The sequence below is a fragment of the Anabaena sp. UHCC 0399 genome (genome assembly GCF_034931465.1).
GTDB classification, from domain to species: Bacteria; Cyanobacteriota; Cyanobacteriia; order Cyanobacteriales; family Nostocaceae; genus Trichormus; species Trichormus minutissimus.
The window spans coordinates 57969-225970 of the sequence record NZ_JAYGGZ010000002.1 but is presented as its reverse complement, the minus strand read 5'-3'; the positions used below and the strand labels follow the sequence as shown (position 1 = coordinate 225970).

138 protein-coding genes, 3 tRNA genes and 1 pseudogene are annotated in these 168002 nt (G+C 41.1%); 64 read left to right on the top strand and 78 right to left on the bottom strand.

Going from position 1 to position 168002, the window contains the following annotated elements; all coding sequences use genetic code 11:
* Positions 1 to 932: 932 nt before the first annotated feature.
* From VB693_RS01920 to VB693_RS01910, 3 genes are all read right to left on the bottom strand, one after another.
* A complete protein-coding gene (locus VB693_RS01920) occupies positions 933 to 1268 on the bottom strand; it encodes a tRNA-binding protein (RefSeq protein WP_323264823.1) in 336 nt (111 codons plus the stop codon).
* A 6-nt stretch (positions 1269 to 1274) separates the two neighbouring features.
* Positions 1275 to 2069: a twin-arginine translocase subunit TatC gene (gene tatC / locus VB693_RS01915; RefSeq protein WP_323264818.1), complete on the bottom strand. Its 795-nt coding sequence runs from the start codon at positions 2067 to 2069 to the stop codon at positions 1275 to 1277.
* Between the two features lie 157 nt (positions 2070 to 2226).
* Positions 2227 to 2805, bottom strand: coding sequence for a J domain-containing protein (locus VB693_RS01910; protein WP_323264817.1), 579 nt, complete (start codon positions 2803 to 2805; stop codon positions 2227 to 2229).
* 26 nt (positions 2806 to 2831) lie between these two features.
* Here VB693_RS01910 and VB693_RS01905 point away from each other — a divergent pair, with 26 nt between their 5' ends.
* From VB693_RS01905 to VB693_RS01895, 3 genes are all read left to right on the top strand, one after another.
* Complete coding sequence (locus VB693_RS01905) at positions 2832 to 3929, top strand: tocopherol cyclase family protein (protein WP_323264816.1); 1098 nt, start codon at positions 2832 to 2834, stop codon at positions 3927 to 3929.
* A 33-nt stretch (positions 3930 to 3962) separates the two neighbouring features.
* Positions 3963 to 4036 (top strand) — tRNA-Arg (locus tag VB693_RS01900).
* A 196-nt stretch (positions 4037 to 4232) separates the two neighbouring features.
* Positions 4233 to 4805, top strand: coding sequence for a YdcF family protein (locus VB693_RS01895; protein ID WP_190696971.1), 573 nt, complete (start codon positions 4233 to 4235; stop codon positions 4803 to 4805).
* A gap of 130 nt (positions 4806 to 4935) precedes the next feature.
* Here VB693_RS01895 and VB693_RS01890 read toward each other — a convergent pair whose 3' ends face one another.
* The 7 genes from VB693_RS01890 to VB693_RS01860 form a co-directional block, all read right to left on the bottom strand.
* On the bottom strand, positions 4936 to 5229 hold the full coding sequence (locus VB693_RS01890) for a DUF2288 domain-containing protein (RefSeq protein ID WP_190696968.1): 294 nt from the start codon (positions 5227 to 5229) through the stop codon (positions 4936 to 4938).
* A gap of 77 nt (positions 5230 to 5306) precedes the next feature.
* Positions 5307 to 6344 (bottom strand): AI-2E family transporter, encoded by a 1038-nt coding sequence (locus VB693_RS01885; protein ID WP_323264815.1) that lies wholly within the window; start codon positions 6342 to 6344, stop codon positions 5307 to 5309.
* Positions 6345 to 6444: 100 nt separating this feature from the next.
* Positions 6445 to 7083, bottom strand: coding sequence for a lysophospholipid acyltransferase family protein (locus tag VB693_RS01880; protein ID WP_323264814.1), 639 nt, complete (start codon positions 7081 to 7083; stop codon positions 6445 to 6447).
* A gap of 135 nt (positions 7084 to 7218) precedes the next feature.
* The gene (gene fabD / locus VB693_RS01875) at positions 7219 to 8100 is read right to left on the bottom strand and encodes an ACP S-malonyltransferase (RefSeq protein WP_190696960.1); all 882 of its coding nucleotides are present in this window, start codon (positions 8098 to 8100) and stop codon (positions 7219 to 7221) included.
* Between the two features lie 232 nt (positions 8101 to 8332).
* Positions 8333 to 9325, bottom strand: coding sequence for a beta-ketoacyl-ACP synthase 3 (locus tag VB693_RS01870; RefSeq protein WP_323264813.1), 993 nt, complete (start codon positions 9323 to 9325; stop codon positions 8333 to 8335).
* A gap of 117 nt (positions 9326 to 9442) precedes the next feature.
* On the bottom strand, positions 9443 to 10468 hold the full coding sequence (gene plsX / locus VB693_RS01865; protein WP_323264812.1) for a phosphate acyltransferase PlsX: 1026 nt from the start codon (positions 10466 to 10468) through the stop codon (positions 9443 to 9445).
* A 225-nt stretch (positions 10469 to 10693) separates the two neighbouring features.
* Positions 10694 to 12169, bottom strand: coding sequence for a leucyl aminopeptidase (locus VB693_RS01860; protein WP_323264811.1), 1476 nt, complete (start codon positions 12167 to 12169; stop codon positions 10694 to 10696).
* 182 nt (positions 12170 to 12351) lie between these two features.
* Between VB693_RS01860 and VB693_RS01855 the strand changes: the two genes are divergently transcribed.
* The gene (locus VB693_RS01855) at positions 12352 to 13008 is read left to right on the top strand and encodes a Uma2 family endonuclease (protein ID WP_323264810.1); all 657 of its coding nucleotides are present in this window, start codon (positions 12352 to 12354) and stop codon (positions 13006 to 13008) included.
* Here VB693_RS01855 and VB693_RS01850 read toward each other — a convergent pair whose 3' ends face one another.
* The 4 genes from VB693_RS01850 to VB693_RS01835 all read right to left on the bottom strand — a co-directional run bounded on the left by VB693_RS01850 (position 13009) and on the right by VB693_RS01835 (position 16939).
* Positions 13009 to 14133, bottom strand: a complete 1125-nt coding sequence (locus tag VB693_RS01850) for a hypothetical protein (RefSeq protein ID WP_323264809.1) — start codon at positions 14131 to 14133, stop codon at positions 13009 to 13011.
* Positions 14134 to 14389: 256 nt separating this feature from the next.
* Entirely contained in the window at positions 14390 to 14554 is a 165-nt protein-coding gene (locus tag VB693_RS01845; protein WP_323264808.1) for a hypothetical protein, read from the bottom strand.
* Between the two features lie 267 nt (positions 14555 to 14821).
* Positions 14822 to 15679 carry an alpha/beta hydrolase gene (locus tag VB693_RS01840; protein ID WP_323264807.1) on the bottom strand — a complete coding sequence of 286 codons (858 nt, stop codon included), beginning with the start codon at positions 15677 to 15679 and terminating at the stop codon, positions 14822 to 14824.
* A 534-nt stretch (positions 15680 to 16213) separates the two neighbouring features.
* Positions 16214 to 16939 (bottom strand): 1-acyl-sn-glycerol-3-phosphate acyltransferase, encoded by a 726-nt coding sequence (locus VB693_RS01835; RefSeq protein ID WP_323264806.1) that lies wholly within the window; start codon positions 16937 to 16939, stop codon positions 16214 to 16216.
* 376 nt (positions 16940 to 17315) lie between these two features.
* On the opposite strand from VB693_RS01835, the gene metG reads away from it, so the two are divergent.
* The 3 genes from metG (at position 17316) to lptC (ending at position 20923) form a co-directional block, all read left to right on the top strand.
* On the top strand, positions 17316 to 18902 hold the full coding sequence (metG, locus tag VB693_RS01830) for a methionine--tRNA ligase (protein WP_323264805.1): 1587 nt from the start codon (positions 17316 to 17318) through the stop codon (positions 18900 to 18902).
* A 171-nt stretch (positions 18903 to 19073) separates the two neighbouring features.
* Positions 19074 to 19697, top strand: coding sequence for an NYN domain-containing protein (locus tag VB693_RS01825; protein WP_190696935.1), 624 nt, complete (start codon positions 19074 to 19076; stop codon positions 19695 to 19697).
* Complete coding sequence (lptC, locus tag VB693_RS01820; protein WP_416233363.1) at positions 19697 to 20923, top strand: LPS export ABC transporter periplasmic protein LptC; 1227 nt, start codon at positions 19697 to 19699, stop codon at positions 20921 to 20923. The genes VB693_RS01825 and lptC overlap by 1 nt, the downstream gene beginning before the upstream one ends.
* A gap of 50 nt (positions 20924 to 20973) precedes the next feature.
* Here lptC and VB693_RS01815 read toward each other — a convergent pair whose 3' ends face one another.
* The 4 genes and pseudogenes from VB693_RS01815 to VB693_RS01800 form a co-directional block, all read right to left on the bottom strand.
* On the bottom strand, positions 20974 to 22293 hold the full coding sequence (locus tag VB693_RS01815) for a D-alanyl-D-alanine carboxypeptidase (protein WP_323264803.1): 1320 nt from the start codon (positions 22291 to 22293) through the stop codon (positions 20974 to 20976).
* A gap of 330 nt (positions 22294 to 22623) precedes the next feature.
* Positions 22624 to 23694 carry an LOG family protein gene (locus tag VB693_RS01810; RefSeq protein ID WP_323264802.1) on the bottom strand — a complete coding sequence of 357 codons (1071 nt, stop codon included), beginning with the start codon at positions 23692 to 23694 and terminating at the stop codon, positions 22624 to 22626.
* Positions 23695 to 24040: 346 nt separating this feature from the next.
* Positions 24041 to 24388, bottom strand: a pseudogene (trxA, locus tag VB693_RS01805) (thioredoxin); the annotation flags it as partial.
* Between the two features lie 473 nt (positions 24389 to 24861).
* Positions 24862 to 26025 (bottom strand): GuaB3 family IMP dehydrogenase-related protein, encoded by a 1164-nt coding sequence (locus VB693_RS01800; RefSeq protein ID WP_323264801.1) that lies wholly within the window; start codon positions 26023 to 26025, stop codon positions 24862 to 24864.
* 301 nt (positions 26026 to 26326) lie between these two features.
* On the opposite strand from VB693_RS01800, the gene VB693_RS01795 reads away from it, so the two are divergent.
* From VB693_RS01795 to VB693_RS01780, 4 genes are all read left to right on the top strand, one after another.
* Positions 26327 to 28768 (top strand): endonuclease MutS2, encoded by a 2442-nt coding sequence (locus tag VB693_RS01795; protein ID WP_323264822.1) that lies wholly within the window; start codon positions 26327 to 26329, stop codon positions 28766 to 28768.
* 655 nt (positions 28769 to 29423) lie between these two features.
* Positions 29424 to 30029: a DUF3038 domain-containing protein gene (locus VB693_RS01790; RefSeq protein WP_190696905.1), complete on the top strand. Its 606-nt coding sequence runs from the start codon at positions 29424 to 29426 to the stop codon at positions 30027 to 30029.
* A 21-nt stretch (positions 30030 to 30050) separates the two neighbouring features.
* Positions 30051 to 31649, top strand: coding sequence for a DUF4335 domain-containing protein (locus tag VB693_RS01785; RefSeq protein ID WP_323264800.1), 1599 nt, complete (start codon positions 30051 to 30053; stop codon positions 31647 to 31649).
* A 273-nt stretch (positions 31650 to 31922) separates the two neighbouring features.
* Entirely contained in the window at positions 31923 to 32207 is a 285-nt protein-coding gene (locus VB693_RS01780) for a YiaA/YiaB family inner membrane protein (RefSeq protein WP_323264799.1), read from the top strand.
* A gap of 63 nt (positions 32208 to 32270) precedes the next feature.
* Here VB693_RS01780 and VB693_RS01775 read toward each other — a convergent pair whose 3' ends face one another.
* The 6 genes from VB693_RS01775 to VB693_RS01750 form a co-directional block, all read right to left on the bottom strand.
* Positions 32271 to 32732, bottom strand: a complete 462-nt coding sequence (locus VB693_RS01775; RefSeq protein ID WP_323264798.1) for a ferredoxin — start codon at positions 32730 to 32732, stop codon at positions 32271 to 32273.
* On the bottom strand, positions 32732 to 33118 hold the full coding sequence (locus VB693_RS01770; protein WP_190696893.1) for a DUF1257 domain-containing protein: 387 nt from the start codon (positions 33116 to 33118) through the stop codon (positions 32732 to 32734). Before VB693_RS01770 ends, VB693_RS01775 begins: the two co-directional genes overlap by 1 nt.
* Before the next feature lie 39 nt (positions 33119 to 33157).
* Positions 33158 to 33367, bottom strand: coding sequence for a DUF2997 domain-containing protein (locus VB693_RS01765; protein WP_323264797.1), 210 nt, complete (start codon positions 33365 to 33367; stop codon positions 33158 to 33160).
* A gap of 1186 nt (positions 33368 to 34553) precedes the next feature.
* Entirely contained in the window at positions 34554 to 35381 is an 828-nt protein-coding gene (locus VB693_RS01760) for a metallophosphoesterase (protein ID WP_323264796.1), read from the bottom strand.
* Positions 35382 to 35542: 161 nt separating this feature from the next.
* Entirely contained in the window at positions 35543 to 36373 is an 831-nt protein-coding gene (locus VB693_RS01755) for a metallophosphoesterase (RefSeq protein ID WP_323264795.1), read from the bottom strand.
* A 107-nt stretch (positions 36374 to 36480) separates the two neighbouring features.
* The gene (locus VB693_RS01750; protein WP_323264794.1) at positions 36481 to 37323 is read right to left on the bottom strand and encodes an alpha/beta hydrolase; all 843 of its coding nucleotides are present in this window, start codon (positions 37321 to 37323) and stop codon (positions 36481 to 36483) included.
* A gap of 93 nt (positions 37324 to 37416) precedes the next feature.
* Between VB693_RS01750 and VB693_RS01745 the strand changes: the two genes are divergently transcribed.
* Entirely contained in the window at positions 37417 to 38358 is a 942-nt protein-coding gene (locus tag VB693_RS01745) for a 1-acyl-sn-glycerol-3-phosphate acyltransferase (RefSeq protein WP_323264793.1), read from the top strand.
* A 35-nt stretch (positions 38359 to 38393) separates the two neighbouring features.
* Here the strand turns inward: VB693_RS01745 and VB693_RS01740 are convergent, their stop codons facing one another.
* Complete coding sequence (locus VB693_RS01740; protein ID WP_190696876.1) at positions 38394 to 38687, bottom strand: hypothetical protein; 294 nt, start codon at positions 38685 to 38687, stop codon at positions 38394 to 38396.
* A gap of 164 nt (positions 38688 to 38851) precedes the next feature.
* Entirely contained in the window at positions 38852 to 40402 is a 1551-nt protein-coding gene (locus tag VB693_RS01735; protein ID WP_323264792.1) for a hypothetical protein, read from the bottom strand.
* A 172-nt stretch (positions 40403 to 40574) separates the two neighbouring features.
* On the opposite strand from VB693_RS01735, the gene VB693_RS01730 reads away from it, so the two are divergent.
* Positions 40575 to 43673 carry an alpha-mannosidase gene (locus VB693_RS01730; protein WP_323264791.1) on the top strand — a complete coding sequence of 1033 codons (3099 nt, stop codon included), beginning with the start codon at positions 40575 to 40577 and terminating at the stop codon, positions 43671 to 43673.
* Positions 43674 to 43799: 126 nt separating this feature from the next.
* On the opposite strand, the gene psbN is transcribed toward VB693_RS01730, so the two are convergent.
* Positions 43800 to 43931 carry a photosystem II reaction center protein PsbN gene (psbN, locus tag VB693_RS01725; protein ID WP_237988924.1) on the bottom strand — a complete coding sequence of 44 codons (132 nt, stop codon included), beginning with the start codon at positions 43929 to 43931 and terminating at the stop codon, positions 43800 to 43802.
* A gap of 96 nt (positions 43932 to 44027) precedes the next feature.
* Here psbN and psbH point away from each other — a divergent pair, with 96 nt between their 5' ends.
* The 3 genes from psbH (at position 44028) to pth (ending at position 45573) form a co-directional block, all read left to right on the top strand.
* Complete coding sequence (gene psbH, locus VB693_RS01720; RefSeq protein ID WP_190696864.1) at positions 44028 to 44216, top strand: photosystem II reaction center phosphoprotein PsbH; 189 nt, start codon at positions 44028 to 44030, stop codon at positions 44214 to 44216.
* Positions 44217 to 44625: 409 nt separating this feature from the next.
* The gene (locus VB693_RS01715) at positions 44626 to 44898 is read left to right on the top strand and encodes a TatA/E family twin arginine-targeting protein translocase (RefSeq protein ID WP_323264790.1); all 273 of its coding nucleotides are present in this window, start codon (positions 44626 to 44628) and stop codon (positions 44896 to 44898) included.
* A gap of 33 nt (positions 44899 to 44931) precedes the next feature.
* Positions 44932 to 45573: an aminoacyl-tRNA hydrolase gene (pth, locus tag VB693_RS01710; protein ID WP_323264789.1), complete on the top strand. Its 642-nt coding sequence runs from the start codon at positions 44932 to 44934 to the stop codon at positions 45571 to 45573.
* 242 nt (positions 45574 to 45815) lie between these two features.
* On the opposite strand, the gene rpsU is transcribed toward pth, so the two are convergent.
* Positions 45816 to 45995, bottom strand: a complete 180-nt coding sequence (rpsU, locus tag VB693_RS01705) for a 30S ribosomal protein S21 (protein ID WP_323264788.1) — start codon at positions 45993 to 45995, stop codon at positions 45816 to 45818.
* 328 nt (positions 45996 to 46323) lie between these two features.
* Between rpsU and VB693_RS01700 the strand changes: the two genes are divergently transcribed.
* Positions 46324 to 49218: an NACHT domain-containing protein gene (locus VB693_RS01700; protein WP_323264787.1), complete on the top strand. Its 2895-nt coding sequence runs from the start codon at positions 46324 to 46326 to the stop codon at positions 49216 to 49218.
* Positions 49219 to 49360: 142 nt separating this feature from the next.
* The gene (locus tag VB693_RS01695) at positions 49361 to 49579 is read left to right on the top strand and encodes a FitA-like ribbon-helix-helix domain-containing protein (protein WP_323264786.1); all 219 of its coding nucleotides are present in this window, start codon (positions 49361 to 49363) and stop codon (positions 49577 to 49579) included.
* A 48-nt stretch (positions 49580 to 49627) separates the two neighbouring features.
* On the opposite strand, the gene VB693_RS01690 is transcribed toward VB693_RS01695, so the two are convergent.
* The 10 genes from VB693_RS01690 to VB693_RS01645 form a co-directional block, all read right to left on the bottom strand.
* Positions 49628 to 49795: a hypothetical protein gene (locus VB693_RS01690; protein WP_323264785.1), complete on the bottom strand. Its 168-nt coding sequence runs from the start codon at positions 49793 to 49795 to the stop codon at positions 49628 to 49630.
* A 188-nt stretch (positions 49796 to 49983) separates the two neighbouring features.
* Positions 49984 to 50325, bottom strand: a complete 342-nt coding sequence (locus VB693_RS01685) for a LiaF transmembrane domain-containing protein (protein WP_323264784.1) — start codon at positions 50323 to 50325, stop codon at positions 49984 to 49986.
* A 110-nt stretch (positions 50326 to 50435) separates the two neighbouring features.
* Entirely contained in the window at positions 50436 to 52058 is a 1623-nt protein-coding gene (locus VB693_RS01680; RefSeq protein ID WP_323264783.1) for a mucoidy inhibitor MuiA family protein, read from the bottom strand.
* A 142-nt stretch (positions 52059 to 52200) separates the two neighbouring features.
* The gene (locus VB693_RS01675; RefSeq protein ID WP_323264782.1) at positions 52201 to 53130 is read right to left on the bottom strand and encodes a LysR family transcriptional regulator; all 930 of its coding nucleotides are present in this window, start codon (positions 53128 to 53130) and stop codon (positions 52201 to 52203) included.
* A 289-nt stretch (positions 53131 to 53419) separates the two neighbouring features.
* A complete protein-coding gene (locus VB693_RS01670; protein ID WP_323264781.1) occupies positions 53420 to 54208 on the bottom strand; it encodes a carbon dioxide-concentrating mechanism protein CcmK in 789 nt (262 codons plus the stop codon).
* Between the two features lie 32 nt (positions 54209 to 54240).
* On the bottom strand, positions 54241 to 54996 hold the full coding sequence (locus VB693_RS01665; RefSeq protein ID WP_323264780.1) for a transferase: 756 nt from the start codon (positions 54994 to 54996) through the stop codon (positions 54241 to 54243).
* Positions 54997 to 55248: 252 nt separating this feature from the next.
* Positions 55249 to 56907, bottom strand: a complete 1659-nt coding sequence (locus VB693_RS01660) for a ribulose bisphosphate carboxylase small subunit (protein WP_323264779.1) — start codon at positions 56905 to 56907, stop codon at positions 55249 to 55251.
* 88 nt (positions 56908 to 56995) lie between these two features.
* The gene (locus VB693_RS01655) at positions 56996 to 57298 is read right to left on the bottom strand and encodes a EutN/CcmL family microcompartment protein (protein ID WP_190696825.1); all 303 of its coding nucleotides are present in this window, start codon (positions 57296 to 57298) and stop codon (positions 56996 to 56998) included.
* 6 nt (positions 57299 to 57304) lie between these two features.
* Complete coding sequence (locus VB693_RS01650) at positions 57305 to 57649, bottom strand: carbon dioxide-concentrating mechanism protein CcmK (RefSeq protein WP_039748664.1); 345 nt, start codon at positions 57647 to 57649, stop codon at positions 57305 to 57307.
* A gap of 90 nt (positions 57650 to 57739) precedes the next feature.
* Entirely contained in the window at positions 57740 to 58048 is a 309-nt protein-coding gene (locus VB693_RS01645; RefSeq protein ID WP_010995042.1) for a carbon dioxide-concentrating mechanism protein CcmK, read from the bottom strand.
* Positions 58049 to 58718: 670 nt separating this feature from the next.
* Between VB693_RS01645 and VB693_RS01640 the strand changes: the two genes are divergently transcribed.
* From VB693_RS01640 to VB693_RS01630, 3 genes are all read left to right on the top strand, one after another.
* Positions 58719 to 60575: an NAD(P)H-quinone oxidoreductase subunit F gene (locus VB693_RS01640; RefSeq protein ID WP_323264778.1), complete on the top strand. Its 1857-nt coding sequence runs from the start codon at positions 58719 to 58721 to the stop codon at positions 60573 to 60575.
* Between the two features lie 116 nt (positions 60576 to 60691).
* Positions 60692 to 62194: an NADH-quinone oxidoreductase subunit M gene (locus VB693_RS01635; RefSeq protein WP_323264777.1), complete on the top strand. Its 1503-nt coding sequence runs from the start codon at positions 60692 to 60694 to the stop codon at positions 62192 to 62194.
* A 113-nt stretch (positions 62195 to 62307) separates the two neighbouring features.
* Entirely contained in the window at positions 62308 to 63438 is a 1131-nt protein-coding gene (locus tag VB693_RS01630) for a CO2 hydration protein (protein ID WP_323264776.1), read from the top strand.
* Positions 63439 to 63697: 259 nt separating this feature from the next.
* On the opposite strand, the gene VB693_RS01625 is transcribed toward VB693_RS01630, so the two are convergent.
* The 5 genes from VB693_RS01625 to trpS all read right to left on the bottom strand — a co-directional run bounded on the left by VB693_RS01625 (position 63698) and on the right by trpS (position 69246).
* Entirely contained in the window at positions 63698 to 64666 is a 969-nt protein-coding gene (locus VB693_RS01625; protein WP_323264775.1) for a hypothetical protein, read from the bottom strand.
* Positions 64667 to 64669: 3 nt separating this feature from the next.
* Entirely contained in the window at positions 64670 to 65797 is a 1128-nt protein-coding gene (locus VB693_RS01620) for an AAA family ATPase (protein ID WP_323264774.1), read from the bottom strand.
* A complete protein-coding gene (locus VB693_RS01615) occupies positions 65794 to 66921 on the bottom strand; it encodes a DUF262 domain-containing protein (RefSeq protein ID WP_323264773.1) in 1128 nt (375 codons plus the stop codon). The genes VB693_RS01620 and VB693_RS01615 overlap by 4 nt, the downstream gene beginning before the upstream one ends.
* 169 nt (positions 66922 to 67090) lie before the next feature.
* The gene (locus VB693_RS01610; protein ID WP_323264772.1) at positions 67091 to 68026 is read right to left on the bottom strand and encodes a methylenetetrahydrofolate reductase; all 936 of its coding nucleotides are present in this window, start codon (positions 68024 to 68026) and stop codon (positions 67091 to 67093) included.
* A gap of 212 nt (positions 68027 to 68238) precedes the next feature.
* On the bottom strand, positions 68239 to 69246 hold the full coding sequence (gene trpS, locus VB693_RS01605; protein WP_323264771.1) for a tryptophan--tRNA ligase: 1008 nt from the start codon (positions 69244 to 69246) through the stop codon (positions 68239 to 68241).
* Between the two features lie 407 nt (positions 69247 to 69653).
* Between trpS and pip the strand changes: the two genes are divergently transcribed.
* The 3 genes from pip to VB693_RS01590 all read left to right on the top strand — a co-directional run bounded on the left by pip (position 69654) and on the right by VB693_RS01590 (position 72525).
* Positions 69654 to 70592, top strand: coding sequence for a prolyl aminopeptidase (gene pip, locus VB693_RS01600; RefSeq protein WP_323264770.1), 939 nt, complete (start codon positions 69654 to 69656; stop codon positions 70590 to 70592).
* A 284-nt stretch (positions 70593 to 70876) separates the two neighbouring features.
* Positions 70877 to 71473: a PEP-CTERM sorting domain-containing protein gene (locus VB693_RS01595; protein ID WP_323264769.1), complete on the top strand. Its 597-nt coding sequence runs from the start codon at positions 70877 to 70879 to the stop codon at positions 71471 to 71473.
* Between the two features lie 311 nt (positions 71474 to 71784).
* Positions 71785 to 72525: a DUF429 domain-containing protein gene (locus tag VB693_RS01590; protein ID WP_323264768.1), complete on the top strand. Its 741-nt coding sequence runs from the start codon at positions 71785 to 71787 to the stop codon at positions 72523 to 72525.
* Between the two features lie 159 nt (positions 72526 to 72684).
* On the opposite strand, the gene glgP is transcribed toward VB693_RS01590, so the two are convergent.
* Together glgP and VB693_RS01580 are read right to left on the bottom strand one after the other, a co-directional pair.
* Positions 72685 to 75249 carry an alpha-glucan family phosphorylase gene (gene glgP / locus VB693_RS01585; RefSeq protein ID WP_323264767.1) on the bottom strand — a complete coding sequence of 855 codons (2565 nt, stop codon included), beginning with the start codon at positions 75247 to 75249 and terminating at the stop codon, positions 72685 to 72687.
* Positions 75250 to 75657: 408 nt separating this feature from the next.
* On the bottom strand, positions 75658 to 75843 hold the full coding sequence (locus VB693_RS01580) for a hypothetical protein (RefSeq protein WP_323264766.1): 186 nt from the start codon (positions 75841 to 75843) through the stop codon (positions 75658 to 75660).
* A 430-nt stretch (positions 75844 to 76273) separates the two neighbouring features.
* Between VB693_RS01580 and VB693_RS01575 the strand changes: the two genes are divergently transcribed.
* The 4 genes from VB693_RS01575 to VB693_RS01560 all read left to right on the top strand — a co-directional run bounded on the left by VB693_RS01575 (position 76274) and on the right by VB693_RS01560 (position 81005).
* Positions 76274 to 76402, top strand: a complete 129-nt coding sequence (locus tag VB693_RS01575) for a hypothetical protein (protein WP_323264765.1) — start codon at positions 76274 to 76276, stop codon at positions 76400 to 76402.
* 603 nt (positions 76403 to 77005) lie between these two features.
* A complete protein-coding gene (locus VB693_RS01570) occupies positions 77006 to 77701 on the top strand; it encodes an acyltransferase (protein ID WP_323264764.1) in 696 nt (231 codons plus the stop codon).
* 267 nt (positions 77702 to 77968) lie between these two features.
* Positions 77969 to 78085, top strand: a complete 117-nt coding sequence (locus tag VB693_RS01565) for a photosystem II reaction center protein I (RefSeq protein WP_190696783.1) — start codon at positions 77969 to 77971, stop codon at positions 78083 to 78085.
* A 202-nt stretch (positions 78086 to 78287) separates the two neighbouring features.
* Entirely contained in the window at positions 78288 to 81005 is a 2718-nt protein-coding gene (locus VB693_RS01560) for a DUF3769 domain-containing protein (protein ID WP_323264763.1), read from the top strand.
* A 56-nt stretch (positions 81006 to 81061) separates the two neighbouring features.
* Here VB693_RS01560 and VB693_RS01555 read toward each other — a convergent pair whose 3' ends face one another.
* The 3 genes from VB693_RS01555 to VB693_RS01545 all read right to left on the bottom strand — a co-directional run bounded on the left by VB693_RS01555 (position 81062) and on the right by VB693_RS01545 (position 86848).
* Positions 81062 to 82567, bottom strand: coding sequence for an ATP-binding protein (locus VB693_RS01555; RefSeq protein ID WP_323264762.1), 1506 nt, complete (start codon positions 82565 to 82567; stop codon positions 81062 to 81064).
* A gap of 42 nt (positions 82568 to 82609) precedes the next feature.
* Entirely contained in the window at positions 82610 to 85057 is a 2448-nt protein-coding gene (locus VB693_RS01550) for a GAF domain-containing protein (protein ID WP_323264761.1), read from the bottom strand.
* 258 nt (positions 85058 to 85315) lie between these two features.
* Positions 85316 to 86848 (bottom strand): SagB/ThcOx family dehydrogenase, encoded by a 1533-nt coding sequence (locus VB693_RS01545; RefSeq protein WP_323264760.1) that lies wholly within the window; start codon positions 86846 to 86848, stop codon positions 85316 to 85318.
* Positions 86849 to 87312: 464 nt separating this feature from the next.
* Between VB693_RS01545 and VB693_RS01540 the strand changes: the two genes are divergently transcribed.
* Positions 87313 to 87492, top strand: coding sequence for a chlorophyll a/b-binding protein (locus tag VB693_RS01540; RefSeq protein ID WP_015139003.1), 180 nt, complete (start codon positions 87313 to 87315; stop codon positions 87490 to 87492).
* Between the two features lie 270 nt (positions 87493 to 87762).
* Here the strand turns inward: VB693_RS01540 and rpoD are convergent, their stop codons facing one another.
* Entirely contained in the window at positions 87763 to 88941 is a 1179-nt protein-coding gene (gene rpoD / locus VB693_RS01535) for an RNA polymerase sigma factor RpoD (RefSeq protein WP_190696769.1), read from the bottom strand.
* A 1450-nt stretch (positions 88942 to 90391) separates the two neighbouring features.
* On the opposite strand from rpoD, the gene VB693_RS01530 reads away from it, so the two are divergent.
* The gene (locus tag VB693_RS01530) at positions 90392 to 90544 is read left to right on the top strand and encodes a hypothetical protein (RefSeq protein ID WP_323264759.1); all 153 of its coding nucleotides are present in this window, start codon (positions 90392 to 90394) and stop codon (positions 90542 to 90544) included.
* Positions 90545 to 90558: 14 nt separating this feature from the next.
* Here the strand turns inward: VB693_RS01530 and gyrB are convergent, their stop codons facing one another.
* Entirely contained in the window at positions 90559 to 92496 is a 1938-nt protein-coding gene (gene gyrB, locus VB693_RS01525) for a DNA topoisomerase (ATP-hydrolyzing) subunit B (RefSeq protein WP_323264758.1), read from the bottom strand.
* 334 nt (positions 92497 to 92830) lie between these two features.
* On the opposite strand from gyrB, the gene miaA reads away from it, so the two are divergent.
* A complete protein-coding gene (gene miaA / locus VB693_RS01520) occupies positions 92831 to 93730 on the top strand; it encodes a tRNA (adenosine(37)-N6)-dimethylallyltransferase MiaA (RefSeq protein ID WP_323264757.1) in 900 nt (299 codons plus the stop codon).
* Positions 93731 to 93763: 33 nt separating this feature from the next.
* Here miaA and VB693_RS01515 read toward each other — a convergent pair whose 3' ends face one another.
* Positions 93764 to 94471, bottom strand: a complete 708-nt coding sequence (locus tag VB693_RS01515) for a Uma2 family endonuclease (protein ID WP_323264756.1) — start codon at positions 94469 to 94471, stop codon at positions 93764 to 93766.
* Positions 94472 to 94604: 133 nt separating this feature from the next.
* On the opposite strand from VB693_RS01515, the gene VB693_RS01510 reads away from it, so the two are divergent.
* From VB693_RS01510 to VB693_RS01475, 8 genes are all read left to right on the top strand, one after another.
* Entirely contained in the window at positions 94605 to 95942 is a 1338-nt protein-coding gene (locus VB693_RS01510) for a WG repeat-containing protein (protein ID WP_323264755.1), read from the top strand.
* A 36-nt stretch (positions 95943 to 95978) separates the two neighbouring features.
* Positions 95979 to 96416 carry a WG repeat-containing protein gene (locus VB693_RS01505; protein ID WP_323264754.1) on the top strand — a complete coding sequence of 146 codons (438 nt, stop codon included), beginning with the start codon at positions 95979 to 95981 and terminating at the stop codon, positions 96414 to 96416.
* 144 nt (positions 96417 to 96560) lie between these two features.
* On the top strand, positions 96561 to 98033 hold the full coding sequence (gene glcD / locus VB693_RS01500; RefSeq protein ID WP_323264753.1) for a glycolate oxidase subunit GlcD: 1473 nt from the start codon (positions 96561 to 96563) through the stop codon (positions 98031 to 98033).
* 249 nt (positions 98034 to 98282) lie between these two features.
* On the top strand, positions 98283 to 99524 hold the full coding sequence (locus tag VB693_RS01495; protein ID WP_323264752.1) for a glycoside hydrolase family 10 protein: 1242 nt from the start codon (positions 98283 to 98285) through the stop codon (positions 99522 to 99524).
* Between the two features lie 97 nt (positions 99525 to 99621).
* Positions 99622 to 100194, top strand: a complete 573-nt coding sequence (locus VB693_RS01490; RefSeq protein WP_323264751.1) for a hypothetical protein — start codon at positions 99622 to 99624, stop codon at positions 100192 to 100194.
* A gap of 356 nt (positions 100195 to 100550) precedes the next feature.
* Positions 100551 to 102812: a GAF domain-containing protein gene (locus tag VB693_RS01485; protein ID WP_323264750.1), complete on the top strand. Its 2262-nt coding sequence runs from the start codon at positions 100551 to 100553 to the stop codon at positions 102810 to 102812.
* Positions 102813 to 102873: 61 nt separating this feature from the next.
* Positions 102874 to 102945: transfer RNA gene (locus tag VB693_RS01480), tRNA-Lys, on the top strand.
* 109 nt (positions 102946 to 103054) lie between these two features.
* A tRNA-Met gene (locus VB693_RS01475) sits at positions 103055 to 103128 on the top strand.
* A 162-nt stretch (positions 103129 to 103290) separates the two neighbouring features.
* Here the strand turns inward: VB693_RS01475 and VB693_RS01470 are convergent.
* Both VB693_RS01470 and VB693_RS01465 read right to left on the bottom strand, forming a co-directional pair.
* The gene (locus tag VB693_RS01470; protein WP_323264749.1) at positions 103291 to 104103 is read right to left on the bottom strand and encodes a MerR family transcriptional regulator; all 813 of its coding nucleotides are present in this window, start codon (positions 104101 to 104103) and stop codon (positions 103291 to 103293) included.
* Positions 104104 to 104222: 119 nt separating this feature from the next.
* Positions 104223 to 106301 carry an amylo-alpha-1,6-glucosidase gene (locus VB693_RS01465; protein WP_323264748.1) on the bottom strand — a complete coding sequence of 693 codons (2079 nt, stop codon included), beginning with the start codon at positions 106299 to 106301 and terminating at the stop codon, positions 104223 to 104225.
* A 140-nt stretch (positions 106302 to 106441) separates the two neighbouring features.
* On the opposite strand from VB693_RS01465, the gene VB693_RS01460 reads away from it, so the two are divergent.
* From VB693_RS01460 to VB693_RS01420, 9 genes are all read left to right on the top strand, one after another.
* Positions 106442 to 107053, top strand: a complete 612-nt coding sequence (locus VB693_RS01460; protein WP_190696741.1) for a peroxiredoxin — start codon at positions 106442 to 106444, stop codon at positions 107051 to 107053.
* A 332-nt stretch (positions 107054 to 107385) separates the two neighbouring features.
* A complete protein-coding gene (locus VB693_RS01455; RefSeq protein WP_323264747.1) occupies positions 107386 to 108261 on the top strand; it encodes a DUF4037 domain-containing protein in 876 nt (291 codons plus the stop codon).
* The gene (locus VB693_RS01450) at positions 108254 to 108436 is read left to right on the top strand and encodes a hypothetical protein (protein ID WP_323264746.1); all 183 of its coding nucleotides are present in this window, start codon (positions 108254 to 108256) and stop codon (positions 108434 to 108436) included. The genes VB693_RS01455 and VB693_RS01450 overlap by 8 nt, the downstream gene beginning before the upstream one ends.
* A 60-nt stretch (positions 108437 to 108496) precedes the next feature.
* Positions 108497 to 108739 carry a DUF433 domain-containing protein gene (locus VB693_RS01445; RefSeq protein ID WP_323264745.1) on the top strand — a complete coding sequence of 81 codons (243 nt, stop codon included), beginning with the start codon at positions 108497 to 108499 and terminating at the stop codon, positions 108737 to 108739.
* The gene (locus tag VB693_RS01440; protein WP_190696731.1) at positions 108723 to 109055 is read left to right on the top strand and encodes a DUF5615 family PIN-like protein; all 333 of its coding nucleotides are present in this window, start codon (positions 108723 to 108725) and stop codon (positions 109053 to 109055) included. The genes VB693_RS01445 and VB693_RS01440 overlap by 17 nt, the downstream gene beginning before the upstream one ends.
* A 175-nt stretch (positions 109056 to 109230) precedes the next feature.
* Positions 109231 to 109782: a peroxiredoxin family protein gene (locus VB693_RS01435; RefSeq protein ID WP_190696727.1), complete on the top strand. Its 552-nt coding sequence runs from the start codon at positions 109231 to 109233 to the stop codon at positions 109780 to 109782.
* Between the two features lie 411 nt (positions 109783 to 110193).
* Entirely contained in the window at positions 110194 to 112086 is a 1893-nt protein-coding gene (locus VB693_RS01430; protein WP_323264744.1) for a lipoxygenase family protein, read from the top strand.
* Between the two features lie 83 nt (positions 112087 to 112169).
* Positions 112170 to 113519, top strand: a complete 1350-nt coding sequence (locus VB693_RS01425) for a cytochrome P450 (protein ID WP_323264743.1) — start codon at positions 112170 to 112172, stop codon at positions 113517 to 113519.
* Between the two features lie 106 nt (positions 113520 to 113625).
* Complete coding sequence (locus VB693_RS01420; RefSeq protein WP_323264742.1) at positions 113626 to 114177, top strand: hypothetical protein; 552 nt, start codon at positions 113626 to 113628, stop codon at positions 114175 to 114177.
* A gap of 8 nt (positions 114178 to 114185) precedes the next feature.
* On the opposite strand, the gene VB693_RS01415 is transcribed toward VB693_RS01420, so the two are convergent.
* The 7 genes from VB693_RS01415 to purC all read right to left on the bottom strand — a co-directional run bounded on the left by VB693_RS01415 (position 114186) and on the right by purC (position 123166).
* Positions 114186 to 115496, bottom strand: a complete 1311-nt coding sequence (locus tag VB693_RS01415) for a DNA cytosine methyltransferase (protein ID WP_323264741.1) — start codon at positions 115494 to 115496, stop codon at positions 114186 to 114188.
* Positions 115497 to 115832: 336 nt separating this feature from the next.
* Positions 115833 to 116996, bottom strand: a complete 1164-nt coding sequence (gene lpxB / locus VB693_RS01410; protein WP_323264740.1) for a lipid-A-disaccharide synthase — start codon at positions 116994 to 116996, stop codon at positions 115833 to 115835.
* A gap of 86 nt (positions 116997 to 117082) precedes the next feature.
* Entirely contained in the window at positions 117083 to 117901 is an 819-nt protein-coding gene (lpxA, locus tag VB693_RS01405; RefSeq protein ID WP_190697480.1) for an acyl-ACP--UDP-N-acetylglucosamine O-acyltransferase, read from the bottom strand.
* 237 nt (positions 117902 to 118138) lie between these two features.
* Positions 118139 to 118633, bottom strand: coding sequence for a 3-hydroxyacyl-ACP dehydratase FabZ (gene fabZ, locus VB693_RS01400; RefSeq protein WP_323264739.1), 495 nt, complete (start codon positions 118631 to 118633; stop codon positions 118139 to 118141).
* Between the two features lie 53 nt (positions 118634 to 118686).
* Positions 118687 to 119541 carry a UDP-3-O-acyl-N-acetylglucosamine deacetylase gene (gene lpxC, locus VB693_RS01395; protein WP_323264738.1) on the bottom strand — a complete coding sequence of 285 codons (855 nt, stop codon included), beginning with the start codon at positions 119539 to 119541 and terminating at the stop codon, positions 118687 to 118689.
* Between the two features lie 199 nt (positions 119542 to 119740).
* A complete protein-coding gene (locus tag VB693_RS01390; protein ID WP_323264737.1) occupies positions 119741 to 122254 on the bottom strand; it encodes a BamA/TamA family outer membrane protein in 2514 nt (837 codons plus the stop codon).
* 174 nt (positions 122255 to 122428) lie between these two features.
* Positions 122429 to 123166, bottom strand: a complete 738-nt coding sequence (purC, locus tag VB693_RS01385) for a phosphoribosylaminoimidazolesuccinocarboxamide synthase (RefSeq protein WP_323264736.1) — start codon at positions 123164 to 123166, stop codon at positions 122429 to 122431.
* Between the two features lie 682 nt (positions 123167 to 123848).
* Between purC and VB693_RS01380 the strand changes: the two genes are divergently transcribed.
* A complete protein-coding gene (locus VB693_RS01380; RefSeq protein WP_323264735.1) occupies positions 123849 to 124124 on the top strand; it encodes a hypothetical protein in 276 nt (91 codons plus the stop codon).
* A gap of 215 nt (positions 124125 to 124339) precedes the next feature.
* Here the strand turns inward: VB693_RS01380 and VB693_RS01375 are convergent, their stop codons facing one another.
* From VB693_RS01375 to VB693_RS01360, 4 genes are all read right to left on the bottom strand, one after another.
* Complete coding sequence (locus VB693_RS01375) at positions 124340 to 126916, bottom strand: GAF domain-containing protein (protein ID WP_323264734.1); 2577 nt, start codon at positions 126914 to 126916, stop codon at positions 124340 to 124342.
* Positions 126917 to 127134: 218 nt separating this feature from the next.
* On the bottom strand, positions 127135 to 128292 hold the full coding sequence (locus VB693_RS01370) for a glycosyltransferase family 1 protein (protein WP_323264733.1): 1158 nt from the start codon (positions 128290 to 128292) through the stop codon (positions 127135 to 127137).
* Positions 128293 to 128421: 129 nt separating this feature from the next.
* On the bottom strand, positions 128422 to 129576 hold the full coding sequence (locus VB693_RS01365; RefSeq protein ID WP_190697477.1) for an NAD-dependent epimerase/dehydratase family protein: 1155 nt from the start codon (positions 129574 to 129576) through the stop codon (positions 128422 to 128424).
* 267 nt (positions 129577 to 129843) lie between these two features.
* Positions 129844 to 130419, bottom strand: coding sequence for a hypothetical protein (locus VB693_RS01360; protein ID WP_323264732.1), 576 nt, complete (start codon positions 130417 to 130419; stop codon positions 129844 to 129846).
* Positions 130420 to 130612: 193 nt separating this feature from the next.
* Here VB693_RS01360 and VB693_RS01355 point away from each other — a divergent pair, with 193 nt between their 5' ends.
* The 4 genes from VB693_RS01355 to VB693_RS01340 all read left to right on the top strand — a co-directional run bounded on the left by VB693_RS01355 (position 130613) and on the right by VB693_RS01340 (position 135434).
* A complete protein-coding gene (locus VB693_RS01355; protein ID WP_190696689.1) occupies positions 130613 to 130960 on the top strand; it encodes a hypothetical protein in 348 nt (115 codons plus the stop codon).
* 90 nt (positions 130961 to 131050) lie between these two features.
* Positions 131051 to 132562, top strand: a complete 1512-nt coding sequence (locus VB693_RS01350; protein ID WP_190696686.1) for an AAA family ATPase — start codon at positions 131051 to 131053, stop codon at positions 132560 to 132562.
* Positions 132563 to 132702: 140 nt separating this feature from the next.
* Positions 132703 to 133053, top strand: coding sequence for a DUF1257 domain-containing protein (locus VB693_RS01345; protein ID WP_190696683.1), 351 nt, complete (start codon positions 132703 to 132705; stop codon positions 133051 to 133053).
* Positions 133054 to 133277: 224 nt separating this feature from the next.
* Entirely contained in the window at positions 133278 to 135434 is a 2157-nt protein-coding gene (locus VB693_RS01340) for a DNA methyltransferase (protein WP_323264821.1), read from the top strand.
* A gap of 51 nt (positions 135435 to 135485) precedes the next feature.
* On the opposite strand, the gene VB693_RS01335 is transcribed toward VB693_RS01340, so the two are convergent.
* Both VB693_RS01335 and VB693_RS01330 read right to left on the bottom strand, forming a co-directional pair.
* Positions 135486 to 136091 (bottom strand): Uma2 family endonuclease, encoded by a 606-nt coding sequence (locus VB693_RS01335; RefSeq protein WP_323264731.1) that lies wholly within the window; start codon positions 136089 to 136091, stop codon positions 135486 to 135488.
* A gap of 38 nt (positions 136092 to 136129) precedes the next feature.
* On the bottom strand, positions 136130 to 138010 hold the full coding sequence (locus VB693_RS01330; RefSeq protein WP_323264730.1) for an ABC transporter ATP-binding protein: 1881 nt from the start codon (positions 138008 to 138010) through the stop codon (positions 136130 to 136132).
* 40 nt (positions 138011 to 138050) lie between these two features.
* On the opposite strand from VB693_RS01330, the gene VB693_RS01325 reads away from it, so the two are divergent.
* A complete protein-coding gene (locus VB693_RS01325) occupies positions 138051 to 138602 on the top strand; it encodes a GNAT family N-acetyltransferase (protein WP_323264729.1) in 552 nt (183 codons plus the stop codon).
* Positions 138603 to 138834: 232 nt separating this feature from the next.
* On the opposite strand, the gene VB693_RS01320 is transcribed toward VB693_RS01325, so the two are convergent.
* The 4 genes from VB693_RS01320 to hisG form a co-directional block, all read right to left on the bottom strand.
* On the bottom strand, positions 138835 to 141135 hold the full coding sequence (locus VB693_RS01320; protein WP_323264728.1) for a response regulator: 2301 nt from the start codon (positions 141133 to 141135) through the stop codon (positions 138835 to 138837).
* Positions 141136 to 141140: 5 nt separating this feature from the next.
* Entirely contained in the window at positions 141141 to 141569 is a 429-nt protein-coding gene (locus VB693_RS01315) for a response regulator (protein WP_323264727.1), read from the bottom strand.
* 14 nt (positions 141570 to 141583) lie between these two features.
* Positions 141584 to 144220, bottom strand: coding sequence for a GAF domain-containing protein (locus tag VB693_RS01310; RefSeq protein WP_323264726.1), 2637 nt, complete (start codon positions 144218 to 144220; stop codon positions 141584 to 141586).
* Between the two features lie 482 nt (positions 144221 to 144702).
* Positions 144703 to 145347 (bottom strand): ATP phosphoribosyltransferase, encoded by a 645-nt coding sequence (hisG, locus tag VB693_RS01305; protein WP_323264725.1) that lies wholly within the window; start codon positions 145345 to 145347, stop codon positions 144703 to 144705.
* Positions 145348 to 145447: 100 nt separating this feature from the next.
* Between hisG and rppA the strand changes: the two genes are divergently transcribed.
* The 3 genes from rppA (at position 145448) to VB693_RS01290 (ending at position 147154) form a co-directional block, all read left to right on the top strand.
* Positions 145448 to 146140: a two-component system response regulator RppA gene (gene rppA / locus VB693_RS01300; protein WP_190710231.1), complete on the top strand. Its 693-nt coding sequence runs from the start codon at positions 145448 to 145450 to the stop codon at positions 146138 to 146140.
* 21 nt (positions 146141 to 146161) lie between these two features.
* The gene (locus tag VB693_RS01295; protein ID WP_323264724.1) at positions 146162 to 146590 is read left to right on the top strand and encodes a hypothetical protein; all 429 of its coding nucleotides are present in this window, start codon (positions 146162 to 146164) and stop codon (positions 146588 to 146590) included.
* Positions 146591 to 146734: 144 nt separating this feature from the next.
* On the top strand, positions 146735 to 147154 hold the full coding sequence (locus VB693_RS01290; RefSeq protein ID WP_323264723.1) for a fasciclin domain-containing protein: 420 nt from the start codon (positions 146735 to 146737) through the stop codon (positions 147152 to 147154).
* A gap of 89 nt (positions 147155 to 147243) precedes the next feature.
* Here VB693_RS01290 and VB693_RS01285 read toward each other — a convergent pair whose 3' ends face one another.
* Positions 147244 to 148701, bottom strand: a complete 1458-nt coding sequence (locus VB693_RS01285; protein WP_323264722.1) for a glycoside hydrolase family 13 protein — start codon at positions 148699 to 148701, stop codon at positions 147244 to 147246.
* A 249-nt stretch (positions 148702 to 148950) separates the two neighbouring features.
* Between VB693_RS01285 and VB693_RS01280 the strand changes: the two genes are divergently transcribed.
* The 5 genes from VB693_RS01280 to VB693_RS01260 all read left to right on the top strand — a co-directional run bounded on the left by VB693_RS01280 (position 148951) and on the right by VB693_RS01260 (position 154353).
* A complete protein-coding gene (locus tag VB693_RS01280) occupies positions 148951 to 150678 on the top strand; it encodes a S8 family serine peptidase (RefSeq protein ID WP_323264721.1) in 1728 nt (575 codons plus the stop codon).
* 83 nt (positions 150679 to 150761) lie between these two features.
* A complete protein-coding gene (locus tag VB693_RS01275; protein WP_323264720.1) occupies positions 150762 to 151040 on the top strand; it encodes a hypothetical protein in 279 nt (92 codons plus the stop codon).
* A gap of 174 nt (positions 151041 to 151214) precedes the next feature.
* A complete protein-coding gene (locus VB693_RS01270) occupies positions 151215 to 152504 on the top strand; it encodes a glucose-1-phosphate adenylyltransferase (RefSeq protein ID WP_323264719.1) in 1290 nt (429 codons plus the stop codon).
* A 77-nt stretch (positions 152505 to 152581) separates the two neighbouring features.
* Complete coding sequence (locus VB693_RS01265) at positions 152582 to 153142, top strand: AAA family ATPase (protein ID WP_323264718.1); 561 nt, start codon at positions 152582 to 152584, stop codon at positions 153140 to 153142.
* Between the two features lie 209 nt (positions 153143 to 153351).
* Positions 153352 to 154353 (top strand): J domain-containing protein, encoded by a 1002-nt coding sequence (locus VB693_RS01260; protein WP_323264717.1) that lies wholly within the window; start codon positions 153352 to 153354, stop codon positions 154351 to 154353.
* Positions 154354 to 154503: 150 nt separating this feature from the next.
* Here VB693_RS01260 and VB693_RS01255 read toward each other — a convergent pair whose 3' ends face one another.
* From VB693_RS01255 to VB693_RS01245, 3 genes are all read right to left on the bottom strand, one after another.
* The gene (locus VB693_RS01255) at positions 154504 to 154941 is read right to left on the bottom strand and encodes a BON domain-containing protein (protein WP_323264716.1); all 438 of its coding nucleotides are present in this window, start codon (positions 154939 to 154941) and stop codon (positions 154504 to 154506) included.
* Positions 154942 to 155569: 628 nt separating this feature from the next.
* Positions 155570 to 158806 (bottom strand): efflux RND transporter permease subunit, encoded by a 3237-nt coding sequence (locus tag VB693_RS01250; protein ID WP_323264715.1) that lies wholly within the window; start codon positions 158804 to 158806, stop codon positions 155570 to 155572.
* Between the two features lie 164 nt (positions 158807 to 158970).
* On the bottom strand, positions 158971 to 160350 hold the full coding sequence (locus VB693_RS01245; protein WP_323264714.1) for an efflux RND transporter periplasmic adaptor subunit: 1380 nt from the start codon (positions 160348 to 160350) through the stop codon (positions 158971 to 158973).
* A gap of 549 nt (positions 160351 to 160899) precedes the next feature.
* On the opposite strand from VB693_RS01245, the gene VB693_RS01240 reads away from it, so the two are divergent.
* Positions 160900 to 161439, top strand: a complete 540-nt coding sequence (locus VB693_RS01240; RefSeq protein ID WP_323264713.1) for a phycobiliprotein lyase — start codon at positions 160900 to 160902, stop codon at positions 161437 to 161439.
* A 305-nt stretch (positions 161440 to 161744) separates the two neighbouring features.
* On the opposite strand, the gene VB693_RS01235 is transcribed toward VB693_RS01240, so the two are convergent.
* The 4 genes from VB693_RS01235 to VB693_RS01220 all read right to left on the bottom strand — a co-directional run bounded on the left by VB693_RS01235 (position 161745) and on the right by VB693_RS01220 (position 166722).
* A complete protein-coding gene (locus VB693_RS01235) occupies positions 161745 to 163421 on the bottom strand; it encodes a choice-of-anchor I family protein (RefSeq protein ID WP_323264712.1) in 1677 nt (558 codons plus the stop codon).
* 413 nt (positions 163422 to 163834) lie between these two features.
* The gene (locus tag VB693_RS01230) at positions 163835 to 164398 is read right to left on the bottom strand and encodes a Uma2 family endonuclease (protein WP_323264711.1); all 564 of its coding nucleotides are present in this window, start codon (positions 164396 to 164398) and stop codon (positions 163835 to 163837) included.
* Positions 164399 to 164561: 163 nt separating this feature from the next.
* On the bottom strand, positions 164562 to 164993 hold the full coding sequence (locus VB693_RS01225) for a GNAT family N-acetyltransferase (RefSeq protein ID WP_323264710.1): 432 nt from the start codon (positions 164991 to 164993) through the stop codon (positions 164562 to 164564).
* 16 nt (positions 164994 to 165009) lie between these two features.
* Positions 165010 to 166722, bottom strand: coding sequence for a diflavin flavoprotein (locus VB693_RS01220; RefSeq protein ID WP_323264709.1), 1713 nt, complete (start codon positions 166720 to 166722; stop codon positions 165010 to 165012).
* 345 nt (positions 166723 to 167067) lie between these two features.
* On the opposite strand from VB693_RS01220, the gene VB693_RS01215 reads away from it, so the two are divergent.
* The gene (locus VB693_RS01215) at positions 167068 to 167736 is read left to right on the top strand and encodes a Uma2 family endonuclease (protein WP_323264708.1); all 669 of its coding nucleotides are present in this window, start codon (positions 167068 to 167070) and stop codon (positions 167734 to 167736) included.
* Positions 167737 to 168002: the final 266 nt, after the last annotated feature.

The following is a 168002-nucleotide window of genomic DNA, read 5'->3' as shown; positions in this document are numbered from 1 at the left end:
AATATTATTTAGGGATTTAGCGATCGCCTAATATATACACTTCTAGGGAAACACGAGCAAGGTTGTTATACACGAAACTTGAAACAACAAATAGACAGCCTAATCTAAAGCAGGCTTGTTGCATTTTCTGCATCAGTACCGCTATATGGGCATCTGCGAAACTAGAAATCTCAATATAGATATACTAGACAGTCCATTTTAGCTACAAATTTATGTATGAACTACTACACATAGCAATTATACAGTTATTTGATCAAAGCGAGGATATAAAAATTTCAACTTTTACGTGTTTAAATCATGAGAAACACTAAGAACTATTAAGCAAGATTAAACAATATAATATTTGAAGAGCATAAGAGGATGTTTGAAAAGTTGCTAGAAGTATAAAAATGTCATTCTGGAGAATATATACTGAGATGTTTCTCTACGTTTCCTTCTCTTTAGAAACGCTACCGCAAACGGAACGCTCCGAGCAGCTTGCTTCTCTAAGAGAGGCTGCGCCCTAAGCGTAGCTATGCCGCAGGCTTTACGGAACACTGTGTGAACGCGTAGCGTATCCGTAGGATTCACCCCGAAGGGGTATGCAGAGCGTGTCTTAGTATGCCAAGATTCCAGTTCCGTCGCTTTGCTCAGAACTGCATTCAACATGACATATAGGAGTTCTATTTGATTTCTGAACGAGTTTTTAGATATAGCAGTTCTCGCTGTGAGGTACAAGAAACCCAACCCCCTCTTCCGAAGTTCTGTTCGGCGGAAACTGCCGCTCAGACTTCTCTCCGCCACAAGAAGGGGACTATGATATACCTCATGTGATAGGAAACGCTATAAAAGCCTTGTTGGATATAGATTGAAGTCTCAGTATATTTTCAAAATTTAAACCGGAATTCTATAGAACAAACCTTTTCAAACAACCTTTAATATTGCTATATGATTTATAAAATTCTTTTACCCAAAGGTACATCTCTATCTGGTTGAATTAAAGCAACTTCCCCGTCATCCAGAACTATACCCAAAACCAAAACTTCAGACATGAAATCAGCTATTTGACGAGGTGGAAAGTTTGTCACAGCTAAGATGAATTGGTTGATAATATCCTCTGGCTGATATAGTTTGGTGATTTGTGCGCTAGATTTTTTTATACCCAAATCACCAAAGTCTATCCACAGTTTATAAGCTGGTTTTCGGGCTTTAGTAAATGGCTCTACTTGAACAACTTTACCAACACGAATTTCGACTTTCGCAAAGTCTTCATAGCTGATTTGCATGATTAATCGCTATTTGCCAGAGAGTTTGACTAAACCAATACCACCAAAGTAAAGACCTAAAACAGCACCAGCCAAAAGACTTTGGGTGAGAGGGTCTGTAGAAGGGGTAAGAACAGCACCTAAAATTACTCCCCCCAGAATCACCGATCGCCAACCAGCTAGCATGGTTGCAGAAGAAACAATTCCCAGATTAGCCAGTAACAGTTGGATGATCGGCACTTGGAAGGCTAACCCGGTACTGAACATTAATAACAGTACAAATTCAAAATACTTGTCAATTGACCAAATTTGTTCGACTACATCCGCACCGTAGCTGATAAAGAAATTTAAAGCGGCGGGAATGAGCAGTGAATAAGCAAAAACTAAACCAGCACCAAATAACACACTCGACCCTAAAACTATCGGCCCCAGTAATCGACGTTCACGGCGAGTTAGTCCTGGCAGCACAAACTGGATAACTTGATAAAGTATGAAGGGACTAGAGATGACTATGCCACTGTAGGCTGCAACTTTTATAGAGACAAAGAAATATTCTCCCGGTGCAAGTTGCAGAAATTTAACTCCCTTGGCTGGGACTTCTAGCAGCTGGACAATTGGTTTCACAGCTAGAAAACAACCGACAACTCCCACAGCTACAGCAATCAGGGCATAAAAAATCCGTTGTCGTAATTCTTCTAAGTGGTCGAAAAGAGACATTTCGACCTCATCAGGTAACTCATTTATGGGATGAGGTTCTGAGTTGCCATATCCCTCAGTATCGATGTCAGGAGTGTTTACGGTTTCTAGTTCTTGTGAAGGTGTCATGAGTCAGGTGGTAGGCAACATTTGCTAACTATTCTATCTGGCGAAGCCAATAATTAGAAAGCAGGAGAGCAGAAGAACAGGGTAGCAGGGAGCAGGGAGTAGGGAGCAGGGGAGACAAGGGGAATTTACTCATTACTCATTACTCATTACTCATTACTCAACGCCATTTGAGTAAATTTTTGAGTTTTTGACACCATTTAGCTACCAAAGATGGACGCTGAGTTTTATACTTGACCTGTGAAAAAGAAGTGGCTGTGGGGATTTTACCTTCTAGCTGTGCGGCTTTATTCAAATCTGATGCGGCTCTGTATTCATAGCCTAATTGAGAGCAAACGAATCCACGATATTTATAAGCTTCAATATAGCGGGGGTTGAGGCGAATTGCTTGGGTAAAGTAGGCGATCGCTTCTTGATATTCTCCTTGTCCTACGCTCTCCACACCATAGTTATAGAAAGTTTCCCCATCAAAGCGATTGACTGATACGTTTGGCGCATTTTTGGGTGCAGTTGCAGCAGGCGGTGTCACAGTGGGACTTTCTGACTTGAGCAGATTGTAAGCAGCGTTGATTTGTTTAATTTTGGCCTCTGCTTGCTGTTTTTGCTGTGGATGAATAAAGCGATCGGGATGCCAAATTTTCACTATTTGACGATAAGCTCGTTTTATCTCTACCTGCGATACACCAGGTTTTAACCCTAGAATTTCATAAGCATGATTAATATCAAGACAATCGCGCATACAGAGAAATAGAAGTAGATAAATCTATGTTAACTATTCCAGTCAATCCTCTTCAATCTACTCAAACACCTCACAGTGGATACCATTGGGACGGGAGTGGTCGCCGTTTTTTTGAAGGCTGGTATTACCGCGTCACTTTGCCAGATTGTGGTCAGACTTTTGCTTTTATGTATTCCATTGAAGACCCCATTGGCGGTCAACCCTACAGTGGCGGTGCGGCGCAAGTCCTGGGTGTGAATGATGAATATCTCTGTCGGATTTTTCCTGATGTGACTAAATTTTGGGCTAGTCGAGATGCTTTGGCTTTGGGTCATTGGGGTAAAACTAACCTCAATAGCCAACCCCTCTACCTGTTACCATCAGAGTTTGCACAATATGTCCAAGAAGGTTATCAAGCTACTGCAAATTTGAATCAGGGATTTATGCAAGATCCTGCTACTGGTTTTTATTGCCGTTGGGAGTATGAAATTCAGCCTGTATATGGCTGGGGTAATCAAAATAGTATTCAGCAATCTACTGCTGGCTGGCTGTCGTTTTTACAGATTTTTGAACCAGGATGGCAGATTTTAATGGCTCATGGCTTGGCTAGTGGTTGGATTGATTGGAATGGCAAAATTTATCAATTTCAGAATGCGCCAGCCTATGGGGAAAAAAATTGGGGTGGTGCTTTTCCCCAGAAATGGTTTTGGTTGAATTGTAATAGCTTTGATGGCGAACCTGATTTGGCGTTAACGGCTGGCGGTGGTAGACGGGGTGTGTTGTGGTGGATGGAGTCTGTAGCAATGATTGGGTTGCATTATCAAGGCCAGTTTTATGAATTCGTCCCCTGGAATGCCAAAGTAGAGTGGGATATTCAACCCTGGGGTAGATGGCAAATGAAAGCAAAAAACCTAGATTATGAGATTGAATTAACCGGAACTACTCATCTACCCGGTACACCCCTGCGTGCGCCGACAGCAAAAGGTTTACAATTTTGTTGTCAGGACACTATGCAAGGAAAGCTGACTTTAGAGTTACGACAAATAAGGGGTATATCCCCTCTAGTCATTCTCAAAGCAGATAGCTATCTTTGTGGGTTAGAAATTGGCGGCGGTTCTTGGAACAATTTTTGGCAGTCCACCTAAAACTACTGCTATCATTGTATATGCTCCGTAGTTGGGGCTGTAGCTCAGTTGGATAGAGCGAGCGCCTCCTAAGCGCTAGGTCGCCGGTTCGAGCCTGGCCAGTCCCGTCATCAACAACTTATTGCATCAAGCTAGCGATCGCAATTCCTATCTCTGGGATGATAGCTGAGTTTTGCATATCTATAGCTGATATGTGCTTAACTGCATATTAGCGTAGATCGCAAAGGGATGTTTGGGTGAGTTTGCCAATATTCTTATTTTTCTGATCTCATAGACACAATCATCAGACGAAGTTTTAGAGCCTTGAAGAATAATCTATTGTTTAGAGGTAAGTCATTTCAATTTGCAGTGGTTGTTCTACCACTACTAATCTGGTTGGGATATCAGGAAGTACAAAACAATATTGAAAAACCCGAAGCAGTTATCGTTTTAGGTGGCTCAACCAAGAACCTAGAAAGAGAAAAATTTACTGCCAAATTTGCCAGTCAGTATCCAAATTTACCAATACTGATTTCTGGCGGTAGTCCACCTGTCTTTACCAAACGGGTGTTTAATAAGGCTGGTATTAATCCTCAACGTTTACATTTAGACTATGAGGCAGTAGATACTGTTACAAATTTTACTACATTAGTAGACGACTTACAAGCACGCAAGATTAAGAATGTTTATTTAATCACCTCAGATTTTCATATGCGCCGCGCCTGCGTAATTGCTGAGATAATTTTGGGTAGTAGGGGAATTAAATTTAAAGCGATACCAGTACCGTCCCAAATACCACCTGAACCTATTGAAAAATCTATTCGTGATGGAGTTAGATCGTTAGTTTGGGTAGCTACTGGTTACACAGGTGCGGAAGAAGTTAAACATCGGCGGTGAGAAATGCGGTATGAAAATGTTTCTAGGGACTAAGTTTAGAATTATCCGAACTCATAACTCAGCACTCATAACTCAGCACCGGCTAAACGCCGCGCTACCGCTAACAGCACTCATTACTCCTAAATTGGTATCAGGCTGCTATTTCTTGCACCAGAACATAGGGCTGGATGATCAGGGTTTTAAATCGCTTTTCGCGATCGCAATTCCATTCTCCCACTTGAGTGACTGAAGGCTTAGTAATTAATTGACGCTCAATCCATTGTTCGACAGATGAGGTATTATCAGTTGCGATCGCTTCGCCTACATTGAGCAAATCTAAGTCTAGCGACACCAAAATGACCGCTTCTCTTTGGACATGGGGAATCAGCCATTCCCACTCGGCTTCGTCTAATATTTCTGATAATTCCTTTCTTACATCTGACATGATTTGCTGTTTTTCGCGTGTATATGTTGATTTTACAGTAATTGGGAATTGGCAAGGCCACGGAAAATGAATAATGGCTAAACTTCTGACTTCATCGCATTAATTTCAAACAAAGATACAATTATTCCAGTAATTGGGATTGATAGAAAAATTCCCAATAATCCTGCAACTCTTGCACCTACTAACAGAGCGAAAAATACTACTACTGGATTAAGATTCAATGCTCCTTGCATGACGCGAGGGGCAATTAGATTATCTTGTATTTGTTGAAGAACTATACAAGCTATGAAGACTTTTAATGCCAGCCAAACATCTTGAGACAACACAATTAAAGTAATTACACTAACTCCTAAAGTTGCTCCTATCCCTGGAATAATGTCCAGTATGCCTACTATCAAAGACAGAATTAAAGCAAAAGGTACATTAAATAATATAAAAACAATAAAACTTGCAGTGCTTAGAAATAAAGTTAATAGTAACTGTCCTCGAAAAAACCCTAAAAAACTCCGGCGAAGAATATTTGTAAATCTTCCACGATGCTGATTAGGTAAAAATCTGAGAATGAATTTCCACAGTTTTTCACCATCTAGCAACATAAAGAAAGCTACAACAGCAATTATGATAAAAGTGACAAAATTAGACAGCAATTGTTGTAATATAGTTAGGCTTGTGACTAAAGTTGATATTGCTTGATTTCGTAATTGCTCTTGAATTATACTTAAGTCTATTTGCAAATTACGATTACGCAGAGTTTCTTCAATTCTTTCTAAGAAAGGTAATAAAGAAGTTAAAAAATTAGAGATACTGTCTATTAATTGTTGCCCCTGAGATACAACTGCCACACCAATAGTAATTAATAGTCCACTCAGAAATATAATGCTGATTAAAAAAACTATAACAACTGCTATACCGTGTGGCAAAAAATGCTGCAACCACTTGACAGGATAGCTGAGTAAAAAAGCCAAAATAGTGGCAAACGTAAAAATCACAATTACTGTTTGAAAGTATGCTAAAAGCTGGACTAAAGCCCAACCAGCAGCGACTAATAGTAAAAAGCGTACTATTAAGGAATTATTCAGACGATGCCAAAAAGTTTTGGCTTCAAATCCACGCATAATAGTTAGTCATGCCTAATTTTTGAATATTGAGTTTTAATCTACAAAAGTTAAAGCAGCGATCGCTACTTTCTGAGAGCATATGTTCTAAATATTTTACTCAACGCCCTAAATCGTGCATTTGGTTAATGACGGCGGCACATTTTTGTGTTACACGTTCCAATTCTTCTTTATTGGTAGAACTGGGGGTATCAATTAAATTACCAATTCTTACCGTGAGGGGAACTGCACGCGGTAAGGATGAGCCTGGTTGTAAAATTTTCTCCGAACCCCACAAACATACAGGTAATATAGGGGCCTGTGCCTTAGCAGCTAACAGTGCTGCACCGCGTTTTGGGTCACTAATACGGCCATCGGGGGTACGCGTTCCTTCTAAGAATACGCCAACAGCCCAGCCATTATTAAGATACTCTAGAGCTGCGCGGATAGCATTGCGATCGGCACTTCCCCGACTTACTGGGTAAGCACCATACAATTTAATAGCTTGTGCCAGAACTGGGACATCAAATAATTCTTCTTTAGCCATGTATGCTACTGGACGCGCAACACAATTCGAGACAATCGGCGGGTCAAAGTAACTGGCATGATTACTGACAACTAGCACAGGGCCTGATTGAGGAACATTTTCCACACCATAAATCCGTCCCCGAAAGTAAGCATGAAGCATCGGACTGACTACCGACCACTTGAAAGCATGGTAAAGAGCTAGACTAATAAACGGTTCGCGAGTTCGAGACATAGGGGATTGGGGATTGGGGATGATTGGGGATGATTGGGGATGATTATGAGGGAAAACGGTAAAGGTAAAGGTGCAAAGGGATTAGATTAATTATTTTCCCCTTTGCTCTTTTCCCCAGTCACCAGTCCCCATTCCCTAATTTGGTAATTCAGCAGCGTTACGGACGTTTTCTAAGATTAAATCAGTTGTGCTGCGTTTAATCAAACCAGTTAGCACATTACCAGGGCCGATTTCTACTACTTTTTCAATACTATTAGCTGGTAGTTGTAAAGCAATTTCTCGCCAGCGAACTGAACCTGTCATTTGTTGGCTGAGGCGTTGCTTTAAAATTTCAGCATCAACGGCGGGTTCTGGCTGGACGTTCGATGATACTGGTACTTTAGCTGATTGAAATTCTACAGTATCGAGAATTTTTTGAAAATCATCTGCCACATTTGCCATCAGATGCGAGTGGAACGCTCCCGAAACTTTCAGAGGAATGGCACGTTTAGCTTTAACTTGAGACATGACTGTTTGTACTGCCTCTGGAGTGCCGGAGATGACTACCTGTGCTGGACTGTTATCATTTGCTAAAACTACATCAGGATTTTCAGCCAGGACTTTTTCTAGTTTTTCACGGTCAAAGTTCATCAAAGCCGCCATCATTCCGCCTGCGGCACTATCCATGAGTTCGGCGCGTCGCTTGACTAACTCTAATCCTGCTGACCACTCAAACACACCCGCAACGTAAAGGGCAATGTATTCTCCCAAACTGTGACCAGCAACTAAATCTGGCTGGTGTCCTTTTTCCCGGATGAGGTCAGCTAGGATACTTTCTACTACATAAAGACAGGGCTGAGTGTAGAGTGTCTTTGATAACTTTTCTTCTTCGTTTTGGCAGATTTCTGTTACAGACCAGCCTAAGATGGCCTCAGCTTGGTCAAACTTGGCTTTGGCCTCTGGTATATCTAATAAGTCTGTTCCCATTCCCAGTGTTTGAGAACCTTGTCCGGGAAACACCCATGCAGTTTTAGTCATTGATCAATCGCTTCACTCAAATTCAAAATTCGTCTTGAAAATTTGAGCCACTGCGTTGGCCGGGTTTCCCGGCTTGTAGCAAGTGGCGTTCCTAGATTGGGAAACCCGCCTACAGAACTTTTGTCTGCGACACGCTACGCGTAGCGTATCCGTAGGATTCACTCTGGAGGGGTACGCAAATTAAAAATAAAGAATTCAATTTTTAAATTTTTAATTTCTAATTTTTAATTGTTTATCTTCCCCATTGAAAAATCGCTGCACCCCAGGTTAAACCTGCTCCAAAGCCGGATGCAGCTATGATGTCATTGGTTTTTATTTTGCCTTCCCGCACTGCTTCATCTAAAGCTATGGGAATGGAGGCGGCGGAGGTATTACCGTAATTAGCCAAATTGCTGATTACTTTGTGGTCAGGAATATTGAGGCGTTGGGCAACGGTATCAAGGATACGTTGATTGGCTTGATGCAGTAACAACCAGTCTATTTGGTCAACAGTGAGATTAGCTGCAAATAATGCCTTATCAATGATTTCCGGCACTTTTTGGGCGGCGAAGCGGTAAACTTCTTTGCCGTTCATTGTGATGGGTTGATAAGTGCCTTGAGTAACATTTACGCCGGGAATGATTTCTTGGGGAGTACCTTGATAAGCTAAGTTGAGGTAGTGGTTTTGAGTACCATCACTTTTGAGGGCAAATCCTAATAAGCGATCGCTATCATTGGCTTGCAATACAACTGCACCAGCCCCATCACCAAACAATACGCAAGTGCGCCTGTCTTGCCAATCTACCCAACGAGAGAGGACATCTGCCCCAATTAAAAGTACATTTCGATATGCGCCTGTTCTAATGTATTGGGCGGCTGTAACTAGCCCGAATACAAAGCCAGAGCAAGCTGCTGTGAGGTCAAAAGCTACTGCTTGGGTTGCACCTAACTCAGCTTGAACTTTACACGCGCTACCAAATAAGTCATCTGGGGTGGAAGTTGCCAGCAAGATTAAATCTAAATCGCCTGGTGTAATTCCGGCTGAGGCGATCGCTTGAATGCTTGCAGCAGTGGCCAGACTACTTAAGGAATCTGTGGAATTTGCTAACCGTCGCTGCCGAATTCCTGTTCTGGTAGTAATCCACTCATCTGATGTTTCCACCAGTTGGGTGAGTTCTTGATTGTGAAGGGAAGTTGCTGGTACTGCCGAACCACTTCCTATTATTGCTATACCTAAGTTTTGCACTCCTATTCTCCCAAGCTATCAGCTTTTAGTCATCAGTCATCAGTCATTAGTCATTAGTCTGATGCTGCTAACCAATGACTTCTTGCTAGCTGTAATTGCTAGTCTTGTGGCTGATTGCTAACTACTCTCACTCTGTAGCATCTCATATTGGGATTGCAGTTGTTGCATTACTTTATTGTCTACAGCTTCTTTAGCCATGCGAATAGCATTAAATACTGAAGGGGCTTGAGAACTACCATGACCGATTAAACAAACTCCTGATACCCCTAACAGCAAAGCACCACCATGTTCGGCGTGATCCATACGCTGCTTAATGCGCTTGAGGTTGGGTCTTAAAATAGCTGTCCCAATTTGACCGTGTAATCCTTGGGGTAATTCTTCCCGTAAGATTTGCAAAATTACCCCACCGATCGCTTCAGCAAATTTGAGTAAGATATTGCCGACAAAGCCATCACAGACAATCACATCAAATTCGCCAGAAAGTACATCTCGTCCTTCAGCATTACCAATAAAGCTAATGTAAGGATTTTCCCGCAACAGTTCATGAGTCCGTAGGGCTAATTCATTGCCTTTAGTCTCTTCTTCGCCAATATTCAACAAACCTACTTTGGGTTCATCCGTACCTAGAACATACTGGCTATAAATCGAACCGATGACGGCAAACTGTTCTAAAAACTTGGGACGGCAATCTACGTTTGCACCGACATCAAGTATTAAGACTGGTTTACCTGCTTTGATTGTAGGAAACACTGTACCAATTGCTGGACGGTCAACCCCTGGCAATCTTCCCAGACGGAGTAAGGCTGAGGCCATAGCTGCCCCAGAGTGACCAGCAGAGAATACCGCGTCTGCCTTTTGCTGCTTTACCAAATCCATCGCCACATTAATAGAAGCCTTGCGTTTGCGTCTGACCGCATTTAAAGGCTCTTCATCCATTGCGATCGCATCCTCAGCCGGAATGATTTCCACTCCTTCCAAATTGGTTTTTGGAGGCAAGGCAGCTTTAATTTTTTGGGGATCACCCACTAATAAAACTTTCACGCCTAATTCTTCACTGGCTCGCACCGCGCCAGTAACGATTTCACCGGGAGCATGATCCCCTCCCATTGCATCAATTGCTATCCGCACGCCAGTCGATCCCATTGCTCAGAGCTTCTAGAAACCTTACAAATTTTACCAGATGGCTTTGCTGAAAAAACTTAACTTTCTCGCTGCCGAATTACTGCTGTAATTTTTGCAACAGCTTATCACAGTAAGCCCACGATAGCATGAATTATTGGGGAATGGGGCATGGGGAATGGGGCAGAAAAAATTCAAAAGATGATTTCTTATCTCCCCTGCTTCCCCTGCTTCCCTACTCCCTACTCCCTAGTTCTCCAGTACCCAATTAACCAGCATTCTTACACCGAAACCAGTTGCACCAGTGTTGTTATAGCCATTATCTTTATCTGCCCACACTGGCCCGGCAATATCTAGATGCGCCCAGGCGGTATCTTTGACAAATTGTTTGAGGAACAAGGACGCGGTGATTGAACCACCAGGACGAGGCCCGGTGTTTTTCATATCCGCAATACCAGATTTAAGCCCGTCAAAATATTTTTCTTCCATTGGCATCCGCCAAATTTTTTCGCCTGAGCTTTCCGAAGCTTGCTCTAGCTGTTTAGCTAAACCATTATCTGGAGTGTATAGCCCGGCGATATCGTCACCTAAGGCAATGACACAAGCCCCTGTGAGGGTAGCTAAATCTACGATCGCATCTAATCCTAATTTGTCGGTAAAAACTAAAGCATCTGCCAGGGTTAAACGTCCTTCAGCGTCAGTGTTATTCACTTCGATTGTTTTGCCGTTAGATGCTGTAAGGATGTCTCCTGGGTGCATGGCGTGACCGCTAATCATGTTTTCAGTCACAGCCGAGATAAAGTGAACTTCTGCGTCTGGTTTGAGTTGAGCGATCGCTTTGGCTGCGCCTAAAGTAGCTGCTGCACCACCCATATCGATTTTCATGGTTTCGATCCCGCTACCAGCACCTTTAATGTTGAGTCCGCCGGAATCGAAGGTTAAGCCTTTACCCACAATTCCTAGTTTGCGCTTGGGCGTACCTTCTGGTTTGTAGGTGAGGTGAATAAATTTTGGCGGTAAATCAGAAGCTTGCGCCACTCCCAAAAAAGCACCCATGCCTAGTTTTTCACAGTCTGCTTGTTCCAAAATTTCGATTTGTAACCCGTGTTCTTGGGCAATTTGTTGGGCAATTTCTGCCATCGTAATGGGTGTAACTGTGTTGGCTGGGGCGGCTACTAATTCCCTTGCCAAGATGACCCCGGAAACGATTTGGTTGGCTTTGGTAATTGCGGCTTCTTGTCCAGCAAATCCTAGAAATTCGATGGTTTCGACTCGTGAACCTTTATCTTCTGGATCTGATTTAAAGCGATTATCTTGGTAAAGTCCTAGTTGCACACCTTCGGCTAGTGCTTGTAAGGAGGCGGCTGGATCATTATTCCACAAGGGGAAACTAAAGCCCAAAACTTTGCTTTTCTGTTTTTTGGCAACTTTTCCTACCACCGCAGCCGCACGTCTGAGAGTTTCTAGTTTGAGGTTATCGGCTTTGCCTAAACCCACTAAAATAATTTTTTTAACTGGGCTAGCACCACTAACACGGCTAAAAATGGTGCTGTTGGCTTTGCCTGTAAATTCTTCTTCGGCAATTATTTCTTTTAAAATGCCGGACAACTTCTCATCTAATGTTGCCAGTTCCCCGGTTAACTCTACTGCTTCTTCAAATAATGCGATCGCGAGGGTATCTCCTGCCCACTCTAGCAAGGGCTTGTCAGTTAGTTGAATGGCCATTTTTGAATTTTACGTAAACTTACTTCTTGTATAAGTATTGCTCAAAAATTTTCGAGTGAGGGCTTGGAGATTGGTGAAGGAAAAGGAACTGATGACTGTGGGGCATATAATTGAGAATATACTCAGACCTTCTGCAAATTTTGAATTTTGAATTTTGAATTTTGAATTCGGAGCAAAGCGACGTGACTCAAGCTCTATCCCCTAAACAAAGGGCAGAAGTGTTCTATCCCAGTGCTGACGGTGAACCTGTGGCAGAAAGTTATGCCCACCTGTGCGTTTTGCTGGCAACTCTAGAAGTTTTGCGCCAGTATTTACAAGGACAACAAGCAACAGTCCTGGCTAATCAGTTTCTCTACTATGCTCAGGGTTTTCCTAAGTTGCAAGTTGCACCGGATGTGATGGTGATTTTTAATGTCGCGCCTGGTGGTCGAGATAATTACAAAGTCTGGGAAGAAGGGGAAGTTCCATCTGTCATTTTTGAGATGACTTCAGCCGGGACGAAAAATCAGGATCTGGAATTTAAGAAGACTTTGTACGAGCAACTGGGAGTCAAGGAATACTGGCTATTTGACCCCAAAGGTGAATGGGTGAGGGGACAGTTACAAGGCTATCGGTTACGGCAAGATATATATGAATTGATTACAGACAATCGCAGTGAACCTTTGGGGTTGCGGTTGCAAGTGGAAGGAGAATTGATCGGTTTTTATCGGGAAGATACGGGAGAAAAACTGCTGAATCCGACAGAACAGGCGCAAGCACTACGAGAAGCACAGCAGCAGGTAGAGCAGTTAAAACAGCGTTTACTATCGCTCGGTGTTGATCCTGAGCAAATCGAATAACTAATCAATATCAAATTTTTTAGCGATCGCAGTCATAATTTCTTGCTCTACTGGTGTAGTCTGATTGTCTAGTTGGGCAATTCTTTGGCACTGCACTAGTAAGGGTATGGCAAAATCCCGATCTAGTTGGTTGAGTAGCTGATCTAAGGGTTGGGGTGATTTGATGTTTTTCTCAATGGCCGATATGGAAGTCTGACTGAGGTTAGCGGCTTGTAGTTGGGGTAAGATTTCTTGCCAAGTTTTTTCGGGGTGACTGGCTAAAATCATGCGGACTAATATTTTATCCATGACTGCTTGTTGAGCGATCGCAGTTTCTAGGTATTTTTCGCTTTCTGCTTTTAAGTTTGCCAGTGTTTGCGGCGATTCTAATGACACTGATTCATCTAGTTTGGCTTCGTAAAAACGACAAGCGGCATATCCTAAAGAATAACTCATGGTGGCATTGGCACTAGCTGCGATCGCTGCTCCAGCAAAAGGGACGTTTCGCAATAAAACTAGTCCGGCTGCTTTCAGGAGGCGATTTCCACCTAAACCTAAACCAAAAATTGTTAACAGTTCACCTTTGCGGCTAGAGTCTTTTAAATCTAAGCCATAGGCAGCAGCAATTTGATATAACATTTCTGTCTGCAACTTCATTGTCGCTGCCAAGTCAACTGCTAACAGCGCGGTGGCGACTCCTGGCAAAATACTACTTGCTAAACCAATTCCCCCGGCTTTCGTGGCTTTTTCCATCATGATGCGGTGGGCTATTTGCCTGGGGGATTCTTTGGGGTTTCTCTGCTGGATTTTTTTGACCGCAGTTGCTGCTTTCTCTAAATCAACACTGTCACTAGCACCAATCAGCCAATTGAGATTTAAAAAGCCTGATATTCTTCTAATCAGCCAATTTTGCTCAATATGATTGATGACTTTGCCTGTGATTTGAGTTGCTTGTGCAAATAAATTATGGGTGTTTTTTGCGGTTGCTGTTCCTACTCCAACTGCTTTATTTAGAAATATTTTGCCTGTGCTGCCAAAATTCTCTATCAGGGATGTTTGATTTTTATCTGTTGCTGATTTTGGATTTGTGGGTGAATCAACTGTTTGATTGATATTGTTTTTTCTAGATTGAATCTCGTCTGACATTGTTAAGTATTAGCCTGATTACAACTTCTCTTTTTCGGTTGTAATTAACTATTACCTTGTTTGACATCTTCCAATCAGCATAAAGTTTTTAAGATGCAAATATAACCCCACAGGGCGTAAGAAAGGTATTTTATCCTTTTCTACGTCCCGGGGTTAAGTAGTTGTTCGAGCAAAAAATCTTGATATAAGACTTTATTGCTCGTGTGTTAGAGTTTCACTTACCGTTGACCAAACAAAAGATGATTGGTAAAACTATTTAGACTGCGCGAGTACCCTGTTTTTCACTTTCTGGTCTGTTAGGATCTGGATTAGTATATCCAAAACCACCAGTAACTTCTTGAAGGCTGCTGTCATCGATTTTATTTAACAGCATAGATGCTTGCTCTAGTTTGCTTGTTGTTGTGGTTTTTTGTAGTTTCATATTAGTTCCTTAATCTTTACGGAAGGAATACATCTGATTCCCCTATGTATCTTCCTCTTTGAATATGCTGTTTTCGGAAAATCTGAAAATTTTATCTAAATGTTATATTCAGTTTCCAGCCCGATGTGAATTGGAAACCCTTGTTATCCTATAAGGTTTTCTAGATTTGCCTAACATGATTTTTTTGGCAGTACCCAGAAAAATATAAGGTTTTTAAGACTTAATTCGTAATTTTTTAAACGGCAGAAAATTTTTAAAGTGAGTTTGCTAATTGGTTGGATGATAAATTTTGTACGCCTTTGCTATTTCCATAGGAAATTGTGTATTATCGGACAGGTTTTTGATCTCTAAAAAGTTATGAGACTGAAGAATTTCATAGAGATTTACACCTTCTTCTAATAAGCAGGCGTGTCCACTTTCCGGTAGGACTAAAGTTCTGCTATCAGGAATGATGTTGGCTAGGCGTTGGATTTCGCTAACAGAAGGTAAAAGGCGATCGCTAGCACCGGCAATTAATAAAACGGCTTGTTGAAGAGAACGCAACTTATTTTCATCAATACTAAATTCTCTCAACATGGATACTCGCCAATTCACTGTCTCTGGTGGTACAGAACGCATGGTTTTTAGCAGTTCATGTCTGACATTTCGCGAGATTCGGGGTAAAGATGCTAAAAATGGTAACAAACCCAGTGCGCCGATATCGTAAAAGCATCCTGGGACTAAGTGCATTAGTTGAGATGACCAATCTAACCACGGCCTCAGTCCAAAGGCGGATGCTGGGTTAATTAAAATTATGCGTTTAAATAATTGTGGGGCTTGGATGGCTACTTTCATCGCCAAGCAACCGCCAAAGGACTCACCACATAAATAAACTGACCTCTGAGAACTTTTCTCTAATTCCGCATGGATTAAGTCTAATACGTTACTGGTGAGTGCTTCCCAGGTCGTCAAGTCTTGACGGGGTATTGCCAAACACCGGACATCAAAGCCCACTTCTAATCCTGCCGTTTGCGATCGCAATAGTTGACCAGTTCCATCCATTCCCGGCAAATACACAAATAGCGGGTATTCTGGCTTAACTTGTCTAGGTGTGAGAAAACACGGCTTTAGTTCAACTTCTGGCATTGTGGCAAAATTTTAGTCACGTGATCGTTTTTATTCAGCTTTACCCCAGAAAAATCCAAAATTCTACATAACTAGGACAATAAAAGGGTTGAAGCGCAGTCGTCAAAGTTAAATTTATCCTCAGATCATAGCTTCAAATGTAACAAATACTTTAAATTTATTTAAATACGTTAATAATTACTTAACCTAAATTTAAAAATACATGAATCTGCTGGTTAATAGTAGTTTAAATCAATAATATAAATTATCAATAAAGCAGTCGTGTGCTTTTACGGATCTAGCAATGTAATACCAAAATGCTTTGAATTAGTATAAATATAAGAACAGTTAAATGTATGTTATGCAACTTTTGTCAGAATTACTGATGATTACTATAAGAACTTTATATAGCAATCCTCTTCCATCTATGATGAACACCAGATTTTAGACTCCAGACTCCTGGCATTCATCAGGGTTTTCATATCTCAGCAATGATGTTTAATTTATATATACTGCTTAATGAGAGCCATCATTTAGTAAAAAACATTTACAATTTTAATAGCAACCTTGCATAAGTAAGTGAGCAATTTCACGGTGACAGTACGTGGTTAGTTCAGCTACGACATTTTTTGCCTGTTTGCCGTGATATTGCTGTTGATGTTGAGATGTAATCCAATAGGGACGACCAATTAACACAGCCACGCGACGATAAATTACCAGAGGATGCCAACCAGACTGATTAAATAAAGGTTCGGAAGGGTCAAATAAACTTAACAACCGCAAGGGAAAAGCGGCTGTATTCACCTCTTCTAAAGAGGCGATCGCCACTGGTAACACACCTAAATCTGACACATCAGAACGTAACGCCAGATGAGCAAACCCACGACGAAATTCACCCACTTGATTTGGTTCGGTGTATTTCACCATGGGATTAGCACCTTCAGGAAACACTCCCACCATCTGTTTTCTTCGTAATAACTGCTGGGACTGCACAAAAAAGCTTTGCTGACGCTGCTGGTTTTCTTCTAGAGGAAAACAACCTAATTGTCCTGTGACAATCTCTCGCAAAATCGGTACTTGTCCCATGTAGTGATGGCAAGCAAAGCGAATCGGATTTTCTAAAGCTGCCATTAATATCAGGGCATCCATAAAACTGCGATGATTGCTCACTACTAACAAACTAGCATCTTGGGGAATGCGATCCTCGTAATAACGAAACATATTTGTTGAGAGTGTAGCTAAGAATGATTGAGAAATGTCTAGAGGTCTATTGAGACTCATAGCTAATCTATATACTTTGCGAAAAATATCGCAGTTTATCTTGACTTAATTTTTACATTTCTTTACTAATCCCATGACTGTCTTAAGGTAGAAATGTTTTATGAGCAGAAGCTAGCAAATATCAATTATTTGGGGGTTTACATTACCTATAACTATAGATGTGATAAAGAACATTTAACTGAATTTTTAATAGTTAATTTCCGTCTTTTTTATGAAAATTAGCGAGATTTATATAAATAACAAAATCATGCTTAATGTCGTAAATTTGCTAATATAAAGTTATTGTTGAAAAAAAGAACAAGAATGTTATATAATTGCTTGGTTTTGCTCTGAAAATTAAAAAATAAACGTTTTAATAATTTGATTTTTATTTTGCATGAATATAGTGGATAAAACAGAAAAGACATTTGCACTAACAACCCCGTTATATTATGTAAACGATGTACCACACCTAGGTAGTGCTTATACAACAATGGCGGCAGATACACTGGCGCGGTTTTATAGGTTGCGAGGAAAGCAAGTATTATTAATTACAGGTACAGATGAACACGGACAAAAAATTCAGCGATCGGCAGAGAGTTTAGGCAAAGCACCACAAGAGTTTTGCGATCAAATATCGGCTAGTTTTGCGTCCTTGTGGGAGTTGCTCAACATTAAGTGCGATCGCTTTATTCGCACTACCTCACCGCGCCACGAAGCCATTGTTAAAGAATTCTTCCAACGAGTCTGGGAAGGTGGGGACATTTACCAAGGTCAACAAAAAGGCTGGTATTGCGTATCCTGTGAAGAGTTTAAAGAAGAGAGGGACTTATTAGAAGGCAATTTCTGCCCTATTCATACCAACAAAGAAGTTGAGTGGCGAGACGAACAGAATTATTTCTTCCGTTTATCTAAGTATCAAACTCAATTAGAGGAATTTTACCAGTCTCACCCAGACTTTATTCAACCACAAAGTCGTCGCAATGAAGTTTTAAACTTTGTCAGCCAAGGGTTACAAGACTTTTCCATTTCACGGGTAAATGTAGATTGGGGTTTCCCTGTACCGGCTGATCCCAACCATACCTTATATGTGTGGTTTGATGCCCTGCTGGGTTATGTCACAGCCTTGTTAGATGCTGATACCACCCCCACCTTAGAAAACGCCCTAGCCAAATGGTGGCCAATTAACCTGCACTTGATTGGTAAAGATATCCTGCGCTTCCATGCTGTTTATTGGCCGGCGATGTTGATGTCAGCCAATTTACCTCTACCAGAAAAGGTATTTGGGCATGGGTTTTTAACCAAAGATGGACAAAAAATGGGTAAAAGTCTGGGTAATACCCTTGATCCTATAGCACTAGTTCAACGCTATGGTAGTGATGCCGTTCGTTATTACTTCCTTAAGGAAATCGAATTTGGCAAAGATGGCGACTTTAATGAAATTAGATTCATTAATGTTTTGAATGCAGATTTGGCAAATGATTTAGGTAATTTGCTCAATCGCACCCTAAACATGGTGAAGAAATACTGTCCTGAAAATGCACTGTCAGTTAACAATGAAGCTGTTCCTGCGGAAAATCCTTTGAAAGCCATCGGTTTACATTTAGGGGAAAAAGTTAAACAAGCCTACGAATCACTAGCGTTCAACCAAGCTTGCGAAAATGTGCTTTCACTGGTGCAAGCCAGCAACAAGTATATCGATGATCAAGCACCTTGGACACTATATAAACAAGGGCAACAACAGGAAGTAGAGACTGTACTTTACACAGTTTTAGAATCTGTTAGACTAGCAGCTTATCTGCTTTCCCCAGTGATTCCGAATATCAGTAGCGATATCTATCAGCAGCTGGGCTTTGGAATTGATTTTAATGAGCAAACAGCAAGTTTTGATACCCATTCAAAATGGGGATTACTATCTAATCAACAAAACTTGGGGAAACCCCAACCCATTTTTAAACGCATAGAACTACCAAAAAACGATTAGTCCTTTTACTCTTTGATTAATCCTGTTCTAGTTCCATTTTTTATTTTTTTCAGAAAAAATAACGGGGCGAAACTTAATTATTAGCCCCGGAACGTTATCATAAGCCGATAGTATTCTCAACTTGAAAAATTCTATCAAAAATATCAAAAATAAAAATGAGGTATGACAATAATGTTGAATAACTTGGAAAATGACTCGATATTTACGCCTGAGCAGGTTTTAGAAAATCGAGGACGTGTTGCTATATTTATTGACGGCTCAAACCTATTTTACGCAGCTTTGCAATTAGGCATTGAAATTGATTACACGAAACTACTGTGTCGCTTAACAGGTGGTTCTCGGTTGTTACGCGCTTTTTTCTACACTGGTGTAGATCGCACCAATGAGAAACAACAGGGGTTTTTGTTGTGGATGCGGCGGAATGGTTATCGAGTCATTGCTAAAGATTTAGTACAGCTACCAGATGGTTCTAAAAAAGCTAACCTAGACGTAGAAATCGCTGTAGATATGATGGCTTTAGTGGATTCTTATGACACCGCAGTGTTAGTTAGTGGTGATGGGGATCTAGCTTATGCAGTCAATTCCGTCAGCTATCGTGGTGTCCGGGTAGAGGTGGTAAGTTTGCGTTCTATGACTAGTGATAGCTTAATTAATGTTAGCGATCGCTATATTGACTTAGAGGCTATCAAAGAAGACATTCAAAAAACCCCACGCCAAAGCTATCCCTATCGACCTTTATCTGGCATGGGATTTTTAGATGATACCAGCGATGGACACCTAGAAATTCAGGATTAATGCAGTATAAACAAGATAATTTGGAAATAAGCACAAATTTAAATCAGGAGGGGGGAAGAAAAACAACTTTTTCCCCATTTTCTTTACTTAAAAGTAATTGGTATTATCTACCTTTAACTATTTGCCTAATGCTTGGTTTAGTAGCTTGTGGGTTTAAATCCCCCATAAACAACCAAGCAAATAATTCTGATTCATCTAGACAAGATAGCAATTTGACTTTCTTTGATGTCACCCTCGAACAAGCAGATGAAGTAGGAAGACCAGTCTGGAGAGTCAAAGCAAAACAAGCAGAATACACCAAAGAAAAACAAATTGGTGAAGCTCAAAGCCCTTATGGGGAACTTTATCAAGATGGCAAAGTAGTTTACCAAGTTAAAGCCGAAAAAGCAGATATTGAACAGGATGGTAAACAACTATTTCTTAAAGGAAAAATAGTAGCTACAGACCCGGCAAATGGGATTATTTTGCGAGGAAATGAATTGGAATGGCGACCTCAAGAAGATTTATTAATTGTCCGTAACCAAATTAATGGTAGTCATAAACAACTCCAGGCTGTAGCGCAGGAAGCAAGAGTAAAAACCCGTGAACAACGCATGGAATTTTCGGGTGGTGTAGTAGCAACTTCTGCCGACCCCCAGATAAAAATGCGAACCGAGCATTTAATTTGGCAGATTAAAGCAGAAACATTAGTCAGCGATCGCCTGATTCAGATTGACCGTTACAAAAATAATCAAATTAGCGATCGCGGTAAGGGTAATTCGGCCGAAGTCAACTTGAAAACTAAGATTGCTACACTAGCAAACAATGCTCAAGTAGAGTCATTAAATCCCCTAGTTCAAATCACTAGTAAGTCATTGACTTGGAACATGAACGGGGAAACCGTCACCACAAATTCACCTGTACGTGTGTTTCATAAAGCAGAAAACGTAACTGTAACTGCTAACCAAGGTGAAATGAAAATCGCCCAAAAAATAGTTTATTTAATAGGTAAAGTCAACGCTATTGGGCAGCGTCGTCAGACTCTCAATGCTCAAAAAATGACTTGGTATCTAGACAAAAAATTACTAGAAGCCCAAGGAAATGTAGCTTATCAACAAGTTGATCCCCCCGTAAATTTCAAGGGTGAAACTGCTGTCGGTAATCTGCAAACCGAAAATATTGTAGTTAAAGGGGGCGGTTCTGGGAATAGAGTTGTGACAGAGATTATTCCCAATGTGAGGGATTAAGAACTGGGTAAACTCTACCTTGCCTCCCTTATCTCCCCCGCCCCTTCTTCCTAGCTTTTAAAGACAATCTCATTCCGGTTAGTATTACCCAGTTCTGGTAAAGATTTAGCAGTATGAGGCGTGAGGGCATTAGGAACGTGAGGAGGGATTTGTAACTGCTGTACTAGACTTTGCAAAAGTTTGTCTTGTTGTTGGCGGAAAGCTGTGATTTGTGGGCCACGGTTAATGATGGCAAACCAAACTAAACCGCGATCGCGTGTTGGTACAACCCCAGCTAAAGCACTGACATCTCGCAAAGTCCCAGTTTTCATCACAGTTGCAGCCGGTAAATGCCGATGCTGCATCGTACCTCTGTGGTCAAATCCAGAAGTGGGAAACAAATCAGCCAAATTGAGTTGATCAGCAGCAGCTTCCTGTTGAATTGCCATCAACATTGCACAAGCAGCCCTAGGAGAAATGCGATTTTCTTGCCCCAGTCCTGAACCATTAATTAACTGAATTTCTGCCTCTGGTACATTAGCCATTTTTGCAGCTTTTACCTGCACTACTTGATGACCGCCTACTGAGTCTGCCAGCATATGAGCCATTTCGTTGTTGCTGTAAACGTTCATCTCCTTGATTAATTGCTTCAGAGGTAGAGAACGGTGACGCACTAGTAAAGTCTGTTGGGGGTTGGACTGTGGTGTAAATTTGACTTGACCTGCAATCACAAGCTGGGGTTTGGGTGTACCCTTGGGCATGATGGAGTGGATATAAATTGCCGGACGAGTCCAAGTTTTGGAATTGAGAGATTGCTTGAGCATTTGTCCAGCTAACAGGGGATGTCGTTGAAAATTCATGGCGAAATTGCCAGTAATCACTAAATTTCCCTTGACTTGCTTGATCCCCATTTTGTTGAGAGTATTACCCAAAGCGATCGCTTCCTCCCAAACAAACATCGGGTCGCCACCACCAGTAATGACTAAATCTCCTTGTAAAACACCTTTTACTACTGGCCCTGTAGCACTGATCATGGTATCGAATTGGTGGTTAGAACCCAAAGTTTTCAAAGCCACTAACGAAGTCGCAATCTTGGTGAGAGAAGCCGCAGGTAAAGGTGTTGTACCTTGATGATCAGCCATCAGCACAGGCCCCGACTGCATCCAAATTCCCTGACTTTGAGTGAGATCCTGCGCAATTAACTTAGATGTTAATAGCCCTTGGAGATATTGTTTAACGGTATTAGCCCCTGCTGGATTGGGATCGGGTGCAATCACTAAGCCAGGACTACTTTGCCAAGTTAGTGCATCTAAGGCATCTGACGGCTTGATTTGAACTCCAGCCATTTCCAGCCAGAGGGATACCAAACCTGAACCCAACAATTCCAGCATGATTTAATCCTCTTAGGATGTAACAGAACACAACAATTTGATTTACTGTGCTACTATACGAGATTTTTGGTGTAAATCAGTATTAAGCCGTAATAATTGGTGTTTTTTCCCTCTCTGGGTAGATTAAATTACATGGTTTTTGTATCTATTTTGACAATTTCTCAAAGTTGAGCATTTATTAAGAGCGATCGCAGATATATTCACTAAGTTATCTACATTTACCAAATTCTTCAATATCAATAAATTGGTGAGTGAGAGCCAAGAACCCCAGTTTCTTTAAAAAACCGGGGTTCTGAAGTACAGCAATAATCAAAAATCAATACCAAATCTCTATTTTTTTTCTGGATGTAATTGCTCTTTTACAGAAGACATTCCCATCTGGTTGATTGCCGCAATCATTTGATATAAGCGTCCTAAATCTCGTTGATTAAAGTATAAAACTATCCGTGGTAGGTCAAAAGTTTCGTCCTGGTTTTCTTGTGGTAACGTCGGACTTTTTTCAATTCGCCCTTTGACAATAATGTCGCTAAATTGATCATTGAGATATTCCACTTCTGCATCTGATAATTCTTGCATTAAGCGAATTACCAACTGATCACCTACATAGCGACTAGAGTGATAAACCTGGTAAAAACGGGTAATAGCATCACAAGCTACTTCCAAGTTATCGGTGACAGTGTAAAGATTGGGATCTTCAGGACTGACCAGACCTTCTTTTACCAAATGCTCATTAATGTATTGACTCCAAGATTGCCAATAATCACCGCCGGGGTGGTCGATTAAAACCACGGGTACAGGGCCAAATTTACCTGTCTGGCTCAACGTCATACACTCAAAAGCTTCATCTTGAGTACCAAAGCCACCAGGGAATAAGGCGACAGCATCACTTTCTTTGAGAAGAAATAATTTGCGGGTAAAGAAATATTTAAAATGAATCAGTTTAGGATCGCCCTCAATAATTGGGTTAGCTTCCTGTTCAAAAGGTAACTGAATATTTAAGCCAAAAGAATTTTCTCGTCCCGCACCTTCATGACCAGCCTCCATAATTCCACCGCCGCCACCAGTCATGACCATAAAGCCCAATTTGGTGACAGCACGCCCAAATTGTAAAGCCATTTGGTATTCTGGGGTTGCTGAAGAGAGACGAGCCGACCCAAAAATAGTCACTTTGCGGACGTGTCGATAATCATAAAATAGCTCAAAGCCTCGCTCCATATCTGCTAGAGAAGCAGATAGTATCTTCCAATCGAGGCGATCAATATCACTATCAGCTAGGCGAATGATGGTAGCTAAAGCCTGCTGAATGAGTTGCTGATGCTTTAAAGTCGGTAAGCGATCAATTAATCCAGCGATATCCGCTTGGAGAGACTCGAATGTGTCAAACGACGCAGATGAAGTCATGAGAACTGCCAACACAATGGCATTACATTTTACCTAATTTTGGTGTGTAATATATCAATCTTTAATTTTTGCCTTGCTGCAAGCCATTAGGAATTGGGAATTGGGAATTGGGCATTGGAAATTGGGCATTGGGTTTTTTCTTCCCTATCTTCCCCTACTTCCCCTGCTTTCTTGTCACCAGTCCCCAGTTTCTATTCCCCACAATTTGTTAGTGGGATTTTGACTGCTGTATCAATAAAATGTTTGTGAGGCGCGAAATTGATCACCTCACAAACTTACTGACAAATATTGACTCAAATTTAATCACTAATCGACTACTCAACAGACATTGATTACTGATTGAGTTTCAAAGATACTTTTCCAAAGTGTTAGCTAATGTAGTTTTGGGTACTGCACCAACTACCATGTCAACCTTTTGCCCATCTTTAAAGATCATCAGGGTGGGGATGCTGCGGATACCGTACTGACTGGCAACTTGGGGATTTTCATCCGTGTTGACTTTCACGACTTTTAGTTGACCTTCGTACTGAGATGCAATTTCCTCAACGACAGGTGCTACCATTCTGCAAGGCCCACACCAAGGGGCCCAAAAATCAACTAAAACAGGTACATCGCTGTCGAGTACCTCTTGCTTAAAAGTAGAATCTGTAACTTGTGCGGCTGCTGACATGCCTAAAAACCTTTGCCAATTATATTTCTGACTTTCGTGAAAATTCTACCATAGCAAAAACATCGGACAGAAATAGAAGGATGTATATTTGCAAAGAACTCCAGAATTTATTCACAAACGTAAAGACAAAAGGAACCGCCCGAACAGTAGTCCGGGCGGAGTGTGGTGTGAGGAGTGAACGGAAACATGCGTCTCCGCTATCTCTATTGTAGGCGACAGATGTGATTTTTCCAGTGAATGTTTAAAACTCTGGAAAAAATTTCTTGAGGATTCAAAGTATTTATCTATTAAGGATTAGGTATTTATTAGGTATTGGGAATGAGAAGATATTTTTCTATTCCCTATTCTCTAGTTCAATGGTTGAGGGTGTAGGTGTGTAGGGGTATAGGAGTATAGGAGTTTAAGAAATAATGATTTTTTCTGTGATTTTATAACTGTCACTCATTACTCTATTAAAAACTTAGCCTTTTCAAGCTATTCTCTATCCCCTATGCACTTTATTTACCCATACCTAACTGTTGAGCTTTTTGGTAAACCTTACCTTCAGTTAACAAAGAAGGAGCAATAACGACTTCAACTTGCTGCATTTCTTTGAGATTTTTTGCTCCTAAAGTCCCCATGCTAGTTTTTAAAGCACCCAAAAGGTTATGAGTGCCATCATCTAATCCTGCGGGGCCGATGAGAATTTGCTCTAAAGAGCCAGTCGTACCAACGCGAATTCGCGTCCCACGGGGCAATATTGGGCTTGGAGTCGCCATACCCCAGTGATAGCCCCTTCCTGGGGCTTCTGCGGCTCTTGCAAAGGGAGAACCGATCATCACACCATCTGCACCACAGGCAATACATTTACAAATGTCGCCACCGGTGATTAAACCACCATCAGCAATGATGGGGATATAATTACCAGTTTCTTGGAAGTATTCATCACGGGCGGCGGCGCAATCAGCGATCGCAGTAGCTTGGGGTACACCCACACCCAATACACCACGAGAGGTACAAGCTGCACCAGGGCCAATCCCTACTAATACGGCAGCAGCCCCAGCTTTTAATAAGTTCAAAGTGACTTCATAAGTCACGCAGTTGCCCAAAATCACGGGGATGGGCATAGAACGACAAAATTCTGCTAAATCAAGGGGTGTAATGGTGTCTGGGGATAGGTGGGCAGTAGAAACCACTGTAGCTTGGATAAAAAATAAATCTGCTCCAGCTTTTGCTACCACTTCACCATATTTGCTAGCACCTACTGGAGTAGCACTAACGGCGGCGATACCACCTTGTTGTTTAATTTCCTGAATACGTTTTTCAATTAATTCTGGTTTAATTGGTTCGGCATAAAGTTCCTGCATCAAAGAGACAAATTCATCTTTCCCTACCGATGCAATCCGATCCAAAATTGGATTCGGGTCAAGATAGCGAGTTTGGATACCCTCTAGGTTGAGAACACCCAACGCGCCTAGTTGTGACAACTTTACAGCCATCCCCACATCGACAACACCATCCATTGCACTGGCAATGATGGGGATTTCTCGCTCAATATTACCGATTTTCCAGCGAGTATCGGCTAAACTCGGATCGAGTGTTCTGTTACCGGGGGCTAGAGCAATTTCATCAATGCCATAGGCTCTGCGAGCTGTCTTTCCCCGCCCAAGTTGAATTTCCACGCTGTTAACTTTTCTTAATTCTGTTCTAGCTAGGGTATCAAATTGTGAGCTAAATTGCAGCGTTTTTTTGACTGGGGATTGGGGACTAATCAAGTCAAAAATCAAAAGTCAAGAGTCAAAATTAAATAACTAGAGGCTGGGAATTGGAAATTGGGGTTGAAAAAGAGTCTAAAGGAAATATATTTTTGTTTAAGTCCCCCAGGCTCAATGGGTAATCCAAATCAGTGTATGAAGGATGTCACGGTTAAGCCTTCTGGGAGCTAGAATTGATACGATACTTGTCAGATTTGATATTGCAGCCTTGATCCAATCTGAAACCTTAGAATTACTAGAATGGCATCGCTTATGCCAGCACCTTTCCACGTTTGCCGCCACTAAATTAGGGGCGATCGCATCCCTGCGTCTGCAAATTCCTACATCTCAAGCAGGAAGTGAGCAGTTGTTAGCACAAACCAAAGAAGTCTATCAACTGGAAACTCGCCTGACTGCTGGATTATCTTTTGACGGAGTGCAAGATATTGGAGACTCCCTAGAACGGGCAGAACTCCAAGGAATTTTGGCAGGGGATGAATTATTGGCGATCGCTACTACTTTAGCAGGGGCGAGAAATTTACGGCGTATTATTGATAACCAGGAAGATTTACTGATACTAAATGAATTGGTTGCTGATTTAAGGACTTATCCCGAATTAGAGCAAGAGATTCACCGATGTATTGATGAACGGGGACAAGTAACTGACCGCGCTAGCCAAAAACTAGGAGAAATTCGCATCGAACTGCGAAAATTACGCAGTCAAATTACCCAAAAACTGCACAATATCTTACAGGCGAAATCAGGTGCAGTCCAAGAACAAATTATTACTCAACGAGGCGATCGCTTTGTCATTCCGGTAAAAGCACCGCAAAAGGATGCTATTCCCGGTATTGTCCATGACACCTCAACTAGTGGCGCAACCCTTTATATAGAGCCGAATTCGATCGTGCCAATAGGCAACCAATTGCGGCAGACAATTAGAAGAGAGCAAGTAGAGGAAGAAGCAGTTCGCCGCGCTTTAACGGAGCAAGTAGCAGCCGTTAAGCCTGATTTAGAAAGGTTATTGGCAATTGTCACAACATTGGATTTGGCAACTGCTAGAGCCAGATATAGTTTATGGCTGCAAGCTAATCCTCCTAGATTTATAGACCGCGCAGAACAGGAAATCATCACATTACGGCAGCTACGCCATCCCTTATTGGTATGGCAACAGCAACACGAACAAGGTCATGCTGTGATTCCTGTTGATTTGTTAATCAGCCCAAATATTAAAGTAGTGACAATTACTGGGCCTAACACTGGCGGTAAAACTGTCACGCTAAAGACCCTAGGATTGGCAGCATTGATGGCCAAAGTGGGTTTATTTGTGCCAGCCCGTGAACCAGTAGAAATGCCCTGGTTTGACCAAGTATTGGCTGATATTGGTGATGAACAATCCCTACAGCAAAGTTTATCTACTTTCTCTGGTCACATTCGTCGCATTAGTAGAATTTTGAATGCGTTAGGGACAGGTGACAGGGGACAGGTGACAGGTGACAGGGAAGAAGAAGGAGAAGGAGAAGAAGCAATAGACTATGCTCAATCCCTGGTATTACTTGATGAAGTTGGCGCGGGTACAGATCCAGTGGAAGGGAGTGCTTTAGCGATCGCCCTTTTACAATATTTGGCTGATCATTCCCAGCTAACGATCGCCACAACTCACTTTGGGGAATTAAAAGCCCTTAAATATGAAGATGCGCGATTTGAAAACGCTTCGGTAGAGTTTGATGAGGCGACCTTATCGCCCACCTACCGTCTACTTTGGGGGATTCCTGGGCGTTCTAATGCTTTAGCGATCGCCCTACGTTTGGGGTTGAAACCGGAAGTTGTAGAACAGGCAAAAACCCAAGTGGGAGAGGCTACAGACGAGGTAAATCAGGTAATTGCTGGTTTAGAAGCCCAACGCCGTAGCCAGGAAACCAAAGCGGCAGAAGCACAAAAATTATTACAACAAGCGGAACGTTTATATAAAGAGGTCTCAGCCAAAGCCTCGGCGTTAGAGGAAAGGGAACAGTCTTTAAAGGCTTCTCAGGAAATGGCAGTCCAGCAAGCAATTACTCAAGCTAAAGGCGAAATTGCTAAAGTAATTCGCCGCTTGCAACAGGGTACACCCACAGCCCAAGATGCCCAACAAGCAACCAATACTTTAAATCAAATTACCCAAAAATATCAGCCAGCACCACCGCCTAAACAAAAAATTGGCTTCATGCCCAAAGTAGGTGATCGCATTCGGCTGTCCCAGTTTGGACAAACAGCAGAAGTTTTAACCGCCCCCGATGAAGATGGCGAGTTCAGCGTCCGCTTTGGGATTATGAAGATGAGTGTCAAGCTAGAAGATATCGAATCTCTTGACGGTCAAAAACCCGAACCAGTCACTAAACCAAAACCTAGCCCAGCCACAGTCACACCACCACCCCCAACAGCCCCAGTCATTCGGACTTCCCAAAATACCGTCGATTTACGCGGTAAACGGGTAGCTGATGCCGAATACATTCTAGATAAAGCCATTTCTGAAGCTCATGGTCAAATCTGGATTATTCACGGTTACGGCACTGGCAAATTGCGTCAAGGTGTTCAAGCCTTTTTACAACATCATTCCAGAGTCAGCCGCTTTGAAACAGCAGAACAAGCTGATGGTGGGAGTGGGGTGACTATTGCCTATATTTCTTGAGATTGGAGAGAAGAAAGCAGGGGAAGCAGGGGAGGGCAAGGGGAGAAAAGTAATTCTCAATACAATACCCAGTAACAAATTAGGAAATTTTTTTTCTGCAATAAATATAACTGGTGTCAGTTATTGATTATTCATCTCTGGTGATTGATTACCTGATGATGCTGGCAATTAATAATTAAAAATTAAATTATCCAGATATATTTATTTATACTTTGGTACGGAAATAACAGCTAAAACTGGTAAATATTACCAGCAAAATACACCTTATACACTGTTGAAAATAAAAATTCATCTTGTAGAGTAAGACAGTGACAATTGCTGTTTACCAAAAGTAAGAAAAGCAAGTGGAGTCAGAAAAAAATGTGCATTTAGTCACAAAGCAAAGGCTAATGTCTTTTAGTTCTTTTTCTTCCTGCTTTGTAAGTAGGGAATAGGGAATAGGGAGTAGAGAGTGGAGACACATAAATGCAAATAAATCTAGGGAATCTTGCCACATCAAAAAAATTAAAGAACTTCTGCCTTCTATCTGCTCTTCTGTCTTTTGACTGTTGACTTCTTTCTGCCTCCTGCCTTCTTTACAGGAAACCAACTTTAATCATTAATAGTCTCGTTTCAAAATGGGTAACAGCAACAGCCCCTACCAGCCTGATCACCTATGCTAAAAGTTATGCACTCGGCCACTGACTCAGCCACTCCCAATTCTCAGTGGGAGGACTTAACTAAACTTCCCAATCCAAATGTTATCCAATGGGAAAACATCAAAACCCAGTTAGACTTGGTGCTGTTGGCACTAGAAACCTTAACCGGTATTGGTTCTGAGGCAATGCTCTCAGCCGCAATTGATCTGAATTTGGAGTCGAGAGTGCCAGATCGCGTAGCTTTATGGCGACTGCGACAGTCAAATCCCATACGCAAAGGTCAAGGAGGGCGAAAAAAACTAGATGTGGAAGAAGCGCGATCGCTAGTTCTGATTATCTGCTACCTCACAAAACAGCACCAGGAATTAATTCGCCGTGCTGTGGGGCTACTAGAACAAATGGCGGCAAAAAATCGAGAACCTCATCAGGTTGCTTTACTGGGAGATTATATTGATGCTTTCTGCAATACTTACCAAGAGCGCATGGAAGAGGATGAGCAAATCTCAACGGATCTACTTACCCACCTGGCACTAAAACTGCTGATAGATTTACTGTTTTACAGCGCACCTGGTGGACACCGCCGTCTCTGGTTAGCACTAATAGACCGTTCCGCAAAAATTTGAAAACATCTCCTTTGTTCTGCCATGCCTCTATCAAATTCTGTCATTCGTCGCTACACACCTCCTACTTGTACACTAGAAGTATTAGCGCAAAGTTCTCCTTTATCTCGTTGGATGGGGAAACCTGTACTGAAGCAGTTAACCTTTGAGTTACACTTTGATGATCCAACTTTGCCAGAAGAACGCCGAGTGCCAATTCGAGGCGATCGCGATCAACTGGAAGCTTTATCTGATGCCGTCACTACTTACGTACAAGAACTTTTGCAACAGTCACCGGAAAGCTTTGGGTTCAGTTTCTCTGGTCTCCAGGATTCAACCAAGGTATCTGATGACACAGAATTAACAGATTTCCAACAAGCTCCTTTATTAGCTAAAACATCAAATTCTTTTACATCCCCATTTCTAGGGTCAAAAATCTACTTAGAATCAAACAGTTATTTAACTCACAATTTATATCTTGGTTCTTTAGCTAATCAAACTTCTGGTACTGTTATCCAACTTAGTCTCTTGCAACTATTTGATTTGGCAACTGCTTTAGATGAATATGCAGCAGATGTCTTAGCTTTACCAATGCTAAATCAGAGTAGTTCAGTTGTGCGTTTTCCTACCTGGGTTTCTGTGGCGGCAATGTTCGTCATAGCGGTAGGTTTAACGCCTTTGACTTGGCAATATGCTAGCAATATGCGGCAAAAACAACCACAAACAGCTAAAATCGCAGATTCTTCAGAGTCACAAGTTGCCTTACAAGACCCAACATCGCCTAATTTTCCTGTACCTCAAGCTGAACTTTCACCTTCTAATAGTTTGTCATCTCTGCCTCTAACGTCTACTCCTCCATTACCTCCAACTTCCAATTTACCCACGACAACCCTACCATCTCCTAATTCTGATTTCTCTACAACAAATTCTAATTCTGCTTTAGCACCGGATTCTCTTACCTCAACACAGACATCAAATTTACCCCAAACACAAATTCCATCAGTTTCTAGCAATTCGTCTAACATACCAAATCAGCAAATTGCAATTCAGCCTAATTCTTCAGGTTCAAGCAACCCGGCTGAACTAGGGCTTCCTATCAAGCGGGATTTACCACCAAGACCATCTTCTATTCCCGCACCACTCCCGCCGCCATTGGCTACTCTACCGAGTGCTAATAGTAACAACACTATTCCTCAACCTTATTCATCAGTAACTTCGCAACAGTCCTCAGCTAGAATTAATTCTCCTGCAACTACTTCCTCCGAAGCGGCTAATACTAGTTCATTAGTAGGCAGATTGAGGAGTGAATCGAAAAATCCCACACCCACGGAAGTTTCTGTTAACAGCAGTAGTTCACTGTTTGACACCCCTCAAGTAGCAGAAGCCAGGGAATTTTTGAAAAGACGCTGGCAACCACCTACAGGATTTACACAAACTTTAGAATATAGTCTGATGGTGGGTGTGGATGGCTCAGTTGAGCGTATTGACCCATTAGGTAAGGCAGCTAGAGAGAACTTTGAGATGGTGGGGATGCCTGCGATTGGTGAACCGTTTGTTTCTGCCAATCGCTACGGACGAAATACACGCATTCGAGTGCTTCTCAGTCCTGATGGCAAGGTACAGACTTTTCCTGAGTCTGAATGATATTCACGATATTCATAAAGCGTTGGGCATTGGGCATGGAGTAAGTTTTTCCCCTGTCCTTTGTCTCTCTACTCCCCACGTCCTATTCCCTATACCTTGAGGGTTTGATGACACTTCTTAAACTGGTGTAATTCTGCACCAGTTTAACTGTAATTTTCGTGCTGATAAAATAACTTTTTGAGTCCAGTTATAAAAGTGGTTATAAGAATAATACCAGTGAATCTACCAATCACTACAATCACAATTAAATAACTTTAATTAGAGGTAGATAATATGCAAAATGTTGGAACTCAAAAAGATAGTGCAGCTTGGATTCTTCAAACATGGGCTGCTTTTATATTTGCCGTTTCTATGACCACTTTTGGTATTGTTAATTTACCTGTGGATAACTGGGTAAAAGGTTTTATGGGTATGGGGTTAGCCTTCTCTGTTGGTTCAACTTTTACCCTAGCTAAAACTACTAGAGATTTACACGAAGGAAAAAAATTAACTTCCCGTATTGATGAAGCGAAAGTAGAAAAACTGCTGTCACAGCATGATTCTTTAACTTTGAAATAAAGGTATCAAAACAAAAGGACTAGTAAAACTAGTCCTTTTGTGATGTGAATTGAAATTTTTATTTTAATGAGTGGATTTTTTGGACTTTAGCTTTTGCTTTTTACGCCGTTTTTCAGACGTAGCAACTGCATGATCTACCGGATAGCCAACAGTGGGAATAACCTGATATTTGCGATCGTCTTCTAGATTTCTCAGTTCGGTGTAATCAACCCAATGAATACAATCAACGGGACAAGTGTCAATTGCTTCTTGAATAACATATTCCGCGTCCCCATCTTGACGAATTGCGCGCGATCGCCCACAGTCTGGTTCAATGTAAAAGGTATTCCGCGCCACATGAGCGCAGTGCTTACAACCAATACAGGTGATTTCGTCAACGTAAACACCCTTTTGGCGTACCATCCCCCCCAATTCCGGCTCTAAACCAGAACGTTCCGGCGCATCTCGCAAAAAACCGCCTAGTTCTGGCTCGAAACCGGAACGATTTTCTTGTTGTTCTTCCGGTGACGGCAGAAAGTCAGCCATTACGCACTCCAGCGTTGTACAACTAAGCGAATCGAACCATCTTCATTTTTTTGCTGTTCAGCTACCTGAAAACCAACACGAGCGGTTTCTTGTACCACTGTTTGGTAAGCATAACGCTGGGTGACTTGGCGTAAGAAACCATCTACAGATAGATTTTGCTGCCAATATTGCAAGTCAGCAACTAGTTCATATTCTTTGCCATTCCATCTAAAGCCGATATCATAGCCATTTTCCTGCTCAATGGTAATTTCGGCAGGATGGGTTTGACCACGATATCCACGTACTTCTCTTGGGCCAGGTTTCCAGTCAATGCCCAAATTGGTGAGAGCATCTTTTAAGGATTCTAGGTTACGGATTTGAGTTTTAATTTGGCTAAAGTGTGACATGGTTGTTGTAAATCAATGACACTAAACTATGTTGAAAACTTACCAATCGCTGTAAGTGGTGTGCGTATTCGCCACACTAGATTTCTGCACATTAGCAGCGAAATATTCTGAGGTTGGCTCTTGAGTAATTACTAGCCCTAGCTGTGCTTCTATTGCGGCTGTAACTTCAGCACAAGAAGCTCCAACAATGCCAGTGGCTTTTTCCTGTACCCGACCGTCTGGATAAATTATGAACTCTAATGTCTCCATGCTCTTAGCCAACCACAATAATACGCTTGGATTTTACTGCCATAGCAGCAGGCTATGTGTATAGCCGTAGGAACATTGTTACTTAAGGACAAAGTTGCCATTTTTTAACCAATGTTCCATCTTTCTCAATAAATATCTCAGAAAGTTTACAAAAATTCTTAATCTTATAAGTCTACACACCTATCACTAGTTAGTTTCTCTTAACCTAATTAATTAGTCAAGGTGAAAATTTAGTTTGTAGTATTAAGTTGCAATAACTCTCAAAACTGTCACTAGCGGTAGTATAGCGAGCTAGATGAGTCACAAATCTATTAAAATTATCGAAAAACTTTATCATTACCATTGGGGTTGACATATTTTCAGGGGACAGGGGATCGGTGATAGAGGACAAAAAAGCAGGGGAAGCAGGGGGATAAAAATACAATCCCCAATGCCTAATTCCCAATTCCCAAGTTACAAAGTTTAAGAAAAATTTCTGAATTGTTACGACAAGTTAGTGATGTTTAAGGTTGGTAAATAAGCCTATCAGATTTAAAAAAAGGTGCTACATTAAGACCAAGGTACAAAAAGGTTAAAAGTTAATTAAACGCAAACCTTTATTAGAGCCTGTACCTCCTGCTCTAAGACTCCATCTCTTCACAATCTTAAACTTTTTGGTTGCATCCTTTATTAAGTGTTTTCACCTTGAGTTTATTGATTTATTAGTGGAGGTTTTGAACTTAAAGCCAGAAATGCCTGCCTATTGGAATCAAGGATGCAGGTTTCTGAAGTGGAAGTGATGGTTGCGAAATTTGTCCACCTTATTTGAGTTATTTTAGTTCTGTTTTTTCTAACAATTGCACATTTACTAAGCCGCCTAAGCTAATGATATTTTCCTTCTTAGCTTTAGGCGGTTATTGTCATGAGGGATTGGGAAAAAAAAGTTCAAAATTCAAAATACTCCTACGGAGTTCGCGGTAGCGTTGCGTAGCAAAGCAAGCTACAAAATTCAAAATTAAATACTGGGGAGAATGATTATTACTTATTGTCTTCTCACTCACAATTCAGCATCGGCTAAACGCCCCGCTACCGCTAACAGCACTCACAACTCAGCACTCAGCACTTAGCACGGGCTAAACGCCCCGCTACCGCTAACAGCACTCACAACTCATCACTCACAACTCAGCACTCATCACTCATCACTAACTTAAGCTAATGTAATTACAGTAACTTCGGGTGGACAAAATAAACGTCCTGGTCGATAAGTTCCTAAACCGCGATTGACATATAATTGGTTTGTGGAAACTTGGTGATATCCTTGCGCCCATTCCCAATATCGAACTACTTTTGAACAATCTCCTAATAGAAATGGAATCCAACGCCGCAGTTTTTTAGGAATTTGTTTGATGAACTTTTTATAGTGATAAACGACAGGCCCTATACCTGGTATAACAATATGTCCGCCGTGGGTATGGCCGGATAATTGTAAATCTACTCGCCATTGTTCCAGTATTTTGGCGGTATCTGGGTTATGAGATAAAACAATCCGGGGTGTAGATGGGTTGAGTTGTTCCATTATCGGTGCAGGATTGAACTCTTTTGACCAATAATCAGCCAATCCTACTATTGGTAAACCTTGTCCTAGAGGATAAGCAATTTCATTCCACAGAACATTGACCCCAATACTAGTTAATGCTGTGGTAACTTCTGCTTGGGAGTGACTGTAGTGAATATCATGATTGCCAAGTACAGCATAAATTCCATAGCGACTTTGTAGATATTTAAGTCTTAATGCCAGTTGGTTAATTGGTGTAGGATCATCAGTTACATAATCACCGGTTAATACTATTAAATCTGGTTCAGCTTCGTTAGTAACTGCGATCGCTTCTTCTAGCAATTCTTCTGATAATCGCAAACCATCGTAATGAAAATCCGACAACTGCACTAACTTTAAGCCTTGCAAACTGGGTGGAAGTTCTGCAATCTTAACCGTCAGTTTATCTACACTTAAACGTCCTGTAAACAACCAGTGCATATATGCTAGGGACTCCTCATACCAGCGTCTACAGCTTATCAAAAAACCAAATAAATCTTGAGAAAATATTAAAAATTAATAACTTAGCCTATATGAAAAAAGTGAGTGGAGAAGGGGCAGAAGGGAGGAAATTACAAGGATTAATGACTCATGTCTAATGGCTATTCTTTTTCTAATGTAATTACTGTTACTTCTGGTGGGCAAAATATACGTCCTGGGAAATAAGTTCCTAAACCGCGATTTACGTATAATTGATTGTTGCCGATGCGGTGTAAACCCTGTGACCATTCCCAATGATCTACTATAAAAAACTCTTTGCGTAGACAGGGGAAAAGCTGCCGCAATCCCATCGGAATTTTGCGGATGATTTTTTTGTGATATGGCAACACAGCCCCAATGCCAGGAATAATTATTTGTCCTCCATGAGTATGACCAGATAACTGCAAATCTACTCGCCACTCTTGTAAATACTCGGCGGTGTCTGGATTATGAGTTAAAACAAGGCGTGGTGTAGAAGGATTTAACTGGTTAAAAATAGTTGCTGGTTTGAATTCACGGGAGTAATAATCTACTAGTCCTACTATTGGTAATTCTGTTCCCAAGGGATAGGCAATTTCATTCCAAAGGACACGAATACCGATATTCGTCATCGCCTCAGTGATTTCTGCTTTGGAGTGTTTGTAATACAAATCGTGATTACCGAGGATGGCATAAATACCATGATTACTTTGCAGCTTTTTGAGTTGTAGTGCGAGTTCGTGAATTGGTTTAGGGCTAGTGGTGACGTAATCACCAGTTAATAATATTAAATCTGGTTGTGCTTGATTACTCAGAGCGATCGCTTCTGCTAACATCGCATCTGATAGCCGCAAACCATCGTAGTGAAAATCTGATAGATGCACCAACTTCTTACCCTGTAGCGACGCAGATAAGCCTGCAATCTTCACCGTCAATTGCTCTACACTCAACGGACTAGATAAAAACCAGTGCATAATTTACTTCATACATCTCAATAATAGAGCCTATAGCCTAACTTAAAAATTGGGAGTAGAGGAGATTTTAGCCCAATGCCCAATGCCCAATCTTAATTACGAACTAATTACAAATGTTTCTCTAACCAAGTTTCTAAATCAGTTAATACTTCTTGGTAGTTGAGGTCATCTTGTAATTCGTGATATGCACCTGGGTATTCAATTCGCAGTTTATCTGGAGAATTTACAAGCTGGTAAAAAATTTCACCACCTTCAGGTAAAGCTACTCTATCTGCCCCTCCGTGGAGAATGAGTAGTGGAACTTGCCACTCTGGAGCATGGTCATAAATCCAGGCGACTGTGGCAAAATATTCTGTGGCTAGACGCGCACTAGCGCGAGTATGGCGTAGGGAATCTTGCGTGTAGGCGACTAAGACTTTCTCGTCTCGTGAAGCAGCAGCTAAGTCAAGTCCTGTATTTAAGGTGAAACTTGGCCAAACTTTTGACATTAATCTCCCTACAAGTAAGCGGAATTTGGACACACCAACTTTACCAATGGCAGGTGCTAAAGCAATTACGCCTTGTAATGTAGACCCTTCTTGGGGATAGCGTAAAACGTAGTCTAAGACAATGACTGCACCGAGACTATGACCTAATAGAAAAACTGGAACTTGTGGCTGTTGGGTGGGAATTAACTGGAGAAAAGCCCTTAAATCTTCCCGGAAGTCAGCCCAAGCATTGATATGACCTCGACGACCAGGCGATCGCCCATGACCACGCAGGTCTAAACTGTAGATAGCATAATGTTTAGGGACGAGATGCTCGACTATATGACTGTATTTGTCGCTGTGTCCTCCGAGGCCATGCACAATGACTAATACAGCTTTGACTTTCCCCTCTGGAAACCAGCTTTGATAATAAAGTTTCAGACCCCCGACACCTGAAAAGACGCTTTGATTGTGATAAATCATCGGGTTAAGTTTTTCTATGTGTTGTCAACAAGCTACTAGCGTATCAAGGTATATTGTAGGGAATCCCTTATAAATTGCTAAGACCTAGCTAACGTGTCATCTAGTGAGCAGGAAAGTAGCACCCCATCAGAAATATCCTCTCCTGTAACTGCTGCAACTATCAAGCGGGTAAAGGAAGGGGTTGCAGCCGCAAGCGATCGCGCTATTCGCCAGATAATTGCAGATACTCTATCTCAGCTAGAATCTATTCATGAGCAGGATTCTCCAGCTAGAATCAATTCTGGGATACGGCGGTTTGTATTGCGATCGCTCATTCGTTGTATTTTTCAGGTAAAAGTTGAAAACCTCGAAAAAATCCCAGAAATACCAGCCATCCTAGCTGTCAATCATCTCCACCATATTGATCCCCTACTACTATTAGCAGAACTTCCCACCCAACCTTATTACTACATTCTGGGTGATGCCCGCACCTTATATAACAAATGGTGGAAACGTCTGATTTTGAGGATTGCAGGCGGTGTGATTCCCCTAGCTAGGATATGGAAAGAAGAACTCGCTGTCATCCAAGCAGCGAAAGCTGGTAGGGAAGACTTAATTAACTTAGCTCAAGTTATTGAACAAACTGTACCGACTGGTGGAGATATACACACACTACGCCAAATAGACCGCATTGTTTTAGGAATTTTAGCTCAGGGGGATAGCTTGATTCTCTTTCCTGAAGGACGACTGGGAAACACTGAGGGTAAGTTACATCTACCTTTGAAGCGAGGAACTGTAATTTACGCTTTACGCGCTGGTGTACCAATATTACCAGTAGCCTTAATTGGTACTCAAGATTTGTATTGGAGAAAAGAATTAATAGTGCGTTTTGGTGAACCACTAAACTTTACCCCAACATCTAGACCAAAACGAGAGGATGTAGAAGCGGCTTTAGAAACTTTGCAAAATACTATGCTGTCTCTTTTACCCACTGATTATCAAGAACCAACTGGGTCAAAGCCATTGCGCCATTTTCTTAATCATATGTTGTGGTGAAGTAGAGACGTTACAATGCAACGTCTCTACAGGCATTATTTTTCTAAAAAGTTTGTCACCTTAAAATTTGATGTTCCTTCCCAGCAATGATTTAAACAAGCATTTATTTGAGCATCAGCAGTATCATCAGAGTTAGAGGCGTTTAACTGCACTGCGGTGACAGTATACTCAAAGATAATGACAAACTGTTTCTGAGTTGAAATTCTCTCAACTACAATGGTTTCACCAATTCTGGGAATCTGTGGTAAATTCACCACAAATGTTTCAATTTTTGGTTTATCGAGGGGATTTTTAAAATTGAAGTATTTACAATAAACAATAATTTTCACGCAAATAAACACCAAAGAGAGTCAGAATTAAATATTTGTACTGTTCGCTATGCGAACAACATAGGACTAAAGTCCTTACTACAAACAATTAAATATTTATACATTATTTAATATAGTTCAATTTATAATTTTGCAGTTTTCCTCTTTCTTTCTCCTGGTTGCTATTATTTACCACGCCATAGACTTTGCAACTTCTGAAAAATCTTGACTATTGTTTCTTCTAGCCATACCATACCACGATCAAGCCATTCTAAGACTTGCTCTAGCAGGTGCTTTTCGTAGCTTACTGAAGTAGCTTTGGTTTCTATCCAGTCTGGTTGGGCTTCTTCGTGGTCAAATTGCTGTGGGGAAATTTCGGCTTTTTCCGTGTTACTTCTTAATGGAGAGATAGAAGTTTCAGTTTGTTGTACAGTGGTGATTTTTCCCGATGTTTTGTGAATGCGAGTGAGGTTGCGGGATTGTTTTCTGCGTGGTACTAAACTAGAGTCGGCTTTTGATGGTGGGATAGACATTCTTTTCTCCCAAGATAACCTTGCCGATGGATTAGGCACAATAGTGGGATTGAGTTTTAAGGATGCTTGAGTTGTTTCTTCCGCAAACTTTGCAGTATCACCATACAAATCACGCCAATTTAGCCACGGTTCTTGATTGCTGTTAGATAAAGCTTTGTCATTAGCACCCCGCGCATTCAAGTTTTTACTTTTACCGATCCCAAAAAAGTAATTTATTGCTGATTCAATTAAGGCTGAGATACTGAATGTTTGGGTTGACAAATCATCAGCAGTAATCGATATATCTCCTCTAGCAGCTAGTTGTTCTTTACCATAAACAAAAATATTGATTTGAGTCTGGGTGACTCGCATAATTTCTTGGCTAGGAACAATAGTTTTGTCCTCTAACTGAGCAAATGCTGTGTCTAGAGCGGTAATAATTTTATTAGTATTAAGTAAATTTTTAGGTATACCCTGAGTTATTAAGTGAATTTTAATTATATTATTACCTTTTGCCTGGGACAATATGCTCTCAAATTCTCCTGATATTTCTGCTTTTTGCTGATTTTCAGGTGATTGCCAATCATCGAAATAATTAGCAAGTTCATTAATAATTATATTGGATAATTTTGCTTGTTGCTGTGGTGTCAAAATATCCAATATTTCATTTTCGATACTAACAAGTACCAACTGGCGATTAAGCAAATCTGTGGCTATTCCGCTCACTAGTGAAAGGTGAAGGTTGAGGACATCATTTTGCCTGGTTGATGTGATACTCGGTAGCGTTTTGTTTGGAATAGTTAAGGATGGTGAAAGAGGGGATTTATTTGTGGGATGATCAAAAAATTTCGCCAAAAACAACTGCAAAGGTTTCAATAATTTGGATATATTTCCACGATTAACTGTTGTTTCTTCGCTGGACAGATTCTGCACAGCCTCTAGTATGTGCTGAATGGGTGTATCAGCAGAGGGAGGAGTTAGGGGTGAAAAATCGGTATGATTTGGCGATAACTTTGGCTGAGGAGGTGGTGCTTTGGAGTACAGTGTTTTTACAGATGAATCAGCCGATTGCAAAAATAAATACACAGGATACAGTATTAATTCCACACCCCACTTAGTCGCAACTTGCAAATGTCGGAAGGTGCTTTCCCAATGTGTTGTCAACCGCCGAGATTGCTGGTGGACAAGGTTAAATAGTCTACTTTGATAACGACCAGAAGACATGGTAGTACATTAATGAATTTGAGCCTGATTGGTTTGTGAGACTCCCAGAATAAAACAAAGGTGAACATAGAGAATGCTGATTTTGTCAGCTTTTCTTGATCTCAGATGATGGCTTATATTTACGCCACACTGTACTAATAATTATCGTAATTGCTTTAATCTTAACGAAAATATGACTACTCCCCTATCTCATCCCCATAAAAAATTAATCTCAGATGCGATCGCACTATTGCGCGGATACTGCCAAGTTAATTCCCAGTCTACTTGGTTATACCAAGAATCTGATAGAGATATTACTAATTTTTTCCCATCTAATTTGTCTGATTGGCAACCTGTCGAGTTAAACGCCAAAGGTAACATTACTTGGACAGGAGGACAAAAAGTGCTATGGCTAGCCCAAAAATTCCTAGTTCCCCAGAATTTACACGGGTATCCTCTAGGGGGTTTAGCATTGCGGTTGTCGTTGCTGTGGTGGGCAGACTCAGCCAAGATTTATGTCAATGGGGAATTAGTATTAGAAGGGGATTTATTTGATTGTGCGCCTAGAATACTGCTGAGTCCAGAGGTGACACCAGGGGAAGAATTTACTGTGGCTTTGCGGCTAGTCAGTCCGGGACATTGTGACGGTGCGTTGGTGCGATCGCTACTTGTATACGAATCTACAGATTATAATCATCCTGACCCCGGTTTGATCGCCGATGAGTTGGCAATATTGCAGCTATATCTAGAACAATCCGCCCCAGAAAAACTAGATACTTTAGCATCCATCATCAATCAATTCTCCACCCATACACCAGAAACCCTCATCACCCTCCGTCAACACCTCATCAAGCACCTGCATACATCTGCATCCGATTTTAAAATCTACTTACTAGGACACGCCCATCTAGATTTAGCATGGCTATGGCCTGTGAGTGAAACCTGGAATGCAACCCAAAACACCTTTGAGTCAGTCCTCAAGCTACAGCAAGATTTCCCCGAATTAATTTTCTGTCATTCCACCCCGTCCCTTTACGCTTGGGTAGAAGCACATCGCCCAGATTTATTTAAAACCATTCAACAAAAAGTAGCTGATGGAGTGTGGGAAGTTGTCGGCGGTTTTTGGGTAGAACCAGACTTAAACTTGATTGCTGGGGAATCTATAGTTCGTCAACTATTGTATGGTCAACGCTACGCCCAAGAAAAATTCGGCAAGTTGATGACTGTGGTTTGGCTTCCCGATACCTTTGGGTTTTGTGCAACTTTACCGCAGTTTTTGGCTAACGCTGGGATTGAATATTTTGTTACTCAGAAACTGCGCTGGAATGATACTAATAAATTTGATTATGGGGCTTTTTGGTGGCGATCGCCTGACGGTAGCCAAATATTTAGTTATATGTCTGCACCCATCGGCGAAGGTATTGACCCCATAAAAATGGCAGCCTACTCTTTAGAATGGCAAGCCCAAACTAATTTAACCACATCCCTTTGGCTTCCTGGTGTCGGCGACCACGGCGGCGGCCCTACCCGTGATATGTTAGAAATCGCCCAACGCTGGCAAAATTCACCATTTTTCCCAGATTTAGAATTTATAACATCTGAAAAATATCTCTGGGAAATTGAGGCAGGGGGCAGGGGGGCAGGGGGAGAATTCCCCATTTGGGATGACGAACTATATTTAGAATTCCATCGCGGTTGCTACACCACCCACGCTGACCAAAAACTTTGGAATAGGAGTAGTGAAAATTTACTGTATCAAGCTGAACTGTTTGCTACTTTCGCTAAACTTATTTGCGATGTGGAATATCCCCAAGCTGAAATCGAAGCCGCTTGGAAGCTAGTATTATTTAACCAATTTCACGATATTTTACCGGGTTCTTCTATTACCCAAGTTTATACAGATGCGTTACCCGAATGGGAACACGTCCAACAAACAGGGACGAAGATATTAAAAGAATCATTAGAAGCGATCGCATCTCACTTTACCCCATCAGAGCCACCAAATCCCGACAGTTTGCCAATTTTCGTTTTCAATTCTCTCAACTGGCAACGCTCTGAGGTAGTATCTGTCACCTTACCTACAACCAATCAACAATGGCAAGTTTACGACACTACAGGAAACTTACTCACCTCCCAATTATCTGAAACCTCAAGCCTACTGTTCCTCGCCACCGAAATTCCCCCAGTCGGCTATCGCTTATTTTGGCTGTCCCCCACATCTTCGACATCTCCCACATTTCCAACACCACCCGAATTTATTCTCGAAAATGAATATCTGCGGGTTTTAATAGACCCCGACACCGGAGATTTATCAAGTGTCTTTGACAAAACCAACCAACGGGAAATCTTAAACGGTGCAGGTAATCAATTACAAGGCTTTAAAGACAGTGGTCAATATTGGGACGCTTGGAACATTGACCCCAATTACACCCAGCATCCATTACCAGCCACTCACCTCAAATCTATAGAATGGCTAGAACAAGGACTAGTGAAAACTCGCCTGCGTGTAGTGCGTCAGTTGGGAGACTCAGAATTTTGCCAAGACTACATTTTGCAAGCTGGTTCACCACTCTTAAAAATTGCCTCTAGAGTCAATTGGCAAGAAAATCAGGTGTTAGTGAAAGCAGCTTTTCCTCTCAATGTGACAACCGACTTTGCTACCTACGAAATTCCCTGTGGTGTAATTCGTCGTCCTACTAAACCAGAAACTCCACAGGAAAAAGCTAAATGGGAAGTTCCTGCTTTACGTTGGGCTGATTTGACTGAAACAACTAATGAGGGTATTTACGGAGTTAGCTTACTCAATGATTGTAAATATGGTTACGATGTCCAACCCCAACAACTACGTCTCACCCTCCTACGCAGTCCCAATTGGCCTGACTCACAAGCAGACCGAGGCTTACACGAATTTACGTATGCTTTGTATCCTCACGCAGGTAGCTGGGAATCATCCCAGACGGTCAGACGGGGTTACGAATTAAACATTCCCTTGCAAGTAATCCTAAATCCCATTCCCCACTCTTCAGCCACGAATCAAGACAAGCTAAGTTTCTTAAATTTATCAGCCGAAAATTTAGTCTTAATGGCTGTAAAACCAGCAGAAGACGAACCAGATAAAATAATTATCCGATGTTACGAGTCACAAGGGGCAACAGCAGAGTTATCTTTACAGAGTGATTTAGGCTTAACTCTAGGTGAACAAGTAGATTTATTAGAACGTCCTACTCAAAAATTATCATTAGTCACACCTTGGAAAATAGCTAGCTTTAGAGTCATACCCCCAAGTAAGTAGAGGGATAAACTGCTTACACTCTTGTCTACTTAGAAATTTGGTGATTCAGACGCGATGAATCGCGTCTCTACATAAGGGCTTTCAGGCTTATCTAAACCTATTTCCTGTTTTTAGCCCTTAATTTGTTTAATCTTCGTGATCATCATAAGGGTCTGCCAATTCCCTGCTAGGAGGGCCGAAAGAAGTGTAAACTCCATACCCAGTAATCCCAACGATGACCACAGCCACAGAAATGATAAGAACTATTGCGGGTTCCATAAGTGATTTATAGATTATGAGTGCTATTCTTATAGAATATTACAGAAGATTAAAAAAAGCTTTGGCAACTAATCTTAGGTGAATCTTAGGTGAACTATGGCACAACGGACTAGGTTGGGAGATATCCTGAGACCTTTAAATTCTGAGTATGGTAAAGTAGCTCCTGGCTGGGGAACAACCCCAGTAATGGCTATTTTTATGGGTCTATTTTTCGTGTTCTTGCTAATTATCCTGCAACTTTACAATAAGTCGATCCTGATTCAGGATGTCAGAGTAGGTTGGTAGATAACTAATACACAGCAACTAAGCTGACATAGTTAGTTAGCAGACCTCTACCCGGCTTGTCCGGGTTTTTTTGTGTCTTTGCTTCTGAAAAAGTTAGGCTTAATATGTGAGGGAATGGGAAGTTGGGGGAGTAGGGGGAGAACATCTAAATCCCCAGTACCCAGTACCAAGTCTGGCTTTTCACGTTATATGGAAAAGCTAACGCGAAACCTAACCCCCTAACCCCCTTCCCTAGTAGGGAAGGGGGAAAAGTTAAACCCTCTAACGCCACTTGCTACAACGCAGGAAACCCGCGCAACGCAGTGGCTGCTCCTTGTAGGGTTTTCCAGATACCGTAAAAAGTGAGAGTATCAAATCCCCACTCAACCACTAGCAACTGCATACACGTTAAAAAAAGAGGAGAAACCGCGTGAATATTTTTGGTATCGGTTTACCGGAAATGGCTGTAATTATGACTGTCGCACTGTTAATTTTTGGCCCCAAAAAGTTGCCAGAAATTGGACGGAGTTTGGGTAAAGCAATTCGCGGTTTTCAAGAAGCCTCTAATGAGTTCCAGAGTGAGTTTAAGCGGGAAGCTGAACAACTGGAAGAGGCTGTTAAAACTACTGCGGAAATTGAACCCAAAAAAATCGAAGCAGTTAAATCAGAGCAGGAGAGTGCTGGTTCTTCCCCAGTAACTTAAGTAACTGCTGCGAATCGATTGACTAGAAAGAAGATGACAGAAACTGTTACGCCATCGGCTTTGGTAATTCCTCAACTCATTGTCGGGTTGGGGAATCCAGAGCCTAAATATGACCAAACTCGCCATAATATCGGCTTTGCGGCTATTGAAGCTCTAGCTCGTTCCTGGCACATTTCCTTGGCGGAAAATCGCAAGTTCCAAGGAGAATACGGTGAAGGAACTGCACCAGGAGGGGTCAAAATCCGCTTACTCAAGCCTTTAACTTATATGAATCGCTCAGGACAGTCTATACAAGCGGTGACAAGTTGGTATAAGTTACCACCGGAATCTGTGCTGGTGATTTATGATGATCTAGATTTACCGTTGGGAAAAACGCGCCTGCGCTTATCTGGTTCGGCTGGGGGGCATAATGGTATGAAGAGTGCGATCGCTCATCTTAACACACAGAATTTCCCCCGCTTACGTATCGGTATTGGTAAACCCAAAGATGCAGCCAATAACGACAATTCAGATACTGTTTCCTATGTGTTGGGAAAATTTACCTCAGCCGAAAATCAGCTGATGTCTCTTGTACTCCAGTTCGTGGGTGAATGTGTAGAACTGAGCCTTAAACAAGGAGTAGAAAAGGCTATGAACCGTTGTAATAGTCGTACTATTGAGGTTTCTAAATCTTAATTTTTTGTTCAGGACTTACGCAACAATAACTTATTTTCGTCATTGAGTTCTGTCACCTGTCACTTGTCACCTGTCACCTATTTCATATGTGCAGATGTATCTTAACTAACAGCGATATACTCACACCCCATCTGGGGTGCGGTACATACTGCTTGATTCTTCTCAAAAATAATTAGTGGTAAGTCAATGTCGCTTTTCTAGGTGATTTTCCTCAAGCAACACACATACCAAACCGAATTGGCTTATTGAAAACGTTTTTTACGTCTAGCTGACACTGCTTTCCGTTTGCGTTTTTCTAACGGTGTTTCAAAGTGCCGATGATACTTTACATCAGCTAATATACCAGCCTTAGATACTTGACGCTTGAACCGACGTAAAGCTGAATCGATTCCTTCGTTCTCTCCTAGAAGTACCTGAGTCATTCGTTTGCCTCGTTTTCCTCATTGATCAATAGTGTCCATTGTAATAGTAGCCTCAAACTTAGCCAAACTTCTGGAGCTTGTAAGTAAGAACAATGGCAATTTTTTCTCTGATGATTCTGCCTCTGTAATCCTTGAGATGAGAAGAGGATTATCAACTTTTTCTGACAAACAATGATCTGATACTTAAGCATTTTTACTTAGTGAAACGCCTAATTGCGTAGATGCGATTGGTGTTGAAGTAGAAGCTTGATAAAACTCCCATACGTATTTTTTCGCAAGCTGCGATCGCTTATACTCCTAAGAGCAGGTTTCACTCCACAAGCGATCGATGGCAGAAGATCCAAAAGACCAAAACATATCCATAACGCCGGAAAGTGTTAAGCAACTCGTTAAGTCCAAACTGATTAATTTCGGCATTTCTGGGGCTTTGTTATGGCTTGCATTTCATTTCGCCCGCAACTCGGAATGGAAAAAAGCGGGGTTGTGTGCAGTAGCGGCTGTTGCTGTCTGGTTTGCTAAAAAACTCATTCCACGTATCGATCAACGCATAGATAAACTACTAGACTGGATATTCAGTAATTTCGATAGGATAGCTTTGGTTGTTTGGGTAAAGTTTGTCGATTTATGGGAAAAGCGAACCTCGCCTTTTAAATACAAATATTATGAGCAATTAAAGGATGACTGCACCGAGTATGAAAACAGGGGCATAAATAAGGGAGGATTCCTGTTAGAAAATGTCTTTGTTCCACTCAAAATGGAGCGCAAAGCTCTTGAGAAGATGTCTCAGGACATATTACTAAGTGAGAAAGAAGAAGAACAAACTTCTCAAAATCTATTTAACCCATTAGAACAGCAGAGAATTGGTGATTTGTTATTTAAAATGGCAAGTCCTAAATCATGTAAACGACTTGCTGTTTTAGGTGCGCCTGGCTCTGGAAAATCAACTCTTCTCAGATACATTACTTTGATATATGCTACTCGCAGACAAAGTAAGTTACATAGTAAAGCTCCTAAGCTAATTCCAGTTTTACTCATACTGCGGGAAGTCTATTCACATATTATTCAAACACCAGAGCCAACATTAACAGAGGTAATTGAAAAAACAGTCGAAAAGCTCTCACCCATCAAAGGTTGGTTTGCTGAACAACTCCAGCAAAACAAGTGTTTGATTATGCTGGATGGACTAGATGAAATATCTGATGATAGCGAACGACAGAAAGTCAGCCAATGGGTTGATAGCCAAATTAAGCAATACCGTAATACTTTATTTATTCTCACTTCACGCCCAGAAGGTTATAGAAAAGCACAACTGCAAGAGAATATCTTAGAGTTGGAAGTCCAGCCATTTAACCGAGAGGAACGCAACGAGTTTATTAAAAAATGGTATGAAAATCTCATACAAGACAATGTTAGCAAGGTTAACTCAAAAGTTAAGCAAAGAATAACCGAATCAGCAAAGAGGTTGATAGAACAAATTGATACATCGCCATCATTGAGATTAATGGCGAAAAATCCTCTACTGCTAAATATGATTGCTATTAGCTATCAAGAACACGGTATTTTATCTACAAGTAAAGTAGATTTATACGAAGAGATATTTAAAGTATTATTAGAGAAACGTCAGCAAGCTAAACAAATACCCATAATTTTCTTTGCTAAAGATAAACTGATAGTTTTACGTTCTTTGGCACTGAAATTAATGCAAGAAAATACTCAAGGATTTACATTAGACACATCTTTAGATGATGACAAAACATTTAAAGCTGAATCACTTATTCAAGAAAAGTTAGCTACATTGACGCGGACAGCACAAACATTTTCTCCAGAAGAATTCATTACTAAGGATAATTTGGGTGTGCGAGAGATATTAATTCAGAGGCAACAAGAGGGAATTTATGAATTTGCTCACAAAACTTTTCAAGAATATTTAGCGGCTTTGGAAATCAAAGAAACTAGACAAGAAAATATATTGTCACAAGCATTATCTGATGAAACAAAGCTGGGTTCGTGGCGAGAAACAATTCGTTTTTATGTTGCTCAGACAAATGCAACTAATTTAATTCAATATGCCCTAAATCATACAACATTAGCAGTGCTTACACTTGTGTATCAATGCTGGAGAGAGGAAAGACCACAAATAGATCCAATTGTACAAAAACAACTAAAAGAAAGGTTTGAACAGGGGCTAGAATCTGATAACTTAGACGAGTTTACTATAGCAGCAGAGGTAAAGCTTGCCGACCATCTGAGTCGGTTAAATTATGATTTGCTGATAGATGAAAGTCATTGTAGTAATACTGAAAAAGAAGATACTAGCTATGTAAATTGGGCAGAATATCAACTATTTTTAAATGAAACAAGTTCTCCAAGTACCTTGGCTAATAGAAAACAAGCACAACAGGATGTAACTAACATTAGCTTTTGGGATGCCAATCGTTTTTGTGCTTGGTTGAGTTTAAGAAGTCGCCAAGAATTAGCTGAACCGGGAATCTGCTACAGACAAGCATTAAAACCAGAACAAAATGCTGATGGTAAAATAAAACTGCTGCGGTTTCAAGTCCCTACTCGCTATGCACAACTTGCTTACTACCTAGCAGCAGGTATGTGGAAAGAAGCGGATGAGGAAACATTAAAGGTGATGTTGGAAGTCGCGGGACGGGAACAACAAAGCTATCTAGAAATAGAAGACATTCGCCAATTCCCCTGTGAAGATTTGAGAATTATTGATCAATTATGGGTCAATTACAGCAATAGACACTTTGGTTTTAGTGTTCAAAAAGAAATTTATCTCAGTGTGGGCGGAATTTTAGAAGGAAGTCGAACAAGTTCACCTTTCAAGAAGGTTCTTGTTCCCTTCAAATCGATATATACCCGTTTTGGTGGTAGAGTGAGAGACGAAGATGACGAAATATACGAAGCTTATTGTCGCTTTGGCGATCGCGTGGGGTGGAGAGTGAAACAAAGATGGATAAACTCCGTACATAACGCAAAAGATAATACAGATGCCCCCAAGGGACACTTACCCGTACTCATACTTACTCGCACCTTGTTGTGGGATATTTCTGCCATAGACGATAGGGAAGGGATTGTTTTTTTACTCGACGAGAGGCGTTCGATGAAGCGTCATAGGGAAGGAGAGGGACACAGGGGCAGCGAAGAGAGAGGTACGGCGACTAGGTGCGGGAAGCACGCCAAATCTCTTTTCTCGCGTCGAGACTTGTAAAATGTAACATAATAAAGCTTTCAGACGTTTGTAAATATTTATAAGAGCCACCTTGCCTACGTAATCATCAACATTTTATAAATCCGATACCTAGCAACCCCGTTGGGAAAGTCAAAAGTCAAAAGTCAAAAGTTTATTTGGTATGGCTCAAATTTTAGTTGAAAATATAGATCCAGTCATTCTAGAAAAGCTAGCAACTCTTGCCAAACAGCACGGTAGGTCTTTGCAAGAGGAATTAAAACACATTCTCGAACAAGCCGCAGAAACAACGACAAATTACTACACTGGCGGCAATATGGAACAAGCCAGAGAAGCAGTAGCACGCGCTCAAGTTAAGATATGCAGGAAAATTTTTCAGTGACAGTGCTGAACTCATCCGCGAGGACAGAGAACGGTGAGTCGGTATGTTTTAGATGCAAGTATTGCTATCAGCTAAAGGTGTTTGTGGAATATATTCTGTATTGATTGATGTTGCTTCAGATTCAGATTTTAGCGATTCAACAAACTCCAAAACTTTTTGCTGTTTTTCGGGTGTGAGTTCTCGCCAGTGTTCTAGCAATTGTTTTTCTTTCGCCATGATCTACCTCACCATAGAGTGATAGTTTTGTTATTAATTTTCACACAAGCAAGGCTTAATAAGCTGGGTTAGCTTTGAGCAGAAGAGTAGTTTCTAAACTGGAAAATCGTGGCGAATTTAGGTGGGAAATTTAAACGCAGAGGGTGATAGAGGTAAGCGCAGAGGTACGCGGAGAGTTTGCTACTAAATTAAAAGTCGATTCTGCCTCTAGTCAATAATTTGAATCCTACGGCTAAAGCGGCGAACGCCAGAAACAAATTCCACAAGCTAATGGATTTAAAAAATATACCACCACTCAAAAACACTAGTAAGAAGCCAATACCTAACAAAACCCAGCCGAAATTACCAGTTTCTCGCCGAAAAAATATCAAAGATAATGCACCCGCCATGATGGCTAAAACTGAAGCGGTTGCGGGTAATCTCTGGGAAAATGAATAGTAACCGCTAACGAATATGACGTTTTGAGCGAGGAAGTAGATACCTGTAAATAGTAAAATTAAACCTATAGCTTTAATTAACAGCCTACTCATAATTTACCTGCATCTTTTTTGATTGCAGTGTTTATTGTTACCAAAATTATACTTTAGCTTGGCAATAATGCTGGGGTATATTAAGTAAATTTTCTTTAATTACTCAGAGTTTAGATATCTAACCCTGTGACTGTTAGCTCTGGTGGATGCTCAACAGTGAACTGGTAATGTAATTCTTGCTTCTCTTGGGGTGGAATCGTTAACCGCCATTCCAGAATCCCCATATCGCTGAGGGGTATTTGGGGGTTGCTGCGGTTGAGGCGGACTTTGATTTGCTCGTTGCGACTAATTGGTAGTTGTTCCGTTAACTTTAAAAGGGTTTCTTGATTGAGTAAGTTAGTAACTACTAAACGATAAGCGTAAGTTATGCGGCGTTGGTTGCCAATCAATTTTTTATCTACTTGACGCTCAACTAAATCACGCTCAATTTTTAAACCTTCGTCAATTCCTAAGTTAAGTTCAAATTCTTGTCCTGGGGCAATATTTTCTAATTCAGTTGTGCCAACAAATAGATCATCACGGAAAATATTAGCTGTACCTGCTAATAAAGTTGCACCATTAGGACTATTTTTTACATTCGCTTCTAGATAAGCAAAGCTAACTAGACGTGGCATAGCGACATACTGAAAATCGCAGGGGTAGTCGTCGTTAAAAATTGTGGTTTTATGAGGTGTGCCATCACTAGGGATGTTACCACCGCCATTGAGTTTAAAGGTGACAATACTACCCTGTTTAACTACCTCCACCACCATATTTTGTGCTGATAAAAAATTCTCCTCGTCCTCTGCTTCTGGTAGCATTTCTTCCGGAGATGAAGCAGACATAGCTGTGATCGCGGGTAGGGATGGACTAGCTAGTTTGCGTAGCGATCGCGCGGCTGGAGGTGTTACGGTGTCTATATACCAAGGATTTAATTTCGGTGGAAGTGTGCCTAATCCTGGTTTGGCAGTGGATAAGGTAAGGTTCACATCCTGCCAATCTTCGCCAGTGTTTTGGGTGACTTCTGCTAGATAACTTAAGTTTAATGTCTTGCTAGTAGTATTTAACCGCAGGTCATATAGAGGCTTCCAACTGGCACGATTCACCACGTAGGATAGCTCTAACTCAAATTCCCCTGCATCTGTAACTTCTATGCCCACAACCAAGGTAAAACTTTCTTTAGCGTGGGGTGTTTGAACGCTGTGTAATGAGTGACGTAGGGCTTGAATTTGTTTGTCTAATTCTTTTTGTTGGCTGTTACACTCAGCAGATGCGATCGCATATTCGCTGTACTGACTGCCTAAAAAATTCAAAAAATCTAAGGTTTCACTCAGACTAAGATTTTTCCGCGATAGGCTTTGGGCAAAGGGTTCTTCTGTTTTTTCCCGTAAGCCTGCAATAAATTGAGATTGTAAGGTTAAAGCATCTACCTGGGCTTGGAGATGACGTTTTTCGGTTTCTAATTGCTGAATTTGTCTAGTTAACTGGGCAGCTCGTTCGGCTACTGGTTCGGTAGTGTAAATGCGATCGCAACTCACTGCTAACAAACGCACTTCAACCGTACCTTTACCACTAACTCGGACAGATTCAGGTTCTAGAGTCACTGGCAGTAAAGGGATGACTAATTCCCGTTCCGAACCTGTGAGGGACACATTACCCTGTCTTGTAACCAGGGCTTTGTCACTGTACACCGTCACAGATACAATCTGACTTTGTATTGTTTTGCGCCAAGATGGTATTTCCGGGTTAACCACTGCCAGTTTTTTCCTGTGTTAAATGACTCTCCTGGTTAATTATTAAGGCTTAAAGGTCTACCTCGTCAAGCGGCTTAAGTAATGAGTAATGAGTGCTGAGTAATGAGTAATGAGTAAATTTCCCCTTGTCTCCCCTGCGCCCCTACTCCCCTGCAATAGCATCAGGGGCAACAGTCTGTTCTACAAATTGCTTCGCTGCATCCAGCAAATACTCATAGTAAGTCCGCGCGACGATAGATAGCTGTTTACCAGCCGGGTAAACCATGTACCAATTCCGCTTAATCGGGAAATGTTGCACATCCAAAATGCTAAACTCAGCTGCATCTGACAATAAAGTATGCCGAGATAAAGCAGAAATTCCTAAGCCTCCAGCGATCGCTTGTTTGATCGCTTCATTACTGCCTAATTCCAGCTTAACTTTTACTTTTATGTTGTGTTCGTCTAGGAGACTCTGCACAGCACGGCGCGTTCCTGAACCTGGTTCACGCATAATGAAAGGTTGATTAGATAAACGTTCTATGGGTATGTTTTTTTCTTTAGCTAATGGATGATTTAAGGGTGCAAATACAACCAAAGGATTATCTAAAAATGGCTCACAATTTACATCTAAATTTTCTGGAACTTGACTCATAATGTATAAGTCGTCCATATTACTCATCATCCGTTCTATGATGCCTTCGTGATTTGTGACTTGTAGCGAAATTTCAATTCCTGGATAAAGTTCACAAAACGGCCCCAATAAACGGGGGATAAAGTATTTTGCTGTTGTGATTACTGCTAAACGTAACTGACCTTGTTTTAGCCCTTTTAAGTTGGCAACTTTCATTTCAAACTGGACTATTGTCTCGAATATTTGCCGACAAGTTGCAAATAATTCTCGCCCTGCTTCTGTCAAATAGAGGCGTTTTCCTACTTGCTCAAATAGTGGTAAACCTACCGATTTTGTCAGCTGCTTAATCTGCATCGAAACAGTCGGTTGGGTTAGAAATAATTCCTCGGCCGCACGGGTAAAACTACCATGTCGTGCAGCTGCCTCGAACACTTTTAACTGGTGTAGGGTCGCCTGATTCAAGAGTGATTCTCCTCTAATAGCGATTTATCAATATAAAACTAGTATCACTAAATACTCGCCAATGATAGAAATTTACTCATATCAAAGCTATGAGTTTAGTATAGATAAAACTCTATTCTCGCTATTAAAAAAAATAGTTTTACTTATGGTATTGAGAAGTTATCATCAATAAAACAAGCAAAGCGTAAGATGCCTTCCATCTGCAAGATGAATGCTGAATACTGAGCGCATAAATTTTAAATGGCAATTTCCCTAATTGCTCATTTTTTAATTAGTAGTTCATCATTCATCATTCATCATTCCATACTTCTTCTGTAATTTTCACAGGAAGGTTGACTAAATCTGGCAACATTAACACTTCTCTTTCAGCAACTTGTTCTTTAATATTTACTGGCAAATTTAATGGTTGGCGTTGTTCAATCCAGCAACTTGCTATAGGCAAAGTTTGTTCCAATTCATCTAGGGGTCGGGGGATAACCATCACGGCGTTCAGCTCCCCAATGCGTTCTGCCTCAAACATTCCCGCTTCTACCGCTACGGCGACGTTAGCTACAGAACCACGGATAATGGCTGTACACAAACCCGCACCAATTTTTTCATAGGATGCTAGCTGCACATCAGCCGATTTAAGCATGGCATCACACGCACCTACCATTGCTGGAAAGCCTCGTGTTTCTACTAAACCAATTGCTTGGTTACTTAATCGACTATACTGACCTTCTTCCATGAATTGGCTAAGACGGTTAGTAATGGGTAGCACTACGTCGAGATTGGGAAAAGGTCGGGGAATTACCAAGCTAGAAACCAATTGACCGAACTGTTCGGCAGTCTGTACACCAGCTTCTACAGCCAGACGGACATCAGCAATGCCACCACGGACGATCGCCGTACAGTGACCACTACCAATTTTTTCGTAGCCAACTAGGTGAACCCCAGCTGATTTCAGCATCATGTCCGCAGTTCCCACGATCGCGGGAAAACTGAGGGTAGATACCAAGCCTAAAGCAGTATCATTGAAGCTGTCTTGACGACGGTTTGTCTGGTTCGTGCTAATAGACTTTTGATTATATGTCTCCATGTGAATCCTCCAGGATACTCACAAACTAACACTTACTCAGAGCTATCGTCAGAAACGGGGGTGTTTAAAAATTGCCTATGGGGAAATAATGTCACTAAAAGTCTTTGGATACTCCCTTGCCCATAAATTTGAGTACCGAAGGTATTAGAGGATTCAGTGGCAGTTTCAGTTTGACCAGATTCTAAATCTTCTGGGCTTAGTTCTGTCTGGGTAGAGTCAGTCTCATGATGATCTTCTTCTACGGCGGCAGGTTGATTTTCTGGTGCTGTAGAGGATTCTGGTACAGATATAGACTGGTGCGTTACTTCTACAAAAGCTGCGGCTGAGATGGTAGTTGAGGTAATCACTTTGCTCTCATTTTCTTGGGGCTTTTGGGTACTTGTAGCAGCAGCGTTATTGGTGGATGTCTCCGCCTGCGGTTCTATGATACTAATCGGACGACTAATATCGCCCACAACTGAACCGGGTGTAACTACTAGTCCTGGAGCAACAGAAGAGTTAAATACTGTTGTTGCTGCACCAATACAAGCATTCGTGCCGATTTTGCCTTGACCAACCATCAAAAAACCTGCTCCCAAGTTGACACCGGGTTCTATTTCTATTGTTCCTTCATTAACTTGGAGAATTGACCCCATACCAATACAAACTCCTGCCCCGATGATAATCTTGCTGTTTGTAGCCGCTTGGAGTATCACCCCTGGTGCAACTACTGCACTTGGATGAATTGTCACCTCACCACTAATGTAGGCATCAAAGTTATTGTGGAGGCGCAGTGGCGGCACAGACATGGAAATTTTAACCTCGGAAGCCGAATATCAAGGGAGTGCTAATACCAATGCGCAATTCGTAATTAAGAAACATCTGGGTTTCAAACTTTGCATTTGTTGCTTAATTTTGATTAATTGGTATAAGTCCTGAGTAATGAGTAATGAGTAATGAGTAATGAGTAATGAGTCAGGTGATTATTGCTTGTCATCAACAAAGACCTGAGTGGCAACTGCACTGACTACTCACAACTCAGCACTTTTAACTCAGCACTACTATGGACGCTGAATAATGGTTTCCAACACTCGCCGCTTGGCTTTGGGGTCAATACCAATCAAGCGCACGTATTCGCCTGCATATTCAGCTAAGGTGGATTCTACAGCCGCGATCGCTTCTCTTTCTGAGTTAGCTGAAATGAGGCCGGTACTATTCCAAGAACCTGTGCGGAATCTTCTTTGATCTACGTGTTCGATACTAATCTTATAGCCACCAGCCAAGACTTGCCGGACTTGATCGACTACCTCAGAACTCAACCGAGTGCTAGTAGCTGTTGCTGTCCCTGTTGACGATGATGATGCACTCACCACCGATCTCTGGCTACCAGATGGTGCTACTTGACCATTGGGGCGTTGGATAATGGTTTCTAATACGCGCCGTTTAGCTTTGGGGTCAATGCCAATCAGACGCACATACTCACCTTGATGGTTGTCTATACACTCTTCTAAAGCAGAGACGACTTCATTGGCTGAAGTGGCTTCAATTGGCTTACAACTATTCCAAGAGCCTGTACGGAAGCGTCGCTCATCTACGTGTTCTGTGCCAATTTTGTAACCACCTGCTAGGAGTTGGCTAATTTGCTGTACAGTTTCCGCCGGTAGTCTACCACTACCAGATCCGTTACTGTAGCTACTGCCGTTACCGTTGTAGCTACCGTTTTTCTGACTTGCAGGTGCTTTAAAGCTAGTCGAAGCTTGAACTGCACCATCAGGACGTTGAATGATGGTTTCTAATACCCGCCGTCTACCTGCATCAATCCCAAACAGACGCACATACTCGCCACTGTGGTCGGCTAGACAGACTTCTAATGCTGCTACTGCTTCACCTAATGTTCTGGCTTCAATGGGTTTGCAGCTAGTCCACGAACCTGTACGGAATCTTCTTTGGTCTACGTGTTCTGAGCCAATTTTATAACCTTGCTCTAATAAATAGCGTAATTGGTCTATGGTTTCTGCACCCAGGCTATTGCTTGCCACTTCACTACTCCTTCCTATTTCTATGACATTAAGTTTATTACTTGTATAAGATTTAGCGTTCTTATCACGAATGGGTGCAATACACTTGTTATCCGCAGCACAAAGATAACCAGCTCGCAAGGCTTGGTTAATCCCAATCACATGATGGGCAAATTCCTGATCTTGATCTTGCACGTCTGACAAGCGATCAGCCTGCTGTTGGGTGGTGATAATCGCGCCTGAAGGCACATATTTACCAGGGGGAATTTCTACGTCTTGAATCAAGGCGTGCATCATGATAATACAGCCTGCTCCTACCCTGGAATTAAATACCGTAGAGCGAAAACCAATAAATGAATTTTCCCCAACATAAGCAGGGCCGTGAATCAGGGCCATGTGGGTGATAGAAGCATTTTTGCCAACCCAAACCGAGTATTCATTGCTATCATCGCCTATGACTCGGCCTTGCTCCAAACCGTGAATGACGACACCATCTTGAATATTAGTATTTTCACCAATATAAAAAGGTGTACCCTCATCGGCTCTAATTGAAGTTCCTGGAGCAACGATTACATTTGCACCTATGTGGACATCCCCAATAATGTTGGAAAAAGAGTGTACAAATGCGGTTTCATGGATTTCTGCTTCCGCTAAACTCCTTGACCACGGGGTTGGGGGAGCCGCCGTGCTGCGGACTGCCATTGCGAGATTCCTCCTAAATTAAGTGTCAATAGTCTATATTTCATAGTCCATAGTCTGAGTGTGTTGACTATTGACTATTGACTGTTGACTACCTGTATTGGTCTTTTTTGCTATAAATGAGACGATCTTCTACGTAAATAGTATCAATTATCGCCACTACTGCTGCATCCAAAGGACGCTGCTCACTTCCAGGTACTTGACGCGCCGCACTACCACGACTGATCAATACCCACTCATCCACCCCTGCACCTACGTTATCTGCTGCTACTTCGTAATTTTGCAGGAGGTTTCCTTCTTCATCTACTAATTGCAACAACAGTAGCTTCACACCTCTGAGACTAGGTTCTTTTTGTGTGCTAACTACTGTGCCACGAACTTTGGCAATTTGCATTACTCACTATGGTCTTCTGCCGAAGGGACGAATGGCGTTCACATTTTCCCGGAATTGCTCTACATCTTCGGTATAACGAATTGGAAGAACGTACTCTAAGTTCTCATGAGGACGAGCAATGATGTGTGTAGACAACACTTGTCCACCGTTGACGCGCTTCACTGATTCAACCCCTGCGCCTACAGAAGCTTGTACTTCCGATACATCGCCTCTCACAATTACGGTAACTCGACCACTACCAATTTTTTCGTAGCCTACCAAGGTGACACGAGCAGCTTTTACCATCGCATCTGCTGCTTCTACCACTGCGGGAAAGCCTAGCGTTTCTACCATTCCTACTGCAATTGACATTCTTTTTGATTCCTGAATAAACTTTCTAGCTTTGAATTTCCATTGACGCTCAAGAAGGCAACCCCGTTAATGAGTTTTTCTACTCAGCTTTTAGGTACGGAACTGTTCCACAGCTTCCGTATAACGAATCGGTAAGACGTATTCTAGGTTCTCATGGGGGCGGGCAATGATGTGTGTAGATACAACTTCACCACCATTGACTCTTCTGGCTGCTTCAATTCCAGCTGCTACTGAGGCTTGTACCTCAGATACATCTCCCCGCACAATTACAGTAACTCTAGCACTACCGATTTTTTCATATCCTACCAAAGTTACGCGTGCAGCTTTCACCATCGCGTCAGCTGCTTCTACTACTGCGGGAAATCCCTTGGTCTCAATCATTCCAACTGCAATTGGCATCCCATATCTCCTAAAAAATTAATCCAATCAGTACTGCGGTTTGAAAATTTTGCCGGGGAAGCTCATCTTGAGCTACAAAAACACTTCCAAACTAAGCATAGAAAAGGTTGGCATCTATGGCAATATAAATTAGTATAATAGTTTATAATAAAAAAGTTTTAAAAAACTTAACAAAAATTTGTACCTGTGATCTGTTCAATCAAAGTTTACGGATTACTATAGCAACCACTTGTGCTTTATAATTTTTTTATTACATTTACAAAAAGATATCCATAGTCGAGGCTAGTCCCCTCTGGTAAAGGAAGATCAGAGTCTGTAAGCTTTGCTGTCTCTGGTTTCTCTACAGTTTGTAGTAAGTATCAAGGCTAAATGAAAAATATATAAGAATATATAAGTTTTTTAAATAAGCTCTATAAAATTATGTTTTTAAGGTAGAAACCAAGAGTTTAAATCACAGAAAATATGCAGAATACAAATGTTTTAACACAAATAAGCTTGACTTTAATGGCAGTTTTTGTAGGGGAAATTTAAGTAAAATATACTCATCTAAGAGTTTAATAAAAAAATTAAAAAAAGCATAGTTTTTGAGAAAAATTAATTTGTTTTAGTAAATGATGGTTTTAAGGGTTTTAAGAAAATTTAAGGCTGAGTCTTCAAGGGAAATCAATAAATGAATCAGTTTCTATTTGCAACAAGTTGGTGTATGCCTTTTTATAGTTTGTTAGGCGCACTCATAACCTTGCCGTGGAGTATAGGTATCATCCGACGAACAGGGCCAAGACCTGCGGCGTATTTCAACTTGTTGACTACCCTTTTAGCTTTTGCTCATAGCCTCTTAGTATTTAAGGATATTTGGAATAGGGAACAAGAAAACTGGGTCATTACTTGGTTTCAAGCGGCGGATTTAAATTTATCCTTTGCTTTGGAAATTTCACCGGTTAGCATTGGGGCAACAGTTTTAATCACAGGGTTGAGTCTACTAGCGCAAATCTATGCTCTAGGTTACATGGAAAAGGACTGGGCTTTAGCAAGATTTTTTGGACTAGTCGGATTTTTTGAAGCTGCACTGAGTGGTTTGGCTTTTAGTGACTCTTTATTCCTCAGCTACGCACTATTGGAAGTTTTGACACTTTCTACCTACTTGCTAGTGGGATTTTGGTACGCACAACCCCTAGTAGTAACAGCAGCAAGAGATGCGTTTTGGACAAAACGAGTGGGAGATTTATTACTACTAATGGCAGTAGTGACACTTTCCACCTTAGCGGGTAGTTTGAATTTTTCTGACTTATATGAGTGGGCGCAAACAGCGAGTTTAGACCCAGTAACCTCAGCATTGTTAGGTTTGGCTTTGATTGCTGGCCCAGCAGGTAAATGCGCTCAGTTCCCCTTGCATATGTGGTTAGATGAAGCAATGGAAGGCCCTAACCCGGCTTCAGTCATGCGGAACTCTTTGGTGGTAGCGGGTGGTGCTTATATATTGTATAAACTACAACCGATTCTGGCTCTCTCACCTGTCGCATTGAATGCTTTACTGATTATAGGTAGCGTGACAGCAGTGGGAGCTAGTTTAGTTGCTCTAGCTCAAACGGATATAAAACGTGCTTTGTCCCATTCTACTAGTGCTTATATGGGATTGGTATTTTTAGCAGTGGGACTAGAGCAGGGGGGTGTAGCCCTGATGTTGTTATTAACCCATGCGATCGCAAAAGCATTATTATTTATGAGTTCTGGCTCAGTCATTTTTACTACCCACAGCCAAGACTTGACAGAAATGGGTGGTTTATGGTCTAAAATGCCGGCAACTACTACAGCCTTTATAGTTGGTTCAGCCGGGATGGTGACAATATTACCACTGGGTAGCTTTTGGGCAATGCTAGCCTGGGCTGATGGCTTAGTGAGAGTTTCCCCCTGGGTGATTGCAATTTTAATCTTAGTCAACGGGTTAACCGCCTTAAACTTGACACGGGTATTTAGATTAGTGTTTTGGGGTCAACCGCAACAAAAAACCCGTCGCGCTCCGGAAGTCGGCTGGACGATGGCTTTCCCAATGGTATCACTGACAATTCTGACGTTAATATTACCTCTGATGCTACAGCAATGGTACTTACTCCCAGCTTGGGAAAGTATTGATTGGTATGTGGTTTTAGTATTGGTTTCTTCTACGGTAGCTGGGGTAGTCATCGGGTCAACCATTTATCTGCACAAAGCTTGGTCTAGGTCAAGAATTATGGCTTGGCGAATGATGCAAGACTTATTGGGTTATGACTTTTACATTGACCGCATTTATCGCCTCACCATAGTGAGTACAGTATCCATACTATCGAAAATTTCCGCGTGGAGCGATCGCTATTTAGTTGATGGCTTGGTAAACTTAGTCGGTTTTGCCACGATTTTCAGTGGACAAGGCTTGAAGTACAGCATTTCGGGTCAATCCCAAGGATATATGTTGACCATCCTAGCGGTAGTCAGCGTCCTGGGCTTTTTCATTAGCTGGTCATTAGGCTTATTAGATAAGTTGCCTTTTTGAGTGCTGAGTATTGAGTATTGGGTGGAAAAACTGGAAGAGAGGAAAGTTAAAAGTATTTATTTATCTCTTGTCACCTGTCACCTGTCCCCTGTCCCCTGTCCCCTGTCACCTTCCTTATGCTAAGTGTATTAATTTTTGCGCCATTGTTGGGTGCGCTGTTAGTTGGTTTATTACCTGCTGGCGTGAATGGGAAAATTTCCCGGAGTATCGGGTTGATTGTTGCAGGATTAATTTTCTTGTGGACTGTCATATTGGCTAGCCAGTTCAATCCAGGGGAAGTTAACCAACAGTTTAGTGAGTTTTTACCCTGGATAGATGCGTTGGGATTAAATTATAATCTAGGAGTAGATGGGCTATCCTTGCCTTTGCTGTTGTTGAATGGATTATTGACTGGTATAGCTATCTACAGCACCGATGAATCTCTACAACGTCCTCGGTTTTATTACTCTTTGATTTTGGTGTTGAGTGCTGGAGTAGCCGGAGCATTTATTGCCCAAGATTTACTGCTATTTTTCTTGTTTTACGAGTTGGAATTGATTCCCCTGTATCTGCTAATTGCTATTTGGGGTGGTGCGAAAAGAGGTTACGCTGCTACAAAATTTCTGATCTATACTGCGGTTTCGGGAATCTTGATTTTAGCTAGTTTCCTGGGTATGGTGTGGCTGAGTGGTGCTGACAGCTTTTCCTTAACAGCATTAGATGCTAAATCTCTACCGTTAGCTACCCAGTTGCTACTCCTAGGGGGAATTTTAATTGGTTTTGGCATCAAAATGCCCCTAGTTCCCTTTCACACTTGGCTACCAGATGCTCACGTTGAAGCTTCTACGCCGATATCTGTGCTGTTGGCTGGTGTATTGTTGAAACTGGGGACTTATGGCTTGTTGCGTTTTGGGATGGACTTGTTACCAGAAGCCTGGGCATATTTAGCCCCTTGGTTGGCAGTTTGGGCAGTGGTGAGTGTGTTGTATGGCTCATCCTGTGCGATCGCTCAAACTGATATGAAAAAAATGGTAGCCTATAGTTCTATTGGTCACATGGGCTATATCTTACTAGCAGCCGCATCTGCCACACCATTAAGCACCTTGGGTGCTGTGATGCAGATGATTAGCCACGGTTTAATTTCTGCCATGCTGTTTTTACTGGTGGGAGTTGTGTATAAAAAAGCTGGTAGCCGTGATTTAAATGAGATTCGTGGACTGCTGAATCCAGAACGGGGTATGCCTTTAATTGGTAGCTTGATGATTATAGGCGTGATGGCTAGTGCTGGTACTCCGGGAATGGTAGGATTTATCTCAGAATTTATTGTGTTTCGGGGCTCTTTTGCTGTATTTCCGGTACAAACGCTGGTATCAATGCTGGGTACAGGTTTAACGGCGGTTTACTTTTTAATTCTGGTCAACCGTGCCTTTTTTGGACGGTTGTCTGAGCAAGTGATCAACCTACCTAGAGTTTACTGGAGCGATCGCATTCCTGCCTTTATCTTAGCTGCCCTGATTGTCATTTTTGGTATCCAACCAGCTTGGTTAGTACGTTGGTCTGAACCAACAATCACCGCTATGGTAAACGTAGAACATACAGTTGCCACTGTCTCCTTAGAGTCAACAAAAAGCCAAAACTAAATATCCAGTGTTTAATAATTGGTAATGAGTAATAGGAAAATAATTACCCATTACCAAATAGCCATTAATTAAGAAAAATAATTAAAAAAAATTTTATTTTTTGGAGAATTACAATGGTAGCTATTAAAAAGAAGCAGAATCATAATCCTTTAGCTGAGTATATTCAACGCCTCCAAACAGGACAAGCTTTACTGGCAGACAGTCCACAAAATGTCTTAGAAGTTGTAGGTATCCTCAAAAGCTATGGGGTAATTATAGATGCTTATTCAAAGAACTTGATTTATATTTCTGAAAATCAATTTTTAGTATTTTTCCCATTTTTTAAATATTTTAATGGTGAAATTAATTTCCAAAAATTACTTCGTCATTGGTGGCACGACAGAATCAATTTTGAGTATGCAGAATATTGCATGAAAGCCATGATGTGGCATGGTGGCGGCGGTTTAGATGCTTATTTAGATACTAAAGAATTTCAAGAAAGAGCAGAAGCAGTTATCAAAGCAAAATTTGGCATCAATCCCTTGATCATGGGTTTGAATCAACTGTTTCCCGACTTTTTAACTGAACAGTTACGGATGTCTGCTTACTACAGTGGGTTGGGGCAATTTTGGCGGGTCATGGCTGATATGTTTCTAGACTTATCAGACCGCTATGACCGAGGTGAAATTAAAACTATTCCCGACGTTGTAGAACATATTAAAGCAGGGTTAGTAGCGGATGCTTTAAAGCCAATTACCTACGCTGTGAAAATTAATAAAAAAGTCTATGAAATTATTCCTCAAAGTTTGGGGTTGACTTTTTTAGCAGATACCGCAATACCTTATGTAGAAGCAGTATTCTTTAGAGGTACGCCATTTTTGGGAACAGTTTCATACAACGCCCAAGGTTATCAAGTTCCACCCGATCAATCTCGATTCCAATATGGGGCATTATACGCTGATCCGTTGCCTATTGGTGGTGCAGGTATTCCGCCTACATTGTTAATGCAGGATATGCGTCATTATCTACCAGAGTATCTGCACGAAGTTTATCGGCGAGGTTTACGGGGTGAGGATGATTTGCGTGTGCAGATTTGTATGACTTTCCAAAAATCTATGTTTTGTGTGACTACAGCCGCGATTTTGGGATTGATGCCTTATCCTGCGGATAGTGAAGAAGCATCTGAGCAAGAGGCTAATCGAGTTTATTTAGAAAAATGGATGGATAGGTTACAAAATTCACAGTTGCTGAATGTGAATAAGTAAGGTTGCGGGGGGAGTTTAAACGCAGAGGAGGAAGGAGGTAGGCGCAGAGTTTCGCGGAGAATTAAGCTTCTGGTTCAACGCCGAGCGATGGCGTAACCGCCCAGCGTAGCTGATCGCAATTGAGCAATCAGGCGATCGTTCCTTTGACGTTCTTGTTCTGCTCTTTCCTCACCAGTCATAAGACTACCTTTGCAGGAGTAAGGGTTGTTTTTTAGTTTAGCAGTGGAAAATAAGAGGAGCGATCGCAGTGCTTTTTTTGCTAAGTTTTATATTTCACAGTAGGAAGATGACGACCAATATAACCAATGATGACTTTTCCTGGTTCTTTTGGAAAGAAGTGAATTCGCCAGTTACAAAACTTCAATTTAACGTGTCGTTCAAATAGGCGTTCTTTACGATCAGGACAATAGAAAGTTCTTTCTTTGGAATATTTATCCAGGGTTGGTTTACTTTCCCCCGATTCCTCGATAGGATATCCATCAAGATTGAAATAGCCACTATTCCAGTTTTTACAGCCTTTCTGAAGCTCAAATAATATGTTCACAACAGGCTGTAATTCCACCTGCCTAATACGAATATCTTCCAACTGTTTTTTAACAACTTCACAGAATTCTAAATTAGGAAACAATTCTTCTCTACGATTCCAAAGTTGCACCCCATCTCTAACTTCCTGATAAATACGCTCTTGAATTTTTTCAATCAGAACTGCGTGTTCTCTTATATGACTGCTACGACTAGCATGAATAATATCTACGAGTTCATCTATCATCTCCTGATCTTGATCAAGCCATCTAAATTCTAATTCTATGTAGCTACTATCCCAACATTCCTCAGAAAGTAAGCTAATTGCTATTGTATTAATTACATAAGCAATACCCAGTCCAATAGCCACTTCTCCTTGATAACGAAATTCAGATAAACTGGTATTATTTTCAATATCTTGGATATACAAATTTGGAATATCGGTTGAGAAAGGTGCTTTAGTTGCAAGAGTTTTGATAAAAACTCTCTCAACTTGATCTGCGTCATTTAGCCAGGAACGAAGAGGATAGTTAGGTGCAAGTATCGTTGTATGGAAATTTTCTTTCGTGCGAAGGCTTACCTTTACCCCTTGAGCTTTAACTGCTTTTATAGTCTTAATTAGCTCAGACATTCTTTGCTGTGCTATTTGCTTATTGGGAGCCGGATTTCGCAGAGACAATTCATTTAATATCAGGTCAAAATCCACCTGTCACTCCCCCGCAGGCTCCAGTAAAATATCTAAGCTTTTTTCCCATTCATCAAAGAAACCATCAGGCCATTTGTCAATTCTTCCGTTTCTATCAATATGTGGTGATACTACGTGTGTAAAAGCGCGTCTTCTGTCCTCTTGTCGCTGAAAATAATGTAATTGAACATCATTAGGCTTTATTTGTCCTGCATGAACAGCAAGACGAATACCATTTAAAATATGATCACTATGAGTTTCTAATACTACTTGAATCCCACAACTAGCTGCAAGAGATAATAATTCACCCATTCTGACTTGTCCTTTAGGATGTAAATGCGCTTCTGGATTCTCAATCAGAATTATTGTACCCGGAGAAGATGCTAAAATTGCTACAATAATCGGTAATGTATAACTAATTCCAAATCCGACGTTCGTAGTACGATACGGATTACTATCCCCATAAAAATATTGCAAACTCATCAAACCTATGTCTGAATTTGAGTTGATTTTAATTCTTGTGCCAGGACTAACTTCTCTCATCCATCCTTCAACCTGGCTACTAAGAGTGTTAGATTTTGCCATTGGATGTCTTAATTTACTCAGAAGAACATCTTTATCTTGATTGATTGCTAAAAAATGTGCCGTATATTCGCCTCTAGAACCTAGCTGTCCTAGCCGTCGTGCTTGATAATCTGACATATCGTAAGATGTTCGTGGGCCGAGTCGTTCTGCCTGTAAGTAATGAAATCTCTTATTAAAAAGACTTTTTGATTTATAAACACCCGCATCAATCAAAGATTGTGAATCCAAATTGTTTAAAATATCTGCTTCTGTTTTAATTTGGTCATAGATAAAATACCAAATACCTTTTTTTTCATCGTTCCAAATAATCTCAAAACCAAGATAATCCTCTTTAGCTCTTTCACAAAAGGCATCTTTGGCAGTACCAATACGTACTAATTCGCCATTCAAGGCTAAACCAATATTTGGCAACAATTCTTGTTGATAAGATTGACGCAGCAACAATAACGATTGCAGTACGGAAGATTTTCCTGTGCTATTTAGACCAGAAAGTAAGGTTAGTGGTTTAAATGCAAGTATCTGGCTTTCAAAAGCTTTATAATTGCTCAATTTCAGAGAAGTAATCATGATAATACCTTTTTAATAATTTTCTCAACTGTTTCAAACCTATGCTCAATTTTATTTTTCACTTGCGATATCGATGATAGAAATTCTGCATCGTTATCAACATAATTAACAAAAGTATTCATGAGTTCTTGTCTTTTATATTTTAATATTTCAATATCTTCTATACTTAGAATGCTAAGATTTACAGACCAAACCTCAAATAAAGATTTATTGAGGGGGAATTTCCTTTTATTTTTATGAGAAATCTTACGAAAAGAATTATTATTGAAAATTTCAAATGCTGCAACCATCGCTTTCTTAAAGTCTTTTTCTATCCTGACGATCTCTTCATTAGTAAGATGATTTATTCTTGATAAAGCTTTACTGAAGAATGACTCTCTAGTTTCATCTTGATATTCTTTATAAGAAATTAGATAAAAAGCAAGAAATCCTAATACGAACTCCCTATCATCCATCCTCTTCCTCTTTGATTCACTGAGATCAACAACACGTTTAAACTCTGAGAAAGAAGATAATTTTGCCACCAGTTTTATAGCTTGTCCAGGATTTAAAGCATGTCGTAATTCTTGATTGGAAAGAGGTACACCTCCAGTATTAATTCGTTTAAAAATATTATATTTTACTTCTAAAGGTGTACCCTTTTCAATTAAATATACTGTAACTTGAGTTTCTAAAATACGACGTTGATATCTCCGTTCTAATTCATCATATGTTTTATCTTTAAGCTCTTTTAAGTATTCTAACCCAACTAATTTAAGTCTTTTATCACTTTTATCAATCACAAATTGTTTGAGTGCAGACAATCTTTGTAATCCATCTACAACTACCCATTCATCTTCATTAGTAGCATCAATATAAAAAGCAGGCAATGGAATTCTAATTAAAATAGATTCAATCAATTTACTTTTTGCCTCTAGAGTCCATATATTAGCTTGTCTTTGGAAGTCAGGTGCTAAATCAAGTGCAGATTCGTCAATTCTTCTCAATAATTGCTCAATAGTTGGCTCTCTAGTAACAATGTTAATTTTCTCAGGATCATACTGAAAGGTAAATTTTTCCTCTTGTTCTTCATAATTATTTTCTTCATCTGCTAATTCTGATTTGTAGTTATTCAAATCTGTCACAGCGATTACTCCTTGGTATTAACATACATTTGTTCACTCAGTTTGGTAATGCTTGGTGCTATTACATCAATGAAAAAAGATTATTGACTGAACTATTTTAATCCTACTGTTTCTTCAAATGATAGAGACGCAAAATTTTACGCCTCTATCTAGCTAGCCTGTTACTGGCTTACTTCACTACCACCTGATTAACTGATTCTACTCCCGCCAAATCTAAAATCTTCGGAATCAAATCTTCCCGTTTGACTGCCATCATGTGGACACCATGACACAATTGCTGCGCTATCTGCACTTGTTCGGCAGCAATTTTTACGCCTTCCTCTAGTGGGTCTTTGGCTTTTGCTAACCTATCAATAATGTGTTCAGGTATATTTACACCTGGAACGCACTTATTAATAAATTGAGCATTTTTTGCTGATTTCAATAGAAAAATTCCCGCCAAAATTGGTTTGTTATGGGTTGAAGCTATCTTATCCATGAACTTTTCTAGTTTTTCAAAATCAGTAATTAATTGACTTTGAAAAAATTGCGCCCCTGCTTCAATTTTACGTTCAAAGCGACTTTGCAAACCTGACCAACTGGCACACTGCGGGTCTACGGCTGCACCTGCAAATAAATCTGTTGCACCATCAGTCAAGGATTTATCGTTGCAATCGACACCTTGATTCATTTTCCGAATTAGTTGCAATAGTCGCACTGCTTCTAAATCAAAGACAGCTTTCGCTTCGGGATGATCGCCTGCTTTTACTGGGTCGCCGGTCAAAGCTAAAATATTACGAATACCAAGGGCGTGTGCGCCCATGAGGTCGGCTTGTAAACCAATACGGTTGCGATCGCGGCAAGCCATCTGACAAATTGGTTCAATCCCATTTTGTAACAAAATCACTGAAGCTACCAACGAAGACATCCGCAACACTGCACGGCTACCATCGGTAATATTGACAGCATGAACCCTCCCCTTAAGGGTCGCCGCCATTTCAATCATGTGGGTGGGATTTCCCCCTTTTGGTGGTGCTACCTCGGCGGTAACTAAAAATTCTCCCGCTTGCGCGGCTTTACGGAAGTTATTCAATGTACTATAGCTAGGGCTATGGTTATGTTCCATAACGTTGATAAGTGGTTTCTCTTCAAGGGTATTATGAATCACACCTCAAAGAGAAATTGTTAGGGACTGGGAACTGGGGACTGGGGACTGGGGACTGGGGACTGGGGACTGGGAAGAAGTAGGTGAGAAAAACTCTCTACTCAGCACTCAGCACGGGCTAACGCCCCGCTACCGCTAACAGCACTCAGCACTCTCTACTCAGAACTCAGCACTCACAAAGGCATTGAATAGCCTAATGCAGCTTTTACATCTCTTAGGGTTTGGTTGGCGATGGCTTCGGCTTTTTCTCTACCATCACGTAACACAGACTCTAGATAACCTTTGTCATCCATGATTTGCTGATATTTTTCTTGGATGGGTTTTAAAGCATTAATTGCTGTTTCAGTGAACAATGGCTTAAATTGTCCCCAGCCCATATCTTGACACTCAGTCGCTACTTCTTCCTTGGTCTTGCTAGAGAGTAGCATATACAACGTTAGCAAGTTGTTGCACTCTGGGCGTTCTGGGTCGTCAAAGGTTAAACCGCGTATTGGATCGGTTTTACAACGTTTAATTTTATTCGCAATTTGATCTGGTGGGTCTAAAAGATTAATCCGGCTTAACTCTGAAGGATCGGATTTAGACATTTTACGCGTCCCATCCGTGAGACTCATTACTCTTGCGCCTTCCTTACGGATTAAAGGATCTGGCAATTTCAGCACAGGCTGATCCTTGGCGAATTGGTGATTAAATCTGTTGACAATATCCCGTGTCAGTTCTAAGTGTTGTTTTTGGTCTTCACCCACTGGCACTTTATCAGCTTGATACAACAAAATATCAGCCGCCATCAGCACTGGATACATTAACAAACCTGCACCAACATTTTCCCCTTGCTTAAGGGCTTTTTCTTTAAACTGAATCATGTCTTGCAGCCAATTCAGGGGTGTGATGCAGTTGAGCAACCAAGCCAGTTCACTATGGGCTGAGACGTGGGATTGAATAAAGATGTTGGAGTGATTTAAGTCAATACCACAGGCTAAATAAAGCGCAGCAATTGTATAACTATCTGCTGCTAAGGTCGCTGGATTATGCGGTACAGTAATCGCGTGTAAATCTACGACACAAAAGAAATTATCATACTGGTCTTGGATTTCTACCCAGTTACGAATTGCGCCTAAGTAGTTACCCAAGTGCAAATTACCCGTTGGTTGAACTCCAGAAAGAACACGCTGCTTACCCATAAATTATAAGTTTATTGATCTCAAATACCCACCGTGGAAAGTGGCGATGGCAAAACACCTTTCATTTTGACATTTTCCAGGGTAACTGGGGATTATATCTGGGTCACATCTGGGTCAAACATCAGATTTTCTGTTTATTTTAACCAGTAAGTTTTAATAAAAATCACAAAATTAGCCTTAATTAGGATTAACAATATTACTATATGCGCTTTAATGTTGCTTGGTGGCGCGATGGACTACGCCCCACCCCAGCGCATACTTATACACCATTGTTTTTGCAGATATCACGCAAGAAGTAGGAAGTATTTGATTTGTTCTGCTGCAAAAATTATATTCTTAAGTTAAATACATCATCCCTTAGATACGGTGTCGGCTTCCTAAACCATCAAAAATAATTACATATAAAAATGCGTGAACTTTATCCACTCATAGAACCTTATAAAGAAGGAAAGTTACAGGTTTCCGAATTACATACTATTCATTTTGAAGAATCAGGTAATCCCCAAGGTAAACCAATCGTTTTACTGCATGGAGGCCCTGGTGGTGGGTGTCCGCCATTTTATCGCCAATATTTTCATCTTGAAAAGTGGCGTTTAATTATGTTTGATCAGCGTGGGTGCGGTAAAAGTCAACCCCATGCTGAGTTACGAGAAAATACCACTTGGGATTTAGTTAATGATATTGAAAAACTGCGATCGCATTTAGGCATAGAAAAGTGGGTGGTTTTTGGTGGTAGTTGGGGTAGCACTTTATCATTAGCCTATAGCCAAACCCATCCAGAGCGTTGTTTAGGGCTAATTTTACGCGGTATATTCTTGCTCAGACAAAAAGAGTTACGTTGGTTTTATCAAGAAGGTACTAGTTATCTTTTTCCTGATGCTTGGGAGGAATATCTCAAGCCAATTTCTGTAGATGAACGGGATGATTTGCTCACAGCTTATTATAAACGGTTGACTAGCCCAGATTTACAAGTTAGGCAAGCAGCAGCGCGGGCGTGGTCAATTTGGGAAGCTAGCACTAGTAAATTATTTACAGATACCCAGCTAATCCATAATTTTGGTGAGGATGAATTTGCTGATGCCTTTGCTCGCATTGAGTGTCATTATTTTATTAATAAAGGCTTTTTGGAAACCGATGATCAATTATTATTAAATGTTGGACGGATTCGACATATTCCTGCTGTGATTGTGCAAGGACGTTATGATGTAGTTTGCCCAATGATATCAGCTTGGGAATTACATCGTGCTTGGCCAGAAGCAGAATTTATTGTTGTTCCTGATGCTGGACATTCGATGAGTGAAGTGGGGATTCGTAGTGCTTTGATTGCGGCTACGGATGAATTTTGATGTATTTTATACTTGATGGCAAAAAGAAAATTGTCTTCTCAAAAGAGACGCACTCAAATCAAGTAGGCTTTTCACATCAGAATAAGTGTCTAAAAACACATTGTAAATTTACGGTTAAGCAATTAAGCTGTTATATGAAGGTTGTTTGAGTTTTTACTTAAAAAACTTAAATTTCCTTGTGTTTTTTTGAGAATTTTGAAAGAGTAAAGGTGATCAATCTTACGAATAAGGTTGTTCTCTAGATTCAGATATTGACTGGGTTTATCAACTTTGGAGTCATAACCATGAAAAATATTTTCACCAAAATTGTGGCGATCGCCGCAACCAGTGCAGCTACTGTTACACTTGCTGCTGGTGTAAACAATCCGGCTCAAGCGGTTGATTTCAACTTTAACTGGCAAGGTAATGCTGGCTATTCTGCAATAGGTTCATTCAGTTATGATGAGACTACAGCACCAACAATTATTTCTGAAAGTGGTGCTGGCCCGACTAATTTTTTACAATCGCTGAATGTCTCTTTCTTCGATCCATCTAATAATATTTTGGGAACTTATAACACGGTTAGTGCTGGAGTATCAGAATCTAATTTCTTTACTTTCAACTTTGATACTTCTACTCAGTCATTGTTTGGCCCCTTTGACATAGGCGGTGGAACTGGTGTAATTGGAGAATATTTCTTTTCGGGAACGGTTGGTGATTCTTTAAGATTGCGTATGGATGTTGATCAAATAGCAACCTCAATATTAATAGATGAAAATTCTGGTTCAATTCAAGTATCCTCAGTTTCAGTTCCTGAACCTACTGCTATTTTGGGTTTACTAGCACTTAGTGTGTTAGGTATAGGTTCAAATTTAAAGAAAAAAAATCAACTATCTTGTTAGAAGTTGCTGTTGTTTAATTAAATTTTGTGATTCTTTTGAAAGAGAATACATCATTTATTGAAAGTGTGTTACTGCTAAGATTATAAGCAAACATCTTCCAGGTATTAGCTTAGTTTAATAATATTATGATAGCTACACCTTGAAGAAGTTTGCTAGACAAAATTTCAGCAACACACTTTTTTTTGTCAGCTATATCATAAAATCAATCTTATTATCAACTATTGTGAAATTCCCGGTTTTATTGGACGGGTCATGGCTAACGATTTCCCATTCTTCAGTTACGGTTGCATCAGTTCTGTTATGTGCAGTTTATGAAATTTATTGGGATTGATTTTGGTTGGAAGTCTCAACCGAGTGGTTTATGTTGTCTGCAATTAATTGAGGGCAAATTAGAGATAGTTGACTTAGAACGGAAAGATGCGATCGCAGATATCCTAACTTGGATAGATACCTGGGTAGAACCAAATCAACCAGCACTCATCGCCGTAGATGCGCCTACCCTCATTCCTAACCCTACAGGTAGTCGTCTTCCTGATAAACTAACTCACAAATATTTCGGTAAATATCACGCCGGCTGTTACCCTGCCAACCAAAATCTTCCCTTTGCCGATCGCACGATTAATTTTGGCTTAGAATTAGAATCCCGTGGCTTTGCCCATGCACCCGAAATTACACCACAAATACCGGGTAGATATCAGATAGAAGTATTTCCCCATCCCGCCATAGTCAATTTATTCGGCTTAGAACGCATTCTTAAATACAAAAAAGGACGCATCAGTGAGCGTCGCTTAGAATTAATTAAACTTTATCAATATATTGTCGAGATTCTGCCCAAGTTTGAACCATTTTTGTGTCTGGGTAATTTGCTGACTGATGAAATTCCCTATACAGGAGCAGAACTCAAAGCCACAGAAGATAAACTAGATAGCCTGATTTGTGCTTATATGGCTGCTTACTGGTGGTATTGGGGTGAACAACGTAACTTGGTGTTAGGCGATCGCACTACAGGTTACATTGTCATCCCTAAATCAGTGCTGAGTGCTGAGTTATGAGTTATGAGTTATGAGTTATGAGTTGTAATTCAATACTCAAAACTACCCACAAAAGAGTAGAACTCAAACCCACGAAGATGAACTAGATAGCCACTCACTACTCACTACTCAGCACTCAGCACTCAGCACTCAGCACTCACCACTCAGCACTCACTACTCTTACTCAGCCCAAGCAATCAAGCGAGGTTCATAAGCACTAGACAAATGTGGGTGTTTTGGCAATACCCGCAAGGACAAGCCTTGTAAACCAGAGGTGGTATAAATGATATCAGCAGTGTAAACACTTAATCCTTGCGTATCCTGTCCCTGGTAATCCATGACGACAGGTGTAGCGTTGACAATATCGCCGTTGGCATCAATTGAACCTTGATATAGTTCTACTTGCAGATCGTCATTTGTTAAAGTTGCCAAATCAACCTTAGCTTTTACACCAACGGTTTGATTAACTTCAATGTCTGCGGCGACAGATACGTCAATATCTTTGATTCTGATATTAAACCAATGTTCGCCGAGTTTAGCCTTCCAATCTGCTAGTTCTTTAGCTGGAACATAGTTGTCAGAGGTTAAGGTATGGTAGCGATCGCTAGCTGGGAAATAAGACCTTTGTGCATATTCTCCCACCATCCGCGCTGTATTGAAGAAAGGACAATTCAACTGAATTGCGTCTTTCATTTTGGCAACCCAAGGACGGGGTAAGCCATCAACATCGCGGTGGTCATAGAATAGCGGGACTACCTCTTTTTCCAATAAATCATAGAGAGCGTTGGCTTCTACTTCATCTTGGTAGTTGGGATCTTCGTAGTTTTCGCCGTGGCCAATTGCCCAACCTGTGCGGACGTAATCGGCTTCATCCCACCAACCATCTAGCACACTGAGATTAGGCAATCCATTCATGGCTGCTTTCATCCCACTAGTACCAGAGGCTTCGCGGGGACGACGGGGTGTATTTAACCAGATATCGCAACCAGCTACCATCAACCGGGCAATGTGAATATCATAGTTGGGAACAAAAACTATGTGTTTTTCTAGGTGTTGTTCAGTGATGAAGTGATTGATTTCGCGGATAAGTTCTTTACCGGGAATGTCTTTTGGGTGTGCCTTCCCAGCAATCACGAATTGCACTTTCCGCTCTTTATTGCCTAATAAGATCCGTTTAATACGTTCAATGTCCCGCATCCACAGAGTAGCACGTTTGTAGGTGGCAAACCGCCGAGCAAAACCAATGGTTAAAACATTGGGATCAAGGACTTCTTGGGCTTGGGCAATTTCTGAGGAGGACGCACCACGATCAAGTAAATGCTTGACTAAATGATCCCGCACATACAGAATCATATCCAAACGGCAACGCTCGTGATTGCGCCACAACTCTTCATCAGGAATGGCATTCATGCGTTCCCATAGCGGGCTATCGGGTGCGGCTGATGACCAATTTGGGCCTAAATAGCGATCGTATAACTCCTGAGTGGGTTTGGCGACACAACTACGGGCATGGACACCATTGGTAATGGCTGTAATTGGTACTTCTTCTACGGGGACTTTTTTCCACAACCCTTGGAACATTTGGCGCGACACTACACCATGCAGTTGGGCAACACCATTAGAACAGGTTGCCATCTTCAAGGCTAGCACTGCCATACTAAAGGGCGCGGACAAGTCACCTGTATTCTCGCGTCCCAGTCCTAAAAATTGCTCTTTGGGTAAGTCAAAAATATCTGCGTAGTAACCCAGGTAGTGAATAATTTTGTCGGGGGGGAACAAGTCAATCCCCGCCGGGACAGGTGTATGGGTAGTAAAGATATTGCTGGACATCACCACTTGTTTAGCTTGCGCGTAGCTTAATCCCTGCTCTTGAATCAAGATGCGGATGCGCTCTAGGGCTGAGAAGGCGGCGTGACCTTCATTCATGTGGTAGGCGGTCACGTCATAACCCAAAGCTTTTAATAGCTGTACACCGCCGATACCCAGCATGATTTCCTGGTGGATACGCATATCGATGTCGCCACCATAGAGCTGATCTGTGATGTCGTGGTCGTAGGGGTTGTTTGGTTCAATGTTGGTATCCATCATATACAAGGGTACTGTTCCCACCTGTACCCGCCAAACCCTAGCGTATACCTTGCGCCCTGGATAATCTACGGCAATCCGCAGTTCAGAACCGTCGGCATTGCGTTCTAGGTGCAAGGGCATATTGTAGAAATCGTTAATGAGATAACGTTCCTGCTGCCAGCCGTCGACATTGAGATACTGAGCAAAGTAGCCTTGCTGGTAGAGTAAACCCACTCCCACCAGAGGTAAACCCAAGTCACTGGCAGATTTGAGGTGATCTCCTGCCAGTACACCCAAGCCTCCAGAGTAGATAGGTAGACAATCTACCAGTCCAAATTCAGCCGAAAAATAGGCGTAGCATTCCTTTGGTTTCTGACTGCGCTGTTTCTGATACCAAGTGCGCTCTTGCAAATAGTCTTCTAATTGACGAGCGGCACGATCCATCTGCGCCAGGAAGCCTTCATCTTCCACTACTTCCACAAGCCGTGCTTGGCTGATCGTACCCAGCATCAATACTGGGTTGTGATGGCTAGATTCCCACAGATCGGGGTCTAAACGACGAAATAAATCTTTAGTCTCAACATTCCAATCCCAGTGTAAGTTGTATGCCAACTTCCGCATTGGTTCGAGTCGTGACGGTAGTGAAGGAGAAACGTTGAATGTGCGAATCGGCTGCATAGGTTAGCAAAGTTCCTAGTTTTAGCTATGGCTATTGTTGACTGTCTTTACCCACTGTTGCCAATTCTTTATACTATGTTTGTAAAAATGTCATGACTTTGTTAAGCATTGAAATTTACACGCATCTATTGGCTATTAGTTCATACTAATAGTATTTTGCTATATGCTCACACTGAAAATTTATACTTAATTTTATTAAAATTTAATTATTTTCTGAAGATATTCGCAATTATGCAGCGATTTCGCTAAGAATACTTAATTTTCTTTGATATGGTTGCGAAGTTATCTTTTTGCTCATGATCCCAAAATAATAATTATATTTATTGAAGAATCTAGATCAAATCTGTTATTGAGGCGATCGCCTCACTCGGTGTTATTAAATTTCATGTACTCAGAGATGCTGGATCTTCAGTATTTTTTGACATAGGTAAAAGCAACGACGGTAGAAAAAGCAATTTCTGCTACGGCTTGATCCGCTAGTTTGATGCTAGATTGATTTTCTTGAGTCAGGGAAAGTAAGTTTTTTGACGACGTGACTATCGCTGTACTTTGTCCTGATGCTATCGCTCGTTGCAGAATAATCAAAGCATCCACATCTGCTGAATCATATTGCTTTGCCGGAGCGTGTTAATTTCATGTTTGAGTATTTAGTATATTTTCGTGATTCTTCGTTCTCAACCTACACCCCAACAGATGAGTTATCTACAACAAAGGCGTAAACATCATATTTTCGCCATTATTGAGAATAAAGACATATTGTAAGTTAGCAATTCACTCTTTATTAATCATAGAAAATGTATTTTTATTTACAGACAGAAAAAGACAAATATTGAATACTATGTCATTAATAATATTCTCAATTCTCCAATTTATTCTATGTCACCAATATTAAATAAAATTCTTTTATTGGGGTTGCTTCACATAAAATAAAGTGTGTTATGCTGGGAAGCAATTATTGTCAAAATCGATCCATCTAATTAAAAGTGTCATTTCGTCGTTAATTTATAAATCATCTGTGTGCAACATGATTAGAGCAGACTACTCTAGAAATTCGTTGCAAGAAAGTCGTCATAGCGATCGGGGAAAAGCTTACTTGTTTGCACCGATGGTAAATTTTAATGTGATGGCTGAAGTTGGAGATACTCCACCCTAACTTGTTTGTGTTTTAAATAAAAAAAATAACCAAAATACAACACAAATATAATTTGTGCGTGTAGGTAAAACTTTTTGTGCAATTCATACAACCTGTATAAAATTAGTGGTGTTGACTCAATCTTGTTAAATTGGGCTAGAAAATGACTGGATTTACAATTAATTGTCACTAAATTTTCGCCTGTTTATACAAGGATTACTTGTCTAGCAAAGCCAATTTTATAACCGAGTAGGCTGAAAAAAGCTCTGTAAATACCTCAGTTTTGATTTGTGAATCAGTGCAATTATGTTGTTGGTACTGATAGATCAAGACTGTCACAAATTATTGTGTTTTCAGATATACCAAGCACAATTTACTCAATTGATGTGTAGATTTTCCATATATCAATTAGGGCGTAATCTTAATAACTACCCAGGTCTTAAATTAAGTAAATTAGTTTACCCAGTAAGGAAGAATTTACTGGAAATAATGGGTATTTAATAAATTGCTCTCCTAATGATGTATCACTTCAGAAATCTAGACATAAATGTCACTACTGCAACAAAGAAGACATCTTCAATACAGCTTCCGCATTCTTAACACCATTCATCTGATAATTAGGTCATGAATAATCAGCAATACAAATTAAAATGGCAGCGTTTTCAAGAACTTTTTGTAACCACTGCTTTAGGAAATATTCCCAGATTAACCCTTGGGACAAAATTAAGAAATATCGTTTATAGACAGATTTTTGATCAGATGGGTAGTTCAGTCTATATCCAAAATGGAGTCGAATTTATCAGCACTTCCTGTATTGAAATTGGTAGTGGAGCATACATACTTAAAGGTGTGCGGATTGATGCTAAAGGACACCCTAACAACCGAATTCGGCTAGGAGAGGGAGTATGGATTGAGCGCAATGTTGATATAGGGTGTTTGAAAGATACTTGTATTGATATTGATATCGAGACTTTCATTGGCCCTAGTGTCTGTATTGTTGGGCCAGGAGACATCAAAATTGGTAAGCGTTGTCTGATCGCAGCGCATTCAGGAATATATGCTAACAATCACAAGTTTGCAGACCTGACACTGCCAATTAAATACCAAGATGTGACGCGCAAAGGAATTGTTATTGAGGATGACTGTTGGCTAGGACATGGAGTTACGGTTTTAGATGGTGTCACTATCGGTAAAGGTAGTGTCATTGGCGCAGGAGCAGTAGTTAATAAAGATATTCCTCCATTTTCTGTAGCTGTAGGTGTACCTGCACGCGTCATCAAAAGCCGATTAGCAAAAGTGACAGAACTGGCTATTCAATAGTCATTCGGTATGGGGCAATGGTTGTAGGAAATATAATCTACCGGGAAACCTTAGCCGTTAGCCCACGTCTTAATCTCAAATAGAAACAGCGATCGCCATCAAGGACATCTACCTTTTAAATTGTCGGCTAGAGACGACTAGTTACTTAAGTATCACCGTAGTTCTCTCCAAAAGGAACGAGTTGTGGGTAATATAAAAGAGCTATCTTTTCTGCATGGCAGATACTGAGAAAGAGCTTCTTTATCATAAATTTTGGAGAGATCACCGATGGTAAGTTTAAAAATCGCTGTTTATATTGTGGTAGCTTTCTTCGTGGGTATTTTTGTATTCGGATTTTTGTCGAATGACCCAGCTCGTAACCCCGGCCGTCGGGATGCAGAGTAGGAACTAGATAAAGTATCTGTGACTGCCGGAAGCTAGAAAACACCAGACGTTACAGACACTTGCTGAGAGGTTTTTCCTTACAGTTTGGTGTCTTTTTCCGGAAAGCCTGCTGTATATAAGCAGAAAGCAAAAGCCGGGAGAGACAAGGTAAATTCGTCCTTCCGGCTATTAATTGGCTATTTGTTAGGTTGATTGTGTTCCTATGCTTCACCCAGTTCTACCCCCTACACCTCCTCCTCTTGTTGAACCCATACAACCAGCAAATTCCACTTTATCTGCGGGTAATAAGCAGTTTTCTGCCGTTGGCAATGTTGATAGCAGTAGCCCAAATCACCAGGAAATTTCCCCAGCACAACCGGAAACGCCACCTCAAAAACTCCCCATCCAAAATCTTGCTCCTGAAAAAAGTGAAGGGTCAAAACTTAAAATTGTTAATGCAGCGTCACCGAATGAATATGAGCAACCAATTGTAGAGGTTAGGGAAGATGCTGCACCCAATCATGAAAAAGCAGGGGAGCAGGGGGAAAAATCACCCACATTCGCGCAGCGTCCCGCAGGGAGGGGCGTTAGCGGACGGTTTGTACCTTTAGTTCCCCCTGCCTCCCTCCCCCTGCCCCCTACCTCTTATCAACCAGATAATCTTCTATCAGCCGCTAAAAAATCGGCAGTATTTATCAGTCCACCGGAAGCTTTTGCGCCAGAATTTTCCCCTCTCACTACTCATAGTGCGACCAATTTGGGGCAGCCTTTGGTAATTGGTTATCCCATTCAGAAAAAAACAGACTCTCTCACCCAGGTTTTCCCCAGTTCCAGAAATTATGAAAAACCTGTTGTCACCGAGAACTTAATTAAGCAAGAACAGAAAGAAAATATTACCGTACAACAGTCTGGGGATAGCATTAATCTCTCCGTATCTGCCACTGATAGCGCACCTACGAACCAAGCAATTGAAAATGTCATTGAGTTTAAATCCCGCAACGCTACAACCCCACCTTCAGTTCCATCATCTATAAAAGTTTCCCCAAGTAACCCACAAGCTCAAACCGCACCAAATACCCCACCAGTCCGAACCAGAATTGTAGAAATTACATCAGATCGCCAAGAATACGATGAGCAAAGGCGAATTGTCACGGCTGAAGGTAACGTGGTGGTGCGATTTGATGGTGCAGTCGTAGATGCCGATCGCGTGCAAGTTAATTTAGATAATTTAATTGCCGTTGGGCAAGGTAATGTGGCACTCACAAGGGGCGACCAAGTATTACGGGGACAACGTTTTAGCTATAATTTTTTGCAAGACAGTGGCGATATAGAAAACGGTAGTGGTGAGATTAACGTCCCTTCAGCATCAGAAGATTTTGCTTTCTTACCCACGGATATCACAGGCGGAGGAGTTCCCACAGACCCGCCGAGCGATCGCATCCGTGCTAATCAACCCACTACAGGCATTAGCAGTCCCGGTGGTCTTGAATTTACTCTCGGCGGTACAGCAGACGCGAGTAATGTCCCCCCACCAAAATCAGGGGGTGAGGTGAAGCGACTGCGGTTTGAAGCTAGACAAATTGAGTTTTATCCCCGTGGTTGGCAAGCTAGAAATGTCCGCATTACTAATGACCCCTTTTCACCCCCAGAACTAGAGTTACGGGCTGATAAGGTGACAGTGACCAGGGAAGCTCCCCTAATTGACCGGATTACTACTGAGCGACAACGCCTAGTATTTGACCAAAACTTTGTCTTACCCCTTCCCATTAATCAGCAGACAATCGACCGCCGAGAGCGAGAGACAACCCCGTTAATTGTCTCCCCTGGCTACGATGGTACTAGGCGGGGAGGGTTGTTTGTAGAGCGGGGTTTTACGGTAATTAACACAGACAAAGCACGCTTGCAGATTACACCCCAATTTTTTGTGCAGAAAGCAATACAAGGTAATGCTGATCCGGCCTCATTGTTTGGAGTGAAAGGTAGGTTAAATGCGATTTTGAGTCCCAAAGCTATCCTTCAGGGTTCTGGAGAGCTAACTAGTTTTGACTTAGACGAGGTAGACGAGAATTTAAAGGCCAGTTTGCGGTTGCGCCAAACATTGGGTGATGTGAACCCCCACATTGTCAATTGGGAATATAGCTACCGCGATCGCCTTTATAACGGTACACTGGGTTTTCAAACTGTCCAAAGTAGTTTGGGGGGTGTAATTACTTCGCCAGTAATTGCCCTAGGAAAAAGTGGGATTAACCTCAGCTATCAAGCAGGCGCACAGTATATTAACGCCAATACAGACCGCCAAGACTTATTAGAGCCAAACCGCGAGAACGATCGCATCTCCCTAGGACGCTTCCAAACTAGTGCGGCTCTCAGTAGAGGATTTTTACTGTGGCAAGGAAAACCACTAGTACCCACCGCTACTGAGGGATTAAAATATACACCCAGGCCTGTAGTCCCTTACTTGCAAGCGATCGCTGGTGTCACTGGGACTACTAGTTATTATACCAATGGCGATAATCAAAACACCCTCATTGGCACAGTTGCCTTAGTCGGGCAAATAGGACACTTTTCTCGCCCATTTTTAGACTACACAGCTTTTAATGTGACTTACTCCCAAGGTTTAAACAGTGGTCTATCACCCTTTTTATTCGACCGCTCTGTTGATAATAAAGTTTTGGGTGTTGGGATCTCACAACAAATATATGGCCCTTTCCGCTTGGGCTTTCAAACATCAGTTAACTTAGATACAGGTAGAGAAAGCAGCACTGACTATATCTTAGAGTATAGCCGCCGCACCTACGGCATCACCCTACGCTACAATCCCGTATTGGAATTAGGTGGATTTAGCATCCGTATTAGTGACTTCAACTGGACTGGTGGAACAGATCCATTTTCTGATGGTGGAGTTAGATCCGTAGTAGGTGGTGTACGGCAAGAAAATTAAATATTGAGAATTGGGCATTGGAAATATAATCTACCTTGTCTACCCCTCCCTGCCTATCACCTGTCCCCTACCACCTCTAAAGGCAAAGTGATTGTAAATGTAGTGCCGTTACCTTCTGCACTGTTGAGAATAATAGTTCCTTGGTGGGCTTCAACACATCTTTTAACTATGACTAAACCTAGTCCAGTACCCTGGATTGATTGAGCATTGGAGGCTCGATAAAATGATTCAAACAGGCGTGCTTGATCCGGATCAGGAATACCAATTCCTTCGTCTTGAATTTTAAAGGTTGCTAAATTAGTGTGTTGGTCACAAATTAAATCAAATCTAATAGTTTTACGATGAAGAGAATACTTAACAGCATTAGAAAGAAGATTTACCAACATATAGTTTAAGAGTCGTTCATCCATGAAAGCATCCGTTGCTTCACTAGAGCAGTTAAAAAGAATTTCATGTCCACTAGTTGTTAAAGATGTAAATTCTTCTATTAGTTCTTGACAGAATTCTTTCAAATTTAAAGGTGCAGGTTTACACTCTAGCTTGTCAGCTTCTGCTTTTCCCATAAATAATACATCTTCCATCAAATTCTTCATGGATTCAACTGCAATCTTAATTCTTCTTAAATAAGTATTTTTCTTGACTTCTGTTAAATTTTCTCCTTGCAATTCTATCAATTCAACTGCGGTTTGGATCACACTTAAAGGATTGCGAAATTCATGGGAAACAGTAGATATAAAAAGCGATTTTAGATTGTTTAGTTCTTGTTCTTTATGTAAGGCTTGTTCTAGTAATTCTGTTTTACGCCGTTCACTGAGATCCCAAAAAACAATAACGACACCATTTATTTGATTAGGTAATCCCATAATAGGGGAAGCACTATCACCAATAGGTACTCGTTTGCCATCTTTAGTTATTAAAGATGTGAACTCTTTTAAATAAACTACTTGTTGCTCTCTTAAAACTTTGGTGACTGGATTTTCTAATTTAGTCTCTGTAACTTCATCCACAAGATGAAAAATTTTAGATACATCTGTACTTAAAGCATCTTTCTGCTGCCAACCAGTCAAAGCTTCGGCTGCGGGATTCATAAATGTTACAAGTCCCTGATCATCAGTGGCAATCACCGCATCACTAATCGAATTTAACAAAGTTGCTAATTTATCATGATTTTCTCTAATATCTCGTTCTAATCGATGTTTTAAAAGACCAATTTCAATGGCTATGCGTAAGTCTTTAGATGTGAATGGTTTAATAATATATCCAAAAGGTTGGGTAATTTTTGCTCGCTCTAAAGTATTATCATCACCATAGGCGGTTAAAAATATAACGGGAATATCTAAGTGTTCCCTAATGTAACTAGCGGTATCAATCCCATCCATTTCACCTTTGAGGATGACATCCATTAGAACTAACTCTGGTTTAGCTTCTAATGCTTTAGCGATCGCTACTTTTCCCGAAGAAGCTGTACCTATCACTGTGTAGCCTAGTTGAGTAAGTTGACTGGCAATAGTTCTAGCTACAATGACTTCATCTTCAACTACTAAAATTTTTGCTGTTTCCATTGCTCTTTTTTAAATTTATTAAATTAATTAATCAATAATAATTTATTGTGGAAAGCTTATTTTAAATAATGTGCCATTAAGAGATTCTACAGTCACATCTCCTTCTAATTGTTCTGTTGCCAAATCATACACTAACGAAAGACCCAGAGAAACTGGATTCTGCCAATCTAAATCATTCGGTAAACCAACACCATTATCTTGAATAATCATTTCAATATTGTTATTTATAGGACGTAACCTAATGATAATCATGCCTTTTTCTTGATCAAGAAAAGCATATTTAAGAGAATTAGACATTAGTTCGTTGATGATTAAGCCACAGGTGATCGCTTGGTCAATATTCAAATGAATGGGATGAATATCCGTTCTTACAATTATTTTTCCTGGTACTATATGATATGAGGTGATAATACTAGTTACTAAATTATCAATATATTCAGTAATATTAATTTGACCAATATCAGGAGAAGTATATAAATTTTTGTGAACCATAGATATTGATTCAACACGATTTTGACTATCTCTTAATGTTTTAATTAGTTCAGGGTCTTTGAGGGTTTGAGCCTGCAACTGTAATAATCCAGAAACTATCTGCAAGTTATTTTTAACCCGATGATGAACTTCTTTTAATAAAATTTCTTTTTCAGCTAAGGCATTTCTTAATTTAATTTCTGCCTTTTGTCGTTCAGCCAATTCATTATGGGCTTGCTGAAATATGTAAGATTGTTGAATAGCGATCGCAATTGGTACAGAAAGTTGATCAAGTAAATCTAGTTCATGTTCTTTCCATATCCTGGTGCTAGAACATTGGTGTGCTATCAAAAGACCCCAAAGGTGAGGATTGATATCCCCTTCCCCCATTTCTAGTAAAATTGGTACGACTAGGTTGGCTTTGACTTGAAATTGTTCTAATAATTTAATATGACAATTGGTCAGTCCAGCTTCATAAATATTAGCGATCGCTCGTTTTCTTCTCTGGTAATACTCTGCTCCTGCCCCTGTCTGAAAACAAGTATCCTCAATGTCTGTACTCAAAGAAATTGTCCATCCTGGTTGTACTGATTCGGCAACAATTTTACCAATCATATTTAGATCAAACTGATAAACTACAACGCGATCAACTTCTAGTAAATCTCTCACTTCTTGAACTGTGGCATTGAGAATATCTTGAAGATTTAAAGATTGATGTATTCTTTGAGCAATAGTTCGCATTAGTTGCTCTCTTTCAGCTTGAGCTTTGAGTGTGCGTTCAGTTTGTTTACGTGCTGTAATATCCTGTCCAATCCCAATGATTTGACCATTAGGAAGTAGGATATTTGCCCAAGATGTATCTATTAACCGACCATTGGGTAACAAAGTTTTCCAATCATTCCAAGAGCTGTCTGCGGATTGAATACAATTAATCACAGACTGATAATATTCAGGATCAGGGTACAACTCTGCTAAAACATCACGAGTTTGAAAATCTTCTAAATCCAAACCTAAAATACGTTCTAACTCTTGGTTTACCCATTGAACTTTACCATCGGTATTAACAATCGCAATCATTAAAGGAATAAGTGCAAAAATATTTTGCAAGAAGGAATTTTGCTCTTGGAGTTTTACCTCGGCATTTTTCCGTTCAGTGATATCATAAAGAATAGTTAAAATAGCATATTCGTTGTTAAAATTTAAATATTGTAGTGATGCAATAGCCCAAAATAATGTACCATCAGTCCGCTTAAATTGGATATCGTAATTTACTAAAGAACCATTTTGAGCTAATGCTGCTAAAGTTTTTTGTTTGTCATTCGAGTTTTGGTATAGCTCTGAAATATGCCGATTTACTAAATCATCATTAGTTAATTGGAATTTTTGAATAAATTCTGAGTTGCTATATAAAATTAAACCATCTGCTACCCGTGAAATAATTAATGGGACAGGAATAGCCTCGATAATACCTCTGAGTCTAGCCTCACTTGTCTGTAGTGCGTGTTCAATTATTTCCCGTTCTTCGACATGAATTCTTTTCTCTTGGTGTAACTCAATTTGGCTGATTACTTGACTTGCCAATCTATATAATAAAGCCTGTACCTTATGGTTTAAGTACCGTGGTACAAAATCCATAACAGCCAAACTACCTATTGCAAAGCCATTGGCAGTAATTAAAGGAATACCCGCATAAAAACGCGCATGACAGTTTGATAATACTGGAGAATTTTCAGCAAACCTATCATCTTGCAAAATATCTGGAATAACTAATATTTCTCTTTGCAAAATAGTATAATTACCCAAACAAATGCTCCGTGGTATTTCTGATTCAGTTATTCCCACTTTAGACTTAAACCATTCCCGATCAGTATCTATGAAACTAATAAAAGCTATTGGTGTTTCACAAATATCAGCAGCCAACTGCACCAGATTATCGAAAGCTTCTTCCGGTGGTGTATCTAAAATCTGACATTTTTGTAAAAATTCGAGGCGTTGGCTTTCATCGTCAGGTAATAACATTATTGATTGATTACTTATTTTTTCAAAAAGTTGTGATTTGCTTTATTAGTAAAAATATTAAAATAACTTGAGGAGAAGGGAAATAAAACAAATTATCCCAAATTGGCAGTTACTTATTAGGGAGTGTCAATACAAATAAATAATTTGTTGGTATTTCCAGGTTTTATCTCACTAATGAGCCGTACATAAAGACAAATAAAATAGTTACACTAGAGAGCTAGTTATAATCTAAAATTCTTTGAAACCTTGTGATTTATTTCATCGCGGACGACCTAAAGTAGTGATGTAAATCACAGCTTCATCAGCAGGAATTCCTAAAACTTCATTTACTTGGTCATCGAAAAAGCCACCGATACCACTGACACCTAAATTGAGATGAGTGGCAGCTAAATTTAGACGTTGCCCTAAATGACCAGCATCCATGTGTAAGTAACGATAAACGCGATCGCCATATTGAGCAATAGCTGATTTCAGGTCGGCTGTATGAAAAAGCACGACCGCAGCATCTCGACCTAGTTCCTGACCCAAACAAAGGAAGTGTAATTCTCGCCGGAAATTCTTAAACCTGATTTGTCGTAATTCTTGGGCTTTGGGTGCGTAATAGTAACAACCAGTTTCTAGTCCTTTAACACCGCAAACAGCAATAAATGTTTGGATTAAATTCAAATCAAAGTAATCAGGTGCAGGATCTAAATTTTGGTCTAGATAATTTTGGGATTGATAGGTGAAATCGAGTAAAGCTTTAAGTTCATCTAGAATTAACTCATCACCATTGTAAGCACGGGTAGAACGCCGCTTGTGGATGGTAAGTTCTAAATCTGAGAGATGGTTTCCCCAATCAATGGGTGTGGTGGTAGTGGGAACTTTAAGACAGAAAGGAAAATTATATTTATCTTCTAAGGATTTTGGTTGTTTGACTGTAGGTAAATTCAGGTTGCCCGTAATACCAGTATTAATTTGGGTGTAGCAATGAAAATATGACAGAAGTTCACCATCCGGTATGTGGGGATAGTTAGTTTCTGTAGCTGAGGGGAGGGCAGTACATCCTGATGGTAAATTTTGTCTGATATCTAATAAGTCTGCTAGAGGTAAAACAGCGATCGCTCCTTCCTGTAATGGATCTATATAAAGTAAATTATTAACTGCTTCATCAATAAAACCACCAATCAAATGCGGGCGATAATCAGTAATTGCCCCTGCTAATTCTATATTGCCCAATAAATGTCCTGTATCCAAACAAATCCGCCGATAAGCACGGTCTTCATACCGCCAAGCAGAACGATAGAAAACTGCCGTTACAATGATTGCTAATTGGGTATTTTCTAAAGCCGGATGCCAAAAACAAGCTTCTTGTAATGCTTGCCACGTGTCATTTTCCCAATAGTGGGTCAGTGAATGAGTCCGACATTGGTAGTTATACAGCCCTGGCGGTAATAGGGGTGTACCACGAGACACTACATACACTTCCGCAGGATATAATCCCCCGGCACTGGGGGCAGAACGTAAATATACCGTATTCCCCAAAGAAGGCATTCTAGCTGTCAATCCGTAACTGCGAAACAAAAACCGCGAAAGTCTTTGCCACCATTGGGCATTAGGGTCATTGACAAACGCCTCTGGAGTTTCTTGAATATAAGGTTTGAGGTCAATATCAGAACCAATTCTATACTCCTTAAAAGGTACTGGCTGTTTAGCCCAATCTAAACTCTGACTTTTAGCAGCAAGGGTATCAGGGTCATATTTAGTCCGTTCATGATAGTGTTGGGCAATTGATTGGTGTAGTTCTGGCATAGTGCTGGTGATACCGTTATGACATCCTTATGTTGATCTTGGCATTCATCAGTCTCATTATTTCGTTTTAATTAATACAATTGCAGGAATTACATCTGAGTATTTTATCATTCCCTTGAAGTTGAGAAGTCAGAGGGATTGATAGACAAGAGATTGACAGTCCAATTTTTGCAAATTATCTACGACAGAAAAACTATTAGCTTTTGAAAATATTCCATAAAAGTTGCTAAATTCTGCCAATAATCAGGATTATTAATATTGCCATATGTAGGTAGTTACCTGTTCTGATCTGAAATATTTATATCAAAAGATAGATGTATCAAGCTATTTGTTTGATGTATGCGAAAATCGCCGTCAATTTATCGCCAGAAAAGTATAAAGAAATGTTGCATTTCTAAAAAATATTGTTATATTAGTTTACATAAGGCAACAATCCTTAGCAAATTCAGTTTGGAGTGCCAATCATGACAGACACAACAAAAATCACAGCTCCTGTAATCGAAGATCGCAACGCTTGGCGTTGGGGCTTTACTCCCCAAGCCGAAATTTGGAACGGTCGCTTGGCAATGATTGGTTTTTTAGCGGCTGTATTAATTGAATTGTTCTCTGGTCAAGGCTTTTTACATTTCTGGGGCATTCTGTAATACTAGTTTAAAAAGATGCGACAAATAGACACGTAGGTGCGTAATCCACTGCGCTATTACCTAGGTAAATGTGTTGCTTCTATCTTTTGAGTTGGTATAAGTTTTAAGATGTCAGGTTGCCTCGTAATAATAAAGAGATAAACAAAAAACCTGGGAGTTAAATTATCTCCCAGGTTTTTTATTATTTTTAATCAATAGTCGCAAGTCCACAGTCAAGTTCAAGATTGAAAAAGCTTGATTATTTATTGATAATTGACTATTGATTTAGGACTACCGGATATATTCCTTAAGTACGCTATTGCGATTGGGATGGCGTAACTTACGGAGTGCTTTGGCTTCTATTTGACGAATCCGTTCACGGGTAACGTTGAAAATCTGACCAATTTCCTCTAAGGTCTTCATCCGACCATCATCTAAACCGTAGCGCAGTCTGAGAACATCACGTTCACGAGGGCTGAGGCTATCGAGGACTTTTTCGAGGTCTTCACGGAGAAGATTTTTAGAAACTTGATCTTCTGGGGTTTCACCGTCGGATTCAATAAAATCACCTAAGCGGGAATCTTCTTCTTTACCAATGGGTGTTTCTAGTGAAATTGGTAATTGAGCAGATTTAGCAATGAACCGTAGTTTCTCGATGGTCATTTCCATGCGAGTCGCGATTTCTTCTTCTGTTGGTTTACGTCCCATTTCTTGAGACAACAACTTGGTAGTTTTCTTAATGCGCGAAATGGTTTCGTAGAGGTGAACAGGTAGACGAATTGTACGGGATTGGTCTGCTATTGCTCTGGTGATGGCTTGGCGAATCCACCATGTAGCGTAGGTGGAGAATTTATAACCTTTCTCATGGTCAAACTTCTCCGCAGCCCGAATCAAGCCAAGACTACCTTCTTGAATTAAATCTTGGAATGATAAACCGCGATTCATGTACTTCTTAGCAATTGAAACTACAAGACGTAGGTTCGATTGCACCATTTTATCTTTCGCTCTGCGACCAATGTGCAGACGATAACGAAATGCTGGTAATGGTAGTTGTACGGCTTCTGCCCATTCTTTATATTCGGGTTCGCGTTCTAATTGGTCTTGCAACCTATCTCGAACCCGTTCTAATTCCAATAAATCAGCAATTTTCCGCGCCAATTCGATTTCTTCATCAGCACGCAACAGCCGAATTCGACCGATTTCTTGCAAGTAAAGACGAATCGAATCTTCAGTGTAGTGCTTCTTCTTGCTTTGTGTCCGACGACGCGATTTAGCGGCTTTTCCAGACTTTGCGTCGTCCTCATCAGACTGAGGCTCTAAAAAATCATCAATTTCGCCTTCATCGGTAAGCAGCAAGTCCTCTTCTTCTTCTTCAATTAAGAGGTCTTCTAACTCGATTTCTTCAGGCTGATTCATTATTTCTAGGTCAGGCTGATAAATGCTATCGAGTACGTTGTTAGCCTGGTTCATGCCGCGTTCCTCATGCTCCTTGCAGAATCAATTACTCAAGACTTGGTTACTGCTCTTTTTAAATTGAGCTAGTTAATAAACAATAGGGTTTTAGATTGATTACCCTGGTGTTTTTAGGAAGTTTTGCTCTTCCTTAACGAATGGGAAAAGCCGCAGTGGATGCTGACTTACTCACCTATCAATGCCAGCCAAAATTGTTGCTTTCGCATACAACTTTTAACTGGCTTCTCTAAAAAAACTTGTCTTGATCAAAAAATTTATCCCTCGGTATAAATGAATTATGGCTGTGGGCATATTTTCCTATAAAGACTGTTTCGATTGTAGCCTGTTTCACAAAAATTGCACTTTTTTTGTGTGTTAATCATGAAGTCATTAAGCAAGGTAAAGCCACTAATATCAAAAAGACATTAAACATGGTAGTGATGCACTTAAATTTTCTCTAAAGTTTTTTTGAATTGCAGTGGCATTATCTTTATATTCTTAGGAATTTAAAGCTGTCTTTACATAATTTTATGTATTATGTAAAACACAAATTACCTAGAATATAGTGTATTTCATGTTAACTTATTCCAGAAGCATTGAGTCACCCATTTTTACAATTCCTTCATAAAACAGTCAGTCCGGAGAATTGGGTAAGACTTCCAATTAAATCAAGATACCAATGGAGTTAGTTCTTGTCTTTAAAGACGGAACTTTTTACGTGTCAACCGCCTTTACTAGCTAGTAAAGGTTTTGGACACTACCCCAATGGCAGTTGGTTGAGATTTCAGAAATTCAGCCTTATTCACACATTAGCGCAATGCTGAGATTTCACACCTCTGAATCTTGACAAACTTTGATTATTGTATCCAACGATATTTTAATCAATTAAAAAGGGATTTGACAGTTGGGATTACAGATATTTGCTGACTTAAAGCAAAACTTTATCTAATACAGATGAAATTATAGCTCTCAAAAAGTTAAAGAGAGAACATATTAGCTAGCTAGTATCAGACTATTGTCTACTTTAGGCATCTGTATAAGGGGATGCTTAATTTTGGTCTTCATCTTCAGGTTTAACCTATTTCCAATCTGGTAGGTTGTCAAAAAATTGCAATAAATTCGGCTTATGTCCTGGAAAATATTGTGATTTCGTCATCTTTGATGCTGAAGAAACTCGGATAGTTATACTAGTCTGATTAATACAGAGCTTTGCTATCCCAGCTTAACAAATGCTGTTTCCGATGGTGGCATTAATGAGCTTGGTAACTAAAAATTAATATTTTTTTGAATTATTCAAGCAATAACAAACAATATTCAATCAATTTGGAAAAGTTACTTGACATGAAAACAGTTTTGTGCATTTTGATATCAATAAAAATTGATGATGTAGTTAATGATTCCTTAATGTATATTATCAAACAATTTTCCTTAACTAAAAAAACAAAACAAATTTCCCGGACTGACTTCCTTGGTAGATATCCTGCACGCTGAAGATTTTTTCTTTGTGAAGTTACTGTATTATTGGTGGCGTTGGCGTGGTGAGGCGATGAGGGTAGAGGTGAGCATTGACAATAAATGGGTAATTGATGTTTACCAATTACCCATGCAGAAGTTTATTTGAGGCTAGTCAGCTGATTAGATATCGAGATCGTGGAGGTTTAGTTTAGAACCATAGGTTTCGATAAATTCACGTCTAGGTGCAACGCGATCGCCCATTAAAATTGTAAAGATGCGATCTGCTTCAGCTGCATCTTCAATTTCTACGCGTTTGAGAGTGCGGCTTTGGGGATTCATAGTGGTATCCCAAAGTTGTGCAGGCATCATTTCACCCAAACCTTTAAAGCGTTGGATGGTATAGTTGGCATTAGCTGGGAATTTGGCGATTATTGCTTGCAGTTCGCGATCGCTATAACAATAATCATGATTACGTCCCCGTTCTATTTTATATAATGGGGGACAAGCGATATAGATAAAGCCTTGTTCGATGAGCGCTCGCTGGTATCGATAGAAGAATGTCAGTAAGAGTGTGCGGATGTGCGCCCCATCTACGTCCGCGTCTGTCATAATAACGATGCGGTGATAACGTAGTTGGGTGGAATCGAATTCGTCACCTTTGACTCCCAAACCCAAGGCTGTGATTAAAGCCTGGACTTCATTATTCTTATAGATTTTGGAGTCGTCAGTTTTCTCGATATTGAGAATTTTACCCCGTAGAGGCAAGATTGCTTGAGTACGGCGATCTCGTCCTTGTTTAGCACTACCACCCGCAGAATCCCCTTCCACTATAAATATTTCCGATTCACTAGGATCACGGGAACTGCAATCTGCTAATTTACCAGGTAATGGAGAAGATTCTAATACTGATTTGCGTCGTACTAACTCCCGCGCGTGGCGTGCAGCTTCTGCGGCTTTGAAAGCTTGAATAGCTTTATCTAATATAGAGTCTGCTATACCGGGACGAAATTCTAGATACTCTGTGAGAACCTCACCTACTAAAGAATCGACAATACCCCGAACTTCAGTGTTACCGAGTTTAGTTTTGGTTTGTCCTTCAAATTCTGGGTCTGGTACTTTTACAGAAATAACCGCCGTTAAACCTTCCCGGACGTGTTCACCACTGAGGTTAGGTTCGTTCTCTTTAATTTTATTACGCTTGCGAGCGATCGCATTTAACGTTCTGGTTAAAACAGCTTTTAAACCTTCTAAGTGTGTACCACCATCAACAGTACGAATATTGTTGGCAAAACCTAGGACATTGTCTGTGTAAGCATCTGTACACCACTGCAAAGAGACTTCTATTTGTACGTTATTGCGTTCTCCCTGCACATAAATAATTTCTTCATGCAGTGGCTGCTTTTCGCGGTTCATGTAAGCGATATATTCCCGAATCCCACCCTTATACTCGTAGCTTTCTACCTTGGGTGTATCGCTTTTAATAACGTCTAAACGGTGATCGGTAAAGGTAATTTTCACCCCTGCATTCAAATACGCTAATTCGCGTAATCGAGATGATAGGGTAATGTAATCAAACTCAGTATTAGTGGTAAAGATTTGCGGATCTGGCTTAAAGCTGACAGATGTACCTGTTCTTGCTTCCTTATAAGGCTTGGCTATGAGTTCCGTGACAGGAACACCCCGTTCATATCGCTGAGTGTGAACCTTGCTATCTCGCCAAACGGTTACTTCTACAACTTCCGATAAGGCATTAACGACAGAAATCCCAACCCCGTGCAATCCCCCAGAAACTTTATAACCACCGCCGCCAAACTTACCCCCAGCGTGCAGTACGGTTAACACAGTTTCTAAGGCCGATCTCCCCGTGCGTGAGTGAGTATCAATTGGAATACCGCGGCCATCATCTGTCACCGTCACTGATCCATCAGCATTGAGGTCAACTTCTATATGAGTACAGTGACCTGCTAATGCTTCATCAATAGAGTTATCGACCACCTCATAAACTAAATGGTGGAGTCCTCGCGGGCCGGTAGAACCGATGTACATCCCCGGTCGTTTGCGGACGGCTTCCAGACCTTCCAGAACTTGAATCTGATCGGCACTGTAACTGCTCGTCATGAAAATTCTCCTGATGCGTGGGGTTGAAATCGCCCAAAGGCTGTAAAGTCAAAACACCCCAAAATTTTAACACAAAAGCCTTGATGGCGACTGTAGGGCATTTTTATGAGAAGTTTATATAGGGGATGTATCCCCATAAGTTTTTTGAATTAATTCCCTGAATATTTCAAATTTTACAGATTCATGACATAGGCTATGGGTTTTTGAGCATGAGAGATGAAGACTTTGTAGTGTCGAGTGTAAAAAGAGCAAAAGGCTTCAGAATTTTAGCACAGAGGGGACTGGAGACTGGGAACTAGTGAAACAAGGTAGAAAAACTTATGACTGTTGACTAATGACTAAATTAATCGTAATTTGTGGTGCTACGGCGACGGGTAAGTCTGGTTTGGCTTTGAATTTGGCTATGCGGCTGGGTTCTGTAATTCTGAGTGCTGATTCCCGTCAGGTTTACCGTGAGTTTAATATTGGTACGGCGAAGCCAACATTCAGGGAACAACAACTAGTCCCACATTATTTAGTAGATATCTGCGCTCCCCAAGAGATAATGACGGTAGCAGACTATCAAGAACAAGCACAAAACTTAATTAATTCTCTTGATGTGTCTCCACTATTATTGGTGGGAGGTACTGGTTTATATATTCGCTCTATTGTGCATGGGATGAAGATTCCTAGAGTTGCACCAAATTATGAATTGCGATCGCAACTCGAATCTCTCGGACAAACTACACTCTACGGTATATTGCAGCAAGTGGATCTGACTGCTGCACAAAAAATTCATCCGAATGATCCTGTGCGAACTTTACGAGCTTTAGAAGTATTTTATGTGACAGGAATTCCAATTTCTGAGCAGCAAGGGGAAAATCCCCCAGATTATCCGATTTTGCAGATTGGGTTAGATTGTGATGTAGAGAAATTAGCACAGCGTATTTACAAGCGTACTGAGCAAATGGTACAAGATGGTTTAGTTGCCGAGGTAGAATATCTTTGTCAAAAATATGGTGCTGATTTACCTTTATTAAATACTTTAGGATATCAAGAAATCAAGCAATATTTACGGGGTGAAATTTCCTTAGATGCAGCCAAAGAATTAACAGTTTTGCATACAAGACAATTTGCCAAACGCCAACGCACTTGGTTTAGAGCCTATCCCAAAATTGAATGGTTTGATGCTAATGATCCTGATTTATTAGAGAGTGTTTGGCAGCGTGTACAAGAATTTATCAACAATGTGTAGAGACATTTTATTCAACGTCTCTACGTATGCTTTTTACAGCGTATCAGGATCAATTCCCATTGCTCGCAGCCTTTCTGCTAGTAATTGAGCGCGTTCTTCTGCTTGTTCAGCACGTTGTCGTTGCTGTTGAGCGAGTTCATCACCAGTCAGTAAAACACTACCATCTTGATAGCACCAACGTAACCAAGTATCATGTCTACCTTCAAATTCGCCTTCCCAGAGAGTCACACCTAAACCCACTTGTTCTAGCCAAGTTTCGGAGGTTTCAAAATAGCGTCTTCCCCTCAATTCATAAACCCGCAGTATTTTTTCTCCTAATTGCTGAGTTGAATCATACACAATATAATAACTTACCCGCATTTGTTCATAAATTTGCAGCTTTTTACTAAGTTCGTCACCTTCTTGATTAGAAACAATTTCAATCACGACTTCTGGAGGTTTACCAAACCGCCAAACCATATAACAACGATTTTGCTTCTCCCACCAATTTGCAGGAGTCTGGACATCCAAGCTGAGGAAAATATCGGGTACAATTGAAGGCTGTTTGTCTGCGTGATAAATACCAACGTTAGCTTCAGCTAAAAAAGTCTGATTTTGTAATGAACTGTAAAGAGAGCCGACTAATAAGCGTTGTTGTTTGGCAGATGCAAAATTGTCCACAGGTGTATCATCTTCAGTAATTAACTGGTTGGCATCTGGTACATAGAAATCATCATTATTTATGAGAAGTTGCTCAACCATGATTTTATCCATTGATTTAAGAGCGTTATTTCTAGATTAATTGATGGGAAGTGAGATGGTATTTAATAATTTACCTACAATAACTGAGTAGGCTGTGTCAAAATCTACAAATGTAGGTCTGTAGAGCAGCATAATGATTGGATACATACTGCGGCGACGTTATAAAATTATCGAAAAATTAGGATCAGGTGGATTCGGAGAAACCTATTTGGCTGAATACCCAGAGGATCTACCCGTCAGCCCAAAGTATAAATGTGTTATCAAGCGGCTTACTAGACCTCAAACTCCAGATTTAGATACAGAAGAAAGATTTAAAAAGGAAGCAGCCATACTATTTAAATTGGGTAAGGAACATTCCCAAATCCCTGAACTGTATGACTTCTTTGAAGAGAATAAAGAACTGTATCTTGTCCAAGAACGTATTGAAGGGCATGATCTGAGTTACGAAATAGAACAGGGAAAACCTTGGAGTGAAGCTGATGTAATTCAACTTCTACAAGATATTCTAGAAGTGCTAACCTTTGTTCATCAAAATAATGTAATTCATCGAGATATCAAACCATTGAACTTGATGCGGCGGTATTCCGATAATAAACTTGTCCTTATTGATTTTGGCATCATAAAAGAAATTAGCACTTTAGGGGTTAATGCTCAGGGAAAAATCAGTAGTACAGTACCAATTGGTACTCGTGGTTATATGCCAAGTGAGCAGTTTCATGGTCATCCCAGATTATGTAGTGATGTATATGCACTGGGAATGACTGCGATTCAAGTTTTAACTGGAGTATTACCACAAGAACTAAGAATAGATCCTGATACATTAGAAGTTGTCTGGCGAGAAAAAGCTCAAGTGAGTGACTGGCTAGCAGAAATTTTAACCAAAATGGTGCGGTACAATTTCAGCCAGCGATACGCAGATGCAGGTGAGGCACTGGAAGCGTTAAATCAAGCTATTGTACTTTCGGTCTCTCCAACTGTTTCCCGAAGACTAGGATTGATAATAATTGGTAAAAAGTTTGGTTATTGTGATAGAAAATCCAAACAAATAGTTATCAAACCCCAGTTTGATTTCGCCCGTTCCTTTGACGAGGATCTGGCATCGGTCACAATTAGTAATAAGTGGGGATATATCAATAAGAGTGGGCATTTAGTAATTAAACCTTATTTTGATTTTGGACAGCAATTTTCAGAAGGGTTAGCAGCAGTTAAGATTAGTGAAAAGTGGGGTTATATCGACAATAATGGACAACTAATCATACCAACAAAGTTTGATTCAGCTTCAAAATTTTCAGAAGGATTAGCATCAGTCAAATTTGCTAACAAGTGGGGCTATATCAACAAGAATGGGCATATGAGAATCTTGCCTCAGTTTGATTCAGCTTCTAACTTTTCAGAAGGACTAGCATCAGTTAAACTTGCTAACAAGTGGGGCTATATTAACAAAAATGCACAGATGATAATCCTGCCTTAGTTTGATGATGCTTCTAACTTTTCCGAAAGTTTAGCAGTGGTTAATCATGGTGGTAAACAGGGTGTTTTAGGTGTAATAGGAGGTAAATATGGATATATTGATCAAAAGGGACAAATAGTCATATCACTTCAATTCGATTCGGCTAATAACTTTTTTGAAGGTCTAGCTTTAGTCAATATTGGTGGTCAGCGTAAACAGTTAATGTTGGGTACAGGTACTATAGGCGGCAACTATGGCTACATTGATTACAGGGGACAGCTAGTTATAAAGACTCAGTTTGATGATGCTTCTAATTTTTCCGAAGGATTAGCGAAAATTAAGATCGGCAAAAAGTGGGGCTATATTGATAAGAATGGACTGTTAAAAATTCCGCTTCAGTTTGATAATGCTCGCGACTTCTCCTATGGGGTGGCATTGGTCACAATTGATGAACAAGAACGCTACATAGATCAAGAAGGAAACTTCATATATTAATTTATCCAGGCTAAATAATAGCCTCTCCTCAACTCATTAAACTCAATACTAAATATGAGAGCGATCGCCTCTTCATCCCTCGAAACTGTTATTCTGGCAACAATAGTAATTAAACTAACCCACCCAGCATTTAAATAAAAATCTATGCTTACCCAAGATAAACAACAACGTAACTGGAAACCCATCATCAAAGCATTCGAGGCTGTGCTTGGTACGAATGGCGTAGTGCAACGCCGTGAAGAACTCATCACCTATGAATGCGATGGTTTAACTAGCTATCGCCAACGTCCACCCGTGGCGGTGTTACCACGAACTACAGAACAAGTAGCTGCGATAGTGAAGATATGCAACCAGTATGCAGTCCCCTTCATCGCACGAGGTTCTGGTACTGGTTTATCTGGCGGCGCGTTACCCTCAGAAGACTCAGTTTTAATTGTCACTTCTTTAATGCGGCAAATCCTGAATGTAGATTTAGACAATCAGCGCATTATCGTACAACCAGGGGTAATTAACAGTTGGGTGACACAGACTGTCAGTGGTGCTGGATTTTACTATGCTCCCGACCCTTCAAGCCAAATTATCTGTTCAATTGGCGGAAATGTAGCAGAAAATTCTGGCGGGGTGCACTGCTTAAAGTATGGTGTCACCACTAACCATGTTTTGGGGTTGAAAATTGTTACACCTGAAGGGGATATAGTCGATTTAGGCGGACAAATTGCCGAAACTCCTGGTTATGATTTAACTGGTATCTTTGTTGGTTCAGAAGGTACTTTGGGTATCGCTACAGAAATTACTCTCAGAATTCTCAAGAGTGCAGAATCAATTTGTGTGCTATTAGCAGATTTTACTAGTGTAGAAGCTGCTGCCGAAACTGTGTCGGATATTATCAGCGCAGGGATAATTCCTGGCGGGATGGAAATGATGGATAATATTAGCATTAATGCTGTGGAAGATGTAGTAGCTACGAATTGTTATCCTCGTGATGCTACAGCCATTTTGTTAGTTGAAATTGATGGTTTAGAAATAGAAGTTGCAGAAAATAAGAAGCGTGTTGCTGAAATTTGTAAGAAGAACGGGGCGCGGAATATTACTTCTGCTAGTGACCTAGAAACTAGGTTAAAGCTGTGGAAGGGACGTAAAGCTGCGTTTGCGGCGGCTGGTCATTTAAGTCCAGATTATTATGTGCAAGATGGGGTGATTCCTCGGACGCAGTTACCCTATGTATTACAAGAAATTGAGGCATTAAGCCAAAAATTCGGTTATCAAATTGCAAATGTTTTTCATGCTGGTGATGGAAATTTGCATCCATTGATTCTTTTTGATAATTCTGTACATGGTGCATTAGAAAAAGTTGAAGAATTAGGCGGGGAAATTCTCAAACTTTGTGTCAAAGTTGGCGGTAGTATTTCTGGAGAACATGGTATAGGTGCTGATAAAAAGTGCTATATGCCAGATATGTTTAGCACTACTGATTTAGAGACTATGCAGTGGGTACGGCAAGTATTTAATCCTCAAGGTTTAGCAAATCCTGGCAAGATATTTCCTACACCGCGCACTTGTGGAGAGGCTGCAAATCAAAGTAATAATCAGCAATTTGTAGGCGTAGAGAGGTTTTAAAATAGTTTGTAGTAAGGACTAAAGTCCTTTCTTATTTCAAGACAAAGGACTAAAGTCCTTACTACGAACAAACTAAGTGTTCACTGTTAACTACTCAATAAATAAATTCAAGCCAAAATATAAAGTGACAAGTTTTTATTTGGCACTTTTTGTTTTGGCAGATTATTATGATATTCCTACATTATCTAAATAAATAATGATTTATTCTGTATTGATAAATGTCCTTACACAACAAAGTCAAAATTATACATGAATCGGTTGGCTAAACTTTGTTTGTTTTATGTGATGTGTGTGCAACTCATATTGTGCTTAACAATATTTTCTGACCCTTCACTTTCAGATTATCAACAAAAAAATAGCCTACCAACTACAACAGAAATTCGTGGAGTTTGGCTAACTAATGTTGCTAGTGGTGTACTATTTGTACCTTGGGGCATTGAACGCGCTGTTAATCAATTATCAGCACTCAATTTCAATACGATTTATCCTGTAGTTTGGAATCGGGGATATACCTTTTACAAAAGTAATGCAGCTAAATTATTTACAGGTAGTGATGTTCAGCCTTTACTGAATATTGCACATAGCGGTCAAGATTTTTTGACAAAGTTATTGAAACTTGCCAAACCTAAAGGTTTAACTGTCATTCCCTGGTTTGAATATGGTTTTATGTCCCCACCTGATTCAGAATTAGTGAGGCGTTATCCAGATTGGTTAACAATGGGAAGAAAAGGGGCGAAAACTCTTAGTGAGATTTTGCCAAAAAAACTGGATAATCAGCCTACCAATAAATTAGTTTGGCTGAATCCCTTGCATCCAGAAGTACAAGAATTTATCTTGTCGTTAGTTGTAGAAGTAGTTGGCAATTATGATGTAGATGGTATTCAATTTGATGATCATTTTGGAATGCCGGTGCAGTTTGGCTATGACCTATTTACTATTGAGCTTTATCAAAAAGAACATCAAGGTAAAAGCCCTCCTATTGACCACTTTAACCCAGAATGGATGAGTTGGCGTGCTAATAAAATTACTGGCTTTATGGCAGAAATATATCAAGTTGTGAAAGAGATAAAACCTAATGTCAAAATATCTCTGTCTCCTAATTCACAGGTTTTTGCTTATAAAAATTACTTGCAAGATTGGGAAAATTGGGTAAAAAAAGGATTTGTAGATGAGTTGATTTTACAGGTTTATCGCAGTGACAAACGCAGTTTTATTACAGAAATAGAAGCACCATCAGTAAAATTTGCTCGGACTAAAATACCTGTAGCTATTGGTATTTCTACAGGTACTTTACGTACTCCAGTGAAAATTGCACAGGTTCAAGAACAGATTGAAGCAGTGCGCGATCGCCAATTTTTTGGTATATCTTTTTTTTACTGGGAAAGTTTGTGGGGTTACATCGCACCAGAATCACCCCAACAACGACGCAAGGTTTTTGGTGAGTTGTTTGCAGCTAAGGCAAAAAGACCGTTGACGATAGGGAGGAAGTAGGGGAGAGGTGACAGGTGACAGGTGACAGGTGACAGGGATATGATTGCTCAACACTTTCAATTAATCTATTTTTTATCCAAAATATCAATAAAATTTGATGCCAATCATCTCTGCCAAAACCCCGTTAAAATTTATGCTGCTGTGGATTTTAGCTAATTTTGGCGGTTTTTTGGGAAGCTTGTTCTGGATTGAAATTGGCGAACGGGCAGAGATTGGCGTAGTACAAGCAGCAATTGGAGGATTAGCGATCGCATTACCTCAAAGTCTTATCCTCAAAGAAACTATCTTCACTATCAAGTGGATTATATTAACTTTAGCAGCCTGGGTATTACTCACAGCTATAGGCATGGGTGCAGTCGGTTGGAGTGTACCGGCTTCAGAAATTCTGCCTTTGAGATGCTACTTTGGGGCAATTTATGGAGCATTTGGCGGCTTTGCTATTGGACTAGCGCAATGGTTAGCAATCCGTCCGTCAGTATCTTGGGCTTGGCAGTGGATTATAGTTAGCTCTCTTAGCTGGGCTGTAGCTTTACCTATTGGTTATGCTGTGGGGATGATATTACACCGACTAACTCGCTTATTTTTAGGTGAAGTGGTAGGGTTAGCTATTACTTGGCTAGTGGTTGCTATCCTCACCGGTATGACTGCTTATAAACTCGTGAACGAGTGAGTGCAGAAGGTAGCTAGCACTTAAATAAATAGGTGTTTCATTAAGAAACGTAACATTAATTAATTTTATGCTTCTATAAAGTTTAAGTATATGTAACAATATTAATTAAATCTTCATAAAAGAAAATCAATAAAATTACCCTAGCTGACAAATGCGTTTTAACCTTCACAAAGTTGGATTTGTTAAGCTCATTGCTATTAAATTGCCTAGATTTCTGATAAGAATTAAAGAAAGGCTCATATATCATCAGTAAATAACCACAATAACTCGCTTTAGGTGCTAAAAACATTTTATATCAACGAAATTATGAAATAAAGCACCTCAAAGAGTCATTAAATATCAGACAGGACTCTCGCATGAATATCAATTCAGTAGAATCTGCCGTCGAGTTGAAAGAAGAATCTTATATTCATCTGATTTTTGGCACAGCAGTAGATGAAGAAAGTAGTAGTGAACAGCTGCTATTAAGTTTGTATGACTCTGTGCAGACATCTATCTTTGTGGTGGATGTCCTAGAGAATGGAGATTTTTCGTATGTAGCACTTAATCCTACCCATGAGCGATGGATAGGTATACGTTCCCAAGATTTGCGGGGTAAAAAACCAGAGGATATTCTCAACTCTGTAGATGCTGCTAAGGTGCGTCAGCGTTATGCTAATTGCGTGCGCTTGGGCAAAACTATTTCCTATGAACAATGTTTACAATTTCAGGGAGTACCGACTTGGTGGAGTACAACGCTTACACCATTACGGGATGCTAACTCTAGAATTTATCGCATCATTGGCACTAGTAGTAATATCACTCCTGCAAAACAGGTAGCCCAAGCCAGGGGAATCCATGCAGAAAGAGAACAAGTATTAGCAGCAATTCTCCAAAGAATTCACGAGTCTTTAGATTTAGATGTAATTCTCCATCAAACTGCTCAGGATGTGCGAGAGTGTTTGAATTGCGATCGCATTCTCATTTATCAGATGCAAACTGGCAGAAATGGCGTGGTAATTGCCGAAGCTACAGTAAACCCTGATATTTCTTTATTGGGTAAACACTTCCAAGATCCTTGTTTAAGTAGCAAGCAGAAAGAACATCACGGGCGATGTTGCACTGAAATCATTGAAGATATTTATGCAACTGGTATTAATACTTGTCAAAAAGACTTTTTAGAATCGTTGCAAGTGAGAGCGCATCTAGTCGTCCCAATTTTATCACGACAAAATTTGTGGGGGTTATTAATTGCTCAATATTGCCATGAACCCCACCAATGGCAACAAATAGAAATTGATTTACTCCAACAGCTAGCAACCCAACTAGGAATTGCTACCCAGCAGGGAGAACTACAACAGCAAATCAAACATCTCAAAAACGAACTAGCATTACAAAAGCAGGCACATCAAAATCAGTTCCAGCAGACAAAAAGCTTTCAAGCCTTAGTTTTAAGCATCACGGCACAAATCCGAGATCATCAAGACGAAACTCAAGTTTTTGCTCATCTTACTCAAGAGTTAGCCAAGTTACTACAACTAGAGTCTTGCTATATCGAACTTTACAACTCTGATTGCTCTGTCGCCAGTGTTGTGTGTGAATATACACCTACCCAGCCTACATACCAGGGAATCAGCAGAAAGCCTGAAGATTTGAGCGAAATTTATCAGCCACTATTGCAAAAACAACATTTCCACTCTGTAGAAATAGTACCTGGATGGCATCCCAAGTTACTGGTGATTACCCAGCTAGCTTGTCCTATTTTCGATCAGCAAGGAACTCTGGGTAATCTTTGGCTAATCAAACCTACACAACAGATGTTTAGTGAGCTAGAAATTGGCTTAGTACAAACTTTAGCTCATGAATGTGCGATCGCTATCCGGCAAACACGTCTCAATACAAGCAAACAAGCAAGAATCCACAAACTAGAAAACAAAGAACGCCTCACTCAAGAATTTCTCAAAAACCTCTCCCATGAACTGCAAACACCCATAACGAATATTAGTCTAGCCGCTCAAACCCTGGAAAGTATTCTCTTACCCAACGGTACATTAGATATTGAAATCGTACCTCAACTCTTACAGATTTTACATAACGAGTGTAGTAGAGAAAGCAGACTAATCAACGATTTACTCACACTCATCCATCTAGAAACAAAACCTGAACCCCCAACATTAATCACCATTGATTTACAAACCTGGCTTCCCCCCATCGTCGAATCTTTTCTAGACCTCACCAGCTGTCAGGGACAGCAATTAAAGCTAGATATTGCCACTGTCATCCCACCCTTAGAAACCGATATTACAGAACTAGAGCGAATTATCACTGAACTCCTCAGCTATGTGTGCAAATATACGCCACCGGGAGAATCAATTGCAGTGTCTGCTCAGACAACGCCAGCAGAACTGAAACTTAGTATCAGCAATTCTGGGTTAGAAATTCCTATCCATGATCAAGTTCGTATATTCGAGCCGTTCTACCATCTATGCAAAAATGACCCTTGGAAATATAGTGGTACAGGCTTAGAAATGGCTTTAGTTAAAAAAATGGTCAGACATTTGGGTGGCTCGATTTTTGTAGAAAGTGCTGCAAGTCAAACTACATTCATGATCAAATTCCCCAAATCGGCTAAATCATAAATCATCAGTTGACTTAATATTGACGAATTAACTATAATATTGCTATTATGATTGTTTGCGTGGGTGACTAGCTCAACGGTAGAGCAGTAGACTCTTAATCTATTGGTTGCGGGTTCAAATCCCTCGTCACCCACTTATTGTTTTCAGGCTGCTAATTCTTCTTCAGGGTTGCAAAACTAATTGCAAATCAGACTAGTCAAAAAAAGATTTGTCTGCTAAACTAAAAAATGTGTGAAAAACATGGCTCAGTAGCTCAGTTGGTTAGAGCACGGGACTCATAAGCCTGGGGTCGTTGGTTCAACTCCGACCTGAGCCATTTTATAAGTAATGAGTGCTGAGGAAGGCACTGGAATTTTATACTTGCCAAAAAAGAAAGCGGGTTTTCCATATTAACGTTGCTTTCATCTAAAATTACAATTTAGTTATTGACAGAAAACCCATACCAGATAAAAAATCTTCACTGCCAGTTTTTGGGATGTCAAGCTGGAATCACTGGAAACTGTACTTCTGTTACATAAGATTCATTAGTCTGCTCGTTACCACCAATGATATATACTTCACGGTTTGCCCCAGTAATCTTATAGCCATTAGCTTCAATCCACGATACTAAAGTTGCATAAGCTTGGCTAATAGTTTCATAACTACCATGATGAATTAAACAGGCGATCGCTTCTAATCCCGGTAGCTCATAAACTTTGATTCTTTCATTGCCTTTAACTAATCCTGCAATGGAAATAACAGCCTCCCCATTGACATCAGCATCTTTATAACCTGGATCATGCCAAATCCCAGCATAATAATCACCAACTTGGACTTGCTGTTGTTTCAGATATTCGTGCAATTCATCATAAAGACTGCCTATACTGGCATAATCTGGTAGAATTTCGCGTATAGATACAACTTGCATCGGTTCAGCTTTTTTAATCACAACTTCATAGTTGGGCATACTATTCTCCTGTTCAATTTGCTTGATTCTTGCTTCTACTCGTGTGAGCCTTGCTTGTTCTGCTTCTACTAACTGCTGAATTTCCGCTTCTTTGAGTCGCAGCATTCCGCGAATTTGGGCTGGTGGTAAATTCTCATCCAGTAGCTTGGCAATTTGCTCTAAAGAAAAACCCAAATCTTTGAAAGCTAAAATGCGATTCAGTCGCGGTAGTTGTTCAGCCGAGTAGTAGCGATAGCCTGTAAAGTTGTCTACGTGTAGTGGTTGAAGTAATCCCATTTGGTCATAGAGACGTAGTGCTTTTACGCTCACCTGGCTCAGTTTGGAAAAATCACCTATTTTTAACATCTTGGTATTTGCGTCATCTCTGAGACTCTTTACAGTACACACCCTGCCTTAAGGGTAGAGTCAAGAGAAAATATCACTCACAAGTCACAACTCAGCACCGGCTAAACGCCCCGCTACCGCTAACAGCACTCATCTATGTGGCGAATAACTTCAGCAATAGACCAAGCTTGTGCTACCGCGCCTCTGGGTTGATGAGGTGGATCGCCATCGAAAATTTCAGAAATTGAACCAATACAAGCATCATTAAACAAGTGATCTAACAAAGGTTGCCAACTAAAAGGTAATGGTTGTTCTGATAGAAAACGCTGCCAAGCACGGATAAAGGGGCCAATTAACCAAGTCCAAACAGTACCTTGATGGTAAGCGCGATCGCGTGTTTCGCTATTACCTACACATTTACCAATATATTGTCTATCAGCTGGATCAAGAGAGCGAAGACCATAGGGAGTGAGCAAGCGATAAGTAGCTAAATCTAATACCTGACGACCTTGGGATTCAGAAAAGCCGCAATGATGTAAGGAAATTGCTAAAACTGCATTGGGGCGAACTTGAGCATTGCGGCGATCGTCAAAATCAATAGTGTCGTATAAATAGCCCAACTGGGGATTCCAGAATTTTTGTAGAGAAGCCTTAACCTGTTGTGCCTGTTGACCATAACGCTTTCCTTGATTGGCTAAACGTACAGAATTACCAATGTCTAGCTGACTTAAACATTCTGCCCATTGACTCATCCAACACAAAGCAGAATACCAGAGAGCATTAATTTCTACAGGTTTACCGGGACGAGGCGTGACAGGTTGTCCCTCAACTAAAGCATCCATCCAAGTCAGAGCAACACTAGGCGCATCCCAACCCAGTAGTCCATCAGTCGCATCTACCTGGATGTTGTAGCGTGTTCCACCGATAAATGCTTTATGGATTTGCTGTACCACTGGGAACTGTTCAGCTAAAAATTCCCAATCTTGAGTCGCTTCTAAATAAAGTCCTAAAGTTTCAATCCACCACAAAGCAGCATCAATGCTGTTGTAGAACGGCTCACTGTCCATATCTGGGAAGGCATTAGGGATAAGACCATGACGACAGTAACGCCCAAAAGTTTGTAGGAGACCTTTAGCTAAATCAAACCGTCCAGGTACTAAAGTCAACCCAGGTAAAGCAATTAAGGTATCTCTTCCCCAATCATTAAACCAGTGATAACCAGCAATCACTGTAGGGCCAGCAATAGAAGCTCGATAAACAATAAATTGATCGCTAGCTTTTAATAATTGTCGCCAGATTGGGGATTGGGCATTATTAATATTGCCAGTCCCTAGATCATCAGTCCCCAGTCTCCAGTCCCCAGTCCCTAGTTCCCGTTCCCAACCAAAAATCTGAGACAGTCGCTCTTGTTCTGCTGCGACAGCTTCTGTAAATGTATCGGAGGTTAAAAGATTCGGTGATTGTTCAGGAAAACCCATCTGGGCTTCTAAAGTTACGGCATCTCCTGGCTTGAGAGTGACTGATAAATAACCGGGACTGAAAAGGTCTTCGCGATCGCCTAATCCGCGTTGTGTCTCCTCTGGAAATTCGTAATTCCAGTACCATAAAGGATCGGCTCGATATTCTCCTTGTGTCCAACGTAATTGCCAAGGTGTACCAAAGCGTCCAGAGATAATTGCTTGCAAACAGACTTGTTGATGACTAAGCAATTGGGAAAACTGTAAGTCTGAACTACCAGTTTGTTGACCATGAAAATCGCGATCGCCTACTAGTAATCGCAGCCGTAAAATAGCAGTTTCTCTACCTTCGTAACGATATTGAATTAAAAGGCGATGACTCATTGGCGAGTGGGAAGTCTGATTTTCTTCCCCATTCCCTAACAAACTATGAGGCATCACCAATTGCCTGCTTAGTTGCCAGTCATCCTTACCCCAAATCCATTTAGGAACTGGGTTAATATCGAAAGAGTGCAGCAGTTTGTAGCCAGTCGGCTCAATGTTACCTGTACCCCAGATATTTGTCCCCAGTGCAACAACGTTTCTTGCTACTTCTAAGCTAGCTTCTAGGTGCGAAAACAATAGGGTACGCCCAGCCGGTGGATTTGTGGCGGCAAATAGCCAACCGTGATAAGTCCGCGTGCGGACATCAGCAACAGTCCCACTAGCAAAACTGCCCAAGCCATTAGTCAATAACCATTCTCTTGTATCTAAATCAACCATTTGCTACTCAGAATCGTTATGACTATGATATAGTCGTAACAGATCGTAATCAAACTGTGAGACAGCGTGGAGAGGTAAGATTTACCTGACCCCAACTCCAACGCTAGTAAACGGATATAAGTTGAAGGAGATAATAATAAATGTCCATCACTTACGGAACAGAAGGAAGCCTCCGCGTTGGTCAACAAGCTCCCGATTTTGCAGCAACAGCTGTGGTGGATCAGGAATTTAAGACAATCAAACTTTCCGACTATCGTGGTAAGTACGTTGTCCTGTTCTTCTACCCCCTAGACTTTACCTTTGTTTGCCCCACTGAGATCACAGCATTTAGCGATCGCTACGAAGAATTTAATAAACTTAACACTGAAATTCTCGGTGTTTCTGTTGATAGTGAATTCTCTCACCTAGCTTGGATTCAAACAGATCGCAAATCTGGTGGTGTTGGCGACCTCAACTATCCTTTAGTTTCCGACATCAAAAAAGAAGTTAGTTCCGCTTATAACGTTCTAGACCCAGCTGCGGGTATTGCTTTGCGTGGTTTGTTCATCATCGATAAAGATGGTGTCATCCAGCACGCTACCATTAACAACCTAGCATTTGGTCGCAGCGTGGAGGAAACTCTACGGACATTACAAGCGATTCAGTATGTTCAATCTCACCCAGATGAAGTTTGCCCTGCTGGTTGGCAACCTGGGGACAAAACAATGAATCCTGACCCAGTGAAGTCTAAAGTTTACTTCTCTGCTGTCTAGGAAGGTAGGAGGCAGAAAGGAAGAAAGTTTAGAAAAAACTTTGTTCCTTTTTTGTAATTAGTACTGATGTCTATAGCGGTTATCGCTTTAGTGAGGTACAAGAACCCCACCCCAATCCCCTAAGAGCAAGCAAGGCTACTGTGTACACACATCTTTGTGCTGGGTGCAAAATGTGGTTTGCTCCTTTGAGCAGTAGCCTTTTTGTAAATCTTGATTGATGGAAAATTTTGACACTTTGTAAATAAATTTTTAATTGTTCAGCGATACTTTTAGGTAATATAGTCACCCGACTTTCATTTCCCTGTTGCGGTAGAAGGACTATAATCCTCACCATGAATGAACACAGCGTATGGCGAATTTCCTTGGCTCACAAAATCGCTCCTGCTTTCACTGCTAACCCCAAAATGGAAGCGTGTTTTGTGTTTGGTTCGGCAGCATTAGGGATTTCAGACCAGTATTCTGACCTTGAATTGGCGTTTATCTGGTTACAACTGCCGTCTACGGAAGAATTACAAGCCACAGCCCAAAGGGTTGGTGTCAAAGGGTGGGAAATTGAGCCGTATGGGGAAGCGAAACAGGCGTGGTTGGAGCAGTTCTATCTATACGGTATGAAAGTCGAAGCGGGTCATTGGGCGCGAGATACAATGGAAAGCATCGTGACTGATGTTGTTGAGCATTACGATGTGTCGCAAAACGGGCTTTTGTTTGAGAAGCAAGCATCAGCATCTAATCTTCAACACGCGATTCTTCTTTACGGCGAAAATATTATCAAAAATTGGCAAAATAGGCTTTCTCATTATCCAGAAGAACTTGCTGTTGCGATGGTTCAGAAACATTTGAAATTTCGCCCGTTTGATGGTCAACAGATCCTGACTGAACGCCTTGAGATTCCGATGCTGTACGAAAACAACTGTGCCATTGTGCGATGGCTTCTCAACATACTGTTCGGGCTAAATCGCATTTATCATCCTGGCTTCAAGTGGACACGCTACTGGGTTGAAGAAATGAGCATTAAACCGTCTAGTTTTTTCAATCGGGTAGAGCATATTTTTCAATCTGATGCCATAAGCGGAACTCATGAGCTACGCCAACTTGTTGAGGAAGTTCTCGATTTGGTGGAAAGGACATTACCAAAAGTTGATCTCAAGCGGCAGCGCGAGATATTTGATCGGACTTACCCAAGGTGGAAGTTACCCGTCGATGACTGAACTTCAAGCTCTCAATAAACAGGCTAACAATCCCAATGCACCGGAACAAAGTCAAGCTATCTTGGTTTTGGACTTGCTGACTGATCCGAAGTTATACTTTGAGGTTTTGGACGCGCCCGCAGAGGTTCAAACTTATACACAGTGGGTAGAGTGGAAACTAAATCATCTAAAGTGAAGGGTGAATTAGTCGCCAGTGCAAAGCTACAATTTGATTAACATTCAGATACTTTTAACCATGAACTACCGAAATCACATCACGATCGAACCTAATAAACGTGGTGGTAAGCCTTGTGTTCGTGGACTGCGGATTACGGTTTATGAAGTGCTTGAGTACCTAGCTTCCGAGATGACCGAAGCAGAAATTCTCGACGATTTTCCTGATCTAACGCGAGAAGATTTAAAAGCCTGTATTGCTTACGCTGCCGACCGTGAGCGTCGGTTTATGACCGCTCCGTATCCGCATGAAATTACTCTTTGACGAAAACTTGTCACCCAAGTTGCCAAACCGTTTGAGTGACCTATTCCCAAATTCGCTTCACGTTCGAGATGTGGGTATGAAGGCGACGATTGACCCAATCGTTTGGGATTATGCAAAGGACAATAATTTGATGATTGTCTCGAAAGATGCAGATATGCACGACCTAAGCTTAGTATTTGGAAAGCCACCGAAAGTTATTTGGCTTCGCCTTGGAAACTGTTCGACATCACAGGTTGAGAATTTGCTGCGTCAGAATTTCGACGCGATCAAATTATTTTATGAAGATGAGAACTTATCGCTGCTTGCTTTATCATAATGCGCTAAAAACGATGTGGAGTAAGGTTATTAGACTTGTGTGTACACCGTAGCGCAAGCAAGGAGGGGGCTATTATATACCTCATGTGATTAGGAAACCCTATACCTTGCTGTTTGTATAAGTTTCAGGAATAAAATCATCCATACCACAGATGAACACTGCAATTTGAATTTATATGTTAACTTCAACAAATTTTAGCGGCTTGTTTAATGAACGGTTCTTCCGTAATTTTCTACCGATTCCAGCTAGCAATGAACTAAGGTTAGAGATAGGAACACCAGATTTTCAATTGCCAGATATTACCAACGGAACTTTAGTTAAATTATCCGATTACCGCAGTAAACAACCAGTTTTGCTTGCCTTTACGCGAATTTTTACAGAAAAGCAATATTGCCCATTTTGCTTTCCTCATATTAAAGCCTTAAATGAAAACTATGAAGAATTTAAACAGCGCAATATAGAAATTTTATTAATTACTAGTACCGACGAAAAACAAAGTCAAATAGTTGTTAGAGATTTAGGTTTAAAAATGCCATTATTGAGCGACCCTAGTTGTAGAGTATTTCGTACCTATCGAGTAGGACAAGCCCTTGGTGCGCCTTTACCTGCCCAATTTGTATTAGATAAAGACGGCAAACTTCGCTACAAACATTTATTTTCCTTCTTAGATCACAATGCTAGTATCGAAAAAATTATAGAAAAATTTAATTATTTCTCAGCGACCTGATTTGAGAACTAAAACCAGGCGTTTGTCAAAGCGTTCAGAGCGCGGTAATGGTGAGCCAATCCGTGATTTTTGATGCGGGCAAGAAAAGTAAAAAGAAGCAGGGGAGCAAGGGCGATATTTAAAATCGTTCAAAAGCCTTGCTTGTAAGCTTTTTGATTTTTGATTTTTGACTTCCGCCGTGCTGTACTAGTCTCTTCGTTACACCCAATATATAAAATTTCTTAAAAAACACTGCAACCGAAAGTCTCGTTGCGATAATACCTGTATATCACTGAAATTCTTCAAAAATTTACCTGATTTTAAGTCATAAAACTTTGCAAATCACCTGATTGATTACATAGGTGAATTAAAAAGGTTATTTGCAATTAACTTTTAAGACTCTTTGGAAATCATTTGCTGTGCGGAGTTTTTATGACTACTTCATTACCTAATAATTCGAGCAGTGCTTCAAGCAACCCCAGTCTAGAAATAGCTAGACAGCGATATACATATAACTACAGCTATATTCCACCTATGGCGATGGTGGATCAGCTACCTGATGGGGAAGGATTCCCAACTAGATGGTTTTTGTTGTTAGTTAAAGAATTAAAGATTATTTTTGTGAATACGTTGATTACCAACCGAGGTAATCGCGGTTCAGAATCGGTTCGTGATGATGTCAAAATATTTATCCTGGAAGCTGTACTGAAAGGGGCAATACCAGCCAACATCAGCGTCATTGCTAGACTGCTGCAAATTATCCCGCAAATGCTGATTCGGGGATTCTCGACTGATTTTCGAGAACTCGATGATTTGTTGTTTTCGCTGGTTAAGGAAAGTGGAGTCTTAATTTTGGGGGATTCCCTGAGTCGAATTAGGAAACTGCTCGATCAAGGAAAACCCACAGGTCACGTTAAAAGTCTTGAAGATTATCAGAAATTATTCCCGGTGATTCCAGTACCAGCGATCGCAGATTCTTTCCAAGAAGATGAAGTGTTTGCTTATATGCGGGTAGCTGGCTACAATCCCGTGATGATTCAGCGAGTCACCAGTCTAGGGGACAAATTCCCTGTCACCGATGCACACTATCAAGGCGTGATGGGAAGTGACGATTCCCTCGCAGTTGCAGGAGAGGAAGGCCGACTATACCTGCTAGACTATGCCATTTTTAAAGGTGCTATCAATGGTACATTTCCCACCGCGCAAAAATATCTCTATGCACCTTTAGCACTTTTTGCCGTACCCAAAGGTTCAGACCCCAACCGTCTATTAAGACCAGTAGCCATTCAATGCGGTCAAACCCCTGGGGAAGATTACCCGATCATTACCCCTAAATCTGGTAAATATGCTTGGCTAATTGCCAAAACCATTGTTGAGATTGCCGATAGCAACTTTCACGAACCAGTCACCCACCTAGCTAGAACACATCTATTAGCTGGGAGTTTTGCGATCGCCACCCATCGTCAATTACCCAGTAGCCACCCCCTTAACTTGCTGCTACGTCCCCATTTTGAGGGGACTTTAGCCATTAACGATGCTGCTCAACGCGCTCTGATTGCTCCTTTTGGTGGGGTTGATACTTTACTCTCATCAACAATTGATAACTCACGTGTGTTAACAGTGCTGGGCTTACAAAGCTTCGACTTCAACAGAGCCATGTTACCCAAACAACTCCAGCAGCGTGGCGTGGACGATCATAACCTCTTACCTGTTTATCCTTACCGAGATGATGCCTTATTGACTTGGGATGCTATTCGTCAATGGGTTTCAGATTACCTGAAGCTTTATTACACAACAGACCAAGATGTTCAAAATGACACATATATTCAGGCTTGGGCGGCGGAAGTACAAGCTGATGATGGCGGTCGTATAGCTGATTTTGGTCAAGACGGTGGGATCAAAACACAGGAATATTTAGTTGATGCTGTTACGTTAATTATTTTTACCGCTAGTGTGCAACACGCTGCTGTCAACTTTCCCCAAAAAGATTTGATGGCTTACATCCCAGGCTTTCCACTAGCCGGTTATTTACCAGCTTCAATTCTCAAAAGAGAAGTAACTGAGCAAGACTACCTCAATTTATTGCCACCACTAGAGCAGGCGCAACAGCAGTATAATCTGTTGGCTTTGTTAGGTTCTGTATATTACAACAAATTGGGTCAATATCCGCAAAAACACTTTCCAGATCCCAAAGTCGAACCCTTATTGCGATCGCTCCAAAGCCATCTCGAACAGATTGAAATCACCATCAAAAAGCGCAACTTAATTCGCCCACCGTATGAATATCTGCTTCCTTCTAAAATTCCTCAGAGCATTAACATTTAGTTAGGGAATTGGTCATTAGTCTTTGATGATTCTCCCTTGTCTTCCCCTGTCACCTGTCACCTCTCCCCTGTCCCCCAATCAACATGGAACTCAAAGAAAAAGTTTTGACAGCCCACAATCGCCAAATCTGGCTTTCATCTATTCTTGCCAAAGTCGGTAATACTAGCCCCATTGGTAAGCTGCTGCTTTTGATTTTCTATTATCTGGAAGCTGTCATCATATTCAAAGACTGGCGGGACTTTCTCTATATCCGCAAGGATAATATCGGCAACAAGTTTTTTGCCTTAGACCAAGCTATTATCCATTCTACTCACGCTGAAGTTAAACGGCTGATGCAGACTGAGCCTCAAATTAGAAGTAATTATTTAGGCATCATTAAAATGCGAGCCTCTAGCTATCTCCTCAACAATCCCCTCAGTTTGGGAACGAATGGTCAAGAACATAGTGGAGTACGTGCCGTAATATTACAAGCCTTACCAGACCCTTTAGAAACGGCAGAAACATTAGGAAAACTAGTTAATCAAAACCTAGCAGATGCTGCCAAACAGGGTCAATTACATATTGGCAACGATTTACCAGCGATGATCTTGCGGATTCTGCACCAACTTGTGTTTGAGATGTCATTCTCTGAAGAAGAAGTCACTGCTTCTCAGGCTTATATCCAAGATATAGGACTAGCACTTTTACCCAATTTCGTAGTCAAGTATCTACTCAGAAGCAAAAGCGCACCACATATTCAACATCGCCAGCGTTTAATTGAGCGATACAAACAATCTCCCAAATGGGCGGCTTATTTAGAAATTGGTTCTCAGCATCAATTAAATGAACACCAAATTGCTAACAGCCTATTTGATATGACTCATCTGGCCGGGACTGCCGGTACAAGTGCGCTTTTAGGCTCAGTAATTGGCGTTCTTTGTCTTAACGAAGGCTTAAGAAATGATGTTATGGCAGAGGCAAATGCGATCGGTAATAAACAAGAACCCCTAAATAAATCTGTCTTAGAAAATGCCACACTTACCGAACAAGTAATTTTAGAAACAGCCCGTCTCTATCCTCCTGTGCGATTTGTCAGTCAACTTACCACTCAATCAGGCGAAATTACGATTGGGGAGAAAAAATGCCCCTTTCAAAAAGGTACGCTGTTAATGGGTTCTATCTTCACAGCCAATCGGGATGCAAATAGATACGAAAATCCCGATACTTTTGACGTAACACGAAATTTTTCTGACATCTTATCTTGGAACAGCCAAGGACATGAGCGAATCTGTCCTGGGACTTCTTTATCAATTGCCATCATCAAAACATTCTGTTTGTATCTTTTCCAGAAATATCAATGGGACTCATCTACAGATGTTAAGTGGGATTTTGCTAACTTTAAACCCTTTACCCCCGATGATTTAGTCCTCCAAGGTTTTGCTCAAAAAATGTAAATTATAAGAGGATGTTTGAGAAAACATTTAATACCTGTAGAGAGGTTACACTGTAACGTCTCTACATATCCTTTGCTGTACTAAGCTATTGCAATTACGAATTATTATGACTATTTCCATCGAAAAAAGACAATTTAACAATATTGCCACCTGGATGATTTCCACCCAAAAAACAAATTTACCCAGTGTCTTAAAAGGTGTATTTTTTATGGATGGGAATCCCGCACCAGATGACTGCATCACAATGTACAACGTAGAATGGGACGAGCAAAATAACACCTTGTTGCTCCCCGTTTATGCTCCTTTGCAATGGACTTTTCATAACTCAATTGGAGGATGGATATTACTGCGGTTGATCCAACTGACAAGGTTAACTTACAAAATTCAGTTTACAGACGCTACCTTGCAACAAGCACAAATCACGCCCATTGGATTAGGAATAGAGATTCCTCGGTGGCTGCTCAATGGAACAATGCACCAAAATGAAAATTCTCAAGGAGATACCTGGGAACGCCAAAATATTTGGCTGGGTATAATTCCTAAGTTTGCTGACTATACACTGCGGAGAATTGTTGATGAAGAAGGTTGTTACACTCCCGCTTTTGAAGATATGTTGACTAGAGTGCAGAAAGAATGTTTGGTAATTCGTAACTCGTAATTAATTCTTCAATAGTTCTCGTTTGTAGTAAAGAAGTTAGTCCTTTTCACTGTAAAGTGTTGTGCTGCTTGGGAGATATTTAGTTGCAATAATGTCTCTGCTCCCAACTCATACTTAATACGGGGTTTAACAGGCGATATATTCAAACTAAGAATAATTTCTTTGGCTACCGCCTTGGCTAGTAATGGCGGTACAGAATTACCTACTTGGCGAAATCCGTGCCATTTAGTGATGTGGAATCTAAACCAGTCTGGATAAGAATGCAAGCGTGCGGCTTCCCTAACTGTGATACATCGCGGTGTCAGTGGATGAATTGGTCGAGGGGAGGTAAAAGAACCCTTGTATTTATCTGTTCCAGCTCTTAAGGTGTTGCAAACACCAGCCGGATGTAACTTATGAAATCTGCTAATAGGTTCTCTTTCTCCCTGGGGAGTATCCTGAAAACGTTGTGTAGTTGTTAATGAATGCTTTGTTCTCAGGCTGGAAGAAAGAATACGGGAATCAAATTGGCGATCGCTAGAATAATCATCTCTCAACTTCCTGAGTCCGCGCAATATCATAGCGTAATTGCTAGGTTTGCCATACTCTGCTATTACCCAATCTCTACACAATAGCTCTGAATAATTTTCCACTTCTGGTAAATCGCCAATTGCTTGCCAAACCGTAGGGCAAATTGGTAATCCTGACGTTTTACGTGGCTTGTGATTCGGTTTGGCTGGTTGGGTAATTGGCTGGGGATACTTTGGTAACTTGATATCTTTCTTCGCACCAAGGAGAAATAATCTTTCCCGCGCTTGGGGTACACCGTATTTAGCAGCATTGAGAATTTGATAATTTTCTTCTACTTGATAGTCACAAGCTTTAAATTCATCAATTAATATTTTCAGGATTTGTTTGTGTTCACCGACTGTAATTCCCCGGACATTTTCCATTACAAAAAACTTGGGTTGTAACTCTAAAACCAACCGATGAAAGTGAAATACTAAGGAGTTACGCGGGTCATCAAAAACCCGTTTACCCATGAGAGAAAAGCCTTGACAGGGTGAACCACAAATTACAGCATCAATTTCCCGATCGCCAATTGGCGATCGCTGCCGAATTTCTGCCCCTGATGTGTCCTCAACACTCTGACATAAAATCGAGCAGAAAGGAAAATTAAACTTATGGGTAGCACAGTGAATCGGGTCAATTTCCACCGCCGCCAACACATCAAAGCCAGCCTGCTCAAAACCAAGCGTCATACCACCAGCACCCGCAAACAAATCTACGGCGATCGGTCTTCTGGAAGTGGTGAGTGAGTGGTGAGTGCTGAGTCTCATTTCTTTTAGCGGTAGAGTGGCGTTTAGCCTGTGATGAGTATTAAAAATATTTAACTATAGAGGTTCTCGCTTTAGTGAGGTAGAACCCTACCCCGCAAGCAAGGAGGGAGCTATGATATACCTCATGCGATTAGGAAACGCTATAACGATTATCTTTGAACTATTTAAGAAAAATTATCTTATTACAAAAATATTTTGGCAATATAGCAGACTTCACAAGTCAAACAGCCACTCCTTAGCCCAAATCATCACTTTTGTACAGACGCGATTCATCGTATCGCCATCGACTAAACGCCACGCTACCGCTAACACAACTCACCACTCACTACTCAGCACTCAGCACTCAGAAAGCATTTGCAAAATTTCTTGAGCAGCGCGATCGCAGACTCCAACTTCTCCTAAATACTGCCGCATTTCTTGATAATCTATTAAAGTTTGCTGTTGGCGTTCAGAATTGAGCAATAATTCCATTGATGCTTGCGTAATATTCTCTGGCGTTGCTTCTTCTTGCAACAACTCCGGCACAATTGGTTTCATCACTACCAAATTAGGTGGCGACGCAAAGGGGATAGAACCTCTGAGGATTTTTCTGGCAATCCAGGCTGTGACGGGATGTAGGCGATAAACTACCACCTGCGGCACGTTTAATAAAGCCAGTTCTAAGTTGACTGTGCCAGATTTAGTAATGGCGAAATCCGCCGCCGCAAAAACTTCCTTTTGTTGTCCTGATATGACTGTAGCCCGCAAACCATAACGCTGGACTGCTTCCTCTATTGGCTGTCTGTAAACTTCTAGTGACAGAGGAATCCAAAAATGAACTTCTGGTATTTTTGTTTGGATGGTTTGGGCAGCTTGAAAAATTACTGGTAGTAGATATTTTAATTCTTGCCGCCGGGAAGCTGGGAGGAGTGCGATCGCTACCTGGTCTGAATCTATTCCCAAATTAGCACGGGCTTCGTGACGGCTAGGAGCGGTTTGCATCCTATCAATTAGGGGGTGTCCTACCCAAGCGACATTCGCCCCATTTTGGCGAAAATAACGGGCTTCTTCGGGGAATATTGCCAATAACTTATCTGTAAACCCGACAATGCGGGCAGTATTCTGCAAACTCATCGACCATACCCACTCTTGGGGCGCAATGTAGTACGCCACAGGCACATCTGGTAAATGCTTTTGCATATAAGTACCGATGCCAAGATTTGGCCCCATGTAGTCAATCAGCACTACTAAATCTGGGGGATATTGTTTTAAATAGGCGATCGCGCGACGTTGTACCATCAGAGTCGGCAAAACATAAGGCAAAGATTCCAGGATACCCATTGAACCAATACCACTGGTATTCCCCAAAATCTTCGCCCCAGCCTCAGCCATCTTGTCGCCACCCAAGGCTACAATCTCTAATTCCAACCCGGCAGCGATAGCTTGACGCTTCATCGCCGCAATCAACAGCGACCCTTGCAAATCGCCAGACACTTCACCAGTGCTGATAAATATCCGCATTTAAAACCAATTCAAAATTCAAAAACTGGGGACTGGGGACTGGGAATCAAAAAGAATTATCTTTTGTCTCCCGTGTCTCCCTCTGCCTAAGACTCATCACTCCTGCCTATCTTACCTCTACCGGGAATCAAACCCCGTCTCCCTGGCATTTGTGACAGTAACATAAAGCGACGGAGATTTTGCAGGGTTTCGGTATCTCCCAAAAATTCTAATTGTTCCAAAGCTTCCTTAAAGCTCAACTTAGAACGGTAAAGAATGCGGAAGGCTTTTTTCAAGAGTTGTAACTCGCTGCTATCAAACCCAGAACGTTTGAGTCCTATCAGGTTGAGGGTTCTGATTTTGGCAGGATTTCCCTCCACTAGCATATAAGGTGGCACATCACGGTCAATCCGTGCCATTCCTCCTACCATTGCGTGTCGACCAATACGCACAAATTGATGTACACCTAAAACACCACTCAGTCTAGCGCGGGATTCTATATGGACGTGACCGGCTAAGGCGACGGAGTTAGCAATGACTACAGAGTCTTCAATAACACAGTTATGAGCTACGTGGACATAAGCCATGAGGAGGTTGTTATTACCAATTATCGTGGCTTCTCCTGCACCGGTAGCGCGGTTAATGGTGACATATTCACGAATCAAATTGCGATCGCCAATCCTCACCCATGTGGGTTCGCCCACAAATTTCAGATCCTGGGGTTCCATACCAATGGCTGCACCAGTAAAAATCTGATTTCCCACCCCAATTTCACAAGGGCCTTCTAGCACTGCGTGTGCGCCAATAATAGTGTCAGCACCAACTTTAACATTTGCTCCAATCACAGCATAAGCACCGACTTGCACCGTTGGGTGTAGTTCCGAATTTGGATGAATTACAGCAGTTGGATGAATAAGCGTTTTCAAGGGTAAATCTCCAGAACTGTCTTGAGAAGCCAGCGTCTGACTTTGATAGCCAAAGTTGAGACGACTGGCGTGACTGAGTGTGTGAGTATCAGTAGAAAAATTGTCGGGCAAGTTATGTGTGAGGGTAGCGAAAGTCAAGAATTGATAAGAGGCTCTTGTGGCGATTTTTTGAAATTGCTATCCTGCTTTGAGACTTCAGGAAAAGCAGTTTACATCTGTATCTGCGCCAGCTAGGTTTTAGCTAACCAGAGAAAACATTAATTCGCCTTCAGCAGCAAGTTGACCATCAACCTCTGCACGTGCCTGCATTTTACCGAAACGACGTTGTTTGATCCATAACAGTTCCACTGTCATCACCAGTTGATCTCCTGGTACTACTTGACGACGAAAGCGGACTTTATCTATACCAGCAAAAACAAACAGTCCTCCTTCTACCTCTGGTAATTGTGTCAAAACAATACCACCCACTTGAGCCATTGCTTCTACAATTAGCACACCTGGCATCAGTGGTCTACCTGGGAAGTGTCCTTGAAACTGTGGTTCGTTGATAGTAACGTTTTTAATACCTACGGCTAGCTTACCCGGTACGTAGTCAATAATTTTATCTACAAGTAAAAATGGGTAGCGGTGGGGTAGCAATTTCTGAATTTCTTCAGAGGTAAGAGTTGTTTTGATCTCAGGTGCAGTCTCATCGTGAGATGCGGGACTATTTACTTCAGACACGATTGACATTGGCAGTGCAGTTGAATTTTAATCTAGGTATTTAGTTAGGAGGATTCAGAATTTTAGATGAGAGCTAAAATTCTTTGTGCCAGCTGAATATGTAAATTATGACTGGCTTTGTACGCTAAAAAGTGAGCGCGGGGAAAATATCCCAATAAACTCAAATCCCCTACTAAATCCAAGATTTTATGACGGACTGGCTCATTTGCAAATCTTAATGGTGGATTTACCCAGCCATCAGTCCCACAAACTAGCGCATTATCCAAGCTACCACCTTTGATTAACCCAGATTTTTGTAAATGTTCAATTTGATGCGCTAATCCAAAAGTCCGCGCCGGCGCAATTTCTTCACTAAAGCTAAATCTAGATTTTTCTACGTCTGTAGCCACAGACCAACTGTGCCATTGATTACCAATTGCAGGTAAATCAAAATCAATACCGTAACTAAAGCGGGTTTCTGCTGCGGGGATAGCAGCAACAAAAGCATCGTCTTGGTAAATCCAGATGGGTTCTTGAATTGTTAAAGGGTCTTTTTGCTGAGTAACTGGAACTGTTTGTGATGTCAAACCAACTTCAGCTATACTTTTTGCCCAAATTTGAGCCGAACCATCCAAAAGTGGTACTTCTGACCCATTAATTTCAATGCGGGCATTATCTACACCCATCCCCGCCAAAGCCGCTAATAAATGTTCTACTGTGCGAATGGATGCTTCACCTTTACCCAACTGAGTCGAGAGGACAGTGTGATTAACGGCTGCTACTTGGGCTGGGATAATTGGCAAATCCGGCAAATCCACCCGCACAAAATACCGTCCGCTTCCCACGTCTGTCGGTAGTACCCGCACTTTGTTACTGATACCGCTATGTAGTCCTATCCCAGTTTGGGTAATTGCCGCCGCTAGAGTGTGTTCTAGCATAGGCATAAACTCAATATATTTTTATACTTATTATTCATGTGGAATTTTGGTAAGAGCCCTGATTCAGTAATTCGTAATTGAGGAAAGTCAGTTTTCAACTGATAGCCTTAAGCGAACAGTATTAAGGCAAATGACACCATTAGCAAGCTACCAGAGAAAACAATCGTCACTAGCTAATCACTAATGAATAATGACTACCTTAAAATCTCTCGCCAATGCCAAAATTAATTCGGCTATCACCGTCATCGTTGATACCATAGTCAATACGAATTGGCCCTAGAGGTGATTGCACACGCACACCAAGACCGTAGCCGTAGCCAGTACCGTTTTTATTCAATACCTCAGCCGCTCTGGTAGTAGTGCCTAAATCGCTACCCACATCAAAGAACAATGCGCCACTGACAACTGAGAATACAGGGAAGCGATATTCTACTGTTGCTTGTACATAGCTGCGTCCACTGCTTAATATACCTTCTTCATAACCCCGAACCGAGTTACTACCACCAAGGGTAAAGGCTTCATAGGGAGGTAAATCACCAAAGACTGTGCCACCTTGAATATTAAAAGCTATGGTTTCTGCACCTTTTGTAAAGCCAGTGAATTTCACTGGTAAATATTGGCTATAGCTACCCCGGAGTCTGGTGAGGAATATATTACCTGAACCGACGGGTACAGATTGGTCTACCCCAATACGTAGAAAAGAACCGCCTGTTGGTTGTAAGGGATTGTTACGGAGATCGCGCTGCGCTCCTAATTGCAGTAACAATAAATCATCTTCACCTGTGCCGGAAAAGGTCAGAGGGACGGTTGTACCAGGAACAAGGTTGCCAGCATCATCAAATACTGCCCCATCTTTTCTTAAGTTCCCGTCAGCATCGCGGGTAGAAATTCGTTGATACTGAAACCCAGCTGAAGCAGTCCATTCTGACCTTTCGTAAGGATTAGCAGACAGGGGGCGAGTAAAGGTAACACCACCACCTAAACGGGTGACACGAGGGCGGTCTTGATTGTCATCATCAGTAGGGTTACTGGGGTTAAATGTTCTAATATCGCTATCTTTACCATCAAAAATTAACGAAATGGAACGGCGACGGAAAATATTAGCTGTGTAGGAAGTCCGGTACGGATCGCCGGCAATCCAAGGATCTGTGAAGCGGAGATCAAACAGCAACTCCCGTTGACCCACCTGAACTTCTGCCCCTAGTTTCTGGTTTCTGCCACCCAGGTTTTGCTGCTGATAACTAACTGTACCGAAAAGTCCACTAGCAGAACTAATACCAGCCCCAGCTGCAATTGAACCACTGCTGCGCTCAACAACGTTCACGACTACATCTACTTGACTCGGATCAGTACCAGGGTCAAGGGAGACATTAACATCTTCAAATAATCCTGTACCAAATACCCGTTGTAGGTCTTTCTGGACAATATTGCGGTTAAATACTTGTCCTGGCTTTAGTTCCAATTCTCGCGTAATCACATATTCCCTGGTTCGACCCCGAATTGGTTGCCCTTTCTCGTCAGTTTCTTGTCCTTCTTTATTACGGAATCGAACTTTAATGTTCTGTACCACCCCTTCGGCTACTTGGAGGGTGACAACTCCACTTTCTGAGACTTGTGGCGCACCAATGACGTTAGCTAAGACGTAACCTCTGTCTTGATACTGCTTGGTTAATTGCTTGATGCCTTCTTGTAAGTCCCGCAAGTTGAGGATTTTGCCATACTGCTCACGAAATATTTCATCGGTAGTATTAGGGGGTAGGACAGAGGGAATTTGAGTGCCGGGATTGGCTTGTATTTCTACCTTGGTTAAGACAGGGTTGGGTTGAACAACAAAACTGACCCTGACACCTAGGGGTGTGTCTTCTGGTGCTGCTTGAACGTTGGAGAAGAAGCCAGTACCAAAGATAGCGTTAATATCTTCTTGCAGTTGAGCGCGGGTTGTTGTTCGCCCTGGTTGGGTACGAATAACGTTATAAACTTGGGCTTCTAATTCTGGGGTTAGTTGACCTGTTTGAGCTTTAACTAGTACTTCTGATACCAACACACGGGGTTCAGTGGTTTCTGGCGTGTTGTTGGGAGTATTGAAATTCTCTGGAGTGGGGGTAGTAGGAGTAGTTTCTGGTGCTGGTGTTGCTGGCTCAATGCTGGGGGTAGTAGGAGTAGTTTCTGGTGCTTGTACCAGTTGGTTTGCAGTTCCCCTCTGGCTCACTACTTCTTGTGTTGTGGATGCTGCTGTTGATGGGGATGGAGAAATGACAATAGGGGATTTCTCTGCTGATTTCTTTGGCTTTGAATCTACGATAACAACATCAGCTGATGGGGTTTTGTCAACAGATGAAAGCTGAATATTGGCAAATGAAGTAGGTTTTGGAGCAGTATGTTTGGTAGTTATGGATACTTCTTTTGATACTTCTAAAGTAGGTACGATGACCTCTTTTGTTGCTGTTGCTGCCGACTTTGTTGATTTATTGACAGATGATAAAGCAGTAGGGGCGGAGATTTCAGGGGCGGGAATTTCTGTCAGTGTCTTAACTTCGGTGAAGTTCGGCTGCTGTTCTGGTGAAATTTCACCCTGTTCTGGCTGCTGACTGGTCACTGGAAAAACTTCTGCTGCCGGCTCTACACTGTTAAGAGTTTGTGCATTTGCACTCAAAGAGCCACTTAAGGGTGCTGTAATTGCTACAGCTGCCACCAAGACTGGAGATAAACGCATTTTATTTAGATTCCTCTTCACATCCACACACCATCACAAGGGAATTTTAAGTGCTGAGTGCTGAGTGCTGAGTGCTGAGTTATGAGTGGAATACTTACTCGGAACTCTTAACTCGGAACTCGGAACTCTTAACTCGTAACTATGAAAGCACTTTTAAATCAGGACTATTCATATTTAATTTTGAGTTGCCACAGCTTGTAATACTCGTTGTAAAACCTCCTGATACGCATCTTCTACATTCCCTAGGTCTTTGCGGAAACGGTCTTTGTCCATAACGCGGCGATTAGGGTCTGCTTCTGTTATGTTCCACAAACGGCAGGTGTCGGGACTAATTTCATCTGCTAAAAGTAGATTTCCTTGTGAGTCAACACCAAATTCTAGTTTGAAGTCAACTAGGGTAATACCGCAACGTGACCAGAATTCCTGGAGAAACTGATTAATTTCCAATGCTAGATGAGTAATTGCATCGACTTGTTCCGGTGTTGCTAGTTCTAGCAGTAAAAGGCGATCGCGTGTCAATAGCGGATCTCCTAATTGATCGTTTTTATAATAAAACTCTACTAGGGGCTGTTTTAATAATGTACCCAGTTCTAAGCCTGTTTGTTGACACAAACTACCAGCCGCAATATTACGGATAACCACTTCCAAAGGTATTATTCTCACTGCCTTTACCCGCATTTGATGGGGAGCAGGACTATCAATAAAGTGTGTTTTAATACCAGATGCTTCCAACTGTTGAAAAAGCTGAGTAGAAATGCTACAGTTTATCTTCCCTTTGCCAAGGATGCTACCTCGCTTTTGGGCATTAAATGCTGTAGCATCGTCCTTAAAGTCAGCTAACAGGACTTCCGGATCATCAGTTGTATAGAGAATTTTTGCTTTGCCTTCGTATAGCTTGGAATGAACAGACATGGCAGGAGGTGAGGTTTTAGACGATAGACAGCTTTTGTCCTTTCGGGCTTCACCATTTTATCTTTAGTTATTGAAGATTAGCTATTAGTCTGCAATCTGTATATTCAGAATTGGTTTTGAGTATGAAAACTTATCTATCTACAATATAAAGTCAGTCACTCACTCAGTAGAGAGTGTCAGCAAGTGAATATCTGACCTACAGTAGAAGATCATTGCTTGTTATCTATGATATTTTCTGGGTAAAGTTAATTTTTTAACAAACGTACTAAAAATATTTTCAGGGTTTAGTGTCACAGTATATATTAATACTTGTATTTTTGTATCAAGAAAGAAGTATTGCATAACAATTTTATAAATGATCAAATAAAATCAAAACAAATCATTGATATTTAAGGAGCGTGCGTCTACTACCCAAGATCATAAATAGCCATGAGTGCGTTTGTTACCCTTGCTTAGACAACATCTCCATGACAATCAGTCTGTTTTGCATAATTACAAATAAAACTGGTGTCAATATCTCAACAGCCCAAAAACATTTTAAAACCAACACAAGATTTTTCATAAGAAGAAAAATACATCAATATTAATTGATAGTAGCATTACCGAAAATTCCCCAAATTAAAGGTAAATAGGCTATTAGCGATTCAGCTTCCAAGATAAAAACAAGAAAGGAGTTGAATAAATGGAGCAAAAAATAGTGACTAAAGAAAACTTTCTCTATCCTCGTGGTCGTTATTACGGTCAAGTGAAGCCAGAGAACTTAGTTTTCAATGCCAATCTCCAAGAATTTGCCCAAAAGATAAGTTATATATGTAACTTAGAAACGGCTGGGAAATTGAAACCAGAAGAAGCATACGAACAGATTAAAGCATTGTGGAAAAACTTAAAGCGGACAAAAAAACAACTACAAATTGGTGAGCATCCATTTCAGAATGGAGATGAGAACGCTGAAGGTTAGGGGGCAGGGGACTAGGAATTTTAGATTTTGCGGAAAGTTCTGTAGGTGGGTTTCCCAACCTAGGAACGCCACTTGCTACAAGCAGGGAAACCCGTCCAACGCAGTGACTCAACTTTTCAAGACGGATTTTGGATTGAATAATCTAAAATCCACTCATTGCAAATCCACTCATTGAAAGACTGGTGACAGGGGACAAGCCCAATGCCCAATCATGACTATTTCACGGTCATTGTCCACACTCCATCCCAGTCTTCTGGCGGTGGTGTTTGTTGGTAATTATGGGCGCGTTCTAGGTGAATATTCACACCTTGGTCTGTGGGGCGAATTTTTTTGGCGGCTGCAAAAGAAGCGATCGCCTGGGTAAAATTATGAGATAAATAAGCTGCACGGCCAGCATGGTAGTGAAACAAAAACTCCTGGGTGGTAGCATCTAAAGGAGTAGTGCGATCGCTAATTAACTCATAGATATTCACAGCTTGGTGTTTGCCTTTAACTCGGATTTTATCTAATTGGCGTACCCAAATGCGATCGCTGCATAATTGGTAAGTAAATTCGCTCAGAATAATGTCACAACCATATTCTTTTGTGACTGTTTCCAAGCGCGAACTTAAATTTACACCATCCCCAATCACTGTATAATCCATACGTTTTTGAGAACCGATATTTCCTGAGACTACTTCCCCGGAACTAATACCGATACCAATATGAATTTCAGGCTGCGCCTGGATAATGCGGCGTTGGTTAAATTCCTCCAAGCGTCGGCGCATATCTAAAGCTGATTGTACTGCTCGCCAAGCATGATTTTCTGTGAGTGGTAAAGGTGCGCCAAATACTGCCATTAAGGCATCGCCAATAAATTTGTCGAGAGTACCATCGTAGTTAAAAACTGCTTCCACCATTGTTTCAAAATACTGATTTAGCAGTGAAACCACCTCTGCTGCACCGAGGTTTTCTGTGAGTGTGGTGTAACCTCGAATGTCCGAAAATAAGATGGTCACTTCCTTCCGTTCACCGACCATTAAAGCATCTTCCCCCGCAGCCAATACTTGTTCTGCTACGTGGGGTGTCAAGTAGCGGTACATGGTGGTTTTTAAGCGTTTTTCTCGACTGATATCTTCTAAAACTACCAAACCACCCCTAACACCACCTTCTGGGTTAGTTAGGGGATTCACAGTCAGATTAATACTACGGTCTAGAATTTTTACCTGTTCAGTCGTTAAAAACTTCGATTGGGGGGTAAGGGGTAAATTCCAGGTGAGAAAAATATTAGGGTTACTGCGATCGCGTATTGTCAAAATAGAATACTGTGTTTCGTTCGTCAGAATCCCCTCAGCACTTTGTAATTGATAAATCCCCACTGTCAAACTTTGTTCCGGTACATAATGTTTAGCACCAGTTTTTAGACTATCTTCTAAACGCATTTGTAAATTTTCAACTGGTACAATCTCCCAAACGAGACGACCAATTAAATTGTGTTCCCACAGAAGTTTATTGCTTTTATTATTGGCTTCCCCTAAAGGACAACCCAATAATCCCAAAGCTGCATCATTAATAGTGACTACCTGACCAGCCATATCCGTGGAAATCACAGCATCTGATAAACTTTGTAAAATATCTTTTTGGTACTGTTTTTCTAGCAGGACATTTTCAAATAAGCGAGCATTTTCTAAAGCAACTCCCGCTTGAATATTAAAAGCCCGCATAAATTCTTCATCAGATGCTGTAAAACTACCTTGTTGTTTATTAATTAACTGCGTTACCCCAATTAATTCATTGGCTGAATTAAATACGGGCAAACACAAAATATTTCGCGTTACATAACCAGTTCTTCTATCTGTTGAAGGGTCAAATCGAGGGTCTTTATAAGCATCAGGAATATTGAGTGCTTGTCCTGTTGATGCCACATAACCAGCAATACCACGGTTAGCAGAGATCCGAATTTCCATTGAATTTGTAGTATCGGCAGCGGCGGCTACCTTTGTCCACAGTTCCCCCATTTCTTTGCGATATAAAAACAGGGTACTACGGTCTGCTTGCATTAAAATCCGGGCTTGTTCCATGACTATTTGCAACGTAGCTTCTAAGTCTAAACTTTGCCCTAGGGTTTGAGTTGCCCGTAAAAGTGCTGTTGCTCCTCGTTGATTGCGAGCTGCTACATAAAAAGACTGACAAGTTTCTAAGATAATGCCAATCGAAGCTGCAAAATCTCGGAAGTGTCCTTCATCTTCCTGATTAAAAGGTGTTTCTCCAGTTTTATTTGCTAGTTGTACTACTGCAACTACCTGGTTTTTGCTACTAACAACAGGCATACATAAAATATTGCGAATTTCATAGCCCATTTGTTTTTCCAGGTCTGGACTAAATAGAGGATGAGTAATAGTTTCACCAATATTCAAATATTGACCTGTACTAGCAACATGACCAGGAATACCAAAAGTAATGGGAGTACGAATTTCTAAAAATTTCTGTCCATTATCTTGAGGAACTTTTGACCACAATTGACTTTTATCATAGTCAACTAAAAAAATAGCTGTATGTTCGGCTTGGAGAATTTGCCCAATTTTGAGTGTGATTGCTTCTAAGACTTTCTCCAACATATTTTCTAGAGCTTCATTATTAATTAATTCGATAGCTCTCAGAAATTGCTGAAATTCGGCAGTAATAAAGTCTAACAAACAAACAAATTCATTAACAGAAAGGTCTTTGACCCGCCGCAATAAAGCGTGGGTGCGATTAACTTGAGTTAATTCTGTTAATGTAGCCAAGACGCTACCAGGATTAGGAAGAGTCAAGTCGCTTCGCTCCAATTAAAAATTAAAAATTAAAAAAAATTAGTGGGAGCTTGTAGCTTGCTTGCCGTAGGCTACTCACCACTAATTGTTCCCTGCGGGACGCTACGCGAACGTGTAGCGTCCCGCAGGGAAGACCGCTAAATCATTCCAAGCTATCCCTAAGCAGCGCGCTGAGTGAAAATCTCACTATCTATTTCCCAATCCCCAGTCCCCAATCCCTATTCCCTCTTACCTGTCACCTGTAACCTGTCCCCTGTCACCTTTCCATACAGTATTTTGTGATAATAATCTTGTAGCTGATGGGTAGCAGATGCCCAGCCCCACTTTTCTGCTTCTCGACGCGCATTTTGACGGATGATGTCCCGTTCCTGTTTATTTTCTAAAAGCCTAACAGTTGCGTCAATAGCATCTTGAATATCGGCTTGGGGGTTAAACAAATACCCATTGATCCCATCTGTGACAATATCAGGAATACCTCCAGAACGAGCGGCTACCACAGGACAACCAGCAGCCATTGCTTCTAGTAGGACTAAGCCTAATGTCTCTGTGCGGGAAGGAAAGATGAAAGCATCGGCACTAGCAAAGGCTGATCCTAACTCGCGCCCCATGAGATAGCCAACAAAATAAGTATTTGTACCTGCAAAATGTTTTTCTAGTGTTTGGCGATGGGGGCCGTCTCCTACTAGTGCCAATCGTGCTTGAGGAATGGATTCTAATATGGGTTTGATGCGCTCAATCTCTTTTTCGGCAGAAAGACGACCTACGTACAATAATAAGGGGCTTTCTGGGTGATTTTGCGTTAAGCGATCGCGCATTTCTAAACTAGCTAAATCAGGGTGAAATAGTTCTGTATCTACTCCCCGTTGCCACAAATCTACCCTTTCGATGCCATGTCCTGAGAGTTCTGCCATCATGGCTGTAGAAGTACAAAGATTCAAGGCGGCTTGATTATGCGCCCCTTTCAGCAGTTCCCAAAGCACCCCTTCTAGCATCCCTAAACCATAATGCTGAAGATACTGGGGCAAATGTGTGTGATAAGAAGCTACTAAGGGTAGTTTCAGGACTTTACTATAAAAAATCCCGGATAGTCCTAAAACTGCGGGATTTACAACATGAATGATATCTGGCTGGAACTGTTCTAGGGTATAACCAATAGCTGGGCGAGGAAGTGACATTTTCAACTCTGGGTACAGAGGTAAAGGAAAGCCACTCACACCGTACACTTTTGCTCCTTTATGTTCAGTAATGCCACCATCAGGAGCAATTACTAAAACTTGATTTCCATGACGTTGTAAATAGTCAACAGTATGACGCAGGCGTGTCACAATACCGTCAACCTTGGGTAGAAAGGTTTCGGTGAATAAGGCAATTCTCATACAAAACTATCTATGTGAAAAAAGGGGTTTAGGGGTGTGGGGGTTTAGGATTATGGGTGATGAAAACCCTTACACCCTTACACCCTTAATTCCCCTAGAAAACGAGAAAGCCTAGAGCAAAAGGCTTTTTTAATTCCTATGCCAAGAGACTTTGGGTAAAATCTGCTTATTATCAACTCGTTTTTGATATTTGACGGCAAAGTTTAGCAGAGAATCAAGTAGAGAATCTGAGAGATAGTGAGGTTGTAGCCCTAAATCAAGTAGTTTAGTGTTTATAGCGTTGAAGTAATGTTCTTCTTTTTCAACTCTAGGATTGTCTAAGTTGCTGATTTCTACGTTTAATCCCAAAGCATTGCCGGCTTTTTTCACCATTAATGCCAAATCACCGATGCTGAATAGTTCGGTAAATTGATTAAATACGCGGAATTCACCAGCTTGGGCAGGATTGGCGATCGCAATTTCCATACATCGTACCGTATCCCGAATATCCAAAAAGCCACGAGTTTGTCCACCTTTACCGTAAACGGTGAGGGGATGACCTATCGCCGCTTGAATACAGAATCGGTTTAACGCTGTACCAAACACACCATCGTAATCTAGTCGGTTAATCAACAGTTCGTCCATCCCCGTTTCTTCGGTGAGGACACCATAAACCACGCCTTGGTTTAAGTCTGTGGCGCGTAAACCCCAAATCCGGCAAGCAAAGTGAATATTGTGGCTATCATGAACTTTGCTCAGGTGATACATTGACCCAGGCTGTTTAGGATAAGGTAGGGTATCCTTACGCCCATTGTGTTCAATGGTGATAAAACCTTCCTCAATGTCAATGTTGGGTGTGCCGTATTCACCCATTGTGCCTAACTTCACCAAATGACAGTCTGGGAAGTCTTCTTTCATTGCATATAGCAGGTTTAACGTACCAACCACATTATTGACCTGAGTGAGAACTGCGTGTTCTCGGTCAATCATCGAAAACGGTGCGGAACGTTGTTCACCAAAATGCACGATCGCATTTGGCTCAAATTTATGCAACGTTTTCTGAAGAAATTCGTAGTTAGTAATGTCGCCAACGAACAAGTCAATGGATTTACCAGTTAAATCTTGCCAGCGTTGGAGGCGTTGCTGAATAGGTGCAATCGGCGTGAGGGTTTCCAAACCTAGTTCGTTATCCCAATGCCGTCTCACCAAACTATCTAATATTCCAACTTCATAACCGCGATTGGAAAGATAAAGTGCGGTTGCCCAACCGCAATATCCATCGCCACCAATAACTAGGACTTTCATTTTCACCAGTTTTTACTCGCTGATAGCTTAATCTATCAGGTTTGGGTACCCCCTCACTCATCATTCTGAAAGATGTAGGGAAAAGAGATTAGGGAAAGAAGAAATCTGATAGTCGTATTCGATGCCGGAATCGAGTAATTTAATTTTTACCACACTCAGCACTCAGCACTCAGCACTCAGCACTCGGAACTCAGCACTCGGAACTCAGCACTCGGAACTCAGCACTCAGCACTCGGAACTCAGCACTTTTCATCTTCCCTTGCTTCGCTACTGAGGAATCCGATACTGTTGGGCTATGTAATAAAACAAGGGATAGTAATTTTTTAATTCTTGACTGGGAGCGCGTCCTTGCCAATTATATTGCACCTGATTTTGTGTCAGTGTCAGCGTCATTGCACTAACAGCACTATCCACTTCTACCTCTAATATTCCCGTTAAACCTTGAGTCGTTTGAAAGTTAGGTTTTTGTGTGGTTATGGACTCTAGTATTTGATTACTCGCCCAGGCTCGAATTTCTACAGAGTTGTTTTTGGGTGAGGCGAAAACAATGCCATCGGCGTTCGTCGGTGTTGCTAGAGTCTTCCAGTTGCTGGGATAGGGAAACTCAAAGCCATAGCGCGAATTTTTATATATTTTCCAGGTAGTATTTGTGACATCCAAGCTGGGAGTAAAACAGCCGTACAGGATCAACAATAAAGCGATCGCTGCATTCCTCCGGGTAGCTTTAGTATAAAAAATCCGTTGGACTCCCAGAGCTTTTGCTGCCAAAGTAGACATGATTCTACCTGGTTTAAAAGCTAGAAGTAATTGTAGATAAAGGATTTTAGAGATAAATTTAATCATTTGTCTCTACTTGGATCTGATTAATAGTTTAGTTGCTTAGATAACTTAGGTTAGTCATAATCTTTGTCACAAACAAGAGCAAATTGTAAAGAAGAGTAACAAAATAGCCGTCAAAACGTTTTGACGTCTTGACAACAAAGAGAACAGCCGATAACGTGATATACATACCCGGGTAAGACCACTAAATAGTTATATGCAAACTAAGCAAAAGGTTACGTTGTATTTATCGGCAGAACTGCACAAAAAGCTGAAGATTCGGTCAGCAATCGATTCCGAGCGAATGTCAGAACTAGCTGAACGTGCCATTTTTTTCTACCTAACTAACTCAGATATAGTTGATGAAGTTGAAGCTTCAGCTTACGGAAGGACGCATAAAGTTTATTCTTGTCCCAATTGTGAAAGTTCACTGGTATTAAAAGATGGGGAATTAGTTGGTTTAGGAAGTCAGCCAGGGGTAATTGGCCAAGATCATCTTTCTCTTGATGAGATGGCACAAGCAGAAACCCATCCCAAGGGTGAGGAAGAATTAGTTCCTTGCTAGGTAGGAATTAGATAAGTAATTCATAATTTCGGTTGTTGTCATCAACAAAACGATGTCTTTACTGTACTAGGGTCTCCAGAAGGTCGATTTATGAAAGAAGAGCTCAATATTCTCATTCAAGCTCAATACCCACTAATCTACCTTGTGACCTCCGAGGAAGAAAGGGCAGAGCTAGCAATTTCCACAATTGCCCAAATGTTAAGACCCCAACGCCGAGTGTACGTGTGGACAGTAACTCATGGCATCGTGGAGTATGGTCAACCCCGGAGTGTAAGCCAACACAACACCGTTTCCCCAGAGGCGGCGATCGACTGGATCATCCGGCAGAAAGAACCTGGTATATTTATTCTTAAAGATTTACATCCATTTATTGATGCTCCCGCAACCACAAGGTCATTACGTGATGCGATCGCCAGCTTCAAGGGTATGCAAAAGAACATCATTTTGATGTCACCTATGCAACAAGTACCCATCGAACTGGAAAAGGAAGTTGTGGTTTTAGACTTTCAACTACCCGATATGTCAGAGTTAAATAAAGTATTAACTCAACATCTCGAACAGCATCGCGGACGACGCTTGACGACAGAAGCACGCGAAAAACTTCTCAGGGCGGCTTTGGGCTTAACTAAAGATGAATCTGAGAAAGTCTATCGTAAGGCGCAAGTCACCACAGGGCGGCTGACAGAAGAAGAAGTAGATATAGTTCTATCTGAGAAAAAGCAACTAATTCGACGCAATGGTATCTTAGAATACATCGAAGAAGATGCAACCATCGATGCTGTAGGTGGCTTAGAAGAGTTAAAGAAATGGCTCAAACAACGCTCTAACGCCTTTACGGAAAGAGCCAGAGAATATGGTTTACCCCAACCAAAAGGGATGTTAATTCTAGGTGTTCCTGGTTGTGGTAAGTCATTAATTGCTAAAACAACGTCCCGCCTGTGGGGTTTACCACTGTTGCGTTTGGATATGGGTCGAGTTTACGACGGCTCAATGGTGGGACGAAGTGAGGCCAACCTGCGGAACGCTCTCAAAACAGCAGAATCCATCTCCCCGGCGATTCTGTTTATCGACGAGTTAGATAAATCCTTTGCTGGAAGTTCCGGTTCTGGTGATTCTGACGGTGGTACATCTAGCAGAATATTTGGGTCTTTCCTCACATGGATGCAAGAGAAGAAATCCCCAGTGTTTGTGATGGCTACAGCCAACCGAGTAGAACGCTTACCTGGAGAATTTTTGAGGAAAGGTCGTTTCGATGAAATTTTCTTTGTGGATCTGCCCACACCTGAAGAACGGTGTGATATCTACAAGATCCACCTCAACAAACGTCGTGAAGACATCACCCGCTTCGACTTGGAACAACTAGCCAAGATGTCTGATGGTTTTTCTGGGGCAGAAATTGAACAAGCGTTAATTGCGGCAATGTACGAAGCTTTTGCCCAAGACCGCGAGTTCACCCAACTAGATATTATTGCTGCGCTCAAAGCAACTTTGCCACTGTCTCGCACGATGCAAGAACAAGTCACAGCCCTCAGAGATTGGGCTAGACAGCGAGCCAGACCAGCCGCAGCCTCCGTTGCTGAATATCAGCGAATGGAGTTTTAAAAGCTTTCCCTTGCTAACCCAGGGGGAAAGGCTAGCCAACCCGCTAGCAGTTACGAAAAAAGCCGCACCCCGATAATCGCGGCTCTCTAAAAACAAACCGTTGTCCTAACTTCTCACTCTTCTCATTGGAGGAAACCCAAATGTCTCATTTTAGCACTCTTCGCACCAAAATCACCGATGCCGAAATCCTCAAAGCTTCCTTGCGCGACCTCGGTATCAGCGTAAAAACAGAAGCTGATGTACGCGGTTATAACGGTCAGCGTCTTCGTTCCGACATCGTTGCAGTATTGGAAGGCGAATATGACTTGGGCTGGTCTCGCAACAGCGATGGTTCTTTTGACCTAATCGCTGACCTGTGGGGTGTTGCTAAGAAGCACAACCAAACCGAGTTGATCAACTCCATTAACCAAAAATACGCAGTTAACAAAACCTTGGCTGAAGTAAAACAGCGCGGTTTGCAAAACGCCAACGTGAAATTAGTATTGCAATAACAATTTCTCTGCGCGTTCCCAAAGCTGATCGGGTTAACCAATTCATAGCGGTTAGCCCGCTTTTTTTATGGTTTGCTTTATCTCAGGTATTTTTCATTAAAACATATAAATTTGCGTAAGGATAAAATTAGCAAGTACCAGACTTAGCTTCGCTCCAATATATTGACCTAGATCCGAATTAATTTAGAATTAGTAAGCACTCTAAACTAGAAATTTTAAATTTGATGCCTGCATTTTGCAATAATATTCAATCAAAAGCTATTACAGAAAGAACAGGCACATTCACAGATAACATGAAACTGCCTATTCATAGGTGGTTTAGATATTCTGCTGGCTTTTCCGCAACTTGGGTTGAAGAAGTAATTACAGAACTTGAACCTCAAATTGTCCTTGATCCATTTGCTGGATCTGGTACGGTTTGTATTGCGGCTGATAAGCTGGGCGTGAATTCCTACGGAATTGAAGCACATCCTTTTGTGTACCGCCTTGCAAAAGGTAAGCTTTCATGGAATATACCGATACATAAGTTTTTAGAAGCAATCACTGAGATTAAAAATATTGCCGCTAGTTTGCAGCTAAAACTTCCAGAAAAGATTCCAGTATTACTCAGCAAATGCTACACCGAGGATGTACTAATATATCTGTTTAAAATCAGGCAAGCTTATTTAAATTTAGCTCCAACCCTAAGCGAAGATTTACAGGCTCTAGTTTTTTTAGCAATTTGTGCTACTTTACGGTCATCAAGCTATGTTGGCACGGCTCAATGGCAATATATTCTGCCAAATAAACGAAAAGTTAAGACTTGTGAACCACTGGTTGCATTCGATAATCAAGTGGCTTTAATGCAACAAGATATGCACTATATGCAATGTCTGAGAAAAGAAACTCAAGCTACCTTCCTGCAGGAAGATGCAAGAGTTTTAGAAGGTATTCCAAATCAATCAGTAGATTTAGTAATTACTTCTCCACCTTATGCAAACAACTATGACTATGCTGATGCTACACGCTTGGAAATGACATTCTGGGGTGAGGTTAACTCTTGGAGTGATTTACATGACACAGTGCGTAAGTTTCTCATTCGTTCAAATTCACAACACGTATCAAAGGATAAGCTCAAGTTAGATACTTTGATAGCTAATCCTATCCTTGAACCAATTCGAGATGAGCTAATTCCTGTTTGTAAAGAGTTAGAAATAGTCAGAGAAACTAAAGGAGGAAATAAGGCTTATCACACAATGATTGCTGCCTACTTTACAGATATGGGTGCTGTATTTCATGCTCTTCGCAGAGTTACAGCCTCTGATGGCAAGATTTGTTTTGTAGTAGGAGATTCAGCACCGTATGGAGTATATGTCCCTGTAGAAAAATGGCTGGGAAAATTAGCAAATGAAGCTGGATTTTACCTCTGGTCATTTGAAAAGATTAGAGAACGTAACGTCAAGTGGAAAAATAGAAAACATAATATTCCACTACACGAAGGTAGGCTTTGGATAGAAAGTGAAATTATGGCACAGTCACCATCACACAAGTTTGGTCAAGCACTAGGTAAACTACTTGAAGATATAGTACTCTACGATATTCTTAAACCTCAATTGCAACAGTTTGCCCAAGCCAAGAGCTATTATCTTGATTGGCAACGCTCTCGTCCAGCTAGAAGCGGAAAAAAGGTTACTTGGGAAGATAAGTATGGCAACAAGCATGACCTCGATTTTGTGATTGAAGTCGATGGTTCAGATAATAAACTTGGCCGACCTGTTGCATTTATTGAATCTGCATGGCGTAGATACACAAAACATTCAAAAAATAAGGCTCAGGAAATTCAAGGAGCTATATTACCTATTATTGAAGTTCATCATCTATCCGCACCATTTTATGGTGTAGTATTAGCTGGAGATTTTACAAAACCAGCATTAGAACAGTTGAAAAATAATGGCTTTGCGGTGATTTATATTCCTTACAAGGGTGTAGTAGCAGCTTTTGCAGAAATCGAGTTTGATGTTGCTTTTGATGAAAATACGCCTGATGAACAATATACGATAGCTTTTAGGAAACTCGATAGTCTTACTAGCTTAGACAAAGAGAAACTGCGGCAGGCATTAATGCGAGTTTCTCAAGAAGAAATTGATAGGTTTATGGAAAATTTGAGAAATTCGCTTGAGCGTTACATTGATCAAATAATTGTCATCCCACTTTTTGGAAATAGATATAAATTTGATAACATTAATGATGCTATTACTGGACTCAATAACATTAAATTAGATAGTCCAGTTGGTAAATTTGAAAAATTTGAAGTTATTGTTGATTACAATAATGGTGATACTATTCGAGCTACTTTTAACAACCAAAATTTGCTCACAGATTTTCTAGAAAGATTTGGGTAATGAAATAGTTATATCATTATAAATTTTATTTCATATTTTGAAATAGATTCTTTACCAAACTGGACGTAAATCCAAAACAAAGCCAGGTAATAGAGGTTCACCAGAAATTGTCTGAGGATTATTTAATATTTCAACTTGAATATTCGGACGATAAATAAAAACTTGGCGTTGTTTTCTATCAATTAACCAACCTAGTTGTGTGCCGTTATCTATATATTCTTGCATCTTGTCTTGCAAGGTTCTTAAATTATCAGTTTCAGAACGCAATTCAATGACAAACTCAGGACAAATTGGTGCAAATTTCTTTCGCAATTCTAATGGTATGGCTTCCCAGCGAGTGCGTTTTATCCAAGCTGCATCAGGAGAAGGTACTGCACCATTTGGCAAAGTAAACCCACCACTAGAACCAAACCCTACACCTGTACTATCTTGCTTTGTCCAAATGCCTAACTGAACAATCAAGTCAAAGTTACGTTGGTTAGTTTCAGAACCAGTTGGGGGCATAATTACTAATTCTCCAATAGCATTGCGTTCGATATTTAAATCGTGATTGAGTTGACAAAATTCATAAAATTGGTCGTCACTCATGGCGATCGCACTCGGCAATTGCAATACTACTGGTATAATTTCTGTAATGCTGGGTAAGCTTGTAGTCATAATTTTGTATTGATTCTTAACTTAATTTTACTTAAAGATTAAGTTCCCAACATTTGCAGGTTGTGCAAGGTAGAATAAAGCCCTCCTGATTTTAATAATTCTTCATGGCTACCTTGTTCGATTAATTCGCCTCGCTTCAAGACAAAAATTCGATCCACATTGCGAATTGTAGACAAGCGGTGAGCAATAATAATTGCAGTTCGTCCGATTAATAACTCGTTTAGAGCTTCTTGAACTAAAGCCTCTGTTCCAACATCTAGACTAGCGGTTGCTTCATCTAAAACCAGAATTTGGGGGTTACGAATAGCTGCACGGGCAAAGGCTAAAAGTTGCTTTTGTCCACTAGATAGATTTGTCCCCCGTTCTCGTAATTGGGTGTTATAACTTGCAGGTAATTGTCCAATAAATTCGGCAATATTTGTTTTTTCAGCAGCTGCTTGAATCTCTTCAAAGCTATAGTAATCACCCAAAGTAATGTTACTTTTAACATCACCAGCAAACAAGAAGCCTTCTTGTAAAATTACTGCCATGTAACGACGCAGTTCTGCTTGGGGTAACTCCCGAATATCTACACCATCTACAAGAATGCGTCCTTGGGTGGGTTCATAAAGACGACACAACAGCCGAATAATAGAACTTTTACCTGCACCTGTCGGCCCTACTAGTGCGACTTTTTCACCGGGATGAATGACAAAATCTAAATCTCTAATGACATAATCATCGTCTTTGTAGGCAAACCAAACGTGTTCAAACCGGATTTCTCCCAAGGTTGGTGTTGGCTTGGTGTCTTCTGATTCTAAATTGGCGATGATTTCATCAATGTAACCGAATTGGGTATCTAGGACGGAAAGACGGGGATTGATGCGATCGCTAATTTCTATCGGTTCATCTAAAATATCGCTAACACGTTCCATTGCTGTGAACCCGGCTTGAATCACAGTGAATTTCTCGGCAAAATCCCGCAAAGGGTCAAACAATCGCTGGGCATATAAAATGAATGCAGATAGAGTCCCAAAGGTCAAGTTATTGCCTAACAGTAACCAACCACCTAAACCTAAAACTCCGGCGATCGCAATTAAGCCAATTAATTCTAAAGTGGCAGAAACCGCAGAATCGTAAAAAATAGTTTCATCGACTTGCTGGTTGTAGCGTTCGTTAGTCGTGCGAAATAACTCAGCGTTATACTTTTCTCGCCGGAACAACTGCACGACGTTAATTCCCAGCACATTTTCCTGTAGCTGAGAATTTAACATTGATAATTCTTCCCGTGCTTTGTAATTAGCTTGACGATATCGTCGCTGAAAATAAATGGTTAACCAAGTCACAGGGATTAACATCACCAGTAATAAACTAGCAAGTTGCCACTGGATAGAAAACATCAAACCCAAGATTACCAGCATCGAAAACACATCTGAAACGATGCCAATAGCCCCAGTGGAGAACACATCACCTAAGACTTCCACATCGCTGGTGAGTCGAGTGACTAATTTACCGACAGGTGTACGGTCAAAAAATCTTACCGCCAGTGATGTTACATGATGAAATAAATCTTGACGAATGCCGGCGGTGATTTTCTGCCCTATATTCTGTAGTAAATAACCCTGAAAACCTGTAAGGATTAATCGCAGCACAATCATAGTGAACAATAATCCGATCAGGATATTTAACCCTTGGGACAAAGGACGATTGCTCAAGAACTCGTAGGTACTGGGTTCATTGCGAATCAGGGATACAGCCTGTCCAATTAATAGGGGCTGTACTGCGTTAGCAAGGGCAAGAGGTAACAGCAGCAAAATCGCGAGGATCAGCAATTTGCCACTACGGCGGGCGTAAGGAACTAGACGTAGAAATAGTCGCCAGTCATTGTTACGCCAACGGTCTTTTCTGTAAGATTTGGAAGATGATTGGTAGATGCTCATAGTATGAGCATTATATTAATTTTTATCGTCGTAGAAACACTTGTCTGAAGGTAACACTCTGACCTTTTTTGATGCCATGCCTGAGATAGAAACCACTCGATTGATATTGAGGCATTTTTCTCTAGATGACTTTGATAGTTTATTTCGCCTCTACTCCGATGCAGAAGTCATGAGGTATCTTTCCCCCAGAACCAAAGCTCAAACTCAAGCTAGTCTAATTAAACACATCCAACACTGGCAAGAACACAACTTGGGAATGTGGGCAGTTGTTTACAAAGATAGCGGTAAAATGATTGGTCGTTGTGGACTAGGTTTTTTAGACACCACCCCGGAAGTTGAACTTGGGTACGTATTGGACAAGTCCTATTGGAATATGGGGTTGGGTACAGAAGCATCTCAGGCGACATTAAAGTACGGTTTTTTGAAAGTTAAGTTAGATCGAATAGTAGCGATCGCGCGTCCAGAAAACATAGCATCTAGACGGGTAATTGAGAAAGTGGGGATGAAGTATCAAAAGCACGCTCACTACTACGGTCAAGATGTCGTGTACTACGCCCTATCTAAATCAGAATGGCAATCAAATGAGGGGTAGCAGAGGAGAATGACCAATGACTAGTACAGCACGGCGTAAATAGCGCAGAGTTGAGCCACTGCGTTACCGGGGTTTGCTCGGCTGTAGCAAGTGGCGTGGCGGTGTCGGTTTCCGTCCCGCCAAACTTTGTCAGAGAAACCACCCATTCCAAATAAATAAAACCCTTACATTGTCTTCGTTTTGACTTTTGACTTTTGACTTTTGATTTTTGACTTCCGCGTAGCGGTGCTAGTCACGTTATCACTTGGTTTAAAGCCAACAACAACTCATTGATAGTATAGGGTTTAGGTAAAAATGCTGCCGCACCAGTGTTGACTATTTCCCCCAGTTTATTTTTAGCGATTAGCCCACTGGTAGCAATAATTCTGGCATCGGGGTTAATTTTTTTCAACGTGCGGATAGTAGTTAAACCATCCAGTCCTGGGAGCATGAGATTAACGAGTATAGCACTAATTTTATCTGCATATTTGGCGTAAATTGCGATCGCCTCAATCCCATCACTAGCAACTAAGGCTTGGTATTGGTGGCTTTCTAAAGATGTTCTCGTAATATCCCTGATTGCAGGCTCATCATCTACAATCAAAATCAATTCGCCCTGTCCTATAGGTGGTATCAACTCATCTGGACTAAATATTTCTGTACCTCCCACTGCTGGTAAGTAAACTTTGAATGTAGTACCACGTCCTACTTCACTGTCTACATTCACAAAACCACCGTGGCTTTTGACAATCCCAATTAAAGTAGAAAGTCCTAACCCTGTACCTTTTCCTACTGCTTTGGTAGTAAAGAATGGTTCAAAAATACGATCTAAGTGTTCCTCTGGTATCCCAACACCCGTATCTGAGACTGTCACTACTATATAAGGGCCAGGTTTGGCTTCTAAGTTCATGCGAACATAGTTTTCATCGATAAGTAAATTTTCCGCCGTAATAGTAAGAGTTCCACCATCCGGCATAGCATCACGGGCATTAACACATAGATTCATCATCACTTGATGGAGTTGCGTACTATCTCCACAAACCGTCCATAATTCCTTGGAAACATCTGTGACAATTTTGATAGATTTGGGAAATGTTTCTTTGAGAATTTTGGACAGTTCTACAATAATGTGTCTGAGTTGCAAAGTGATGCGTTTACCTTCTACGCCTCTGGCAAAAGACAACACCTGCTTCACTAAATCTGCGCCACGTTTAGCATTAATTTCTAAAATCTCTAATAAATGTTGAGTGCGTTCATCTGCATCGGGAAATTTTAGAGGTAATAATTGCGCACCAGCTAAAATTGGTGTCAGGATATTGTTCAGATCATGAGCGATACCACTAGCCAAAGTTCCTATACTTTCTAGGCGTTGAGTACGCAGCAATTGCGCTTCTAGATGTTTCTTCTGAGTAATATCTGTATCAACGGAAAGAATTGATTTAGGTTGTCCGTACTCATCACGAACTAAACTCCAGCGACTAGCTACTAAAATTTCTCTCCCATTTTTAGTAACTTTGTTTAACTCTCCTTGCCAGTTACCTTGGGAGATAACGTGTAGTAGAGCAATTTCAACTTCTGGGGATGGTTCATAAAATAACAATTCACTGGCATTTTTTCCTATCACCTCTTGAACTTGCCAGCCGTATAAATTTTCTGCCCCTTTATTCCAAAAAAGGATCTGATTTTGTAAATCGCGTACACAAATCGCATCAGTGGTAATGTCTAGTAATGCAGCTTGTTCGCGGATTTTTGCTTCTGCTAAGTGGCGTTCTTGTAAAGCAATTTGTTGTTCAGTAATATCAATACTGGCGCAAGTTATCCCGATAATTTCTTGGGATTCATTCCGCAATGGCTCAACAGTCAAATCGTAATATCGAATACTTTTGCTGGTTGTAATCGATACTTCTGCACGAGTACCTATACCTGTAGTTAAAACATTATATTTAATTGCAGTGAGAGCTTGGGCATCTGCATGGGGCATGATTTCACAATCTTTTTTACCCAACATTGCTTGTTCTGTCCACCCAGCTCTTTGGTTATAAACCCAGGTATAACGTAAGTCTCTATCTTGGTTGAAAACAAAAATCGGAGAATTTTTTAAGGCTACCCGGAATCGCTCTTCACTTTGACGAAGTTCATCTTCTACGCGTTGGCGTTCAATAGCATATCGCATAGAGCGGACTAATAAGTCGCCAGTCACTTGTCCTTTGACTAAATAATCCTGCGCTCCTTCCTGCATGGCTCTTAATGCTAATGTTTCATCATCTATACCAGTCAGGACAATGATGGGAATTGTTTTGGCCTGGCTATTAGCTCTAATAAAGGTTTCAATTCCTTGGCTATCAGGTAAAGACAAGTCTAATAGCATGACATCAAAGCATTTACTTAACCCGCTACTAGCGTTACTGGCTAACAGGTTAAATGCTTCTGACAACTGCTCAACTGTGTGTAAATTTACTCTAACTGCGTTGACTTCTTTGATTAACTCTTGAATTAAAAAAGCATCACCAGGATTATCTTCTACTAATAAAACTTGAATAATTTTATCTGCCATAGTCTTTACTCCGGTGGCAGTTTGACGATCGCAAACCAAAAGTTTTCTATCGATTGTACAATTCTAACGAATTGGTCAAAATCAACTGGTTTGGCTATATAACAATTAGCCGATAGGTTATAAGCTTTGAGAATATCTTCTTCAGCTTGAGAAGTTGTCAAAACGACGACAGGAATACGTTTGAGATGTTGATCAGTTTTAATCTCTGCTAATACTTCTCGCCCATCTTTTCTAGGTAAATTTAAATCAAGTAGCACTATATCTGGATGAGGTACATCGGCATATTTTTCTTGTTTTCTGAGAAATGCCATTGCTTCTACACCATCTTCTACCACATTGAGATTAACTGATATTTTGCTATCTTCTAAGGCAATACGTGTAAGTTCGACATCTCCCGGATTGTCTTCTACTAACAAAACCTGAATTGGTATCATATTTGTTGTGCTGATTACGATTGTTGACCTGATTGTTCTGGAATTGTAAAGTAGAAAACTGAGCCTTTACCTGGTTCAGACTCAACCCATATCTGACCACCGTGGCGTTCAATAATTTTCTTACAAATTGATAACCCGATGCCTGTACCTGGATATTTATTTCTTCCATGTAGGCGTTGAAAAATTACAAAAATTCGTTCAATATATTGTTCTTCTATACCTATTCCGTTGTCTCGGACAGAAAAAAGCCAATGGGAGTGTTGAGTAGTGTTAGCGGTAGCGCGGCTTTTAGCCGGTTGTGTCAGCGCGGCTTTTAGCTGGTGCTGAGATTCTCCCCTACTCTCCTGCTCCTCTCCTTCCTTAACTACTCCGATATGAATTTGCAGGGGAATTTCTCGGCGGAATTTGATGGCGTTAGCAATTAAGTTTTGCAAAACTTGGGTTAACTGAGTTGGATCTGCGGTAACTGTGGGTAAAGGATCATGGGTGATGACTACTCCAGATTCTTCAATGGCTATTTTGAGATTGGTTTTTACCCGTTCTAAAATCACCGCACAATCAACGGAGACAAAGGGTTGTCCACGGGTTGTTAAACGAGAATAGTTTAATAAATCGTTGATTAAGGTTTGCATTCGTTGCGCCCCATCAACAGCATAGTTAATAAACTGTTCTGCTGTACTGTCTAGTTGATTTTTGTAGCGACGTTCTAGTAACTGTAAATAACTAGTCACCATCCTTAATGGTTCTTGCAAGTCATGGGAAGCGACGTAGGCAAAACTTTCTAATTCAGCATTAGAACGAGCGAGTTCTTGACTTTGGCGGGTTTGTTGTTCTAGTAACTGCGCTTGAAATAAGGCTATCCCCATTTGGTTAGCTAACTGTTGCAATAAGTCCAACTCGAATTTACTCCAATGGCGAGGAGCGTTACATTGGTGAGCAATTAGCAAACCCCAAATTCCTTCTCGGTGCAGAATTGGTACGACAAGATTAGCTTTTACGCCAAAGTGTTGCAAAAATTCTCGATGGCAATCGTGAATATCTGCTTGTGCAACATCCATAATTGCACTGACTCTACCTTGGCGATATTTTTCTATATAGTCGTGTTGAAAGCAAGGGTCGAGAATTTTTTGTCCTAGCACTACAGGCCAACCTGGTAAGACTGCTTCCTGTTCCACTATTCCTGAACCATCAGGCCATAGCCTAAACATCAAAACTCGGTCGGCTTGCAGGAGCTTTTGGACTTCCTGGACTGATGTTTGTAAAATTTCTTCAATTTGCAGCGTCTCGCGGATTTTAACCGTAATTTCTGCAAAAAGTTGCGATCGCCGATTTTGCCATCTTAGTTCTTCTTCTGCCTGTTTGCGCTCTGTAATATCTGTATGCGAACCAACCATTCGCACTATGTTACCTGTTTCATCCCAACGTGCCTGTCCTCGATCTAGAATCCATTTATAGTTACCGTCTTTACACTGTACGCGATGCTCTGTAATGTAATACGGTGTTCTGCGGTCAAAATGATCTTGAATGGCTTGCATCACCCAATCTAAATCATCGGGATGCACTCGCTTTGACCATTCTTCTATATGGTTAGTAATTTCGTGGTCTTCGTATCCCAACATCTGTTTCCAGCGCAGAGAAAAGAAGACTTGATTAGTTTTGAGATTCCAATCCCAAATCCCATCATTATTGCCTTGCAATGCTAACTGCCAACGTTCTTCACTTTCTTTGAGTGCTGAGGCTGTGTGATGTTTTTCTGTAATATCTTGGAAATAAACAGATAAGCCGTCTTTATTAGGGTAGACGTGGACTGCAAACCATTTATCTAGCGGTGGATATAACTCCTCAAATTGGATGCTGACCTTTTGTGCGTTGGCGCAGCCTGCCGCAGGCATTGCTCTGTGATATTCTCGCTCAAATGAAGTGCCTAATATACCTGGAAATGTTTCCCAGATATTTTGACCTAGTAACTCAGTTTGGTTTCTTTCCAACAGCTTGGCTGCTTGACTATTGATGTAGGTAAATCGCCACTGTTGATCTAGGGCGAAAAAGGCATCGGTGATACTTTCGAGTATATTACTAATGCGATCGCTTATTATTTCCGATTCTATACGTGCTGTTTGCTCTTGATTAATCAATTTCTCGCTCATCTGAGCTACATTAGCCATATTGCGCCTTAGTTCCAGTTGGTCGATGACTAAGCGGCTCAATGCTATAAGCGAGTCAATTTGTTGTTGACTCAATTGTTTGGGTTGTTGATCAATTACACACAGAGTTCCCAACATCTGACCTTCGGGAGTTATTAAAGGTACACCTGCGTAAAAGCGCACATATGGATATGCAGTTACTACTGGGTTAGTCGCTAGGCGATCGTCAGCCAAAGCATCAGGAATCACTACAACACCATGTTTTTCTTGACATAGGTAAGAGAATCCTACATTACGAGGCATTTCTGGTACATCTAAACCCAATTTTGCCTTAAACCACTGACGATGTTCATCAATAAAATTAACTAAAGCTATAGATGTGCCACAAATAAAGGCAGCTAAATGAGCCAGATTGTCATAAGCTTCTTCTGGTTTAGTATCTAAAATTTGGTACTGGCGTAGAGCAGCCAGTCTCGCCTGTTCCTGATGATTAGAGTGGAATTTCATAAAACTTTGCTTAAAAAATTGAAATAAATACCGATGTCAGGTTCTCTACTCCCGACTCTTTGTTGCAAGTTAGAGTTTTGTTACAAAATGAAACAAAATTTGATTTAAATACTTATTTATAGGATAAAAATTTGCACTAATCTCAGTATAGAAAAATTAATTTAAATAACTTAACTCAATACACAAAAAGCTAAAATTGGCGTAAGTTGGGTTGAAGAACAAAACCCAACAGAAACAAGGCTTTTTTAGGTTAGTCAGGACTTACGCAAAAACTCTCTCAAACCCTTATATCTCCGTGTTCTCTGCGTCTCTGTGGTATGCGCACGCTACGCGAAGGTTATTGCGTAATTTGTGCGTAAGTCCTATTAGTGTAGGAGAAGGCTTAGTTGTATGCGATCGCTTCACTGAATTGTATTAAAAGTAAATCCCCGACTTTCCAAGAAAATCGGGGATATTAGCTAAAAAAATTGATTTTTCATCGATTAAGCTGGTGTTAAGACTGCCTCTCTGAGACGCTCAACTAAATTATATAAGTTACCCGTATTAAGCCGATAACTAAGGGGATGAGCAATTAACCGTGCTGTGCTTTCATACAAGGTAGTAATTTCAACGAGTCCATTGTCTTTTAAAGTTCGTCCTGTAGAAACTATATCAACGATCGCCTCAGACATCCCCGTAATGGGGCCGAGTTCTACAGAACCATAAAGCGGCACTATTTCCACAGGTAAATCTAAACTATCAAAGTATTCATTGGCACAATTAACATATTTAGAAGCAACCCTACTATGCGGTGGTAAATCTACAGGTAATTTGTAGGGACTAGAAGCTTTCACGGCTACCGACATTCGACAATAGCCAAACTGCAAATCAACTAAATGGGCGACTTGGGGCTTTTTTTCTCGGATAACATCGTAACCAATAATACCAAATTGTGCCTGACCGTATTCCACATACACAGGCACATCTTGTCCTCTAACTAATAATCCTTTAGCTTGTCCACTAGCATCAGTAATTTGAAGTTGGCGATTTCCTGAATCTAAAAAAGCACTAAAATCCAATCCTACAGTTTGCAGGAGGCGGATGCTATTTTTGAGTAGTTCCCCTTTCGGCAATGCAACAGTTAACATTCTCTTTCTTGGTATCCTTGGCTATGGACACTTGATAAAATGTCCTTGTCTAAGCAATTCAATAATATTGAGAATATCTCTATTGCTTACCCCAAGCAGCATGAGAATTTTATTAGTTGATGATGAAGTAGAACTCACTGACCCTTTAAGTCGCGTGTTGACGCGTGAGGGTTACACTGTCGATGCGACCTATAATGGTGCAATGGGCAGGGAGATGGCACAATCAGGCAGTTACGACTTACTGATTTTAGATTGGATGCTGCCGGGAAAAACCGGCTTGGAGATTTGCCAAGAATTACGTCACCAAGGAAAAGTTACCCCTGTGTTGTTTCTCACTGCCAAGGATACTCTAGATGACAGAGTAGCAGGCTTAGATGCTGGTGCAGATGACTATTTAGTTAAACCATTTGAATTGCGGGAGTTGTTGGCTAGAGTCCGTGCTTTGTTGCGTCGTTCTGGTTCGCACAGTTATGAAGCGACAACGGGAAGATTAAGTGTAGCTGATTTAGAACTTGATTGTGAAAACCAAGTCGCCTACCGTCAAGGACGAGTAATTGAACTATCGCAGAAGGAAAGCCAGCTGTTGCAATATTTTATGGAACATACCGGACAGTTATTAACTCACGCTCAGATTATGCAATATCTCTGGCAAGATGAAGAACAACCCAGCAGTAATGTGATAGCTGCATTAATTCGGCTATTACGGCGCAAAATTGAAGTAGGTAAGGAAATAACTTTGATTCACACCGTTTATGGTAAGGGCTATCGCTTCGGAACTTCTTCTGTGGAGTAGAAAAAAAATCTGGTGACAGCTATGGGGAGCATAACTAGCAACAAAATTGCGATCGCCAATCATGTGTACTTGGTTTCACGTGGAACTACAAAGGTAATTGACGATGCCTACGGTTATCAATTCGGTCCCGTTCTTTTCAAACCAACCCTCGCGATCGCTCCCCAGACCTTCCGTACTACCCGTGCAGGAGCTTTGGCGTACTTTGTGGGAGATGATCCAGCTTTCCCAAAGGACGAGGGTTTTGCATTGAGAGGCTGGCGCAAAGTAGAGATGAAAAATGCAGGGATTTTCATCACTGGCAATACGGCTACTACGATGGGAAATGTGATATTTACGGACAAACAAGGTAAGACGATCTCAGTGGATAAAACTTTGCAGTTCTTTAAGGACGACAATGGTAAGCTACGTATTATTACGCATCACTCTTCACTACCTTATACAGCAAAATAAATTATCTAGCAATAGATGATACCTTATTAAAAACCTTAGAGAAACCTCGTGAAACTTTGCAACCTTTCTCTTGATAGAGGTCAATTACTTTTGTCTGTCTATAAGTTGGTGGTAACAGGGTAGTCAATAAATTAACCAAATATTATGGCTGACATTGTAGAAACTGCTGCCAAAGCTGGTAATTTCAAGAAGTTGTTGCAGGTGGCTGAAGCTGCACAAATCATAGATACTCTCAAAAGTCCTAGTTTTTTTACTTTGTTTGCACCTACTGATGAGGCTTTTGCAAAGCTACCAGAGAGAACTTTAGATTCACTACTGCAAGACATCCCTAAGTTGAAGAAAATTGTAGCGTATCATATAGCCTTTGGTGATGTCCGGTCTGATGACTTGGTGCAAATTGAAGAAGCAGAAACTCTGGAAGGATCTATTTTAGCCATTGAATCTAGCAACGATGGAATTACTGTGAATGATGCAAAAATTCTACAAACAGACATCCTTGCTGATAATGGTGTAATTCATGTGATCGATGCAGTGTTGATGCCGGCAATGGTTGCGGGGAGATAGGTGACAGGTGACAGGTGACAGGTGACAGGTGACAGGGAGAGAATATTCGTATAATTTCTTTTCCTCCATCTCCCCATTCCCTACTTCCCTCAACCTAGGATGCAACCACTACGTGGGGGAATATTTAACGATAGTTGTTTTGTTTCTCCTTCACTATGCCAATTAAATTCTGCTGTACCGTATAACAATTGCTTGGTTTGAGTCTGGAAATTCGTAACATCTACATCAGTTTGTGCTGATGCTGTACCAACATTTACAGCAATAATTAATTCTTCTGTCCCTAAAGTACGGGTAAAAATGTAGATAGCTCCCTGTGCCGAGATAACTTTATAGTCACCTATGCGTAAAGCTGGATAAGTATGGCGTAAAGCAATTAATTGGCGGTGAGTATGATAAATCTCTTTATCCCAGTTAGCTTCTAAGGGAAACCCTCGACGGGAATCGGGGTCTAGTTTTCCCGGTAAACCAACTTCATCACCATAATAGATACTAGGCGCACCGGGAAAGGTTAGTAATAAAAAGGTGGCTAGTTCCACACTAGCTTTATCGCCACCAGCAATGCTAATTAACCTTGCTGTGTCGTGACTGGCGAGTAGATTGAGTTGAGTTAGCTGAATTTCCCAGGGGTAAAGTTGCAGTAATTCTTCAATTTTGGCGGCGTACTCAGCTGCAAATAAGGGCGGGTATGGTTGATAGTCGCGGTCTTGGACTTGTTCTAAGACTACGCGATCGCCTGCGGCAAAGGCAATGGTCGGCCCAGCAAATAAATAGTTCATCACGCCGTCAAATTGTGTACCATCTAGCCATTCACGGGAATCTCCCCACACTTCCCCCACAATATAAGCATCGGGGTTAATGGCTTTGACGCGATCGCGAAATTCTTGCCAAAAACCAGGGGTTTTAATTTCAAATGGTACATCCAACCGCCAGCCATCGATACCGAATTTTATCCAATATTCGGCAATTTCCATGATATATTCCCGGACTTCTGGGTTGTCATGATTAAATACAGGCAAGGCGCGGTTATCAGCCCAACCTACGTAGTTGGCGGGTAATTCACCGGTGTATGGTGCAAGCGGCCAGCCTTCAATTTTGAACCAATTCAGCCACGGGGAATGAGGGCCATTTTCTAAAATGTCGTGAAAGAAGAAAAATCCTCGGCTGGCATGATTAAATACTCCATCGAGAACAACTTTAATATTTCTTTGGTGGGCTGCATCTAGTAATTCTTTAAAGGCTGAATTGCCCCCTAGCATGGGGTCTACTTGATAATAATCATGGGTGTGATAGCGGTGATTACTGGCAGATTGAAATATCGGTGTGAAGTAAATGGCGTTAATGCCTAGGTCTTGGATGTAGTCTAATTGCTCTATAATTCCCCATAAATCACCGCCTTTGTAACCTTGCAGTGTGGGCATTGCTTCCCAATCTTCCCAACGTGCTTCACGTAACAGGCGTTTGTGGGGTTGGTTACTTCTGGCGAATCTGTCGGGGAAAATTTGGTAGAAGATGGCGTGTTTAACCCAATCTGGTGTTTGAATTTGCATGAATTTCTCTTTATTTGTTCAGTAGTATTTTGACTTTAAATTACATATTTGTGGTTCTTACTTGTGGTAGAGAATTTTTAATATTTATTTCACGCAGAGACGCAGAGGCGCAGAGAGGAGGAGGAAGGGGAGGAAGAGGAGTTATTTTGGGGTGATTAAAATTAGGTTTTATTTTCGGGTTGCTCTATTAAGTTGATGTTAATTATTAAGGTATGACTTAAATATATTTCGCCTGAAAATTGAGGTCAAATGAGATACGAAAAGCTTTCTCCTGGTCTGTTGTTGGCTTGGGATGATTTTCAACGGGAAGGGGAGTTGGCGTTAATTACACACGGGCGATCGCTGGGGATAATTGCTCCTAGAAATGTTATTAAACCTACTAAAAGTGTGGTTTTTATTTATTGTGAATATGACGCAGATTTAAGTCATCTTTCGCAATATGGTATTGAAATAAATCAAAATTCTGGTAGTGTACGAACGGCTTTTTTACCTCTAGAGAGTTTAGCAGTTTTAGCGGCAGAATCTGCAATTGAGCGCATTAAGCCATCCCGTAAACTTAAATTGCGGATGGATGTCGCACCCCAAGCTATTAAACTGTCGAGTTTTGTCAATAGAACTGGACTCACTGGTAAGGGGGTAATTATTGGCATTATTGATACTGGTATTGATGCCAAACACCCTGCTTTTGCTGGACGTATTTTCAGGATTTGGGATCAAACTTTGCCAGGACTAGGGGTGAATGAGGGTCGTTACGGTGCAGAATTGACGGGGGAACAACTTTATATCTCCCAAGATACGGAAGGTCACGGTACTCACGTTGCGGGAATTGCTGCGGGTGCTGATGCTGTCTATAGTGGTGTTGCACCAGAGGCGGAGTTAGTAATTATTAAGTCTGATTTGCAGGATGCTCACATTGCTGATGCTATCCGTTATATTTTTCGGGTGGCTGGTGAGTTGGGACGACCGGCTGTAGTAAATCTTAGCGTCGGTGGTCACGCTGATGCTCACGATGGTAGTGATTCTTTATCCCAAATTATCAATGCTGAATCTGGGATAGGTAGAATTGTTTGCTGTGCGGCTGGAAATGAGGGGAATGATAATATTCACGGTCAAGCTAATATTCCCAGTGGACGCAGTCGGGGTATGCGTTTTAATGTACCTCTGAATCAAATCGGCATGGTTTGGTTAAATGCTTGGTATACGAGTTCCGGTCAATTAGAGGTATCTGTGCGGAGTCCTAACGGTTTTGTTACTCCTTACCAAAAAATTATTACTGATGGTAATCCTTCCCAAAGTTATGATTTACCAGATTCTCAAGTAGAACTTGTCACACCAGACCGCGACCCGTCTAATGGGGATTATCATTTTTTTGTGCAGATTCGTGGTAGGGGTAGATCCCTTGTGCAAGGGGGTGTCTGGCAATTACGAGTCCGTAACACCTCAGCATCAGATACTATACTTGATGTTTGGACGCTAGATGATACCTTATCAGTGTTTTTTACTGGTAAAAGCGTCAAAGATGCAGTGAAAATCGGTTCTCCTGGCTGTGCTAGTAATGCAGTAACAGTGGCTGCTTATACTACTAAGGTCAAGTACGAAGATATCGATCGCCACATCCGCGAAATGGGTTTAGAATTAAACACTATTTCCGAATTTAGTAGTGAAGGCCCTTTAAGAAATCAAGCCCCCAAGCCAGATATAGCCGCACCAGGTGCAATGATTGTCTCTACACTTTCTAGTCATTTTAATAGCGATCGCTCTATGACGATCAATTCCCAATTTGTCGCCATGTCCGGTACAAGCATGGCTGCACCATTTGTCACCGGATTAATCGCATTATTATTACAGCGCGACCCCAAGTTAGACCCATCTACAATAAAAGACTTACTACGCCAAAATAGTTCTATCCCCGGCAAATCTCCCGGTACATTTGATCACAAATGGGGTTTTGGATTAATTGATACGGAGAAACTGTAACGTAGAGATGGAGAGACAAAGCAGAATTTTTCCCTGTCCCCTGTCCCCTGTCCCCTGTCACCTGTCACCTGTCCCCTTCCTCCATGAACTACCAAAAACTGGATGCTAGCTTGGTTTTAGCACTGGATGAGGTTTTAGATCCGGAGTTAGCGAGTTTAGTAGTATTTATCTATACCGAAACTAATTTAGATTCTACTGCAATTGCTGTTTTAGAAAATCTGGGTGTAAGTGGTATCAGCAGTGAACAAGATTTATTTACCACCACCCTATCACCTGATCAAATTGCCCAATTATCAGATCAACCTTGGGTGAGATTGATTAGGCGATCGCAAAAATTACATTTAAGGTATAGGAACTTTTGACCTAGCGGACTCGGTTGGGATATAGCCTATTGCTTGATGATTTTAGGCAGTGAGATACATCACCAGTAGGGTTTAGCAAAATTCATTAGACATAATCTTTGATCCCCCCTTACCAGTTGCTACAGAGAGTCCTAAACTGTAGGTGGGAGTTGAAAGGCAGTTGGGAGACATCTTGTGAAAAAAGTATTAGCAATTATTCTTGGAGGTGGTGCAGGTACTCGCCTGTACCCATTAACCAAACTACGTGCTAAACCAGCAGTACCAGTGGCAGGGAAGTACCGTTTAATAGATATCCCTGTCAGTAATTGCATAAATTCAGAAATTTTTAAAATCTACGTCCTGACACAATTTAACTCAGCTTCCCTTAATCGTCACATCGCGCGTACTTATAATTTTAGTGGCTTCAGTGAAGGGTTTGTGGAAGTGCTGGCAGCACAACAAACACCAGAAAACCCCAACTGGTTTCAAGGTACAGCCGATGCGGTACGTCAGTATCTGTGGATGCTACAAGATTGGGATGTAGACGAATTTTTGATCTTGTCAGGAGATCACCTCTACCGGATGGATTATCGCTTATTCATCCAGCGTCATCGCGAAACGAACGCCGATATTACTCTGTCTGTAATTCCCATCGACGATCGCCGCGCCTCAGATTTCGGTTTAATGAAAATTGATCAGTCTGGGCGAGTGATTGATTTTAGCGAAAAACCCAAAGGCGAAGAATTAGCTCAAATGCGTGTCGATACCACTATTTTGGGATTGACTCCAGAACAAGCCGCATTACAGCCCTATATCGCCTCGATGGGGATTTATGTATTTAAAAAAGATGTTTTGATCAAACTTTTGAGAGAAGCTTTAGAACGGACTGATTTTGGTAAGGAAATTATTCCTGATGCCGCCAAAGATCACAATGTTCAAGCTTATTTATTTGATGATTACTGGGAAGATATTGGGACAATTGAAGCTTTTTACAATGCCAATTTAGCCCTAACACAGCAACCATTACCGCCGTTTAGCTTTTACGACGAAGAATACCCAATATACACCCGCGCTCGTTATTTACCACCAACCAAACTATTAGACTGTCACGTCACAGAATCAATAGTTGGGGAAGGCTGTATTTTGAAAAACTGCCGCATTCAACACTCAGTTTTGGGAGTGCGATCGCGGATTGAATCAGGTTGTATTATCGAAGAATCTTTACTCATGGGTGCTGACTTCTATCAACCTTATGTAGAACGTCAGTGCAGTATAGAGAAAGGCGATATCCCTGTAGGCATCGGCCCGGATACCATTATCCGCCGTGCCATCATCGATAAAAATGCCCGCATCGGTCACGATGTCAAAATTATCAATAAAGACAACGTGCAAGAAGCAAACCGCGAAAACCAAGGTTTCTACATCCGTAGTGGGATTGTAGTCGTCCTGAAAAATGCCGTCATCCCTGATGGAACAATTATCTAAAATAGTGCTGAGTAATGAGTAATGAGTTATGAGTGCTGAGTTTGAGGTTATTAGTAATGAGTTTGAGGTTATTAGTAATGAGTACAATTTCTAATTACTCTCAACCCCTGACTCCTAACGTATCACTCACCACTCTTTACTCACCACTCTTTACTCACTACTCACTACTCAGCACTCAGCACTCACCACTCATCTTGCTAATTGGTCTTCCTGGTAGCGGTAAGTCAACTTTAGCAAAGCAATTAATAGCAGAATGCCCCCTGATGCAGCTAATTTCTACAGATGCCATCAGGGGGCAATTATTTGGTTCAGAGGCAATTCAAGGGTCTTGGATGCTGATTTGGCGGGAAATTGAACGACAATTACAGCAGGCTATATCTACAGATAAAACCGTCATTTTTGATGCTACCAACGCCCAACGCCGCCATCGTCGGGAAATTATTACTCTAACCCGTGGCATAGGCTTTACTCACATTACAGGGGTGTGGGTAAAAACTCCCGTTTGGCTGTGTTTAGCCAGAAATCAAAAACGCGATCGCACTGTCCCAGAAGAAATTATCCTACGAATGCACCGCCAACTCCGCGATGCACCCCCCAGCCGAGAAGAAGGACTAGATGAATTAGTCATGAGTCATTAGTTTTTCTCCATCTGCTACCTTGTCTTCCCCGATCCCAATCCCCAAGTACGGTAATCGCGCCGATCCAATGAGCATGAACCACACTTGATTATCTATATTATTTGTTAATTTAAAATCAGAATTATTTATGCTTGGCATTATACCTAGCAAAAATAAAATCTTGCATCTTAGAAAAAAACTTAAAGGAAATTTTTATAGGAGGCTGGTAGATGGCTGCAACCGACTTCAAAGACTATTACACGATTTTGGGAGTTAGTAAAACTGCCAGTCAAGAAGAAATTAAACAAGCTTTTCGTAAATTAGCCCGCAAGTATCACCCTGATGTTAATCCAGGTAACAAGCAGGCAGAAGCAAGTTTTAAAGAAGTTAACGAAGCTTACGAAGTGTTGTCAGATGTAGACAAACGCAAAAAATATGACCAATTTGGTCAATATTGGCGACAAGTTGGTGAGGGTGGCTACCCAGGTGGCGGTGCTGGTGTCGATATGGGTGGCTTTGACTTCAGCCAATACGGCAATTTTGATGAGTTTATCAATGAATTACTAGGACGCTTTGGTGGTGGTGCGCCTCGCGGTGGACCACAAAGCTATTCTTATGGGACTCCTGGCGGTAGACCAGGGGGTGGTTATGGTGGCTTTGGTGACTTTGGTTTTCAAGATGTCGGTGCAGGTGGCGCACAAGATACAGAAGCGGCTATTACTTTAACTTTTGCAGAAGCTTTTGCCGGTTCTCAAAAGCGTTTTAGCTTAGGTAACGAAACGCTAGATGTGCGTATCCCACCTGGTGCAAAACCGGGTAATCGCCTGCGGGTAAGGGGTAAAGGTCAATTTAACCCCATGACTCAACAACGAGGGGATTTATATTTAAAGGTGGAATTACAACCGCATTCATTCTTCCAGATTGAAGGCGATCATCTTGTCTGTGAAGTGGCGATTACTCCCGATGAAGCTGCTTTAGGTGCGTCCATTGATGTACCTACACCCGATGGTAGTGTGAATGTGAAGTTACCGGCTGGTGTGCGTTCTGGTCAATCTTTGCGTTTACGAGGTAAAGGCTGGCCTCTCCCCAAAGGTGGACGTGGTGATCAGTTGGTGAAGGTGGCGATCGTTCCACCGAAAGACATGAGCCAGCAAGAACGAGAATACTATGAAAAAATCCGGGCTATTCGCACCTACGATCCCCGTAGTCATTTACAACAGGTCAAACTTTAAATTCATAATTACGTTTTGTAATGGGGATTTTCCCTCGATACAAAACGTGTTGCTTATAGAAACAGGGGACTGATACCTCTACAATTTCTTACAATAAAAAAGAGAAGGTAAAAATATATTTTTACCTTCTCTTTTTTATCTATAGAGCATCTAAAACTTGTTCGTAGCTTTCATTTGTGCCTCTATTGTGACACTCTTTACACCTTTGACTTCTTTAACTAACTTTTCAGCTTTTTTCAGTTCTTCTTTAGAAGTAGCTGTGCCTTTAATGATAATTTCACCATCCTTATTTTCTACTTCTAATTTAGTCCCTGGTAAGCCGGTCTTTAGCTTATTAGTAACTGTGTTTTTTAAATCTAACTCTGCTTTTCCTAATGAGGTTTTCTGATCCTGCGTTTTGGCTTTAGTATCTGTGCTAGCTGCTGGAATAGTTGTTGGTTTTGCCGTAGATTTGATAGTTTTATCTGTTGTTTGAACAGTTCCATCTGTAGTTTTAGGAGTTTCTGAGGCATTTTTAGCAGCCTCTTCACAGCCAAAAGCACCAACTAATAAAAAACCAGTAACGATAAAGGTAATTAGCTGTTTCATATTTATTTCCTACTTGAATATTTGAAGTGATTAATTGAGGTTTTTTTCAGACTCAGGAGCAAATTTTAAACCATGATAAAACTTGAGACGGTAAATATTTATAGCCAGCCAATATAGCTGTGACTAGAAACTTATACGTCTATTGAATCCTGAAATCCGCAAGCTTATTTGGAGAATTTTAAAATTCTTAAATGACAATTCAACAGTAACAATTTGATTTTTAATAAACTGAATAAGCCTTATAGGAAAAGCAAATTACAAAATAAAACCAATATAAATACTTAATACTGAGTGGCCGTCAAAGATAAGACCTCTTGCAAAAGTCCGAAAATGAGATGTGTCATTCTGAATGAAATGTAGAATCTTTGAGATGTTTCGCTTTGCTCAACATGACAGCTTCAGCATTTATGCAAGAGATCGATAGTAACCTGGCAGGGGAGTGCTAATAATTAAACCGCACCTAGCCCAAATCAATAGCATCGATGGGCTAGGCGCGGTTATTGTGATGAAAGCCAATTTTGGTAGTTAGGCAAGGCTTTTAGAGTCATGAAACCTGGTATTGCCTACCTTACAGTTATTAAGAATGGGGCAATATATCAGACTGGAAAGCCTAGCATTTAGTGCCTAATTATACTTTGTTTAATTTTCTTTTCCATAGACGTAGCCACAAAGACAATGACTTGATCCAATTTCCTCCTAGCAAATCGTGAAGTAGGGTATAAAAGCAAGGGATAATAAATAATGTCAAGATGGTTGCCAAGGATAAGCCAGAAAACACGACTACACCTAATGGTTGGAGAAATTCTGAACCTTCACCAATTCCCAATGCTAACGGGAACATACCTAAAACTGTGGTGATGGTAGTCATTAAAATGGGGCGTAACCTTTGGGGTGCAGCTTTCAAGATAGCAGTTTTGCGGTCAATTTGCTCTCGTTCACGGATTTGGTTGGCTAATTCCACCATGATGATGGCGTTGTTAACCACAATTCCTACGAGTAAAACCGCACCAACAATTACCGTTGCACCAATGGCAGTTTGAGTCAGGTAAAGTCCAAAAATACCACCAGCTAAGGCTAGGGGAATTGTGAACATAATGGCTAGGGGGTCAATGAGGGAATTGTACTGCACCGCCATAACTACAAACACCAGAAAGGAAGCTAATCCGCCTAGAATTTGCAGTGAACTTTGAAGTTCTTGATTCGATGCGGCTGCTGAACTGGGTAAGACGCTGACACCTTCTGGTAAGTCTAGGCTATCTACTACTGTTTGTACCTGTGCTAAGGCATCACTCAAGCTAGCCCCTTCTGTTAAGTTGCCGGCAAAGATGGCAACTTGGCGTTGGTTGATGCGCTGAATCTCTCCTGGGGCTTGGTCTTCGACAATTTGGGCAACATCACTTAAGCGGACTTGGCGATTGCCATCTACAAATAAGGGTAATCTCTGAAGTTGAGAAGGTGTTTGTACTGATGTTTCATTTAATTGCACCCTGACATCTACTAATCGGTTGTCCCGTTGTAATTGAGTGGGGACGCTGCCTTCCAGGGCTGTTTGAATTGTGTTGCCGATATCTTGGGTAGTTAGTCCCAAAGCTGCAACTCGTTCCCAGTCAGGACGAATTTGAATTTCTGGCTGTCTGTCATCGGCATCGGGGCGGAATCTGGATAGGGTGGCGCGTTCTTCTAAGGCTGCTAAAACTTGACGACCAGCTTCTTCTAAGGTTTGTGAAGTATTACCCTGAAGAATGACGTCAACATCAGCATTGCGGACAGGGGAGTTATTAGCAATTAAACCCCGGACTTGACCAGGGGATAGGCGGAGGCGAATGCCTGCTAAATTTAACTTGTTAAAAGCTTGGGTGACTGTTTCAACGTAAGTATCTATATTACTACCGGGTTTGAGGGTGATATTACTGGTACCGCGCAGGGGATTAGCATTGGTATTAGTCCCAAACAATGCACCCCCGGCTGTAGAGAAAACATATTCTGTTTCTGGTTGTTGGCGGATGATGTCTTCCACCGCACTCATGACTTTGCGGTTAGTTTCTAGAGGCGTACCTGGGGGAAACTGGGCGAATAAATTGGCTTGTCCTGTGTTGATGCGGGGGAGAATTTGTTGCGGGATTTGGGGGGTCATCCACAAGCTACCACCACCAAATAGGATAATTGCGATCGCGATCGTGACTAACCGCCAGCCTAATATCATTCTTAAGAAGCCAGCATACATCCCGGTAGCTGCTTCAAAGCTGCGATTAAACTGCCGCAATAGCCAAAATTCGTTTAAATAACTAGAGACTTGCCATCCTAACATTCGAGAGGCGAGCATTGGTACAACGGTAGCGGCAATCACAATGGAAGTAGCTACCGAAAAGCTAATGGTGAGGATTAATTCATTAAATAGTAAAGCAATAAACCCCCCAATTAGTAAGAAGGGTAACACTGCTACTAAGTTGGTACTAGTAGAGGCAATTAAAGCTGATTCTACTTCTCTACTACTTTGTTCTGCTTGAAAAATTACTTCCTTCTGATGCAAACGCCTTTTATTATCCTTGCCAGGAGTCATACCAACACCCTCGGCAATATTTTCTAACATGACAATGGAGTTGTCTACGACAATACCAACACCCAAGGCTAAACCACCCAAACTAAAAACGTTGAGAGTTAAGCCAAACACCCCCATCAAGATAATTGCTGCTAGGGTAGCTAAGGGAATGGCAATGACGATAATAAAAGTTTGCCTGAGAGAACCAAGAAATAAGAGAACTGCGATCGCGGCTAGTGCTGTACCAATTAGCCCAGAAGTTGTAACATTGGAAATAGAATTACGGATAAACTTTGATTCATCTAAGGTGGGTGTCATAATTGTCCCTTCAGGGACAACATTAGATTGTTGCAACTGTTCTAAACGTGTTTTTACCGCATCAACTACGTTGATAGTATTCGCATCTGGCTGCTTTTGAATACTGACTTTGACGGCTGGTTCACCGTTAAGGGAAACATAAATCCTTTGTTGTTCTGAACCGTCGATAACTTCGGCAAAGTCTCTTAAATAGACGCGACGATTTGGTGTAGAAGACGGGGAACTTGATGCTGGGGAAGATACTTCAAAAGATAAGTTTTTAATTTCATCCGCACTTTTAAAGCGTCCTACAGTCCGGGTTAGTGGCTCAGAATTCGCTCCCAAAATTCTACCGCCAGAAATGTCTTGGTTGCGGTTTCTCAACTCATCTAGAACATCGGTTAAACCGATACCCAAAGCTTGCAAGCGGTCTAAATCAAGGTTGACTCTAATCTCTTCTTGCAAACCTCCTGACACAGCTACCCCTGCGACTCCAGGGACAACACCTAATTCACGGGCGAGTTCTTCTTCGGCAAATACCCGCAAATCTACCCCGCTTAAGGAAGGGGAAGTTAATGCAAATTCGTAAACAGGTAACTGTGAAGGGTCTATTTTAAATAAGCGTGGTGATTCAATGCTGTCTGGTATGGTGCTTCTAGCTCTATTAAAGGCAGCTGTGGCATCGTTTAAGGCTTGGTCAATATTTCCCCCAGGTTGGAAGTATAAATCTATGCTTACTTGTCCTTCACGAGTTTGAGAAAAAACCTGTACCACTCCCTCAGTAGCAGTAAAAGCTTCTTCTAGAGGTTTGGTGACTTCATCAATTGCTACCTCTGGAGAAATACCGGGGGCTTGTATGCGTACACCAATTCGCGGATAGGTAATTGAGGGCAATAAGTCTACAGGTAGTTTAATAACGAAAAAGATACCTAAAACTATTACTGCTAAGGTTAGCATCAGTGTGCCAATATGTCGGCGAATAGATATGGCACTGATACTAAATCCGCCGTTTTTATTTACTTGCTGCATCTCTTGGCTTCACTCCCATTTAAGCCCCTTTGAGGGAATTCAAAATTCAAAAAACTGATTTTTTACTAAACTCACCACCGGCTAAACGCCGCGCTACCGCTAACACCACTCATTACTCATTACTCATTACCGGCTAAACGCCGCGCTACCGCTAACACCACTCATCACTTCTCCTGTGGTGTTTCTGAAAGAATGGAAAGACGTACAGTTTCCCCATCTTTTAAAGGTCTACCACTACGAACGACATAGCGATCGCCTGGTTGTAAGCCGGATAAAATTTCGACTTTGCCATCAGCCTTTTTACCTAGGGTGACAGCACGAGATGTAACTTTGGTTTTACCTTCTGAGTCTGTCACGACGTAGAGTTTACCATTCTGTTCTTCTGCTGCACCTGGGGCGATGGTTTTGGCTGACTTTTGCAAGGCTGTTTGTGACACCACTACGCGCTGTGGTTTTTCGGTGGCAAAATTAACTCTTGCTAGTAACCCGCTACTGATGTTGTTGTTACTGTTGGGAATCACTACTTCCACTGGGATTAAGCGGGCTGTTGCATCGGCGGTGGGAGAAATGCGGGTGACTCTACCAATTAATTTTTCTTGGGGGAAAGCATCTAAGCGTACTTGTACAGACTGCCCTACCTGAATTTGGCTTAACTCTAATTCGGAAACTTGTACGACAACTTTGATTCGGCTAAAGTCCCCAAGTTTTAAAGCTTCACCACCTGCTTGTAAGAGATTTCCTGGTTCTGAGACTTTTTCGGTGACGACACCAGTGATGGGAGATGTCAGACGAGTATATGATCTGCGTTCTTGTGTTTGGGCTAATACTGCTTTTTGGGCAAATACTCTACCTTTAGCGGCGGCTACAGCTTGTTGTTCGGTGCGGACTCGCTCTTGGGTAGCCCGCAGTGCTTGGGCGGCTGTTTGAGCTTTGGTGTTTGCTTGTTCAGCCATCTGCTCAGAGATTGCCCCTTCTTTGAATAATTGTTGCTGGCGGTTAGCATCTGCTTGGGCTTGTACTAACTCTAGCCGCGCCCTTTCTACTTCCGCACGGGCATTACTGACTTGGGTTGTAGCTCTGGCTACTTCTGATTGCAAGGCTGCTAGTTCGGCTTCGGCTTGTTTTAAGTTGGTTAATAGCAGGGTGTCATCTAATTGAGCAAGGGTTTGCCCTTTTTTGACTGTATCACCGACATCTGAGTTTAAAGATAATAGTCTGCCTTCTACTTGCGATCGCAGCGATATGATCTGAAATGGTGTGGTTGTACCTGTATATTCTATTTGTGGTTGCAATCTATCTATCCGAGCAATCGCTACATCTACAGGTGTTGCTTGACCACCTTCTCCTCTAGTGGGTGGCTGAGGCTGTGCCGTAGCTGATTCTTTTGGTAAAGAGCCACAACTAGCAGTTAACATACCCATGCTGAATAGACAAGCTATAAATAGGAAATAGGAAACCCTGCTTTTATCAGTATGATTTTTCACACGGCAATTTATGTGTGTGTTATTTGACTGCTCAAGAGGTGTGTAAGTTGGCTGTTTCATCGATTTTTGCTGTAATTTTGGCTCAAAATTATCTATTTAGCTTGTTTAAACAAGTTTTTGACATAACAGCTTTTGGTAACCAAACAAACCCGTGTATATGTTGCTGGTAGAGAAATCTGGAGAATATACAAATTGTTTTGAAAAGGGTTTTTGCGTCAAACTTTACTATGTTTACAAAATAATGTCAAAACTAGTTTTTCTAATACATTGCTAATGCACAGGCAAAACACATTTGATATTTGATTTGACTATAACATTGGTATAAATTCGAGCAAAAAAGCACTTGAATATCCCAAAGTATAGGACTTGTGGCAATCCAAATCACTAAATAATTTATCTTCTGACATTGCCGACAGTATTGTTTGAAATATAAATAGTTAGCTTTACTAAATATATATCTTAATAGTAACAAAAACGCCAGGGCAATTACTGGGAATTTTCGGTATTTATCCAATATATTAAAAATTCTAAACTAACATTGCCTTTTATCCTCATGTATTATATGGGTAAAGCCAAATTTTTATTCCTTTTAGGTGAGGACAATTACGAGTGATATCACCGTTAAAAGTTGCACACACTGCTGATGAATCCCAAATCATCGAATTTTTTCAAGAATCAGTTGGTCAGTGGCTCTCAGAAAGACGTTATTACACTCTCCCGGACGGTGATACCAAAGAAATACAGAGCATGATCACCATCCGATTTTTAGAAGCAGGATGTGATCAATTGCAACAGCTAGCGCACATACACAATTTAAATAATGCAGTGATGTTAATTTGCGGTGCTGAAGTTAACTGGTCTAGCACAGACACCCTCAAAAATCGGCAGGAGTCCCAAGGGTCTACATTATTTGGGGCTTTAGGAAGCACATTATATCGCGATCGCGGTTTTGCCACATCTAAGCCAGTCACAGCCAAGTATTCTTTCCCTAACCCCAAAACTCTATGTCTGCGGACAGAGTATAACGGTTCAGTCTTTGAGGAAGAATTAAAGTTAGTTGGGAGTAAATATCGTACCAGACAAACGATTATTTCCCGCGCTGGTGAACAGTTAATGATTGGGCAGTATTTAGAAAAGAGAATAGATTAATTTGTGGTGGCGATGGCGTACCGATCTCGCTCTCACCCTGGTATATAGCCAATCATCCTTCATTCTTGAGAATTTAGAACCCCAGTTTCTCTGAGAAACCGGGGTTCTAAATTCTTGCACTTATCAGAAATCTGCTTTAACGTGAGTTCGACGAATGAAAAAACCCCTCTCCAAACCTCTCTGCAAGGAGAGAGGCTTTTAAACCCCATTCCATTTTTCGTTGATATGTTAGCTCTTTACTCCCCTCTCCGACGCGGAGAGGGGCTGGGGGAGAGGTCAAAAAGACTTGTCGAACTCACGTTGCTTTAGTTTTGACGCTTAAATTTCAGCATACCCATTGTAGCCGCAGCTAATAAGCCAAAGATAGTTCCAGGCTCCGGTACAGATTTTATCCCATCATCAATTGAGAAAATAGTTGTAGTTCCACTGACCTCACTGGCTGTCACCAATAAGGGGTTACCATTGGGGCTATCTTGGGCTGAAATGAAGAGAAGCCCCTCTAATCCTAAGTCTCCCACGGCGGGATTAGTTTTATCATCTATGGCTGTACTAACGTTGAAATCACGATTGTTAGCGTATTTAACAAAAGTAGGTTTAATTGGGTCGGTGATATCATAGACCATCACACCCCCAACACGCTCTAATCCAACGAAGGCGTAAAAGCGACCGTTAATTTCGGCTATTTTGACATCTTCTGGTTCTGGGCCTTTGTTGTCACTGCGGTTATCAAAGTTGTTCTCTTCATGATCAGAGTTGAAAAATTCAGGTAGAAGTTGGGCAGTAATTTGCTCAAAGTCATCGCCACTATCATAGACTTGCTTGAGTTCACCTGTGTCTTCGTCCCACTCAAAAATTGAAAAGGAACGACCACCAAAAGCGTAAATCTCTTCAAACAGACCTTCACTATTCTTGCCGAGAGTTGTGGTGACTGTTAAACGACCCAAGTTGGCATTATTTTTCAACGCACCAGCATTAGGAAAAGCTGTGGGGTCGAGTACATAAGTAGGGTCATTTACCCTGGTTTCTTCTGAAAAACCAGTGTAGTCACGAGCATCACCCTCGTTAGCTGTGAGAATATAGGTTTTGCCATTAAGTGTATAGGAAGTTATACCATCGGGTTGGTACATCCCTAAAACTGGCCAGTTAGCAATGTTGATAGCATTATCGCGATCGCTCGCATCAAAGCCATTTCCTGGTAGGCTATGATCCTTGAAACCTAAAGGAATAATGTCTGTAAACACATTATTGATCAAGTCGAGGGTAGCGATCGCATTATTTTCCTGCAAAACCACCCAAGCCTTAGTAGAATCTTGAGAAACAGTAATGTACTCTGGCTCTAAATCCTGAGCAACAGTAGCATTAGGGCCAAAGATTCTTACTCCCGCAGTTCGTAGCTGATCAATCTGGCTGTTAAATTGGGTAAAGCCAGCATTAGTGACACTAAAATCAGCAAGATTAATAATACTCACTGAGCCTTCTGGGTCAATGCTATCGGCTTGATTGTAACTATTTGGTTCACCCTCGTTCGCTACTAACACACGAGTTCCATCGGGTGTAAAGGTGAGCATATCAGGCAACGCTCCCACAGCGACAGAATTCAGGAAATCACCATTGGCGTTAAAAAATACAGCCTGACCATTATTTTGCTTGGTAGATGCTTCCACTGCTGCTACTAGCAAGCCATTCTTGAAGGCGATGCTATTAGCCCCACCACCATAGGTAGTAATATCAAGAGTCTTAAATAATGAAGGCTTAGTTGGGTCACTAATATTGATGATGTCAATACTGTTAGTGCTTCCATTGCTTATAAACAGTCTTTTCGTCACAGGGTCATAAGTCGGGATTTCTGCTCCCCCTCCACCGAAGATACCTGTGTTGTAAGTACCAATAGGTTTGAGCGTCAATGCTGCTGCTGGAGTTGCCATTGCTCCTAACAAAATAGCAGATGGAGCTAGTAGGGCGATAAGCTTTTTGATAGACATGATTGTAGTGAATTTTGAAACGCTTAACTTCTTGATTTCAGACACGGTGTACCTCTTTTCCGCCGATTGAACACATGAAAATTCGCCCACCAAGCTCTAATTAGGGCTTGCTGAATAATTCATGTATGTTTGCCGAGTAGACTAAATCAGTCGGAAGTCGTCACGCGGAGTTAGACGAATCACGAATTACGGGTACATCTGAAAAGTTATTCGTTTTAAGTTAAGCAATTTATAACTAAAGGTTAACTAAAGATTAAGTACAGTGTTTTCACTTAATCTTTATCTAAGCAGGATAAAGCTTTATCTAAGATTTGCACTTGCATCCAGTAGCATTTCGCCTGTAAATTTGCTCAACAATAATACCAGTATCTTGGAAATACGGGGCTGTCAAATCTCATCAAGCAAAAAGATGACTATATATGTAACTCAAACCCAGGCAAAACATCTTCACCAAGAAGTAGAGTTGGCATTTTCACTATTTCTTTTAGCTGTCCCTGGCGGTAAATTTCTACCTCTCCATCTTGAGGGTTAATTAACCAGCCTAAGCGCAAGCCATTATCTATATATTCCTGCATCTTATCTTGGAGAGACTTAAGGCGATCGCTCTTGGATCTCAGTTCTATGAGAAAATCTGGCACTAGTGGCGGAAATTTCTCCCGTTCCTCAATAGTTAGTGCTTCCCATCGTGACAATTTTACCCAAGCTGCGTCAGGCGATCGTTTTGCTCCATTCGGTAGCCGGAATATTGTTGATGAACTAAAAACTACTCCTAATTTTGTTTGGCGATTCCAAATACTCAAATTAGTAATCAAGCCTGCTTCGAGAATACCAGTTTCTCCTCCCACTGGTGGCACAATGATCAATTCTCCGGTTGCACTGAGTTCTAGATTTAAATCCCGATTTGCCATGCACAGCCTATAAAACTGCTCGTCAGTGAGGCGAACTGCTGGTTCTAAATTTATGACAACAGTATCCATTGAACTGCTCCTTCCCAAAAGTTGGGAATTGGAAGTGCGATTAGATTAGCTAGCGTACAAAAATATTACCTAACCTAATGAGTGGCATCAAGAAAAAACTGTAATTTTTTCAGTATCAGGGGCGTAAATTCATACGCCCCTAGCAAGGTATTTTCAAAGCAAGTTAGATTGGTGCGTCCCACTTCTCCATAAAGCGATTTGGATAGTTAAGTTCGGTGAATCCAAATTGTCGATACAATTCATGAGCATCTTGCGTTGCCAACAACCACCGACGCAATCCCTGCAATTCAGGGTGGGAAGTAATTGTTTTGAGCAGCCACTTGCCTAAACCTTGCCCACGAAAAGGCTCTAAAACAAACACATCAGCAACATATGCAAATGTGGGATAGTCTGTTACGAGGCGGGCAAAGCTAATCTGTTGTTTCTCTTGATATAAGCCGAATACCAGAGAATTTTGAATGGATAGCTGGAGAACCTCAAGCGATAAACCCTTACCCCAGTAGGAATTAGATAGAAACTGGTGTATCACATTCAAGTTTAGCTGATTGATATCTGTGCTGATGGAATACTCACCTTGCAACCACTCTCTAACCATAAAATTGGCACAATAATTAATAATGGTTGCCTGACTTACGGTGATGTACAGCCGTCACACCATCCTGATTTAGCACTTTGCCATTCTCGACAGTCGCATAAACCAACCAATGATCGCTTGATTCCAGGCGGTTTTGTACTGAACATTCCAAGTATGCTAAAGCATCCTTAAGTATAGGACTGCCGTTTTCTGCTTCTTCAGTGGCGACATCAGCAAATCGGTCTTGTGCTGGGCTAAAGGGTTTGAGGAACTGTTTCATCAATCCCAAATGATTGCCTTCTTTGAGGATATTCAGGACAAATTTATCACCTGAGTGTGTTAGGCTTTCCACTGCCCTATCTTTAGCAACGGCAATAGTTAAACCAGGAGGATTAAAGCTAGCTTGCGCCACCCAAGAGGCTAACATCGCGCTGGAAATATCCCCTTGCTTGGCGGTGACAACACACAAAGAACCCACGAGTCGCCCCACTGCTTGTTCTACGTTGGTGGCGGGTTGGCTGGATGCACGAACTTTTTTAGCTTTCTTCAGGGTTTGGGCGAAGTCAGTTCCGGCTTCTTCACACAATTGCAAAGTTGCATCGTCGGGTTTGAATTTCACGCGAATAGCATCAAAACCAAACCGATAACCAGCATCTTTGAGTTTGCTTTCAATTAAATCAACCGCTTCCCCACTCCAGCCAAATGAACCAAACACACCTGCAAGTTTATTGTTAGTGGCGGTGGATAAGACAATTCCTAACGCTGTTTGCACTGGTGTAGGTGCATGGCCGCCAAGGGTAGGCGAACCAATGACAAAACCATCCGACTTTTCCACAGCCGCTCGGATTTCTTCTGGTTCGGTAAATTCGCAGTTAATTGATTCTACCGCCACGCCGGCTTTAGTAATCCCCCGCGCGATCGCCTGAGCTAATGTTGCTGTATTTCCATAGGCTGAAGCATAAATCAATGCAACTGTCAAGTCAGCCGAGGCTTGTTGTTGAATCCATTCTCGATAGGCGTGGGTAAGTTCAATTAAGCCGTAACGGACTATCGGCCCGTGTCCGGTGGCGTACATCCGCACAGGTAAATCAGCGAGTTTATCTAGTGCTGTTTCTACTTGTTTGCCGTGGGGTGCAATCACACAATCGAAATAATAGCGGCGATCTTCGTTGATAGATTGCCAACCTTCATCAAATACTTGATCACCGCAAATATGCGCTGCAAATAATTTATCAGAGTAGAGAATTTCGGTTTGGGGGTCGTAGGTGCAGAGTGCATCTGCGTAGCGGGGATTGGGTGTGGGGATAAATTGCAAATGATGACCTTTGCCTAAATCTAGGGTTTCGTCGCCCCGCATAACGAGAATTGGTAACTCCTGATTTTCTAACGCACCCCGTAAATTAATTGCCCCTGGATTGGAACAAACGAAAGTAATTTGCGGTGCGACTTCCAGTAAGGCTTTGAGGGTAGCAGCACGGTTAGGGTTAACGTGACCGAGAATTACATAATCAATAGCTTTGACATCAAACCGTTGCTGTAAAGCTTCCAGGTAAATTTGCGTGAAGGTTTCTCCTGGGGGGTCAATCAGAGCAAATTTATCGCCTTGAATTACATAAGAATTAGCTGTTGTACCCTTGGCGAGAGCATATTCAATTTCAAATCTTAATCTAGACCAACTGCGCGATCGCACAATTATGGTATCAGTGCCAATAGGCATCACTTGAATGTCACGGGGTTTAGTTAATGGCATGATAAGTCACTTGTTTTTCAAGTATTTTTTGATAAATTCATCACTGGATTTAAACCATTGCCATAGTGTAGGCAGAGTCCACAACTGTAGTAAATGAATAGCTATTTATCATTAAAGCTTAGTTTGTTTGATTAGATTTTCAGCGTTTATTATGGATAAGATAGCTGTTTAGTAATTATAGATATCGGAATTTGGACTTAGTTTTAGTAGGGTGCGTCAGTATGAATAATTGCTTGGTGTAGTTAAGTTTTCTGACACTGACGCACCCTACATAATCCCTTAACAGAGCGATCGCAAAAGACAACGCTGTTACAATAAAGCCATACTCGATGCCGTATCCATCCTATGACCATCGCTCCAGAAAAAAATCCGCAAACAGGCATCTGCCAGGATGTTATATTTCCTCCTAGTGACATATTTAGCGATGAACCACCCTTGGAAAGCGATCTACATCTAGAGCAAATCATGCTCTTACTCCAATGTTTAAAATGGCTGTGGCGTGAGAGGAATGATTTTTATGCGGCGGGAAACTTGACGATTTACTACAGTCCCTATCAACGTAAATCAGAATTTTTCCGAGGGCCGGACTTTTTTGTAGTGCTAGGATGCGATCGTAAAACCAGAAAAAGTTGGGTTGTTTGGGAAGAACATGGCAAATATCCCAATGTCATCGTTGAAATTTTATCTGACTCTACAGCTGACACAGACAAAAATTTAAAGAAAACAATTTATCAAGACACCTTCCGCACGCCGGATTATTTTTGGTTTGATCCTAACACCTTAGAATTTGCGGGGTTTCATTTATTAGATGGAGAATATCAACCTCTGCAACCCAATGAACAAGGGCATTTATGGAGTCAACAATTAGGATTGTATCTGGGTGTGGATGAGGGATTATTGCGTTATTTCACACCAGATCATCAACTAGTACCCACATTGGAAGAAATTGCACAACAAGCAGAACGTCTTGCAGCAAAACTGCGGGAGTTAAATATCGATCCAAATACAATATGAGTATTTTAGGCAACAATATTTCATCTGTTCACTGGTCTAGCATTGGCGATCCTTGTGAAAAAGATGCAATCATTATGGAGTAGGCGAGAACTAATGGTAATATCACGCCTTGAGCAACTTTTTCTTAGACCTAACCCCCAACCCCTTCCCTGCAAGGGAAGGGGAGCAAGAATTAAAGTAGAGACGTTGCATGCAAAGTCTCTACAATTGCAGGCTACGGTGTACACATAAGTTGCTGCATCGACATTGTGAATGTATCGCGTGAC

What these genes read in the sequence shown, in the direction of transcription:
- tatC (WP_323264818.1), bottom strand. Translation starts at nt 2,069, where the DNA reads ATGACACCTTCACAAGAACTAGAAACCGTAAACACTCCTGACATCGAT.
- VB693_RS01910 (WP_323264817.1), bottom strand. Translation starts at nt 2,805, where the DNA reads ATGCGCGATTGTCTTGATATTAATCATGCTTATGAAATTCTAGGGTTA.
- VB693_RS01905 (WP_323264816.1), top strand. Translation starts at nt 2,832, where the DNA reads ATGTTAACTATTCCAGTCAATCCTCTTCAATCTACTCAAACACCTCAC.
- VB693_RS01890 (WP_190696968.1), bottom strand. Translation starts at nt 5,229, where the DNA reads ATGTCAGATGTAAGAAAGGAATTATCAGAAATATTAGACGAAGCCGAG.
- VB693_RS01885 (WP_323264815.1), bottom strand. Translation starts at nt 6,344, where the DNA reads ATGCGTGGATTTGAAGCCAAAACTTTTTGGCATCGTCTGAATAATTCC.
- VB693_RS01880 (WP_323264814.1), bottom strand. Translation starts at nt 7,083, where the DNA reads ATGTCTCGAACTCGCGAACCGTTTATTAGTCTAGCTCTTTACCATGCT.
- fabD (WP_190696960.1), bottom strand. Translation starts at nt 8,100, where the DNA reads ATGACTAAAACTGCATGGGTGTTTCCCGGACAAGGTTCTCAAACACTG.
- plsX (WP_323264812.1), bottom strand. Translation starts at nt 10,468, where the DNA reads ATGGGATCGACTGGCGTGCGGATAGCAATTGATGCAATGGGAGGGGAT.
- VB693_RS01860 (WP_323264811.1), bottom strand. Translation starts at nt 12,169, where the DNA reads ATGGCCATTCAACTAACTGACAAGCCCTTGCTAGAGTGGGCAGGAGAT.
- VB693_RS01850 (WP_323264809.1), bottom strand. Translation starts at nt 14,133, where the DNA reads ATGTCAGACGAGATTCAATCTAGAAAAAACAATATCAATCAAACAGTT.
- VB693_RS01845 (WP_323264808.1), bottom strand. Translation starts at nt 14,554, where the DNA reads ATGAAACTACAAAAAACCACAACAACAAGCAAACTAGAGCAAGCATCT.
- VB693_RS01840 (WP_323264807.1), bottom strand. Translation starts at nt 15,679, where the DNA reads ATGCCAGAAGTTGAACTAAAGCCGTGTTTTCTCACACCTAGACAAGTT.
- VB693_RS01835 (WP_323264806.1), bottom strand. Translation starts at nt 16,939, where the DNA reads ATGAGTCTCAATAGACCTCTAGACATTTCTCAATCATTCTTAGCTACA.
- metG (WP_323264805.1), top strand. Translation starts at nt 17,316, where the DNA reads ATGAATATAGTGGATAAAACAGAAAAGACATTTGCACTAACAACCCCG.
- VB693_RS01825 (WP_190696935.1), top strand. Translation starts at nt 19,074, where the DNA reads ATGTTGAATAACTTGGAAAATGACTCGATATTTACGCCTGAGCAGGTT.
- lptC (WP_416233363.1), top strand. Translation starts at nt 19,697, where the DNA reads ATGCAGTATAAACAAGATAATTTGGAAATAAGCACAAATTTAAATCAG.
- VB693_RS01815 (WP_323264803.1), bottom strand. Translation starts at nt 22,293, where the DNA reads ATGCTGGAATTGTTGGGTTCAGGTTTGGTATCCCTCTGGCTGGAAATG.
- VB693_RS01810 (WP_323264802.1), bottom strand. Translation starts at nt 23,694, where the DNA reads ATGACTTCATCTGCGTCGTTTGACACATTCGAGTCTCTCCAAGCGGAT.
- VB693_RS01790 (WP_190696905.1), top strand. Translation starts at nt 29,424, where the DNA reads ATGCTAAAAGTTATGCACTCGGCCACTGACTCAGCCACTCCCAATTCT.
- VB693_RS01785 (WP_323264800.1), top strand. Translation starts at nt 30,051, where the DNA reads ATGCCTCTATCAAATTCTGTCATTCGTCGCTACACACCTCCTACTTGT.
- VB693_RS01780 (WP_323264799.1), top strand. Translation starts at nt 31,923, where the DNA reads ATGCAAAATGTTGGAACTCAAAAAGATAGTGCAGCTTGGATTCTTCAA.
- VB693_RS01775 (WP_323264798.1), bottom strand. Translation starts at nt 32,732, where the DNA reads ATGGCTGACTTTCTGCCGTCACCGGAAGAACAACAAGAAAATCGTTCC.
- VB693_RS01770 (WP_190696893.1), bottom strand. Translation starts at nt 33,118, where the DNA reads ATGTCACACTTTAGCCAAATTAAAACTCAAATCCGTAACCTAGAATCC.
- VB693_RS01765 (WP_323264797.1), bottom strand. Translation starts at nt 33,367, where the DNA reads ATGGAGACATTAGAGTTCATAATTTATCCAGACGGTCGGGTACAGGAA.
- VB693_RS01760 (WP_323264796.1), bottom strand. Translation starts at nt 35,381, where the DNA reads ATGCACTGGTTGTTTACAGGACGTTTAAGTGTAGATAAACTGACGGTT.
- VB693_RS01755 (WP_323264795.1), bottom strand. Translation starts at nt 36,373, where the DNA reads ATGCACTGGTTTTTATCTAGTCCGTTGAGTGTAGAGCAATTGACGGTG.
- VB693_RS01750 (WP_323264794.1), bottom strand. Translation starts at nt 37,323, where the DNA reads ATGATTTATCACAATCAAAGCGTCTTTTCAGGTGTCGGGGGTCTGAAA.
- VB693_RS01735 (WP_323264792.1), bottom strand. Translation starts at nt 40,402, where the DNA reads ATGTCTTCTGGTCGTTATCAAAGTAGACTATTTAACCTTGTCCACCAG.
- VB693_RS01730 (WP_323264791.1), top strand. Translation starts at nt 40,575, where the DNA reads ATGACTACTCCCCTATCTCATCCCCATAAAAAATTAATCTCAGATGCG.
- psbN (WP_237988924.1), bottom strand. Translation starts at nt 43,931, where the DNA reads ATGGAACCCGCAATAGTTCTTATCATTTCTGTGGCTGTGGTCATCGTT.
- psbH (WP_190696864.1), top strand. Translation starts at nt 44,028, where the DNA reads ATGGCACAACGGACTAGGTTGGGAGATATCCTGAGACCTTTAAATTCT.
- pth (WP_323264789.1), top strand. Translation starts at nt 44,932, where the DNA reads ATGACAGAAACTGTTACGCCATCGGCTTTGGTAATTCCTCAACTCATT.
- rpsU (WP_323264788.1), bottom strand. Translation starts at nt 45,995, where the DNA reads ATGACTCAGGTACTTCTAGGAGAGAACGAAGGAATCGATTCAGCTTTA.
- VB693_RS01700 (WP_323264787.1), top strand. Translation starts at nt 46,324, where the DNA reads ATGGCAGAAGATCCAAAAGACCAAAACATATCCATAACGCCGGAAAGT.
- VB693_RS01695 (WP_323264786.1), top strand. Translation starts at nt 49,361, where the DNA reads ATGGCTCAAATTTTAGTTGAAAATATAGATCCAGTCATTCTAGAAAAG.
- VB693_RS01690 (WP_323264785.1), bottom strand. Translation starts at nt 49,795, where the DNA reads ATGGCGAAAGAAAAACAATTGCTAGAACACTGGCGAGAACTCACACCC.
- VB693_RS01685 (WP_323264784.1), bottom strand. Translation starts at nt 50,325, where the DNA reads ATGAGTAGGCTGTTAATTAAAGCTATAGGTTTAATTTTACTATTTACA.
- VB693_RS01670 (WP_323264781.1), bottom strand. Translation starts at nt 54,208, where the DNA reads ATGGAGACATATAATCAAAAGTCTATTAGCACGAACCAGACAAACCGT.
- VB693_RS01665 (WP_323264780.1), bottom strand. Translation starts at nt 54,996, where the DNA reads ATGTCTGTGCCGCCACTGCGCCTCCACAATAACTTTGATGCCTACATT.
- VB693_RS01660 (WP_323264779.1), bottom strand. Translation starts at nt 56,907, where the DNA reads ATGGCAGTCCGCAGCACGGCGGCTCCCCCAACCCCGTGGTCAAGGAGT.
- VB693_RS01655 (WP_190696825.1), bottom strand. Translation starts at nt 57,298, where the DNA reads ATGCAAATTGCCAAAGTTCGTGGCACAGTAGTTAGCACACAAAAAGAA.
- VB693_RS01650 (WP_039748664.1), bottom strand. Translation starts at nt 57,649, where the DNA reads ATGTCAATTGCAGTAGGAATGGTAGAAACGCTAGGCTTTCCCGCAGTG.
- VB693_RS01645 (WP_010995042.1), bottom strand. Translation starts at nt 58,048, where the DNA reads ATGCCAATTGCAGTTGGAATGATTGAGACCAAGGGATTTCCCGCAGTA.
- VB693_RS01640 (WP_323264778.1), top strand. Translation starts at nt 58,719, where the DNA reads ATGAATCAGTTTCTATTTGCAACAAGTTGGTGTATGCCTTTTTATAGT.
- VB693_RS01635 (WP_323264777.1), top strand. Translation starts at nt 60,692, where the DNA reads ATGCTAAGTGTATTAATTTTTGCGCCATTGTTGGGTGCGCTGTTAGTT.
- VB693_RS01630 (WP_323264776.1), top strand. Translation starts at nt 62,308, where the DNA reads ATGGTAGCTATTAAAAAGAAGCAGAATCATAATCCTTTAGCTGAGTAT.
- VB693_RS01620 (WP_323264774.1), bottom strand. Translation starts at nt 65,797, where the DNA reads ATGATTACTTCTCTGAAATTGAGCAATTATAAAGCTTTTGAAAGCCAG.
- VB693_RS01610 (WP_323264772.1), bottom strand. Translation starts at nt 68,026, where the DNA reads ATGGAACATAACCATAGCCCTAGCTATAGTACATTGAATAACTTCCGT.
- trpS (WP_323264771.1), bottom strand. Translation starts at nt 69,246, where the DNA reads ATGGGTAAGCAGCGTGTTCTTTCTGGAGTTCAACCAACGGGTAATTTG.
- pip (WP_323264770.1), top strand. Translation starts at nt 69,654, where the DNA reads ATGCGTGAACTTTATCCACTCATAGAACCTTATAAAGAAGGAAAGTTA.
- VB693_RS01595 (WP_323264769.1), top strand. Translation starts at nt 70,877, where the DNA reads ATGAAAAATATTTTCACCAAAATTGTGGCGATCGCCGCAACCAGTGCA.
- VB693_RS01590 (WP_323264768.1), top strand. Translation starts at nt 71,785, where the DNA reads ATGAAATTTATTGGGATTGATTTTGGTTGGAAGTCTCAACCGAGTGGT.
- glgP (WP_323264767.1), bottom strand. Translation starts at nt 75,249, where the DNA reads ATGCAGCCGATTCGCACATTCAACGTTTCTCCTTCACTACCGTCACGA.
- VB693_RS01575 (WP_323264765.1), top strand. Translation starts at nt 76,274, where the DNA reads ATGATTAGAGCAGACTACTCTAGAAATTCGTTGCAAGAAAGTCGTCAT.
- VB693_RS01570 (WP_323264764.1), top strand. Translation starts at nt 77,006, where the DNA reads ATGAATAATCAGCAATACAAATTAAAATGGCAGCGTTTTCAAGAACTT.
- VB693_RS01565 (WP_190696783.1), top strand. Translation starts at nt 77,969, where the DNA reads ATGGTAAGTTTAAAAATCGCTGTTTATATTGTGGTAGCTTTCTTCGTG.
- VB693_RS01560 (WP_323264763.1), top strand. Translation starts at nt 78,288, where the DNA reads ATGCTTCACCCAGTTCTACCCCCTACACCTCCTCCTCTTGTTGAACCC.
- VB693_RS01555 (WP_323264762.1), bottom strand. Translation starts at nt 82,567, where the DNA reads ATGGAAACAGCAAAAATTTTAGTAGTTGAAGATGAAGTCATTGTAGCT.
- VB693_RS01550 (WP_323264761.1), bottom strand. Translation starts at nt 85,057, where the DNA reads ATGTTATTACCTGACGATGAAAGCCAACGCCTCGAATTTTTACAAAAA.
- VB693_RS01545 (WP_323264760.1), bottom strand. Translation starts at nt 86,848, where the DNA reads ATGCCAGAACTACACCAATCAATTGCCCAACACTATCATGAACGGACT.
- VB693_RS01540 (WP_015139003.1), top strand. Translation starts at nt 87,313, where the DNA reads ATGACAGACACAACAAAAATCACAGCTCCTGTAATCGAAGATCGCAAC.
- rpoD (WP_190696769.1), bottom strand. Translation starts at nt 88,941, where the DNA reads ATGAACCAGGCTAACAACGTACTCGATAGCATTTATCAGCCTGACCTA.
- gyrB (WP_323264758.1), bottom strand. Translation starts at nt 92,496, where the DNA reads ATGACGAGCAGTTACAGTGCCGATCAGATTCAAGTTCTGGAAGGTCTG.
- miaA (WP_323264757.1), top strand. Translation starts at nt 92,831, where the DNA reads ATGACTAAATTAATCGTAATTTGTGGTGCTACGGCGACGGGTAAGTCT.
- VB693_RS01515 (WP_323264756.1), bottom strand. Translation starts at nt 94,471, where the DNA reads ATGGTTGAGCAACTTCTCATAAATAATGATGATTTCTATGTACCAGAT.
- VB693_RS01510 (WP_323264755.1), top strand. Translation starts at nt 94,605, where the DNA reads ATGATTGGATACATACTGCGGCGACGTTATAAAATTATCGAAAAATTA.
- glcD (WP_323264753.1), top strand. Translation starts at nt 96,561, where the DNA reads ATGCTTACCCAAGATAAACAACAACGTAACTGGAAACCCATCATCAAA.
- VB693_RS01495 (WP_323264752.1), top strand. Translation starts at nt 98,283, where the DNA reads ATGAATCGGTTGGCTAAACTTTGTTTGTTTTATGTGATGTGTGTGCAA.
- VB693_RS01490 (WP_323264751.1), top strand. Translation starts at nt 99,622, where the DNA reads ATGCCAATCATCTCTGCCAAAACCCCGTTAAAATTTATGCTGCTGTGG.
- VB693_RS01485 (WP_323264750.1), top strand. Translation starts at nt 100,551, where the DNA reads ATGAATATCAATTCAGTAGAATCTGCCGTCGAGTTGAAAGAAGAATCT.
- VB693_RS01470 (WP_323264749.1), bottom strand. Translation starts at nt 104,103, where the DNA reads ATGTTAAAAATAGGTGATTTTTCCAAACTGAGCCAGGTGAGCGTAAAA.
- VB693_RS01465 (WP_323264748.1), bottom strand. Translation starts at nt 106,301, where the DNA reads ATGGTTGATTTAGATACAAGAGAATGGTTATTGACTAATGGCTTGGGC.
- VB693_RS01460 (WP_190696741.1), top strand. Translation starts at nt 106,442, where the DNA reads ATGTCCATCACTTACGGAACAGAAGGAAGCCTCCGCGTTGGTCAACAA.
- VB693_RS01455 (WP_323264747.1), top strand. Translation starts at nt 107,386, where the DNA reads ATGAATGAACACAGCGTATGGCGAATTTCCTTGGCTCACAAAATCGCT.
- VB693_RS01450 (WP_323264746.1), top strand. Translation starts at nt 108,254, where the DNA reads ATGACTGAACTTCAAGCTCTCAATAAACAGGCTAACAATCCCAATGCA.
- VB693_RS01445 (WP_323264745.1), top strand. Translation starts at nt 108,497, where the DNA reads ATGAACTACCGAAATCACATCACGATCGAACCTAATAAACGTGGTGGT.
- VB693_RS01440 (WP_190696731.1), top strand. Translation starts at nt 108,723, where the DNA reads ATGAAATTACTCTTTGACGAAAACTTGTCACCCAAGTTGCCAAACCGT.
- VB693_RS01435 (WP_190696727.1), top strand. Translation starts at nt 109,231, where the DNA reads ATGTTAACTTCAACAAATTTTAGCGGCTTGTTTAATGAACGGTTCTTC.
- VB693_RS01430 (WP_323264744.1), top strand. Translation starts at nt 110,194, where the DNA reads ATGACTACTTCATTACCTAATAATTCGAGCAGTGCTTCAAGCAACCCC.
- VB693_RS01425 (WP_323264743.1), top strand. Translation starts at nt 112,170, where the DNA reads ATGGAACTCAAAGAAAAAGTTTTGACAGCCCACAATCGCCAAATCTGG.
- VB693_RS01420 (WP_323264742.1), top strand. Translation starts at nt 113,626, where the DNA reads ATGACTATTTCCATCGAAAAAAGACAATTTAACAATATTGCCACCTGG.
- VB693_RS01415 (WP_323264741.1), bottom strand. Translation starts at nt 115,496, where the DNA reads ATGAGACTCAGCACTCACCACTCACTCACCACTTCCAGAAGACCGATC.
- lpxB (WP_323264740.1), bottom strand. Translation starts at nt 116,996, where the DNA reads ATGCGGATATTTATCAGCACTGGTGAAGTGTCTGGCGATTTGCAAGGG.
- fabZ (WP_323264739.1), bottom strand. Translation starts at nt 118,633, where the DNA reads ATGTCAATCGTGTCTGAAGTAAATAGTCCCGCATCTCACGATGAGACT.
- lpxC (WP_323264738.1), bottom strand. Translation starts at nt 119,541, where the DNA reads ATGCTAGAACACACTCTAGCGGCGGCAATTACCCAAACTGGGATAGGA.
- VB693_RS01390 (WP_323264737.1), bottom strand. Translation starts at nt 122,254, where the DNA reads ATGCGTTTATCTCCAGTCTTGGTGGCAGCTGTAGCAATTACAGCACCC.
- purC (WP_323264736.1), bottom strand. Translation starts at nt 123,166, where the DNA reads ATGTCTGTTCATTCCAAGCTATACGAAGGCAAAGCAAAAATTCTCTAT.
- VB693_RS01380 (WP_323264735.1), top strand. Translation starts at nt 123,849, where the DNA reads ATGGAGCAAAAAATAGTGACTAAAGAAAACTTTCTCTATCCTCGTGGT.
- VB693_RS01370 (WP_323264733.1), bottom strand. Translation starts at nt 128,292, where the DNA reads ATGAGAATTGCCTTATTCACCGAAACCTTTCTACCCAAGGTTGACGGT.
- VB693_RS01365 (WP_190697477.1), bottom strand. Translation starts at nt 129,576, where the DNA reads ATGAAAGTCCTAGTTATTGGTGGCGATGGATATTGCGGTTGGGCAACC.
- VB693_RS01360 (WP_323264732.1), bottom strand. Translation starts at nt 130,419, where the DNA reads ATGATTAAATTTATCTCTAAAATCCTTTATCTACAATTACTTCTAGCT.
- VB693_RS01355 (WP_190696689.1), top strand. Translation starts at nt 130,613, where the DNA reads ATGCAAACTAAGCAAAAGGTTACGTTGTATTTATCGGCAGAACTGCAC.
- VB693_RS01350 (WP_190696686.1), top strand. Translation starts at nt 131,051, where the DNA reads ATGAAAGAAGAGCTCAATATTCTCATTCAAGCTCAATACCCACTAATC.
- VB693_RS01345 (WP_190696683.1), top strand. Translation starts at nt 132,703, where the DNA reads ATGTCTCATTTTAGCACTCTTCGCACCAAAATCACCGATGCCGAAATC.
- VB693_RS01340 (WP_323264821.1), top strand. Translation starts at nt 133,278, where the DNA reads ATGCCTGCATTTTGCAATAATATTCAATCAAAAGCTATTACAGAAAGA.
- VB693_RS01335 (WP_323264731.1), bottom strand. Translation starts at nt 136,091, where the DNA reads ATGACTACAAGCTTACCCAGCATTACAGAAATTATACCAGTAGTATTG.
- VB693_RS01330 (WP_323264730.1), bottom strand. Translation starts at nt 138,010, where the DNA reads ATGAGCATCTACCAATCATCTTCCAAATCTTACAGAAAAGACCGTTGG.
- VB693_RS01320 (WP_323264728.1), bottom strand. Translation starts at nt 141,135, where the DNA reads ATGGCAGATAAAATTATTCAAGTTTTATTAGTAGAAGATAATCCTGGT.
- VB693_RS01315 (WP_323264727.1), bottom strand. Translation starts at nt 141,569, where the DNA reads ATGATACCAATTCAGGTTTTGTTAGTAGAAGACAATCCGGGAGATGTC.
- VB693_RS01310 (WP_323264726.1), bottom strand. Translation starts at nt 144,220, where the DNA reads ATGAAATTCCACTCTAATCATCAGGAACAGGCGAGACTGGCTGCTCTA.
- hisG (WP_323264725.1), bottom strand. Translation starts at nt 145,347, where the DNA reads ATGTTAACTGTTGCATTGCCGAAAGGGGAACTACTCAAAAATAGCATC.
- rppA (WP_190710231.1), top strand. Translation starts at nt 145,448, where the DNA reads ATGAGAATTTTATTAGTTGATGATGAAGTAGAACTCACTGACCCTTTA.
- VB693_RS01295 (WP_323264724.1), top strand. Translation starts at nt 146,162, where the DNA reads ATGGGGAGCATAACTAGCAACAAAATTGCGATCGCCAATCATGTGTAC.
- VB693_RS01290 (WP_323264723.1), top strand. Translation starts at nt 146,735, where the DNA reads ATGGCTGACATTGTAGAAACTGCTGCCAAAGCTGGTAATTTCAAGAAG.
- VB693_RS01285 (WP_323264722.1), bottom strand. Translation starts at nt 148,701, where the DNA reads ATGCAAATTCAAACACCAGATTGGGTTAAACACGCCATCTTCTACCAA.
- VB693_RS01280 (WP_323264721.1), top strand. Translation starts at nt 148,951, where the DNA reads ATGAGATACGAAAAGCTTTCTCCTGGTCTGTTGTTGGCTTGGGATGAT.
- VB693_RS01275 (WP_323264720.1), top strand. Translation starts at nt 150,762, where the DNA reads ATGAACTACCAAAAACTGGATGCTAGCTTGGTTTTAGCACTGGATGAG.
- VB693_RS01265 (WP_323264718.1), top strand. Translation starts at nt 152,582, where the DNA reads ATGAGTACAATTTCTAATTACTCTCAACCCCTGACTCCTAACGTATCA.
- VB693_RS01260 (WP_323264717.1), top strand. Translation starts at nt 153,352, where the DNA reads ATGGCTGCAACCGACTTCAAAGACTATTACACGATTTTGGGAGTTAGT.
- VB693_RS01255 (WP_323264716.1), bottom strand. Translation starts at nt 154,941, where the DNA reads ATGAAACAGCTAATTACCTTTATCGTTACTGGTTTTTTATTAGTTGGT.
- VB693_RS01250 (WP_323264715.1), bottom strand. Translation starts at nt 158,806, where the DNA reads ATGCAGCAAGTAAATAAAAACGGCGGATTTAGTATCAGTGCCATATCT.
- VB693_RS01245 (WP_323264714.1), bottom strand. Translation starts at nt 160,350, where the DNA reads ATGAAACAGCCAACTTACACACCTCTTGAGCAGTCAAATAACACACAC.
- VB693_RS01235 (WP_323264712.1), bottom strand. Translation starts at nt 163,421, where the DNA reads ATGTCTATCAAAAAGCTTATCGCCCTACTAGCTCCATCTGCTATTTTG.
- VB693_RS01230 (WP_323264711.1), bottom strand. Translation starts at nt 164,398, where the DNA reads ATGGATACTGTTGTCATAAATTTAGAACCAGCAGTTCGCCTCACTGAC.
- VB693_RS01225 (WP_323264710.1), bottom strand. Translation starts at nt 164,993, where the DNA reads ATGGTTAGAGAGTGGTTGCAAGGTGAGTATTCCATCAGCACAGATATC.
- VB693_RS01220 (WP_323264709.1), bottom strand. Translation starts at nt 166,722, where the DNA reads ATGCCATTAACTAAACCCCGTGACATTCAAGTGATGCCTATTGGCACT.
- VB693_RS01215 (WP_323264708.1), top strand. Translation starts at nt 167,068, where the DNA reads ATGACCATCGCTCCAGAAAAAAATCCGCAAACAGGCATCTGCCAGGAT.